A 229350-nucleotide genomic window follows, 5' to 3' on the forward strand; every position below is an offset into this window, starting at 1 on the left:
TGTCGGCGAACAGCGGCGAAACGCCGGTCAGGCTTTCGCGCAGTTCCTTGCGCGCCACGACCCGTGCAGCCTCTTTGCTCTTGGGATCCAGAATCAGATCCACCAGCCCGCACCAGTCACGCTGAATCCTGTGGATCAGCAGACGACTGTTGGCCCGCGCCACCGGATAAACCGGCATCAGCGGCGGGTGCGGGTAACGCTCATCCAGATACTCCATCACCACGGTCGACTCCCACAACGCCAGGTCACGATCGACCAGCGTCGGCAGACTGCCGTAAGGGTTCACCTCAATCAGTTTAGGCGGCTGGCGGCCCGCTTCCACGTAGATGATTTCGGCGCTGACACCCTTCTCTGCAAGCACGATGCGCACTCGGTGGGAATAGTGGTCGGCGGGGTCGGAGTAACAGGCCAACCGATTGGTCACGCCCATGGCGATCCTCCTCGCTTGTTGAATTTGTCGGAACCGGAAAAACGCGCGCGCCCAGAGGGCACCTCCCGCAGGGTCTGACTGAGCAGACCCTGCTTTAGCGGAGGCGCCCTTGGGCGCGCGCGATTAACAGCAATGCTTGAAGCGTATCAGTGCACGTCTTTCCAGTATTCACGCTTGAGCAGGTAGGCGAACACAAAGAAGAACGCCAGGTACAGCAAGACATAAGTACCGATGCGCTGATGTTGCAGCTTAACCGGGTTAGCCGAGTAAGCCAGGAAGGTTACCAGATTCTTGACCTTCTCATCGAACTGCTCTTGGTTCAGAGCACCGGACTTCGGCACGATGGTCAACTGATCACACGCTTCATGAGTCAGCGGCGTGCCGGTCAGCGGATCGTATTGCTTCTTGCCGTCCTCGACGATCTGCACCTGCTTGCAGCCGACGACCTGCCGACCTTGCAGGCCGACCAGCACGTTAGGCATGCCGACGTTCGGGAAGACCTTGTTGTTCACGCCCCATGGACGCGCCGGGTCTTCGTAGAACGACTTCAGGTAACCGTACAGCCAGTCGGTGCCGCGTACCCGCGCTACCAGAGTCAGGTCCGGCGGCGCTGCGCCGAACCAGGTCTTGGCGTCGGCCGGCTGCATGCCGATGTTCATGTGGTCGCCAATCTTGGCACCGGTGAACACCAGCTTCTCCAGCATCAACTCGTGCGGAATGCCGAGGTCATCGGCAACGCGCTCGTAACGCTGGAACTTGGCGCTGTGGCACCCCATGCAATAGTTGGCAAAGGTCCGTGCACCATCCTGCAGGGCGGCTTTGTCGGAGACGTCGATATCGACACTTTCCAGTTCCGGACCATGCCCCCCGGCAGCAAAAGCCAGGGAAGGCAGCGCAGTAAAAATCAGAGCAAGAAATAACTTTTTCATCAGCCAGTCACCCTTTCCGGAACCGGTTTGGTCTTCTCGAGCCGGGTGTAGAACGGCATCAGAATGAAGTAGGCGAAATACAGGAAGGTGCAGACCTGCGACAGCAACGTGCGCCCCGGCGTCGGCGCAAGAACGCCGAGGATGCCGAGAATCACGAAAGAAATGCAGAACACCACCAGCCAGATTTTGCTCATCCAGCCCTTGTAGCGCATCGATCTCACCGGACTGCGATCCAGCCATGGCAGCACGAACAGCACCGCAATCGCCGCGCCCATGGCGATAACGCCCATGAGCTTGTCCGGCACCGCACGCAGGATTGCGTAGAACGGAGTGAAGTACCAGACCGGGGCAATGTGCTCAGGCGTCTTGAACGGGTTAGCCGGCTCGAAGTTTGGTTTTTCGAGGAAGTAGCCGCCCATTTCCGGGAAGAAGAACACAATGAAGCAGAAGATGAACAGGAACACCACAACGCCGACAATGTCCTTCACCGTGTAGTACGGGTGGAAGGCGATGCCGTCCAGCGGGATGCCGTTTTCGTCTTTGTGCTTCTTGATATCGACGCCGTCAGGGTTGTTCGAGCCCACTTCGTGCAGCGCCAGAATATGCAACACCACCAGACCGAGAATCACGATCGGCAGCGCGACAACGTGCAAGGCGAAGAAGCGGTTCAGGGTGATTCCGGAGATCAGGTAGTCACCACGAATCCACTGGGTCAGATCATCGCCGATCAGCGGAATCGCACCGAACAGCGAGATGATCACCTGGGCGCCCCAGTACGACATCTGGCCCCAAGGCAGCAGGTAACCCATGAACGCTTCGGCCATCAGTGCCAGGTAGATCAGCATGCCGAACACCCAGACCAGCTCGCGCGGCTTCTGGTACGAGCCGTAGAGCAGGCCGCGGAACATGTGCAGATAGACGACGATGAAAAACGCCGAAGCGCCGGTCGAGTGCAGCAGACGCAGGATCGAACCGTACTCGACGTCGCGCATGATGTATTCGACGGAAGCAAATGCCTCTTCTGCCGACGGCGTATAGCTCATCGTCAGCCAGACGCCGGTAACGATCTGGTTGACCAGCACCAGCAGCGCCAGCGAGCCGAAGAAATAGAAGAAGTTGAAGTTTTTTGGTGCGTAATATTTGCTGAGATGGTCTTCCCACATTTTGGTCGCGGGAAAGCGCGCATCAACCCAATCCATGAACTTGCTCATCACGCTTTCTCCGTATCGACGCCAATGACAATCAGCTCATCGGTCTCATAGGAATGCGGGGGAACTGGCAGGTTCAAAGGCGCAGGTTGCGACTTGTAGACGCGGCCAGCCAGATCGTAGTGGGAACCGTGGCACGGGCAGAAATAGCCGCCTACCCAGTCTTTGCCCAGATCCGCAGGTGCCACTTCGGGACGGAAGGTCGGTGAGCAACCCAAGTGCGTACAGATCCCGATCAGCAGGAGAATTTCCGGCTTGATCGAGCGTACTTCCGGGTCGACATAAGTGGGTTGCGTGGAGTTTTTGGAGGTCGGATCGGAGAGCTGACCCTCGATCTTCTTGAGATTCCCCAGGATTTCCTCGGTACGGCGGACAATGAACACCGGCTGGCCGCGCCATTCAGCAATCATCTGCTGGCCTGGCTCGATTTTGCTGACATTCACTTTCACCGGTGCACCGGCAGCTTTCGCCTTGGCACTGGGAAACCATGACCCCACGAACGGGACCGCAGCCCCCACCGCTCCTGCAGCACCCACCACGGATGTGGCTGCCACCAGGAAGCGACGCCGGCCTGCATTCACGCCGTCATTGCTCATTCAGTCCTCTCCCATCAGCTTTTTTGGCCTGTTAAATCAGGCGTCTACTAAATAAATCAAATGTTACTTATAAAAATTTTGCCCGAATGGTAATGAAAACCCCCAATTCTGACAAGGTTAATTCCCCGGGGCTCAACCCCTTAAGCCTTGGAGTATAGGGGGTCTACGGCTGTGGCAAGTTGTCACAACGCAATTCTTTGATAAATCGCACGCATAAAAAAACGCCCGCTTCCGTGAGGAGGCGGGCGTTCTTTTTTGAACGCGGAAGCGGAATTAACGCTTCGAGTACTGCGGACGCTTACGCGCTTTACGCAGACCAACTTTCTTACGTTCAACTTCACGGGCGTCGCGGGTAACGAAGCCAGCTTTGCGCAGAGCGCTACGCAGGGTTTCGTCGTAGTCCATCAGAGCGCGGGTGATGCCGTGGCGGATTGCGCCAGCCTGACCACTTACACCACCGCCGATCACGGTGACGTAGATGTCGAACTTCTCGACAGTCTCGGTCAGCTCCAGCGGCTGACGAACTACCATGCGGGCAGTTTCGCGGCCGAAGAAGTTATCCAGCGAACGGTTGTTGATGGAGATGTTACCAGTACCCGGACGCAGGAAAACGCGTGCGGTTGCGGTCTTGCGACGGCCAGTGCCGTAATTTTGAGTCGCCGACATAATGAACTATTCCGTTAAATCTTCAGTTCTTGGGGCTGCTGAGCAGTATGAGGGTGTGCAGCGCCCGCATAGACTTTCAGCTTACGGTACATGTCGCGACCCAGTGGGTTTTTAGGCAGCATGCCTTTAACCGCGGTCTCGATCACGCGCTCAGGGGCTTTGGCGATCAGCTTTTCAAAGTTGATCGACTTGATGCCGCCCGGGAAACCGGAGTGGGAGTAGTACATTTTGTCAGTGGTTTTAGCGCCGGTAACACGGATCTGCTCAGCGTTGATGACGACGATGTAGTCGCCGGTGTCAACGTGAGGAGTGTACTCAGGCTTGTGCTTGCCACGCAGACGGCTCGCGATTTCGGTGGCCAGACGACCCAGGGTCTGACCAGCAGCGTCGACGACAAACCAGTCGCGCTTTACTGTTTCCGGTTTAGCAGTAAAAGTTTTCATTCTTTATAGCCTCAGGGGCCGCCTGTAAATAAGACGGCGGATCTTACTGAATAGTGCGTACTTTGACAAGTCAAAGGCAGCCGGATACAGACGCTTTCGGGGGCTCGGGTCGGCGCGTCCGTTCAACGGCAAGATTCTTCGGCGGCGGCGCATCACTTCCACTGCAGAAAGAGGTCGGCAATTATGCAGATTGCGAAAAATTTTTCAACCTGCTTTTATGATTGTTTTGCCCAAGGAGCACCCGATGGACTATCGCCAGCTAGGCCGTACCGATCTGAACGTGAGTGCAATCTGCCTCGGCACCATGACCTGGGGCGAGCAAAACACTGAAGCTGAAGCCTTCGCCCAGATCGGAAGGGCCAAGGAAGCCGGGATCAATTTCCTCGACACCGCCGAAATGTATCCGGTGCCGCCCAAAGCCGAAACCTACGCCACCACCGAGCGCTACATCGGCAATTACTTCAAGAGTCGCGGTGACCGTGCCGACTGGATCCTCGCCAGCAAGATCGCCGGCCCCGGCAACACCATCGATTACATCCGCGACAAGAACCTGCGCCACAACCGCCAGCACATCACCGAGGCGCTGGACGGCAGTCTCAAGCGCCTGCAGACCGATTACATCGATCTGTATCAACTGCACTGGCCGGAACGCAGCACCAACTTTTTCGGACAGCTGGGCTACAAGCATAAGATCGAAGCCAACCTGACGCCGCTGGAAGACACCCTCGAAGCCCTCGACGAACAGGTGAAGGCCGGCAAGATTCGCCACATCGGTCTGTCCAACGAGACGCCGTGAGGCACCATGCGCTTTCTGGCTCTGGCCGAAGCCCGTGGCTGGCCGCGTGCAGTGTCGATCCAGAACCCGTACAACCTGCTCAACCGCAGCTTCGAAGTCGGCTTGGCCGAGATCGCCATCCGCGAACAGTGCGGCCTGTTCGCCTACTCGCCACTGGCGTTCGGCTTCCTCTCCGGCAAGTACGAAGGCGGCGCCCGTCCAGCGAAAGGACGCCTGAGCCTCTACAGCCGCTTCAGCCGCTATTTCAACCCGCAATCCGAAGCGGCGTGCAGCCGTTACGTTGCATTGGCCCGTGAACACGGTCTGGACCCGGCGCAAATGGCACTGGCCTTCGTGACCCAGCAACCGTTCGTCACCAGCAACATCATTGGCGCGACGACGCTTGAGCAACTGGACAGCAACATTGCCAGTTTTGATCTGAAACTGTCCGATGAAGTGCTGGCCGGGATCGAGGCGATTCACAAGGATCATCCGAATCCCGCGCCGTAACTGACCGCCAAAAGCTTCGCGAGCAGGCTCGCTCCCACAGGTACCGTGATCCCCTGTGGGAGCGAGCCTGCTCGCGAAGGGGCCAGTCGGATTACCTCAACAGCGTAACGCGGAGCGTCCCCGGCGGCATTCCCACGCAGAGCGTGGGAACGATCATCAGAGCGACCGCGCAATAATCTCTTTCATGATTTCATTGGTGCCGGCATAAATCCGCTGCACCCGCGCATCCGCCCACGCCCGGGCCACCGGGTATTCCCACATGAAGCCGTAGCCGCCATGCAGTTGCACGCATTCGTCGAGCACTTTGCATTGCAGGTCGGTGCCCCAATATTTGGCCATCGCCGCCGTCGGCACATCGAGTTTGCCTTGCAGATGCAACTCCAGGCAACGGTCGACAAAAACCCGGCCGATCTGGATCTCGGTAGCCATCTCGGCCAGTTTGAAGCGGGTGTTCTGGAAATCGGCAATCGACTTGCCGAACGCCTTGCGATCACGGGTGTAATCCAGCGTCCATTGCAACGCCGCTTCAGCCGAGGCCAGGCCGCCAATCGCCACGGTCAGGCGCTCTTGCGGTAACTCCTGCATCAGATAGGCAAACCCGGCCCCCGCCTGGCCGAGAAGGTTTTCCTTCGGCACGCGCACGTCCTGGAAGAACAATTCGGAGGTGTCCTGCGCTTTCATGCCGACCTTCTCCAGGCGCTTGCCTTTCTCGAAGCCCGGCGTATTCGCCTCCACCAGGAACAGGCTGGTGCCCTTGGCCCCGGCCTTCGGGTCGGTCTTGGCCACCACGATGACCAGGTCAGCCAGAAAGCCGTTGGTGATAAAGGTTTTCGAGCCGTTGATCACATATTCGTCACCGTCCAGCACCGCCGTGGTTTTCACCCCTTGCAGGTCGGAACCGGCGCCAGGCTCGGTCATGGCAATCGCCGTAACCATTTCCCCCGAGACCAGTTTCGGCAGGTATTTGTGTTTCAGCGCCTCGCTGCCGTAATGCAGGATGTACGGCGCGACGATATCCGAGTGCAGCGAAAAGCCGATGCCGGTCAGTCCCAGACGCCCGACTTCTTCAATCACCACGGTGCTGTAGAGGAAATCCGCGCCCAGCCCGCCGTACTCTTCCGGCAGGTGCGAACAAAGCATCCCCGCCTCCCCCGCCTTGTTCCACAGCGCGCGATCGATGTGCCCCTGCTTCTCCCACTGCGCGTGATACGGCACGGCCTCTTTTTCGAGGAAAGTTCGCACGCTGTCGCGGAACAATTCGTGTTCGGGGCTGAACAGGGTTCTAGGGATCATGCGGCACCTTTCTTTGTTGTTGGAGGGATTCGGCTCTCAGAGACTAAGCCCCGCTTCCGCTACGGGACACTGGACACATCCGACAAAAAATAAGACGATCCAGCCGTCTGGTGACCACTTTCCCTTATAAAAACAAAACAAAAGTTGAATTATGTCTAAGCACGTCTCCCCGCCCTTGCGGCGCGTCAGCATCCTGGCCATCGACCGGGTTTTCGCTTACACCCTCATGCAGGCCAAGGATTTTTTCCATGTGGCCAGCCTGCGTTACGGCAAACAACTGGGCCACGGCCTGACACCGGCGTTTGAAACGCGCCTGGTCAGCCCCGATGGCAAACCGGTAAAAAGCTTCAGCGACGTGGTCATGCCAGTCGACGGTGGCTTGGAAAACGCCGATGTGATCATCCTCCCGGCGTTCTGGGACGACTTCGATACGCTGTGCGGCCGTTACCCGCAAATCCTGCCGTGGCTGCGCGAACAGCATGCGCGCGGTGCGGTGTTGTGCGGCGAAGCTACCGGGGTGTTCTGGCTCGCCGAAGCCGGGCTGCTCAACGGCAAGGAAGCGACCACCTACTGGCGCTTCTTCAATGCCTTCGCCGAGCGCTTCCCCAAGGTCTATCTGAATCAGGACAAGCACCTGACCGACGCCGACAATCTCTACTGCGCCGGCGGTACTACCTCGGCATGCGATCTCTATATCTATCTGATCGAACGCTTCTGCGGCGCGAACGTGGCGCAAGCCGTGGCCCGCGACATCCTCTACGAAGTGCAGCGCAGCTATTCGCCGGGACGTATCGGTTTCGGTGGGCAGAAGCTGCATCAGGACGTGATCATCCTGCAGATCCAGCAGTGGCTCGAAGAACATTTTGCCGACAAGTTCCGCTTCGAAGACGTCGCCCGCGAGCACGGCATGAGCATCCGCAACTTCATGCGCCGCTTCCAGACCGCCACCGGCGACAAGCCGCTGCATTACTTGCAACGCCTGCGCATCGAGACGGCCAAGGGCCTGCTTTCGGGCACGCGCAAAAGCATCAAGACCATCAGTTACGAGGTCGGTTACGACGATGCGAGCTTTTTTGCGCGATTGTTCCGCCAGCACACCGAACTGTCGCCTAACCAGTATCGGCAACAGTTTCAGCAGGCTGCGTAACTCAACTGCGCGATCCAATGTGGGAGCGAGCCTGCTCGCGAATACGTACTTACCTGCAACATTGACGTTGCTGACACTGCGCTTTCGCGAGCAGGCTCGCTCCCACAGGGAAAAACTTCAGCGCATAAAAAAGGCCTGCAATCGCAGGCCCTTTTTTGTCGCCGAGACTCCGCTTAAGGCTTGTGCGCCCGCGACAGAAACTCGTGGGATTGCATCTCCAGCAGTCGGCTCAGCGTGCGCTGAAACTCGAAGGTCAGGCGTCCGCCGGTGTACAGATCCTTCAGCTCGACTTCGGCAGAAATGATCAGTTTGACGTTGCGGTCGTAGAATTCGTCGACCATGTTGATGAAGCGCCGGGCGATGTCGTCGGTGGTGACGCTCATCTGCTCGACGCCGCTAAGCAGCACGGCGTGGAAGATCTTGCCCAGTTCGATGTAGTCGTTCTGGCTGCGCGGGCCGTCGCACAGTTCGCGGAAGTCGAACCAGGCCACGTCGTCGCAGGTGCGCAGAGCGCGGATTTCGCGGTTCTCGATGATCAGCACATCGTTTTCAACCGCCGCCGTGCACTCCGGCGTCAGTGCCTTGAAGCTCTTGCGCAGGCTTTCGTGGGCGGCTTCGTCGAGCGGATAGTGGAACAGCTCGGCTTGCTCGAGGTGACGCAGACGATAGTCAACACCGCTGTCGACGTTGACGATCTCGGTGTTCTGCTTGATCAACGCGATGGCTGGCAGGAAGCGCGCGCGTTGCAGGCCATCCTTGTACAGGCCGTCCGGCACGATGTTCGACGTCGCGACCAGGGTCACGCCGTTCTTGAACAGCTCTTCCATCAGCGTGCCGAGGATCATCGCGTCAGTGATGTCGGAGACGAAGAATTCATCGAAGCAGATCACCCGCGACTCGGCCGCGAAGCGCTTGGCGATGATGGTCAGCGGGTTCTTCTCGCCGCCCAGGGTTTTCATTTCTTCGTGCACACGCTTCATGAAGCGGTGAAAGTGCGTGCGGGTCTTTTCCTTGAACGGCAACGCTTCGAAGAAGGTGTCGACCAGGTAAGTCTTGCCACGACCGACGCCGCCCCAGAAATACAGGCCCTTGACCGGTGCCTGATCCTTTTTGCCAAACAGCTTGCCGAGCAAGCCCGGCTTGTTCTGGTCAGCGGCGATCAAGTCGTCGTACAGACGCTGCAAGTGACGCACAGCAGTTTCCTGCGCGGCGTCATGGAAGAAGTCCGGGCGTTTCAGATCAGCTTGATATCGTTCTAGGGGCGTCATAATTCGTTAGCAAGGCAACAAAAACGGGCCGTCACTGTAGCGACGGCCTGTGGGAATGGCAATCGGCCCTTGGTCGGGTCGTGCCGCCGATCAGTCTTGAGCTGGAGTCAGCGCGACGCGCAACGCCTCGATGGCGGCGTCCCGCGCACCGATGTCGGCAAACGCCGGGCTGTCGCCCACGCACTCACCGGCCAGCCAGACGCTGAAGCTCAGTTCTTCAGTACGCACATCCAGGGGCTCGCCGGACTGCAACTGTTTGGTCGCCTGGCCGGCGGTTTTGCCGTCGGCGAAGTTACGCGACAGCAGCAATTGCTCGCCATCGGCCGCCAGCAGACGGAAACGGAAGCTGCCGTCGTCCTCGCGGAAGCTGACGAAACGTGCGGCTTTCGCGGCTTTCTTCTTGGTAGTCGCGGCCACCTGAACCTGATTGACGAAAGAACGCAGGCCAACGGCTTCACGCAATTCGTTGAGGAACGGAGTGGCCACGGCGCGAGCCTTCTTCGCACCAATCTGCAGGATGTCTTCCAGGTCCGCCGGACGCTCGATCAACTGGTGATACTTCTCGCGCGCCTCGCCCAGCTCATTGTCGAGCAACTGGAACAGGCGATTCTTCGCCTCGCCCCAACCCAGACCACCGAGCAGTTCGCTGCGGAATTCGTCAGCCTGCGCCGGGGTGGCGAAGGCCTGGAACAGAGTGAACAGGTGCGAGTTATCGGGATCTTTCGCTTCGCCCGGGGCCTTGGAGTCGGTGACGATCCGCGAGATCGCGTCCTTCATTTCTTTCGCGCTGCTGAACAGCGGAATGGTGTTGTCGTAGCTCTTCGACATCTTGCGACCGTCGAGGCCTGGCAAGGTCGCCACGCTTTCTTCGATCAGCGCTTCGGGCATGGTGAAGAACTCTTTGCCCTGGCCGAACAGATGGTTGAAACGCTGACCGATATCGCGGGCCATTTCCACGTGCTGAATCTGATCACGACCGACCGGCACCTTGTGCGCGTTGAACATCAGGATGTCCGCTGCCATCAGCACCGGGTAGCTGTAGAGGCCCATGGTGATGCCGGCATCCGGGTCTTCACCGGTTTCGAGGTTCTTGTCCACCGACGCCTTGTAAGCGTGCGCACGGTTGAGCAGGCCCTTGGCGGCGACGCAAGTCAGCAGCCAGGTCAGCTCGGGGATTTCCGGGATGTCGGACTGGCGGTAGAACGTCACGCGGTCGACATCGAGGCCACCGGCCAGCCAGGTCGCGGCGATTTCCAGACGCGAGCGCTGGATGCGCAGCGGGTCATCGCATTTGATCAGGGCGTGGTAATCGGCCAGAAAATAGAACGAATCTGCCTGGCTGTCGCGGCTGGCGAGGATTGCCGGGCGAATGGCCCCAGCGTAGTTGCCCAGGTGCGGCGTGCCAGTGGTGGTGATGCCGGTGAGAATGCGGGTACGGTTGGTCATGGGTAATCGCTTGTCAGACTGCAATCAATTCGAGAGACGCGGCAGCAGCAGATCCTTGAGATCGGTCAGCTTGCCGTGAAAAAAGTGTCCGCATTCTGCCACTTTCAGCAGCTCATGGGGGCGCTGGAGTTGTTCCGACCACTGGTAGACCAGTTGCGGATCGATGACTTCATCGGTTTCCGGCTGGATCACGGTCAACCCGCCGTGCTGCGGCAGTTGATCCTCCTCGCCCAGACGCATCACCGCCGGGGCAACCATGAACAGGTGCTCAAGCTGCACGCCCTGGGCTTCGAGACGGCCGCCGAGACTTGCTGCAACAAATCCGCCGAAGGAGAAACCGAACAGGGTCAGCGGCAGATCCGGGTGTTTTTTCCGCAGCCATGTGGCGGCGGCCTGGGCGTCGTCGACTTCACCGGTGCCCATGTCGTGCGTGCCCTGGCTGGCGCCGACGCCGCGATAGTTGAAACGCAAGGTGATCAGGCCTGCGTCGCGCGCGGTGCGCTGCAGGGTCGAGACGACCTTGTTGAGCATGGTGCCGCCCTGTACCGGGTTCGGATGGCAGATCAGCGCGATGCCGCGCGGCTGCTCGTTATCCAGATACAAAGCCTCAATTTGGCCGACAGGGCCGTCAATCACTACAGGGGTTTCACGCATCAGCAAGGGAGGAACTCCGTGACCTCGAATCGGGTCGACTCGTCTAGCAAATTGTCTGTGCCAATCTATTGCGAGTGAATCGCGGTATACAGCGCAGGTTCGAGCCGTTAACGTAAAGCAAAGCCGTTTATAGAGGAAGGACTCGTGGAACACTCGCTCTTAGTTTGGTTGTTACCGACTCTTGCCCTGGTTGTGGGTGTCGCCATTGGATTCCTGATCGCGCGCGTTGCGCCGAACGCCGCACCGAGCCGCACGCAGCGTCAACTGGATGATATCCAGGAGCGTTTCGACAGTTATCAGAACGAGGTGGTCACCCACTTCAACAGCACCGCGATGCTGGTCAAGAAACTGACCCAGAGCTATCAGGAAGTGCAGGACCACCTCGCCGAGGGCGCCAATCGTCTGGCCCTGGACGAGCAGACCCGCCAGCGCCTGATCGCCGCCCTGCACGCCGACGCAGCGCAAGCACCTCGCGAACGCCTGACGCCACCGCGCGATCAGGAGCCACCGCGTGACTACGCACCGAAATCGCCAAATTCCCCTGGCATGCTCGATGAACATTATGGTCTGAAGAAGTAATCGGGTTTCGCGCCCAACAAAAAGCCCCCGAACAATGCTGTTGTCCGGGGGCTTTTTTGTATCGGCTGATTTTGCGGTGACAACACTGGCCTTTTCGCGGGCAAGCCCGCTCCCACCGGTATTGGCGGTGGCCACAAAGTCTGTGTTCCACACCTGACCCCTGTGGGAGCGGGCTTGCCCGCGAAGAGGCCGGCACTGCCCAGACAAAAAAATGCCCGATCACAGGATCGGGCATTTCTTCATTCAGGCAATCGCTTATGGATACTGCTGCACCGTACCCGGCTGTTGCTGCTGACCACCATACTGCTGACCCGGAATCGCTTTCAGGTTGACTTCAACGCGGCGGTTCTGCGCGCGGCCGTTGACGTCGCCGTTGCTGGCAATCGGGTTATCCGGGCCGGCGCCACGGGCCGACAGGTTGGCACCGCTGACACCTTGCGAGGTCAGGTAGGTCGCCACGCTCTGCGCACGACGTTGTGACAGGTCCATGTTGTGCTGGCGGCTGCCGGTGCTGTCGGTGTAACCGACGATTTCGATCTGGTTCTGGTTGAACTCCTTCAGCGAGTTGGCCAGGTTGTTCAACGGCTGGTAGAAACTCGGGGCAATGTTCGCCGAATCGGTGGCAAAGGTGATGTTGCCCGGCATGATCAGCTTGATCTGATCGCCCTGCCGCTGCACTTCAACGCCAGTGTTGGCCATGCTCGCGCGCAGTTTCTTTTCCTGCTGGTCGGCGTAGTAGCCGTAGCCTGCTGCGGAGGCACCGACGACAGCAGCGCCGATCAAGGCGCCCTTGCCACGGTTGTCGTGACCGATGGCGGCACCGGCGAGTGCGCCGGCCAGTGCACCGAGGCCACCGTATTTGGCGGTTTTGCTCATGCCTTGCGAGCCACCGTCGGCCTGACCCTGATTGTCATACGGATTAGGCGAGGCGCAGCCGGACAGCACGGCCACGGCAGTAGCGACAATAATCAAACGACGCGTGGTGAACATGGAGAGCTCCTGGTTTTCTGCATTCTGTGGTGCAGCGGCCACTGATCAATCAATGGACCTGCGCGGGCGTTGGATCATGACAATGCCTAAAAATTCCGCCCGCTGCCCGTGACAAAAAATTCAGGCACGCACAAACGGGTTCTCGCGCATCTCATCACCCAGACGCGTATCCGGGCCGTGCCCGGTGACAACCGTTGCATCCTCGTCCAGCGTATACAGCCGCTGCTTGATCGAACGCACGATGGTCGCCTGATCGCCACCCCACAAATCCGTGCGCCCTACCCCGCGACGAAACAGCGTGTCGCCGGCTATCAACAGCTTAGCCTCGGAAAACCAAAAGCTCATGGACCCGGGTGTATGTCCCGGCGTGTGCAGTGCCACACCGCAACCGCAGGCCAGTTCTTCGTCATCGCTCAACCAGCGATCCGGCGATGGAACCGGGGTGTAAGGCACGCCGAACATCTGGCATTGCATCTCCAGATTGTCCCAAAGGAACTGGTCTTCCTTGTGCAGATGCAGGGTCGCGCCGGTTTTCTCCTTCATCTGCCCGGAAGCGAGAAAGTGATCGAGATGCGCGTGGGTGTGGATGATGCTGACGACTTTCAGGCCATGGGCATCGAGACGCGCCATGATCAGATCAGGGTTGCCGCCGGGATCGACGACGATGGCTTTTTTTGTGAGCGGGTCGCCGATGATGGTGCAGTTGCACTGGAGCGGGCCGACGGGGAAGGTTTCGCGGATAAGCGCAGGGCTGGGCGTGGTCATGGAAAAATCCTGGACAGGGTCAACGCCGTTGGCAACGGCCGATGGCGAATTTTACCGCCGCTAGAGCAATAACCCCAACGCCTTCGCCCGCGCCACTGCCTGCGTACGCCGCTCAACCCCGAGCTTGCTGTTGATATGGCTGGCATGGGTTTTCACGGTGTGCAGGGAAATGAACAACTGCTCGCTGATTTCCTGATTGGAACAGCCTTGGGCGATCAGGCGCAGCACCGCCAGTTCGCGGCTGCTGAGTTGTTCGGTAGCGGAGCTTTCCACAGCCGGGCGTGGCGCGGCTGTTGGGAACTGTGTGAGCAATTGCTGGCTGACGGCGAGGCAGGAAAGCGCCTGCAATTGCCCGCGCAACCAGTCGGCATGGTTTTTCAGCAGCGCATCAAAGGGTTGGTAGACGCCGCCGGCCGCAGCTTCCAGCGCCTGACTCAACACCTTGCGCGCCTCGGGCTCGCGTCCACTCGACAGCAACAGCGCCACCTTCTGCGTCAATGCCATCACGCTCAGCAACTGCCGCCCGGTCTGCTGGCCGTTCTCATGCAACACATTCAAGCGTCCTTCGGCGAGCATAGGCTGCCCCTGAATCACATCGAGCAGCGCCTGCTGCAATTCGACGTGCAACGGCAGCTGCGGATGAAACTCTGGCGGTGCCGCAGCGTGTTCGCCGGTGTAGGTCTGGCCCAATCGTGCAAGCCACGCCTCGGCAAGATCAATCCGGCCCTGGGCCAGCCACAGTTCGCATTTGACCAGGGTGATCATCGCCAGATAGTAGATCGGCGGTACGTCCCAGATGTGCATCAGGCGTTCGGCTTCGGCGAGTTCGGCGAAGGCCTTGGCGAATTCGCCACTGGCGCCGTCCAGGCGAGCGATCACGCAGTGCCCGATCAGCACGCTGATGTCGCGACAGGCGCGCGCCTCGCCAATGCCGGCCAGCAGACGCACGCGAGCGGCTTGCGGCTGCAAACGCATCGCCAGCAGGAAACCTTCATACAACGTCAGCCGTGCGCGTACGGCGTACAGGCGTTGCGGCGACAGACCGCGCAAGCGCTCCAGACCCTGATGCACTTCATCCAGCGCACGCAGAATCTCGCCCCGCGATTGCAAGACTCGAGCTCTGTCGTAGTGAGCCAGTGCTTCGAATAATGGATTGCCGACCCGTTGCGCCAGCTCGAGGGATTCACGGTTCAGCCCACGGGCGCGCCACAGATCACCGTCGGCGATCGCCAGATTGGACAAGGTCGACAGGCACATCAGCCGCTGGCCATAACGTTTGGCCGGCAGGCTCTCCAGTGCTTCGCTGCAATAACGCAGGGTCAGTTCGCGATGGCCGCGCCCGCGAGCGATGATCCCGCTGAGCGCCAGCCATTGCGCCAGCATGGATTTTTGCGCGGTGGCCGAAGGCGCCGGCAGGAAACGGCTCAAATGGCTGGCCAGCTCTTCAGCGGCGTCGAGCTGACAGGCCAGCCCCAGCGCCCAGCTGTAGAGCACGATCAGCCGTGGCGTGCTGATCAGCAGGCTGTCGGGCAAGTCCATTTTCCAGCGCAGCAGCATGCCGACGTTCTGCTCGGCGAGCAGCTGTTCTTCGGACAGGTTCTGTACCAGATTCGCCGCAACATCGAGATGCCCGGCACGCAACGCCTGCTCCACCGCTTCGTCGAGCAGGCCCTGCGCATTGAACCAGCGGCAGGCGCGCAAATGCAGGGTGGCGTTCGGCACCATCGCCTGGGCGATTGGCCGGCTGCGCAACAAGTCGGAGAACAAATGGTGATAGCGATACCAATGACCGTGCTCGTCCAGCGGCACCAGAAACACTTGATGGGCGAGTAGAAAACGCAGGATTTCCGCGCTGTCATGGGCTTCACGGACAGCGTCACACAGCTCGCTGCAAAAGCGTTCCTGCGGTGCGGTTTCGTAGAGAAACGATTGCACTTCGGCCGGCAAGCAATCGATGACTTCTTCGAGCAGATAGTCGCGTATCAACCCCTCGCCGCCGTTCAGCGCTTGCGGCAGCGCGGCATCGTTGCCCGCCTCGGCCACCGCCAGCAGCCAGAAGCGCAGGCCGGCGACCCAGCCTTCGCTGCGCTGGATCAGGCTTTCCAGTGCTTCGCCGCGCAGTGAGCTGCTGTGGCGATCGAGCAAGGTCAGGGCCTCGTCGTGGGTCAGGCGCAAATCCTGTTCGTGCAGCTCGAGCAACTGCCGCGACAGGCGCAGACGCGCTAGATGCCAGTCCGGGCGCTGACGGCTGGTGACCATCACCAGCAAGCCATCGGGCAGATGATTGAGGAAAAATTGCAGGCAACGATCCAGCACCGGCCCTTGGGCGAGGTGGTAGTCGTCGAGCACCAGCAGCAGCGGTGCAGCAGGATCGAGATGCAGCGCCAGCTCATCAAGCAGACCGTCGAGCCATTCTTCAAAAGCGAATGGCTGATGACGCTGACGCATTTTCAGCAGACCAAGAGCGCCAGCGCCCAAGGCCGGAAAGTAGTCCTGCAGACCTTCGAGCAAGCGCTCAAGAAAGCGTCCGGGATCGCTGTCACGTGGACTCAAGCCCAGCCAGAGACTTTGCCAGTGCGCCGGCAGGCTCTGACAGAACTCCACCGCCAGCGAGCTTTTGCCGAACCCGGCCGGGGCGCTGACCAGCAGCAACCGACCTCCGAGCCCGGCCTGCAGACGCTGGCAAAGGCGCGGCCGCAAGACATAGCCATCAGGCAGCGGCGGGCGGAAAAAACGCCCGTCCAGTGCTGCGACGGTGATGCTTGCGGGACCCGGAAGTGGGGACAGATCAGTCATGGCCGGCTCTTGTTCGAAGGCGATTGGCGGCGTTGCAGATGTCCGCAGCCTAGCCTTAAACGAAGAGGTAATGAAGGTCGCTGCTACAAATGGCTACAAAAAGCCTACACAGCGCCGCCAAAATCCGGCATCACCGACCAATCGCGACCACGATGAATCCGTGTAGGAGCTGCCGAAGGCTGCGATCTCTTGACTTTGCTTTTTCCAGAATCAAAAACAGGATCAAAAGATCGCAGCCTTCGGCAGCTCCTACATGAGCGGTGCGGCGTGAAACCGCACGCAAAAAAACGCCCCGAACCGGTCGGGGCGTTTTCACGAGGATGCGGCCTCGGGTTTACGCAGGTTTAGCGAACACCATCCTGACGCAGAGCGGCCGGGGTGAAGTCGCTGGTGGTAGCGGTGAAGCCGAAGTCATACGCCTGCTTCTCTTCGTTCTTCATGCCCAGTGCCAGATAGCGGCCGGACTGCAGGTCGTAGAGGGTTTCGAGGGCGTACCACGGCACTTGCTTGTCGTAGTAGTTCTCGGCATGTGCCTCGGCTACACGCCACAGTTGGCCACGACCGTCATAGTGGTCGATGACCGCTGCCTGCCAGGTGTCCTCGTCGATGTAGAAGTCACGTTTGGCGTAGATGTGGCGCTGGCCTTCCTTCAGGGTCGCGACGACGTGCCAGACGCGGCGAAGCTCGTAGCGTGCCAGGTCCTGGTTGATGTGACCGGCCTTGATGATGTCCGAGTACTTCAGTTTCGGATCGTCGAGCTTGTAGCTGTCGGAGGCGATGTACATCTCTTTCTTGCCTTCGAGCTTCCAGTCGTAACGATCCGGCGCGCCGTTGTACATGTCGAGGTTGTCCGAGGTACGCAGGCCGTCGGCGGCAGTACCCGGGCCGTCATACGACACTTGCGGTGCACGGCGCACACGACGCTGACCGGCGTTGTAGACCCACGCCGAACGCGGCTCTTTGACCTGATCGAGCGTCTCGTGCACCAGCAGTACGCCACCGGCCAGACGCGCCGGCGCGGTCACTTTCTGCTTGAAGTAGAACAGGATGTTGCCCGGGTTCGCCGGATCGTAATCCTTCATCTTGTCGCGGAACACGAACTGATCCTGGAAGTAGACCAGGCTGTACGAGCCGTTCGGTTGCGGCGTGGCCTGGGTCACCAGACGGGTCACGCTGCCGCCGCGATAACGGGTGATGTGGTTCCAGATCACTTCCACACCGGTTTTCGGGATCGGGAACGGCACGGCGGTATCGAAGTTTTCCAGACCGTTGCCGCCGGACACCAGGTTGGTGCTGGTGGCGTTCTTCTTGATCGCGGCGAACACGTCATCCGGCACGGTGGCGCCGCGATGGGACGGATAGACCGGCATCTTGAAGGTTTCCGGGTAGCGCTTGAACATCGCGTACTGGCCCGGGGCAAGCTTGTCCTTGTACTTGTCGACATCCTTTGCGGTGATGGTGAACAGCGGCTGCTCACTGGCGTAAGGGTTGGACAGGAAGCCCTTGCTGTCGACGCTGCCGGCATTTTTTGGCAGCGGTTTCCAGGCCGGGATCGAACCGTCGGCATTACCGGCCATTTCCGCGCCCATCGGCGTCAGGCTCTTGCCCAGTTTATCCGCTTCGGCAGCAGGCACCGCCGCCATGACGCTGGTCGCCAGCAGCGACAGGCCCAGAACACCGGCGTGGAACAGACTCTTTGTTATTTTCATAAATTCATTCGTCCTGAAATGCAGTGCTTAGAAGTTCACGCCGAAGCTGAGCGCCACGAAGTCGCGGTCATCCACGGTGGTGTACTTGCCGTCGAAGAAATTGGTGTAAGCCAGGCTCGCGGTGTAGGTGTTCTGGTATTCGGCGTCGACGCCCAGGCTGACCGCTTTGCGACCTTCCTCGAAGTTGCCGCCAGGGCCTGGCGAGTAACCGCTCACGTCGTGGGACCAGGCCACGTTCGGCTTGAGGTTCACACCGGCAAACACGTCGTTGTATTCCCAGATCGCCCGACCACGGTAGCCCCACGACATCGACGTGGTGAAGCCGTCGTTTTCGCAATTGCGGCTGCGGTTGTTCTGCGGCGAACCCGGGCCTGCGCCGTTGATGGTGCTGTTGTTGAGGATGTTGGCGCAGGTATCGACTGTGCCAGTAGCCGGCAACTCACCCGGACCGTAGACCGGATCACGGCCGTAACGCTTGTCGGAACGGCTTTCCAGGCCACCGACGTAGGTCGCGCCGACTTCACCGACGAGGGTCAGACGGCTGGCGCCCATGACCTGATCGAAGAAGTGCGTGAAGGTAGTCTGGATCTGGGTGATTTCCTTGCGCTCATAGCCATGCAGATCCTGACCCGGCACGCCAGTGAGCAACGAAGCGTTGGTCAGCGCGCCGCCCAGTGGACGCACGCCGGCAAACAGGATGTCGGTGGAGTTCAGTTGCACCGGCGCGTTCGGACGGTAGCTGATCTCACCGCTCCACGCCGTACCGGTAGGCAGAGTGGTGGAGAAGCTCAGACCGTAGAGACGAATGTCTTCCGGATATTCGATGAAGTAATTCGAATTGCCCGCAACCAGCAGCGGTGCGAGTGCGGCAAACGGCCCCGGCAACCCGGCAGCGGTGTTGTAGACCGATTGCGGCGCGCCGGTTGCACTGAAGATCGGTGCACGGCTGTGGTAGTTCATGAAGTAGGCGCCGAACTCGGTGTCGAGTGGCTCGAACATGTATTTGAGGGACGCGCCCCACTGACCGCTGTCGCGCGCGTCACGGTCCGGCCCACGGCGCACCAGCACGCCTTCTTGGTCGACGTTCACACCGTTGGCGGCCAACGGCCCCAAAGCGATCGCCGGAATCTGCGAACGCTTGTTCAGTACGCGCAGATTGCTGTCGCAACCGTCAGCAACGATGTCCGGCTGGGAGAAGAAGGTGCCGCAGTTGTCGACGACGGTCTGGTCCCATTCCAGTTGGTAGAACGCTTCGGCAGAGAGGTTATCGGTGAGGCTCTGCGACACATAGAACATGTTGACCGGAATCAGGCCTTCCTTGATCTCGACGCCCGGACGACGGAACGCGGAGACGTCGATCGGGTTGATCGAGTTGATGCCACCGCCGATGAAGGTACTTTCACCCCAGCTCACTACCTGCTTGCCCAGACGCACGGAGCCCGGCTGATCGGCAATCGCGTAGTTGTGGTAGACGAAGGCGTCGAGGATCTGCCCGCCGGAGGACTTGGCGCCCTCTTTGCGGTTGCTGTCGCTGATGTCCTTGAATTCGCGGCTCTCGTCCTTCAGTTCGAAGTCGTACCAGTATTTGCCACGGACGAACACGCCGGTGTCGCCGTATTTCAATTCAAGGTCATGGATGCCCTTGAAGATCTTCGAAAAGGTTTCGCCGCTCTTGAAGTTGGCGTGCCCGTCATCGGAAGTCTGCGACAGGCCACGGCCGCCGTTGTTGACGCCGATAAGGTTCTTGTTCGGGCTCTGAGTAGACCAACTGGCACCGATCGACAGGGACGAGTCGAACTGGCCTTCGATTTCACCGACGTTGAAACTGACGCCGAATGCAGGCCCGGCGAGCGAGGAGGCAAGACTGACCGCCAGAGGCAGTTTCGCCCGGCGCCAGAACTGGTTTACTGAGGTCATCGACGCTACTCCATGTGCATTATTGTTATGGCAGTGAGTACTTTTAAAAACGCTGTGGAGGACCGGGCGCCAAGGCTGCCCGAAATCGCTCCAGAGTTGCTCGCCCCGATCAGTGCGTGTGCTCCGTTTCTAAAAAGTCCTTGAGCGGACTATATCCAGCGGGTGGTAGTGCTTGATCCCTCTAAAGTGTGATTTGCAGCCGCCAACCACTCTGGAACAGTCCTTTCGCCAGTCCGACACAAGTCGGCAGGGCAAGGATGGCTGATTTTTTCGATTTCACAAGCCAAGCGCTTGCTTGGTGGGTCTGGCGCGCCGGTTTCGGCGCGCCAGCAGACACTCAAAGAGTCGAAAGGAAGGTGCTGTTGTTGGCCTGCCATTCGGTGATGTCGAGGCGGATGCGCTTCTTGTCGAGCTTGCCGACACTGGTCTTGGGAATTTCGGTAACAAGGGCGATCTGACTGGGGATCGCCCACTTGCTCAGGTGCCCCAGTTCGACGAACGGCTTGAGGTGCTCCTTCAGTTCCCGTGCACCGATCACCTGCCCTTCGCGGACCACCAGCAAGGCAAACGGGCGCTCGCCCCACTGCGGATCGGCGATGCCCACCACTGCTACTTCGCGTACCGCCGCATGGCGGCTGATGAGGTCTTCGAGGTCGAGGGAGGAGATCCACTCGCCGCCGGTCTTGATTACGTCCTTGATGCGATCACGAATATCGATCACGCCCATGCTGTCGAGCGTAGCGACGTCGCCGGTGTGCAGCCAGCCGCCGGCCCAGAGCTCGGCGCCCTTCTGCGGTTCGTTGAAATAGCCTTCGGTCAGCCACGGCGCGCGCAGTACCAGTTCGCCCTGGGTTTCGCCGTCGGCCGGAAGGAAGTTGCCGTCGCCGTCGACAATCGCCGCCTCGACCAATGGCCCCGGCACACCGGCCTTGATCCGGTAGGTGGTGCGTTCGTCCTCGCTGCCGGCCATCAATTCGTCGTTGAGGTGCGCGCAGGACACCAGCGGCCCGGTCTCCGACATGCCGTAAGCGGCTGTCAGCTGAATGCCACGGGCCTTGGCGTTTTCATAAAGACTGCGATTGAGTGCGCTGCCGCCGATGACGATTTTCCAGCCGCCGAAGTCGGCACCCTGCGCGGCTTTGGCGTTGAGCAGCATCTGCAGGATAGTCGGCACGCAATGGGAAAAGGTGACCTTCTCCTTGCGCCACAACTCCACCAGATACTCCGGATCGTAGCGCCCCGGATAAACCTGCTTGAGCCCGAGCATGGTCGCCACGTACGGCAAACCCCAGGCGTGGACATGGAACATCGGCGTGATCGGCATGTACACATCGTTGGTGCCGAGCAGGCGTACGCTGTCGATCGAACCCATGATCGTCGCCACGCCGATGGTGTGCAGCACCAGTTGCCGATGGGTGAAATACACGCCTTTCGGATTGCCCGTGGTGCCGGTGGTGTAGAACGTGGTGGCGACCGAGTTTTCGTCGAAGTCCTGGAAATCGTATTGCGCACTCGCAGCGGCCAGCAGTTCCTCGTATTCGCCGACGAGGTTGGGCAGCTCTGCGGTTTTCTCCGGGAGATCGGTCAGCAGCAGGGTTTTCTCCACCGTGGTCAGCTGCGGCGCGATGGCCTGATACAGCCCGACGAACTCGCTGTTGACCAGCACGAAGCGGTCTTCGGCGTGGTTCATGGTGTAGAGGATCTGCTCCGGCGACAGGCGCACGTTGATGGTGTGGATCACCGCGCCGATCATCGGAATGGCGAACATGCATTCCAGATAACGGTGACTGTCCCAGTCCATCACCGCCACGGTGTCACCAGCCTTGACGCCGGCAGCCGTCAGCACGTTGGCCAGCCGCGCAACCCGCTCGATCAGGGTCGGATAGCTGTAGCGCAACTGGTCGCGGTAGATGATTTCGCGGGTTTTCTCGTAACGGGCGCCGGACATCAGCAGCCGTTTGATCAGCAATGGATACTGGTAGGCCCCATCGGCCGGCGGAATGACCCGAGTCTGCAACATAAGAATCCCTTTTCTGACTGCACGGTGTTGGCGGAGAGATTCGTACTCTAGTGCGCCTGCATGACAGTCAAATCAGCCAAAGGAATGATTTGCAGAGCCGTACAAATGCTAGCTTTGCGCCAGCATTTCGGGCCGAAGTTGAAGAAAACACGACCGGTGGGAGCGAGCCTGCTCGCGAAGGCGTCGGGTCAGTCGACATTTTTGGTGACTGGACTGGCGCTTTCGCGAGCAGGCTCGCTCCCACAGGGATTGATGTGTTCCAGTTCTCAATGCATCTCGGTGAACGCGATTTTCACGCCGAGAGCAATCAGCACCGCGCCCATGGTGCGGTCGAACCAGTGGCCCATGCGCGCGAAGCCGGCGCGCACGCGGTGTTGGCTGAACAACATCGCCACCAGGCAGAACCAGATCGCCGTCGCCACCGCCAGGTAAACGCCGTAACCGGCCTGCACGGCCAGCGGTGTGTGCGGGTTGATCACCACGGTGAACAGCGAGAGAAAAAACAGCGTGGCTTTCGGGTTCAGGCCGTTGGTGACGAAGCCCGAGGTAAACGCGCCCCGCGCGGTGCGTACGCCGGTTTCCCGGTGCAATTCATCGGTGACGGTTTTCGCCGGTTGTGCGCGCAAGGCCTTGAAGCCGATGTACAGCAGGTAAGCCGCCGCCGCCCACTTCAGCGCGTTGAACAGCACGATCGACTGCGACACGATCAGACCGATGCCGAGCAACGAATAGCCGACATGCAGGAAAATCGCCGAGCCCACGCCCAGCGCGGTCCAGGTGCCGGCGCGGCGCCCGTGGGTCACGCTCTCACGCACGACCACGGCAAAGTCCGGCCCGGGGCTGGCCACGGCGAGCAGATGGATCAGGGCAACGGTCAAGAACTCGGTCCAGTACATGGGGGCTCCTTTGGGGCAGCTTGGTCAATAAAAAATCTGAAAAGAACGCAGTCCTGTGGCGAGGGGATTTATCCCCGATGGGTTGCGAAGCAGCGCCAAAAACTTCTGCCTGGCCCGCAGGCAGTGATTTTGCGACTGCTGCGCAGCCGAACGGGGATAAATCCCCTCGCCACAAGGTTATGTGTCCGCTGCGGGGTCAGCGTAACGATTTGTTTCATCTGGTAGGCTCGGCAGAGTACGCCCTCCGCTCACAGCACAAAAGGTACAGTTGATGACGAACACGCGCCGCGCGGTATTCCTTGATCACCCTTCGCTGGATCTCGGCGATCTGGACCTCGGTCCGTTGCGCGAATGCTTCAGCGACTTGCAGCTGTTCGCCCAGACTTTGCCGGAACAGGTCAGCGAACGCCTGCAAGGCGCCGGAGTGGCGATCACCAACAAGGTCGTGATCGACGCTGCTGCCATGGCTGCCAACCCGCAGCTGAAACTGGTCCTGATCAGCGCCACCGGCACCAACAATGTTGACCTCACCGCCGCCAGCGCCCACGGCATCACCGTGTGCAATTGCCAGGCTTACGGCACACCGTCGGTGGCGCAACACACGATCATGCTGCTGCTCAACCTCGCCACGCGCCTGGCCGATTACCGGAAAGCTGTGGGCGCAGGCCGCTGGCAACAGGCGAAACAGTTCTGTCTGCTCGACTACCCGATCGTCGAACTGCAAGGCAAAACCCTCGGCCTGCTCGGGCATGGCGAACTTGGTGGCGCCGTGGCGCGGTTGGCCGAAGCGTTCGGCATGCGTGTATTGCTCGGGCAGATTCCCGGGCGCCCGGCTCGGCCGGATCGCTTGCCGCTGGAAGAACTGCTGCCGCAGATCGACGCGCTCACCCTGCACTGCCCGCTCAACGAGCACACCCGGCATTTCATCGGTGCCCGCGAACTGGCCTCGATGAAGCCTGGCGCATTTGTGGTCAATACCGCCCGGGGCGGCCTGATCGATGAGCAGGCGCTGGCCGACGCTTTGCGCAGCGGTCACCTCGGCGGTGCGGCCACCGACGTGTTGAGTGTCGAGCCACCGACCCAGGGCAATCCGCTGCTCGCCGCCGATATCCCGCGCCTGATCGTCACCCCGCACAACGCCTGGGGCAGCCGCGAGGCACGCCAGCGTATCGTCGGGCAACTGAGCGAAAACGCCCAGGCGTTCTTCAGCGGTGAGGCGCTGCGGGTCGTCAGTTGATAAACTGCGGCACTTTTTTCAAGGAGCAGTTATGGATCCGCGCAGTGAAGTACTGCTTCGTCAGGCCGAGTTATTCCAGGGTTCGCTGCTGTTGGCCGGCCTGCCCGCCGATGATTTGCTCGGACGCCTGCCCAACGCATTCGGCTGGTGCTGGCACGCTGGCGATCAAGCCGCACTGGACGCGCGTTTCGAGGGCCGCAGCCAGTTCGGCGTGAACGTGCCCGAGCGTGAGTTCGACAGCGCTGTGGTGTTTCTGCCCAAATCCAAGGACCTGACCGATTACATCCTCAACGCCGTGGCGTCGCGTCTGGCCGGGTGTGAGGTGTTTCTGGTCGGGGAAAAACGCAGCGGCATCGAAGGCGCATCCAAGCAGCTCAATCCGTTCGGCAAGCCACGCAAACTCGACAGTGCCCGCCACTGCCAGCTCTGGCAAGTCACCGTGGCCAATGCACCTGAAGCGAAACCACTGGAAAGCCTGGCGCAGACTTACGAACTGCCGCTGGCCGAAGGGCCGTTGAAAGTCATCAGCCTGCCGGGCGTGTTCAGCCACGGTCGACTGGATCGCGGCAGCGCCCTGCTGCTGGAGCATCTGGACAAACTGCCGAGCGGCCATCTGCTCGACTTCGGTTGCGGCGCCGGCGTGCTCGGGGCTGCGGTGAAACGTCGCTATCCGCACAATCAGGTGACGTTGCTGGATGTCGACGCGTTCGCCGCCGCCAGCAGCCGTCTGACCCTGGCTGCCAATGGCCTGGAAGCCGAAGTGCTGACCGGCGACGGCATCGACGCCGCGCCGATGGGTTTGAGCGCGATTCTGAGCAATCCGCCGTTCCATGTCGGCGTGCACACCGATTATTTCGCTACGGAGAACCTGCTGCGAAAAGCAGCGAAACATCTGAAAAACGGTGGCGAACTGCGCCTTGTGGCGAACAGCTTTCTCAAGTATCAACCGCTGATCGAGGAGCACTTGGGCGTGTGTGCGATCAAGGCTGAAGGCAATGGTTTCCGGATTTACCGGGCCAAGCGCGGTTGAAAATTTGTTCTTGCCCAATCGGATTTGCCTAGGCAGAATCCGCTCCGTCCTAGGGGAGTAGTCTCCCACGAGCGCCAAGCTCGTCCGGCATACGTCAACATACTTGATCCTCAGATCATGGCGTATGCGACCCAAGCGTCCGCACCAGACGGATCGCAGGGTTTGACAAGACCTATGACACGCACACCTTACCCGGGGCGGGAAGGCTGTACGTGTCATAGCCGTGTCGACCCGCCCCTTAGGAAATCCCTGATGCTGGACTCGTTACTCGTTCCCACCGCTATCGTTGCCTTGGCCGAAATCGGCGACAAGACGCAACTGCTCGCGCTGATTCTCGCCGCTCGCTTTCGCAAACCCTGGCCGATCATCGCCGGGATTGTCGCCGCGACTTTGGCCAACCACGCAGCAGCCGGTGCGGTAGGTGCCTGGGTCGGCAGTTTCTTCTCCGACGCCGTTCTGCACTGGATCCTCGCCGCCAGCTTCGCCGCCACGGCACTGTGGACCCTGGTCCCGGACAAAATGGATGACGACGAAGCCAGCACGGCGCGCAAGTTCGGGCCGTTTCTGACCACACTGATCGCGTTCTTCCTCGCGGAAATCGGCGACAAGACGCAGATCGCCACGGTGATGCTCGCCGCTCAATATCCGGAACTTTGGCTGGTGATCATCGGCACCACCGTGGGCATGCTGATTGCCAACGTGCCGGTGGTATTGGCGGGTAATTTTGCCGCAGAGAAACTGCCGCTGACCCTGATCCGCCGCCTCGCGGCTTCGGCGTTCATGATTCTGGCGATTGTTGCGGTTTATAAAGCGATGCAGAGCAGTGGCTGGGTTTGAAGCAGCTGCAAGCTGCAAGCTGCAAGCTGCAAGCTGCAAGCTGCAAGCCCAGCGAGTCTGCTTTGACTTGTAGCTTGCCGCTTGAAGCTTGTAACTGCTCTATTCAGGACTTCGGGGCTTTTTCGTACAACGGCATCACCTTCGGAATGGCTGCCTGCAACGCAGCAATGCGGCTGCTCGATGCCGGGTGAGTGCTCATGAATTCCGGTGGCGCGCCTTCGGAAGCCTTGCTCATCTTGTCCCACAGGGTGATCGCCGCGTTCGGGTTGTAGCCGGCGCGGGCGGCCAGTTCCAGGCCGATCAGGTCAGCTTCGTTTTCGTTGGCGCGGCTGTTGGGCAAGGTCATGCCGTAGTTGGCCACGGTGTCGGCCAGCGCCAGGCTGTCCTGGCCCAGACCGAACAAAGCACCGGCGCCCTGCTTGGCCATTTCCATGCCATAGGCTTTGGACATCGCCTCACGGCCGTGCTCGCGCAGGGCGTGGGCGATTTCATGGCCCATGACCGCAGCGATCTCATCGTCGGTGAGTTTCAGGCTGTCGATCAGCCCGGTGTAGAAAATGATCTTGCCGCCGGGACCGCAGTTGGCGTTGAGCTCATCGCTCTTGATCAGATTGACTTCCCATTGCCACTGCGCCGCGTCCGGGCGGAAGGTCGGCGCCTGGGCGATCAAGCGGTTGGCGATGGTCTGCACGCGTTTGGCTTCCGGGCTGGTCTTGTCCAGCACACCTTTGCTCGACGCCTCGCCGACAGTCTTCTGATACGACTGCGCGTACATCTGATCGACCTCTTGCGAGGACAGCATGCTGAACATGTACTGCTTGCGCTCCACACCCACGGCGCCGCCGCTGGTGGTGTTGACCGACTGACAACCGGCCAGCAACAGCGCTGCGCTCAAAGCACTTACCACTAATGTCTTGTTCATTCAAAAGCTCCCTGAAAACCTGAGGCGTATCCTAGGCGGCTAATTGTATTGGCGCCAGATACAACGGACGCATTGCGCGTACATCCACCTAAGGCCGCAAGACTGGCTGGAAATTCCTCGACGCGCATTGAATCCGCCGTGCACCGATCCATCAGCGACATCGCGCGGCGATTCCGACCAACGTCTCTCATGGCCCCGCACACCCCGCCGATAAATCCCTCGCAGATTGTCCTCTTGCGTGCGGAGCTCCCATGAAGTTCAAGTCGATCCAGTTTTCCGTCGCCGCCCTGGCCGGCGCCATCGTTCTCAGCGTGGTCGCGGCGCTGGTGCTGTACGCGCTGTTCTCCGGCGCCCGCACTCAAGAAATGGTGCAACAGCGCACCCAGGCGCAGTTCGAGCAAGTCATCGAACAGCGCCTGACCTCGCTGGCGCAGACCCAGGTCAGCCAGATCCAGCGCGAACTCGAAGCGCCGCTGCTGATTGCCGGCGGCCTGGTGCGCGTCAACGCCCTGCTCGGTACAACCGGCGCCGACGGCCAGCCGCGCCTGAGCGTCAGCCGCGAGCAACTGATCAGCCTGATCAAGGAAAACGTAGAAAAGAACCCGAAGGTTCTCGGCACCTACATCGGCTGGGAAAAAAACGCACTGGACCACAATGACGCGGCCTACATCGGCAGCGCCGTGGTCGGTATCGATCCGGCCACCGGGCGCTTTTTGCCGTGGTGGTTCCGCAATACCGACGGCAGTCTGGGCGTGGACAAACTGGCCGATGTCGACGATCAGAAAACCTTGTCCACCGGGGTGCGCGCCAGCGAGTACTACCTGTGCTCGAAAGAGACGAAGAAAGCCTGCGTGATCGACCCGGCACCGTACAAGGTCGGCGACAAGATCGTCATGCTCGCCTCGTTCATTGAACCGATCATGGTCAACGGGGCGTTCCAGGGCATCGTCGGCGCCGACCTCTCGGTGAACTTCATTCAGGACATGCTCCTTGCCGCCAACCAGAAACTCTACAGCGGTGCCGGTGAAATGGCGCTGGTCGGCGGCAACGGGCGGATCGTTGCCTACACCAAGGACTCGAGCAAATTTGGTGAAAAAGTCAGCGACATCCTCGACGCCGAACAGGCCAGCAATCTCGCCAACCTCAAGCGCGACGAGGTCACCTATTCGGTGAATCAGGCCAAGGGCCGCATCGAACTGTACCTGCCGTTCGGCATCGGCCAGACCGACGCACGCTGGACACTGATGCTGCAATTGCCGCTCAACGCCGTCATGGCCGATCTGCAAAACCTCCAGGCTGATCTTGATGCCCAGCGCAAATCCGACACCTTCGGCATGGCCATGGTCGGCCTGATCATCGCCGGCATCGGCCTGCTGGTGATCTGGCTGGTGGGTCACGGCATCGCGCGGCCACTCAAGCAAATGGTCGCCATGCTTGATGACATCGCTCAGGGCGAAGGCGATCTGACCCGGCGTTTGAGCAGTGACCGCAGCGACGAATTGGGCTCGATTGCCAAAGGCTTCAACACTTTCCTCGCGAAGTTGCAGGCGATGATTACCCAGGTGGTGACCTCGGTGCAGAGCGTCAGCGATTCCTCGGAACACACCGCCGACATCGCCATCCGCACCAACATCGGCGTGCAGAAACAAATGGCCGAAATCGATCAAGTGGCGACAGCGGTGCAGGAAATGACCGCCACCGCCCAGGACGTGGCGCGCAACGCGACCCAGGCAGCACAAGCGGCAAGCCACGCCGATCAGGCCGCCAGCCAGGGCATGCAGATCGTGCGCGACACCTCGAATTCGATTGGCGTACTGGCGGTGGAAATCGGCAAGGCTGTCGAGGTGGTGCAGACGCTGGCCAAGGACAGCGAAAACATCAACGCCATCCTCACTGCGATTCGCGGCATCGCCGAACAGACCAACCTGCTGGCACTGAACGCGGCAATCGAAGCCGCGCGCGCCGGCGAGCAGGGTCGTGGTTTTGCCGTGGTCGCCGACGAGGTGCGCAATCTGGCGCAGAAAACCCAGAAGGCCACCGAAGAAATCCAGAGCATGATCCAGCAGTTGCAACAGGGCACCCGCGATGTGGTGCGCGTCATGGAAGACAGCCAGAACCGCACCGACGAAAGCGTGCAGCACGCGGCGAAAGCGGCCGAAGCGCTGGAAACGATCACTCAAGCGGTGTCGGTGATCAACGACATGAACACGCAGATCGCCAGTGCGGCGGAAGAGCAAAGCGCAGTGGCCGACGACATCAACCGCAACGTGATCAACATCGGTCAGGTGGCGAATGAAGTGGCGGGCGGTGCGGATGAATCGAGCTCGGCGAGCGCCGGCTTGACCAAACTGGCCGAGCAGCAGCGGCGGTTGATCAATCAGTTCAAGGTTTGATCTTTAGATCCTCATCGCGAGCAGGCTCGCCCTCACAGTTGGATTGCATTCCCCTGTGGGAGCGAGCCTGCTCGCGAATACGCCGGCACAGATCACTCATCAAGCCGGGGTCAAACACTCCGGCCCGTTCAACTTCGGATCATTCACCAGATTCGCCAACACCCGCTCACGCAGCGCCGCCGGTTCACTGGCGAGCAAACCCTGCAAAACATGAAGCGGCGTTTCGGGATCAAGCCAGGCAGCCTGCCCCGCTTCATCGAGAATCAACGGTCGCCGCTGACTCGCCGCCGATTGAGTGATCACTGCCGTGCTCAGCCAGACCTGTTCCTGCACCGGATACGCTTCCCAGATCGCGGCGAAAAACAACGACGAGCCCTCCCCCGGCGTCAACCAGTACGGCCGCTTGCGCTGGGTACCGCGCCATTCGTAGAAACCGTTGGCCGGCAGCAGGCAACGCCGCAGACGCAGCGCCTCACGAAACATCGGCTGCTCGGCCACGGTTTCGGCGCGAGCATGGGCCGGGGTCTTCGACAGATCGGTCAGCCACGGCGGTGTCAGGCCCCAGCGCGCACGGGCCAACGTGCGCTGGCCGTCTTCGTCGGCACGCAGCATCAACACCGAATCATTGGGGGAAATGTTCCACTGCGCCTGTTGATCGGCGGGAAAACCTGGCAGGGCCGCAAAGTCGCGGTTCCAGCGAAACAGGGCATAACGTCCACACATGGGGCAACATAACTCTGAATAAAACCAGCGCCAGCCTAACAGACCAGCGTCCCGGGGAAGCTCTCCGGTTCGTCGCCGTGCAGCGGCAGCGCGGCATTGTACAAGTTGATCAGCTCGCGGGCGTATTCGGCCTGATCGTTATCCACCGACAGCCCGAGCAGGCCGAAGATCGGCAGTTCACCCGTACCGCCCACCAGATCACAGCCGATCAGGTGCGCCTCGATTCCTTCGTTGGCGAGCATGCCCTTGAGCATCTCGCCTTCCATCAGGTTCGCCGGTTCGTAGATGCGCTGCATACGCGGCCCTCACTCGTTTTCGCTGAAGACTTCCAGATGCCACTCGTCCTCATGTACTTGCAGGACGAACGTGATCGGACGACAGCACACCTGGCAATCCTCGATATACGTTTGATCGCCGCCGGACAAATCCAGCGTGGTCTCGACTTCCTCACCGCAATACGGACATTCATACCGTGCATCTTCCAGCATCGCGGTCTCCCAAGTGACTTGTGCGTATAATCGCCGGTCTATTTGCAGGGCTATTTTTGTCTGGCTACTTTTCAGACCGTGCCCCGCGGGTTTTCGATCAAACCCTTTACTTACCCTAGCCGTTTCCAACAAGAGAGCATGATGGGCGAATTCGATGCCATCCGACCTTACGACGACAGCGAAGTACCTGCGGTACTGGCAAGGCTGCTCGGCGACAAGGCGTTTCTAGATATCCTCACCCACTTCCGCTTCCCGCGTTTTGCCGGTGCCTTCGGCTGGATGCTCAAACCTCTTATAGCCCATCGGCTGCGTCGTGAGTTTGCCGACGTGAATTCCGTGGCTACCTTACAGGACAAAGTCGAGTTCTACGTCGACCACACCATCGAGCGCGCCACCGACGGCGTGACGTATACCGGTGTCGAGCAGTTCAAGTCCGGCAGCGCCTACCTGTTCATCGCCAACCACCGGGATATCGTCATGGACCCGGCCTTCGTCAACTACGCCGTGTACCACGCCGGCCTGCCGACGCCGCGCATCGCGATTGGCGACAACCTGCTGCAAAAGCCGTTTGTCAGTGACCTGATGCGCTTGAACAAGAGCTTCATCGTCCACCGTTCGATCACCGGCCGTCGCGAGAAAATGGCTGCGTATCAATTGCTGTCGGCGTACATCAATCACTCGATCCGCAACGATTGCGCCTCGATCTGGATTGCTCAGGCTGAAGGTCGGGCGAAGGACGGCGACGACCGCACCGAGTCGGCGATCCTCAAGATGTTCCACATGAGCCGCAAGGACGAGCCGTTCGGCGAAGTGATCCGCTCGCTCAACGTGACGCCGGTGTCGATCAGCTATGAGTACGACCCCTGCGACCAGGCCAAGGCCCGCGAACTCTACATCCGCGCCACCACCGGCACCTACGCCAAGGCGCCGGGCGAGGATGACGTGAGCATTGCCAAGGGCATCACCGGCTACAAGGGTCGCGTGCACGTGAACTTTGCCGCGCCGATCACTGAGGTGTTCGAGGACACCAAGCAATTGGCGATCGAAATGGACAAGCAGATTCTCGGCGGCTACCGGTTGTTCCCGGTGCATTATCTGGCGTACGCGCAGTGGGCGGATGCCGATCCGCAACTGAATGTGCCAACGGCGGCCGAGGTGTTCCCGGCTGACGAACTGGCCAAGGCGCAGGATGAATGGCAAAGCCGTCTGGACGCCTGCCCCGCTGAGCATCGTCCGTATCTGGTGCTGCAATATGCGACGCCGGTGCGTAATCAGTATCGGGTCAAGGCTGGATTGCCGCTGTAAAGCAACAGCAAGATCAAAAGATCGCAGCCTTCGGCAGCTCCTACATGGGAATGATGTACGTCCTGTAGGAGCTGCCGAAGGCTGCGATCTTTTGCTTTTAAAAGCGGGTGCTGATCCAGGAGACGATCAAAGCAAGCCCCAGGCAAGCAAATCCGAAGCGATAGAAAAACCGGTTCATGCGCAACGTCGCCCAATCGAGCATCGGCTCGGCATTGGGCTGCGCCTGGCGCTGGGCGGCGAGACTGGCCTGGGCGCGTTGCTCTCGGCGGCGGGTCGCGTGCAGCAGCCAGCTGCCCGGAAAGGCCAGCAGCAAGGCCAGCAGGTTGATCAATTTGGCGGGATGGGCGGTAAACAGCGTCATCAAGTGCAGCGACATCACAGACCTCGAACTTAACCGGTGTGGCAGACGCCAGACCGACGACCGCGGCGCGGATTCTACCCAAACCCTGGCGCCCTGCCCCAGCCTTTGCGACAAATAACCTGACAATCGACCGATGGCTGTCCTGTGTCATGGCATCGTCACGTGGATGCTTCACCCTGCGCGCCTCGAAACCCGAATGGAATGCGACATGCTGCACGCGGAAAACCAGGATCGCCTGTACCTCATCACTCCTTACGACGACCAGCAAAGCCTGGTCGGCAGCCTTGCCTTCAACGTGCAGGATCGGCACTGGCTGGTGTATTGCGCGCTGGGCGGGCATCAGCATGCGGACTTGCCCGAGACCGATTTGCTGACTGGCGTGAGCGTGCTTGATTTCTATTCCCAGGCTGCCTGAAACACAGCAGATCCCCCCGGTGGGAGCGAGCCTGCTCGCGAATGCATTGGGTCAGTCAACATTGATTCGACTGAGCCAGCGCTTTCGCGAGCAGGCTCGCTCCCGCAGGTTTATGCGGTATTCAAAACATGCGGCCACAAAAAAGCCCGGAACCATCACTGGCCCCGGGCTTTTTCATACTCGCTGCAAGCTTACTCAGCGAGCACCTGACCCACGGTCGGGTCCTTGAACAGACGCGTCAGTGCGTCACTCAATACATCGCTGACCAGTTTGGTATTGGTCTCCTGATTCGGCGCCATGCCGAAGCGCTGGTCCAGCGACGCACCGTAACGGCCGCTGTAACGGCGGTTGGCGTTCTGCACGTCGGAGCGGAAGGTCGCGCCGATGGTGGCTTCGGTCACGTACATGCCTTCTTTCGGCGACTGGTATTTCAGCTCGGCCAGGGTCACGGTCAGCTGCGGCGCGTTAGGTGCGCTGGTGGTCGGGGTGAAGCCGAGCAGACGCACGGCGGCTTCGGCCTGGGCCTGCAGCTTCGGCAGGATCTGCTCGCGCTGCACGGTGATGGCGCTGGTTTCCGGGTACAGACCGCCACGGGTACCGAGGGTTGGCGACGGACGACCGTCGACCACACGCACGATGACAGGCTGGCCGCGACCGACCGCTGGCAGTTGCGTGGTCAGCTTCGGCTCCGGATTCAGTTGTTGCGGGCTGTGGGCGCAGCCGGCGAGGGTCAAACCGGCGACAGTGATCAAACCGAACAACAGGCGTTGCAACATGCTCTTCTCTCCAGAATCAGGCACAAACAGGCCGGCAGTATAGCGGTGGGCCACTGCGCGTAACCAGCGTCGCACAGTGAATACTGAAATGTCTGACAAACCCCGCCGAAAGCGGTTCCTGTCACACATTCTTCACCGTCCATACACCGCGACGTCACGGCCCACCGGCAAGCTTCACAGCAGTCCTCCTTCAAGGAACTCTGCCATGCGTTATCTGATCTCGCTGTTCGCCCCACGCCCGCTGCATCGCAGCTTTGCCCTGCTCGACCGCAACGGTCATTGCCAGGCCTTCAAGCAGCGCAGCCTGCAACCGATGGGCGACGGCTGGGTGGAAATCGAAGAAATCCGCCTGACCTGGCTGAACCAGCCGCTGCCCGCCAGCGCCCGGGTCGTACCGCGACAAATGCGCGCACGGGGTCAGGTGCAGTTGAGCATCTGACCGGATGCCTAATAAAAGTCATTAAACACGAGCAACTGCGCGCATTTCTTCGCTACAATCTCCCCCCGATTATAAGGACGTCTCCTGATCGGGCCCCGCAACAGCGTCAATGCGCATGCATCGACATCAAAATCGCCCACAGAGAGCCGCCCACACAGATCGAGTGAAGTTGGCGCGCTTGCCTGTTCTTCCGGCAAAAACCCGCTTTTCGCGAATCTGCAGAGCTGTCATTCGCTCGGCCACCGCGTTGTTTTGCCCTAGCGGGCAGGTGCCAGGCCAAGGCAGCCCTTTTTGAGGTTCACGTCTTCAAAAGAGCGTGAAAAAAACGGGTTTTCACAACTTCACAAGAGTGTGGCGAGCAAATGAATAGTTTTGCGTCTGAACATGCACCATTAGCGTCTGAAACAGCCCAACGACACAGGACCGGGTATACCTCGAACATCGGAGCCTGAAGCCTGTCCGCTACGGATTTGGTTGCACGAAAACGGATGACTCGACCATAAGTCGAATTGCCAGCCCTGCGCGAAAATGCGTTCATGGAACGCTTGAAACCAGGCCGCACGCATCCGTCGAAGTTGCGAAAAATTGCGAAGATTCGGACATGGCCCACCTGACCACGGATAGCCCGGGCCCACTGACCTGCCCTGGAACGCCTGGCAGCCATGCCGACAATTTGGTGCTGCAGATTTGGGAGACGCGTTAAATGGCGCATAACGAAGCAGTCGACGTAGTTCTGGTAGGGGCCGGCATCATGAGTGCCACCCTGGCCGTACTGCTCAAAGAGCTCGACCCCGCGATCAAGCTGGAAGTCGTCGAGCTGATGGATTCCGGCGCCGCCGAGAGTTCCAATCCGTGGAACAACGCCGGTACCGGTCACGCCGGCCTGTGCGAGCTGAACTACACGCCGCAGGCCGCCGATGGCAGCGTCGACATCAAGAAAGCCGTACACATCAACACCCAGTTCGAGGTGTCGAAGCAGTTCTGGTCGTACCTGACCAAAAAAGGCACGTTCGGCTCGTGCAAATCCTTCATCAGCCCGGTTCCGCACCTGAGTTTCGTTCAGGGCGAGAGCGGTGTGTCGTTCCTCAAGGAGCGCTTCAATGTCCTGAGCAAACACCACGCGTTTGCCGACATGGAGTACACCGAAGACAAAGGCAAGATGGCCGAGTGGATGCCGCTGATGATGCCGGGCCGCTCGCCCGACGAAGTCCTCGCCGCCACCCGCGTGATGAACGGCACCGACGTCAACTTCGGCGCCCTGACCAATCAGTTGCTCAAGCACCTGAGCAGCGCCCCGGACACCCAGGTCAAATACTGCAAGCGCGTGACCGGCCTCAAGCGTAACGGCGCCGGCTGGACCGTCAGCATCAAAGACGTCAACAACGGCAACACCCGCGAAGTCGACGCAAAGTTTGTCTTCCTCGGTGCCGGTGGCGCGGCCCTGCCGTTGCTGCAGGCTTCGGGCATCGAAGAAAGCAAAGGCTTCGGCGGCTTCCCGATCAGTGGCCAGTGGCTGCGTTGCGATAACCCAGAAGTGGTCAAGCACCACCAGGCCAAGGTCTACAGCCAGGCAGCCGTGGGTTCGCCACCGATGTCGGTGCCGCACCTCGACACTCGCGTCGTCGACGGCAAGAAATCCCTGCTGTTCGGGCCATACGCCGGTTTCACCACCAAGTTCCTCAAGCATGGCTCCTTCATGGACCTGCCGATGTCGGTGCGCGCCGGCAACATCGGGCCGATGCTGGCGGTGGCGAAAAACAACATGGACCTGACCAAGTACCTGGTCAGCGAAGTGATGCAATCGATGGAACAGCGTCTGGAATCCCTGCGACGTTTCTACCCGCAGGCGAAAGCCGAAGACTGGCGCCTGGAAGTGGCCGGCCAACGGGTGCAGATCATCAAGAAGGACCCGAAAAAGGGCGGCATCCTGCAGTTCGGTACCGAACTGGTCGCAGCGAAAGACGGCTCCCTCGCTGCCCTGCTCGGCGCTTCGCCAGGTGCGTCGGTGACCGTTTCGATCATGCTTGAGCTGATCGAGAAGTGCTTCCCGGCCAAGGCGTCAGGCGAGTGGGCAAGCAAACTGGCCGAGATCTTCCCGGCCCGTGAAAAGGTTCTGGAAACCGATGCTGCGCTGTATCGCAAGATCAACACGCAGAACAACATCGCTTTGGAACTGGTTGAAGAAAGCAGCGAGACGCCAAGCTTCGCTTGATCTTGCGGCATAAAAAACGCCCCGATCGGGGCGTTTTTTTATGGCCTTGAAAAGCAAAAGATCGCAGCCTTCGGCAGCTCCTACAGGGCCAACATAAATCCCATGTAGGAGCTGCCGCAGGCTGCGATCTTTTGATCTCAGGAGCGGGACTTTTCGATCAGCTCGATGTAGTCCGGGGCGTTGCGCTGATCGGCGATCAGGTCAACAAAGGTCTTGCCCTGCTCATCCTTGCCATCAACGTCATAACCCGCCGCAACGAAGAAGCCCAGAAAGCGCTCGAAATCATCGATGCGCAAACCGCGATAGGCCTTGATCAGTTTGTGCAGCGACGGCGAAGTGGCGTCGACCGGCTCAAAATCGAGGAACAGCTTGATCTGCTCATCGCCGATCTCGTCACCAATCACTTGTTTCTTATCTTTACGCATTGCCGACTCCAGCTCGCAGACATGACACGGGGCGGGCAGTTTACCCCTGCCCGACCGCCCGGCTCAACGCGGACGAATCGCCCCGGTGTGCAAATCGGCCCAGATATGGCCGTTGGTATAACTGAGGAACTGCACATACACCGTGTCGTTGCGCAGCAGATCCATCACCACGCGGTATTGAGCGAGCGGATAGAACAGCGTCAGGGTTTTGCTTTTATCGTCGTAGGCCGGTTTCTTCAGGCTCTTGCTTTCGCCGTCGAAACTCACCAGCACCTGGTTGATGTTCGCGCCTTTGTTCAGAGACTTGCCCTTGAGGCGGATCAACAAGGATGAGGTGACCGGAATCGGCTGCTGATTGGACTGGCGCTGCGCACCGACCACCACCGAATACTCGCTGACCTGCAGCAGTTGCTGCTGCTCGGGTTCAGCGTCGCGCAGGGTCAGATCGTCCGGCGGCAGGAACTGGCTGTGCATCGGCGCAGCGGACAACGGCAGGCTGAGAGACAGCAACAGGGCGGCGAGACTGCGGATCAAGAGGCTCATGACAGGCTCCGGAAGGCGGGGCCGAGCACTCTAGCATGGCTGTCGCGCAAGGATCAGCACACACAAAAACAACTGTGGGAGCGAGCCTGCTCGCGAAAGCGTCGTGTCAGTCAACATCAATGTCACTGACACATCGCATTCGCGAGCAGGCTCGCTCCCACAGGGGGCAATGCAGGTTCTTACATGCCTTTAACGGCGTAAATCCCGTTGGCGTTGCGCCAGTAGCCTTTGTAGTCCATGCCATAACCGAAGATGTAGCGGTCGATGCATGGCAGGCCGACGAAATCGGCTTTCAGGTCAGGACGTGCCTTGCGGTCGTGGTCCTTGTCGATCAGCACGGCGGTGTGCACTTTGCGTGCGCCGGCGTGTTTGCAGAAGTCGATGATCGCGCCCAGGGTGTGTCCTTCATCGAGGATGTCGTCGATGATCAGCACGTCGCGGTCGATGAACGAGACTTCCGGCTTGGCTTTCCAGAACAGGTCGCCGCCGCTGGTTTCGTTGCGATAACGGGTCGCGTGCAGGTAGGACGCTTCCAGCGGGAATTGCAGATGCGTCAGCAGTTTGCCGGAGAAGATCAGGCCGCCGTTCATCACGCAGAAAACCACCGGATTGCTGTCAGCCAGTTGTTCGTTGATTTGTGCACCGACGCGGGCGATGGCCGCCTCGACTTCAGATTCGGTGTACAGGCAGTCAGCCTCTCGCATGATTTGACGGATATGCTCGAGATCAGCGGACATGGCGCTCTCCAGGGGTTGGCGGAATTGGAAAAGCGGGCAAAGGTACGCATCCCGCGAGGTCGAATCAAGCTCTTATGGACTAACGTACAGAATGTCCTATAGGACATCACCCTCGGATAGATTAATCTAGGCCGGTTTTTTTGCCCGCCGCCGGAGCCTTTCCCATGCCCATCCTCGAGATCCGCCATCCGCTGATCCGTCATAAACTCGGCCTGATGCGCCGCGCTGACATCAGCACCAAGAATTTCCGCGAGCTCGCTCAGGAAGTCGGCGCCCTGTTGACCTATGAAGCTACAAAAGATCTGCCGCTCGAATCCTACGACATTGCCGGCTGGTGCGGCACCGTGTCGGTGGAGAAGATCGCCGGCAAGAAGATCACCGTCGTGCCGATCCTGCGTGCCGGTATCGGCATGCTCGAAGGCGTGCTCAGCCTGATCCCGGGGGCCAAGGTCTCCGCTGTGGGCGTTGCCCGCAACGAAGAGACCCTGCAAGCGCACACCTATCTGGAAAAACTGGTACCGGAAATCGACGAGCGCCTCGCGATGATCATCGACCCGATGCTCGCCACCGGCAGCTCCATGGTTGCCACCATCGACCTGCTGAAAAAGGCCGGTTGCCGCGACATCCGCGCCATGGTCCTGGTGGCCGCGCCGGAAGGCATTGCTGCGGTCGAACAGGCGCACCCGGACGTGACCATCTACACCGCGTCCATCGATGAACGCTTGAACGAGCACGGCTACATCATTCCTGGGCTTGGCGACGCCGGTGACAAGATCTTCGGCACCAAGCAGAAGGACGCGTGACCATGCAGCAAGAGTTCAACGATCCGCTCTGGCGCACGGTGCTGTCCGGCGCGCAGATGCTGTTCGTGGCCTTCGGCGCCTTGGTGCTGATGCCGCTGATCACCGGCCTGGACCCGAACGTGGCACTGTTCACCGCAGGTCTGGGGACGATCCTGTTCCAGATCGTCACCGGACGTCAGGTGCCGGTGTTCCTCGCGTCGAGCTTCGCCTTCATCACGCCGATCATTCTCGCCAAGGGCCAGTTCGGCCTCGCCGCGACCATGGGCGGGGTGATGGCAGCCGGTTTCGTCTACACCTTCCTCGGCCTCGCCGTGAAGATCAAAGGCACCGGCTTCATTGACCGTCTGCTGCCACCGGTGGTGATTGGTCCGGTAATCATTTCCATCGGCCTGGCCATGGCGCCGATTGCCGCGAACATGGCGATGGGCAAGGCCGGCGACGGCACCGAGCTGATTCACTATCAGACGGCGATGATGATTTCCATGCCGGCGCTGCTGACCACGCTGATCGTGGCGGTCTTCGGCAAGGGCATCTTCCGTCTGGTGCCGATCATTTCCGGCGTGCTGGTGGGCTTTGCCATGTCGTTCTATTTCGGCGTGGTCGACACAGCGAAAATTGCTGCAGCGCCATGGTTCGCTCTGCCGCAATTCACCGCGCCCGAGTTCAACTGGCAGGCGATTCTGTTCATTGTTCCAGTAGCGCTGGCCCCGGCGATCGAACACATCGGCGGCGTGATTGCCGTGGGTAGCGTGACCGGTCGCGATTACCTGAAGAAGCCAGGCCTGCATCGCACCCTGCTCGGTGACGGCATCGCCACCACGGCCGCCGGCCTGTTCGGTGGCCCGCCCAACACCACTTACGCCGAAGTGACCGGCGCGGTGATGCTGACCAAGAACTACAACCCGAAAATCATGACCTGGGCGGCGATCTTCGCCATCACCCTGGCGTTCATCGGCAAGTTCGGCGCGCTGCTGCAAAGCATTCCGGTGCCGGTAATGGGCGGGATTCTGTGCTTGCTGTTCGGTTCGATCGCGGCAGTGGGCATGAACACCCTGATCCGCCACAAGATCGACCTGGGCGAAGCGCGCAACCTGGTGATTGTTTCGGTGACGCTGGTGTTCGGTATCGGCGGCGTGCTGGTTGGCACCGGCACCGGTCCTGATGACTTCGGCCTCAAAGGCATCGCGCTGTGCGCGGTGGTGGCGATTGCGCTGAACCTGATCCTGCCGGGCAATGATGGCTGGAAGCAGAAGAAGGCGGATGAGCCGCTGATCTAAGGCTTTCAGATCTTCATCGCCTGACAGATAGCATTCGCGAGCAGGCTCGCTTCCACAGGTTGGAATGTATTTCCCCTGTGGGAGCGAGCCTGCTCGCGAAGTTTTTAAAGGCCAGCGGCGCTCGTTCGCAGAGGGTCGCCAACGCCTTGGCCCATTGCGGGTCGTCGTTCAGGCACGGCACCAGCACCAACTCCTCGCCCCCCGCTTCGCGGAACTGTTCCCTACCGCGATCGCCGATCTCTTCCAGTGTCTCGATGCAATCGGCGACGAACGCCGGGCACATCACCAGAATCTTTTTCGCCCCGCTTTTGGCCAGTTCATCCAGCCGCGCTTCGGTGTACGGCTCGATCCATTTCGCCCGGCCCAGGCGCGACTGAAACGACACCGACCATTTGCCGTCAGCCAGCCCCATGCTTTTGGCGAAAGCGGCGGCGGTGCGGAAACACTGCGCGCGATAACAGGTCGCCAATACCTCCGGCGAGGCGGTCTGGCAGCAATCGGCGCCCTTGAGGCAGTGATTGCCCGTCGGGTCGAGTTTGCTCAGATGGCGCTCAGGCAAGCCGTGAAAGCTCAGCAGCAAATGATCGTAATCCTGCTGCAGATGCGGACGCGCGCTGGCGGCCAGTGCCTCGATGTATTCCGGCTGATCGTAGAACGGTTGCAGGATCGACAACTGCACGTCGAGCTTCTTCTCGCGTAGCACGCGGCGGGCTTCTTCGATCACCGTGGTCGTGGTGCTGTCGGCGAACTGTGGGTACAGCGGCGCCAGAGTGATCTTCTTATGTCCCGCTTTGACCAGACGCAGCAGACAGGTTTCGATCGACGGCTCGCCATAACGCATCGCCAGATCCACCGGGCCGTGTTTCCAAGTCCGGGTCATCTGCTCCTGCAAGCGGCGGCTGAGCACCACCAGCGGCGAGCCCTCTTCCCACCAGATCGAGGCATAGGCATGGGCCGATTGCTCGGGACGCTTGATCAGGATCAGCGACACCAGCAGCCGCCGCAGCGGCCATGGCAGGTCGATCACGTAGGGGTCCATCAGAAATTGATTGAGATAGCTGCGCACATCCGCCACCGAGGTGGAGGCCGGAGAGCCCAGGTTGACCAGAAGCAAAGCGTGATCGGTCATGCAACGTCCTATTTCAGAGGCGGCTGGAGAGATCATCCAGAGCCGCGCGTAAATCCGTAAAGCGGAAGCTGAACCCCGCTTCCACCAGGCGTGCCGGCGTCGCACGCTGGCCGCCGAGTAATAACAGTGACAGCTCGCCGAGCATGACTTTCAGCGCCAGGGTCGGCATCGGCATGAACGCCGGGCGGTGCAACACACTGCCCAGGGTCTTGGCAAATTCGCGGTTGCGCACAGGTTTCGGCGCGCAGGCATTATAAGGACCGCTGGCCTGATTCCGGTGCAGAAGAAAATCAATCAGGGCGATTTGATCGTCGATGTGAATCCACGGCATCCACTGCCGACCATTGCCCAAAGGCCCGCCCAGCCCGAGCTTGAACGGCAGCAACAGCCGCGACAAAAAGCCGCCCTCAGCCGACAGCACCAGACCGGTTCGCACCAGTACCACGCGGATGCCGAGATTCTCGGCACGCAGCGCGGTTTCTTCCCAGGCGATGCACAACTGACTGGCGAAATCGTCGATGCCGGGCGGTGATTCTTCAGTTAACTCGCGTTCGCCACCGTCGCCGTACCAGCCGATCGCCGAGCCGGAAATCAGCAGCGACGGTTTCTGCGCGCGAGTTTCCAGCCACGCCAGCAGCGTTTCCGTCAGGGTGATGCGGCTGCTCCACAGCAACGCCTTGCGACGATGGGTCCAGGGGCGGTCGGCAATCGGCGCGCCGGCGAGATTGACGATCGCGTCCAGCGGCTCTTCGCCGAGGTCCTCCAGACGGGCAATCCCGCGCACCTGCGAGCCGCAGATCTGCGCGACTTTTTCCGCGCGGCGACTCCACACCGTCAGCCGATGACCCTGCTCCAGCCAGTGCCGGCAGAGCTGACGTCCGATCAAACCAGTACCGCCGGTCAGCAATATGTGCATGACATCTTCCTCGCGTGGCGTTTAACCCGGATCACTAGTCTATTTTTATAGGCAGGGATCTTTTCGATCGGGCAGGCTCTATGGTTTAACAATAGGCCAAGCTGTCAGAACGAGAACGCTAGAAGTTATACCAAAAAACATAATTGTACAGGTTTCATCGACGGCGTAGTCTGTACAGAAAGGTAAACGAGGCCCCTATGACTGTACCTATCGCAATCATCGGCACCGGCATCGCCGGGCTCTCCGCCGCTCAGGCTCTGACAGAGACCGGGCATACCGTTCAACTGTTCGATAAAAGCCGCGGCAGCGGGGGGCGCATGTCGAGCAAGCGCAGCGACGCCGGCTCGCTGGACTTGGGCGCTCAATACTTCACCGCGCGCGACCGGCGCTTCGTCACCGAAGTGCAGCGCTGGCAGAGCCGGGGCTGGGCCGCCGAGTGGACGCCGCAGCTGTACACCTTCCAGGGCGGCCAACTGAACATGTCGCCGGACGAGCAGACCCGCTGGGTCGGCACGCCGCGCATGAGCGCCATCACCCGTGGCCTGCTCGATGGCCTGGACGTGCAGTTTGCCTGCCGCATCACCGAGGTCTATCGCGGCGAAGAACACTGGCATCTGCAGGACGCCGACGGCTGCACCCACGGCCCCTTCAGCCATGTGGTGATCGCCACACCGGCACCGCAAGCCACCGCGTTGCTCGCCGCCGCACCGAAACTTGCCGGCGTCGCAGCCGGGGTGAAAATGGAGCCGACCTGGGCCGTCGCCCTCGCCTTCGAAACCCCGCTGGATACGCCAATCGAAGGCTGCTTCGTACAGGACAGCCCGCTCGACTGGCTGGCGCGCAACCGCAGCAAACCCGGGCGCGACAGCACTCTCGACACTTGGGTGCTGCATGCAACCAGCGCCTGGAGCCGGCAACACATCGACCTCTCCAAGGAAGCGGTGATCGAGCATTTGCACGGCGCCTTCGCCGAACTGCTGCACAGCGCCATGCCTGCGCCGACCTTCAGCCTCGCCCACCGCTGGCTCTATGCGCGCCCCGCTACCGGCCACGAGTGGACCACGCTGGCCGACGCCGACCTGGGCTTGTACGCCTGCGGCGACTGGTGCCTGTCGGGCCGCGTTGAAGGCGCTTGGCTGAGCGGTCAGGAGGCTGCACGTCGCTTGCACGAACATCTGCAATGAATCGCATCAATCCGCGCAAATTGCTGCTGTCGAAGTGGACAGCAGCCCACCCGCAAAATCGCGAAAAACATTTTCTGGTCACCGAACTGATCCGCGACGAGGAAGGTACGGTGCTGGAAGTTGAATTGCAGGCGGTGCTGACCCAGCGTAGCGAGCGGATGGATTGGCAGGTGCTGAAAGACAGCGAGCACTGGTTACTCGGCTGGAAATAGATTTCCCTTGTGGGAGCGAGCCTGCTCGCGAAAGCGCTGTATCAAATGCAATTTCATTCACTGACCCACCGCTTTCGCGAGCAGGCTCGCTCCCACATATTCAGCGCTGTAGAAAAAATCTTATACAAATCATTTGACTTGTACATCCATCGATCTATGCTGAGGAAAAGTTGTACAGAGATAACTCTCTGTACAGGTATAGATTCGAGGTGCTCATGTCTACTGCTTCCCTGTCCAAGCCGAAGATCGCCATCAGCGCCTGCCTGTTGGGCGAAGAAGTGCGCTACAACGGTGGGCACAAGGAATCGCGGCTGTGCAGCCGCACCCTTACCGAATATTTCGATTTCGTCCCGCTGTGCCCGGAAGTTGCTATCGGCATGGGTATTCCCCGTGAGCCGATTCGGCTGGTCGGCGACCCTGAACAACCCGAGGCAGTCGGCACCGTTGACCGGACCATCAACGTAACCAGGCCGCTGGCCGAGTACGGCGAGAAAATGGCCGCCGAGCTGCAGGACCTTTCCGGCTACATCTTCATGCAGCAGTCGCCCTCCTGCGGGCTGGAACGGGTCAAGGTCTATCACGACAACGGCGCGCCAGTGAATGGTGGCGGACGCGGCATCTATGCGCAGGCATTCTGTGCACAGCATCCGGATCTGCCGGTGGAAGAAGCCGGACGCCTCAACGATCCGGTGCTGCGGGAAAACTTCATCACCCGCGTCCTGGCCTACAGCGCCTGGCAGCAAGTGCTCGCCGAGGGCCTGAGCCGCCGCGCCCTTACCGAGTTCCATTCGCGCTACAAGTACCTGCTGATGGCGCACAACCCGCTGCAATACAAAAACCTCGGCAAGATGCTCGGCAACATGGCCGACAGCGATCCCGCCGAGCTCGGCCCGCGCTATTTCAGCGAGCTGATGGCCGCGCTGAAGAAATGCGCCACTCGCGGCACCCATTGCAACGTGCTGCTGCACCTCAGCGGTTATTTGAAACAATCGCTGAGCGCCGAAGACAAACAGGAAATGCAGCAGATCATCGGCCAGTACCGCCAGGGCATCGTGCCGCTCGTGGTGCCGTTGACGCTGCTCAAACACCATTTTCGACTCCATCCGGACCCGTACATCGCGCAGCAGGTTTACCTGCAGCCGCATCCGGAAAACCTCAGTCTGCGAAACGCGATCTAATGAACGATAAAACCGACAGCAGCGCCCAGGAAGACCTCGGCGCCGACTTCAAGAAAGCCCTCGACGAGGGCTGGTTGCCGATTCGCGAAGTCGCGCGGCAGACCGGCGTCAACGCCATCACCCTGCGCGCGTGGGAACGTCGCTATGGGTTGGTGGTGCCTCAACGCACGCCCAAGGGCCATCGACTGTATAGCGCTGAACATGTGCAGCGGATCATGGCCATCCTCACCTGGCTCAACCGTGGCGTTGCGGTGAGCCAGGTCAAGCCACTGCTCGATGCGCCGCAGGCCTTCACGGAAACTGTGGAAAACGATTGGCAGCGTCTGCATCAGACGTTGCTGTCGGCGGTCACCTCGCTCAATGAGCGCGCGCTGGATGACAGCGTCAATCAGGCCATCGCCTTGTATCCGCCACGGACGTTGTGCGAGCAATTGCTGATGCCGCTGCTGGCCGAGCTCGAACAGCGCTGGCAGGGCCAGTTCGGCGCACAGATGGAACGGACGTTTTTCTTTTCCTGGTTGCGCAGCAAATTCGGCGCACGCATCTACCATAACAACCGTCAGCTGCATTCGGCGCCGCTGCTGTTGATCAATCATTCCGACCTGCCGCTGGAGCCGCATCTGTGGCTGTGCGCATGGCTGATCAGCAGTGCCGATTGCCCGGTGCAAGTGTTCGACTGGCCACTGCCGGCCGGTGAACTGGCGCTGACCGTCGAGCATCTGCAAGCCCGTGGCGTGCTGCTGTATTCGAGCAAAGCCATGCAACTGGCGCAGTTGCCCAAGCTGTTGGCGAACGTCAATTGCCCGACCATGATTGCCGGCCCCACGGTGCACATCCACCACACCGAGTTGTCCGCACGCACCGCGCAGACTGCCGACCTGTTCCTGGCTGAAGATCCGCTTGCCGCACACCAGGCGCTGCTCGAGCGCGGATTGATTTGATGATGGGTTTAATCACATGCAACTGATCTGGCTGCGCAGCGACTTGCGCCTACATGACAACACTGCCCTCGCGGCCGCCGCAGCGCGCGGCCCGACCGTGGCGGTGTATCTGGTGAGTCCGCAGCAATGGCTGGAGCACGACGATGCGCCGTGCAAAGTGGATTTCTGGCTGCGCAACCTGCGCGAACTGAGTCAGAGCCTCGGCGCGCTGAACATCCCGTTGTTGATTCGCAGCGCACCGCACTGGGATCAGGCACCGGCGGAGCTGCTCAAACTCTGCCGGCATTTGAAGATCGAGGCGGTGCACGTCAACGAGGAATACGGCGTTCACGAAAGCCGCCGTGATGAAGCCGTGGCCGAAACGTTGCGAGCCGAAGGCATCGAATTCCACAGTTACCTGGATCAGTTGCTGTTCAAACCCGGCACAGTGCTGACCAAGACCGGCACCTACTTCCAGGTGTTCAGTCAGTTTCGCAAAGTCTGCTACGAACGCCTGCATCGCTCGATGCCGGCACTGGTCAAGGCACCCGGCAAGCAGGCCGCGCCGGATATCGCCAGCGATGCAATTCCGGAGGCGGTAAAAGGCTTCGCCACGCCGAGCGAATCCCTGCGCGCCCTGTGGCCGGCCGGCGAGCATGAGGCGCGGCGCCGCCTCGACACCTTCACCGATGCGCAGATCGACTACTACCGCAGCGAACGCGATTTCCCGGCCAAACCTGGCACCAGCCAACTGTCGGCGTATCTCGCCGCCGGCGTGATCTCGCCACGCCAGTGCCTGCACGCTGCACTGCAAAGCAATCAGGGCGAGTTCGAAAGCGGCAAGGTCGGCGCAGTGACCTGGATCAACGAGCTGCTGTGGCGCGAGTTCTATAAACACATTCTGGTCGGCTACCCACGTGTCTCCCGGCATCGCGCCTTTCGCCCGGAAACCGAAGCGCTGGCCTGGCGCGATGCGCCGGAAGAACTCAAGGCCTGGCAAGAGGCACGCACTGGGCTGCCGATCATCGACGCGGCGATGCGTCAACTGCTGGAAACCGGCTGGATGCACAATCGCCTGCGCATGGTCGTGGCGATGTTCCTGACCAAAAACCTGCTGATCGACTGGCGCGAGGGCGAACGCTTTTTCATGCGCCACCTGATCGACGGCGACCTGGCGGCCAACAACGGTGGCTGGCAATGGAGCTCATCGACCGGCACCGACTCAGCGCCCTACTTCCGTATTTTCAACCCGCTGAGCCAGTCGGAAAAATTCGATGCCGAAGGCGTGTTCATCAAGCACTGGTTGCCGGAACTGGCCGGGCTCAACAAGAAGGAAGTGCACAATCCGGCGGCAGCTGGAGGACTGTTCGGCGTGGCAGATTATCCGGCGCCGATCGTTAATCTCAGCACTTCACGCGAGCGTGCGCTGACGGCGTTCAAGAACCTGCCGTCGCGCCAGCCAGTGGGCGGCAGCGATGAGTGAGTTCCTGCGCAGCTTCGCCCGCGAGTTTTGCGGGTTGAACAAAGACAACCTCTATCGCCTCGGCGAGCTGTACAGCGACGACATTCATTTCACCGATCCGCTGCACGAAGTTCAGGGCCTGGCACAACTGCAGGATTACTTCAGCGAGCTGTACGCCAACGTCAGCGATCTGCGTTTCGATTTTCATGGTTTCGACCAGATCCGCGAAGGTGAGGGTTACCTGCGCTGGGTCATGAGTTATCGCCATCCGCGCCTGGCCAATGGCCGGGAAATCAGGGTCGGTGGCTGTTCGCACCTGCTCTGGCGCGACAAGGTTTATCGCCATCGGGATTATTTCGATGCCGGGGCGCTGCTGTATGAACACTTGCCAATATTGGGCCGGGTGATTGCCTGGCTGAAAAGGAGAATGGGATGAGTCGTACACCTCCACGGCGGTATTGGTTGACCGGGGCCAGCAGTGGCATCGGTGCAGCCTTGTGTGAGGACATTCTGAAAAGCGGCGCGCACTTGGCGGTCAGCTCGCGCTCGGCCGCGCCGCTCAAGGTCTTGTCCCAGCGTTATCCGGGCCAGGTGCTGGTGGTGCCCGGCGATCTGACCAACAGTCAGACCGTGCGCGAAATCGGTGAGCAGATCACCGAGGCCTGGGGTTCGCTGGACAGCGTGATTCTCAACGCCGGCACCTGTGAATATGTCGACGCGCGCCAGTTCGACTCGTCGATCATCGAGCACGTGGTGCGCACCAATCTGCTCGCCAGCAGCTATTGCATCGAAGCCGCCCTGCCGCTGTTGCGCAAAGGCACGGCGCCGCATCTGGTCGGCATGGCCAGCTCGGTGACTTACCTGCCGCTGCCACGGGCCGAAGCCTATGGCGCATCGAAGGCCGGGCTGCGTTACCTGTTCGAATCGCTGCGTATCGATCTGGCGGATGAAGGTATTGAAGTCACCATCATCAGCCCGGGTTTTGTCGAAACGCCGCTGACCGAGAGGAACGATTTCCCGATGCCGCTGAGCTGGCCCGCAGATAAAGCGGCGCGGCACATCTTCGCCAAACTCAAGGACCGTCCGCTGGAAATTGCCTTCCCGGGGCTGTTCATGGCCGCGCTGTGGCCGCTGTCCAAGCTGCCCGCTCGCGCGCAACTGGCGATCGGCAAACGCATGGTGCGCAAGAACCCTCCGCAGCGGGACCCGATATGAAAATCGCCGTAATTGGCAGCGGTATCGCCGGGCTCACCTGCGCGTACCTGCTGAACCGCCGCCACGACATCACCGTGTTCGAAGCGAGTGACTGGGTCGGCGGCCATACCCACACCGTACCGGTCAGCGTGGCTGGGCAATCGTTCGCCATCGACACCGGTTTCATCGTCTTCAACGACTGGACCTACCCGAACTTCATTCGCTTGCTCAACCAGCTCGGCGTGGCGTTCAAGCCGACCGAAATGAGCTTTTCGGTAACCGACCCGGACACTGGCGTGGAGTACAACGGCAACAACCTCAACAGCCTGTTCGCCCAGCGCAGCAATCTGTTGTCGCCGGGGTTCTGGGGGATGCTGCGCGACATTCTGCGCTTCAACAAAGAAGCCCAGCGCGACCTGGTGGAACTGCGCATCGCCGCCGATACCACGCTCGATGATTACCTCAAGGCCGGCGGCTACGGCGAGCGCTTCATCCTGCACTACATCGTGCCGATGGGCGCGGCGATCTGGTCGATGCCAATGGCGGAAATGCTCAATTTCCCGCTGCAATTCTTCCTGCGTTTTTTCAAGAATCATGGCCTGTTGTCGGTCAGTGATCGGCCGCAGTGGCAGGTCATCGAAGGCGGTTCCAGTGCCTACGTCGCGCCGCTGACCGCTTCGTTCAGCGACAGGATTCGCCTGAACTGCCCGGTCAGCCGCGTCGAGCGCAATCAGCATGGCGTGGTTATCCACAGCCCGGCCGGCCTCGAACATTTCGACAAGGTGGTGTTCGCCTGTCACAGCGATCAGGCACTGAGGCTGTTGGCCAACCCGAGCGACGCCGAGCGTTCGATTCTCGGTGCCCTGCTCTACGCCGACAACGACGTCGTGCTGCACACCGACACGCGCCTGCTGCCGACGCGCAAACTGGCCTGGGCCAGCTGGAATTATCGCCTCGGCGGCGCCGGCCATACCCGCGCGGCGGTCACCTACAACATGAACATCCTGCAGGGCATCGAAAGCGACACCACGTTCTGCGTCAGCCTCAACCAGACCGCCGGCATCAGCCCGGACAAGGTACTGGCCCGCTATACCTACGCCCACCCGCAATACACCTTGGCCGCCGCAGCCGCGCAAAACCGTTGGGGCGAACTCGATGGCGAGCAGCACACGCATTATTGCGGCGCCTACTGGGCCAACGGCTTTCATGAAGATGGCGTGGTCAGCGGTTTGCGCGTGGCCGCCGCGTTCGGTGAAACCCTGTGAACAGCGCACTGTATAGCGGCGTGATTGGCCACCGACGTTTTGCGCCGCGCCGCCACGAATTCCGCTACCGCATCGGCCTGCTCTATCTCGACCTGAGCGAACAGGACGCCGTGCTGGCCTTGTCGCCGCTGGCGGGGCGCAGTCGTTTCGCGCCGTTCTCGTTTCGAGAAACCGATTACCTGAAAACCTTCACCGGCAAGGGCATGCGCCTGATCGACGCCGTGCGTCAGCAGGTCGGTGCAGCCATCGGTCATGAACCACAAGGCGCGGTATGCCTGCTGACCCAGCCGCGCAGTTGGGGGCTGTCGTTCAATCCGGTGAGCTTCTTCTACTGCCATGAAGCCGACGGACAACTGGCGGCGATCGTTTGTGAAGTCACCAATACGCCATGGCGCGAGCGTTTTCATTACGTGTTGCCGGCGCAGACGCCGACCAGTCTGGTGGATTTCCACCAACATTTTGCTGTAGCCAAGGCGTTTCACGTTTCACCGTTTCTGCCCCGCGACCTCGAATACCGCATGAGCTTCAGCCCGGCCGCGCAAAGCCTGGGTGTGCACATGGCCGATTGGCAGGGCAGCGAGAAACTGTTCGACGCCACACTGAATCTGCGCCGCGAACCGCTCGATCGTCGCAGCCTGCATCGCTATCTGCGGCGCTTCCCGTGGATGACCGCAAAAACCGCTCTGGCGATTTATTGGCAAGCACTGCGACTGCTGCTCAAGCGCGCGCCGATCTTCCCTCACCAGGCTGCCGACGGCAGCTTTAAAACCGCCACTGTGCCTCCGAAGGAGCCGCACCATGAAATCCTCTAGCCTGCCGCTCGGTCGCTTCAGCACCAACGGTTTGACCGGCTCGCTGCTGCGCCGTGGCGTGTTGCGCCAATTGGCCCAGCTCAAACACGGACAATTGATGGTCGTCGAGGATGGCGAACAAATGCTTTTCGGCACCCCGGGCAGCGCCCTGCTCGGCGAAGTCCATGTACTCGACCCGGCCCTGTGGGGCATGGTCGCCAGTAGCGGCTCGATCGGCGCCGGCGAAGCATTCATCCACGGCTATTGGAGTTCGCCGGACCTGACTGCTGTGGTGCGCGTGTTCGTCAGCAATCTCGATGTACTCGACGCCATGGAAGGTGGCCTGGCGCGCCTGGGCCGGCCCTTCGTGCAAGGCCTGCACTGGCTCAATCGCAACACGCGCAAGGGTTCGCAGAAAAACATCGCCGCGCACTACGACCTCGGCAATGAACTGTTCGAACAGTTTCTCGACCCGACCATGATGTATTCCGCCGCCCAGTTCCTTTCGCCGAGCGACACCCTGGAACAGGCGCAACTGAACAAACTCGAGCGCATCTGCCAGAAACTCGCGCTCAAACCCAGCGACCACCTGCTGGAAATCGGCACCGGTTGGGGCAGCATGGCCCTTTACGCAGCACAGCATTACGGGTGCCGCGTGACCACCACGACGCTGTCGAAAGAGCAATTTGCGTTCACCGCCAAGCGCATCGAACAACTCGGCTTGCAGGATCGCGTCACCCTGCTGCTCAAGGACTACCGCGACCTCAGCGGCGAGTACGACAAACTGGTGTCGATCGAGATGATCGAGGCGGTCGGCCATCGTTTCCTGCCGGCCTACTTCAAGCAATGCGCGCAGTTGCTCAAAAGCAACGGCCTGATGCTGCTGCAGGCGATTACCATTCGCGAGCAACGCTACGAACAGGCCAAGCGCAGCGTCGACTTCATCCAGCGCTACATCTTCCCCGGCGGTGCCCTGCCCTCGGTGCACAAGATGCTCGATGTGGTCGGCCGCGAAACCGACATGAACCTGCTGCACATGGAAGATTTCGGCCTGCATTACGCCAAGACACTGCGCCTGTGGCACGAGAACTTTCGCCTAGCCCATAGTCGCCTGAGCGAACTGGGCTACGACGATTATTTCCTGCGTTTGTGGGAGTTTTACCTGTGCTATTGCGAGGGCGGGTTCCTCGAACGCACCATCGGCACCGCGCAATTGCTGCTGGCCAAACCGGCGGCGATGACCGCGCCGCTGCTCGGACGCTTCGATGCGTGAGCGAATCGCCAATGCCGTGCTGTTTCAGCTCGGCTGGCTGGCCTGCGTACTTGGCGGCAACAGTTTGTGGCTGCTGCTGGCACTGGCGGCTCTGGTGATTCATTTGCGCTGGATCAGCAGTTGGGCGGCAGAAGGTCGTTTGATTCTGTGCGTGGTGATTGTCGGCACGGCGGTGGACAGTGTTCTGCGTTATCTCGGCGTGTTCCGCTTTGCAGACGCGTCACCGCTGATTCCGTTGTGGCTGATGCTGCTATGGGCACTGCTCGCCACCACGTTGCGCCACTGCCTGGCCTGGAGCGCGCGGCCATGGTGGCTGGCCAGCGGACTTGGCGCGGTGGGCGGGGCATTGTCGTACTACGGTGGCGGACGCCTGGCCGGCGTGCATTTCCCTTACGGCGAAGTGTCGACGCTGATCGTCATCGGACTGCTCTGGGCAGGGCTGTTCCCGCTGTTGCACTTGATGGCACGGCGTCTGGCGCCGTGAGCGTCCGTCAGCGCTTTCACACCCACCGCGATCACTGCCTTACACTGCCACGATGAAAACCATCCCTCACACACAAATCGCCGAACCGGCGGTCACCTGCTCGACCTGTGCGGCGTGCTGCTGCCAGCTCGAAGTGATGCTGATCACCGACACCGGCGTGCCTGATCGCTTTATCGATACCGATGAATGGGGCGGCGAAGTGATGCTGCGTCTGGACGACGGCTGGTGCGCGGCGCTGGATCGCGACAGCATGATGTGCACGATCTATGAACGACGCCCGCTGATTTGCCGCGAGTTTGAAATGGGCGCGCCGGAGTGCATCGAAGAGCGCCGGGGAATTGCTACAGCCTACCGCTGATTTCTTTGACGGCGCAGAAACAACTGTGGGAGCGAGCCTGCTCGCGAATGCGGTGTGTCAGCCACCATTTGAATTGACTGACACTCTGCTTTCGCGAGCAGGCTCGCTCCCACGTTGGTTCCGCGTAGGCGGATTACAGCGGCATTGTGTAATGCAGCGCGTAGCTTTCTACACCATCGTTGTCGCTGGACAGGCCGGCGTTGGAGTAGTGCGTGGCGCGGATGCCGACTTCGTGGCCGCCGTTGAAACGCAGGCCGACACCGATGCGGTCTTCGAACTGGAAGGAGCCGCCCAGGTTGTTGCTTTCGTATTCGGTGTTGGAGAAGAACGCCACGCCGATACCCGCTTCCACGTATGGCTTGACCGACTGGCCGGCAAACTCGTAAACGAATACAGGTGAGAACGACAGGCTGTTGTTGCTGGAAGTCTTGTCACCTTCCCAGTACGTGTAGGCACCGCTCCAGTAGCCGGTCAGGCGACCGACGTCGCTCTGCAGCCAGCTCTTGTCCCAGTCGAAATTCATGCCTAAGCGATACGTCATTGTCGAATCGCTGGTACCGCCGACGGCGAATTCAACGCCAGCGGCTTGTGCAGTAATGCTTTGCCCCATCAGTGCGGCCGCAATCGCGGCCAAGCAGAATAGTCGCTTCACTTTGAAACTTCCTTTTCCGGAACGATCGTTTGGTTTTTAGTTGCTGCTGTCGCTATAGAAATCCGCGCTTGGTCAGAAGTTCAGCGTTTTTTTTGTTATTTCACATTTTTTTTACAAGTCGAAGTTTTGCACATTCGACGCAGTTTGGCCCAGCAACGGTAGGATTTTTCTGAGAGATTGCGGATCGCCGCTGGTCCAGAACTTCACCGCCTGGCTCGGACGATGCGCCAGCAGATCACGCTCGGCGAGCAAGCGTTGCAACTGCCGGGCCACGGCAGCTCCGGTATCGATCAGGCAGACATCGTCGGCGATCATCGACCTGAGTAGCGGCTTGAGGAAGGGATAATGGGTACAGCCAAGAATGATCGTGTCGCAGTTTTGCGCCAGCAATGGAGCGACGTAACCTTGCAATAAAGTGCGTAATTCGGCGCTGTGCAGATCACCCGTTTCGATCAGTTCGACCAGTCCCGGACAGGGCTGGGTGATGACTTTTATGTCAGCAGCGAAGCGATCGAGCAACGCGGCAAACTTCGCGCTCTGCAACGTGCCGGTCGTGGCCAGGACGCCAACCACGCCGCTTCGTGTGGCCGCTGCGGCCGGTTTGACCGCCGGTTCCATGCCGACAATCGGCCAGTCGGGGAAATCGCGACGCAGATCGGCAACCCCCGCCACGGTCGCGGTATTGCACGCCAGCACCAAAGCTTTGGCCCCCAGCTCGCGAAAGAACCCGGCCATCACGCTGCAACGCTGGCGGATGAATTCCGGGGTTTTTTCGCCGTAAGGGATGTTCCCGCAATCGGCGACGTAAAGCAGCGATTCGTTGGGCAGCAAGCGCTGGATTTCGCCGAGGACCGACAAGCCGCCGACCCCGGAATCGAACACGCCGATCGGCGCTTCACGCATGGCGGGCGCCACAGACGCTGCAGCCCGGATCGCGCTTGACGCGAAGCTCACGGAATCGCGAGCCCAAGGCGTCGATCAACAACAGTCGCCCCACCAATGGTTCACCAAAGCCGACCAGCACCTTCAACGCTTCCAGCGCCTGCAAACTGCCAACCAGACCGACCAGTGGCCCGACCACGCCGGCCTCGCTGCAGGTCAGTTCGGCTTCGCTGCCGTGACCGTACAGGCAGTGATAGCAAGGGCTGTCGGCACGCCGTGGATCGAACACCGACAACTGCCCTTCCAGACGAATCGCCGCGCCACTGACCAGTGGCTTGCGCGCGGCAACACAAGCGGCGTTAACCGACTCGCGCGTGGAAAAGTTGTCCGAACAATCGAGCACCAGATCCACCGCCGCCACCGCTGCACCGAGAGAATCCTCGTCCAGCGCCTGGCGATGGGCGACCAGTTGAATTTCCGGATTGATCGCGCCCAGGCGCTTGAGCGCCGAGTCGACCTTGGACATGCCGACACTGTCGGTGTCGTGAATGATCTGCCGTTGCAGATTGGTCAGATCGACCGTGTCGAAATCCGCCAGATGCAATTCGCCGACGCCCGCCGCTGCCAGATACAACGCCACTGGCGCGCCGAGGCCGCCAAGGCCGACGATCAGCACGCGGCTGCCTTTGAGCTTCAGCTGCCCGTCGATGTCGATGTGTTGCAGCAGAATCTGCCGGCTGTAGCGCAGCAATTCCTGATCATTCAGCACGGCAGGCGCCCCAGACTGATGCGTTGATGGCCGCCCAGATCGGTGCGGCTGTGGACTTCTTCAAAGCCACGAGTGAGCAGCAGATCACGCACGGCTTCGGCCTGATCATAGCCGTGTTCGAGCATCAGCCAGCCGCCGGTTTCAAGATGATCCGGCGCCTGCGCAACAATCAGACGCAGATCATCGAGACCATCTTCACCGGCGACCAGCGCACTGGCCGGTTCGAAGCGTACATCGCCTTCGACCAGATGCGGATCGGCGGCGGCAATGTACGGCGGGTTGCTGATGATCAGTTGAAAGCGCTGGCCTGCAAGTGCGCTGAACCAATGGCTGTTCAGCACCGTAGCGTTGTTCAGGTGCAGACGCTGGCGATTGCGTTCGGCCAGGGCCACGGCTTCAAGCACACGATCCACGGCGGTGACTTTCCACGCCGGCCGTTCGCTGGCCAAGGCCAAAGCAATCGCGCCACTGCCGGTGCCCAGATCAAGAACCTTGGCCGGAGTTGCCGGCAGCAGCTCAAGGGCTGCCTCCACCAGCAATTCGGTGTCAGGACGCGGAATCAGCGTGTGCGGCGCGACTTCCAGATCCAGCTTCCAGAAGCCCTGCTGGCCGAGAATGTAGGCCACCGGCTCACCGCTACGCCGCCGTTGCAAATACTCGGCAAAGGTCAGCGCAGCCTCGCTTGGCACGATGCGCTCGGGCCAGGTGTGCAGGAAGCTGCGCGACTTGCCCAGTGCGGCGGCGAGAAGCAATTCAGCGTCCAGACGCGCAGTCGGCGAGTCCGGCAACTCGGCAGCGCGCAACAGGCTGGCGATGATGGTCATTTATTCACCTATCGCTGCGAGTTGGTCAGCCTGATATTCGGCCAGCAGCGGCTCGATCACGGCTTCGACGCCACCGGCGAGAATTTCATCCAGCGAATACAGGGTCAGGTTGACGCGATGGTCGGTGACCCGGCCCTGGGCATAGTTGTAGGTGCGGATACGCTCGGATCGATCGCCGGAACCGACCAGCAACTTGCGCTCACTGGCAATCGCGTTGGCCGCCGCAGCGTTTTGCTGATCGTTGAGCTTGGCCGACAGCCACGCCATCGCCCGGGCACGGTTCTTGTGCTGGGAACGTTCTTCCTGACACTCGACGACGGTGCCGGTCGGGATGTGGGTAATGCGGATCGCGGAATCGGTGGTGTTGACGTGCTGACCACCGGCCCCGGAGGAACGGTAAGTGTCGACGCGCAGATCCGCCGGGTTGATCTCGATGGCTTCGCGCTCATCCGGCTCAGGCAACACCGCCACGGTGCAGGCCGACGTGTGGATCCGGCCCTGGGATTCGGTAGCCGGTACTCGCTGAACGCGGTGCGCGCCGGACTCGAATTTCAGCTTGCCGTAAACGTTGTCGCCTTCAATGCGCGCGATGACTTCTTTATAGCCGCCGTGTTCGCCTTCGTTTTCCGAAAGGATCTCGACACGCCAGCCACGCCGCTCGGCATAACGCGAGTACATGCGGAACAGGTCGCCGGAGAAGATCGCCGCCTCGTCGCCACCGGTGCCGGCGCGTATTTCGAGGAAAACGTTGCGGCCGTCATTCGGATCTTTAGGCAGCAGCATGCGTTGCAGATCGGATTCCAGCGTGACCAGCAACTCCTTGGCTTCGCGAACTTCTTCCACGGCCATTTCGCGCATGTCCGGGTCGTTATCCTTGAGCAGCGCCTGCGCGCCTTCAAGATCGCTTTGTACGCCGAGCAGCTTTTTATAGGCGGCCACTACCGGCTCGAGTTCGGCGTATTCCTTGGAATAGGCGCGGAATTTGGCCTGATCGGCAATGACTTCACCGTCGCCGAGCAGCGCGGTCAGTTCCTCGAAACGGTCCTGGAGAATGTCCAGCTTGTTGAGCAGTGACGCTTTCATTGCGGTTTTTTATCCGAAAAACTATCCGGTGAGCCCTCAAGGGCAAAGAGTTCCTGGGCCATGGCCAGCGCATCGAGGCGGCCTTCGGCAGACAGCTTTTTCAACTGCACGCTGGGCGCATGCAAGAGTTTGTTGGTCAGGCCACGGGCCAGTTGCCCGAGCACGTCTTCGGCGTTGCCGCCGTTGGCCAGCAGACGCAGGGCCTTCTGCAATTCCTCGTCACGCAAGCGTTCGCTCTGTTGACGATAGGCCTTGAGCACATCGACTGCCGCCAGTTCGCGCAGGCGCACCATGAAATCGTCGGCGCCGACCGAGACCATCTCCTCCGCCGCTTGTGCAGCGCCCTGACGGCTCTTGAGGTTCTCGGCGACCACTTCGTGGAGATCGTCGACGCTGTACAGGTAAACGTCGTCCAACTCGCCGACTTCTGGCTCGATATCTCGTGGTACCGCGATGTCGACCATGAAGATCGGCTTGTGCTTGCGCAGCTTCAGCGCACTTTCCACCGCACCCTTGCCGAGGATCGGCAACTGGCTGGCGGTCGAACTGATGACGATGTCGCTGCGCACCAGTTCCGCCGGAATGTCCGAGAGCAGCACCGCGTGAGCGCCGAACTGCTCGGCCAACTGACTGGCGCGCTCCAGCGTGCGGTTGGCGACGACGATGCGCTTGACCCCCAGCTCATGCAAATGGCGCGCGACCAGCGTAATCGTCTCGCCGGCACCGATCAGCAGCGCCTGGCTGCGTTGCAGATCGCTGAAAATCTGTTTCGCCAGGCTCACTGCGGCAAACGCCACCGACACCGGGTTCTCGCCAATCGCAGTATCGGTACGCACCTGCTTGGCGGCATTGAACGTCGCCTGAAACAACCGCCCCAGCAGCGGACCGATGGTGCCGGCCTCGCGGGCCACGGCGTAGGCCGATTTCATCTGACCGAGAATCTGCGGTTCGCCCAGCACCAGCGAGTCGAGCCCGGAGGCGACGCGCATCATGTGACGAACAGCCGCATCGTCTTCATGCACATAAGCACTGGCGCGCAGCTCGTCGAGGCTCAGATGGTGATAATCGGCCAGCCAGCGCAGCACGACATCGGCCGACAGCTGATCCTGTTCTATATAAAGCTCACTGCGATTGCAGGTGGAGAGGATCGCGGCTTCGCGGCTGTCGGTCAGTCGGCAGAGCTGCTGCAAGGCCTCCACCAGCTGCTCAGGGGTAAAGGCCACGCGCTCGCGGACGTCTACTGAAGCAGTCTTGTGGTTAATACCGAGTGCAAGGAAGGCCATTCAAGGTCGCTGGTGGTGACGTGAAGCCGGCAATTGTCCTACTTCGAAAGATTCAGAACAACTACCGCTGACTATTGTCCCAATCGTCAGCCCCTATAATGGCCACAATTGAGTCTCGGTTATGTTTGGCCGAAGGCTTGTGTCATGATGATCCGACCGCAGGTTAGTCGTCCTCTTCCTATATGAATAGATCCTCCGCGTTGCTCCTCGCTTTTGTCTTCCTCAGCGGCTGCCAGGCCATGGCGCCCGTTGCGCCGGATGGCACCCCGCCGGTCGAAGACACCACGCCCGCACCTGAAAAGCCCAAGGTTTACGGCTCATTCAGTGAGGAAACCGTGTTCAGTCTGCTGAGCGCCGAACTCGCTGGCCAGCGCAATCGTTTCGACATTGCCCTGGACAATTACGTGACCCAGGCCATCAACACCCAGGATCCGGGCGTTTCCGAGCGTGCGTTCCGCATCGCCGAATATCTGGGCGCCGATCAACCGGCCCTCGACACCGCGCTGATCTGGGCGCGCAACGCTCCGGATGATCTCGAAGCGCAACGCGCCGCCGCCGTGCAACTGGCCCGCGCCGGGCGTTACGACGACTCCATGGTCTACATGGAGAAAGTCCTGCAGGGCAAGGGCGACACCCATTTCGATTTCCTCGCGCTGTCGGCCGCCGACACCGATCAGGAAACCCGCAACGGCCTGATGAAAAGCTTCGACCGTTTGCTTGAGCGCCACCCGAACAACAATCAGCTGATTTTCGGCAAGGCTCTGCTGTTGCAGCAGGACGGCGACAATCAAGGTGCGCTGACTCTGCTTGAAGACAATCCGCCGGAAGATGGCGAGATCGCACCGATCCTGCTGCGTGCGCGCCTGCTTCAATTGCTCAACCGTGGCGACGAAGCGCTGCCGCTGTTGCAGAAAAGCATCAGAAAATACCCGGAAGACAAGCGCCTGCGCCTGACTTACGCGCGCATGCTGGTCGAACAGGACCGCATGGACGACGCCAAGGCCGAATTCTCCACGCTCGTTCAGCAATACCCGGAAGACGATGAACTGCGTTATTCGCTGGCGCTGGTGTGCCTGGAAGCCAAGGCGTGGGATGAAGCCAAGGGCTATCTGGAAGACCTGATCGCTCGCGAAAGCCACGTCGATTCAGCGCATCTGAATCTCGGCCGGATTGCCGAAGAGCGCAACGACCCACAAGGCGCGCTCATCGAATACGCCCAGGTCGGCCCGGGCAATGACTATCTGCCGGCACAGCTGCGTCAGGCCGATATCCTGATGAGCAACGGCAAAACCGCCGAAGCGCAGAGCAAGCTGGCGGCCGAGCGTGACGAGCAGCCCGACTACGCGATCCAGTTGTATCTGATCGAATCGGAAAGCCTGTCGGCCAATAAACAGGACGACAAGGCCTGGAAAGTTCTGCAACAAGCCCTGCAGAAATACCCGGACGATCTCAATCTGCTTTACACCCGCGCCATGCTCGCGGAAAAACGCAATGATCTGGCGCAAATGGAGAAAGACCTGCGCCTGATCATCAAGCGCGACCCGGACAACGCCATGGCGCTGAATGCGCTGGGCTACACCTTGTCCGATCGCACCACCCGCTACGCTGAAGCGAAAACGCTGATCGAGCAGGCGCACCAGATCAATCCGGAAGATCCGGCGGTACTCGACAGCCTCGGCTGGGTGAACTATCGCCTGGGCAATCTGGACGACGCGGAGAAATACCTGCGCCAGGCGCTCGAGCGTTTCCCTGACCACGAAGTCGCCGCGCACCTGGGCGAAGTCCTCTGGGCCAAGGGCAATCAGCGCGAAGCCAAACAAGTGTGGGGCAAGTTCCTCAAGGATCAGCCCGACAGCACCATTCTGCGCAGCACCATCAAGCGCCTGACCGGATCCGAGAATCTTTAAACCATGCTTTTGCGCCACGTTATTGTTTTCAGCTTCATCGCCCTGCTCGCCGGCTGCTCGGGGTTCGGCACTCGCGAATCGGTCGAGGGCCACGGCAGCCCGGCCCAGTGGGCGGCAAACAAACAGCAACTGACCGGCCTCGATGGCTGGCAGATCGACGGCAAGATCGGCATCCGCGCGCCGAAGGATTCCGGCAGCGGCACGCTGTTCTGGCTGCAACGTCAGGATTATTACGACATTCGCCTGTCCGGCCCGCTGGGTCGTGGTGCGGCACGTCTGACCGGGCGTCCGGGCAAAGTATCACTGGAAGTCGCCAACCAGGGCCGCTACGAATCGCAATCTCCCGAAGCCTTGCTCGAAGAACAACTGGGCTGGAAATTGCCGGTGTCGAATCTGGCCTGGTGGGTTCGCGGCCTGCCCGCTCCGGAAAGCAAGAGTCGCCTGAATCTCGATGCCGACAGCCGTCTGGCCAGCCTTGAGCAGGACGGCTGGAAAGTCGAATACACCGCCTACACCGAACAGAATGGTTACTGGCTGCCCGAGCGCATCAAGCTGCACGGCACCGACCTCGACGTAACGCTGGTGATCAAGACCTGGCAACCGCGCAAGTTGGGGCAATAAAGCATGACCGCTGCACGCCTGACCCTGCCCTCGCCGGCCAAACTCAACTTGATGCTGCACATTCTCGGTCGCCGTGAAGACGGTTATCACGAATTGCAGACGCTGTTTCAGTTCCTCGATTATGGCGATGAAATCACTTTCGCCGTGCGCGATGACGGCGTGATTCAGCTGCACACCGAGTTCGCCGGCGTGCCCCACGACAGCAACCTGATCGTGCGCGCGGCGAAGATGTTGCAGCAACAGTCCGGCTGCGCGCTCGGCATCGACATCTGGATCGACAAAGTCCTGCCCATGGGCGGCGGCATTGGCGGCGGCAGCTCGAATGCGGCGACGACCCTGCTCGGGCTCAACCATTTGTGGCAACTGGGCTGGGATGAAGATCGCCTGGCGGAACTGGGCCTGTCACTCGGTGCCGACGTACCGGTGTTCGTCCGTGGCCATGCGGCATTTGCCGAGGGTGTTGGCGAGAAACTGACCCCGGTCGACCCCGAAGAACCGTGGTATCTGGTGCTCGTGCCGCAAGTCGCTGTTAGTACGGCAGAAATTTTTTCCGATCCTTTGTTGACACGTAACACACCGCCCATTAAAGTGCGCCCCGTTCCCGAGGGAAACAGTCGAAATGACTGCTTGCCGGTGGTAGCAAGGCGTTATCCAGAGGTACGTAACGCATTGGATTTGTTAGGTAAATTTACCGAAGCAAAGCTCACCGGAACTGGAAGTTGTGTGTTTGGGGGCTTCCCAAGCAAAGCTGAAGCTGATAAAGTCTCGGCCCTTCTGACAGAGACCCTTACAGGGTTTGTAGCGAAAGGAAGCAACGTTTCGATGTTGCATCGCAAGCTGCAAAGTCTGCTCTAAAGGAATCAAGTGCCCGGCACTTGAAAGCAACAGATACAGGGGCGTCGCCAAGCGGTAAGGCAGCAGGTTTTGATCCTGCCATGCGTTGGTTCGAATCCAGCCGCCCCTGCCATTTTCTCTACTCATCCAGGTTACCCTCAGCCTCTAGGTACTGCGCGTGTCCAAGATGATGGTCTTTACGGGGAATGCCAACCCCGATCTGGCTCGGCGTGTCGTACGTCAGCTGCATATCCCTCTCGGTGACATCTCTGTCGGCAAGTTTTCCGACGGCGAAATCACAGCCGAGATCAATGAAAACGTTCGCGGTAAAGACGTCTTCATTATTCAGCCGACCTGCGCTCCGACCAACGATAACCTGATGGAACTGGTAGTGATGGCTGATGCCTTCCGCCGCTCCTCAGCTACTCGTATCACTGCTGTTATTCCTTATTTTGGTTATGCCCGTCAGGATCGCCGTCCGCGTTCCGCACGTGTGGCTATCAGCGCGAAAGTCGTTGCTGACATGCTTACCGTAGTCGGCATCGACCGTGTTCTCACGGTTGATCTGCATGCTGACCAGATTCAGGGCTTCTTCGATATTCCGGTAGATAACATCTACGGCTCCCCGGTTCTGGTGGATGACATCGAAGATCAGCGCTTCGAAAACCTGATGATCGTGTCCCCGGACATTGGTGGCGTCGTGCGTGCACGGGCTGTTGCCAAGTCGCTGGGCGTCGATCTCGGGATCATCGACAAACGCCGTGAGAAAGCCAATCACTCTGAAGTGATGCATATCATCGGTGATGTCGAAGGGCGTACCTGTATTCTCGTCGATGACATGGTCGATACCGCCGGCACCCTGTGCCACGCGGCCAAGGCCCTGAAAGAGCATGGCGCAGCCAAGGTCTTTGCCTACTGCACACACCCTGTGCTGTCGGGCCGGGCCATCGAGAATATCGAAAATTCCGTGCTGGACGAGCTGGTGGTCACTAACACCATCCCGCTGTCCGCTGCAGCACAAGCCTGTGCACGTATCCGTCAACTGGATATCGCACCGGTTGTTGCCGAAGCGGTTCGCCGCATCAGCAATGAAGAATCGATCAGCGCGATGTTCCGTTAAGGGCCCTGCCCTTCGCGAAATGTCTCGTTGACGAAAAGCGCCCCGCCCCGGCATTCCTGTCGGGGCGGGGCTTTTTTGCCCATACCGTGTTCGGCGCTGGTCGCAAACGCCACTCGGTCATGGCTATTTTGGAGATACAAAATGAACGATTTTACTCTGAATGCTGAAGTGCGTTCCGACCTGGGGAAAGGTGCGAGCCGCCGCCTGCGTCGTCTCGCCGCTCTGGTTCCAGCTGTTGTTTACGGTGGCGACAAAGCCCCTGAATCCATCAGCATGCTGGCCAAAGAAGTTGCCAAACTGCTCGAAAACGAAGCGGCTTACAGCCACATCATCGAGCTGAACGTTGGTGGCACCAAGCAGAACGTCATCATCAAGGCTCTGCAGCGTCACCCGGCCAAAGGCCACGTGATGCACGCTGACTTCGTACGCGTTGTTGCCGACCAGAAACTGACCGCCATCGTGCCTGTACACTTTGTTGGCGAAGAAGCTCCAGTGAAGAAAGGCGGCGAAGTTTCGCACGTTGTTGCTGAAATCGAAGTGACCTGCCTGCCAAAAGATCTGCCTGAGTTCATCGAAGTCGATCTGTCGAAAGCAGAAATCGGCACCATCATTCACCTGTCGGACCTCAAAGCTCCTAAAGGTGTTGAGTTCGTTGCTCTGGCACACGGCGATGACAAGGCTGTTGCCAACGTCCACGCTCCACGTGTTGCTGCAGAACCTACCGAAGAAGGCGAAGCAGAGTAATTCACTCTGTCATGCCGGAGTGAGCAAGTAACATCGCGGACTGGAACGTAGCGAGAAAGCGGGCGAGAACGCGGAGTTTACATCCATGGTAAATGAGCATTTTTCGTCCACTTTCGCCGCTTTCCCCGATCGCGGCGATGTTATCCACCACTCCAAGGAAGGGCCCCTATCGTGACTGCCATCAAACTGATCGTTGGCCTGGGAAATCCAGGCGCTGAATACGAACAGACCCGGCATAACGCAGGGGCCCTTTTTGTTGAACGCATCGCCCACGCACAGAATGTGAATCTTGTGGCCGATCGCAAATATTTCGGCCTGACCGGGCGCTACTCGCATCAGGGTCAGGATGTTCGTCTGCTGATTCCCACCACCTACATGAACCGCAGCGGCCAGGCCGTGGCGGCACTCGCCGGTTTCTTCCGCATCAAGCCTGAAGAAATCCTCGTGGCGCATGACGAACTCGACTTGCCTCCGGGCGTTGCCAAGCTCAAGCAGGGCGGCGGCCATGGCGGTCACAACGGGTTGCGCGACATCATTGCGCAACTGGGCAATCAGAACACGTTCTACCGCCTGCGGCTTGGCATCGGCCACCCGGGCGTTGCCAGTATGGTTTCAAATTTCGTCCTGGGTCGTGCGCCACGCGCCGAACAGGAAAAACTCGATGCCAGCATCGACTTTGCCCTCGGCGTGCTGCCGGATATCCTCGCCGGGGAATGGAACCGCGCGATGAAAAACCTGCACAGCCAGAAGGCCTGACTTTTACCCGAGGGGAAACACCATGGGATTCAATTGCGGCATCGTCGGCCTGCCTAACGTCGGCAAGTCCACCCTGTTCAACGCCCTGACCAAATCCGGTATCGCGGCGGAGAACTTCCCCTTCTGCACCATCGAGCCGAACAGCGGCATCGTGCCGATGCCTGATCCACGTCTGGAAGCGCTGGCGGCCATCGTCAATCCCAAGCGCATCCTGCCGACCACCATGGAATTCGTCGACATCGCCGGCCTCGTCGCCGGTGCCTCGAAAGGTGAAGGCCTGGGCAACAAGTTCTTGGCCAACATCCGCGAAACCGACGCTATCGCTCACGTGGTGCGCTGCTTCGAAGACGACAACGTGATCCACGTGTCCAACAGCGTCGACCCGAAACGCGACATCGAAATCATCGACCTTGAACTGATCTTCGCCGACCTCGACAGCTGCGAGAAACAACTGCAGAAAGTCGCGCGCAACGCCAAGGGCGGTGACAAGGACGCCGTAGTTCAGAAGGCTCTGCTCGAGCAACTGATCGCGCACTTCACCGAAGCCAAACCGGCACGCAGCCTGATGAAGAACATGAGCGCGGATGAGAAAGCCGTGATCAAGGGCTTCCACCTGCTGACCACCAAACCGGTCATGTACATCGCCAACGTTGCCGAAGACGGTTTCGAGAACAACCCGCACCTGGACGTGGTCAAGGCCATCGCCGAAGAAGAAGGCGCCATGGTCGTTCCGGTGTGCAACAAGATCGAAGCGGAAATCGCCGAGCTCGATGATGGCGAAGAGAAGGACATGTTCCTCGAGGCCCTGGGCCTGGAAGAGCCTGGCCTGAACCGCGTGATCCGCGCCGGCTACGAAATGCTCCACCTGCAGACCTACTTCACCGCCGGTGTCGAAGAAGTCCGCGCCTGGACCGTCAAGGTCGGTGCCACCGCACCACAGGCCGCCGGCGTGATCCACACCGACTTCGAAAAAGGCTTCATCCGTGCCGAAGTCATCGCCTACAACGACTTCATCCAGTACAAGGGCGAAGCCGGCGCCAAAGAAGCCGGCAAATGGCGTCTGGAAGGCAAGGATTACATCGTCAAGGACGGCGACGTGATGCATTTCCGTTTCAACGTCTAAGCAACAGCCGCACAAGAAAAAGCCGCATTTGATACGCGGCTTTTTTGTGCCCGAAAGATTGTTAGAAGATCGCAGCCTTCGGCAGCTCCTACAGATGTGCATCTATCCCCTGTAGCTGCCGAAGGCTGCGATCTTTTGATCTCAAGCTTTTTTAGTACGCGGCAAAAAAATCGCCAACACACCAAACAACGGCAGGAACGAGCACAGGAAATACACGTACTCAATGCCGTGCACATCCGCCAGATGCCCGAGCAGCGCTGCGCCAATCCCGCCGAAACCAAACATCAGTCCGAAGAAGATCCCGGCAATCATCCCGACATTGCCTGGCACCAGTTCCTGCGCGTACACCACGATCGCCGAGAATGCCGACGCCAGAATGAAGCCGATCACCACGCTGAGAATGCTGGTCCAGAACAGATCGACATGCGGCAGGATCAGGGTGAATGGCGCCACCCCCAGGATGGAAAACCAGATCACTGCCTTGCGCCCGATCTTGTCGCCGATAGGCCCGCCGAAGAACGTCCCCGCCGCCACTGCGCCCAAAAACAGGAACAAGTGCAGCTGCGAGCTAGCCACCGACAGGTCGAACTTCTCGATCAGGTAGAAAGTGAAGTAACTGGTGAAACTGGCCATGTAGAAATACTTGGAGAACACCAGCAGCCCGAGCACCACCAGCGCACTGGTCACCCTGCCCTTCGACAAGCCGTGCGTCGCCGCCTGGCCGGCCTTGAGCTTGAACAGGTTCAGGTGATTGGCGTACCAGCGGCTGATGCGGTACAGCACGAACAGCGCAAACACCGCGAACAGACCGAACCACGCCACATTGCCCTGGCCGAAGGGAATGATGATCGCCGCCGCCAGCAATGGGCCGAACGCGGAGCCGGCATTGCCGCCGACCTGAAAGGTCGATTGCGCCAGACCAAACCGGCCGCCCGAGGCCAGCCGCGCAACACGCGAGGCTTCCGGGTGAAAGGTCGACGAGCCGATACCAATCAGCGCCGCCGCCAGCAGAATCAATGGGAAGCTGCCGACCACCGACATCATCAGAATGCCGATCAAGGTACACACCGTGCCCGCCGGTAACAGCCACGGTTTAGGGTGCCGGTCAGTGTGATATCCGACCCACGGCTGCAACAGCGACGCGGTCAACTGAAAGGTCAAGGTGATCAGGCCGACTTGGGTAAACGTCAGGCCATAATTGGCCTTGAGCATGGGGTAGATCGACGGCAGCACCGACTGGATCAGGTCATTGATCAGATGCGCCAGCGCCACCGCGCCGATGATGCGCATCACCAAGGGGCTGCTTTGCGGAGCAGCGGTCGCCGAGGCAGCGGCGGTCTGGACGTTGCTGATAGCCATGGAAAATTCCGGACAGCAGATGGGTGCCCGCAGGCAGGTGCGTCAATGTGCCATTTTTCGGTGCGCTCGCGCTATCCCCTTAGCCAGCTAACTAACCAACATTCCTATCTCGCGTAGGAGCTGCCGAAGGCTGCGATCTTTTGATCTTGCTTCTAAGCATCAAAGTCAAAAGATCGCAGCCTTCGGCAGCTCCTACAGGGGATCGCTGGTGGCGAAGGTGATAGCTCAACGCCATGGTCTGAATCTTGCCTTGCTTCTGCCCTTGAACACGATCGCCTTACAAAGGCGCTCGACAATGGGAAGTTTCGCTACAGAGCCGGCCTACAGAGCGGGCGAGGGTGAACTTTCGAGGCCTTTTAGAGGGCACGAGTCGTGAGCCAACAGCTCGCGATGCACGCCAATGGTGCGTGGTGTCCAGAGGAGTCATGAGGCATGCAGGCTTTCCTTTCACCGGGGATCAAATTGCTGGGGCGGTTTGGCTTCGCAGGTAAATTCCAATTGTTGTTTCTGCTGTTCATTCTGCCGCTGGCCGGCAGCCTGTTGATGATCGGCCATGACTATCGCGAGAAGCTCAATCTGATCTCGGGCGAACGTGCCGGCGTGCGTCAGCTGCTCGCGCTGGATGCGCTGGACAACCTGCTCGCCGCTCAACGCGACCGCGCCGCCCGCTGGCGCGCCACCGAGACCAATCGTCAGCCGACACCGGCCACTCTCGCCGCCATGGCCGCCTTCGACGGCGTGCAACCGGCGGTGCTGCAAGCCACCACGGAGCTGGGCAATGCCCTGAACCAGCAAGGCGCCGACGGCGCAATCCTCGAACGCTTTCAGGCGCTGCAAACCGCGCTCAATGGCCTTGATTCGAAAAGCCTGAGCAGTGTCGGCTGGTGGCCGGACGGTTATGACCGCTTCACCAATGCCTTGGCCGCGCTGCAAGCCTTGCGCGAGCAGATCGTCATGGACAATCGCCTGACCCTCGCACCGTGGCTGGAAACCTACCTGCTGACGCAGATTTCCACGCAGCACGCGCCGGACCTGATCGAGCGGGTCGGCCGTCTCGCCGCGGTCGGCCAAGCCTCGGTGGTCTCCGGGCAGTTCACCCTGCAGAGCCGCCTGCAGTTGCGCGACCTGCGCAGTCGCATTGGTGACGCCCGCGAGCAACTGGTGAAAACCGCCGGCCTGCTGGAGGCGCGTCTGCCAGTCGAGCTGCAAGCCTGGGCCGGCCAGTATCACGACAGCCTGAAACACCTCGACAGCGGCCTGAAAGTCCTTGACGACGGTGTGTTTGGCGGCAGCATCAACCTCAAGCCAGAGGACTTCGAACGCAGCCTCGACGCGCTGCTCTCCGACCTCGCTTCCCTGCGCCAGCAATCCCTGGTCGCGCTGGATCAGCGGCTCGATGCGTATTACAGCTCGGCGATCCGCCAGTTCATTGTTGTCGCCGCAATCTTCGGTTGCCTGCTGTTGGCCGCGCTGTACCTGTTCGTCTGCCTGCAAGCCTCGATCCGTCGTAGTGCCAGCGGCATCACCTTGCTCGCTGAAGCCTTGCGCGACGGCAATCTGAGCCTGCAAGTGCCGGTGGTGGGGCGCGATGAGCTGGCGGCGATCAGCACCGCGCTCAACGTCGCTGTGGTGCAACTGCGCAGCAGCATGCTCGGCGTCGACCACGAGACCTCGCAGTTGAGCAACGCGGTACGCAGCCTCAACCAACACTCCAGCGGCGCCCTGAGCGAAGTCGAAGCGCAGCAATTGCAGATCAGCCAGATCGCCGCTGCTGCCACGCAATTGGCCGCCACCTCGCAAGGCGTCGCGCAGAGTTGCGAACAGGCCTCCGGCAGCGCCCAGCAAACCCGGCGCATCGCCGCCGACAGCAGCCGCGACAGCCAGCGCACCACGGCGAGCATTCAGCAGCTCAATCAGCGCCTTAACGATACCGCCGCCGCGCTTGGCCGGGTCAGCGAGCAAGGCCAGCAGATTCAACTGGTCGTGGATACCATTCGCGGCGTCGCCGAGCAGACCAACCTGCTCGCGCTCAACGCCGCCATCGAGGCCGCCCGCGCCGGCGAACAGGGTCGCGGCTTTGCCGTGGTCGCCGACGAGGTGCGCAGCCTCTCGCAACGCACGCAATCGTCCACCGCGCAGATCGCCGGCACCGTCGACAGCCTGCGCGCCACGGTCAACGAAGCGGTAAGCCTGATGGAAGCCGCCTGTGGTCAGGCGCAATCGGATGCCGAAGCCGTCACCGGACTCGGCGAACGCCTGGGAGAAATCGCCAGCGCCGTACAGAGTGTCACCGACACCCTGGCGCAAATCGCCACAGCGGTTGAAGAACAGGCCAGCACTGCCGACGAAGTCAGCGGCAATATCCAGCAGGTCGATCAAGCGGCGGTGCGTTTGCTTGAAGGTGCACGCGCCGTAAACCTCGCGGCGGACACCTTGAGCCAGGGTAGCGAGGCCCTGAGCGCCAATACCGCCAGATTCCAACTGCGCTGACGCCCTCCCCGGCCCCGATTTTCGGGGCTGGAGGATAAGCAGTTGAAAACAGGAAGAAATATTTTCGATTTACGCTTGACGCTTTGCCATTTCAGGGGAATAATGCGCGCCACTTGGCTACATAGCTCAGTTGGTTAGAGCATAGCATTCATAATGCTGGGGTCCGGGGTTCAAGTCCCTGTGTAGCCACCAAGTACTAAAAACGGCTTACCGAAAGGTAGGCCGTTTTTTTATGCCTCGAGAAAAGTCCTTTTCCTCCCGCTCCCTGCATGCAATTCAGATGCCTCCGTAAGAAAAAAGTAGATCTCTGGTACGAAACGGATCTTTCGTAGCATCAGCCACCTGTCGCTCTCTCCCCGAATCGCTCCTATACCGACAAGCTCCCCTGGCTCGATTCAGCGCCATACAGGGAGTTGGCATGCCTCAATACAAATACCTTCTCGACGATGACTGGTTATTAAATCCGTATAGCGGTGGCAGGGCCTGGTTTACTTTGCTTCCACCGAAAGCGCCGGAGCCGGTGTACATCGAGAAGGATGAGTGGCCTGCGCCCAAGCCACGCGAAGACAGGGTCTTTGCCAAGTCCTGCACGCCGGACAACTGGTGTCGCACGGACGCTGGCACTGCCGAGGAGCCAGCCAGCAACTTCGGCAAGATCATGGTCGCCGGCGCCATGCTCATGCCCTCCGCCAGTACCGCGGTCGCGACGGCGATAGGTGCTGACCTGGCTTTGGGGCGTCTGGCCGGCGGCGGGATTTTGCAACAGCGCCTGAACTGGGCCATCCGTGGCGCCGGCGGGCCGGCCAGCGTCTTTGTGCTGGGAATGCTGCCGAGCAAAATGGCCGACGGCACGCTTCACACCGACGAAGAACTACGCCGCATGAGCCGCGCCACCACGCGCGTGCGTTTCCAGTTTCGTCGTGATGCCGAAGGTGTTCTGCGGGTCTACGGCATCCACTCCGGCGCCTCTGGCGACGACGCCGTACGCACGGTGAACGTCAAGTGGAACGCCGACAAGACCGCCATGGAGGCCAAGCTCAACGGCATCACCATTCTCTGGACGCCGCAGCGCGGGCCGTTGGGGTCGATGCCTCCGCTGGTTTATCCCGACCACGGTGAGGCACTCGGCCCGATCCTCGTCCACCCGATCCCAGACAACACCGATAGCCAGATTGAGGGTCTGCCGGGCGAGGATGTAACAGCCGAGGATTGTATTCTGGTGTTCCCGGCGGACACCGGGCTGAAGTCGTTGTATGTGGTTTATTCAAGGCCGGCGAGGCAGACGCCTGGGATCGTTACGGGGGTGGGTGAGGATGTGGGCGGTATTTGGCTTGACCATGCTCAAGCTCAGGGTGGCGCCCCTATTCCGACCAGCATCGCGGATAAACTCAGAGGGAGCGAATATTCTAGTTTTGATTCGTTTAGGCGGGCTTTTTGGGCCGTTGCCTCAAAAGACAGCGCAGTGGCACAACAGGTCAGCGAAGATAATCTACGACGTATGCGCAACGGAAATGCGCCCCGCGCCCGCTTAGGTGATGCAGCAGGGAAAAGGATCTCTCATGAGATTCATCATGTGGAACCGATATCCGAAGGTGGTGATATCTACAACGTAGATAACCTAAGGGTCTACACACCCAAAAACCATGTCGACGTACACCGTAAATAAGGGCATAGCATGAGCGACCCATTCATCAAAAGCAGCTTTTCCGACTATACCGAGCAGGATTTCATTGATCTCATAGATGAAATAAGAAAGGAGGATATAGCGCCGACAGATCTCCGTGCAGATGCATTGATTATGCACTTCAACAAGATAGTAGGACATCCGAGCGGGATGGATCTGATCTACTACCCCGAGCCCGGAGCAGATACAACATCTGCCGGAATAGCTCGTACAGTCATGGCATGGCGCGAAGCGAATAAACTACCCGGGTTCAAGACATGAACCCTGCCGCCCGTTTCATTTGAACTGTGGAACTTCAACTTGAGAACGTTATGACTAACATATCCGACTACACCGAAGCAGAATTCTTGAAATTTGTGCAATCTGTTCTTGCAGCCAACACAAGCCCAGACGAGATTCTCGATCCGCTGTTGTTTGAATTTGTACGTCTGTGTGAGCACCCAGCGGGCACTGACCTTATCTATTGGCCCGAGGATATGAAACAACAAACAGCCGAGGGCATTACCAAAATTGTGAAACACTGGCGCTCTACCCGTGGTCTGCCGGGCTTCAAGCAATAAATTACCCTGCAATACTCTCAAGAAGATCGCACCGCCTGAGCTGCCGCTTTCGCGAGCAGGCTCGCTCCCACAAGGGCATCGTTTTCGGCCAATCGATTGGCGCGGCCGCTGATCGGAAGGGCTGTAATCCCCACGCGGTTTGCACCCCGCCGGCCCGCTCGATAAAGTCCTTCAAGACTTTTACCCCACGGACGGAGAGCCCGCGTGTTTCCAGCCCAGCCCTTGAAGCGCTTTCGCCTGCCAGCCCTGACACTGCTTGTCAGCGCTCTGACCCTCACCGCATGCAACGCCCCGCCCTCTTCTTCCTTGCCGCTGGCACCGGAAGCCGCTTCCGGTTACCGCACTGATCTGCAAACCCGTCATGCCAATAAACACATGGCCGCTGCTGCCAATCCACTCGCGGCCGAAGCCGGGCGGGAGATGTTGCGTCAGGGTGGTTCGGCGATTGATGCGGCGATTGCGATGCAGGCGGTGTTGACGCTGGTTGAGTCGCAGTCTTCCGGGATCGGTGGCGGGGCGATGATTGTGTTGTGGGATGGCAAGCAGGTGCGCACCTATGACGGCCGCGAAACGGCGCCGGCCGGGGCCACCGAGAAGCTGTTCCTGAAGGCTGACGGTAAACCGATGGCCTTTACGCAAGCGCAGATCGGCGGGCGCTCGGTCGGTACGCCCGGGGTATTGCGGGCGCTGGAGCTGGCGCATCGACAACACGGTCGCTTGCCATGGGCGAAGCTGTTTGAGCCAGCGATCAAACTGGCCGAGCAAGGCTTTGCAATTTCCCCGCGTCTGCATTCGCTGCTGACTGCCGATCCACTGATACGCCAGTCGCCAGACATGGCCGCGTACTTCCTGAATGACGATGGCAGCGTCAAAGCTGTCGGCACACGCCTGCAAAACCCGAAGTTGGCCGCCGTGTTCAAACGCATCGCCAGCGAAGGTGCCGATGCGCTGTACAAAGGTCCGATCGCCGAAGAGATCGTCGCCAAGGTTCAACAGCACGCCAACCCCGGCAGCCTGTCGCTGAACGATTTGCAGCGCTATCAGGCCAAGGAACGCGCGCCGCTGTGTACCGACTACAAGCGTTGGCAGGTCTGCGGCATGCCGCCACCGTCGTCGGGCGGGATCGCCGTGGCGCAAATTCTCGGCACGTTGCAGGCGCTGGAGACTCGCGATCCACGCCTGTCGCTGACCCCGCTCAAACCAGTGAACAGCAGCAGGCCGGCCGGCATTGAACCGGCGCCGCAAGCGGTGCATCTGATCGCCGAGGCTGAACGTCTGGCCTATGCCGACCGTGCGCAATACGTGGCCGACACCGACTTCGTCCCGGTGCCGGTCAAAGGTCTGCTCGATCCGGCCTACCTGGCCAGCCGCGCCATCCTGATCGGCGAGCGCAGCATGGGCAGCGCCAAACCGGGCACACCGCCGGGCGTGCAGGTTGCCTACGCACCGGACCGCTCGCCGTTGCGTATCTCGACCTCGCAAGTGGTGGCGGTGGATGACCTTGGTGGCGCCGTGTCGATGACCACCACCATCGAAGCCGCGTTCGGCTCGCACCTGATGGTTCAGGGTTTTCTGCTGAACAACCAGATGACCGACTTCTCGTTCATCCCCGAAGAGAACGGGCAGAAAGTCGCGAACCGCGTCGAACCGGGCAAACGCCCACGCTCGTCGATGGCGCCGACGCTGATCTTTGATCGCAATACTGGTGAATTCGTCGCCACGGTCGGCTCGCCCGGCGGCTCGCAAATCATCGAATACGTGGCGAAAACCACCATCGGCCTGCTCGACTGGAACCTCGATGCACAAAATGCGATCAACCTGCCCAACTTCGGCAGCCGCAATGGCCCCACCGAACTGGAACAGGGACAATTCAGCCCGGCGCTGATCCAGGCACTCAAGGACAAGGGCCACACGCTCAGCGAAATCGACATGACCAGCGGCACCCAAGCGATCGTGCGGGTGAAGGATGCGCAGGGCAAAGCGACCTTGACGGGGGTGCCGATCCTCGGCGTGAGGGAGAAGCGTTGGGGGACTGAAACACTGCATTGAAAAAGGCCTGTCGAGCAGCAGGCCTTCTCCCAGGAATAAATCAGACCGCCAACGTCTTGCCATCCACCCCATCCCCAATCTTCAGGAAATGCCCGCCCGCAACGTGATGCAGCGTGCGCAATCCATCCTGCCCTTCGAAATGCCAGCGCCCATCGCTGAACACACGCTCGTCGGCTTGGGCGGCGATGACTTCGGCAAGGAACAGGTCGTATTGCTCGTGATTACGCGGCTCCGGCAGCAGGCGGCATTCGAGCCAGGCAACACAACCCTCGAGCAGCGGCGCTTCAACCTGTTCGCCGGCAAAGGTGTGCAGGCCGTACGCCTGAAATTTGTCGTGCCCCTGGTTGCGGGTGATTTCCAGGCCGGACGTATTGCCGACGGTTTGCACGATATCGGCCTGATTGACGCAAGGCACGTTCAGCACAAAGGTGCCGGAGGCTTCGAGCAACTGGCGGGTCCAGGTGGATTTGTCGAGGACGACGGCGACTTTCGGCGGTTCGAAATCCAGCGGCATGGCCCAGGCGGCGGCCATGATGTTGCGCTGGCCGTCGTGAGCGGCGCTGACCAGCACGGTCGGCCCGTGGTTGAGCAGGCGGTAGGCTTTGTTCAGAGGCACCGGACGGCGGTGGGAAACGCTCATGGGATCTGCTCCGGAGGAAAAGGAGCCGATTGTAGCGCTGTCACTGGCGAAACACAGAACCTGTGGGAGCGAGCAGATGCGGCGCTGCCCCTCGGTGATCGTTCCCACGCTCTGCGCGGGAATGCATCCTGTGACGCTCTGCGTCACGCCAGCGAAGGAACGCGGAGCTTCCCGGGCGGCATTCCCACGCAGAGCGTGGGAGGGATCAGTGCGGTGTCAGTGAGAGAGCTGATTGGCAAACTGCCCCACCGCATCCACCACTTTCTGCGCACCGTCCTGAATCTCGACGATCACCGTGCCCGCCTCCGCCGCCAGCGCCAGGCCCTGTTCGGCCTGAAGCTTGCCGTCGGTCATCAGAGCCACGGCATTGCGGGCCATTTCCTGGTTCTGCCGTACCACGCCGACGATTTCGTCCGTCGCCTGGCTGGTGCGCGAGGCCAGTTGCCGGACCTCGTCCGCGACCACGGCAAAACCACGGCCCTGCTCGCCGGCCCGGGCGGCTTCGATCGCGGCGTTGAGCGCCAGCAGGTTGGTCTGTTCGGCAATGCCGCTGATGGTTTTGACGATGGTGCCGATCACCAGCGACTGCTCGTTGAGCGCCTCGATACCTTCGCCAGCGGCTTGCATGTGCCGCGACAAATCACGCATCACGTTCACCGCTTCGGTGACGACCGTAGTGCCCCGTTGCGCGGTGCTGTCGGTTTGTTGCGAGGTGCTGTAAGCGATGCTCGCTGCGTCGGCAACCGCCTGCTCGCGGTTGACCTGATCGGTGATCACCGTGGCGAATTTCACCACTTTGTACAGTTTGTCGTTGGCATCGACCACCGGGTTGTAGGACGCTTCCAGCCACACCGTACGACCATGGCTGTCGATACGCTTGAAGCGGCCTGCGACGAATTCACCACTGTTCAAGCGCCGCCAGAAGTTCTGGTACTCGGCGCTGTTGTACTCTTCCGGGGCGCAAAACGTGCGGTGATGTTTACCCTTGATCTGCGCCAGGCTGTAACCCATGCCGTTGAGGAAGCGATCATTGGCGCTGAGCACATTGCCGTTGAGGTCGAATTCAATCACGGCGGTGGAACGCACCAGCGCACCGATCAGGTTCTCATGCTCGCGGGAGGCTTCGATGGTGCGGGTCAGGTCGCTGGCGTAGAAGGAGATGTGTCTGATCCGGCCATCGGACGAGCGCACCGGTTGCACGATGGAACGCAGCCACGCCTCGTCGCCATTGCCGCGCAACAGGCGCACGGCGCCGGCGAAGTGCTCGCCACGGCTCATCGAGTTTTTGAAGCGCTGATGGAATTCGTCGGTTTTGACGTGGGCCGGGACGATGTCTTCGATTGCCCGGCCGATCAGGTCCTGGCTCTTGTAGAACATTTCATCGAGAAAATTCTGGTTGACCGAACGAATCCGCCCATCGGGCTCAAGGGTCAGCGCGAGCATTTCGCTTTCCAGGCTTTCCTTCACTTGTACAAGGCTGGAGAGTTCTTCGCGCAGAGCAGCCAGCTCTTGTTTCAAGCGTTTATTGAACATGGGAAAGCACCGATGGCAGGGTAGTTAGCGGATACAACCTTGCCATCGGCCTTGCGCAGCTTTTCTGAAGCCAGCGCCAGACCCGTCAGTCGAAAATAATCCGGCGCTTGCGGTTCAGGCAGCGCCGGCAGCCTGACACGGTCCGGTACGTGGCATGCGCGCACCGAAATACGCCGCCGTCACAATCCCCACAGCGCCCATCACTGCACAGAAGATCACGCAGATCCATGGACTCCACGGCATCAGACCAATCAGCAACAGCGGTGTGATACTTGCCCAGGCGGCGTAGGCAATGTTGTAGGTGAAGGAAATGCCCGACACGCGAATCCGCGCCGGGAACAACCCGACCATCACCGAAGGCACCGCACCCACTACCCCACAAGCCAGGCCGGCGACCGCATAGGCCATGCCGATCCAATGCCCGCCCATGATCAGGCAGCCATACAACACGCCAATGCCCAGCGGCAGCAACAGGCTGTACAGCATGACCGTGCGCCAGGCGCCGATGCGGTCGACCAGCAGTCCGGCGATCACGCAGCCGATATTCAGAAAAACGATGCCCAAGGCACTGAGGCCGAAGGTGTGGCTGGCGGTCATGCCGAAGGTTTTCTGCATCATCGTCGGGGTGATGACGACGAACACCACCACCGCCGAAGTCAGTACGCAGGTGAGCAACATGGCCGGCAGCATGGCCAGACGATGTTCACGCAGCACCGTGCGCAGCGGCAGCTCGACCCGCGCCTCGCGTTGCGCTTCCATGGCCATGAACACCGGGGTTTCGCTGAGCCAGCGGCGCAGGTAAACGCCCACCACGCCGAACACGCCGCCGAGCAGAAACGGATAGCGCCAGGCGTAATCGAGAATTTCGGCAGGCGTGAAAACCTGCGCCAGGAAGGTCGCCGTGAGTGCGCCGATCAAGTAACCGAAGGTCAGGCCGGCCTGCAGAAATCCCAAGGCGTAGCCGCGATGCCCGACAGGCGCATGCTCGGCGACGAACACCCAGGCACTCGGCACCTCCCCCCCACCGCTGCGCCTTGCAGGATGCGCAGCGCCAGCAACAGCAAGGGCGCGAAATAGCCGATCTGTGCGTAGGTCGGCATGATCCCGATCAGCAGGCACGGCAGCGCCATCATCAGGATGCTCAGGCTGAAGACCTTTTTGCGGCCCAGACGGTCGGCGAAATGCGCCATCAGAATCCCGCCCAACGGCCGCGCCAGATAACCGGTGACGAAGATGCCGAAGCTTTGCAGCAGACGCAGCCACTCCGGCATTTCCGGCGGGAAGAACAGCTGACTCAGGGTCAGCGCGAAGAATACGAAGATGATGAAATCGTAGATTTCCAGCGCCCCGCCAAGCGCCGCAAGGCCGAGGGTCTTGTAGTCGGCACGGCTGAACGGCGCCGGTCGGGCTGGAGAATTGGCAGTCATGACAAAGAACTCAGGCATCGGCAAAAACCAAGGCGCCCATGGTCTACGCAAAAGCACGGATCGACAACCCGTCAGACCATAGTCTCGGTTTGCGAAAACCTGCTCAACAAAAGGGCGGCGCTTGATTTACTGTTAGCGCCTGTCCAAGGGACCACGCCAACAACGACCAGCCGCCCATGTGGGAGCGAGCCTGCTCGCGAAAGCGTCAGTTCAGACAACCTGATGCTGAATGTGCCGACGTCTTCGCGAGCAGGCTCGCTCCCACAGGGTTCTCTGTGGCTGTCGAGCCGGGCGACTGCTCCCACGGATCAAAATAACCATAAAAAATCCGAGGTACTTCCTGTGGCCGTTGATATCGAAGATAGCCGATCCGCGCGCTTTGCCCTGCGCTGTTCCAGTTTTGCCGAACGCTGGTTTCCCGATTCCTGGGTATTCGCCGCGTTGGCCGTGATCATCGTTGCGCTGGCCACTCTGGCCATGGGCGCCAAACCCACCGCTGCAGCGATGGCCTTCGGCGACGGCTTCTGGAGCCTGATCCCGTTCACCATGCAGATGGCCTTCGTGGTGATCGGCGGCTACGTCGTCGCCAGCTCTCCGCCCGCAGTCAAACTGATCGACAAACTGGCACGCATCCCGAAAAACGGCCGCTCCGCCGTGGCCTGGGTGGCATTGATTTCGATGGTCGCATCTTTGCTCAACTGGGGTCTGTCGCTGGTATTTGGCGGGCTGCTGGTACGCGCCCTCGCCCGCCGCACCGATCTGAAGATGGATTACCGCGCCGCCGGTGCCGCTGCTTACCTGGGCCTCGGCGCGGTGTGGGCGCTGGGCTTGTCATCGTCAGCCGCACAGTTGCAGGCCAACCCGGGCAGCTTGCCGCCGTCGATCCTGTCGATCACTGGCGTAATCCCGTTCACCGAAACCATTTTTCTCTGGCAATCCGGGGTCATGCTGCTGGCGCTGATCGTGATCTCGATCATCATCGCCTACGCCACCGCGCCCGGGCCGAACTCGGCACGCGACGCCAAGGCCTGCGGCATCGACCCGGCGTTCAACCTGCCGCCGCTGCAACCGCGCACTCGCCCCGGTGAATGGCTGGAACACAGCCCGTTGCTGATCATTGTGCTGGTGCTTCTGGCGGCGGGATGGCTATTCCATGAGTTTTCGACCAAGCCGGCGATTACCGCGATTTCCGGCCTGAACACCTATAACTTCCTGTTCATCATGCTCGGCGCGCTGCTGCACTGGCGCCCGCGCAGCTTCCTCGATGCCGTGGCCCGTGCGGTGCCGACCACCACTGGCGTGTTGATCCAGTTTCCGCTGTACGGCTCGATCGCCGCGCTGATGACCACGGTCAAAGGCGCCGACGCGCAAACCCTCGCGCATCACATCTCGACTTTCTTTGTCAGCATCGCCTCCCACGACACCTATGCGCTGCTGATGGGCGTGTATTCGGCGATTCTCGGTTTCTTCATCCCGTCCGGCGGCGGTAAATGGATCATCGAAGCGCCCTACGTGATGCAAGTCGCCAATGACCTGCAATACCACCTCGGCTGGGCAGTGCAGATCTACAACGCCGCCGAAGCACTGCCGAACCTGATCAATCCGTTCTATATGCTGCCGCTGCTGGGCGTGCTCGGGTTGAAGGCGCGGGACTTGATAGGCTTCTCGTTCGTGCAACTGCTGGTGCACACGCCGCTGGTGCTGCTGTTGTTGTGGGCGCTGGGGACGACATTGGCGTATACGCCGCCGGTGATGCCGTAAGTCGATAAAAACGCACCTGCTCAAGGGCAGGTGCTCTCAAAACTTGGTTTGATCGCTGCTTTAGACGGGTCGCGCCTGATCAAGCACCTGCTGACGAAATTTCACTGGCAGGTCGCCGGGGGTCAGCACCTCGACCGCAACACCCAGCAGGTCTTCAAGCTCAACCTGAAGTCCGCCCAGATCAAAAAGCGTCGTGCCGGGCAGTGGGTCAACCAGCAGATCGAGATCGCTACCGTCCAGATCCGTCCCCAGCAATGCTGAACCAAATACACGCGGGTTGGCCACGCGAAAGCGCCCGATCACTTCGCGGACGGCGGACCTTTGCATGTCGAGAGCAGTAGAAGGCTTCATGACTCACCCTTGGAAAATTCGATGTCGCTGCAGTCTAGCAGTGCGGACGCGCACCAGGCAGCGTGCTTGTTGGCACAGCCGTAACAATATGTGCGCTGCTTGGGTAATACCGCATTCAGGCAAGAATCCACACTCAACCGCTTTTCTGTCAAACACCACTGATCCACTATGAAGCGCCCCCAAATCGAGGGGAACCCACGCTGAAAAGGATCTGAGCATGTTCAAACTCGCAGGACTTACCCTCGTTGCACTGACGCTAAGCGCCGCCGTCCACGCCGATGTCGACGTGAAACTGGGCAGCACCGAGCGCGTCACCCGCCTCTTCGCCTACCCCAATAATTGCAGCGTGATCTGCTTTCGCAACTGGACGCTGGAGCAGACCGTTGCTCACTACCTGAGCCAGAGCGTCCAGCGCGACGGTTACGCCGATGCCAAGGTGCTGGTGAAAACCGACAACGATCAGCTCTACGCCGAGATCACCGGAGTGCCGGACGGCTATGACAAGCCGCTGTCGGCGTTGCTCGACGCCGGCGACCTGGCTTATGCCGGCGCCAGCAAGCTGAATGCCGATGGCAAATGGGCCTACAGCTGGTATCTGTTCCTGCCGTTGGGCATGGCCTTGGAAAATCGCAAGAGCGTCGAGTTGCTGCACTTCCCGCCTGACTACTCGCTGACCCAGGCGCAGGACTATCTGCGCTCGAACACCACCGATCGCTGGGCGACGTTGCTGACCGATAACGGCATCCCCGCCGGGCAGACGCCGGCTTACCAGACCATCATCGACATCGCGCCGATCGCCGCGCCGTCCAATGCCGGCGGGGATCTGGAGGACGTCTACGACTACTTCAAGGATTACCAGACCACGCTGGTCAAGCAGTTCAGCCAGACCGCCAGCGGCACGACGCTGCCGATGGTTGCGTTCGGGGCGCCGGTGCGCAACTGGATCAAGGAACAATACGGGCCGACCGTGGGGGTGCTGGGGCTGGCGAGCATCAGTCCGGCCGAAGGAGTGAATGTGCCGGTGCTCGGCTCGAATCATCCGAGCTATATCTGGTACGCCGCCGATCCGAAAAGCTATACCGGCGACGATGCCCAGGCGAAGGCTGACGCGGCGGGCCTGAAAGTCATGGGCCAGGATTTGAGCGCGGCTTGCTGGCAGGCCGGGATGGGCAGCAAACCGGGCAGCGATGCACAGGCCACGCTGAACAGTTGCACACAAACATGGCAGGTAACGCAAAAGGTCAAAACCTGCGAGTTGTTCTATACCTCGATCCGCAACCTCAGCGCTGAACAAGCGGCTGCCAAGTGCGCCACGCCACGCATCAAAACACAGCTGCAACAGCTGAAAGCGCCACTGCCTGCGGCCGCCGTGCCCGCACCAACTCTGTAATCGCTGCTGAAGTCCCCCGTGTCAGCCAATGCTGACGCGGGATAACGGTGATCGCGCCTGTCAGGTTTGACAGTAGACCGGTACCTTCAATTGCGCGACGCTTGGATCCAATCATGCTTCGCCTGGCGGGCGTGGGGACAACCCGGAGGCAATACTCACCAACAAGGATCGTTATGAACAATCAAGCCATGGGCCGGCACCTGCCGCGCGATACAGAAGGCATCTATCCGTTCGCCGGACTTCCGGTACGGCTGGGCTTCCCATCCTGCCAGGACTTTCAGATTATCCGCGACGAACGTGGTATGGCCACGGCGGTGGTAGCGCGCCGCGAGTTTCTGCGCATTAGCCGAATGTGCCGGGTTTCCGGGCAATTGCTGCCCTATCGCTGTCGACAGACCCGTCAGTTGCAAACCGGCATCCACGTTTACGATCCGCGCTTTTGCGGTGTGCTCGAGCACGCCTGCGATCCGAATGTATTTCTCGACATGAGCGAGTTGTGGCTGTGGGCCTTGAAAGATATCCATAGCGGCGAACATCTGAGCATCGATTACGCATCGACCGAAGACAAACTGCTACGCCAGTTCGCCTGCGATTGCGGTTCGTCGCGCTGCCGTGGGTGGATCACCGGTTACGACGAACCACCCACGCCTGAAGGCCAGCGCTTTTTACAGCGCTGGCGGCATCCAGGCCGAAGCTGAAAGCTGCGGCTACGGCGCGCCGACCGGACGCAAACGGTATTGCGGCGGCAACTGTTCGAAACCACTGATGGTGGTATTGAGACTTTTCCAGCGGCCATCCTTGATGCCGTAGATGCAGCCGTGGATCGACAGCGGCTGCCCGCGATGCCAGGCGTTCTGGATGATGCTGGTGTGCGCGACGTTGGCCACTTGCTGGATCACGTTGAGTTCGCACATGCGATCGACCTGCTCTTCTTCGGTCGCCAGCTTGGCCAGTTCTTCGCGTTTCTCGTAGTACAGGTCGCGGATCGACCGCAGCCAGCCGTCGATCAGGCCGAACTGGCGATCCTGCATCGACGCGCGCACGCCGCCGCAGCCGTAGTGGCCGGTGACGAGGATGTGTTTGACCTTGAGCACATCCACCGCGTACTGGATCACCGAGAGGCAGTTGAGGTCGGTGTGCAGCACGACGTTGGCGACGTTGCGGTGTACGAACAGATCGCCCGGCAACATGCCGACGATTTCGTTGGCCGGTACGCGCGCGTCGGAGCAGCCGATCCATAGATATTCCGGGGTCTGCTGGCGCGCCAGTTTGGCGAAGAAGTCCGGGTCTTCCTTGGTGATCGCGTCAGCCCAACGCTCGTTGTTATCAATCAGGTCTTGTAGATCGTGCATGGATAAGGCCTCAAGAAAGATGCGCAGGTTTGATAGACGACCACCCGTCGAAGTCACGCCACCAGCGCAAAGTGTTTTCGTTGGAATTCTCGCGCGCCCGGTGAGTCCACTCAGTAAGGCCCACAGTATGAGGAATTGCCATGACTGATTCACGACGCCCTTATGATGCGGTGCAACCGGAACCCATCGACGATAACGAAGACCGCATGGGCTCGGTGCACGAGCTGGATTTCGACGACGAAGAGCCCAGCGCGAAAATCGGAGATGAACTGCCCGAGCGTGAACGCGAACAATTGATGCCGGCTGAGCGAGTGCGTGAGGCGGGTATGACCGGGGCTTCGGTGGATGATCATCAGCCGACTGACGATGACCTGAGCCCGGAAACCCTGATTCGCGAGGATGGTGCGCGCGATGCCGATGAACTCGGCGAGGGTAATCAGGCGGATTGGGATCTGAGCGTGGTCGATAAAAATGACATCGGCGGCGGTGACGGGCTGGATGAAGCGGAACTGGCGGATCTGGATCCGCTGGATGGCAAGCGCTGATCCGCTGACTTGAAATTCGCCCCCTGTAGGAGCTGCCGAAGGCTGCGATCTTTTGATTTTGCTTTGGATCTTACAAAAACAGGATCATAAGATCGCAGCCTTCGGCAGCTCCTACAGGCCTAATCCACCAAGGTACAGGCCATCACCACCGCATCCTCACGCCCACCCACCGCCGGATAATAATCGCGACGCCGGCCGATCTCGTTGAAGCCATACCGCTCATACAACTTGAAAGCAGCAGTATTGCTGTCGCGCACTTCGAGAAAGCACTCCCGCGCTTCAGCCGCATACGCCCGCGACATCAAATGCTCGAGCAACGTCAGGCCCAACCCCCGCCCCTGATTTTCCGGTTTGACCGTGATATTGAGCAGGTGCGCCTCATCAAGAATGATCTGCACCACACCGTGGCCCACCTGCTGCTGCCCTTCGAACATCAGCCAGATCTGGTATTTGCCCAGGCCATCGAGAAAAATCCCCCGGGTCCACGGATGGCTGTACGCGGCGTATTCGATCTTCAACACAGCGTCCAGGTCCGCCTCGATCATCGGGCGAAAGGTTACAGCCTCACTCATCGGATTGTTTCCAGCGCGCCATCAGCCGACGCATGGCTTGCCACACAGCGGCCTTGCGCTGTGGCTCTTCCATTAACAGTTCCAGACCGGGAATCGCCCAGGCCAGGCCCAGACCTTCGATCTGCAATTCACTATTGAACGCTTCGGCGTCCGCTTCCCCGGCAAATTTCACCGCCGGCAGGCCGATCAGCCACAGACAGGCGCAGGGCGCCGCTTCCATTTGCACCGAGAGGAAGCCTTGCACGAAGTCGCGCGCCGCTTCCGGGCCTTGATCCAGCGTGCCGCGATTGAGCCAAGGCCAGCGCACCGGTTCGCCGACGATCTGCGGCGCATCCGGCAAACCGGCGGCGCGCAGCATATCCTTGAGCAGCAGGTAGGCCGGATCGCGACTTTGAAACGCTTCGCCTGTGGGTAACTCGACCAGCAGCAGGCAACGCCCGGCGCGCAGCAGTTGCAGGGCGAACCGCGGCGGCGGCACTGGCGCAGGCTTGACCACCACCGGCGTGTCGTCGACTTCCTCCACCGGTTTGGCGCCGTTGCGGGTACTGGCCAGCGACGGACGCGGCACTTCGATTTTCGGTCGTTCGGCCTGACGCGCGGCAGGCTGCGCCGGTGCTTCGGCCTGGGGCGCCGGAACAACCGGTACCTCAAGCTCAGGCTCGGGCATCTCCAGCAGCTCGGGCCGCGACGGTGCGGCGAAAGGCAGTTCGGTGCGCGGCAGCCAGTTGACCACCTGCATGGCGTTCAAATAGGCGCGGCGGCGGGACTCGATAAGCAAAGGTCGGCCACTTGTGGATAACGGAAAGTGCGCTGATTCTACCGCCCTTCGCACAAGATCGCTCGCTGTTGATCGATACCCCGCGCTGCGCTGCGCCGCTGCCCTTTGGGCAAAGAATGCGACAGCCCGTCCCGAGAGTGAATCGCCGCGCCTGTGATGCAGTACAATCGCCGCTTTTAATCGCCAACCAGCCGGCCATTCCGATGATCGAACCCAAGCGCGTCTTGCGCGCCCTCGCTGAACACTGGGCACTTCTGGAGCCACTGTGCGAGCACTTCGACCAAGGCACCCTGAGCCTCAACGAACTGCGCACGCAACTGGCCGCCCAACAACTCGACAGCACGCCGCAGGACATCACCAGCCTGCTCGACGTGTGGATTCGCCTCGATATTCTGGTTCCGGTGGCGAAAAGCCCGAACCGTTTCGAGCTCAACGCGCAGATCCACGACTTCCTCGCCTACCTGCGCCGCGAACACCGCCTCGGCCTGTGCCTGGAAATCGAAGCCTACCTGCGTCACCTCGAGCGTCTGGCCGGTTATATCCAGGACGCTTTCGACGTCCGTGACGGCAACGATCTGGCGCGCCAGCTGCGCTTGCTCGACATGCGCGTGCGCGACGTACTGAAGAAACTCGACAACGATGAACAGGCCCTGGTGGCCGTGGCCGAACGGGCGAAGACCAGCGACCGACAGATTCCGCTGCGTCAGCGTTACGCCGAGGTCCTGGCGACGTGGGACGAATACGTCGAGCCGATGATCGATCTGGTCAACGCCGATGGCGCCTTCGAACAAGGCGTGCGCAAGGTCGAAACCGTGCTGCTGAAGATGCTCAGCGAACAGCAGCGCCTCGGCCATCTGGTCGATGACGACATGCTCCTGCGCACCCACGCGCGCATCCTCGAAATGCAGACCAGCGCGCAACTGACCCTGCGTCATGCCCGCGAATTGCTGCTGCCGTTGCGTGAAGAAGCGCGTCGGCACAACGCCGTCACTCGCGGCGCCGCACTGGCACTGGCGGCAATTCGCCGCAAAGGCATCGACGCCGTGCCGCAAGCGGCGATGCCACTGTTCACCCGTCCGCAAAGCACCTTCCTCGGCAGCGCCAGTCAGGTCGAAGCCTACGTCTACGCGCTGGCGCGTTTCGAGCCGAAACCGGCGCGCTTCCCCAAGGCGCACAAAACCCAGAAGGCTGGCGACGCGCCACGAGCGCCGCGCACCGTGCGCGAGATGGTCGATCGTTGCGAAGAATCGCTGCCGATGCCGGACCTGATGACCTGGCTGCTGGAGCAGGAACCGGACGGCGCCACCGACGAATTGCTTTACTGGTTCTCGCGCCTGTCGCGGGAAAAACGCTTCAAGCGCGAGCGTCTGGAACGCCGCGAATACCACACTCACGAGCACCAGGTCAGCCTGCGCTCCTTCGCCCTGCTCTCGGCCAGCGATACCGCCGCCGAGGATTCTGCGAGCATCCCAAATGCATCTTGATCTTTCCGAACTGTCGCAACTGGCGCCGATCTTCCGCGAGTTGTTCAAGGGTTACCACGTCAGCCGCCGTGATCCTGAGCTGTACGCACAACTGTCAAACTTCCAGGATCAGTACCGCACGCTGTTCAAGGCGCTGGGCTTTGAACTGGTCTGCGACACCCGTGGCTTCTACTATTTCGTGCCGGACATGGCCGCAGCAGCGGTGAACAAGACCGCCCAGCGTCTGGCGCTGTTCACCTTCATCCTCGTCGAGCACCTGGCCGATCAGGGCCGCGACCCGATTGCCGTGCTCGACGGCGGCAGCCTCGGCCGCGAAGAGTTGCCGTCGCTGCTGGACAAGTACCGCGACCTGTTCATCCAGGCCGAAGTGCAGACTGTTGAAGAACTCGAAGAAAAGATCATGCGCCGCATGACTCAGCTCGGTTTCGCCGGCGAAGAAAACGGTGTCTACCGCTTCCTGCCGCCGATGCACCGTTTCCTCGACGTGTGCCTGTCGGTGCAGCAGGACCGCGACCTGGCAGCCAGCGTGCACAGCGTATTGCCGTTGCCGGCACCGGTGCTGATCGACGAAGAAGCCGAAGCGAAATTCCTCGAAACCGACGATCCGCTCGATCTTTCCGAATTTGAAGAAGAAAGCGAAGAAGACGCACTGGCCCGCGCCATTGCCGAAGAACAGGAGTCCGATGCATGAGCCAGGAACGCTACGGCATCCGCCGCTTTGCCCTTTTGAACACCGCCGGTTACAGCCTCGGTCTGTTCCCGCTGGAAGAACCGTTGTCGGTTTACGGCGCGAACAACCTCGGTAAATCGGCGTCGATCAACGCGTTGCAGTTCCCGATTCTGGCGCGCATGTCGGACATGAGCTTCGGCAAGTACAGCCTCGAACAATCGCGGCGCTTCTACTTCGCCTCCGACACCAGTTACATCCTCGTTGAAGTCAACCTGCCCCACGGCCCCCACGTGATCGGCGTGGTCGGTCGCGGTCCGGGGGGCGGTTTCGGGCACCAGTTCTTCGCCTACGCCGGCAAGCTCGATCTGGCGCATTACCAGAAAAACGACACCTGCCTGCGCCAGAAAGAACTGTTCAGCAATCTCGAAAAAGAAGGCCTGAAAGCCTACGAACTCAAGCCGGATGAACTGCGCCGTTTGCTGGTTGGCGGCCACACGTCAATCCCGCTCGACCTGACCCTGATCCCGCTGCGCTCCACCAGCGAGCAGAGCCTGAAGACCTTCCGCGCGCTGTTCATCAACCTGCTGCACATGCGCGAAATCACCGCGGCCAAGCTCAAGCAACTGTTCCTCGATGCTTTCGAACACAGCTTGCGTTCCGGCAGCGTCGACTACATTGCTGCCTGCGAAGAAGCCTTCCGCGATGTGCGGCGCATGGAGCAGGACTACAACTCGCTGGTCGCCGCCGGCCCATTGGTCGAAGCGCTGGCCAACGGCGTGAAACAGCGCGATGTGCTGCGCGGCAAGCTGCATCGCCTGTCGCCGCTGCTCGACTCGTTGCTCGGCACCTGGTCGGACTACGCCACGGCGCGCAAGGAAGAGCTGACCATCCAGGCCGAGCACTACCGTCGCGAGCAGGACGACCTGCAGAACGATCAACGCGGTGGTACTCAGGAACTGATGCGTCTGGAACGGGAAATTTCCGGTATTCAGCGCTGGCTCGGCGAGTTGTCGGTGCTGAAGAACCGCTTCGCCCTGGTCGATGACGTCAAAGTGCTCGAGCAACAATTGCTCGCGGCCAAGGACGCTCACGACGAACTGGCCGGTGCCTTGGCGCAGTCGCGTCAGTTCAGCGCCGAAGATCTCGAAGAGCGTCTGCGCGATCTGGAAAAACGCCTGAAGTCGGTGAAGCAACAACTCGATCACGCCGACAACAACAGCTACGCCCGCCTGCGCGAAGAGTTCTCGCAACAGGACGTCGAGCGCCTGATGCGCCTGTTCAACAGCGCGCTGTTCAGCCTGCCGCTGGGTGAACACGGCATCACCCTCGACGAGAACGGTGAGTGGGTCAAATCCGTGGAGCTGATTCTTGATGGCTTCAAGGGCGAGCGCTTCGAAGTGCCGGGCCTGTCGATCGACATCTCGCACATCGAGCCGCCGGCTTTGCAGGCTCTGGCTGACCGCGCCGCGTTGCGCGATCAGAAAGAGCGTCTGGAAAAAGAGCTCAAGCAACTGAAAACCCAGCAGGCCGTGGCCGCCGACCGCGCCGCGAGCAAGACCCAGACCGAAGCGCTGTACCAGCAGGTGCTGGACGCACAGAAGGCGCTGGAAGATTTCCGTCGCACCCAGACCCTGAGCGCCGAAGAAAGCGACAAGCTAGAGCAACTGGCGCAGATGGAAGCCGCGCAGGACGAACTCAAGCGCTCTAGCGATGCGTTCACCGAGCGCGTCCAGCAACTGTCGGCCAAGCTGCAACTGGTCGGCCGTCAGATCGCCGACATGGAAGCCAAGCAACGCACGCTCGACGATGCGCTGCGTCGTCGTCAGTTGCTGCCGGCGGATCTGCCGTTCGGCACGCCGTTCATGGATCCGGTCGATGATTCGATGGACAACCTGCTGCCGCTGCTCAACGACTATCAGGACAGCTGGCAGGGCCTGCTGCGTGCCGATGGCCAGATCGAAGCGCTGTACGCGCAGGTGCGTCTGAAAGGTGTGGCCAAGTTCGACAGCGAAGACGACATGGAACGCCGTCTGTCGCTGCTGATCAACGCTTACGCGCACCGCACCGATGAAGCCCTGACCCTCGGCAAAGCACGGCGCGCGGCGGTCACCGACATCGCACGGACCCTGCGTAACATCCGCAGCGACTACGACAGCCTCGAGCATCAACTGGCGCTGTTCAACCGCGAAATCAACAAGCGGCAGGTCTCCAACCTGCAGAGCTTCCGCATCGTCCTCGCGCCGAACAAGGAAGCCCTCAAGCACATCGACCAGATCATCCACAGCGCCGGGCAATATGAGGAAGGCGAAACCCTGTCGGTGTTCGATCTCAGCCAGAGCGCCGAGCAGGACAACAAGAACGAAGAGGCCAAGGAATATCTGGCGCGGCTGGTGGCAGCGAACCACAACCAGCTCGGCCTCAAGGACTTGTTCGAACTGGCTTTCGAGATCACCAAGGTCAACGGTCAACCAGTCATCCACACCGACATCGACGGCGCGGCCTCCAACGGTACGACCATGACCATCAAGGCGCTGACCAACATGTACTTGTTGCTGCACTTGATGGATCGCGATCTGGCCGGCCGCGTGCGTCTGCCATACTACCTCGACGAGGCGGCGGACATCGACGAGAAGAACCAGGCGGCGTTGCTGGAAACCAGTCTGCAACTGGGCTTCGTGCCGATTCTCGCAAGTGTGAAGCCGCAGGTCTGCGCCAGTGTCGCAATCGACCTGGAAGGCGGCAGCGGCCCGGCCGGGATCTACATCGATGAAGCGGACTGGAAGTACATCCGCCGCCATGATGTGGTCAAGGCCACGCTGAATGTGCAGGCGGATGAGCCGGAGCTGGATGCGGTTTGATCGGCTTTAGCTGAAGGCAAAAAAGGGCCGCGATCTGCTGGGATCGCGGCCCTTTTTTATGGAGTGGATTTTGTGTTGATTTGGCTGGCCCCTTCGCGAGCAGGCTCGCTCCCACAATTGGAATGCGTTCCCCTGTGGGAGCGAGCCTGCTCGCGAAGGCTATTCAATAGGCGCCACTACTTACCCAGCTGAATCTTCGGCGCCCAGGTCAGCCATTCATCCTCGAACTTGTCGAACAACGGGAACGTCTGCTCGGCTCGCGCCGGATTGCCCATGCGCTCGCCATCCGGGGTGGCGAAGGCAATCCCGCCCTGAATCAGTGTCTCCAGCGATTCGGTGCGCACCGTCACGCCTTTGAACAAGCCGTAATCGAAGCCCACGCCGCTGGTGTTCCAGAAACGGCTGCCGCTGCGCACCAGTGGCGCATACTTCGGCTCGATCAGGATGTGCACCAACACACGGTCAGCTGTCTGGCCCAATTCATAACCGGTCACCTTGCCAACCGTAATTTCACGGTAGGTCACTGGTACGCCGGGCTTCAAGGAACCGCGACGTGCGGCGCTCAACACCAGACTCAGACCCGCTTCCTGCCTGGTGACTTCCGGCGCTTCGGCCAAGGCAACGAAGTTCTTCTGCGGGCCGAGATTCTTCGCCGCCGGCTGGACTTCGATGTATTTGCCGGTGACCAGCGTTTCCAGATTCTGCGTCTTGATCAGACCCAGTTCCGGCTTGACCACCCAGAACTGACTGCCGACTCGCGCAATCTTCTCCGGCACTTCGGTGATGCGAGCGGTGAGGATCACCGACTGCATGTCGTCGGTCAGATCGACGCTTTCAATCTTGCCTACGTCCAACCCCTTGAAACGCACTGGTGTACCGCTGCTCAAACCGTCGGCGCGATCGACTTTGATGGTAACGACCGCACCTTTCTTGTTCGCCTCATCGTGATCGGCGAACAGACGGAAGCGCGGGATACGTTTCTTCAACGGCGCATTGGCTTGCGGCGTTTCGAACGCGATACCGCCGGCCATCAGCGTTTGCAAAGATTCACTCTTGACCTGAATGCCGCCGGTCAAGCCACCGGTGAGGGTGATGCCGCTGACGTTCCAGAAGCGCGTCGAGGCGTTGACCAGGTTTTCGTATTCCTTCTCGATGTGCACGCCGATGACCAGCTGCTTCTTGGTTCGGGAGAACTGGTAGCTCTGTACCGAACCGACCTTGACCTGCTTGTACAGAATCGGACTGCCGACATCGATCGAGCCCAGCGAGTCGGTGAACAACACCAGATGCAGGCCTGGCGAACGCAGGTCCAGCGGTGGTGCTTTCGGTCGCGCCTCGAATTCGCGTTTCGGCGCAGCGCCTTTGTCGCCCGGACGCACGGCGATGTAGTTACCTTTCACCAGCGCTTCCAGGCCGGTAATACCGGCAAGGGATATCGACGGTTTGACCACCCAGAACTGCGTGCCCTCAACCAGATAGTCTTCGGCCAACGGATCAAGGGTCAGCTCGGCTGTTGCACTGTTCAGGTCCGGATCGACTTTGAGCGCTTTCAGGTTGCCGACCTGAATGCCTTTGTACATCACCGGCGTGCGACCGGCTTGCAGGCCCTCGAAATCGCTGAGTTTGACCTTCACGCGAATGCCGGCAGCGGCAGCGTCGAAGTCTTCATAGAGACGGAATGGCAGGCTCGGGTCGGTCGCCGGACTGTCCTTGCGATTCTCCGGCGTCGCGAACGCGATACCACCGGCGACGATGCTGGCCAGGGATTCACTGCGCACTTTCACGCCGGACAGGTTAGCGTCGATGCTGATGCCGCTGGCGTTCCAGAAACGAGTATGTTTGCGCACCAGTTTGGCGTAGGTCGGCTCAATGAACACCTTCAGTTCAACGGTGCTCTGATCCTCGGAAAGCACGTAGCTTTTGACCTGACCGACCTTGATCTGCTTGTAGAACACCGGGCTGCCGCGATTCAGCGAGCCGAGGCGATCGGCCTTGATGGTCAGGTGCAGACCGGGCTTCGCGTCGGACAGCGGCGGCTCTTCGGCGAGTGCCTTGAACTTACGCACCGGCTCGCCTTCACCGGGACTGATGGCGACATAGTTACCCGAGACCAATGTTTCCAGACCGGTGATACCGGCCAGGGTCACGCTCGGTTTGACCAGCCAGAACCGCGTGCTGGTCTTCAGGTACTGCTCAACATCCTTGTTCATCTCGATGGTGGCGATCACCCCTTTCGAGTTGCCTTCATCATCGAGCTTGAGCGTCTTGACCTTGCCGACCGGCATGCCTTTGTAGACCACTTCAGTCTTGTTGGCCTGGATGCCTTCGCCGCTTTCGAAGCGCACCTGAATTTCGATACCGGTCTCGGAATAAGCACGCCAGCCGAGCCAGCCGCCGATGATCAGCGCGATCAGAGGCAGCACCCAAATGGCCGACCAGTTCGAAGCCGGTCGGGTTTTCGCTACAGGCAAATCAGTCATGGTCGTCGTCCGACTCCGTGTTATCCCAAATCAGTCGGGGATCGAAAGTTACTGCGGCGAGCATCGTCAGAATCACCACAGAGGCGAAGGCGACGGCGCCCAGATTGGCTTCGACACTGGCTATCCGGCCGAAGTTGACGACCGCCACGAGAATGGCGATCACAAAAATATCGAGCATCGACCAGCGGCCAATGAACTCGATGAATCGGTACATCCAGATACGCTGACGGGCCGACAATGGCTGCCGACGCTGCACGGAAAACAGCAGCAGGGCGATGCCGACCAGCTTGAACGTGGGCACCAGAATGCTGGCGATGAACACCACGGTGGCGATCGGAATCATGCCGTGCTGAACCAGTTCAATCACGCCGGACATGATCGTGCTCGGTTCACCCTGGCCCAGAGAACTGACCGTCATGATCGGCAAGACGTTGGCCGGAATATAGATAATGGCTGCCGTGATCAACAGAGCCCAGGTGCGGGTCAGGCTGTTGGGGCGGCGAGCGTGCACCTGCGCGCCGCAGCGGGTACAGCTCTGCTCATCGACGTCAGCTTCCTGCTTGTTCAGTTCGTGGCATTCGGTGCACACCAGAATGCCCGCATCAATCGCCCGCATGGGCATCCTCTCCTGATAATGCCTGCCAGATCTGATGCGGTGACATCACCACCTCCAGCCAGACTTGCACCAATAACAAGCCAATGAAACATGCCAGCCCGAGACCGACGGTGATTGCTGCCATATCCGCCAGCTTCACGATCGCGACGAGGACGCCCATGAGGTAGACCTCGAGCATGCCCCAGTCTCTGAGGTGGTGGTAAATACGATAGAGCAGCAAACCGTAGCTGCGGCCGACATCGAAACGAATCGTCAGTAACACAAACAGCTGGCACAGCAACTTGAGTAACGGTATCGCCATACTGCAGAGGAAGACGACAATCGACACGCCTTGCATGTCGGTGTTGAACAGGCCGACCACGCCACTCCAGACCGTATCCTGCGAAGACTGCCCGAGGATATTGAGTTGCATGATGGGTAAAAAGTTTGCCGGCACGTAAAGTAATAACGCGGCAATTACCAGGGCGAGGCTACGCTGCACCACGTTATGGCGGTGGGCGTACAACTCATAACCACAACGCGGGCAGAGCGCCTTTTCACCATGGGCAAGTGTCGGCTTGCGCATCAGCAAGTCGCACTCGTGGCAGGCTATCAAGTCTTCCAGCGGTAAATCTGACAGCCCGGGGGCGTCAACCGATTCTGACATACAGGCTCTGGCTCCGATAAAGATGGGGCTATTCTAGTGTTCTGCTTCGAAAATAACTGTGCAATTTTGTTCTCTGAAGCTCTGAAAAACTTTCTCGCAGGCAAAACAAAACCCCAACTGCTTTCGCAATTGGGGTTTCGGAATTTAATCTTGACGATGACCTACTCTCACATGGGGAAACCCCACACTACCATCGGCGATGCATCGTTTCACTGCTGAGTTCGGGATGGGATCAGGTGGTTCCAACGCTCTATGGTCGTCAAGAAATTCGGGTACTGACTCGGGACCAGACGGCCTCGCTTCAGCAAATTGGGTATGTGACAGCTGGTGTTTGTGCGTTTCGAACTTTCGGTTCGTTTCGTCTTCACACACCGCAATCTGGCGCCTTTTCAGGTCAGCAAATTGCTTGGGTGTTATATGGTCAAGCCTCACGGGCAATTAGTATTGGTTAGCTCAACGCCTCACAGCGCTTACACACCCAACCTATCAACGTCGTAGTCTTCGACGGCCCTTCAGGGAACTCAAGGTTCCAGTGAGATCTCATCTTGAGGCAAGTTTCCCGCTTAGATGCTTTCAGCGGTTATCTTTCCCGAACATAGCTACCCGGCAATGCCACTGGCGTGACAACCGGAACACCAGAGGTTCGTCCACTCCGGTCCTCTCGTACTAGGAGCAGCCCCTCTCAAATCTCAAACGTCCACGGCAGATAGGGACCGAACTGTCTCACGACGTTCTAAACCCAGCTCGCGTACCACTTTAAATGGCGAACAGCCATACCCTTGGGACCGGCTTCAGCCCCAGGATGTGATGAGCCGACATCGAGGTGCCAAACACCGCCGTCGATATGAACTCTTGGGCGGTATCAGCCTGTTATCCCCGGAGTACCTTTTATCCGTTGAGCGATGGCCCTTCCATACAGAACCACCGGATCACTAAGACCTACTTTCGTACCTGCTCGACGTGTCTGTCTCGCAGTCAAGCGCGCTTTTGCCTTTATACTCTACGACCGATTTCCGACCGGTCTGAGCGCACCTTCGTACTCCTCCGTTACTCTTTAGGAGGAGACCGCCCCAGTCAAACTACCCACCATACACTGTCCTCGATCCGGATAACGGACCTGAGTTAGAACCTCAAAGTTGCCAGGGTGGTATTTCAAGGATGGCTCCACGCGAACTGGCGTCCACGCTTCAAAGCCTCCCACCTATCCTACACAAGCAAATTCAAAGTCCAGTGCAAAGCTATAGTAAAGGTTCACGGGGTCTTTCCGTCTAGCCGCGGATACACTGCATCTTCACAGCGATTTCAATTTCACTGAGTCTCGGGTGGAGACAGCGCCGCCATCGTTACGCCATTCGTGCAGGTCGGAACTTACCCGACAAGGAATTTCGCTACCTTAGGACCGTTATAGTTACGGCCGCCGTTTACCGGGGCTTCGATCAAGAGCTTCGCGTTAGCTAACCCCATCAATTAACCTTCCGGCACCGGGCAGGCGTCACACCCTATACGTCCACTTTCGTGTTTGCAGAGTGCTGTGTTTTTAATAAACAGTCGCAGCGGCCTGGTATCTTCGACCGGCATGAGCTTACGGAGCAAGTCCTTCACCCTCACCGGCGCACCTTCTCCCGAAGTTACGGTGCCATTTTGCCTAGTTCCTTCACCCGAGTTCTCTCAAGCGCCTTGGTATTCTCTACCCAACCACCTGTGTCGGTTTGGGGTACGGTTCCTGGTTACCTGAAGCTTAGAAGCTTTTCTTGGAAGCATGGCATCAACCACTTCGTCACCCAAAGGGTAACTCGTCATCAGCTCTCGGCCTTAAGATCCCGGATTTACCTAAGATCTCAGCCTACCACCTTAAACTTGGACAACCAACGCCAAGCTGGCCTAGCCTTCTCCGTCCCTCCATCGCAATAACCAGAAGTACAGGAATATTAACCTGTTTTCCATCGACTACGCTTTTCAGCCTCGCCTTAGGGACCGACTAACCCTGCGTCGATTAACGTTGCGCAGGAAACCTTGGTCTTTCGGCGTGGGTGTTTTTCACACCCATTGTCGTTACTCATGTCAGCATTCGCACTTCTGATACCTCCAGCAAGCTTCTCAACTCACCTTCACAGGCTTACAGAACGCTCCTCTACCGCATCACCCGAAGGTGATACCCGTAGCTTCGGTGTATGGTTTGAGCCCCGTTACATCTTCCGCGCAGGCCGACTCGACTAGTGAGCTATTACGCTTTCTTTAAAGGGTGGCTGCTTCTAAGCCAACCTCCTAGCTGTCTAAGCCTTCCCACATCGTTTCCCACTTAACCATAACTTTGGGACCTTAGCTGACGGTCTGGGTTGTTTCCCTTTTCACGACGGACGTTAGCACCCGCCGTGTGTCTCCCATGCTCGGCACTTGTAGGTATTCGGAGTTTGCATCGGTTTGGTAAGTCGGGATGACCCCCTAGCCGAAACAGTGCTCTACCCCCTACAGTGATACATGAGGCGCTACCTAAATAGCTTTCGAGGAGAACCAGCTATCTCCGAGCTTGATTAGCCTTTCACTCCGATCCACAGGTCATCCGCTAACTTTTCAACGGTAGTCGGTTCGGTCCTCCAGTCAGTGTTACCTAACCTTCAACCTGCCCATGGATAGATCGCCCGGTTTCGGGTCTATTCCCAGCGACTAGACGCCCTATTAAGACTCGCTTTCGCTACGCCTCCCCTATTCGGTTAAGCTCGCCACTGAAAATAAGTCGCTGACCCATTATACAAAAGGTACGCAGTCACAGAACAAAGTCTGCTCCCACTGCTTGTACGCATACGGTTTCAGGATCTATTTCACTCCCCTCTCCGGGGTTCTTTTCGCCTTTCCCTCACGGTACTAGTTCACTATCGGTCAGTCAGTAGTATTTAGCCTTGGAGGATGGTCCCCCCATATTCAGACAAAGTTTCTCGTGCTCCGTCCTACTCGATTTCATGACTAAGAGATTTTCGCGTACAGGGCTATCACCCACTATGGCCGCACTTTCCAGAGCGTTCCGCTAATCTCAAAGCCACTTAAGGGCTAGTCCCCGTTCGCTCGCCACTACTAAGGGAATCTCGGTTGATTTCTTTTCCTCAGGGTACTTAGATGTTTCAGTTCCCCTGGTTCGCCTCTTGCACCTATGTATTCAGTACAAGATAACCATCTTATGATGGCTGGGTTCCCCCATTCAGACATCTCCGGATCAAAGTCTGTTTGCCGACTCCCCGAAGCTTTTCGCAGGCTACCACGTCTTTCATCGCCTCTGACTGCCAAGGCATCCACCGTATGCGCTTCTTCACTTGACCATATAACCCCAAGCAATCTGGTTATACTGTGAAGACGACATTCGCCGAAAATTCGAATTTCTCAACTAAGAGAACTCACAAATTTTACCTTAGCCTGATCCGTTACCAGTGAAAGTAACGTTCAGTCTATCTTTCTATCACATACCCAAATTTTTAAAGAACGATCTAATCAAAAGACTAGAAATCAATATTCAGTGCGAATATTCATTTCTAAACTCTCAAACTTCGAAGCAGTTTATGGTGGAGCCAAGCGGGATCGAACCGCTGACCTCCTGCGTGCAAGGCAGGCGCTCTCCCAGCTGAGCTATGGCCCCATAACAAAATTGGTGGGTCTGGGCAGATTCGAACTGCCGACCTCACCCTTATCAGGGGTGCGCTCTAACCAACTGAGCTACAGACCCAATTTCGAGCTTGTAACTGTTAGCTCAGAGCTATCAGCTTGGAGCTTAAAGCTGCTTCTATCGTCTTCTTCAATGAATCAAGCAATTCGTGTGGGAGCTCATGCAGCAGCTGATGTCGTCGATTAAGGAGGTGATCCAGCCGCAGGTTCCCCTACGGCTACCTTGTTACGACTTCACCCCAGTCATGAATCACACCGTGGTAACCGTCCCCCCGAAGGTTAGACTAGCTACTTCTGGTGCAACCCACTCCCATGGTGTGACGGGCGGTGTGTACAAGGCCCGGGAACGTATTCACCGCGACATTCTGATTCGCGATTACTAGCGATTCCGACTTCACGCAGTCGAGTTGCAGACTGCGATCCGGACTACGATCGGTTTTATGGGATTAGCTCCACCTCGCGGCTTGGCAACCCTTTGTACCGACCATTGTAGCACGTGTGTAGCCCAGGCCGTAAGGGCCATGATGACTTGACGTCATCCCCACCTTCCTCCGGTTTGTCACCGGCAGTCTCCTTAGAGTGCCCACCATTACGTGCTGGTAACTAAGGACAAGGGTTGCGCTCGTTACGGGACTTAACCCAACATCTCACGACACGAGCTGACGACAGCCATGCAGCACCTGTCTCAATGTTCCCGAAGGCACCAATCCATCTCTGGAAAGTTCATTGGATGTCAAGGCCTGGTAAGGTTCTTCGCGTTGCTTCGAATTAAACCACATGCTCCACCGCTTGTGCGGGCCCCCGTCAATTCATTTGAGTTTTAACCTTGCGGCCGTACTCCCCAGGCGGTCAACTTAATGCGTTAGCTGCGCCACTAAGAGCTCAAGGCTCCCAACGGCTAGTTGACATCGTTTACGGCGTGGACTACCAGGGTATCTAATCCTGTTTGCTCCCCACGCTTTCGCACCTCAGTGTCAGTATCAGTCCAGGTGGTCGCCTTCGCCACTGGTGTTCCTTCCTATATCTACGCATTTCACCGCTACACAGGAAATTCCACCACCCTCTACCATACTCTAGCTTGCCAGTTTTGGATGCAGTTCCCAGGTTGAGCCCGGGGATTTCACATCCAACTTAACAAACCACCTACGCGCGCTTTACGCCCAGTAATTCCGATTAACGCTTGCACCCTCTGTATTACCGCGGCTGCTGGCACAGAGTTAGCCGGTGCTTATTCTGTCGGTAACGTCAAAATTGCAGAGTATTAATCTACAACCCTTCCTCCCAACTTAAAGTGCTTTACAATCCGAAGACCTTCTTCACACACGCGGCATGGCTGGATCAGGCTTTCGCCCATTGTCCAATATTCCCCACTGCTGCCTCCCGTAGGAGTCTGGACCGTGTCTCAGTTCCAGTGTGACTGATCATCCTCTCAGACCAGTTACGGATCGTCGCCTTGGTGAGCCATTACCTCACCAACTAGCTAATCCGACCTAGGCTCATCTGATAGCGCAAGGCCCGAAGGTCCCCTGCTTTCTCCCGTAGGACGTATGCGGTATTAGCGTTCCTTTCGAAACGTTGTCCCCCACTACCAGGCAGATTCCTAGGCATTACTCACCCGTCCGCCGCTGAATCCAGGAGCAAGCTCCTCTCATCCGCTCGACTTGCATGTGTTAGGCCTGCCGCCAGCGTTCAATCTGAGCCATGATCAAACTCTTCAGTTCAAACATCTTTGGGTTTTTAAGAAACCCTAAACTTGGCTCAGCAATCGTTGGTTACATCTTTGATTTCTCGCGGAGTAACTTGTGATGCTGATAATCTTGTTGACTATCAGTCTGACTGCACAAGCACCCACACGAATTGCTTGATTCGGTTGTTAAAGAGCGGTTGGTTAAGATCTTTCATCTCAACCGAGGCGCGCATTCTACAGCAGCCTCATTTGCTGTCAAGTGATTATTTTCAGAAGTTTTCGAAGAATTCTTCAACAACTTCAACCACTTGCGCTTCCGATCTCTCGTTAGCGGGAGGCGAATTCTACAGCGTTAATCGCTGCTGTCAACACCTCTTTTTCTCCGCTTTCGACCGAGAAGATCGAACCGTTAAAAGAGCTACACATCACTGCTCTTTCAACTCCTTCCAGGCTTCGATGATCTGAAGCAAGCCGCTGTCGAAAACCGCGTAACTCTTTGAATCTCAAGGAGTTTTCCGTTTCGACTGCGCCGGAAGCGGGGCGAATTATAGACCTCTGGAATCTGCCGTCAACCGTTAATTTCGCTTTTCTTGCAGATTCTGCTTTTTAGCCATTAAACGCGGGATTCGCCTCATCACCGGCGGCACACGAAGCAGCAAGAGCACAGCGCCTATAAAGGCATAAATCGCCCACTCCTCCAGATCGGCCCGCACGATCCAGAGCATATGCAGCAAACCCAGCCCGAGAATCAGATAAACCAGACGATGCAGCTTCTTCCAGCGAGCCCCCAAACGACGCTGACTATAACGATTCGACGTCACTGCCAGTATCAGCAATCCGAGAAAGCCGAGTGCACCGACAATGATGTAAGGCCGCTTGCGTAGCTCGACGCCCAACTGTGACCAGTCAAACCCGAGGATAAACGCCATATAGCTGAACAGATGCAGCGTCACATAAGCAAAACACCAAAGCCCTAACAGCCTGCGCACTGCAATCCACCCCGCCCAGCCGCTCAGCTTTTGCAACGGCGTCATGCTCAGCGTAATCAACAGCAACACCAGCGTGCCAAGCCCGAGACGATCAACCAGCACCTTGCCCGGATCAGGCCCGAGCAAATCGGCGAAAGCCTGATAGAACCACAGCAATGGCCAGACCGCCGCAGCAACGAAAACGCCCACTCGCCAGAACGGATAGCGCATCAGTAGTTCTTCCGCAGATCGAGCCCTGTATATAAAGAAGCGACTTCATCCGAGTAGCCGTTGAACATCTGCGTATCGCGCACATTCGGTTTGAACAGGCTGTTCGGCAAGCGCCGCTCGCGCGCCTGGGTCCAGCGTGGATGGTCGACCGTAGGATTCACATTCGCGTAGAAGCCATACTCATCGGCAGCAATGCTTTGCCAGGTGGTCTTCGGCTGCTCGCTGACCAGACTGATGCGCACAATGGATTTCACGCTTTTGAAGCCGTACTTCCACGGCACCACAAGACGCAAAGGCGCGCCGTTCTGGTTCGGCAGTTCGCGTCCATACATGCCCACCGCCAGAATCGCCAAAGGATTCATCGCCTCATCCAGACGCAAGCCTTCGACGTACGGCCAGTCGATCAAGGCAAAACCGGAACGCTGGCCGGGCATGCTCTTGGGATCCTGCAGGGTTTCGAAGCGGATGTACTTGGCCTTGGAAGTCGGCTCGACCTGCTTGAGCAAGGCCGAGATGGGAAAGCCGATCCAGGGAATGACCATCGACCACGCCTCGACGCAGCGCAGACGATAAATACGTTCCTCCAGTTGATACGGTTTCATGAAGTCTTCCAGCGCATAACGCCCCGGCTTACCCACCTCCCCGTCAATCACCACGCTCCAGGGTTCGGTTTTCAGGTCGCCAGCGTTCCTCGCGGGATCGCCCTTGCCGGTACCGAATTCATAAAAGTTGTTGTAGTTCGTGGCGTCTTTATAAGGCGTGATCGCCTCGTCCTTGACGTTGACCGCACCCCATTGAGTAGAAGGAAGCTTTTCGGCAAACCAGGCCGGAGCCTTGCCGGATTCAACATCAGAGTAGCGAGGGGCATCAGCGGCACTGGCCCAGCGTGGCAGGCTGCTCACGGCAATACCGGCAGCAGTGGCGCCGAGCAATTGGCGACGGGAGAGATAAATGTCTTCAGGCGTGACATCCGACTCATGGCAGTCGGATGCTTTGGGGATCTTGATCAACATGACAACTCCGCAGCTTTGGAGGACAGGTGCACCCATAGACTGCGGAGTATGCGGGAAATTACATCACTCGGCGTTTTTGTGACGACGAAGACGCAACAGATACTGCACCGGACCGGACGCCGCATAGGCGAGGAACACCAGCAGCAGAATGCGCGGCGGATCACTGAACACGACAGCGAATACCAGCACCACCGCGAGGATCGCCACGAACGGCACGCGACCTTTGAGATCCAGCTCCTTGAAGCTGTTGTACTTGATGTTGCTGACCATCAGCATGCCGGCCGCCGCCACCATCAACGCCACCAGGAACGACATCTTCGAACCCTGAATGCCGTAATCGCTGAACGCCCAGACAATGCCGGCCACAACGCCTGCCGCCGCCGGGCTGGCCAGACCGATGAAGTAACGTTTGTCCGCCGTGCCAACCTGGGTGTTGAACCGCGCCAGACGCAACGCCGCACCCGCCACATAAATGAAGGCGACCATCCAGCCGACCTTGCCCATATCGCCCAGCGCCCAACCGAAGGCCAGCAATGCCGGCGCGACGCCGAAGGCGACCATGTCCGACAGCGAGTCGTACTCGGCGCCGAAGGCACTTTGCGTATTGGTCATGCGCGCTACGCGACCATCAAGACCGTCGAGCACCATCGCGACGAAAATCGCGATCGCAGCGAAGGCGAAGTACTTGCTCGCATTCACCGAGTCGCCGGCGCTCAACGCGGCCTGCGCGCTCATCGAGTTGATGATGGAATAGAAGCCTGCGAACAGGTTGGCAGTGGTGAACAGGTTCGGCAGCAGATAGATACCACGATGCCGGACTTTACGACCTTCGGCGTCGTGCCCTTCTTCGATGTGTTCATCGATGGGCAGCAGGCTTTCGGCGTCGGAAGCCTTGTTCGGCTCTTCGGGACGTTCGCTCATGGACATTACCTTGCAACGGTTTGGAAAAAATTCGACAGAGGCTTGAGGACGACAGTTCGGCCACAAACGATGCAGCTTTATACCAGAAGCACCGGCCCAAACGAAAAAACGCGGCCTAGGCCGCGTTTTTCGTACAAGGGACGACGACTTAGTTTTTGGCTTTGTCGACGATCTTGTTGGCACCGATCCACGGCATCATGGAGCGCAGTTGCTCGCCGATGATTTCGATACCGTGAGCGGCGTTGTTACGACGCTTGGCGGTCATCGAAGGGTAGCCGGTTGCGCCTTCGCTGATGAACATTTTGGCGTATTCGCCGTCCTGAATACGTTTCAGGGCGTTGCGCATGGCCTGACGGGATTCGGCGTTGATCACTTCCGGGCCAGTCACGTACTCGCCGTACTCGGCGTTGTTGGAGATCGAGTAGTTCATGTTGGCGATACCGCCTTCGTACATGAGGTCAACGATCAGCTTCAGTTCGTGCAGGCACTCGAAGTAGGCCATTTCCGGCGCGTAGCCAGCTTCAACCAGGGTTTCGAAACCGGCTTTTACCAGTTCAACGGTACCGCCGCACAGAACGGCTTGTTCGCCGAACAGGTCAGTTTCGGTCTCGTCCTTGAAGGTGGTTTCGATGATGCCGGTACGACCGCCACCGACGCCAGCGGCGTAGGACAGTGCAACGTTTTTGGCGTTGCCCGAGGCGTCCTGGTAGATCGCGATCAGGTCAGGGATACCGCCGCCTTTGACGAACTCGGAACGCACAGTGTGGCCCGGGGCTTTCGGCGCGATCATGATCACGTCGAGGTCAGCACGCGGAACAACCTGGTTGTAGTGAATCGCGAAGCCGTGGGAGAAGGCCAGGGTGGCGCCTTTCTTGATGTTCGGCTCGATTTCGTTCTTGTACAGCGAGGACTGGAACTCGTCCGGGGTCAGGATCATGACCAGGTCGGCAGCGGCAACAGCGGAAGCAACGTCGGTCACTTTCAGGCCGTGAGCTTCGGCTTTGGCAACGGTGGCCGAACCTTTACGCAGACCGACGGTAACGTCGACACCGGAGTCTTTCAGGTTGCACGCCTGAGCGTGGCCCTGGGAGCCGTAACCGATGATGGCAACTTTCTTGCCCTGGATGATCGACAGGTCGCAGTCTTTATCGTAGAAAACTTTCATGAATTTCCCCTTATATCCGGCCGTTCAGGCCATGCGCTAATTTGGTTTAGATGCTGAGAACTTTGTCGCCGCGAGCAATGCCGGTCACGCCGCTACGGACGGTTTCCAGAATCGATGCGGTGCCGATGGACTGAATGAAGCTGTCGAGCTTGTCGCTGGTACCGGTCAACTGAACGGTATACACGCTGGCGCTGACATCCACGATCTGCCCACGGTAGATATCGGTAGTGCGTTTGATCTCGGCGCGCTGGGCGCCAGTGGCCTTGACCTTGACCAGCATCAGCTCACGCTCGATGTGAGCGCTTTCCGACAGGTCCACCAGCTTGACCACTTCGATCAGCTTGTTCAGGTTTTTGGTGATCTGCTCGATCACTTCATCGTGGCCCACGGTGGTCAGCGTCAGACGCGACAGGGTCGGGTCTTCGGTCGGCGCCACGGTCAGGCTTTCGATGTTGTAGTTGCGCTGCGAGAACAGGCCGACTACACGAGACAGAGCGCCGGGTTCGTTTTCCAGAAGCAGGGAAATAATGTGCCGCATGATTAAGTACGCTCCGTCTTGCTCAGCCACATATCGCGCATGGAGCCGTCTTTGATCTGCATCGGGTAGACGTGCTCGCTGGTGTCGACCGCAACATCGATGATCACCAGGCGATCCTTCATGGCGAACGCTTCGGCCATCTCCGACTTCAAATCTTTCGATTCGGTGATGCGTACGCCCACATGGCCGTAGGCTTCAGCCAGCTTGATGAAGTCAGGCAGCGATTCCATGTAGGAGTGCGAGTGACGGCTGCCGTAGCTCATGTCCTGCCACTGGCGAACCATGCCCAGCACACCGTTGTTGAGGATGACGATCTTTACCGGCAAGCCGTATTGCAGGCAGGTCGACAGCTCCTGGATGTTCATCTGGATACTGCCTTCGCCGGTGACGCAGGCAACGTCGTCGTCCGGAAAGCTCAGCTTGATGCCCATCGCTGCTGGCAGACCGAAGCCCATCGTGCCCAGACCACCGGAGTTGATCCAGCGGTTAGGCTTGTTGAACGTGTAGTACTGCGCAGCGAACATCTGGTGCTGACCCACGTCGGAGGTCACAAAGGCGTCGCCCTTGGTCACTTCGCAGAGGGTTTCGATCACGGTCTGCGGTTTGATCTTGCTGCCGTCGCCCTTTTCATAAGGGAACAGGCCGCGATCGCCACGCCATTCATCGACCTGCTTCCACCAACTGGCCACGGACTCCTTGTTCGGGGTCTCGCCGATTTCCTTGAGGATCGCGACCATTTCGGTCAGGACGCTCTCGACCGGACCCACGATTGGCACGTCAGCCTTGATGGTCTTGGAGATCGACGCCGGGTCGATGTCGATGTGGATGATCTTGGCGTTCGGGCAGAATTTCGCTGGACCGTTGATCACCCGATCGTCGAAGCGTGCGCCGACGGCGAGGATCACATCGGCATGGTGCATCGCCAGGTTCGCGGTGTAGCTGCCGTGCATGCCGAGCATGCCGATGAACTGACGGTCAGTGCCAGGGAAAGCGCCCAGACCCATCAAGGTGTTGGTCACCGGCAGGTTGAGCATTTTCGCCAGCTCGGTCAGTTGCGCGGAGCCATTGCCGAGAATCACGCCGCCGCCGGAGTACAGCACCGGGCGCTTGGCCGCCAACAACATTTCTGCTGCTTTGCGGATCTGCCCGGAGTGACCGCGAACGGCCGGGCTGTAGGAACGCAGCTTGGCTTTCTTCGGGAAAACGTATTCGAATTTCTCGGCCGGATTGGTCATGTCTTTCGGGATGTCGACCACGACCGGGCCCGGACGACCGGACTGCGCCAGGTAGAAGGCCTTCTTCATGACTTCCGGGATTTCCGAAGCGTGCTTGATCATGAAGCTGTGCTTCACGATCGGCCGGGAGATACCGATCATGTCGGTTTCCTGGAACGCGTCGGTGCCGACCATGGTGCTTGGCACCTGACCGGAAATGATCACCATCGGAATCGAGTCCATATAGGCGGTGGCGATACCGGTGATGGCGTTTGTGGCGCCTGGACCGGATGTCACCAATACCACGCCGGCTTTACCGGTGGCACGGGCGTAGCCGTCAGCCATATGGGTAGCCGCTTGTTCGTGACGAACCAGGATGTGGGTCACTTCCGGTTCTTTGAACAGGGCATCGTAAACATGCAGGAGAGCACCACCCGGGTACCCGTAGATATATTTGACGCCTTCGTCACGCAAAAAGCGGACGAGCATCTCACCGCCAGATAAAAGCTCCACGTTGTTCACCTCTAAAACGCCAGAATACCGTCCACAAAAAAGGGGCGGGTCTTAATAGGTTTACTTCTCGGCAGAGCATGAGCGACGGTGGTCGCCGACTACGTCAGCACTGACTGAGCAAGTATTGGGATCGTCCCAAGTGTTGCGGGCCTTTCCCACCCAGCGCGAGGTAACGCGTTGCGGGTGTAACAGGTCGGCGCGGATGTGCGCCTCATGATCTACCGAGTGGGTCTGCTTCTGGCAGTCCCTCTACAGCGGACTTTGGATTCTTCTGTTTCGCCCTCTGCAAGTCAAGTCGTCTGTGGGGTTAATTGTGGGTAAGCACATGAGAACGCAAGAAAAAACCTGAAAAGCGCTACTCTGTTAGCGTCAATTGCGCATTTTTGCCAAGGAATCAGCATGCGAACGCTCCTCCTCACTTTGCTGATCGGTCTCAGCCCATGGTGCTCGGCCGCTCAAATCTACAAATGGGTCGATGCCCAAGGCGTCACGCATTTCGATGCACAACCGCCGCAGGGCCAACCGGCGACGACCGTGCAAACGCCCTCCTCACCCGCGCCGAAAGCCGCGCCGCTGCCGGGCGGCGCCGTACTCGGCGATCAGAAAGCCATTGATGCCAAGGTGAAGAAACAGGTCGCCGAGCAGCAGGCGCAGCTCAAGGCCTTTTGCGAACAGGCACGCACGAACCTGGCGCAACTGCAGAACAATCCGCGTTTGCGTGAGGAGGTCGAGGGGGATGTGCGCAGGCTCGACGATACACAGCGTCAGGAACGCATCGTCGAAGCGAAGAAGCAGATTGCCGAGAATTGCTCGTAATCGCGACGTCGGAACTTGTAGGAGCTGACGAGTGCAACGAGGCTGCGATCTTTTGATCCTGCTCGTCTAAAATCAAAAGATCGCAGCCTTCGGCAGCTCCTACAAAGCTCCTACACAACCGCGCTCAGCGGGAGGCAGTGATCAGCAGGTCAAACTCTTTGAGCAGCACCTGCAACTGCCGATCCTTGCCGCCAAGGTTGCGCTGGGCAAAGACCATTTCCGCCATTTCCTGAATGCCCGAGGCGTTCGGCAAGGGCAGATCCTGTTCGAGGATCATCTTCATGCGCGGCAGGAAGATCCATTGCAGCCATTGCTCGAAGTCCAGCGTGTCGACCGAGAACGGCTCGACACTGCTCAGGGCTTCGACCGACGGCTGAACCTCATCCCACCAGCCCTGGGTGCGCAGCTCACGTTCAATCAACAACAGCTGATCGGCGATTTTCGGGAAACGCACGTCCATCACAGGGAAACCTTGGCCTTCTGACGGGCCAGTGCGGCGCCGGCGGAATCGCCTTGTTTCTCACGAGACTGAGCGATGATTTCCCACAGGCTGGCTTGCAGATCCGGACGACCGTTGGCCATGGTCAACGCGCGACGGGCAAATTGCTCGGCTTGCGGCGCATCGCCCTGGGCCATGCGCACCTGCGCCAGACGGTAAAGCACTTGTGGCTCCCGGGGGGCGACACGTTGCGCCCGCTCCAGGCTGGAAGAGGCACCGTTGAGGTCGCCGCCAGCCTGCTGCTGTTGCGCGGTGGTCAGCAAGGCGAGTACCGGACCGTCCAGTTGCTCATCCGCCGACAGCCCGCCACCGCTGCTGGCCGAAGGAATGCCACTTGGCGTCGACGGCATGCTGTAGCTGCCGGAGTTGATCGGTGCCGACTCAACCGCCGATGGGTTGTAAGGCCCCGACGTGATACCGCCGGATGCAGGCCCCGGGACGATCGGCGAAGAACTGATCGGTGTTGACACCGCAGCACCGCCGCCCGGCACCATCACCACCACGCCGGTATCGCCTTGCGGAATCGCCTGAGTCTGGCCCTGCGCCGGGCGCTTGACCGTGGTCTGGCGGAAACCGCCATTGGCGCCGATGCGTTCGCTATTGGACACGGCCGTACCCGAATCCACTACCGGAATCGAACCACGCTGTACGGTGGAGCAGCCGCTGAGCAAAGCCACGGCGGTCACCGCTGGAATCAACCACTTGTTCACTTGAAACCCTCTTTGCTTAATTCATCCAGCCCTTGACCCAGTCCATCACCGATTCCGGCGAGGCAGGTGTTTCGCTTGCACACGCGGCGCCGGGTGGCGGCTCGCTGCCGCGAATATACGGCATCTGCACCGCGCCGGGGCAGTTGGCATCGGAACCCTGGCCGGTGCGCGAATCAACCCAGGCCTGCACGACGTTGTCCGGCTGCGGCATGTCCAGCGGCAGCGGATCGGCCTTGCGCATGAAACTGGTCCAGACCTGCAGCGCACCGGTGGCCCCGGTGAACGGCGTCTTGCCGTTGTCGTCGCGGCCCAGCCAGACCACTGCCAGCAGATCCTGACTGAAACCGGCAAACCAGCTGTCGCGCGAATCGTTACTGGTACCGGTCTTGCCCGCCAGTGTCAGGGTCTTGGGCAGCACGTTATAAACCGAACTGCCGGTACCTTCACGCATCACCCGCTGCATGGCGTTCTGGATCAGGTAAATCGAGGCAGGATCGAAGCGCTGTTCGATCTGGAACGGATAACGCTTGAGCGGCTCGCCCTCGGCGGTCAGCACGCTGCGAATGCCGCGCATCGGCGTATTGAAACCACCGTTGGCCAGCGTCTGGTACATGGTCGCCACTTCGATCGGCGTCATGCCGCCAGCACCGAGCAGCATCGACGGGAACGCCGGGAATTCACGGGTAACTCCCAGACGACCTACGGTCTTGAGCACGTTCGGCACGCCGACTTCCAGGCCCAGGCGCGAGGTCGACAGGTTGTAGGAATGCGCCAGGCCCTGATAGAGGAACACCGTACCGTGGGAGCGGCGATCGTAGTTCTGCGGCTTCCACACCTGACCGTTGGCGCCTTTGACCGACAGCGGATCGTCCGACAGCCAACTGGTCAACGTGTATTGGCTCGGTTTCTCCAGCGCGGTCAGATACACCGCCGGTTTGATCAGCGAGCCGATCGGGCGTACCGCATCGAGTGCGCGGTTGAAACCGGCGTAACTGGCCTGACGGCTGCCGATCATCGCCTGGACTTCACCGGTTTCCGGGTTGGTCACAACCATCGCCGCTTCGACGTCATCCGAGCCCTTGCGCCCGGCCAGACGCTTGAACGTGTCGTTGACCGAGGCTTCGGCTTTCATCTGCAGAATCGGATCGAAACTGGTGAAGATGCGCAGGCCTTCTTCGGTCAAGTCTTCGTCGCGGTAGTCTTCGCGTAACTGACGTTTGACCAGGTCGATAAAGCCAGGGAACGAGCTGTCGGCGAGCTTGCCGCGAGTCGTAACGCCGAGCGGCATTTTCTTCGCCGCTTCGACCTGTTCGGGGGTTGCCACGCCTTGCTGCGCCAGCACGTCGAGGATCAGATTGCGCCGCTCCAGCGCGCGTTCCGGGTTGCGGCGCGGGTTGTAGTAGGACGGTCCCTTGACCATGCCGACCAGCATCGCAACCTGATGCAGTTTCAGCTCGGACAATGGCTGGCCGAAGAAGAACTGACTGGCCAGACCAAAACCGTGCACCGCACGCTGGCCGTCCTGACCGACGAAGACCTCGTTGAGGTAGGCCTCAAGAATTTCCTTCTTGTCGTAATGCAGTTCGAGCAGCAACGCCATCATCGCTTCGGTGAGCTTGCGGGTCAGGCTGCGTTCGCTGGTCAGGTAGAAGTTCTTCACCAACTGCTGGGTCAGCGTACTGCCGCCCTGGGTCATCTTGCCGCCGGAGGTGTTGATCCACACGGCGCGGGCGATCGATTTCGGCGACACACCCCAGTGGCTGTAGAAGTCGCGGTCTTCGACGGCGATCAGGGTTTCGAGCAAGTACGGCGGCACCTGATCGAGTTTGATCAGGATGCGGTCTTCGAGATTTTTCGGGTAAATGCCGCCGATCATCAGCGGCTCGAGGCGCACCACCGACAGTTTCGAACCGTTGGTCGAGGACAGTTCGGCGACGTAATCGCCGGAGAAGCGCACACGCACCGGCTGCGGTTTTTCCAGACCTTCATAGAACTGGAAGCCACGAGTGTTCAGGTCAACCGTATTGCCGCTGACGGCGGCGGCGCCGGGGCCATTGCTCACGGCTTCGCGGCGATAGCCGAGGGCATCGAGTTCGGTGAGGAAATCGTCCTTGCTGAGCTTCTGTCCGACGAACAGCTCAAGCGGGCGCGCGTACACCTTGGCCGGGATGGTCCAGCGCTTGCCGGAGAACTTCTCCTGCACCACGGCATCGAGGTAAACGGCAAAGCCGGCCAGCACTACAAGGCCGACCAGGCTGAGTTTAATGGCCCAGCTCAACCATGGGCTGAGGCCCTTGGCTGGTGGTTTTTTCTTGGTACGGGGGGATCGGGATCGAGTCATGGCGGCGGATTATACGCACTTTATCGATCCTCAACAGGCACGCGCGGAGGTTTGCGTCAGGCGGGCAAGCAGCCATAATGGCCGCCTCGAATTCCCCCGCCTCTGAAGGATCGCCCGTGAGCCAGTCCCTGATCGCTGCCCTGCAAAACCCGGCCCTCTACCCGCATCCCGTCGAAGGGTTTCAGGTCATCGAAACCCACATCTCGTGGGTGATTCTCACCGGGCCCTTTGCCTATAAAGTGAAGAAGCCGGTGAATTTCGGCTTCCTTGATTTCACCAGCCTCGACGCACGTGCGCATTTCTGCGCTGAAGAGCTGCGTCTGAACCAGCGCCTGACCGCTGATTTGTATCTGGACGTGTTGCCAATCACCGGCAGCGTCGAGGCACCGCAATTGGGCGGCGACGGCCCGGCTATCGAATACGTGCTGAAAATGCGCCAGTTCCCGCAGAGCGGCTTGCTCAGCACCCTGCAAGCCAATGGCGAACTGACCACTCAGCACATCGACGCGTTGGCCGAGCAGATCGCCCATTTCCATCTCAACGCCCCGAAAGTCCCGGCCGAACACGACGCCGGTACACCGGACAGCGTAATGGCGCCGGTCGCGCAAAATTTCGAGCAGATCCTGCCGTTCCTCAGCGACAAAAACGATTTGCTGCAACTTGAGGCATTGAAAGCCTGGGCCGAAAGCAGCTTCGAGCGCCTCAAGCCCCTGTTCGCCCAGCGCAAGACGCAAGGTTTCACCCGTGAATGCCACGGCGACATTCACCTGGGCAACGCCACGGTCATCGACGGCAATGTGGTGATCTTCGACTGCATCGAGTTCAACGAGCCATTCCGTTTCACTGATGTCTGGGCCGACACCGGCTTCCTCGCCATGGACCTGGAAGACCGTGGCCTGAAATCGTTGGCGCGTCGCCTCATCAGCCAGTACCTGGAACTGACCGGCGACTATGAGGGCCTGGAAGTGCTGAACTTCTATAAAGCCTACCGCGCGCTGGTGCGGGCCAAGGTGGCATTGTTCAGCATGCCGGCGGACGCGACTGCGGTGCAGCGCGCCACCACCCTGCGCCAGTACCGCAACTACGCCAACCTGGCGGAAAGCTACAGCACCATTCCTTCGCGCTTCATGGCCATTACCCACGGTGTTTCCGCCGTCGGCAAGAGCCATGTGGCCATGCGCCTGGTCGAAGCGCTGGGCGCGATTCGCCTGCGTTCCGATGTCGAGCGCAAGCGCCTGTTTGGTGAGCAGACCGTTGCCAACGATGTGCAGGCCGGCATTTACAGCGCCGATGCCAGTACCGCGACCTACGCACGTCTGCATGAAATCGCCGAGGTGATCCTGCACGCCGGCTTCCCGGTGGTGATCGACGCGACTTACCTCAAGCGTGAACAGCGCGACAACGCGGCGAAGATTGCCGAAGCCACCGGCACGCCGTTCCTGATCCTCGACTGCAACGCCCCGCAAGCGGTAATCGAGAGCTGGCTGGCGATGCGCCAGGCCGATCAGAAGGATCCGTCCGACGCCACCCTGGCAGTGATCGAAGCGCAACAGGCCAACCGCGAAGCGCTGACCCCGGAGGAGATTCTGCGCAGCAAACGCGTGCAGACCAATGAATCCGGCACGCTGGACACCGTGGTCGCGCAGATCCGTCAGCGCCTGCCTGGCCTGTAAAAAACTATTTCGGCCGTGAAGCCCTCGCTCGCTTCACGGCCGGCAAATAGTGGCACTATACTGGCGTCATAAAACCAACAGGTGATCTGACATGAGCCAGCCTAAACTGCTCGACACTCCGCTTTACGCCCTGCTGCACAAAGATGACGTTGCAGGCTTCAACAAAGAACGTCCACAGGATGGTCTGATCGACATGGTCGGCGGCGATTTCCGTGGCCTCGACCTGCGTGAACTGAACGCCGATAACGTGGATTTCCGCGATGCGTATTTCCGCTCCGCCGATTTGCGCGGCATCGATTTCCGCAAGGCTTCGCTCGAAGGCGCCAGCCTGGCCCATGCACAGATTTCCGGTGCGTACTTTCCGCCGGAGCTGAGTGCCGACGAGATCCTGATGTCGATGAATTTCGGCACACGGTTGCGCTATCGCACCCGCTGATATCCGGAAATCTTCCTGACACCACGCCTTGCCCCTATGGGAGCGAGCCTGCTCGCGACGGCGTAGTGTCAGTCGATATTGATTGTGTCTGATACGCCCTCTTCGCGAGCAGGCTCGCTCCCACATTGATAATCGTTTACCTCCCTTCCCTCTGCGTTCGCAGGTCCTTTACCCCCCTTTCTTAGAAGCTTTTGCGTCGAATCCGACCAAACAACCACGCTTTTCCTACTGATGGCTACACTGCTGAGAAGCTCGCCCACGCACCATTCGGCCGTCGCAAGGAGGCTTGATGAATGATGAACTGCAACACCTGAAAAATCTTGGCAAGACATCGGCGCAATGGCTGCATGCCGTGGGCATCCACAGCGCCTCGGACTTGCGTCGCCTCGGTGCAGTGGATGCCTACCGGGCCGTGCGTACTCGAGGCTTTCGCGCTTCAAAGGTGTTGTTGTATGCGATCGAAGGGGCGTTGATGGACGTGCACTGGAATGACATCCCTGCCGAGCGCAAGGACGCCTTGAACAAGCAGCTCGAAGCCATTTCCGCGCGCCATAAAAACTGAACAGGCGCTGACGCCATGTATTTGCTGGGGGAACAGTTGGCGCACGCCGACGCATTGATCAATCGCTTGCAGAATCTTCCTGGGCAGTGGCTGCAGGATTTGTCGCCGTGCGCGCCTGTTGTCGAACTGGAGGCCACGGATGATTTGTTTGCGCAGTTGCCGGACGATCAGCTGTTTTTGCTGAGCGAGGGCGTTGTGCATGGCTGCATCGCGGGCCGCCCTCTGTTCTATTGGCAGGAAGGTGATCTGCTCGGTCTGCAACGTGGCGAGCAATGGCGCGACTGTCGCGTATGCAGCGACAGCACTGTGCGCCTGCTGCCCTATGGTCGCGCAGAGGTTTTGCAGCATTTGTATGCCGACCCTGATCGAGCCGAGCAGCTTCTGAGCTATCTGCTCGGGCAAATGGCGCTGCTCGCCCACGCTGTGGCCGAGTTGAAACCCCGGGAGTTCCGCAGCACCAACGGCTTCAAACGGGTCGAGGCCGGCGCCGTGCTGATTCAACAGGGCGATGCAGCGGACCATGTTTTCGTGATTATCGATGGGCATGCTGAGGCATTTGTTGACGGGCACAAGGTCGGTGACGTGCCGAAGGACGAGATTTTCGGCGCCATGGCGTTGTTTACCGGCGAGCCGCGCAACGCCACGGTAGTGACGTCCGAGCCGAGCACGGTGATGTTGATTCCTGGTGATCAGTTTTTGAGCATGACCCGCAGCAATCCGAAGATTGCCCACAGCCTGATTGAGGGGATGGCTCGGCGCATTGGTCAGTTGAATCGGCAGATTACGCAATTAACAGCGGGTCGCACTTAGCGACTCCCCCGTATTTCCGGGGCCGCGCGGTCGTTCGTAAAACTAAATTACAGATTTGCAAAAACAGTGGTTGACGCGGTAATGAGAATCGCTATGATTATCACAACTGGTCGCGAGATCAGTCGATATTCTGAAAAGCCCTTGGTTCGGACTCTCAGATTATCTCCTCATCAGGCTAATCACGGTTATTTGACCCGGTTTTTACCGGGTCTTTTTTTGCCCGCAGAAAAGTCATTTGCCGAATTGCTGGCGCATCTGCTCGCAGTAATCGAGCTTCGGCGTCGCCGGCGTGTACCAGACGTAGTCGGCCATCGCTGCCGTGACTGCATCGCCCTGCTCGGCGAGTATCAATACGATCGGTGGTTTGTCAGCGCCAAGATCCAGCAAATGCAGCGGCACGCCGACATCCTTGCGCGCATGCCAGGCACCGGCCAGCAGGATCGAAGGCATTGGCGCCGCCAGCATGCGTTCGGCCATGCGTCGATCACGCTGTTGCTGAATTGCCAACATCGCCGGCATCCGTGATTCGGGCAGCAGGCCGCAGTGGGATTCACTGACTTGTCCAAGCAACGTGTTCTGCACGGACAACGCATTACTGCGAGGACCGTTCAGCGCAGGTGGATTTCGGTAAAACGCACGGATTTCCCTGTCATCGAGATTGGCCGCCAGCAGCGGATATGGCTGTGTCAGAGCGAAGCGCACGATCGGCCCGTAAAGATTCCAGTCCCAGCCCTCCTGCCAGGCCAATGCCGCAGGCAAATCAGCCGCAACGGAATTCGACTGGCGCAACGCATCGACTTTCGCTTGTTGATCCGGCGTGAGCATTTCCAGCAGCAGACTGCCTTGCGCCCGGCGCTTGCCCAGCGACTGCAACAGCCACAATTGCGCAGCATGATGATCGGCATTGTCGTGCTGCTCACCGATGATCAAACGCTCAGGTTCAGCGAGACGCACCAGCAGTTGCTGCGCGGTGAGCATCTCGCCGCTGCGCAGATCGCGGATATCGCCGCCCACCGGTGGAGCCGCCACGTGCTGACACCCCGCGAGCAACACCAGTGCCAACAACCACAATCCACGCATGCGACACCTCGATGATTGATCAGCGGGCGATGATCAGCGGATGCCCACGCTCCGGGTGCGGTTGCACCAAAACCTCCAGGCCGAACACCGCTCTGAGCGTATCCGGACGCAGCACCTGCTGCGGGGTATCCAGCGCAACCGGGCGCCCCTCCTCCAGCAACAGCACGCGATCACAATAGCGCGCCGCAAGATTCAGATCATGCAGGATCACCAGTACCGCCGCGCCGCGATCGGCGAACTCGCGCACCGCTTGCAAGGTGGTGTGCTGATGCAGCGGATCGAGCATCGATGTCGGTTCGTCGAGCAACAAGGTTTGCCCGGCCTGACCCGGCCAGAGCTGCGCCAGCACCCGCGCCAGATGCACGCGCTGACGCTCGCCACCGGACAATGCCAGATAGCTGCGCCCACCCAAGTGACCGGCATCGGCGGCGGCCAGCGCTGCCGCGACGATTTCGTCATCACGTACGCGCCCGGTCTGGTACGGCAAACGGCCCATGCCGACGACCTCTTCGACGGCGAAGGCAAAATCCAGCGTCGAAATCTGCGGCAACACCGCCAGTCGTTGTGCCCGCTGCGTTCCGCTCCAGTGACTCAACGCCTGACCATCGAGCGAAACGTTGCCGTCACTGGCGAGCAACTCCCCGCACAAGGCGCCAAGCAACGTGCTTTTCCCGGCGCCGTTCGGCCCCAGCACGCCAAGCACCTCGCCAGGTTCGAGCCCGAGCGTAACCCCACTGAGCACAGCTTTGCGGCCACGGCGGATATGCAGATCGTGCGCGGACAACATCAGGCACGCCCTCGCAGCAGCAGATAAAGGAAAAACGGCGCGCCGATAAACGCGGTGACAATACCGATCGGCAACTCCGCCGGCGCCAGCGCCAGGCGCGCCACCAGATCGGCGAGCAATAACAGGCTCGCACCCGCCAGCACCGAGGCTGGCAATAGCACTTTGTGATCGGGGCCGGCCAGCAGGCGCACCAGATGCGGCACCACCAGCCCGACAAAACCGATCATGCCCGCAGCGGCCACCGCCGCGCCGACACCCAGCGCGGTGCAGAACACCAGTTCGCGCTTGAGCCGTTCGACATCGATGCCCAGATGACCGGCCTCGGATTCACCGAGCAACAAGGCATTCAATGCCTTGGCCCGACGCGGCAGCCACAGCGCCACGCCGATGGTGATGATCAGCAGTGGCCACAGCCGCGCGTAACTGGCGCCGTTGAGGCTGCCGAGGTTCCAGAAGGTCAGGGTGCGCAGCGTCGCGTCATCGGCCAGATAAGTGAACAGACCGACCGCCGAACTGGCCAGCGCCGTCAGCGCGATACCGGCCAGCAACATGGTCGCCACGTGGGTCTGACCGTTGCGCCGGCCCAGCCGATAGACCAGCGCCGTCACCCCGAGCCCGCCAAGAAATGCACACACCGATAATAGATAAGGGCCAAACCACTCCGGCAGGCCGCCAAAGAACGAGCCGCCGACAATCGCAATCGCCGCGCCAAGTGCCGCGCCACTGGACACCCCGACTAGCCCCGGGTCCGCCAGCGGATTACGAAACAGGCCCTGCATCGCCACGCCGGACAGCGCCAGCACGCCACCGACCGCCAAGCCGAGCAAGGTTCGCGGCAGGCGGATCTGGCCGAGAATCAGCTCGGCCTGCTCCAGCCCCTCCGGCGCCAGCGGCACGCCAACCAGACGCAGCGCGGCGCGCAGAGTGTCAAACAGCGGCAGGCTCACCGGCCCCAATGCCAGCGACAGCCAGATCGCCAGCAGACACAGCAATGTCAGGCCGATGAACAAGCCACGGGGTTTGACCAGTGTGGTCATTGGCCGCCCTTGGCCGGGTAGAAACCGTCCGTCAGGGTTTTCAAAGCAGCCGGCAACCGTGGCCCGAGACCGCCAACCAGCAGCGTCGGGTCCAGCTCCATCACCCGCCCGCTCTTGGCCGCGCGGCTGGAATTGAGGATGGGGTTTTCCTTGAACAACGCGGCTTTTGCCGCCTCACCGGTCAACGCTCGGTCAGCGAACACCAGCACTTCGGGATCGAGGCTGGCGAGGGATTCGACAGAAAACGGTTTGTAGCCGGTATGAGTAGCAAGGTTGTGCCCGCCGGCCTGTTGCAGCAGCCAATCGGCGGCAGTGTCCTTGCCGGCGATCAACGGCTTGCCGCCGGCGTGCCCGAGCAGCAGCAACACACCGGGGGCTTTCTGTGTGGTTTGCACTTGGGCAACTCGCACTGTCTGCGCCTGGAGCTGCTGTTGATAATTCTCCAGCAACTGCGCAGCCTTCTCTTGCGCGCCGAGCAACTGGCCCAGATGAGTGACATTCTTTTCCAGCGTCGGCAGATCAGGCTGGGCTGAAAACAACTCGACTTTGACCTTGGCCGCTTTGACTTGCGCCAGAACCGGCGGCGGCCCCATTTCTTCGGTACCGATCAGAATGTCAGGGCGCAGGCTCAGGATGCCTTCCGCCGACAGGCTGCGCTGATAACCAATACTCGGCAGCGCCTGCAACGATTCGGGATGCTGGCTGGTGGTATCGACCCCCACCAGCTTCGACTCGCCGCCCAGTGCGCTGACCCATTCCGACAGCGCGCCACCGGCGCTGACCCAGCGTTGCGGTAAATCCGCCGCAGCCGCCTGATGGCAGAGCAAAAGGCCGGCGCACAGCACGGCAACGCGGGTTTTCAGGCGCATACACAGCTTCCTTGAACAAGGTTTCCCGGGCATCGGCGCAGCGAGCCAAGTATCCTCGGCAACGGCCAGACTCCCTGTGGGAGAAGGCCGCCATTTGATAATTGTTTGCATTTGAACGTCAAGCTCGGACATATCCAGACACGAGCGGACATTAGAGGATAGCCATGAAGTTTCTCTGCGCCGGCAGCGATCTGGCCGAAGCTGGCAGTCGCGGTTTCGAAATCGAAGGCAAAAAGCTGTTTGCCGTGCGTCGAGGTGGCCAAGTCTTTGTCTATTTCAATCGCTGCCCGCACCGCGGCGTCGGCCTGGAATGGCAGCCCGACCAGTTTCTCGACCCCAGCAACAGCCTGATCCAGTGCGCCACCCACGGCGCACTGTTTCTGATCGAGGACGGCGAATGCGTCGCTGGCCCCTGCGCCGGGCAGTCGCTCACGGCAATTGAATGCCGGGAGGATACACAAGGCGTGTGGATCGACGTTTAACCGTTGAGCCGCACGTCGAGTCGGCGGTCGATGACCATCTCTTCATGGTCCAGGCGCACGCCATACGCCAACACCTCGACACCGCAAGCAACCGCTTCACGCAGCGCCTCGGCGTAAGCCCAATCGATTTCCTCGGCCGGGCGCACGGCATCGATGCCGGTGAGGTTCACGCAGTACAACTGCACCGCCCGAATGCCGTCGCGCGCCAGATGCGCCAGCTCGCGCAGATGTTTGGCGCCGCGCTGGGTCACCGCATCGGGAAACGCCGCCACCGCCGTGCCGTCGAAGCCGAGGGTGACGCTTTTGACTTCGACATACGCCGGGCCGCTGGGGTATTCGAGGCGGAAGTCGATGCGGCTTTTTTCCTGTCCGTAGGCAACCTCACGCTTCAACGCGGTAAAGCCGTTCAACTCGGTGATCACGCCAGCCTGCAAGGCTTCCTCAACCAAGCCGTTGGCGCGCCCGGTGTTGACGCAAAACAGCCGGCCCTGCGGGGTTTCGCCAATTTCCCAAGTGCCGGGCAACTTGCGTTTAGGGTCGTTGGAGCGGCTGAACCAGACCTGCCCGCCCTCGACCTGGCAATTGAGCATCGAACCGGTGTTCGGGCAGTGAATGGTCAGCAATTCGCCGCTAATGGTCTCGATATCGGCGAGAAAACGCTTGTAACGTCGAATAAGCCGCGCTTCTTCCAGAGCAGGATAAAAGCGCATCAGCCTTGCCAACTCTTCAAGCCGCGCGCGATGCGTTCCACGGCTTCCTGTAATCGTGCGAGATTTTGTGTGTAAGCGAAGCGCACGTGATGACCGGCCTGATAACGACCGAAATCCAGTCCCGGCGTAAAGGCGACGTGCTCGGTTTCGAGGAAATGCCGGCAGAACGCGAAGGCATCGCCGCCGATACGGCTGATATCGGCGTACAGATAAAACGCACCTTCAGGCTCAACGGCAATGTTGAAACCAAGTTCACGCAGCGCCGGCAGGAGAAAATCGCGACGGCGCGCAAACTCGGCGCGGCGCTCTTCGAGAATCGCAATGGTGGCGGGCTCGAAACAGGCCAGCGCAGCGTATTGCGCCATGCTCGGCGCGCTGATGTAGAGGTTCTGCGCAAGCTTTTCCAATTCGCTGACCGCCGCGTCTGGCGCCACGAGCCAGCCCAGGCGCCAACCGGTCATGCCGAAATACTTGGAGAAACTGTTGAGGACAAAAGCGCCGTCATCGACTTCCAGCACACTGGCAGCATCAGTGCCGTAGGTCAGGCCGTGGTAGATCTCATCCACCACCAAGTGCCCGTGCCGGGCCTTGATGGCTGTGGATAATCCGCCCAGTTCATCGCGGGTCAGCAGGGTTCCGGTGGGGTTGGCCGGCGAAGCGACGAGGGCGCCGACACTGTCGTGGTCCCAATGCCGCGCCACCAGATCCGGGGTCAGTTGATAACGCACCTCCGGCCCGACCGGCACCAATTGCGCCGCGCCTTCGACCAGCCGCAAGAAATGCCGATTGCACGGGTAGCCCGGGTCGGCGAGCAGCCAGTGTTTACCCGGATCGACCAACAGGGCACTGGCCAGCAACAACGCGCCGGAGCCGCCCGGCGTGATCAGAATCCGCCGTGGGTCGATATTCAGGCCGTAACGCGATTGGTAGAAACCGGCGATCGCCTCGCGCAGTTCGGGAATGCCACGGGCGGCGGTGTAGCGGGTCTTGCCCGCCGTCAGCGCCGCTTGTCCAGCGCGAATGATCGGCTCGGCGGTGGTGAAGTCCGGCTCGCCGATTTCCAGATGGATCACGTCGTGGCCTTCGGCCTGCAATTCATTGGCCCGCGCCAGCAGCGCCATCACATGGAACGGTTCGATCGCACGACTGCGCGCACTGTAGGGGGCCATTGGACTGCCTTCGACGGAAAAAAGAGACGATTCTACCTGTCTGCCGGAACGAGCGAGAACCCGTGAAGGTCACAGCCTCAAGAACGCTGGACCGTAACGATCTGAACGTACGCTCCAGGATTGACTAAAATCAGTGATTGAACAGGTCTCCCTTCCCACAGACACGGCTTGTCAGACATCTGCAAGCGCCACCCGCCGGGGGCTCGACATCCGGGAGTAGCGCAGGCTGATTTGATCTGGTAAGTTCGCCCGCTTGCAGCCGCAGGGCCGGCAGGTGTCGGTGATGGAGCAATCCTGCGCAATGGATTACAAGAGTAGAGGCGGTCCATTTCATGCCCACCCAAGCAAAGCAACAGCAGCAAACGTCGATCAGCGGCTTCGAACCTTACGTTCAGAAGGCGGGTGAAGAGTACATGGGCGCTCCGATGCGCGCGCACTTCACCAAGATCCTGAACAAGTGGAAACTGGACTTGATGCAGGAAGTCGACCGTACGGTTGATCACATGAAAGACGAAGCGGCCAACTTCCCTGACCCGGCCGACCGTGCCAGCCAGGAAGAAGAGTTCTCCCTCGAACTGCGCGCCCGCGATCGCGAGCGCAAGCTGATCAAGAAAATCGACAAGACCCTGCAGTTGATCGAAGACGAAGAGTACGGCTGGTGCGAGTCCTGCGGCATCGAGATTGGCGTCAAGCGCCTCGAAGCCCGTCCGACCGCGGATCTGTGCATCGACTGCAAGACCCTGGCGGAAATCAAGGAAAAGCAGGTCGGCAAGTAATCTCGGCCTGAACGAAAAACGGAGCGTGTGAACGCTCCGTTTTTGTTTCTGTGTTTTGCCCGCGGAACCTGCGTCTGCCTCTGTGGGAGCGAGCCTGCTCGCGAAAGCGTCCTCTCAGATAACTCTTTCATGACTGACACAGCTTTCGCGAGCAGGCTCGCTCCCACAGGGGTAACCTGCTTAAATTCTGAATAGCCTTTATCGCCTCCATGACTGCCAAATCCCCCGCCTACATCGGCCGCTTCGCCCCTACCCCCAGTGGCCACCTGCACTTCGGTTCGCTGGTCGCTGCGTTGGCGTCTTACCTCGACGCGCGCTCCGTCGGTGGGCGCTGGCTGGTGCGCATGGAAGATCTCGATCCGCCGCGCGAAGAGCCCGGTGCGCAAGCGGCGATTCTCAAGGCGCTGGAAAGCTACGGCTTCGAATGGGACGGCGAAATGGTCCGCCAGAGCGATCGGCACGCTGCCTACGCCGAAGTGCTCAACAGCCTGTTCAACCACGGTCTGGCCTACGCCTGCACCTGCTCGCGCAAACAACTGGAGCCGTATCACGGGATTTATCCGGGGTTTTGCCGCAATGCCGGGCATGATCAGCACGACGCCGCGATCCGCCTGCGCGTGCCGGAACTGGAATACCACTTCATCGATCGCGTGCAGGGCGAATACCGTCAGCACCTGGGCCGCGACGTCGGCGACTTCGTCATCCGTCGGCGCGATGGTCTCTACGCTTATCAATTGGCGGTGGTGCTCGACGACGCCTGGCAAGGCATTACCGACATCGTGCGCGGCGCTGACCTGCTCGATTCGACGCCGCGTCAGCTGTACCTGCAAGAACTGCTCGGCCTGAAACAGCCGCGCTATCTGCACCTGCCGCTGATCACCCAGCCGGACGGCAACAAACTCGGCAAGTCCTACCGTTCGCCGCCGCTCGAAGCCGATCAGGCCACGCCGTTGCTGCTGCGGGCCTTGCGCGCGCTGGGGCAGCATCCCGGCACCGAACTGGCTCACGCTTCGCCGCGCGAACTGCTGGCCTGGGGCAGCGCACATTGGGATGCTGCCAAGATCCCGCGCACACTGACCCTGCCCGAAGCGCAACTGCAATGACGACACTTGCAGTCGCGCGCCCATCCGTTACCATCGCCGCACGTTTTCGGGCACGCGCATAAAAAAGAGAGGCCGGGATGTACATCTATCGCTTGGTCCTGCTTTTGGTCGTCGGGATCTACCTGTTCTCCCCCGCCATCATGGATTGGTGGATCGACGCGACGGGCGCCTGGTATCGCCCTTATCTGCTCTGGCTGATCCTGATTGTCGTGACCTTCATCCTGCAGAGCCAAAAAGATGCCGATGAGCTTTAGCCTGACCCAGATGATCCTGATCAGCGCCGCGTACCTGGCGGCGCTGTTCGGCGTTGCCTGGGTCAGCGAACGGGGCATGATCCCGCGCGCGATCATTCGCCACCCGTTGACCTACACCCTGTCGCTGGGGGTTTACGCCAGCGCCTGGGCGTTCTACGGCACGGTGGGCCTGGCCTATCAGTACGGTTACGGCTTTCTGTCCAGTTATCTCGGCGTGTCCGGTGCATTCCTGCTGGCGCCGGTGCTGCTTTATCCGATCCTGAAGATCACCCGCACCTATCAACTGTCGTCGCTGGCCGATCTGTTTGCCTTCCGCTTTCGCAGCACCTGGGCCGGCGCGCTGACCACGATTTTCATGCTGATTGGCGTCTTGCCATTGCTTGCCCTGCAGATTCAGGCAGTGGCCGACTCGATCGGCATCCTCACCGGCGAACGCGTGCAGAGCCGCGTGGCGCTGGCGTTCTGTGCGCTGATCATTCTGTTCACAATCTTCTTCGGTTCCCGGCATATCGCCACGCGCGAAAAACATGAAGGGCTGGTGTTCGCGATTGCCTTTGAGTCGATCATCAAACTGATCGCCCTCGGCGGCGTTGGCCTGTATGCGCTGTATGGCGTATTCGACGGCCCGCAACAGCTCGAACTGTGGCTGCTGCAAAACCAGACGGCCCTCGCCGCCCTGCACACGCCGTTGCAGGAAGGCCCGTGGCGCACGCTGCTGCTGGTGTTCTTCGCCTCGGCGATCGTGATGCCGCACATGTATCACATGACCTTTACGGAAAACCTCAACCCGCGCTCGCTGGTCAGCGCCAGTTGGGGCCTGCCGTTGTTTCTGCTGTTGATGAGTCTTGCCGTACCGCTGATTCTCTGGGCCGGGCTGAAACTCGGCGCCACCACAGACCCGGAATATTTCACCCTCGGCATCGGCATCGCCGCCAACAGCAAACCGTTGGCCTTGCTTGCCTACGTCGGTGGCCTGTCCGCCGCCAGTGGCCTGATCATCGTCACCACCCTGGCCTTGTCGGGCATGGCGCTGAACCATCTGGTGCTGCCGCTCTATCAGCCGCCGGCCGAGGGCAACATCTACCGCTGGCTGAAATGGACCCGCCGGGCGCTGATCGTGGCGATCATCATGGCCGGTTTCGGTTTCTATCTGATGCTCGGCGTCGAGCAGGATCTGGCCAACCTCGGCATCGTCGCTTTTGTTGCGACCCTGCAGTTTCTGCCTGGGGTGCTCTCGGTGCTGTACTGGCCGACCGCCAACCGCCGTGGCTTCATTGCCGGGCTGCTGGCGGGGATCACGGTCTGGGTGGTGACCATGTTGCTGCCGCTGGTCGGCAATCTGCAGGGTTTCTATATCCCGCTGCTGAACATGATCTACGTGCTCGACGACACCAGTTGGCACATGGCGGCCATCGCCTCGCTGGCCGCCAACGTGTTGATGTTCACCCTGATCTCACTGTTCACCAACGCCAGCCCGGAAGAAGCCAGCGCCGCCGAAGCCTGCGCCGTGGACAACGTGCGCCGCCCGCAACGCCGCGAGCTGCACGCCGCTTCGCCGCAGGAATTTGCCACGCAACTGGCCAAGCCGCTCGGTGCCAAGGCTGCGCAGAAAGAGGTCGAGCAAGCGCTGCGCGATCTGTATCTGCCCTTCGATGAACGCCGGCCGTATGCCTTGCGCCGGTTGCGCGACCGCATCGAGGCCAACCTGTCCGGCCTGATGGGTCCGAGCGTTGCGCAGGATATGGTGGAAACCTTCCTGCCCTACAAGGCTGGCGGCGAAAACTACGTCACCGAAGACATTCACTTCATTGAAAGCCGTCTCGAGGATTATCACTCGCGCCTCACCGGCCTGGCCGCCGAACTCGACGCCCTGCGCCGCTACCACCGCCAGACCTTGCAGGAACTGCCGATGGGCGTCTGCTCGCTGGCCAAGGATCAGGAGATCCTGATGTGGAACAAGGCCATGGAAGAGCTGACCGGCATCGCCGCGCAGCGAGTGGTCGGTTCGCGCCTGAGTACCATCGCCAACCCGTGGAAAGAGTTGCTGCAAGGCTTCATCAACCTGCCCGACGAGCATTTGCACAAACAGCATCTGGCGCTCGATGGTCAGACCCGCTGGCTGAATCTGCACAAAGCGGCAATCGACGAGCCGTTGGCCCCGGGTAACAGTGGCCTGGTGTTACTGGTCGAGGATTTGACCGAAACGCAGATGCTCGAAGACAAACTGGTGCATTCCGAACGCCTGGCCAGCATCGGCCGACTCGCAGCGGGTGTGGCCCACGAAATCGGCAACCCGATCACCGGCATCGCCTGCCTGGCGCAGAACCTGCGCGAAGAGCGCGAAGACGACGGTGAGCTGACGGAAATCAGCGGGCAGATTCTCGAGCAGACCAAACGCGTCTCGCGCATCGTCCAGTCGCTGATGAGCTTCGCCCATGCCGGCAGTCATCAGCACAACGACGAACCGGTGTGTCTGGCCGAAGTCGCGCAGGATGCCATCGGCCTGCTGGCGCTGAACCGGCGCAATTTCGAAGTGCAGTTCTACAACCTGTGCGATCCCGATCATTGGGTCGAAGGCGACCCGCAACGGCTTGCCCAGGTGCTGATCAATCTGCTCTCCAACGCCCGCGACGCCTCGCCGCCGCACAGTGCGGTACGGGTCAAGAGCGAAGCCGGCGAACACACGGTCGATCTGATCGTCGAAGACGAAGGCAGTGGTATTCCGTCGAGCATCATGGACCGATTGTTCGAACCTTTCTTCACCACCAAGGATCCGGGTGAAGGCACCGGTCTGGGCCTTGCACTGGTCTATTCCATCGTTGAAGAGCATTATGGACAAATCACCATCGACAGCCCGGCTGATGTACAAAGCCAACGCGGCACCCGTATCCGGGTGACCTTACCGCGTCATGTCGAAGCGACGTCCGCTGTGAACTGAGACCGTCGAGAGTATCGAATCAATGCCGCACATTTTGATCGTCGAAGACGAAACCATCATCCGCTCCGCCTTGCGCCGCCTGCTGGAACGCAACCAGTACCAGGTCAGCGAAGCCGGATCAGTGCAGGAAGCACAAGAACGCTTCACCATTCCTACGTTCGATCTGATCGTCAGCGACCTGCGCCTGCCGGGCGCTCCGGGCACCGAGCTGATCAAGCTCGGCCAGGGCACACCGGTGCTGATCATGACCAGTTACGCCAGCCTGCGCTCGGCGGTCGACTCGATGAAAATGGGCGCGGTCGATTACATCGCCAAGCCGTTCGACCACGATGAAATGCTCCAGGCGGTTGCGCGGATCCTGCGTGATCGTCAGTCGGCGCCAGCTGCCGGCGAAACCACGGCGAGCAAGCCTGCCGCCGGCAATGGCAAAGCCGCTGTGGATAACAGCAATGGCGAAATCGGCATCATCGGCTCCTGCCCGCCGATGCAAGACCTGTACAGCAAGATCCGCAAGGTCGCGCCAACCGATTCCAACGTATTGATTCAGGGTGAGTCCGGCACCGGTAAAGAACTGGTGGCCCGCGCCCTGCACAATCTGTCGAAACGCGCCAAGGCGCCGATGATTTCGGTGAACTGCGCGGCGATTCCGGAAAGCCTCATCGAGTCCGAACTGTTCGGCCACGAGAAAGGCGCGTTCACCGGCGCCAGCGCCGGTCGCGCCGGTCTGGTCGAAGCGGCGGACGGCGGCACCCTGTTCCTCGATGAGATCGGCGAACTGCCCCTCGAAGCCCAGGCTCGCTTGCTGCGGGTTCTGCAGGAGGGCGAGATCCGCCGCGTAGGTTCGGTGCAGTCGCAGAAAGTCGATGTGCGCCTGATCGCTGCAACGCACCGAGATCTGAAGAGCCTGGCGAAAATCGGCCAGTTCCGTGAAGACCTTTATTACCGTCTGCACGTGATTGCCCTGAAGCTGCCGCCGCTGCGCGAGCGTGGCGCCGACGTCAACGAAATCGCCAATGCCTTCCTCGCTCGCCAGAGCGCGCGGATCAATCGCACCGACCTGAAATTCGCTGCCGACGCTGAACAGGCGATCCGGCACTATTCGTGGCCGGGTAACGTGCGTGAGCTGGAAAACGCGGTTGAGCGCGCGGTGATTCTCAGCGAAAGCCCGGAGATTTCGGCCGACCTGCTGGGCATCGACATCGAGCTGAGCGATCTGGAAGACGACGAGTTCATCGGTCTGCCGCCGCAAACCGGCGGTAACGCCAGCAACAGCAGCCATGAGCCGACCGAGGATCTGTCGCTGGAAGACTATTTCCAGCACTTCGTCCTCGAGCATCAGGACCACATGACCGAGACCGAACTGGCACGCAAACTGGGCGTCAGCCGCAAATGCCTGTGGGAACGCCGCCAGCGTCTGGGCATTCCACGACGCAAGACCGGGGTCGCCAGCGAGAGCTGAGCGTTACCCACCGCGTGCGCGGGTAACGCATGACAATGTGAAAAAACTGTTACCGCAGTCGATTCACGTAACAGAAGCCGGGGTTATCGGTAACGAAACCCCGGCTTTTTTTCGCCCCTGCAAAACGGTTATATCGACCTAACCCCTTGTTTTACTGGGCAAGACAAAAGTTGGCACGCACCCTGCTATATGTTTGGTACAAGAACAATAACAAGCAATGCACAAGACAATAAAAATAAGACGAATCGACTCACGCACAATAAAAACAAGACGGCGAGAGGCGCAGCTAACTGATTCTTTTGGAGAGGCGTTGTATTTGGGGCTTGCCCCACGACCAGGCCGAGAACAACAAAAACTGTCCTAAGACAGAGCCTGTACTGGTTGGATCGACAGATCACTGCAATTCAGCGACCAAAGCAATCCGTTTGCTCTTGGCTCCCGATTGGGAGGGTCACGAAGGAAACACTTCGTGGCGAGGGCACTCAACAAAAACAAGAAGCCCGAATCAATAATAAAAAGAGCACGCAACTACTTCTTGGGGAGCTTCGGCTCCCCTTGTAGTTTCTCTCCCCGCTGAAATCCCCCTGTTTCCCTCGTTCGACCCTTGCAGCTTGCGGCTTGCAGCTCATATCTGCTGCGTCCTACACCATCCCCCGACTAAATGCTAGAATCTGCGCCCATCATGCGGTCATTCTTTTGGTATGGCCGAACATTCCTTCAAACAGTGCATCCCATGCTGAAGAAGCTGTTCCAGTCATTCCGAACTCCCGTGCGTCGTACGCAACACATCCGCAGCACCCCTGAAGTGCTCAACAGCGGCCAACATTCGCTGCAGAAAACGCAGTTCAGCCGCTATGCGGTGAATATCGTCGAACGCCTGCAAGGTGCCGGTTACCAGGCTTATCTGGTCGGTGGTTGCGTGCGTGACATGCTGTTGGGCATCACGCCCAAGGATTTCGACGTCGCCACCAGCGCCACCCCCGAGCAGGTCCGTGCCGAATTCCGCAATGCGCGGATCATCGGTCGCCGATTCAAACTGGTGCACATCCATTTCGGTCGCGAAATCATTGAAGTCGCGACCTTCCGCGCCAATCACCCGGTCAACGAAGACGAGGAAGACAGCAACCAGTCTTCGCGCAACGAGAGCGGGCGCATTCTGCGCGACAACGTCTACGGCACCCTGGAAGAAGACGCGCAACGCCGCGACTTCACCATCAATGCTCTGTATTACGATCCGGTCAGCGAGCGCATTCTCGATTACGCCAATGGCGTGCACGACATTCGCAATCACCTGATCCGTCTGATCGGCGACCCGAAGCAGCGTTACCAGGAAGACCCGGTGCGCATGCTGCGGGCCGTGCGTTTCGCCGCCAAGCTCAACTTCGGCATCGAGAAGCACACCGTGCAGCCGATCCGTGAGCTGGCGCCGATGCTGCGCGAGATTCCTTCGGCGCGGCTGTTCGAAGAAGTGCTCAAGCTGTTCCTCTCCGGGCACGGCGCGATCACCTTTGAAATGTTGGTTGATCTGCAACTGTTCGCCCCGCTGTTCCCGGCCAGTGCCGAAGCGCTGGAATACAATCCGGAATACACCCATACCTTGATCAGCGAAGCACTGACCAACACCGACCTGCGCATCAAGCAGAACAAACCGGTGACCCCGGCGTTCCTGTTTGCCGCCCTGCTCTGGCCGGCACTGCCGGCCCGCGTGTTGCGTCTGCAGGAACGTGGCATGCCGCCGATTCCGGCGATGCAGGAAGCCGCTCACGAGCTGATCGCCGAACAATGCCAGCGCATCGCGATTCCGAAGCGCTTCACCATGCCGATCCGCGAAATCTGGGACATGCAGGAACGCCTGCCACGGCGCAGTGGCAAACGCGCCGATCTGTTGCTGGACAACCCGCGTTTCCGCGCCGGTTACGATTTCCTCCTGCTGCGCGAAAGCGCCGGCGAGGAGACCGATGGCCTCGGCGAATGGTGGACCGATTATCAGGACGCCAACGACAGCGAGCGTCGCGACATGATCCGCGACCTCAGCGGCAAGGGTGACGATGCCAGCGGCGCGCCACGCAAACGTCGCCGCAGCGGCGGTTCCAAGCGCAAGCGCGCCGGCGCCTCGAGCGCGACGGGCGAGTAAGCGATGGAACGCATCTACATTGGTCTGGGCAGCAACCTCGCTGACCCGGCCGACCAGTTGCGCAGCGCCATCGCGGCGCTGGGGCAATTGCCGCAGACGAGTCTTGCCGGCGTTTCAGCCTTTTATCAAAGCGATTCACTGTTGCCGGGCCAGCCGCGCTACACCAACGCTGTCGCCGCCCTCGACAGCTCGCTCGCACCGATCGAGTTGCTCGACGCCTTGCAGGCGATCGAAAACGCTCAGGGCCGCGAACGTCTGGAGCGCTGGGGGCCACGCACCCTGGATCTGGATATTCTGCTGTTCGGCGATCGCCTGATCGATGAGCCACGGCTGAAAGTCCCGCATTACCAGATTCAGGAGCGGGCGTTCGTTCTTTATCCCCTCGCTGAACTGGCACCGCAGGATCTGCGTCTTGCCGATGGCCGCACGCTGACAGACCTGCTGGCCGCCTGCCCGTTTGTCGGCCTTGAACGCCTCTCCCACGCCTGACACAAATCCCCTGTAGGAGCTGTCGAGTGAAACGAGGCTGCGATCTTTTGATCTTTCAAATCAAGATCAAAAGATCGCAGCGTTCCGCAGCTCCTACAAAATGCAGCGTTCAACATTCAGTTTTTGTCAGACAAAAATCCCCCCAATCAGGCCTGCCGCGCCGCTGAATCGCATCAGTAACGCCGGTAACACCGCCCGCGTAACAAGGCGGTAACACACGCAATTGACTTCCTGTTGGCTCATCACGACTATAGGCGTCCCGCTGCCGCCAACCCGGCATGAACGGGCGCAATCCAGGCCTTTCAAAGCACGACACAAGACCGTGCGCCTGAGTAGATGAAGAATCACGCGCGTGACTCGCAGCAGTTTCCAGAGCGCCTGAACGAGGATTTTTTACATGCCAGCCATCACCCTGACCACGCTCCAGAGCCTCAAGCAGAAAGGTGAAAAAATCACCATGCTGACCTGCTATGACGCGACCTTCGCCCATGCCTGCAATGAGGCCGGTGTCGAAGTGCTGCTGGTCGGCGACTCCCTGGGCATGGTCCTGCAGGGGCACGACAGCACCCTGCCAGTGACCACGGCGGAAATGGCCTATCACGTCGCCAGCGTCAAGCGTGGCAATGGCGATGCCCTGATCCTCGCCGACCTGCCGTTCATGGCCAACGCCACCCTCGAACAGACCATGAACAACAGCGCCATGCTGATGCAGGCCGGCGCGCACATGGTCAAGGTTGAGGGTCAGCTGTGGCTGGCGGAGTCGATCCGCCTGCTCGCCGAGCGCGGTGTGCCGGTGTGCGCGCACATGGGCCTGACCCCGCAAGCGGTGAACATCCTCGGTGGCTATAAGGTGCAGGGCCGCAATGAGAACCAGGCGCGGCAGATGCGTGCCGATGCGATCGCGCTGGAGCAGGCCGGTGCGGCCATGCTGTTGCTCGAGTGCGTGCCGAGCGAACTGGCGGCAGAAATCAGCCAGGCCGTGGGCATTCCGGTGATCGGTATCGGTGCCGGCAACGCCACCGACGGCCAGGTACTGGTATTGCACGACATGCTCGGCCTGTCGATCACCGGCCGCGTCCCCAAATTCGTCAAAAACTTCATGCAAGGTCAGGACAGCATCCAGGCCGCGCTGAAGGCTTACGTCAGCGAAGTCAAAGCCACCACGTTTCCCGGCATCGAACACGGATTCTCTGCATGAACACCGTCAAAACCGTACGCGAACTGCGTGCCGCCGTCGCCCGCGCGCGCAGTGAAGGCAAGCGCATCGGCTTCGTGCCGACCATGGGCAACCTGCACAGCGGCCACGTCGCACTGATCACCAAAGCTACCCAGCGAGTCGATTTCGTCGTCGCGAGTATTTTCGTCAACCCGCTGCAGTTCGGCGCCGGCGAAGACCTCGACAAATACCCGCGCACCCTCGCCGCCGATCAGGAAAAGCTCCTCGAAGCCGGTTGCGACCTGCTCTTCGCGCCGACGGTTGAAGAGATGTACCCGGACGGCATGGCCGGCCAAACCCGGGTCAGCGTGCCACAACTTTCTGAAGGCCTGTGTGGTGCCAGCCGTCCGGGACACTTCGAAGGTGTGGCGACGGTGGTCAGCAAGCTGTTCAATATGGTCCAGCCGGACCTGGCGATTTTCGGCCAGAAGGATTACCAGCAACTGGCGGTGATCCGCGCACTGGTGCATGACCTGAACATGCCGATCCAGATCATCGGCGAGCCAACCGTACGTGCTGCGGACGGTCTGGCGCTGTCGTCGCGCAACGGCTTCCTCAGTGAAGACCAGCGCGCCGTGGCGCCGGTGGTGTATCGCGTGCTGAGCAGCATTGCCGAAGCGATCAAGCAAGGTGAGCGTGATTACCCGGCGTTGATCGCTGCACAGTTGCAGGTACTGGAAGCAGCGGGTCTGCGTCCGGATTATCTGGAAATCCGTCATGGCCTGACCTTGCGTCCGGCGACGGCGGAAGATCGCGATCTGGTGATTCTGGTAGCGGCGTTCCTCGGCACCACGCGATTGATCGACAACCTGCACCTGAATCTCGATAGCCCGATTTAAGCAGCAACGAATTTCCCTGTGGGAGCGAGCCTGCTCGCGAAGGCGGTGTATCAGCGACTTATAAGTTGCCTGACACCACGCCTTCGCGAGCAAGCTCGCTCCCACAAGTGTTTTCGGTGCATGCCGGTTGGGCGAAAGTCTTCCGGGCACCTCCGTTTGTCGGCCAGATTCCTCTGCGGATGTTAAAAAAGTACAGGGATCTGGTCAGACAAAGTCAAGACAGAACGCAGCGCGAGGTTTACTGTATTCGCCCTGTGTCCAGATCTCGTGTCGACGCAGTTGATCCCATGCGCTAAAACTCGTGGTTGATCTGTACCGTGTTCAAAAGGCCGTTCAAGTAAAAAGGAAAACCGCAGCGATGGCGTACTACCGCACTCCTCACGACGTTACCGCTCTGCCCGCCTGGCAAGCGTTGAAAGACCACCGCCAAGCCATGCAGGATTTCAGCATGCGCGAAGCCTTCAACGCCGATCCGCAGCGTTTCAATCAGTTCACCCTCAGCAGCTGCGGTCTGTTTCTCGACTATTCGAAGAATTTGATCAACGCCGAGACCCGCAACCTGCTCGTGGGCCTGGCCAATGAAGTCGATCTGAAGGGCGCGATCAAGGCGCTGTTCGACGGCGAAATCGTCAACGCCTCCGAAGGCCGCCCGGCACTGCACACCGCCCTGCGCCGCCCGGTCGGCGACAAATTGTCGGTCAACGGCGTCAACGTGATGCCGGAGGTGCACAAGGTGCTGAACCAGATCACCGATCTGGTCGGCCGCATTCACGATGGCTTGTGGCGCGGTTACACCGAGAAGCCGATCACCGACGTGGTCAACATTGGCATCGGCGGCTCGTTCCTCGGCCCTGAGCTGGTGTCCGAAGCACTGCTGTCCTACGCGCAGAAAGGCGTACGTTGCCACTATCTGGCAAACATCGACGGCAGCGAATTCCATGAGCTGACGCAGAAACTGCGCGCCGAGACCACGCTGTTCATCGTTTCGTCGAAGTCGTTCAACACCCTCGAAACCCTGAAAAACGCGCAGGCCGCACGCGCCTGGTACCTGGCACAGGGCGGCTCGGAAGCCGAGCTGTATCGCCACTTCATCGCCGTATCGAGCAACAACGCCGCCGCTGTGGCCTTCGGTATCCGTGAAGAAAACATCTTCCCGATGTGGGACTGGGTCGGCGGGCGTTATTCGCTGTGGTCGGCGATTGGTTTGCCGATTGCGCTGGCCATCGGCATGTCCAACTTCAAGGAACTGCTGTCTGGTGCCTACACCATGGACCAGCATTTCCAGACCGCGCCGTTCGAACAGAACATGCCGGTGTTGCTGGCCCTGCTCGGCGTGTGGTACGGCAACTTCTGGGGTGCGCAAAGCCACGCGATCCTGCCGTACGACCACTATCTACGCAACATCACCAAGCACTTGCAACAGCTGGACATGGAGTCCAACGGCAAGAGCGTGCGTCAGGACGGCACCTCGGTGTCGACCGATACCGGCCCGGTGATCTGGGGCGGCGTCGGCTGCAACGGCCAGCACGCTTATCACCAGTTGCTGCACCAGGGCACCCAACTGATCCCGGCCGACTTCATCGTGCCGATCGTCAGCTTCAACCCGGTTTCCGATCATCACCAGTGGCTGTACGCCAACTGCCTGTCGCAGAGCCAGGCGCTGATGCTCGGCAAGACCCTGCCGGAAGCTGAAGCCGAACTGCGCGACAAAGGCATGGGCGAAGACGACGTGCGCAAACTGGCGCCGCACAAGGTGATTCCGGGCAATCGTCCGAGCAACACCTTGGTAGTCGAACGCATCAGCCCGCGTCGCCTTGGCGCCCTGGTGGCGATGTATGAGCACAAAGTGTTCGTGCAAAGCGTGGTCTGGGGCATCAACGCCTTCGACCAGTGGGGTGTGGAGCTGGGCAAGGAATTGGGCAAAGGCGTATACAACCGTCTGGTCGGCAGCGACGAGACCGTGGCTGACGATGCCTCGACTCAAGGCCTGATCAACTACTTCCGCGGGCGCCATCGCGGCTAATAAAAGCCTTCGGGCAGAACGCTGTTCCCCTGTGGGAGCGAGCCTGCTCGCGAAAGCGGTTCGTCATTCAACACCTTCGTTGACTGACACTGCGCCTTCGCGAGCAGGCTCGCTCCCACAGTTGTTTTGGCACATGACTTGAACCTGTGCAGCGCTCGGCGCATCTTTATTCGTGTCGCACCACAAGAATAAGGAACCGTCATGTTCGATATCAGCACGTTCCCCAAAGCCGATGCCGTGCGCCAGGCAGCTCAGTTGAGTCAGGACGAGTATCGGCGCCTGTACCGCGAATCGATTGAACACCCCAGCGCCTTCTGGGCCGAGCAGGCCACGCGTTTCCTCGATTGGAGCACGCCGTGGCAGACCGTTCAGCGCTATGACCTGAAAACCGGAGAAGCCGCCTGGTTTGCCGGCGGCAAGCTCAACGTCAGCTACAACTGCATCGACCGTCACCTCAAGCAACGCGGCGAGCAGACCGCCCTGCTCTGGGAAGGCGACGACCCCGCCGAATCGGCGCAGATCACTTACAACAAACTCCATCACCACGTCTGCCGTTTGGCCAACGTGCTGAAAAGCCGTGGCGTGAAGAAAGGCGACCGGGTGTGCATCTACATGCCGATGATCCCCGAAGCCGCCTACGCCATGCTCGCCTGCGCGCGAATCGGCGCGATTCATTCGGTGGTGTTCGGCGGATTTTCCCCGGATTCCCTGCGTGATCGAATTCTCGACGCCGACTGCCGTACCGTGATCACCGCCGATGAGGGCGTACGTGGCGGCCGCTTCGTGCCACTGAAAAACAACGTCGACAAAGCCCTGCAAAGCTGCCCGAACGTCAGCACCGTGGTGGTGGTAGAGCGCACTCAGGGCCAGGTCGACTGGGTCGAGGGCCGTGACCTGTGGTACCACCAGGCGGTGCGCGAGGTCAGCGACGACTGCCCCCCAGAACCGATGGACGCCGAAGATCCGCTGTTCATCCTCTACACCTCCGGCAGCACCGGCAAACCCAAAGGCGTGTTGCACACCACCGGCGGCTATCTGCTGCAAGCGGCAATGACCTTCAAATATGTGCTCGACTACCGCGACGGCGAAGTGTTCTGGTGCACCGCCGACGTCGGCTGGGTCACCGGCCACAGTTACATCGTCTACGGGCCGCTGGCCAACGGTGCGACCACACTGATGTTCGAAGGCGTGCCGAGCTACCCGAGCAGTTCGCGCTTCTGGCAGGTCATCGACAAGCACAAGGTCAACATTTTCTACACAGCACCCACCGCCCTGCGCGCGCTGATGCGCGAAGGCGCCGGACCATTGAAGGAAACTTCGCGCGCCAGCCTCAGATTGCTCGGCAGCGTCGGTGAGCCGATCAACCCGGAAGCGTGGGAATGGTATTTCAATGCCGTCGGTGAACAGCGCTGCCCGATCGTCGACACCTGGTGGCAGACCGAAACCGGCGGCATCATGCTCAGCCCGCTGGTCAGCGCCCAACGGATCAAACCGGGGTGCGCGACGCAACCGATGTTCGGCGTGCAACCGGTATTGCTTGACGAAGCCGGCAAGGAAATCAAAGGCGCCGGCAGCGGCGTGCTGGCGATCAAATCCAGCTGGCCGGCGCAGATTCGCAGCGTCTACGGCGATCCGCAGCGGATGATCGACACTTACTTCAAACCCTACCCCGGCTATTACTTCACCGGCGACGGCGCCCGCCGTGACGAGGACGGCGATTACTGGATTACCGGACGCATCGACGATGTGATCAACGTCTCCGGCCACCGCATCGGCACCGCCGAAGTGGAGAGCGCCCTGGTGCTGCACGACAGCATCGCCGAAGCCGCCGTGGTCGGTTATCCCCACGACGTCAAAGGCCAGGGCATCTACGCATTCGTGACGCCAATGAACGGCACCGAGGCCAACGAAGAGCTGAAGAAAGACCTGCTGGCGCATGTCAGCAAGGAGATCGGCAGCTTCGCCAAACCGGACCTGATCCAGTGGGCGCCGGCGCTACCAAAGACCCGTTCGGGCAAGATCATGCGGCGGATTTTGCGCAAGATTGCCTGCAATGAGCTCGACAGCCTTGGCGATACTTCGACCCTGGCAGACCCAAGCGTGGTGCAGGACCTCGTCGACAAGCGGCTCAATACTTGAGAGCTGCAAGTTTCTAGCTACAAGCTGCAAGCTAAAGCGGTCCGCGCAGCTTTTCGCTTTTAGCTTGCAGCTAGAAACTTGCCGCTTGTAGCTCCCCGACTGCTAAGCTTCGCGTTTTTTCAGCAAGGCGCCCGCATGTCTTCCTTGAATCAGGCGCTGCGCGCCGCCCTCGATCAACGCCAGGACCTGCTCGCTGCGCTGCACAGCCAGGGCACCGATTGCTATCGGCTGTTCCACGGCAGCCAGGAAGGCGCCGGCGGCCTGACCATCGACCGCTACGGCCCGCAACTGCTGGTACAGAGTTTTCACCAGACGCTAGAACGTGATGATCTGTTGCAACTGCACGCCATGGTCAACCAGACGCTGGGCTTCGACACCCTGCTGGTCTACAACGACCGCTCTCGTGGCAATTCGCGGATCGATCGCGAGGACAGCGTCTATAAAGCCGATGACGCTGCACTGGCCGATATGGTCGGGCATGAATGGGGCCTGAACTACCGCGTGCGCGGGCGTCATGCCGGGCAGGATCCGCTGCTGTTCCTCGACCTGCGCAACACCCGTGGCTGGGTCAAGGATCACGCGCAAGGCAAAAGTGTGCTCAACCTGTTCGCTTACACCTGTGGCGTTGGTCTCAGTGCAGCGGCAGGTGGTGCGCGCGAGGTGTGCAACCTGGACTTTGCCGAAGGCAATCTGGCGGTCGGGCGCGAGAACGGCCTGCTCAATCCGCAGCTGCCGCCAATGCAATTCATTCAGTCCGATTACTTCCCGGCGATCCGCCAGCTCGCTGGCCTGCCGATCAGCCAGCGGCGCGGGCAGAAGCTGCCGAGCTATCAGCGCCTCGAACAGCGCCAATACGATCTGGTCCTGCTCGACCCGCCGGCGTGGGCCAAAAGTGCGTTCGGCACCGTCGATCTGCTGCGCGATTATCAGAGCCTGCTCAAACCGGCCCTGCTGACCACCGCCGACAATGGCGTACTGATCTGCTGCAACAACCTGGCGAAAGTCAGCATGGACGACTGGCGCGAACAAGTACTGCGCTGCGCCGAAAAGGCCGGCCGCCCGGTGCGCGAATGGAGCGTGATGACCCCGGGTGCGGACTTCCCCTCGCGGGACCAGCAGCCACCGTTGAAGACGCTGATCTTGCAGCTGTGATCCCTCCGGCATGAGCGATTACATTTCCCTGTGGGAGCGAGCCTGCTCGCGAAAGCGCAGTGTCAGTCGACTTGTTTTTCACCGAACCAGCGCATTCGCGAGCAGGCTCACTCCTACAATGGGTATCTGTTCCTACAGAAATTTCTGAACAATCCTGTCCCACATCAAGCACTTCGGAACCAGAATCGCGTGCCATACTCCAAGGCACTCCGATTCAGACAGATGAAGCCGCACATGCCCAAAGGATTGATTCGCGCGATTGGCGCACTGCTGACAGCCCTGGCCCTCTACAGCCTGCTGGGGTTTCTGATCCTGCCGGGCATTGCCTTGCGCGTGGCCAACCAGCAACTGGCGAACTACGCGACGGTGCCGGCGCATCTGCAGCGCATCGAACTCAACCCGTTCAGCCTGGAAGTTTCCCTGTGGGGGCTGGTGATCGGCGAGCCGGGCAAGGAGCAGGTCGGCTTCGATCGCCTCTATGCCAACCTGCAAATCGACAGCCTGTGGACCAAAGCGCTGCATCTGTCCGACATCGAACTGGACAAACCCAAAAGCGAAATCCTCTTCGCCAAGGACGGCAAGCTCAACCTGCTCGGCCTGTTCAACCTGCCGCCGAGCGAGCCGACACTCGCCGATCCCGACGCCAAGCCATTCCCGCTGCGTATCGACAACATCAAACTGGCCGGCGGCGTGGTGCATTTCGAGGATATGCGGCCCAGTGAGCCGATCGAATTTCTTTACGACGACCTCAGTTTCGAGCTGAAAAACCTCAGTACCCTGCCCGAGGACAGCGCCGACATGACCCTCGTCGCCATCGGCCCCGCTGGCGGGCGGATCGACTGGACCGGCAATTTCAGCCTGATCCCGTTCACCTCCGAAGGCACCCTGAAAGTCACCGATGGCCAGATGAAATCCTTCTGGCCATACGTGCGTGACGCCGTGCCGCTGGTGCTGGAAAACGGCGTGGTCAGCCTCAGCACTGAGTACAAACTCAACCTGTCGAAACAGACCGAACTGCTGCTGAACAACGTCGCGGTGAGCATTGCGCCGTTCGCCATCAAGGCTCCGGACGGACGTCCGCTGGCCAGGCTCGAACGCCTCGACGTCAGCGAAACCTCGCTGGACCTGGCCAAGCAGCAAGTGGTGGTCGGCAAGATCCGCAGCAACAAACTGGAAACCTGGGCGGCGCTGGAAGCCGACGGCCAACTGGACTGGCAGAAGTTGTTCGCCAGCCAACCGTCGAAACCGGCTGCCAAAGCCGCTGCCGAACCGGCGGATACACCGGCCGCCGCCGACTCGCCGAAACCTGAGCCAAGCGCGCCGAGCAAGCCATGGCAGGTGCTGGTCAAGGATGTGCAACTGCGCAACTACACGGTCCATCTCGCCGACCGCTCGGCGCAACCGGCAGTAGCGCTGGACATCACCCCGCTGAACGTCGATCTGCAGGATTTCGACAGCCTCAACGGCTCGCCTTTCAAGCTCAAGCTCGACAGCGGCCTGGGCAAGCAAGGCAAGATCAGCGCCGACGGCACGGTCAATCTGGCCCCGGTCAACGCGCAGCTCAACGTGAAAACCGAGGACGTCGACCTGCGTGTCGCGCAGTCCTATATCAACCCGTTCATTCGCCTGGAACTGCGCAGCGGCATGCTCGGCAGTGACCTCAAGGTCAACCTGAAAAGCACCGAACCACTGGCCCTCAGCGTCACCGGCCGCGCGCAGATCGATCAACTGCACACCCTCGATACGCTGAAGACCCGCGATTTTCTCAAATGGCAGCAAGTCGTGGTCGACGGCATCAACTATCAGCACGGCGACAGCCTGTCGATCGACAAGGTCAACCTGTTGCAGCCCTATGTGCGCTTCATGATCAACGACGATCGCACCACCAACGTCGACGACCTGCTGATCCCGCAACCGGCCGACAGCGGAGCAAAAAGCACCGCAGCCAAACCGGCCGGCAAGGACAAACCACTGGGCATTCACATCGGCGCGATCGCGATCAACGACGGCTCGGCCAACTTCGCCGACTTCAGCCTGACGCCGAATTTCGCCACCGCCGTGCAGCAGCTCAACGGTCAGATCGGCACCATTGACAGTCGTCAGGCGAAGCCGGCCAGCGTCGATATCAAAGGCAAGGTCGACCGTTATGCGCCGGTGACCATCAAGGGCGCGGTCAATCCGTTCGACCCGATGGCCAGCCTCGACATCGCCACCAGTTTCAAGCGCGTCGAACTGACGACCCTGACGCCCTACTCCGGCAAATTCGCCGGCTACCGCATCCGCAAGGGCCGGCTCAACCTAGATCTGCACTACCTGATCACCAAAGGCCAACTGAAAGCCGAGAACAAAGTCGTCGTCGAGCAGCTGCAACTGGGCGAGAAGGTCGACAGCCCTGATGCAGTGAGTCTGCCGCTGAAACTGGCGATCGCCCTGCTCAAGGACGTCGACGGCAAGATCTCCATCGAATTGCCGGTGACCGGTGACTTGAATAATCCACAGTTCAGCGTGATGCCGATCGTCTGGCAGACCCTGCGTAACCTCATCGTCAAAGCCGCCGCCGCGCCGTTCAAGATGATCGGCGGGCTGGTCAGTGGCGGCGGCTCCGAAGACCTTGGCACGGTGTCCTTCGCGCCGGGCTCCAGCGATCTGAGCAAAGACGCCGAAGCGGCGCTGGTGAAACTGTCGCAGGCACTCAAGGAACGTCCGGCGCTGCGCCTGGAGATCGAAGGCACGGCCGCGAAGAGCAGCGACGGGCCACTGCTCGCCGAACAACGTCTGGAACGCGAATATCAGTACAACTACTACAAGATGCTCCAGCGCCGTGGCGACAAAGTCCCGGCCCAGGCCTCGCTGTTGCAAGTGCCCGAAAGCGAGAAAGGCGCGTTGCTCGAAGGCATCTACCGCACCCGCTTGAAAACCCAGCCACCGGCAGAATGGAAAGACCTCGGCAAAGAAGAACGCACGGCGAAAATGCGCCAGGGCGTGATCGCGTTCTGGAGTGGCAGCGACGTGCTGTTGCGACAGTTGGGCCAGGACCGCGCCAGCACCATCAAGGATTACCTGGTCGACAAGGGCAAGCTCGAGGATGACCGCGTGTACTTCATCGACGCCAACCTCGGCGAGGCCGAAAGCGACGGCCGCGTGGTGACGCAAATGCACCTGGATGCCGAATGACCGTGCGTAACTGGTTGATGGCGCTCGTTCTGACCTGCGCCGCCGGCCATGCGTCGGCTTCGGATACATTGCGCTGCGGCAGCCAATTGATCAGCCTCGGCGACCGCGCCAGCGAAGTGCTGCAAAAATGCGGCGAGCCGGTCAGCCGCGATGTGCTCGGCTACAAGCGCAGTGCCAATCGCCGCGAAGAGTTTCAGGTCGAGGAATGGACCTACGGGCCGAACAACGGCATGTACCAGTACCTGCGCTTTGAAGGTAATCGCTTGCGGCAGATCAACAGCAAACGCGGTAACTGAGAAGAGCAAAAGATCGCAGCCTTCGGCAGCTCCTACAGTTGGAATGCATTTCCCTGTAGGAGCTGCCGAAGGCTGCGATCGTTTGATTCGCCAAATAGAACAGGCCCCGACACAAGTGCCGGGGCCTGTAATGGTCACATCCGTGTGACCGTTCGCATGAACTCTAAAGTTGCGGCAGACGTATTGCTCGGCCCGTCTGTCGCGTCTTCTCCCGGTTCAGGCGAGAAGTCTTGCCTTACTCGGCTTTCAGGCCGTCAGCGGAGACCGCTTTAACGCCTTTGATTTTTTTGGCAATGCCTACGGCGACTTCTTTCTGCGACTCGGTTACCGCAGTGGTCGACGACAGGGAAACTACACCCTTGTTGGTTTCGACTTTGATGTCGGTGCCCGGAATGCCTTTTTCGGTAACCAGGTCAGCTTTGACCTTGGTGGTGATCCAGGTGTCGCTGGTATCTTGTTTCATTTCGGTAACTTCACCGGCAGCCAGAACCATTGGCGCTTGGGTAGCCTGAGCGGACTGGGCGAATGCGCCACCAGCCATGGTCAGGGTCAGAGCGGTAGCAGCGGCAGTGATAGCGAACTTCTTCATACGAGTAACTCCTGTTTTTACTGGAAGTCTGCTGTAACGCTTGTCAGCAGGGTTACCGGAGATATTGCGAACGCTGTGCCAACTTTTTCGACCGCATAAAATCGTTTAAAAACAAACAGTTATGAAAAACGCTGATTTTCATTTTCATGCAAAATGCATGACTCACTTCAATTTCGCATGCAAGTTGCGGTTTTTTGGAAAGTTCATAAGCTGCTGAAATTATTGGAGCTTTTGTAGACAGGTGACCATACGAAAATGCCCCGCAGTGCGGGGCATTTCGGAGAGTACATATCGATCAAGTACCAGTAGCGTTACAGCCTTTCGGTGAATAGTCAGGAGCTACCGTAGTGCCACAGCTCCAACCACCCGCAGCTGTACGAGTCAGCGTGATGGTTTTGCCTAATACAGGCGCTGGCGCGTTGGCCAACGTACATACAATCGTTCCAGCTCCGTCTGCAGCGGTACCTGAGGCAGTCAGAGCGCAATTGGAGGTAGTGGTGACGTTATCGCCTTTCACCGCCGCCAAGCTTGGATTTGTCCCCTGATTGATCAGGTCTTCAAACGGCACCTTCATCGCGCTGATCTCCGCCAGCCCCGCCGTCACCTTCGACCGCGCCTGATACTTCGAATACTGCGGCAAAGCGATCGTCGCCAGAATGCCGATGATCGCCACGACGATCAGCAGCTCGATCAATGTGAAACCTTGTTGTTTTTTCATAGACACGCTCCATGCATGAGTCGAAATCTCATGATCTGAACAAGGCTCAGCACAGCCCATGCCAACGCCCTTTTCCCCCCGTCTGCTGGGCGCGCCCATTCCCCTGCGCCGTTTCCTACAACCCGCAACCGCACTATCTGACACTTTTTGTCACCTGCACCGGCCGTGTTTGGCGCTGTCACTTGACTAGGCTATAAGTCATGAACGGCAAGCGTGCGGAATCCCCATGAATGACATCGCTCTGAGCGGTCTGGCCAAGCAATTGGTCCAGGCCGAACTGCTCACGGAAACAAGCGCCCGGCAATCCTGGGCGCAGGCCCAGCGCAATCGCGTGTCGCTGGTCAATTACCTGGTGCACAACAAACTGGTCAACAGCCGGCAGATCGCCGAAATAGCTTCCGAACATTTCGGCATGGCGCTGCTCGATCTGCATTGCCTCGACAAAGAGACTCAGCCCAAGGGCCTGGTCAGCGAAAAACTGGTTCGTCAGCACTGCGCCCTGCCCTTGTGGCGGCGCGGCAACAAACTGTTCGTGGGCCTTTCCGACCCAAGCAATCAGCAGGCGATCAGCGACATCCAGTTCAGCACCGGCCTGAGCACCGAAGCGATTCTGGTCGAGGACGACAAACTCAGCGACGCCATCGACAAGTTCTTCGACAGCCACGCCTCGGGACTGGAAGAAATGGCCGATGTCGATCTCGACGGCCTCGACGTCGAGTCCATTGATGACAACAAACAGGACGTGATCGGCGGCCTCGATGCTGACGACGCCCCGGTCGTACGTTTTGTGCACAAGATGCTGCTCGATGCGATCAAGAGCGGCTCGTCCGACCTGCATTTCGAACCCTACGAGAAAATCTATCGGGTGCGCATGCGTACCGACGGCATGCTGCGCGAGGTGGCCAAGCCGCCGATCCAGTTGGCCGGGCGCATTGCCGCGCGCTTGAAGATAATGGCCAGTCTGGATATCTCGGAACGGCGCAAACCTCAGGACGGCCGCATCAAAATGCGCCTGTCGAAAAGCAAATCCATCGATTTTCGCGTCAACACCTTGCCGACCCTGTGGGGCGAAAAAGTGGTGATCCGGATTCTCGACCCGTCCAGTGCGCAAATGGGCATCGACGCCTTGGGTTACGAGGCCGAACAAAAGGCCTTGTACCTGGCCGCGCTGAAACAGCCGCAAGGGATGATTCTGGTCACCGGCCCCACCGGTTCCGGTAAAACCGTGTCGCTGTACACCGGGCTGAACATCCTCAACACCGTCGACATCAATATTTCCACCGCCGAAGATCCGGTGGAAATCAACATGGAAGGCATCAATCAGGTCAACGTCAATCCCCGCCAAGGGCTGGACTTCGCCCAGGCGCTGCGCTCGTTTCTGCGTCAGGACCCGGATGTGATCATGGTCGGCGAGATCCGCGACCTGGAAACCGCCGAGATCGCAATCAAGGCCGCGCAGACCGGCCACCTGGTGCTGTCGACCCTGCACACCAATAGCGCAGCGGAAACCCTGACACGCCTGCACAACATGGGCATTCCCGGTTTCAACATTGCCACCTCGGTCAGCCTGATCATCGCCCAGCGCCTGGCGCGCAAGTTGTGCGCACACTGCAAGCGGCCGCTCGAAATCCCGCACGAAACCTTGCTCAAGGAAGGCTTCCCCGAGGAACGCATCGGCCATTTTACGATCTACGAGCCGGTCGGTTGCGATCACTGCAATGGCGGGTACAAAGGACGCGTGGGGATTTATGAAGTGGTAAAGAACACACCGGACCTGCAACGATTGATCATGGCCGAGGGCAATTCGCTGGAAATCGATATTCAGATGCGCCGCGACGGCTTCGCCGATCTGCGCACTTCCGGGCTGCACAAGGCGATGCAAGGCATCACCAGCCTTGAGGAAATCAACCGGGTCACCAAGGATTGAACATGGCGGTCAAGGCAGCGAAAGTCAGCGTTTACGCCTGGGAAGGCACGGACCGCAAAGGCAGTAAAGTCAGCGGCGAGTTGAGCGGACAGAACCCCGCACTGATCAAGGCGCAGCTGCGCAAACAGGGGATCAACCCGGGCAAGGTGCGTAAGAAATCCGCGTCCCTGCTGACCTTCGGCAAACGCATCAAACCGCAGGACATCGCCCTGTTCACCCGGCAGATGGCGACCATGATGAAGGCCGGCGTGCCGCTGTTGCAGTCCTTCGACATCATCGGCGAAGGCTTCGAAAACCCGGCCATGCGCAAACTGGTCGACGAGGTCAAACAGGAGGTCGCGGCCGGTAACAGCTTCGCCACGGCCCTGCGCAAGAAGCCGCAATACTTCGACGAGTTGTACTGCAACCTGGTCGACGCCGGCGAACAGTCTGGCGCCCTCGACACCTTGCTTGAACGTGTGGCGACCTATAAGGAAAAAAGCGAAGCGCTCAAGGCCAAGATCAAGAAAGCCATGACCTACCCCACCGCCGTGGTGCTGGTGGCGGCAGTGGTAACAGGCATTCTGCTGGTCAAAGTGGTGCCGCAGTTCCAGTCGGTATTCTCCGGGTTCGGCGCCGAACTGCCGGGCTTCACCCTGATGATCATCAGCCTGTCGGAATTCATGCAGCAGTGGTGGTGGGCCATTCTTTTTGCGCTGGTGGCAGCGTTTTTCGGCACTCGCCACGCGTTGAAGACTTCGCAGGCCCTGCGCGACCGGCGCGATGCCTGGCTGCTGAAGCTGCCACTGGTGGGCACCTTGATGTACAAGTCCGCCGTCGCACGTTTTGCCCGCACCCTGTCGACCACATTCGCAGCCGGTGTGCCGCTGGTGGAAGCACTGGATTCGGTCGCCGGTGCCACCGGCAATGTGGTGTTCAAGCGCGCGGTGTTGCGGGTGCGGCAGGACGTCTCGACCGGCATGCAACTGAATTTCTCCATGCGCAGCACCGGTGTGTTTCCCAACATGGCGGTGCAGATGACCGCCATCGGCGAGGAGTCCGGGGCACTGGATGACATGCTCGACAAGGTCGCCGGTTTTTATGAAGCGGAAGTCGATAACATGGTCGACAACCTCACCAGCCTGATGGAGCCGTTCATCATGGTGGTGCTGGGGGTCATCGTCGGTGGACTGGTGGTGGCCATGTACCTGCCGATCTTCCAGCTCGGCTCAGCGATCTGACATGCCTATCGACGAACTGTTTGCCGTGTATCCGCTGGCCTTTGTGGTCAGCGCGCTGCTGCTCGGGCTGGTGGTCGGCAGCTTCCTCAACGTAGTGGTCTGGCGCCTGCCGAAGATGCTCGAGCGCGACTGGCGCCAGCAGGCCCATGATGTGCTCGGCCTGCCCACTGAAACGCCTGTGCCGACCTACAACCTGATGCTGCCGCACTCCGCGTGCCCGCATTGCGGACACCGGATCCGCCCTTGGGAAAACATTCCGCTGCTCAGTTATCTGCTGCTGCGCGGTCGCTGCTCGGCCTGCTCGGCGCCGATCAGCAAACGTTACCCGCTGACCGAACTGGCCTGCGGCGTCCTCTCGGCATTCATTGCCTGGCATCTCGGCTTCGGTTGGCCGGCAGGTCTGCTGATCTTGCTGACATGGGGCTTGCTGGCGATGAGTCTGATCGACTGCGAACATCAACTGCTGCCCGATGTGCTGGTGCTGCCGCTGCTGTGGCTGGGGCTGATCGTCAACAGCTTCGGCGTGTTCGTGGCGTTGCCCGATGCGTTGTGGGGCGCGGTCGCGGGTTATCTGGCGCTGTGGTCGGTGTTCTGGCTGTTCAAACTGCTCACCGGCAAGGACGGTATCGGCCATGGCGATTTCAAGCTGTTGGCCTTGCTCGGCGCATGGGGTGGCTGGCAGATTCTGCCGCTGACGATTCTTCTATCTTCCCTGGTGGGAGCGATTTTGGGCGTTGTCATGCTGCGTCTGCGCGCCCAGGAAACCTCGACGCCGATCCCCTTCGGACCCTTTCTGGCGATTGCCGGCTGGATTGCCTTGCTCTGGGGTGGTCAAATAACCGACTTCTATTGGCAGTCTGTCGGTTTGAAATGAATACCCCTGTGGAAAAACCCTGGATTCTCGGCCTGACCGGCGGCATCGGCAGCGGCAAAAGTGCGGCGGCGCAGCACTTCATCGATCTCGGTGTGCATGTGGTGGATGCCGATCATGCGGCGCGCTGGGTAGTCGAACCGGGGCGTCCGGCGCTGGCGAAAATCGCCGAGCATTTCGGTTCCGGCGTGTTGCAGGCCGACGGCACGCTGGACCGCGCCGCCCTGCGCAAACTGATTTTTGAAGACCCTGAACAGCGGCGTTGGCTTGAAGCGCTGCTGCATCCGTTGATCGGCGAAGAAATCGCTCATCATCTGGCGCAGGCAAAATCGCCTTACGCGATTCTGGTTTCACCGTTGCTGATCGAGTCCGGGCAATACGCGATGACCCAGCGCATTCTGGTCATCGATGCGCCGCAACAACTGCAGATCGAACGCACCTTGCAGCGTGACCAGACCAGCGAAGCGCAGGTGCAGGCGATCCTCAAGGCGCAATCGAGCCGTGAAGACCGCCTGAGCCGTGCCGACGATGTGATCGTCAATGATCGCGATCTTGCCTGGCTGCACAGCGAGGTCGAGCGTCTGCATCACTTTTATCTGACTTTATCCGGAGGCCAAGCATGAGCCAGATTCCAACCGTTGAATGCCCGACCTGCGGCGCCCCCGTCGAATTCACCCCGGCGAACAAATTCCGTCCGTTTTGCTCCGATCGCTGCAAACTGATCGACCTCGGCGCCTGGGCCTCGGAAGAACACAAGATTCCGGTCGCCCCGGATGCCGAAGACGAGCTGTTTTCCGGCGATTTCGATCCGCGTCACTGATCGCTGATCAGGGCCGCATAAAGCCGTAGTCCTGACTGTCGTCGAGGTTCTCCGCAAGAAAGCGCAACTCGTCGGCCAGGTCTTCGGCATTGCGCACTGCCTTGCTCTGCTGCACCACGGCGCTGAGCAGGGCGCGCAAACTCAGACCCGGGTCAAAGCCCACTTCCTGCGCCAGCTCCAGACTCTGCCGGATTTCCTGCCGCGCCCATTCGTAAACGCCCATGCCACTGCTCCTGAAGGAATTTGCGCGAGCATGAAATCTCTGCTGCCTGGCCGGTTTGATGTGGATCAAGACTTCGGATCGTCGTCCTTCCACGGCGCCGAAAGGTAACGGGTGCGGTTGAAGGTCTCCAGCCATTCCGGGCAGAACACTACCAATGCACTGACGACCATGCCGTTGATAAAAGCCTCGGGAAACAGCAGCAACCACAGGTAGCCGACGAAATCTTCCAGCCATTCCGGCATGGCGAAGAGGCCGTCGTACCACAGCAGCGTCAGGCTCAGAATCAGGCACAACAGGCCGGACAACGCAGCGGCAAAGAAGCCGGAACAGAAGATGTAAACGAATGGATTGCGTGGCTGCGCACGCTCCACGAGGATTGCCACGCATTCGGTAATCAGCACTGGCAGCAGAATCAGCAACGCGCCATTGACGCCGACCGCTGCGAGATCCTGTCGACCCAACAACACCAGGCCGATCTGCGCAACCAGCCCGCCGACGATCGCCAGCGGCCAATCGAGCAGCAGCGTCACCGCCGTCATGCCGATAAAGTGGTAAGACACACCGGTGTCGAAATCCCTGCGCACCAGCCACAGCAGAAACAGCGCGAACACCGTGCCGAACAGCAAGTGCTGCCGGCGACTGTCGCTGAACAGCTCGACCCATGGCGCACGCATGATCGCCCAGAGCAGCGCCGGCAGATAAATCAGCCAGCCGAGTGTCAGGCTTGCCGTTGAAAGCAGTTCGGCACCGATCATGATTCCCTCACCTGCTACTCGACACGCTTTTTTGTAGGAGCTGCCGAAGGCTGCGATCTTTTGATCTTGTTTATAAAAGCAAAAGATCGCAGCCTTCGGCAGCTCCTACAAGGGCGCAATCGCGCGACGTTTATGTCTGAGCCGATGCAAAGCTATCTGCTTGTCGCATTTGGACGCTAAGCTTGGGCTTATGGATGATTCAGATTATTTACGCCTGCTGACCATCGCGGCCGAGCAAGCCAACGCGTTCCTGTCCAATGCCCGCAAATGGGAGCGTGAGCGTTGGGTCTGCCAGCGCCTGCTGCAAGGTCTGAACATCCCCTACCGCGCCGACGAATTCGCCCCGGCCGGTGAGCCGCCGGACGTGTTGTTCCGCGATGCCAATTTCGAAGTTTTTTTCGTCCTCGATGAAGGCCGCCGTCTCAATGATGAATGGCGCGACGAGTTGCAGCGTCGGCGCAGTGCGTTCTCCCTGAGCCAACTGGTGCGCCGCGAAGCCAAGCCCAAACGCATCCCGGCCAATGAATTTCTCCTGCGTCTGGCGCCAACCCTGCGCAAGAAGGCGCACAACTACAAGGAACGCGGCATGGATCTGGGTGAACTGGACATCATCGCCTTCGCCAGCCTCAAGCGCGAAGTGCTCGACCTCAACAGTCATTTCCCGCCACCGACCGAATATCTGCGTCAGGGCTGGCGCTCGCTGTCGCTGGTCGGCCCGACATTCGCCAGGGTGCTGTTCGCCCACCCCGACGCACCGGACTTTCTGCGCAGCAACCTCGGCCGCAGCATTGTGTTCGACGTGGGTATCAGCCTGTGACGCCGCTGCAGCAGTTGATCGCCGAGGTTCCGCAAACCGGTCGTGTGCGCTGGATCGGTGTGCGTCCAGAATCCCGTGGGCCGATGCTTGAGCTAGACGCGGTCGAGGCGCGGCTGGAAGCCGGGCTCACCGGCGACCACGCCCGCCCGGCCGTTCGCAATGCGCGACAGGTGACGCTGATTCAGTGGGAGCACTTGGCGGTGATCAATGCATTGATGGGCCGTCCCGATGACGAGCCGGTCCGGCCTGAAGATCTGCGGCGCAATCTCGTTATAAGCGGAATCAATTTGTTTAGCCTGAAGGGGCGGCGCTTTCGCATCGGGCAAGCGATACTCGAAACCACTGGCTGGTGTCAGCCCTGCGCACGCTTGCAGAACAATCTCGGCCCGGGCACTTTCCAGGCCGTGCGCGGGCATGGCGGGATCACTGCCCGGGTGTTACAAAGCGGCATCATTCGCCTCGACGATAGCGTGTGCGTCGAACCGGTCCCGGACAGCGGCTACGCTGCGTTCAATCCGGGCTGAAAACCGCTGTAGCCTGTGCTCATTCAGTAACGTCTACCTGACGAGGCAAATATGACCAGCCGCCTGAACCCCGAAGACCAAAAGCATGTCGAAGAGTACCTGCAATTGTCCCAACACCGTGTCGAGCGCCGGCCTTTCCGGCCGTGGATGTTCCTGGTGCTGGTGCTGGCAGTGACCATTGGTCTGGGCCTGTTGAGCCGATTTATCAGTTACCTGACGTTATGAGCTGCCTTGCGCTCCCTCGGGTAACCGCACCGATTTCCTTTAAAAACCTTGCGAGTTATCCCTATGTCCCATCGTATTGTCATTGTCGGCGGCGGCGCCGGCGGTCTGGAGTTGGCTACCCGCCTGGGTAAGACTCTGGGCAAGCGCGGCACGGCCAGCGTGATGCTGGTCGACGCGAACCTGACCCACATCTGGAAACCGCTGCTGCACGAAGTGGCCGCCGGTTCCCTGAACTCCTCCGAAGACGAACTCAACTATGTCGCCCAGGCGAAATGGAACCACTTCGAGTTCCAGCTCGGGCGCATGAGCGGGCTTGATCGCGCGCAGAAGAAAATCCAGCTGGCGGCAACCTATGACGAAAACGGCGTCGAGCTGGTACCGGCGCGTGAAGTGGCTTATGACTCGCTGGTGATCAGCGTCGGCAGCACCACCAACGACTTCGGCACCCAGGGCGCGGCGCAGCATTGTCTGTTCCTCGATACACGCAAACAGGCCGAGCGTTTCCATCAGCAATTGCTCAATCACTATCTGCGCGCCCACGCCGGGCAGACCGACGTGGTCGAGCAGATCAGCGTAGCGATCGTCGGCGCTGGCGCCACTGGCGTCGAACTGGCGGCCGAGTTGCACAACGCCGCCCATGAACTGGCGGCTTATGGTCTGGACCGGATCAAGCCGGAAAACATGCACATCACTCTGATCGAAGCCGGCCCACGGGTGCTGCCTGCCCTGCCGGAGCGCATCAGCGGGCCGGTGCACAAGACCCTGGAGAAGCTCGGGGTCAATGTGATGACCAACGCAGCAGTCAGCGAAGTGACTGCCGACAGCCTGATCACCGCCGATGGCAACGAGATCAAGGCCAGCCTGAAAGTCTGGGCTGCCGGCATCCGCGCACCGGGTTTCCTCAAGGACATCGACGGTCTGGAAACCAACCGCATCAATCAGCTGCAAGTGCTGCCGACTCTGCAAACCACTCGCGACGAAAACATCTTTGCCTTCGGCGACTGCGCGGCCTGTCCGCAACCGGGCACTGATCGCAACGTGCCGCCAAGGGCACAAGCGGCGCATCAACAAGCCTCGTTGCTGGCCAAGTCGCTGAAATTGCGCATCGAAGGCAAGACCCTGCCGGAGTACAAGTACACCGACTACGGCTCGCTGATTTCACTGTCGCGTTTTTCTGCTGTGGGTAACTTGATGGGTAACCTGACCGGCAGCGTCATGCTCGAAGGCTGGCTGGCACGGATGTTCTATGTGTCGCTGTACCGTATGCACCAGATGGCGCTGTACGGGCCGTTTCGCACAGCGATGTTGATGCTGGGGAGCAAGATTGGTCGTGGCACCGAACCGCGTCTGAAACTGCACTAGGGCCAACATCTGTGGGAGCTGGCTTGCCAGCGATGGCGCCGGGTCAGTAGATATTTCTGTCGCCTGACCCACCGCTATCGCGGGCAAGCCCGGCTCCCACAGGTTTTCGTGCTGCTCGAAGATCCGGCGCATTCGCGAGCAGCCTCGCTCTCACCTTTGATCTTTATTCCAAGCCCCGCATCGCGCGGGGCTTTTTATTGGCTGTCGATCAGAGCTGAAAGCGTCGCACCATGCCCTGTAGCGCATTGGCCAGTTGCGACAGTTCGTGGCTCGATGCGCTGGTCTGATCAGCCCCCGCAGCCGAACGTACCGACAGGTCGCGAATGTTCACCAGATTGCGATCCACTTCCCGCGCCACTTGCGCCTGCTCCTCGGCGGCGCTGGCGATCACCAGGTTGCGCTCGTGAATCTCGTGCACCGACGCCGTGATCGTCACCAACGCCTCACCTGCCCGCTCTGCGAGAACCAGCGTACTCGCCGCACGAGATGCGCTGGCCTGCATTGACTCCAGCGCCTGGCTCGAACCGCTGCGCATGCCTTGCACCATCTGTTCGATTTCCTGCGTCGATTGCTGGGTGCGATACGCCAGCGCGCGCACCTCATCGGCTACCACCGCAAAGCCGCGACCGCTTTCGCCCGCGCGTGCTGCCTCGATGGCAGCGTTGAGCGCCAGCAGATTGGTCTGCTCAGCGATTGCGCGAATCACGTCCAGAACCTTGCCGATGTCTTGCGATTGATTGGCCAGCGACTGCACCAGCTCGCCGGTGTTTTGCACATCACTGGCCAGGGCATTGATCGCGCTGGCGGTTTCGCTGACGCGCTCCTGGCCCAATTGCGCTGATTGACTGGACTGGCGCGTGGCATCGGACGTCGACACCGCGTTGCGCGCGACCTCCTCCACCGCAGCGGTCATCTCGTTGACCGCAGTGGCAGCTTGTTCAATTTCGTTGTTCTGCTCTTGCAGGCCTTGGGTGCTGTCGACAGTGACGGCGCTCAGTTCGTCAGCGGCGGTGGCCAGTTGTGTGGCTGAGCCGCTGATACCTTGCAGGGTCTCGCGCAGGTTCTGTTGCATCGTCGCCAAGGCTTTGAGCAAGCGGCTGACTTCGTCGTTGCCATGGGTTTCGATCGGCCGCGTGAGATCGCCCTTGGCGACACTTTCAGCGGCATCCACAGCGCTGCTCAGCGGGCGCACGATACTGCGCGTGAGCAACATCGCCAGCGCCACTGTGGCCAGCGCTGCCAATCCAATGAACAGGCTGACGATGGTCCGCGAGGTTTCATAATGCGCGGCGGACTTCTCGCTTTCGGCGGCGACCTGGCGGGCGAACAGATCGGCGAGATCGTTGAGTTGCTTGCCGGAGCCGTCGACCACGGTCTTCATGTCAACCAGCAACAATTTGGTCAACTCGTCACGCTTGCCTTGCTCGGCAAGGGTGAATGACTGGGCGATGCCGGTGCGATAGGCGGCGAAGGTTTTCTTGAACTGGTCATACAGCTGCTGACCTTCGGCAGTGTCGACCAGTTTGTCGTAGGCGGCGATTTTCTCGCTCAGTTCCTTGTCGCGGGTGTCCATCTGGCCGCGATAGGTGGCGATATTGGCCGGATCCTGATCGAGCGCCATGCGCAGGGAGATGGTGCGGATGCGCAGCATCAGTTCGCGGATCTCGTCGCCGCCACGGATGCTCGGCAACCAGCGGTTCTCCACCGCCACCTCGCTGTCGCGAATGCTCGACATCTGCCCCAGCGCAAACACGCCGAGCAAGGCCACCAACACCGCGATCAGGGCAAATCCCAGGGCAGCCCGGGGAGCAATATTCAACTGACGAAGCAACATGACGAACGCCCTTATTCTTGTAATGGCCAGATCAAGGGGCGAAGCGTTGGCAGTCCCCTCGTGTTAGCGGGCTATCGGCAGGTTGTATGACGACTTGAAGGGATTCGCCTTTCAGCAGGCAAAAAAAATCCCCGCATCTTTCGATACGAGGATTTTCAATATGGTCGGGGTAAGGGGATTCGAACTCCTGACATCCTGCTCCCAAAGCAGGCGCGCTACCGGACTGCGCTATACCCCGGTAAAAAAAAGGCGACCTTTCAAAGATCGCCTTCTTCGATCAGCGCTTTTGGCCTCTGATCTTAAGATTCGATCCCAGCGCAAACTGGTTTCAAAAATGGTGGGTCGTGTGGGATTCGAACCTACGACCAATTGGTTAAAAGCCAACTGCTCTACCAACTGAGCTAACGACCCAAATATGGTCGGGGTAAGGGGATTCGAACTCCTGACATCCTGCTCCCAAAGCAGGCGCGCTACCGGACTGCGCTATACCCCGGTTTGAAATTGGCTCCGTGACCAGGACTCGAACCTGGGACCCAATGATTAACAGTCATTTGCTCTACCGACTGAGCTATCACGGAACTACACATTTCAATTTACAACGGTGAAGCTTTGTTGCATCTCGCCACCCGTTCGCATCGCTGCGTTCGTGTGTCTGAGGCGCGCTATTCTACAACCTAGAACACCTCTGTCAACCCCCTAAATTGCTTTCAAGTTAATGATTTGCAACTTATTTCAGATTCCAACCCGGTGGGTTGAAACGCTGCCGGTGACTGACTGCGGGGCGCACTTTACAAGCCTTTTCCTTTGAGTTCAACAGCCTGGCGAAAAAAAGGCCTCGCAATGCGAGGCCTTCCCGGTTTCATTGCCGCTGAGGCTTAGCCGAAAACGATTTCGTCGTTCTCGACCTTGCCGGTGGCGGTGTCGCCCGGCATGAAATGACCCGACAGGATCAACTGCGCCAGCGGGTTTTCGATCCAGCGCTGGATCGCCCGTTTCAAAGGACGTGCGCCATACACCGGGTCGTAACCGACGGCGATCAGCTTGTCCATCGCCTCCGGGCTCAGCTCCAGCTTCAGCTCGCGCTCGGCCAGGCGGCTGCGCAGGCGGCCCAACTGGATCTCGGTAATGCCGGCGATCTGATCCCGCGCCAGCGGCTCGAAGATCACCACTTCGTCAACGCGGTTGATGAACTCAGGACGGAAGTGCGAGGTCAGCGCGTCCATCACAGCAGCACGCTGCGCCTCACGATCACCGACCAGTTCCTGGATCTGCATCGACCCGAGGTTGGACGTCATCACGATCACCGTGTTGCGGAAGTCCACCGTACGCCCGTGACTGTCGGTCAGACGGCCATCCTCAAGCACTTGCAGGAGGATGTTGAACACATCCGGGTGCGCCTTCTCGACTTCGTCCATGAGGATCACCGAGTACGGCTTGCGACGCACCGCTTCGGTGAGGTAGCCGCCCTCTTCATAGCCGACGTAGCCCGGTGGCGCACCAATCAGACGAGCCACGGAGTGTTTCTCCATGAACTCGGACATGTCGATCCGCACCATCGCCTCTTCGGTATCGAAAAGGAATTCGGCCAAAGCCTTGCACAGCTCGGTTTTACCGACACCGGTCGGGCCGAGGAACATGAACGAGCCGCTCGGACGATTCGGGTCGGACAGTCCGGCGCGGGAACGCCGTACGGCGTTGGCCACAGCCACAACCGCTTCTTCCTGACCGATTACCCGTTTGTGCAACAGGCTCTCCATTTTCATCAGCTTGTCGCGCTCGCCTTCGAGCATTTTCGACACCGGGATGCCTGTCCACTTCGACACGACTTCGGCAATCTCTTCTTCAGTCACCTTGCTGCGCAGCAACTGGTTCTCGCTCTTGCCGTGCTGGTCGACCATTTGCAGGCTGCGTTCCAGATCGGGGATCACCCCGTATTGCAACTCGGCCATGCGATTCAGGTCGCCTTTACGGCGCGCGGCTTCCAGTTCCTGGCGCGACTGTTCGATCTTCTGCTGAATCTGCGCAGAACCCTGCACCTCGGCTTTCTCCGAGTTCCAGATTTCCTCCAGATCGGAATACTCACGTTCATGACGCTCGATTTCTTCCTGGAGTTTTTCCAGGCGTTTCTTCGCTGCGTCGTCGCTTTCTTTCTTCAGCGCCTGGGATTCCACTTTCAACTGAATCAGGCGCCGCTCCAGACGATCGAGTACTTCCGGTTTGGAGTCGATCTCCATACGGATACGGCTGGCAGCCTCGTCGATCAGGTCGATGGCCTTGTCCGGCAGCTGTCGATCCGTGATGTAGCGATGGCTGAGCTTGGCCGCAGCGATGATCGCGCCGTCGGTGATCGCCACCTTGTGGTGAACCTCGTAACGTTCCTTGAGGCCACGCAGAATGGCGATGGTGTCTTCTTCGCTCGGCTCGTCCACCAGGACTTTCTGGAAACGCCGCTCGAGCGCCGCGTCCTTCTCTATATATTGGCGATACTCGTTGAGCGTGGTCGCGCCGACGCAGTGCAACTCGCCGCGAGCCAGCGCAGGCTTGAGCATGTTGCCGGCGTCCATCGAGCCTTCGCCCTTACCAGCGCCGACCATGGTGTGCAGTTCGTCGATGAACAGAATGATCTGCCCTTCCTGCTTCGACAGTTCGTTGAGCAACGATTTCAGGCGCTCTTCGAACTCACCGCGATACTTGGCGCCGGCAATCAGCGCGCCCATGTCCAGCGACAGCAGACGCTTGCCTTTAAGGCCGTCCGGCACTTCGCCGTTGATGATGCGCTGCGCCAGCCCCTCGGCGATCGCGGTTTTACCCACGCCAGGTTCACCGATCAGCACCGGGTTGTTCTTGGTGCGGCGTTGCAGAACCTGAATGGTGCGACGGATTTCGTCGTCGCGGCCGATCACCGGATCAAGCTTGCCTTCTTCGGCGCGTTTGGTCAGGTCGACTGTGTACTTGTCCAGCGCCTGCCGCGACTCTTCGTGGTTGGCGTCGTTTACCGCTCCGCCACCACGCAGGTTGTTGATCGCGTTTTCCAAGGCTTTCTTGCTCACGCCTTGGCCGAGCAGCAACTTGCCGAGCTTGCTGTTCTCGTCCATCGCAGCGAGCAGCACCAGTTCGCTGGAAATGAACTGGTCGCCCTTCTGCTGAGCCAGACGGTCAGCCTGATTGAGCAGACGCGCCAGATCCTGCGACATGTTGACGTCGCCGGTCGGGTTCTGGATTTTCGGTAGTTGATCGAGCTCTTTGGTCAGCTCTTTACGCAAGCTGTTGACGTCGAAGCCTACTTGCATCAGCAACGGCTTGATCGAACCGCCCTGCTGTTCAAGCATGGCCTGCATCAAGTGCGCCGGCTCGATGGCCGGATGATCGTGGCCAACCGCCAACGACTGGGCGTCGGACAGGGCCAACTGTAATTTGCTGGTTAAACGGTCAATACGCATGGGTCACCTTCCTTTTGAGCAGGCCGGACCTAAGAAACCATCCTGAATAAAGAAACCTGCCAGATACCACTGTAGATGCGGTCGATTCTGGGAGATTCAAGCGTCGGAGAGTTGATGCAGATCAGAGAGTTTAGCGGGTGAGCCAAACAAGGGAGGCGAAACGACCGGTGCGCGACGCACGGCGATAGGAGAAGAAGCGCGGATCGGTCACGGTGCAGAAACCGCCACCATAAACAGCCGTGACACCCCGTTCAGCCAGACGCAGGCGCGCCAGCAGATAGATATCAGCCATGAACTTGCCGGCATTGTTGCTCGGTACGAACGCTTCTGCTGCTTCAGGCAGTTGATTGATGAAGACTTCCCGTACTTCCGGACCGACTTCAAAGGCTTTGCGGCCAATGGCCGGGCCGAGCCAGACCAGTACCTCGTCAGCAGGAACATCGAGGCTGTCGAGAGTTGCCTCAAGCACACCCGCCGCCAAACCACGCCAACCGGCATGGGCCGCCGCTACGCGAGTGCCCGCACGATCGCAGAACAACGCCGGCAGGCAGTCCGCCGTCATCGCTGCGCAGGCAATGCCCGGCGTTGCGGTCCAGCTGGCATCTGCAGTCGCAACGATGCCCGGATCAGCATGGGCAACGGTGATCCCGTGCACTTGCTGCAACCAGGCAGGCTGTATAGAGAAGTGCTCGGTCAGACGCCGACGGTTCTCGGCGACGGCTTCAGGACGATCATCAACGTGATCGCCCAGATTCAGGCTGTCGAACGGCGCCTCGCTGACACCACCCTCGCGGGTGGTGACACAGGCCCTGACGCTGGCCGGCGCAGGCCAGTCCGGCGTCAGCCAGTTCATCCGACGAAGGCCTCGCGATCCTGCTTGAGCAGGGTCAGCAGCCAGACGAAATCTTCCGGCAGCGGCGATTCCCAGCTCATGCGCTCACCGCTCGTCGGGTGATCGAGTTCAAGGAAGCGCGCGTGCAGCGCCTGACGCGGGAAGTGCTTGAGCGATTCCACCATGGTCGGGTTGGCCGCAGGCGGAATGCGGAAACGCCCGCCGTACGCCGGATCGCCGACCAACGGAAAGTTGATGTGCGCCATGTGCACGCGGATCTGGTGGGTCCGACCGGTTTCCAGTTTCACCCGCACGTGGGTGTGCGAACGGAAACGCTCGAGCACGCGGTAGTGACTGACGGCAGGCTTGCCGCCTTCCATCACTGCCATGCGCTGGCGTTGCTGGCCGTGACGACCGATCGGTGCGTTGATCTTGCCACCGGCGGTGACCACGCCAATGACAATGCACTCATAGATGCGGCTGACACTGCGGCTCTGCAATTGCGCAACCAGTTTGGTCTGCGCCTGAATGGTCTTGGCCACCACCATCAGACCGGTGGTGTCCTTGTCCAGACGATGCACGATACCGGCGCGCGGGACATTGATGATGTCCGGCACATGGTGCAACAAAGCGTTGAGCAGGGTGCCATCGGCGTGACCGGCAGCCGGGTGCACCACCAGGCCCGCAGGCTTGTTGATCACCAGGATGTCGTCGTCTTCATAGACGATGTCGAGCTCGATGTCCTGGGCGATCCACTCGCCCTGGGCTTCCTGCTCGGCAGTCAGCTCAAGGACGGCACCGCCATGCACAATGTCGCGCGGGCGGATCACCGCCCCGTCCACAGTCAGGCGACCTTCTTTGATCCAGGCGGAAAGGCGCGAGCGTGAGTGCTCAGCGAAGAGTTGGGCGGCGACTTGATCGAGGCGTTGGCCGCCCAATTCGGACGGCACCTCTGCGCGAAGTTCAATTTTATCGGACATGCTCGGACTGGGCGTCGGCACAGCCTTTGGTTTCGGCTGCGCGCTTGTGGTTAAATACGGCGTCTTTTGCCCCGAGGCTTTTCAACGGGGCGCTCATCATAACAGGACGGCCCCGCCCAAGACAGCGGCCGTCATAGGGACGCAAGCCGCCATGCAAGTGAAACACCTGCTGCTGATCGCCATCCTCGCATTGACCGCTGCTTGCTCATCGAAGGAAGTCGTAGACGAAAACCTCAGCGAAGCCGAGCTGTATCAGCAGGCTCAGACTGACCTGGACAACAACAGCTACACCAGCGCCACAGCCAAGCTGAAGGCTCTGGAGTCGCGTTATCCGTTCGGTCGCTACGCCGATCAGGCTCAGCTGGAGTTGATCTACGCCAACTACAAGAACGCCGAGCCGGAAGCTGCAAAGTCTGCCGCCGAGCGCTTCATTCGTTTGCATCCGCAGCATCCGAACGTGGATTACGCGTACTACCTCAAGGGTCTGACTTCGTTCGACCAGGACGTCGGCCTGCTGGCGCGCTTCCTGCCGCTGGACATGACCAAGCGTGACCCGGGCGCCGCCCGCGACTCGTACAACGAGTTCGCGCAGCTGACCAGCCGCTACCCGAACAGCCGCTACGCGCCGGACGCCAAGCAGCGCATGATCTATCTGCGCAACCTGCTGGCCGCCTACGAAATCCACGTCGCCGACTACTACCTGACCCGTCAGGCTTACGTAGCCGCTGCCAACCGTGGCAAGTACGTCGTGGAAAACTTCCAGGAAACCCCATCGGTCGGCGACGGCCTGGCGGTGATGACCGAAGCCTACCAGCGTCTGCACCTCGACGATCTGGCGGCCACCAGCCTGGAAACCCTGAAGCTCAACTACCCGGATCACCCGAGCCTGGAAGATGGCCAGTTCGTGCCACGCGTAGCCGAGGTTGACAACCGTTCGTTCCTGAGCAAGGCGACTTTGGGCCTGATCGAATCGCGTCCACCGCTGCCGCCGGGCGAAACCCGCGCCAACCAGGACGTGCAGAAGCAGTTCCAGGACGCGAAAGATGCAATCCCGAACGAGCTCAAGCCTAAGGACGAAAACGGCGACGTGATCGAAGAGCCAGAGCCGGAATCCAGCGACACCGACCGCTCGTGGTTCAGCTACATGACCTTCGGCGTGTTCGACTGACCACACCGGCTGTACGAAAAAAGGGAGATCTGCGGATCTCCCTTTTTTATTGCCGCGCTTTAATAGGCTGTGCGCTGATCGGGTCCTTGGCTAAACTGCCGGATCATCAGTCGAAAAGCCGCTCATCATGCTTCGTTTATTGTTCTGGATTGCCCTGATCTTCGCCGCCATCTGGCTCTGGCGCAAATTCAAGGTCCCCGCCTCGTCCACCCGATCGTCGCGCGAACAGGACGCGCCGCCGATGGTGCGTTGCGCCCACTGCGGCGTGCACCTGCCGCGCGACCGCGCGCTGGGCAACCAGCAACTGTGGTATTGCAGCCAGGCTCATCTCGAGCAAGGCCCGGGCGCCAGTGGTCGCTGAGGCCGTCAACGCCGACCAGAAACAGGCGCAGCGTCTGCTGCGCCTTTATCACCTGTACCGTTTAAGTGTCGGCATCACTCTGGTGTTGCTGATCTCCAGCAACATGGACAACCGCCTGCTGACGTCGGCCAACGACGATCTGCTGCGCGGCGGCAGCTGGCTGTACCTGATCATCAATATGCTGCTGGTGGTGTTCCTCGAAAACACCCGGCGCCCGGCGCAGTTGTTCACCCTGGCCCTCGTCGACGTGCTGCTGTTGTGCGGCCTGTTCTACGCGGCCGGCGGCGTGGCCAGTGCGCTGGGCAATCTGCTGGTGGTCTCGGTGGCAATCAGCAACACCCTGCTGCGCCGACGCATCGGCCTGCTGATTGCCGCCATCGCGGCGATCGGCATTGTCGGCCTTAGTTTTCTGCTGGGTCTGAGCCGCCCCTTGAGCGCCAACGCGTACCTGCAAGCCGGCACCCTCGGCGCGCTGTGCTTCGCCGCCTCACTGCTGGTGCAAGGGCTGATCCGCCGCCTCGAAGTCAGCGAGACCCTGGCCGAACAGCGCGCCAGCGAAGTGGTCAGCCTGGAGGCGTTGAATGCGTTGATCCTGCAACGCATGCGCACCGGCATTCTGGTACTCGACGAACAACGCCGAGTGCAACTGGCCAATCACAGTGCGCAGAATTTGCTCGGCCATAGCCAACTGCAAGGTCATTTGATCGACGAATATTCGCCAGCGCTGGTCGAGCGCCTGCAATTGTGGCGCAACAACCCGACCTTGCGCCCGCAGAGTCTGAAAATCCCCGGCAATGGCCTTGAGCTGCAACCCAGCTTCATCGCTCTCGAGCAGAGTCCGAACCAGCAGACGCTGGTGTTTCTCGAAGACCTGGCGCAAATCACCCAACAAGCCCAGCAACTCAAGCTCGCTGCGCTCGGGCGTTTGACCGCCGGCATCTCCCATGAAATTCGCAATCCGCTGGGCGCGATCAGTCATGCCGCGCAGCTGTTGGCCGAGTCCGAGGAACTCGATAGCGCAGATCGACGTCTGACGCAGATTATTCAAGACCACTCCCAGCGCATGAACCGAGTCATCGAAAACGTCCTGCAACTGTCCCGCCGCCAGCAAAGCGCGCCGCAACGGCTGGACCTCAAGCCGTGGCTGGAAGATTTCGTCGGCGAAACCCGCGAGCAGGCCAACGAACGCCAGCACATTCATCTGCGAATCAATTCCGGCGATTTCACCACGCTGATGGACCCCAACCAGCTGCGGCAGATTCTCGACAATCTGATCCGCAACGCCTGGCGTCACAGTGCCCAACTGCACGAGCAGGCCGAAGTATGGCTGGCACTGTTCGTCGACCCCGACAGCCAATTGGCAGTGCTCGAAGTGCAGGACAACGGCCCCGGCGTGTCGGCCGATGAACAGGCGCATCTGTTTGAGCCGTTCTTCACTACGAGCAGCCAGGGCACCGGTCTTGGCCTTTATCTGTCCCGTGAGCTGTGCGAAAGCAACCAGGCACGCCTAGACTTCAAATCACGCCAAGGCGGCGGCTGCTTTTGCATCACTTTTGCTCACGGACGGAAACAAAGTTGAATACAAGCCCACGGCAAAAAATTCTAATCGTCGACGACGAACCGGATATCCGCGAGCTCCTGGAAATCACCCTGGGACGGATGAAACTCGAGACCTTCAGCGCACGCAATCTGGGCGAAGCTCAGGCGCTGTTGCAGCGCGAGCATTTTGACCTGTGCCTGACCGACATGCGCCTGCCCGACGGCACCGGGCTGGAGCTGGTGCAACACATTCAGCAACGCGATCCACACCTGCCGGTGGCGATGATCACGGCGTACGGCAGCGTGGAAACGGCTATCAATGCATTGAAGGCCGGGGCGTTCGATTTCCTCACCAAACCGGTGGAGCTGCCGCGATTGCGCGAACTGGTCAGCTCGGCGCTGCGCCTGCCGACAGCGGGCGGCTTGAGCACGGCAATCGAGCGACGCTTGCTGGGCGATTCGCCGCCGATGGCCAATCTGCGCAAGCAGATCGACAAGCTTGCACGCAGTCAGGCGCCGGTGTACATCAGTGGTGAATCCGGCAGCGGCAAAGAACTGGTCGCGCGTCTGATTCACGAACAAGGCCCGCGCGCCAGCCAGCCGTTTGTGCCGGTGAACTGCGGGGCAATTCCGTCGGAGCTGATGGAAAGCGAGTTCTTCGGTCACCGCAAAGGCAGCTTCACCGGTGCCGTCGAGGACAAACCGGGGCTTTTTCAAGCGGCCCATGGCGGCACTCTGTTTCTCGATGAAGTCGCCGATCTGACACTGTCGATGCAAGTGAAGCTGCTGCGAGCGATCCAGGAAAAAGCCGTGCGCAGCGTCGGCGGCCAGCAGGAAACGGTGGTCGACGTGCGTATCCTTTGCGCCACGCACAAAGACCTTGAAGCCGAAGTTTCGGCCGAACGCTTCCGCCAGGATCTGTATTACCGGCTCAACGTCATCGAACTGCGCGTGCCGTCCCTGCGCGAACGCCGCGACGACATCGAGGCGCTTGCCATGCACGTACTCAAGCGCCTGGCCAAAGACACCGGACAACCCGAAGCGCGCCTGCACCCGCAAGCGCTGGAGGCGCTGAAGAACTATCGCTTTCCCGGCAACGTGCGCGAACTGGAGAATGTTCTCGAACGCGCGCACACCCTGTGTGAAAACCGCACGATCGAAGCGCAGGATCTGCGTTTGAGCGAAGGCAATTGCTCGGCGGACGGGGCGACGGCTGATCTGACGCAGATCGACAATCTCGAGGATTATCTGGAGAGCGTCGAACGCAAACTGATTTTGCAGGCGCTGGAGGAAACCCGCTGGAACCGCACGGCGGCGGCGCAGCGGTTGAGTCTGTCGTTCAGGTCGATGCGTTATCGGCTGAAGAAATTGGGACTGGATTGAAGGCCCCTTCGCGAGCAGGCTCGCTCCCACATTTGGAATGAGTATTCCTGTGGGAGCGAGCCTGCTCGCGAAGGCGGTCTACCAGCCTCTGACTAAATCCGGCCCTCAGGCGCATACGGCGCCGGATCAATAATCGGCGCCCGCCCCAGCATGACATCGGCGAACAACTGGCATGACGCCGGCGCCAGCACCAGCCCGTTGCGGTAATGCCCGCAGTTCAGCCACAGCCCCTCGAACCCCGGCACCCGGCCAATAAAGGGAACCCCTTCCGGCGACCCCGGCCGCAGCCCGGCCCAGTGCCCGACCACCTCGGCATCCGCCAACGCCGGCAGCAATTCGATTGCCGAGGCCTTGAGGCTTTGCAGCGCTATGTCGGTCGGGGTCTTGTCGTAACCTTCGTGCTCCAGCGTGCTGCCGATCAGAATGTGACCGTCGCGACGCGGGATCGCATAACGCCCCTTGGCCAGCACCATGCTCGGCAGGAAATCAGCCGCGCACTTGTAGAGAATCATCTGGCCTTTGACCGGCTCGACCGGCAGCGTCAGGTTCAGCGTCTTGAGCAGATCGCCGCTCCACGCCCCCGCCGTCAGCACAAACTCGTCGCCGCTCATCACCCCAGTGGAGGTTTGCACGCCAACCACGCGCTCGCCCTCGCGGACGAAAACACTGACTTCGCATTGCTCGTGAATCGTCACGTTCGGCAGCGCCAGCAGCGCGGCTTTCAGCGATTTGACCAGCCGTGGATTGCGCACGTTGGCGACATCGGCCATGTAGATCGCCCGGCTGAAACCGCTGCCGAGCACCGGCACCGCGTCATGTGCCGCCGAGATATCCACAGCCCGCAGCGGCCGATTTTCCCGCGCGGCCCAGGCCATGGCTGCGGCTTCATCGTCCAGATCCAGCCAATACAGACCAGTGGTGTGCACTTCAGGATCAACGCCAGTGTCGGCAAACAAGCGCTCGCCGAGCTGTGGATAAAAATCCTGCGACCAATGCGCCAGCGCGGTGACTGCCGGACTGTAGCGCCACGGGTATAACGGCGAGACGATGCCGCCGCCAGCCCAGGACGATTCCTGGCCGACATTCGAGCGATCCAGCAGCACCACGCTGCGCACTTCGGAGGCAAGATTGTAGGCAGTGAGCAGGCCAATCACCCCGCCGCCGACAATCACCACTTGCTGTTGCCTGGTCATGTTTGATCCAACCGTAAAAAAGACAGTGGGCGCAAAAGGCGCCCGAAAAAGAATGCGTCAGCGGCCCCAGCAATCCTTGGCGGTCACACCGGTAGTCGCGTTGTTCATGCTTCGCACGCCGGTGTTGGTCAGGGTGAAATCCCCGCATTTGTCGGTGGCCATGGCCGAGCCGGTTTTACGCACCGCGGTCAGCACAAAGGTCTGGTCGGTCAGCGTAGGGGTGATGGTGTAGAAATCATTGCCCGGGCTCAGTCCGGTGACGCCGGTATAGACATTGTTGCGGGTGTAGAAGCGTTCGAGGGTCTGCGCCTGCTCCGAGAGCAGCGAGACCACTTCGGCGCGACGGCCCTTCTTCACGTATTCGTTGTAGCTGGGGATGCTGATGGTGAGGATGATCCCGATGATCGCGATGACGATCATGATCTCGATCAGGGTAAAACCTCGGCTGGATCTGCGCATGCCTCAAATTCTCGCTTACTGGATTTGTCGCCACATGATACGACGGCTGCCGCCGCCACCTTTTTCCACAACGGTGGTGATGACGCCACTGGTCTCGGTCACGACCTTTCCCGTACCACCGGCGGAAATAACGTTAAGGGTCGGAATGCCACCGGTGAATACCACGCCACTTGATATCGTGTCAGCGCCATCGACCAAACGGTCGCCGGTGGTGTCGATCACGGCGTAGTTGAGCATCTTACCGTTGAACGCATCGAGTTCGACCAGTCGGCCCGTACCAAAACTCGAACAAGGGTCGGTGGTATCGACGCTGGCAGTGGTGAAAACAACTCGTCCCAACACAATACTGGCCTGATTGATCACGCGCTCGCCGGTCAGCACGTTGTTGTACACCAGCGGCAGATACCACCCTTTCTCTGCCGGATACGTCGTTTCATTCTGGCTGGTGGTCAGGAACTGCCCGGAACTGCCGGAGAACGAACCGGTAATCGCCTGCGCCTGCAAGCTGCTGACGGTGATTTGTCCGGCCCCACCTTCTGCATCCCAGATTGAATAGAACGCCTGCAGATCCTTGTTGGTCTTGTCGGCGGTTTCGTTGAACTTGCCGGTGCCAAAGAACACCTGCTTGCCGCCCTGAGCGTTATCCGCCAGCAGGGGTTGCGCGGTGATCGGCTGCGATGCCCCGCCCGGTGCAGTGAACAATGGCTTGCCGGCAAACGCCACGCCCCAGCTTTCCGGCGCCGTTGCACTCAGGTCGAATTTCCACATGCGTCCTTTCAGGTCGCCAGCGTAGGCCGCCTGTACCACGTTCGAAGAGCTCACCCTGAGTTCCACAGATGACAGACCGTTGGTGGTTTCCGTGCTGTCGACGACGATTTTTCTGATCAGCGAACCATCCAGCGCATCCAGTACATATAAAGCCGCAACCCCCGAATTGCTGCCGTAACCATTGGCGATGAAAGTCGCCCAGCGACCATTGGCCAAGCGTGCCACTTCCGGACGCGCGTAGGCGTAACCCAGATCATTGAAAGCATTCGCCGTGTTGGCCGTGGCCGGCGCACTGACTTCCCACAGTGCCCTGATCACGTTACCTGCCGAGGCATCGAACAGTTGCAGCCCATAGAAGGTTTTGCCGCCGGCCCCCGTTCCGCCAATAGCCAGGGTTTTCCAGGTGGTGCCGGCTTGCGCATCGAATACGCCGACTTGGCCATCCACGAGAAACTTGTGGCTGACGCCGTTGACGTAATTGGTATCCGCAATCAGCCGCAACGAAGGCAGCACGCTGGATGGCATGTAGGCATAACGGCGGGTGCCGTTCGCCGAATTGATCACGTTGACGAAACCGTCGTTGGCGTTCACCACCAGACTGGCATTCATGTTCGCCGCCTTGGTGGTCAGGTAGTTGGTGTAACTGCTGTCACCCGTCAGATCGGATGCGGTCTTGTCTGAAGGCGACGCGAGCACCAGCGGCGAATTGATGATGTCACCCAGCAGCGCAGTGCGCACTTTGAGCCCGGCCCTGTTGGTCCCTTTGCTCCACTCCACCAGTTCAGTGCCGCTGACACCGGTGGGCAGGCCCTGATTCAGCGTGTTCTGCTGGGCTGGGGAAAAGCTGCCGAATGCCAGAGCAATGGGCGTATTGCTCAAGGTGTTCCATGACTGGAAATTCGGCGCTGTGGCAGAGGGCACGATGGTGGTGTCGGTCGACCATTGCGCCGCCGAGGTATTTACCGTGCCGGTCGAGGTAAAGCCGAACGACCTGATCGTGCCGCGCCAATCCTTGGGATCGTAGGTTGTCTGGTAAAAACTGCTGCCACTGGTCAACGTACTGCTGCTGGCAACACCGGCACCACCGGAGCCGGCCTTGGAAGTGATATCGCTGAGTGCCGACGATAACGCCGCATTGAGCCCGGAGCTGTCGGTCGCCTGGTAATACCTGCCCTGCCCGTAACTGGCGGCGTCGGACAACATGTCGTTATCCGCCGCGAAACCCACGGTGTAGGTGTTCATGTTCTGCCGGGGAAAATCCACCGCGTTCCAGCTCTTGCCTGCTGCGTCAGTACCGGTCGAACGCATGTCGATGTCGAAGGCGAATTTGGCGATGTCATCCAGATAAAGCGTGTCGCCTTCACCGTCACCGTTGAGGTTGTCGCCATCGTTATTCACGCCATCCCAGTTCGGTAGCCGGCTGCCTCCCAGCGGATCGTTGGTCGGGAAGGTACGGTCATAGGTTGGCAAGCCATCGGTAATCACCACGCCGTAGTTTTTCTGGCAGCGGTATTGAATCGGACTGGTATAGCTCGCCGGTGTGCCGTTGTAGTAAGGCGCCAAGCCACGCATGTAGCGCGTGACTTCGTAGTAGCTCTCGGCCAATGGCGTGTTGGCCACGGCGTTCAAGCCGTTGATCGATGAGATCAGCGCGTTGTAGTTGGTGTCTGCCTGGGCTTGGGTGACGTTGCCCGCGACGGGTGACAAATCGGTGATTGAGCGAGCGATGAAACCGCCGTTGCCCGGGTTGCTGCTGGTCGCCGGATTGAATGTCGACAGGCCCATGCGCAAGGTGCGGTTGCTGCTCACCAGTGCGGTGGAAACGTTGCGCGCCACGTTCATCCGGTAATCGTTGGGAATCGCCCCCGTAGTGAAGTCGCGGGTGCCGGTGCTGTTGGCGAGGCTGACTATGTAGGAAATGTAATCGGCGGAATACCGAGTGTTCTCGTTGCCTACCGGGTCTGGGAGCTTGAGGCACAACGGCGCCACGCTGTTGTTGTAGAACGCATAGGCGCCTCCCGAGCACCCGGAAGTCGGCAGGCTCGATAGAAACACCGTGTCGCCGGTAATCTGCGGCGCATTGAGTGCAGAGCACAATCCGAGGAAGGCATTGCACTGCCGGGCGGGAGTGCGGTTGACGTTCGGGTCGAATCCGGCGGCGTAGATGATGCTGTTCATACTGCCGGAGTCGTCGATCAGCAGCATCACGTTTGGCGCCACCGCAGCCGCGCTCAGCAATGGCGAATCGGAAGGCGTGAAAGCCCAGGCCGGGGCCGCCAGGTAACAACTCAGCAGCATGCCGATCAGCAGCGACAGGCCGCGCTCAATACTTCGCATAGACACTCTCCACCACGCTACGCGAATTGCCGGCGATGCCAACCGCAGTGACTCGATACAAGGTTGCCGAAGTGTTACTCGGCACGTTCACCGCCGTCAGGGTCGTGCCGATGTTCTGCACGCCATAAAAGCCATTACCGGCGGCGATCCAGGTCACCCCGGAGGTCGAATTGAAGCCGGCCGAGCTGACCACTGACGACTCCGCCGGCGGCAGACATTGGTTCGTGCCGCTGCACACCGCCAACGAGTAACTGTCCAGTTGCACTGCGCTTTCGCCGATACGCAACGCTGCTTCCGCAGCCTGAAACGATTGATTGCGCAGGCTTACGCTGCCGGCCATTTTCTCTTGCAGGTTGGCGCTCTGCATCGAGGACAAACCGATCAATGTGAGCAACAGCAGAAACACCAGGCTCACCAACAGGACCATGCCGCGCTGGGCCTGACGTTGTTGCAAGGAAATCCTCATCGCCGCCCCCTCATGGCAAGCGGTTGCGCAATGCCGCAACCACGTTGAAGGTTTGATTGCGCACCCGATTGTTCGGGTCGGTGAGGGTCAGGCTCAGGCGCACGCTGCGGATGCGCGCCGGATCACCGGGGTTGCTGCTGTAGGTCGAGGCTGCGACGTCGGTCGCCGAGCTGGCAAGGCCGAAGGTGACGTTGAAGGCGCTGACGTTGTTCACCAGCACTTGCTGCGCCGGATTGCCGCTGCCAGTGCCCATGAGGATCTGGTTATTGCTGAAGCTGTAGATCAGGCGCCGGATCGGGAACGCGATCTGCCCCGTGGTCGGGCTGCGCAATCCGCTGTAGGCGACCGCGCTGTTGCGACAATCGGAAATCACTGTCCAGGTCGGCGTTCCCCCGCCGCTGCCTACATCGGCGGTGACCATGGTCAGCTTGAGACTGGCGTTATCCCAGTTGATCGGGATGAGTTGCGCAGTGTTGAAATCCCCTGCAGAACTGGAGTCGACGATGGTGCCAAGGCAGCCGAACATGCCGACCATGCGGATTTCCTGAATCATCTTGCTGAGAACGAAGCGCGCGTCTTCCTGCATCGCTGCGGCGCTGTTCTGACTGACGTAAGTGTTTTTTGCGGCGATGAAAATCTGCACTACACCGAGTACGACGATCAACCCCAAAGCCAGGGCAATCAGCAGCTCGATCAGGCCGAAACCACGGTTGGAACGTGTCATGGGGTGGCCACCGGATCGACCGCCGCCCGGCTGGTCAGCACGAAACTGCGCTGGGCACTGGCAGCATTGGCTGCACGCGCATCGCTCCAGGTAATGGTGATGGTGTAGACCCGTTGATTGAGGGTGATGCTGCCCGTCGCGGTGGGACCGCCGAAGTTGGCGATATTGGTGGTGAAGTCGTAGAGGTCCTGGTCCCGCGCATTACTGAGATTGCCCGAGGTAGGTGGCGTAACGGTGTAGTTGGCGCCGGAATTGGCACGGATGCGATCCATCATGTCATAGGCGATGAAGCTGGCCTGACTAGTCATACGCGAACTGTCGGTGTACTTCAGCGCATTGAGCTGCACCGCCGCTGCGCCCAACAGCCCGACGGTGAGAATCAGCAGCGCGACCAGCACTTCGATCAGCGTCATGCCCTCCTGTGCGTTTTTGCTCCCTGCCCTCATCCGCAATTTCCACCCAGTTGAATGCGTCCGTTCAAACACACGTTCAGCGTCCTGCTTTGCGTGCCCAGCGTGTAACCGATGACTACCGCCGTCGACGGTGCCGCCAGACCACCAAGATTGTTGAAATCCAGTGCGGTCACTCCTGAGGGTAGCGTCAGAGTCGCGCCGCTGCTCATCGCTGGAACAACCCGCAACACATTGGCCGGATTGCCAGTACTGTCGTAGACCGCCAGCTCACCGGTCCACACACTGCCGCCAGCGGTCGGACGCAGACGCGTGGTCACGCCGCGATTGATCGCTTCGAGCCGGGCGAAATTGATCGCGCGCTGCAAGTCGCCGACTTCGGTATCCGCCTTGCTGCTCTGGATCGTACGGGTAAAGGCCGGCACCGCCAGCGTGATCAGTATCAGGAACACCGCAATGGCGACCAGCAACTCGACCAGCGTGAAACCTTTTGTACGAAGATCCATCGGTGCCCTCCGTTGCCGTCGGCTATACCTGCTTTTACACGCTAGAACATTCGCTCGGCACGCGCCGACTGATTTGCCCTGCGCGGCGCACGGATTGCGCTGCTCATACCATTCCACGGAGGGATTTTTCATGCCGCAACACGGTTTCAGCCTGATTGAACTGCTTATGGGACTGGCGATTGGCGCAATTGTTCTGCTGCTGGTCAGCCCGGCGTTCGCTGCGCTCAAACAGGCGACTCAGCGCGACCACGCAGCGCAGTCGCTGCTCGAGGGCATCCGCCACGCTCGCACCCTGGCTATGACCCACAATCAAAGTGTGGTGATCCATGGCATTGACGGCGACTGGAGTCAGGGTTGGCGAATCATTCTGGATCTTAGCGGCAAGGGGCCGGAGGACAGCAGCAATCCGCTGCTGGTTGAACGCGCCAGTGAGGCGAAGGTGGCGATTGTCGGCAACTGGTGGGTGAGCCGCTACGTGCGGTTCAGTCATCTGGGACAGCCGCTGATGCCGGGACGGCGATTTCAGGCGGGGACAATACACGTCTGTTCGCCGCGCGAGCCGGTCAGCCAGCGGCAGATCGTGCTGGCGGCGACCGGTCGCGTGCGCCTGGGCAGTCAGGAGACCGAACAGGCGCTGTGCGACAAACGCAGAAGCGTCAGATCGAACGGACGCGCAGCTCTTTCGGCATCGAGAACGTGATGTTCTCCTCACGGCCAGCCAGCTCGTCGGCACCGGTCGCGCCCCAGGCCTGCAATTGCTGGATCACGCCCCGGACCAGCACTTCCGGTGCCGAGGCGCCAGCGGTAATGCCAATGCGCTCGACGCCATCGAACCAGCTCTGTTGCAGATCCTCGGCACCGTCGATCAGGTAGGCCGGAGTCGCCATACGCTCAGCCAGTTCACGCAGACGGTTGGAGTTGGAGCTGTTCGGGCTGCCGACCACCAGTACCACGTCGCACTCGTCGGCCAGTTGCTTGACGGCGTCCTGGCGGTTTTGTGTGGCGTAGCAGATGTCGTCCTTGCGCGGGCCACCGATCGCCGGGAAGCGCGCGCGCAGGGCATCGATAACGCGACTGGTGTCGTCCATCGACAAGGTTGTCTGGGTGACGAAGGCGAGTCTTTCCGGATCGCGCACTTGCAATGCGGCCACGTCCTTTTCGTCTTCGACGAGGTAGATCGCGCCGCCGTTGCTGGCATCGTACTGGCCCATGGTGCCTTCAACTTCCGGGTGACCGGCGTGGCCGATCAGGATGCACTCGCGACCGTCGCGGCTGTATTTGGCGACTTCGATGTGCACCTTGGTCACCAGCGGGCAGGTTGCATCGAAGACTTTCAGGCCACGACCTGCAGCTTCGTTGCGTACGGCTTGGGAAACACCGTGGGCACTGAAGATGACGATGACGTCATCGGGTACCTGATCGAGCTCTTCGACGAAAATCGCGCCACGGCTGCGCAGGTCTTCGACGACGAACTTGTTGTGCACCACTTCGTGACGCACATAGATCGGCGGCCCGAAGACTTCCAGGGCGCGGTTGACGATTTCGATCGCCCGGTCCACACCGGCGCAGAAGCCACGGGGGTTGGCGAGTTTGATTTGCATGCTGTGCCTCGTGTCTTGCGCGCGAAAACAATGGAAAACAGACTGTGGAGACCTGCTTGTTGTGGCGAGGGGATTCATCCCCGCTCGGCTGCGTAGCAGTCGTAGACTATCAACGGACTTATCTCAGAATCCGTTGACTGGTCTGGGGGCGCTTCGCACCACAGCGGGGATAAATCCCCTCGCCACAGAAGCTCACTCCTGCATTTTTAGATCGCTTTGACGGAAATGATTTCCACGTCAAAGGTCAGCGTCTTGCCCGCCAGCGGGTGGTTGAAGTCGACGGTCACTTGCGTGTCATCGAATTCCTTCACCACACCTGGCAATTCAGTATTGGCCGCATCGTTGAAGATCACCAGCAGACCCGGTGACAACTCCATGTCGTTGAACTGCGAACGCGGGATGGTCTGCACGTTCTGCGGGTTCGGCTGACCAAAAGCGGTTTCTGGCTCGACGGTCAGGGAGCGCTTGTCGCCGGCCTTGAAGCCAAACAGTGCGGCTTCGAAGCCCGGCAGCAGGTTGCCATCGCCGACCTTGAAGGTCGCCGGGGCCTTGTCGAAGGTACTGTCGACGGTGTCACCGTTTTCCAGGCGCAAGGCAAAGTGCAGGGTGACTTCGGTGTTCTGGCCGATGCGTTGCTCAGTCGATTGCGGTTCAGTCATGAGCAGCCTCTTCGGTTTTCTTCGATTTGAACATGTCCAGTGCCAGCATGATCGCGCCAACGGTGATCGCGCTGTCGGCAATGTTGAACGCCGGGAAATACCAGCGGTTCTGCCAGTGCACCAGAATGAAGTCGATCACATGGCCCAGGGCAACGCGGTCATACAGGTTGCCCAGCGCGCCACCCAGCACCAACGCCAGGGCGACGGCCAGCCAGGTGTCGTTGCGGCCCAGGCGCTTGAGCCAGACCACCAGTACCGCACTGACGACAATGGCGATCAGCGCAAACAGCCAGCGCTGCCAGCCGGAGCTGTCGGCGAGGAAGCTGAAGGCAGCACCAGTGTTGTAGGCCAGCGTCCAGCTGAACAGATCGGGAATGATCACGATCTGCTGGAACATTTCGAGCTTGGCTTCGAAGTAGAACTTGCTGGCCTGGTCAATGACCAGGACCAGCAGGCTCAACCACAGCCAGCTCAGCCGTCCGAAACGGCCAATGGCATCAGGCATAGTGACGAACCTCGCCAGCACCGCTGATGTTGTCGACGCAACGCCCGCAGATTTCCGGATGCTCCGGGTTCACGCCGACGTCTTCGCGGCAATGCCAGCAACGCGCGCATTTCGGGAACGCCGATTTGACGATCTTCAGTTTCAGACCGCTGACTTCGGTGGCCACTGCATCGGCCGGAGCCTGAACGAATGGTGCAACGCTGGCAGTCGAGGTGATCAGGACAAAGCGCAGCTCGTTGCTCAGCTTGGCCAGATCGGCGCTCAGCGCCTCTTCGGCAAACAGCGTCACTTCGGCCTGCAGGTTGCCACCGACGGCTTTCGCCGCACGCTGGATTTCCATCTCTTTGTTGACCGCGACTTTCACTTCCATGATGCGATCCCAGTAGGCGCGACCCAGCTCGAAGCCTTCCGGCAGCTCGGTCAGGCCTTCGTACCAGGTGTTGAGCATGACCGACTCGTTACGCTCGCCCGGCAGGTATTGCCACAGCTCGTCAGCAGTGAAGGCGAGGATCGGCGCGATCCAGCGCACCAGCGCCTCGGAGATGTGGAACAGCGCGGTCTGGCACGAGCGACGGGCCTTGCTGTCGGCACCGGTGGTGTACTGGCGGTCCTTGATGATGTCGAGGTAGAAACCGCCCAGCTCCTGCACGCAGAAGTTATGGATCTTCGAGTAGACGTTCCAGAAACGGTATTCGCCGTAGTGCTCTTGCAACTCGCGTTGCAGCAGCAGCGTGCGATCCACCGCCCAGCGATCCAGCGCCAGCATGTCTTCGGCCGGCAACAGGTCGGTGGCCGGGTTGAAACCGGTCAGGTTGGAAAGCAGGAAGCGCGCGGTGTTACGGATACGACGATAAGCATCGGCGCTGCGGGTCAGGATCTGATCCGACACAGCGATTTCGCCAGAGTAGTCGGTCGACGCGACCCAAAGACGCATGATGTCGGCGCCCAGCGTATCGTTGATCTTCTTCGGCTCAATCACGTTTTTCAGCGATTTGGACATCTTGCGGCCGGACTCGTCCACGGTGAAGCCGTGCGTCAGCAGCTCGCGATAAGGCGCGTGGTTGTCGATGGCGCAACCGGTGAGCAAGGACGAGTGGAACCAGCCACGGTGCTGGTCGGAACCTTCCAGGTAGAGGTCGGCACGCGGGCCGCTCTCGTGGCCCATCGGGTGCGAACCGCGCAGGACGTGCCAGTGCGTGGTGCCGGAGTCGAACCAGACGTCGAGGGTGTCGCTGATCTTGTCGTATTGCGGCGCTTCATCGCCCAGCAGTTCGGCGGCGTCGAGTTTGAACCAGGCTTCGATGCCTTCGACTTCAACGCGTTTGGCGACTTCTTCCATCAGCTCGACGGTACGCGGGTGCAGCTCGCCGCTTTCCTTGTTGAGGAAGAACGGGATCGGCACGCCCCAGTTGCGCTGACGCGAGATGCACCAGTCCGGACGGTTGGCGATCATCGAATGCAGGCGCGCCTGGCCCCAGGCCGGAACGAACTTGGTGTCTTCGATGGCTTTGAGCGAGCGCACGCGCAGGGTGTCGCCGCTGGTTGGCTCCTTGTCCATGCCGATGAACCACTGCGCAGTAGCGCGGTAGATCAGCGGGGTCTTGTGGCGCCAGCAGTGCATGTAGCTGTGTTCGATGACGGTGGTGTGCATCAGCGCACCGACTTCGGTCAGTTTTTCGACGATGGCCGGGTTGGCCTTCCAGATGAACTGGCCGCCGAAGAATTCCAGCGACGGCACGTACACGCCGTTGCTCTGTACCGGGTTGAGGATGTCGTCGTTGACCATGCCGTATTTCTTGCAGGTCACGAAGTCGTCCACGCCATAGGCCGGGGCGGAGTGAACCACGCCGGTGCCTGCGCCCAGTTCGACGTAGTCAGCCAGGTACACCGGCGACAGACGATCGTAGAACGGGTGACGGAAGTTGATCAGCTCCAGCTCTTTACCGGTGGTGGTGGCGACGACCGAACCTTGCACGCCATAGCGCGCCAGGCAGGCTTCGACCAGCTCTTCAGCCAGCACCAGCAGCTTGTCGCCGATATCGACCAGGGCGTAGTTGAATTCAGGGTGCACGTTCAGCGCCTGGTTGGCCGGGATGGTCCACGGGGTGGTGGTCCAGATCACGATCGCAGCAGGTTTGCTCAGCGAGGCCAGACCGAAGGCCGCAGCCAGTTTGGCTTCATCAGCGATCGGGAACGCGACGTCGATGGTCGAGGACTTTTTGTTCTCGTACTCGACTTCCGCTTCAGCCAGAGCCGAACCGCAATCGAAGCACCAGTTCACTGGCTTGAGGCCCTTGAAGACAAAACCACCCTTGACGATTTCGGCGAGGGCGCGGATTTCACCGGCCTCGTTCTTGAAATCCATGGTCTTGTACGGGTTGGCGAAGTCGCCCAGCACGCCGAGACGGATGAACTCGGACTTCTGCCCTTCGATCTGCTCGGTGGCGTAGGCACGGCACAGCTCGCGGGTTTTATCCGCGCCGAGGTTCTTGCCGTGGGTCACTTCCACCTTGTGCTCGATCGGCAGGCCGTGGCAATCCCAGCCCGGGACATACGGCGCGTCGAAACCCGACAGGGTTTTCGAGCGGATGATCATGTCCTTGAGAATCTTGTTCAGTGCGTGACCGATGTGGATCGTGCCGTTGGCGTACGGAGGGCCGTCGTGCAGGACGAACTTCGGACGATCCTTGCCAATCTCGCGCAACTTTCCGTACAGGCCAATACTGTCCCAGCGCTGCAGGATCTGCGGTTCGCGCTGTGGCAGGCCGGCCTTCATTGGGAAGGCGGTGTCCGGAAGGTTTAGCGTGGCTTTATAGTCGGTCATTTAAGGCTCTTCATTAGCGATGGGCGCTAGGTGCGGCTAGTGCACGGGCGGTGGCGACATCCGCATTGATCGCCGTTTTCAATGCCTCCAGAGAGGCGAAGCGCTGCTCTTCACGCAGCTTTTGGTGGAAAACCACCGTCAAACGCCGGTCATACAGATCGCCGGCAAAATCTAACAGATGGACCTCGAGGTGGGCTTTGCCATCTCCTTGCACCGTGGGGCGCACGCCGATATTGGCGACGCCGGGCCAGGTCTTGCCGTCGATGTCGACATTCACCAGATACACCCCGGTAAACGGCACGCGACGACGCTTGAGTTGAATGTTGGCAGTGGGCGTGCCCAGTTGCCGGGCCAGTTTCTGACCATGCAGCACGCGACCGGCGATGCGGTACGGACGGCCGAGCAAGCGTTCGGCCAAGGCAAAATCGGCCGCAGCCAAGGCGTTGCGCACCTGCGTGCTGCTGACGCGAATGCCGTCCAGCTCGACGGTTTGCGCCGCTTCGACGGTGAAACCGTGAACCTGCCCGGCCTGCATCAGAAAATCGAAATCGCCGAGGCGGTCGCAACCGAAACGGAAATCATCACCGACCTCCAGATGCTGCACGCCAAGGCCATCGACCAGAATGGTATCGACGAACTCACTGGCGCTGAGCTTGCTCAGCCGTTGGTTGAAAGCCAGGCACAAGACCCGGTCGACGCCTTCAGCGGCCAGTAACTGCAGCTTGTCGCGCAACCGCGCCAGACGTGCCGGTGCGGTGTCGGGAGCAAAGAACTCCCGCGGCTGCGGCTCGAAAATCACCACGCAGCTGGGTACGCCCAACTCGAGCGCACGCTCACGCAGCCGGGCCAGGATAGCCTGGTGACCACGGTGAACACCGTCAAAGTTGCCAATAGTGGCGACGCAGCCCCGATGCTGGGGGCGCAAGTTGTGGAGGCCTCGAACCAGCTGCATAACGCGCTTCTTGCTCATAAAGTGGTCGATTATAACCACACCCGACGGCCGACGACAGGCAACACCGTAACGCAAAGTGAACGAGCCGACAAAACCGCCGGCCCATGCCTGCTCATGAAGGCTGAAACCTCAGCTCAAGGCCTTGCGATTGAAGTCGCGCAGGCGGAAACCCAACAGCAACAACATACCGAAATACGCCACCACGCCAGCAACTACCAGCGCGCCCAGACGCAGGAAGCGCTCGAGCATATGCCCCTCATCCCAGGCGGGCATGAAATGCATGCCGGCCAGCAACACCGCCGACATCACGGTCACCGCAACGACCAGCTTGAAGCCGAATTTGCCCCAGCCCGGTTGCGGTTGATACATCTTTTGCTTGCGCAGTTGGTAGAACAGCAGCCCGGCGTTCAGGCAAGCACCGGCACTGATCGCCAAGGCAAGGCCGGCGTGGGCCAGCGGCCCGATCAGTGCCAGGTTGAACAACTGGGTGCAGACCAGCGTGAAAATTGCGATTTTCACCGGGGTGCGAATGTTCTGTTGCGCATAAAAGCCCGGCGCCAGCACTTTGATCACGATAATCCCGAGCAGGCCGACCGAATAGGCAATCAGCGCACGCTGGGTCATCTCGGCATCAAAGCCACTGAACTGACCGTACTGGAACAGCGAAACAGTCAGCGGCTCGGCAAGAATCCCCAGTGCCAGCGCGCACGGCAGCACCAGCACAAAGCACAGGCGCAGCCCCCAATCGAGGATCCGCGAGTATTCGTGGCGATCCTTGCTGGCGTAGGTCTTGGCCAGCGTTGGCAGGAGAATCGTGCCGAGCGCCACGCCCAATACGCCCGACGGCAATTCCATCAAGCGGTCGGCGTAATACATCCACGACACCGAACCCGCGACCAGAAACGAGGCGAAGATGGTGTTGATGATCAATGAAATCTGACTCACCGACACGCCGAGAATCGCCGGCAGCATCTGCTTCATCACCCGCCAAACGCCGCTGTCGCGCAGGTTCAGGCGTGGTAGCACCAGCATGCCGATCTTTTTCAGGTGCGGCAGCTGATACAGCAACTGCGCCAGACCGCCGACCAACACCGCCCACCCGAGCGCCATGACCGGCGGATCGAAATACGGCGTGAGGAACAGCGAAAACACGATCATGCTGACGTTGAGCAGAGTCGGCACGAAGGCCGGCACCGAGAAGCGGTTCCAGGTATTGAGGATCGCGCCGGCCAGCGACGACAGCGAGATCAGCAATATATAAGGAAAGGTCACCCGCAACAGATCGGAGGTGAGCTGGAATTTCTCCGGGGTATCGGTAAAACCGGGCGCTGTGGCCCAGATCACCCAAGGGGCGGCGATCATGCCCAGTGCAGTCACAACCGCCAACACCAGCGTCAACAGGCCCGATACATAGGCAATAAAGGTACGCGTCGCCTCTTCGCCCTGCTGGCTTTTATATTCGGCCAGAATCGGCACGAAAGCCTGGGAGAAAGCCCCTTCGGCAAAGATCCGCCGCAGCAGGTTGGGCAGTTTGAACGCAATAAAGAAGGCATCCGTGGCCATCCCGGCGCCGAATGTCCGCGCGATCAGCGTGTCACGAACAAAACCCAGAATCCGGGAAAGCATCGTGATAGAGCTGACGGCGGCCAACGATTTGAGCAGATTCATTGAGAGAGTTTGTGCCTGTCGATAAACAGCAGGCGAACAATGCGCCTACTTGTGCGATACTCCGCGCCGCAACAGCACAGAGCCAAAGCTCGCGAGTTTACAGGTCAAGCGCCGGAAATAAATATCCCGCCTCTTTATACCTACCACTTAGCGGAACGATTCAAGTGCCCTTGACAAGACAAGTCTTCATCGGCATGATTCGCGGCCTATTTTGTTTGCTATTTCCTAAAAAGTCTTTCGAGGAGCTCGACGGTGGCCAACTCACCTTCCGCCAAAAAACGTGCAAAACAGGCTGAGAAGCGTCGCAGCCACAACGCCAGCCTGCGTTCCATGGTTCGTACCTACATCAAGAATGTAGTTAAGGCCATCGACGCAAAAGACGCTGAAAAAGCTCAAGCTGCATACGTTCTGGCTGTGCCAGTTATCGACCGTATGGCCGATAAAGGCATCATCCACAAGAACAAGGCTGCTCGTCATAAGAGCCGTCTGAATGGCCACGTCAAAGCGCTGAAAGAAGCCGCTTAATCGACGTAGTCATTAAAAAACCGACCTCAGGGTCGGTTTTTTATTGCCTGTGATTTAACAAGCTACAGGCAAAAAAAGTGTGGGAGCGAGCCTGCTCGCGAATGCGATCTGCCAGTTGATATTTCTATCGACCGACATGACCTCTTCGCGAGCAGGCTCGCTCCCACAGTTCGGATTGGTGGCGCTTATTGCTGGACCGGCACCCACGGCAGGATCGGGATCGCCGTGACCGCATTCTGCGGACTGCCCTCGATCAAGCGATCACTGTAGACCAGGTACACCAGCGTGTTGCGCTTCTTGTCGAGGAAACGCACCACCTGCATGGTCTTGAACACCAGCGAGGTGCGCTCCTTGAACACCTCGTCGCCGTCCTTCAACTCACCCTTGAACTTGATCGGCCCGACCTGACGACAAGCGATCGAGGCTTCAGCACGATCCTCGGCCAGACCGAGACCACCCTTCACTCCGCCCGTCTTGGCACGCGACAGGTAGCAGGTCACGCCCTCGACTTTCGGATCGTCGAAGGCCTCGACCACGATCCGGTCATTCGGCCCGACAAACTTGAACACCGTCGACACCTGACCGATCTCCTCGGCCGAGACCAGCAATGGCATGGCCATCAGCAGGCCCAACAATCCTTTCGCTACACGCATCGAATTTTCCTTAGACCAGAATCAGGTTGTCACGGTGAACCAGTTCCGGCTCCGCCATGTAACCGAGCAAACCGACAATCGCATCCGACGACTGACCGATGATTTTTTGCGCTTCCAGGGCGCTGTAATTGGCCAGACCCCGAGCGATCTCCCGACCATCCGGCGCCACACAGACGACCATCTCACCGCGACGGAAGCTGCCTTGAACCAGTTTCACCCCCACCGGCAGCAGGCTTTTGTTGCCCTTGGACAACGCCGACACCGCCCCCTCATCCAGCACCAGGGTGCCACGGGTTTGCAGGTGCCCGGCCAGCCACTGCTTGCGCGCCGCGAGCATGCCGCGCTCCGGCGATAGCAGCGTGCCAATGCGCTCGCCCGCCTTCAGGCGATCGAGCACACGCTCAAGCCGCCCGCCGACGATGATGGTGTGCGCACCGGAACGCGCTGCCAAGCGTGCCGCACGCAACTTGGTCTGCATGCCGCCGCGCCCCAGCGCACCACCGGTACCGCCTGCAACCGCATCGAGCGTCGGATCATCGGCGCGCGCTTCATAAATCAGCTGCGCATCGGGATTGTTGCGCGGATCAGCGTCGAACATGCCGTCGCGATCGGTAAGGATCACCAGCAGATCAGCCTCGACCAGATTGGCCACCAGCGCCGCCAGCGTGTCGTTGTCGCCGAAACGGATTTCATCGGTGACCACAGTGTCGTTTTCGTTGATCACCGGAATGACCTTCAGCTCGACCAGTGCACGCAAGGTGCTTCGGGCATTGAGGTAGCGCTTGCGGTCGGACAGGTCGTCGTGGGTCAGGAGAATCTGCGCAGTGTGCCGGCCATGCTCGGCGAAGCTCGACTCCCACGCCTGCACCAACCCCATCTGACCGATTGCAGCGGCCGCCTGGAGCTCGTGCATGGCACTGGGTCGTGCGGTCCAGCCCAAGCGACTCATGCCGGCCGCTACCGCCCCGGAGGACACCAGCACCAGCTCGACGCCCGCCTCATGCAGCGCCACCATCTGCTCGACCCAGACACTCATTGCCGCGCGATCCAGCCCTTTGCCGTCAGCTGTCAGCAAAGCGCTGCCGATCTTCACGACCCAACGCTGCGCACCTGTCACCTTGCTCCGCATCATCTTCAACCTTAGCTTGAGGGCAGCGCGACCTGGCACTGCCCGTGACGTTAATCGTGGCGATTGCTGACCAACGATCGATTTCCGGATACTAAAACGCCGCTCGATTGAGCGGCGTTCAAGTTTATCGCAACGGATCAGTCACGCACGTAAATGATTTCCGGACCATCTTCGTCATCCACATCTTCTTCGTCCCAGTCATCGTCGCCGATGTCATGGACCGACTTCACGCCACTGCGACGCAGGGCACGCTTGTCGTCCAGCGCCTGCAACTGTGCACGGGCTTCGTCTTCGATGCGCTGATCGAGATCGGCCAGCTCTTCCTTGTACGCAGGATCTGCGGCGAGGCGATCGGCACGATCTTCCATGTAGCGCATGATGTCGTGGCACAGACGCTCGGTACCGATCTTGGCGATGGCCGAGATCACGTACACCGGACCGGTCCACTCCAGGTGATCGACGATTTCCTTGACGCGAGCATCGTGCTCTTCCTCAAGAATCTGGTCGCACTTGTTCAGCACCAGCCAGCGATCACGCTCGGCCAGCGACGGGCTGAACTTGATCAGCTCGTTGACGATCACTTCAGCCGCGTCTGGAGCACTGGAATCATCCAGCGGCGCCATGTCGACGAGGTGCAGCAGCAGACGCGTACGCGCCAGGTGCTTGAGGAAGCGAATGCCCAGGCCGGCACCGTCGGAAGCGCCTTCGATCAAGCCCGGAATGTCGGCAATGACGAAGCTTTTCCAGCGATCGACACTGACCACACCCAGGTTCGGCACCAGTGTGGTGAACGGGTAGTCGGCGACTTTCGGCTTGGCGGCCGAGACCGAACGGATAAAGGTACTTTTACCGGCGTTCGGCAAGCCCAACAGACCGACGTCGGCCAGCACTTTCATTTCCAGCTTCAGGTCGCGCTGCTCGCCCGGCTTGCCTGGCGTGGTCTGACGCGGCGCACGGTTGGTACTGGATTTGAAACGGGTGTTACCCAGACCGTGCCAGCCGCCCTGCACTACCATCAGTTTCTGACCAGCCTTGGTCAGGTCGCCGATGACTTCCTGAGTGGCAGAGTCGATCACGGTGGTGCCGACCGGCACGCGCAGGATCAGGTCTTCGCCCTTCTTGCCGGTGCAGTCGGTGCTGCCGCCGTTGGAGCCACGCTCGGCATCAAAGTGACGGGTGTAACGGTAGTCGACCAGGGTATTGAGGTTTTCGTCGGCCATCATGTAGATGGAACCGCCGTCACCGCCATCACCGCCGTTCGGACCGCCGTTTTCAATGAATTTTTCCCGGCGGAAACTCATGGCACCGTTGCCACCGTCACCGGCCTTTACGCGAATCGATACTTCATCAACAAACTTCATAACCAACGCCTCTCGCCGTACGGACGAGCCGAAAAACAATCAAGACATAAGACTCTTGCAAAAATGAGCGCAGCGACCCCAAGACACGACCTGCATCGCACGCCGACAGCCCATACAAACAGCTTTGCAAGAGACTCACCCCACAAACGAAAAAGCCCCGTCGCAAGACAGGGCTTCTCCAGCGATCTCGCGATTAAGCCGCGATTACGCTCACGTAACGACGACCGAAGGCGCCCTTTACTTCGAACTTGATCACGCCTTCGATTTTAGCGAAGAGAGTGTGATCCTTGCCCATGCCAACGCCGTAGCCAGCGTGGAATTGGGTGCCGCGCTGACGCACGATGATGTTGCCGGCCTTGATGACCTGGCCGCCATACATCTTCACGCCAAGGCGTTTGGCTTCTGAGTCGCGACCGTTACGGGTACTACCACCAGCTTTTTTGTGTGCCATGAGTTCAATTCTCCTAGTGAGGAATTAGGCTGTAATTAAGCCTGAATACCGGTGATTTTGATCTCGGTGAACCACTGGCGGTGGCCCATACGCTTCATGTGGTGCTTACGGCGACGGAACTTGATGATGCGGACTTTATCGTGACGACCTTGGGAGATCACTTCAGCCTTGACGGTTGCGCCAGCAACAACTGGTGCGCCGATGTTCACGTCGTCGCCGTTGGCGACCAGCAGAACGCGATCAAAAGTCACGGATTCGCCAGTAGCGATTTCCAGTTTTTCGATCTTCAGGTATTCACCTTCAGCGACCTTGTATTGCTTACCGCCGGTAACGATTACTGCGTACATGGTATTTCTCCGATAATCCTGCTCACCCAGCTCTTTATAAGAAGAGGTATTGGCTGGCATGGCTGCATGGGGCTGGAACGGCCCAAGTGCAATTGCGTAAGGCAGGTGCTGCCCAGGAAGTTCAGGGTGCGCGATTGTACGCAAGCAATCTGCCTCGCGCAAGTGGCCGTCCATCGCGCCTTGACAGGTCTGGACGGGGGTCCTAGCATGCCGCGCAACCCTTCTGGAGCGACTCTCGCTGATGCAACCCCAAGCTTTCTACCGCGCGGTGGCGGACGATTTTAGCGCCGTCGACGGCATCATCAAGAAGCAGCTGACGTCTCGAGTGCCGCTGGTATCGAAAATCGGCGATTACATCACGTCGGCCGGCGGCAAACGCCTGCGTCCTTTATTAGTGTTGCTGTGTGGCAAGGCCCTGGGTCGCGAAGGCGACGACATGCGCCTGCTGGCCGCCACCATCGAATTCCTGCATACCGCGACCCTGCTGCATGACGACGTCGTCGACATGTCCGGCATGCGCCGTGGCCGCTCGACCGCCAACGCCATGTGGGGCAACGCCCCGAGCGTGCTGGTCGGCGATTTCCTGTATTCGCGCTCGTTCGAAATGATGGTCGAACTGGGCTCGATGCCGGTGATGAAGATTTTGTCTCAAGCCACGCGGATCATCGCTGAAGGCGAAGTGTTGCAGCTGTCCAAGGTGCGTGACGCCAGCACCAGCGAAGAAACCTACATGGAAGTCATCCGCGGCAAAACCGCGATGCTCTTCGAAGCGTCGACCCACAGCGCCGCCGCCCTGGCTGGCGCGACCGCCGAGCAGAGCGAAGCCCTGCGCACGTTCGGCGATCACCTGGGTGTGGCGTTCCAGCTGGTTGATGACCTGCTCGACTACAAAGGCGACGCGGAAACTTTGGGCAAGAACGTCGGCGACGATCTGGCCGAAGGCAAGCCGACCCTGCCGCTGATCTACACCATGCGCGAAGGTACGGCCGAACAGGCGGCACTGGTGCGTCAGGCGATCCAGAAAGGCGGGATCGAAGACCTGGAAAGCATCCGCATCGCCGTCGAAGCGTCCGGCTCGCTGGAGTACACCGCGCAACTGGCCCGCGATTACGTGGCCCGCGCGATCAAGTGCCTGGAGGCGCTGCCGGCCAGCGAATACCGCGATGCGCTGGTGGAACTGAGCGAGTTCGCGGTCGCCCGCACGCACTGATATTGCTGAAACAAGATCAAAAGATCGCAGCCTTCGGCAGCTCCTACACATCACCGTAGGAGCTGCCGAAGGCTGCGATCTTTTGCTTTTGCCTGCCTGAAAAGCTAAAACCCTATACAATGTGCGCCCTTTAGCCCTCCTGATACCCAAGGAACCTTAGTGAGCACGTTGCCACCCTGCCCGAAATGCAATTCCGAATACACCTACGAAGACGGCACCCAACTGGTCTGCCCCGAGTGCGCCCACGAGTGGTCTGCCAGCGGCGAAGCCGAAGTGGCGGCCGATGATGCCGTGAAGAAAGATTCGGTCGGCAACGTCCTGCAGGACGGCGACACCATCACCGTGATCAAGGACCTCAAGGTCAAAGGCACGTCGCTGGTGGTCAAGGTCGGCACCAAGGTCAAGAACATCCGCCTGTGCGATGGCGATCACGACATCGACTGCAAGATCGACGGCATCGGCCCGATGAAGCTCAAATCCGAGTTCGTCAGAAAAGTCTGAGCCTTGCGTCATCCATCCTGCGCCAGCCGTGGGATGGAGCTTTGCCCTCCCCGCTTCAGCTCAATGAAGCCGCGTATGGCGATCAGCCAGCCATTTTGATCTGACACAACCTTTACCCGGAAAAATCCACGATCCGCCAATAGGCACTTGCTATTTGATGAATAAGAATTATTCTCATTGAAACCTTTCAAGGAGATGAGACCCATGACTTATTTGATCGACGCCTGGCTGGATCGCCCACACCCGTACCTCAGAATCCTCCATCGGGAAACCGGCGAAGTCTGTGCGGTTCTTGAAGAAGAAGCCTTGCATGAGCTGCAGGATCAAGGTGATCTGGACGTCAGCAGCCTCAATTCCAGCGAGCCGCTGGTGCTCAAGGAGCTGGTGCGCAATCTGTTCCTGTTCTGCTATGCCCGGGCGTTGCGCCCGACCAATGAGCTGCACAACAAGATCGAAATATGAAACGCGGTCAAAACTGTAGGAGTGAGCCTGCTCGCGATAGCGGTGTGTCAGATAGCCAATCAACAACTGACACACCGCGTTCGCGAGCAGGCTCACTCCTGCATTGGCCTGCCATCAAGCAGGCTCGGTATTACAGAACGTCCAGCAGCTCGACGTCGAACACCAGAACGCTGTGCGGCGGGATGCTGCCCACGCCTTGTGCGCCGTAAGCAAGTTCGCTCGGCACGTACAGGCGCCATTTGCTGCCGGCATTCATCAGTTGCAGGGCTTCGGTCCAACCAGCGATCACGCCGCCAACCGGGAATTCTGCAGGCTGGCCGCGCTCGTAGGAGCTGTCGAACACAGTGCCGTCGATCAGGGTGCCGTGGTAATGCGTACGCACCTGGTCTTCACGGGTCGGCTTGGCGCCGTCGCCCTGAGTCAGTACTTCGAATTGCAGGCCGGAAGCCAGGGTGGTGATGCCGTCACGCTTGGCGTTTTCGGCGAGGAAGGCCAGACCTTCGCCAGCCGCGGCTTCAGCCTTGGCAGCTGCTTCGGCTTGCATGATCTCGCGGATCACTTTGAAGCTGGCGGACATTTCTTCCTGGCCAACACGGCTTGGCTTGCCGGCGAAAGCGTCGGTCAGACCGGCCAGGATCGCGTCCAGGCTGACACCCGGTGGCGGGTTGTCGCGCAGCTGGTCGCCGAGTTGACGGCCGATACCGTAGCTGACGCGGGTTTCGTCGGTGGACAGATTTACTTCGGACATGACACTGCTCCGCTGTGCGGACGGCCACAGGACTTGCCGTGCGTGCACAGCGCGTCCCGGCGCGCCCGGAACCAAAAGGGCGAGCAGACTAGCACAGATACCCCGGACTTGGGGCCGGGGCTACAGGGCCGAGCGCCAGGCGAGTGGCACCTTCAGGCTTTCATCGAGGTCACCGACCAGGCCACACATTTCGTCATGGACCGAGGTGTGCACAAGATTGAAGGGCAGTACCGGAAAGGCATGCAGCAGATCCCGCGCGTGCTCCACTGATCGCAGCTTCAGCATGTTGCCCTTGAGATCGCTCAACGGATACGCCGCTCCATGCATCCTCGCTTCCAACAGGTAAATGCCACCCTCCATCGAGATCAGGTTCAACTCATCGACCTTCCTGGCAACAGCAAACGCGTTCAACTCTTGCAGGTTCATGGAAGCACCTCACACATGGCGAATCGCACCGTTACAGGCATAGGCCGCTGCGCTTGAAAGCACAAGCCACAAACGAAACCGCCCGTCTGTTTCGCAACAGACGGGCGGTTTTTTTGCCTTGATCGGCTGATCAGTGCTTGGTGACCTTGTCCAGGTAACCCATGGCAAACGCGGACACCACAAAAGTCATGTGAATGATCACGTACCACATCAGATGCTCAGGATCGACGTTCTTGGCATCCATGAAGATGCGCAGCAGGTGGATCGAAGAAATCGCCACGATCGACGCCGCGACCTTCATCTTCAGCGACGACGAGTCCATGGTGCCCAGCCAGCTGAGCTTCTCTTTGCCTTCGTCGATGTCCAGTTGCGAGACGAAGTTCTCGTAACCGGAAATCATCACCATTACCAGCAGACCACCCACCAGCGCCATGTCGATCAGCGACAGCAGCACCAGAATCAGGTCCGATTCGGCCATGGCGAAGACGTTGGGCAGGATATGGATGATTTCCTGGAAGAACTTCAATGCCAGCGCCAGCAGACCGAGGGACAGGCCGATGTAGATCGGCGCCAGCAGCCAGCGGGTGGCGTACATTGCATTTTCGATAAAGCGTTCCATTGACTCTCACACAAGGGGCTGGAAATGGCGGCGAGTATAACAGCCCGCTGTGACAGCCAGAAACCGCCGGAAAATCCGCCACCTGCGTGTGTGTGACAAAGTTTTTCTGCTAGTGTCCAAAGCATTGACAGCCCAATGACAGTGGACAGGATGCGTGGAAATGGATGTGCGATCAGCCTTGACGACTGCCGGAATCTGCCTCGCCTTGCTCATCGGCGGTTGCTCGCCCGGCGATGAAAAGCACGTCGCCAACCTCGACGAAAAGACCGCCTCCTTCGACCAGTCACTGGAAACGATCAGCGATCCCAAGCTCAAGGACGCCATCACCGAACTCGGCGGTTCGCTGCTGTTGCTCGAACGCGCCAGGCTCAAGCTCGACGACATCACCCCGCATACCGAATACGGTGCCGACGCCCTCGCCGTGCTCAAGCACTACCCTACCCCGCAGGCGCTGGTCGATACGTTCATCAACGGCCTGTTCGTGCTGCACAAGGACGCCAGCTCGGATTACCTGACCGATCTGCAACCGGTATTCCCGTTCAACCTGAATATTCCCGGCGGTTTTCTGTTCCCGCACGGCATCGAATGGCACTCGGTGACGCTGAGCAACAAACGGGGGATCGCCTGGCAGCCGGAATGGTCGGAAACCGATCCGGGCATTCAGCTCAGCCCGTCCAGCTCCAACGTGACCAACCCCGATGACCTGACGGTGACCTACCCGTTCATCGATGGCCTCAACGTCGACAAAAAAAGCCTGCCACAACCGGTCAGCCTGCAAGGCCAGGTCGAAGTCATCGCGCCCCGGCGGCTGTACAGCTTCGACCTGACGCAGAAAGACGTCGGCCAGACCCGCAGCAACGACAATCTCAGCGTCAAACTGCTCAAGCTGGAAAAAAACTACGCCGAGGTCGAAGTCAGCAACAGCCTGCCGCTCGCGGCAGAAGTCGCCGAAACCCGGATCAATCCGCTGATCGTCCAGGCTCGCGACGCCAGTGGCCAATACCTGGTGCGCGCCGGTTCGATCAACGAAAGCCCGGAGCAGGTCGAGTTTTACCAGAAGCAACTGACGCAGTTACAGAAGCAGAAGAGCTGGAGCGAGACCCTGGAAAAACAGCTCAGCGACGACCAGCAAGCCTTCGAGAAAGACCACTCGCGCCGCTACAACAAAGTCTATTTCCACGGCCCGATCGACACACTGGAAGTCAGTGTGCTCGACTTCTCCTCGGCAACGGTGACGCGCAAATCCCTGGACCTGCCGGTGCGCACCTTCAATCCGCACACCACGGCCAAAGCCGTGCAGGCGCTGGACCTGCCAGTTGTGGTGTATGACGATCTCGCCGCCAACTGGCTCAAAGGCGCGGACCTGACCGAGGAACAATTGAAGGCCGGCGTGCGCATTCATCAATCGGTGGAAGAGCCGAGCGCGGCGCGTATCGAGTTTTCCCACCGCCGCACCTTCAATGACGAATTGCTTGGCGACCAACTCAATCCCGGCGTCAGCCCGGTGACTTTCTTCACGGAAAAGCGCGGCGGCAAACTCGACGAGCCGATCGAACTGCCGCCCGAGGCGTACCAGGTCGATCCGCTGCAAGCGACGATTACTTATGATCTGAACCTGTTTCCGGAAACCCCGGCGATTGCCGTGGGCTCGATGCCGTTGTTTCTGGCCACGGTGGCCAAGCAATCCTACGACGCGCAGTCATTGCCCAAAGGCCTGGCGATCAAGGACAACACGCTGGTGGTCGACCTGAAAACCTTCCCGGCCAACGAGTGGCGCTTCTTCGTCAAAGACGACAGTGGCCACTACCTCAAGCAGATTCTTTCGGTCAGCCACGACGCCAGTGCAGAAGGCCCGGCGCTACTCGGCGTGCACTATTTTTACGGTCGCCCGACTCGCGTGGAAACCTATCAGCGCACCGACCTCGCCACCGTGCAATACGGTTTTGAGGTCAAGCTCGACAAGGCGCAGGTCGACCAGTCAGCACCTTAACCGTTGAGGCTGCGCCCACGGCCGCCGTTGATCTGCCGCAACTGGGCTTGCAGGTGCAGGCTCCAGATCTGCGGATCATCGGCCAGTTCGTAACCATGCAAGGTCAGGCTTTCAACGATGGTGTCGAGAATCGACTCGGCCGCCACCGGGCCATGGAACGGGCCTTGGGCTTTGATCGCGGAAGGTTGTTCGCCGGCCATGCCGGCCGCGAAGAGCAGCGTCCACATGCCATTGTCGCCGGCCAGCGGCTTGACGGCGCATTCGATCCGGGTCACCAGACCCAGGCATTGACGGGTGAGACAGAGGTTGCGCGACATGGCGGCGACCCTCGGTAAAGCCGGTATTCAGCCCCCATGGGAGGACTGGCTCGATCCAGTGATACTGTCGATATCCTTGACCTGAGAATAGAAGAAAAGTGTCCCGCGCAAGCCAAATGGAACCAGAAGGCGCCGAATGGTCATTGTGTGAATATTGGCGCCAGAGTAGTGGCACATTCCCCGAAGATCCCCGCAGAGATCAATCTGGAAAAGCATTGTGGGAGCGAGCCTGCTCGCGAAGACGATGGATCAGCCAACTCATTCGTCGACTGAAACAGCGCTTTCGCGAGCAGGCTCGCTCCCACAGGGTTTATTGCAAGCCTGTCAGGCCGGTTTGGCTTCGGCGAGAGCCTCCTGCGCCAGTTCCTTCTCGGCCTCTTTCAGGTCCTCTTCGCTGATCATCTCGGCGATATCGCGCAGGCGCTCGACCACTCGCGCATTGATGCTGCCTTCGGGGAATTCGCCATCGGCGTTCGGTTCACCGGCCGGCTCGCCCACCAGCAGGCTCAGCGCCTCATCGGCCTGACGCACCGCATACACGTGGAACTGGCCGGCGCGCACGGCGGCGAGGACTTTCTCATCGAGCATCAGCGTGGCGACGTTGGCCTGGGGAATGATCGCGCCCTGCTCGCCGGTCAGGCCGCGTGCTTCGCAGAGGCGGAAGAAGCCTTCGATCTTCTCGTTGACTCCGCCGACCGCCTGCACTTCGCCGAACTGGTTGATCGAACCGGTGATGGCAAAACATTGCTTGAGCGGGGTTTTTGACAGCGCCGAAATCAGCGTGCACGCCTCGCCCAGCGACGCACTGTCGCCATCGACGTAGCCGTAAGACTGCTCGAGCGCAATGCTCGCCGAGATCGCCAGAGGGAATTCCTGAGCGTAACGGCTGCCCAGATAACCGGTGAGGATCATCACGCCTTTGGAGTGAATCGGCTGGCCGAGGTTGACCTCACGTTCGATGTCGACGATACCGCTGCCGCCCGGATAGACCGTGGCGGAAATCCGCGCCGGCACGCCGAACGCCGAATCACCGACCTCCAGCACCGTCAGCCCGTTGCACTTGCCGACTGCTGCACCGTCAGTGTCGATGAGGATGATTCCGGCGAGCATGTCGTCGAGAATCCGCGCCGAGACCCGCCCGGTGCGGGTGGCCTTGGCTTTCAGGGCGCGTTCGATATGGCCGGCGTCGGTCATTTCATCGCCGGCCAGATGGCGAATGAAATCCGCCTCGCTGACCAGTTGGAACAGATCACCAATGCGCGCCGACAAGCGCCCCTGATGCTCGGCCAGCCGCGCACTGTAGGTCGCCAGCCGTGCCACCGCATCGGCGGTCAGCGGCGCCATGCCTTCTTCCGAAGTACGCGTCTTCAGGAGCTGGGCGAACTGCTCGAGGCTTTCGTCGACCATCGGGATGTCTTCATCGAAGTCGACCAGAACGCGGAACATCTCCTGGAAGTCCGGATCGAGATCCTGCAGCGTGTAATACAGCTGCCGCGCACCAATGATGATGACTTTGACCTGCAGCGGGATGTGCTGCGGATTCAGGGTCATGGTGGCGAAGCGGCCCATCTCGCCCAGCGGCGATTCCATTTTCAGTTTGCGCGATTGCAGGGCGCGTTTGAGCGCATCCCACACGAACGGCTCGCTGAGCATTTTTTCCGCTTCAAGAATCAGGAAACCGCCGTTGGCGCGGTGCAGCGCCCCCGGACGCAACTGCCGGTAAGTGGTGTAGAGCGCGCCCTGATCAGTGGTGTACTCGATGCGGCCGAACAGGTTTTCGTAGGTCGGATGTGGCTCGAATACCACCGGTGCACCGCCGCTGGCCGGATGCCCGACCACCAGGCTTGGTGCGTATTGTTCTTCCAGCAACTTGCGCGCGACGGCGTCGGTCTTGCTGTCGTCGACCAGTTGTTCGACCACGGTTTTCAGCAGGTAGACCTGCATCGCTTGCAGGTAACCGCAGACCCCGGCGTTCTCCGCGTACTTCTCCGACAGCGGCGCCAGCAACGGCTGCAAGGCCAGGGTGATGGTTTCTTCATTGAGGTGGCGCAGTTGATTGTTCGACTCGCGCTTCCACTGCGGCAGGCTGGCGAGTTCTTCGTTCAGGCGCTCTTCGAGGCCGGAAATGTCATCGTGAAACCGCTCGCGCTCGGCCTCCGGCAACTGCGCGAATTCGGCTTCGTCCAGGGCCTTGCCGTCGAGCATCGGCGTGAAGGCGATATTGCTGCTGTCGCGGTACAGGGCGACGTCCTTTTCCAGAGCCAGCCGCTCGATGATGTCCAGCGCCTTGTCGTAGCGCTGGTTGAAGGCACGGTCGATGGCGCTTTTTTTCTGCTGGTAGGACGGGTGTTCGAAAACCGCCGGGAAAGTCGCCAGCAGGTTGTCGATCAGGCCGTTGATGTCGCCGATGAACGAGGCCGCCGTGCCCGATGGCAGCTCCAGTGCACGCGGTTCGCGCGGCTCATCGAAGTTGTTGACGTAGACCCAGTCCGCCGGGGTCTGCAGGCGCTTGCCTTCGGCTTTCAGGTAGCGTTTGACGAACGAGAAACGGCCGGTGCCGGGCTCGCCCATGACGAATACGTTGTAACCGGGGCGTGGCATCGCCACACCGAACTGCAAGGCTTCGACCGCGCGTTCCTGGCCGAGCACACCGCGAAAGGGCTCCAGATCATTGGTGCTAGTGAAGCTGAACTGTTCAGCGGAAAACGGACGAGTCAGCGCTTCGGGCGCAAGACGCAGGCTGGCAGCAACAGGATCAGGCATCGGGCTTCCTTAACAATCAGGCGGGGCAGGTAGCGGCATTCTGGCGCTGCCCGTGCCCCACTGGCAAGGCGCGCCACATGACAAAGCATAGACAAGCGCGCGGCCGGCCGACGCATCCCGATAAATCAGAGGTTTATTCCAAATATTTTGCAAAAAGTCACGGAACCGCTGGAACGTGCCTAAACTCCAAACTGCGCGGCTGGAACTAATACCGGCCCACTGACACTTTCGGTTCTGTCCTCGGGCAGAGCGCGAAGGGCCAGAACCCTGTCCATTGGTATGCACATAAAGAGAACAAAGCTATGAAACGGATTCTTCTCGGTACTCTCTTCACCGCTGTATCCATCAACGCAATGGCGCAAGCCCCGGGCGGCCCGGATTGCGGTTGGGGCAACATGCTGTTCGAAGGTCAGCGTGGCACCCCGGCGCACTTCCTTGCTTCCACCACCAACGGCACTTCCGGTAACGCCACGTTCGGTATGACTTCCGGCACCAACGGTTGCTCGACCAACGCATCGCTGACCTACGGCGGCAAATCCTGGTTCGCCATGAATGGCATGATGAACGAGCTGTCCGAAGACATGGCCAAAGGCAATGGCGAAGCGCTGACCACTTATGCCGTGGTCCTGGGCGTAGCACCGGAAGATCGCGCGCACTTCGCGCAAGTGACCCACGAGCACTTCCAGCAGATCTTCAGCAAAGCTGACGTGACCGCTGAAGACGTGCATACCAACACCCTGGCAGTACTGAAATCGGACCCACGTCTGGCCAAGTACGCAACTCAGGCTTAAGCTCGACCTCGCCCGCTTCCTTCGGGAAGCGGGTTTTGTTTTTTTTTGGCCCGCCCCTCTTTGGGTCTTTTATTTCTTTCCTGTTCAAGTTGCCGACTATGCTCAAACGCCTTGCCTGGCTGGCGCTCTGTGTCTGCGCCCCGCTGTCCGCCGCGCCTCACATCGATCCTCAACGTTTGCAGCAACTGGCCAACGACCGCTTCTGGATTTCCCTCGGTCATTACGAAACCGCCAAACTCGGCGGCTGGCGCAGCTATGTCAGCGACAAGAAGTTCTTTCTCGCGCCCGACGGCAACGAGCATCCGGACCGCGAACTGGCCGCCACCGTGCAGGCGCTGTACGCCCCGGCCAGCCTCGGGGAGCAACACGCACAATGCGTATACCCCGCGCGCGCACGCTGGCTGAAAGCGCAGCTCGATCTCACCGACCTGCCAGCGCCCGAATGCGCCGAATACAAGCAATGGTTCAAGGACGTCTCGCCGCACAGCGCGGTGATGATCTTCCCGGCGGCGTATCTCAACAGCCCTTCGTCGATGTTCGGCCACACCCTGCTGCGCATCGATCAGGCGGATGTGCAGGCCGACAAGACTTCACTGCTCAGCTACGCGATCAACTTCGGTGCCTACATCGAAGGCTCGGACAACAGCATTCTGTATGCCTGGAAAGGCTTGATGGGCGGCTACCCGGGGCTGTTTGCGCTGGTGCCTTATCAGGAAAAATTGTCGGAATACCGCAGCCTGGAAAACCGCGACCTGTGGGAATACCGCCTCAACCTGACCCAGGAAGAAACCGCACGCATGGTCGAACATGTGTGGGAGCTCAAGCAGATCCAGTTCGACTACTTCTTCTTCGACGAAAACTGCTCGTATCGTCTGCTGGAACTGCTGCAAGTGGCGCGACCGAGCCTGCGCCTGACCGAACAATTCCCGCTGACCGCGATCCCGACCGACACTGTCAAAGCGGTGAAAGAGGCCGGGCTGGTCGAACACATCGAATATCGCCCGTCCCGCGAACGTGAACTGCTCAGCCGCGCCGAACCGTTGAGCGATGAAGAACAGCAATGGGTGCTCAAGGTCAGCGCCGATCAAAAGGTGTTGCAGGAGCCGACGTTCAAGGCGCTGCCCCGCGCGCGCCAGGCGTTGATCGTCGACGCCGCCTATCGTCTGGAGCGCTACCGCGCCAACGGCCAGGAGCGCGACCCGCAACGAGCGCAGCGCAGTTTCGAACTGCTGCGGGCGATCAACAAGAACCCGGCGCCGGAGCTGGAAATTCCGCAACCCGGTCTGCCCGAAGATGGCCACGAGTCCCGCACCTGGCAGGCCGGCCTCGGTACGCGAGGCGATCGCGCCTTTGGCGAATATGGCCTGCGCATGGCTTATCACGACCTAAATGACAACGCCGAAAGCTTCCCCCTCGGCGCGCAGATCGAAATTCTGCAACTGAAGCTGCGTCAGTACGAAGGCAATGACTGGCAGTTGCAGCAACTGGATCTGGCAACCATTCGTTCGCTGACACCGCGCAACGAGCTGCTGCAACCGCTGTCGTGGCAAGTCACCGGTGGCCTTGAGCGGGTGCCGGGCAAGCATGATGACGAGACGCTGGTCAGCCATGTCAACGGTGGCGGCGGCGGCACGTGGCAGTTGGGCGAAGACGTGCTCGGCTTCGCGCTGGGCACGGTACGCGTGGAACACAACAATGACTTCGCCGAGTTTGTTTCCCCGGCTGGTGGCTTCAATACCGGCGTGCTATGGAAAAACCCGCTGGGCAATCTGAGCCTGGAAGCCAAGGGCGACTACTTCTTCAATGGCGAAGTGCGCCGCAGCCTGAGCCTGAATCAGCAGTGGGAGCTGTCGCGCAACCTCGGTTTGCGCCTGAGCGCGCAACGCGAATTCAGCCAGCTCGCCAGCCCGGAAACGGAAGTCATGCTTGAAGTGAAGTGGTATCACTACTGAAAAGATCGCAGCCTTCGGCAGCTCCTACATTTGCAATGCATTCCCCCTGTAGGAGCTGCCGAAGGCCGCGATCTTTTGATCTTTCTTTCACACCACATCGACCAATCCCCTTCTAGACTTTCCCTGTCAGCCGAAAACCGGCGCGGGAGAGTGCGATGTGGCGGTGCGTGGGATTGTTGGGCGTTGTATTGGCGCTGGGCGGTTGCCAGACCACCCATGAAGACTTGATCGCCAAGGGTTATCCACCGGCCTTCGCCGACGGTTTCGATGACGGTTGCGTCAGCGGTCGCCAGGCTGCCGGCTCGATCAGCGGCGAGTTTCGCAAGAACGTGCCGCGCTATCTCAAGGACCAGCAATACGCCGACGGCTGGGTCGACGGCTTCCGCCAATGCCAGGCGATGCTGGAAAACAGGGATCGCGAGCAATATCGCAACGAACATTGGGATGAACGCGAACGTGCCTGGCAGCAGCAGAAGGCCAGGACGTCGGGCGGGCTTATCGCTCGCAATAGGTCGCTTGCAGACATCCGTTGAAACCAAATGCCGGCAACCATGGCCCAAATCCTTTAACAGGAGGACTTCATGAGTCGCGCATTCGTCAACGAAGACAACGCCGCCGCGCAGGCCGATCAGCCGGTCGAACGTCAGGTCAGCACGCAGCCCAATTACGTCACCCCGCAAGGTCTGGCGCAATTGCAGGCGAAAGTCACCGAGTTGCAAAGCCTGCACGCCGAGCAAACGGCCAAGGGCGAGCAGGCCGACAAGCAACGTCTGGCCGATCTGCAACGGGATCTGCGCTATTTCACTCAACGCCTGATCAGCGCCCAAGTCGCAGTCGCTGCGACCTCCACCGACAAGGTACAGATCGGTAGCTGGGTGACTTTTGCCGACGAACACGACACAGAACACCGCGTGCAACTGGTCGGCGAAGATCAGGCCGACGCCAGTCAGGGCCTGATCAACTGGGCCTCACCGCTGGGCCGGGCTTTGCTTGGCGCCCGGCTCAACGATGAAGTGCTATGGCAGCGGCCTGCCGGCGACCAACTGATCGAAGTGATCCGCATCGAACCGGCTTAAACCACGCCTTGCGCCAACATCGCATCGGCGACTTTGACGAAGCCGGCAATGTTCGCGCCTTTGACGTAATTGATCTGACCGTTGTCTTCGCCGTAATGCACGCAGGCGTGGTGGATCGACTGCATGATCGCGTGCAGCTTGCTGTCCACCTCGCCCGCCGTCCACAGCAGGCGCATGGCGTTTTGCGACATTTCCAGACCACTCACGGCAACACCGCCCGCATTCGACGCCTTGCCCGGTGCGAACAGAATGCCGGCTTCGATAAAGATATCCACAGCCTCCAGCGTGGTCGGCATGTTCGCGCCTTCAGCCACACAGACGCAGCCATTGCGCAGTAGCGTGCGTGCGGCCTCGGCGTCGAGTTCGTTCTGCGTCGCGCAGGGCAGTGCGATATCGCACGGCAGCGACCACGGATGTTGGCCGGCGCGGAATTCCAGACCATGGGCGCTCGCCAGTTCGCTGATGCGCCCGCGTTTGATGTTCTTCAGCTCCAGCAGCGCCAGCCACTGTGCTTCGCTCAAGCCTGCCTCGCAGTACAGCGTGCCTTCGGAGTCGGACAGGGAAATCACTTTGCCGCCCAGATCCATCACTTTGCGCGCCGCGTACTGGGCAACGTTGCCGGAACCGGAGATCGCCACGCGCTTGCCTTCCACGGTCTGTCCACGGCGCTTGAGCATTTCTTCGGCGAAGTACACGCAGCCGAAACCGGTGGCTTCCGGGCGAATCAGGCTGCCGCCGTAGGTCATGCCCTTGCCGGTGAGGACGCTGGTGAACTGGTTGCTCAGGCGCTTGTACTGGCCAAAGAGGAAACCGATCTCCCGCGCACCGACACCGATATCACCGGCCGGCACGTCAACGTCGGCGCCGATGTGGCGATACAACTCGCTCATGAACGCCTGACAGAAACGCATGACCTCGGCGTCGCTCTTGCCCTTCGGATCGAAGTCGGAACCGCCCTTGCCGCCGCCCATGGGCAGGGAGGTCAGCGAGTTCTTGAAGGTCTGCTCGAAGGCGAGGAATTTCAGCACGCCGAGGTTCACCGACGGATGGAAGCGCAGGCCGCCCTTGTATGGGCCGATGGCGCTGTTCATCTGGATACGGAAGCCGCGATTGACCTGGACCTTGCCCAGATCGTCGACCCACGACACGCGAAACACCACCGCGCGCTCCGGCTCGCAGATGCGCTCCAGAATGCCCGAAGTCAGGTAATGCGGATTGGCTTCAAGAAACGGCCACAGACTGCGTAGGACTTCTTCGACAGCCTGGTGGAATTCGGGTTGGTCCGGGTCGCGTTTTTTCAGGCGCGAAAGGAAGGATTCGACGGATTCGATCATGGGCAAAGTCTCGGCAAATTTATTGTCGTTAGAGGAGATTGGGCCGGACTGTAACAAACGAATTGCGCACAGGAACAGAGCAAAATGTCGCAGTTATGAAATTAAATGGTGCACAGGATATAAATCCGGCTGGTTTTTGCCAATTTTTGCACCTGAATGGTGAGATCAAATTCAAGTGATGCACCAACAGTTATACCGCCATCGCTGGCAAGCCAGCTCCCACAGTGGACATCGGTGAAACACCTATCTCGAACACCCCACAAAACCCTGTGGGAGCTTGGCTTGCCAGCGATGAATCCAAATCGGTATCCCTGAAAAACCAGGCGAAAAAAAACGGAGCCCGAAGGCTCCGCTCTTTCTGCAACCAACCCGAATCAGGCCAGTTTCTTGTGACGTACCCGGTGAGGCTGGGCCGCTGCTTCGCCGAGGCGTTTTTTGCGATCGGCTTCGTACTCGGTGTAGTTGCCTTCGAAGAACACCGCTTGCGAGTCGTCTTCATACGCCAGGATGTGCGTGGCGACACGGTCAAGGAACCACCGATCGTGGGAGATCACAATGGCGGCGCCCGGGAAGTCGAGCAGGGCTTCTTCCAGCGAACGCAGGGTTTCCACGTCGAGGTCGTTGGACGGTTCGTCGAGCAGCAGGACGTTGCCGCCCTCCTTCAGGGTCAGCGCCAGGTGCAGACGACCGCGCTCACCGCCGGACAGATCCTTGACGAACTTCTGCTGATCGCCGCCCTTGAAGTTGAAGCGGCCGACGTAAGTGCGCGACGGGATCTCGTAGTTGCCGATGCGGATCTGGTCGGAGCCGTCGGAAATCTGCTGGAACACGGTCTTGCTGCCGTCGAGGTCTTCGCGGCTCTGGTCGACGCAGGCCAATTGCACGGTTTCGCCGATTTCGATGCTGCCCGAATCCGGGGTTTCCTTGCCCATCAGCATGCGGAACAGCGTCGACTTACCGGCACCGTTACCACCGATCACGCCGACAATGGCGCCTTTCGGCATGGAGAACGACAGGTTGTCGATCAGCACGCGATCGCCGTAGCCCTTGGTGACGTTCTTGAATTCGATGACCTTGTCGCCCAGGCGTGGACCGGCCGGGATGTAGATCTCGTTGGTTTCGCTGCGCTTCTGGAATTCCTGCGATTGCATTTCTTCGAAGCGTTGCAGACGTGCCTTGGATTTCGACTGGCGGGCCTTGGCGCCTTTGCGCACCCACTCCAGTTCTTCTTTCATGGCTTTTTCGTGAGCCGACTGCTGCTTGGATTCCTGGGCCAGACGATCGGACTTGGCTTCGAGCCAGCCCGAATAGTTGCCCTCGTAAGGAATGCCCGCGCCGCGGTCGAGTTCCAGAATCCAGCCGGCGACGTTGTCGAGGAAGTAACGGTCGTGCGTGATCGCGACCACGGTGCCCGGGAAGTCGTGGAGGAAATGCTCCAGCCACGCCACCGAATCGGCATCCAGGTGGTTGGTCGGTTCGTCGAGCAGCAGCATGTCCGGCGCGGACAGCAGCAGACGGCACAGGGCGACACGACGCTTTTCACCACCGGACAGGTGTTCGACTTTCGCGTCCCAGGCCGGCAGACGCAGCGCATCGGCGGCGACTTCCAGCTGGCGCTCGAGGTTGTGGCCGTCGCTGGCCTGCAGGATCGCTTCGAGCTTGGCCTGTTCAGCAGCAAGCTTGTCGAAGTCGGCATCCGGGTCGGCGTAGGCCGCGTAGACTTCGTCCAGACGCGCTTGCGCATCCTTGATCACGCTGACCGCTTCCTCGACCACTTCACGCACGGTCTTGGCAGGGTCGAGCTGCGGCTCTTGCGGCAGGTAACCGATGTTCAGGTCCGGCATCGGACGGGCTTCGCCTTCGAACTCGGTGTCGACGCCGGCCATGATTTTCAGCAGCGTGGATTTACCCGAACCGTTGAGGCCGAGCACGCCGATCTTGGCGCCGGGGAAGAAGGACAGCGAAATGTTCTTGAGGATTTCCCGCTTCGGCGGAACAACTTTGCCCAGCCGATGCATGGTGAAGACGTATTGAGCCATGGAGAACCTTGGGTCAGTGACAGATGAATGATTGGAGCGCAGGCGAAGCCTGGCCAGACCGGTGCGCGTCGTTCACTTGAGGATCATCAATGCGTGCGCGCGGAAAAAAGTCTGATTCTAGGAGCTGGAACGCCCCCGCGTAACCGGCAAAGCTACCTTAATGACCGATGGCAGTCCAGCCGAGAGGGGCTGGCACTTCGCCACAACTCAAGGCATGCTAGCCGCCCTTCGGGCGTCCGGCTTATAGTGCACGTCGCGCCAGTCCAGCCAAATCGCAGGATCACAGCTTGACCAATGTCACTCCGCCAGCCTCTGTGAGCAGCACCCCACCGGCGCCCGGCTCGCCCCTGCGCGGGACATTGAAGGGTGCGCTGGCCACCCTCGTGCTGTTATTGCTCGCGTTGCTGTTCTGGCAACTGCTCGATCAATTGCGTGAAACCCAGAAGAATCAGCGACAGTACACCATCGACTACACCGCCGACCTCGCCGCCCAGGTCAGCCTGAACATGGCGCTGAATGCGCAAATCGCCCTCAATCTGCTACCGATCGTCGAACAACCGCAAACTGCCGACGAACAGCAGATGCTCCTGCGCAAGTTGCAACGCTCGCTGCCCGACCTGCGCAGCATGGCCCTGCTCTCGCCCTCCGGCCGCATCATCAGCGACAGCGCCACCGACAGTTCCGACGCCGATTACCTGACCGAACTGGTGCGTCGCAGTCGCGCTCAGGCGCATTACTTCAGCAATGCCGATGACGGCTCGGTGGTGCACCTGCTGTTGCATCAGGCCAGCGGCAGCAGTCGCGGTTACTGGGCCTTGCGCCTGACGCCAACCTTCTTCGACTCGCTGACCAAACAGGATGCCACCGCCCTGCGCCCGTTGTGGCTGGTGGAAAACCGCCTCAATCACCAGATCATCAGCCGCGAAGCAGGGCTGCCCTCGGCCAAGGCTGGCGGGCTGACGCCTGACGATGTTGCCAACACCGTACTGACCGTGCCGCTGAGCAGCAGCGACTGGCAACTGCGCGGGCTGTTCGACCGCCAGCGCGTACTGGAAGAGTTGCTGCCGGCGTTCATCGGCAAATGCCTGCTCGGCCTGGCGTTCTCGATGTTGCCGGTGATTGCACTGCTGAACATGCGTCGGCGCCAGCGCCAGGTGCATGAAGGCCGGCGGCGTTATCAGGATATTTTCGAAGGCACCGGCGTGGCCTTGTGCGTGCTTGACCTGTCCGGCCTCAAGCAGATGTTCGACAAGGCGCAGATCCAGACCAGCGACCAGCTCAAGGCCTGGCTCGACCAACCGCAGCAGCGCCAGCAGTTGCTCGCGGAAATGCGCGTCACCGAAGTCAACCAGGTCGCCCTGCAACTGCTCGATGTGCACTCCTGCGACGATGCCTGGCAACTGCTGATCGATGGCCAGCGCCATCCGCAGTGCGCGATCGGTCAGCAGATCCTCGACGCCGTCCTGCAGCAGCAGAAACAGCTGGAACTGGAAATCAAACTGCCCAACAGCAACGGTCGCGACCAGCACCTGTGGATGGTCCTGCGCCTGCCGAGCGAGCAGCACGACTATAAAGCGGTGATCCTCAGCATCAACGACATCACCAGCCGCAAGCTGATCGAACTGTCGTTGCTGGAGCGCGAAGGCTTCTGGTCGGACGTGGTGCGCACCGTGCCGGATCATCTGTATGTGCAGGACGTGATCAGCCAGCGGATGATTTTCAGCAACCACCACCTCGGCCAGACCCTGGGGTACAACCGCACTGAACTGCATCAGATGGGCGAATACTTCTGGGAAATCCTTCTGCATCCGGAAGACGCCGACTATTACCATCGCTCGCGGCAGTTGCAGCGTCACGCCGGTTACAGCCAGTTGTTGCAATGCCAATTGCGCTTCCGCCATCGCGACGGCAAGTGGCGGCGCTTCGACATCCGTGAACAGGCGCTGGCGCGGGACAAGCATGATCAGGTCACGCGGATCATCGGCGTCGCCAAGGACATCACCGAACAGATTGAGGCGAGCGAATCGCTGCGTGACAGCGAGCAGCGCTACCGCATGCTCGCCGAAAGCATCAGCGACGTGATTTTCTCCACCGACAGCAAGCTCTCGCTGAACTACGTCAGCCCTTCGGTGCAGGCGGTGCTCGGTTACAACGCCGAATGGATCTTCCAGAACGGCTGGCAATCGATCATCGCCAATCCCGGGCAACTGAACGGCATTCATGTGCTGATGGACCGCGTCAGCAAGGCGCTGGACAAGCCCGAGCAACTGGCATTGCTGCGCAGTCAGGTGCAAACGCAACTGTTCCTCTTCGATTGCCTGCGTGCCGACGGCCGCAAGATTCCGATCGAACTGCGCCTGGTGCTGGTGTGGGACGAACACGGCGCGTTCGAAGGCGTGCTCGGCGTCGGCCGCGATATCAGCCAGCAGCGCCGTGCCGAAAAAGATTTGCGCATGGCCGCCACGGTATTCGAGCACTCTACCTCGGCGATCCTGATCACCGACCCGGCCGGTTATATCGTTCAGGCCAACGAAGCCTTCAGTCGGGTCAGCGGCTACAGCGTCGGCGAAGTGCTCGACCAGTTGCCGAACATGCTCACCGTCGACGAGCAGCAGGACGCGCACTTGCGCTACGTGCTCAAGCAGTTGCACGAGCACAGCACCTGGGAAGGCGAAGTGTGGATGAAGCGCCGTAACGGCGAACATTACCCGGCGTGGGTCGGCATTACTGCCGTGCTCGACGACGAGGGCGATCTGGCCAGCTACGTGTGTTTCTTCAGCGACATCAGCGAGCGCAAGGCCAGCGAGCAGCGCATCCACCGCCTCGCCTATTACGACGCCCTCACCCACCTGCCGAACCGCACGCTGTTCCAGGACCGTCTGCACACCGCGCTGCAAGCGGCCGAACGGCAGAAGTCGTGGGTGGTACTGATGTTCCTCGACCTCGACCGTTTCAAACCGATCAACGACTCCTTGGGCCACGCCGCCGGCGACCGCATGCTCAAGGACATGGCCACGCGCCTGCTGGCCTGCGTCGATGACGATGACACCGTGGCGCGCATGGGCGGCGACGAATTCACCCTGCTGCTGCAGCATCGCTCCAACCGCGAACTGGCGCTGAACCGGGCGATTCACGTGGCCGAGCAGATTCTCGCCAGCCTGGTGCGGCCGTTCGTGCTCGAGGGCCGCGAGTTCTTCGTCACCGCCAGTATCGGCATCGCCCTGAGTCCGCAGGACGGCAACGAACTCAGCCAGTTGATGAAGAACGCCGACACGGCGATGTACCACGCCAAGGAACGCGGCAAGAACAACTTCCAGTTCTATCAGGCCGACATGAACGCCAGTGCGCTGGAGCGTCTGGAACTGGAAAGCGATCTGCGCCATGCGCTGGAGCAGAACGAATTCGTCCTGTATTACCAGCCGCAGTTCAGTGGCGACGGCAAGCGCCTGACCGGCGCCGAAGCGCTGCTGCGCTGGCGCCATCCGCGTCGCGGGCTGGTGCCGCCGGGTGATTTCATTCCGGTGCTGGAAGAGCTCGGCCTCGTGGTGGACGTTGGCGACTGGGTTATCAGCGAGGCCTGTCGACAGCTGAAAACCTGGCACCAGCAACGGGTGCGGGTGCCGAAGGTGTCGGTGAACATTTCCGCACGGCAGTTCTCCGACGGCCAGTTGGGCACCCGAATCGCGACGATCCTGCGCGAAACCGGCCTGCCGCCGGCGTGTCTGGAGCTGGAACTGACCGAAAGTATCCTGATGCGCGAAGTCAGCGAGGCGATGCAGATTCTTGCCGGGCTGAAGAACCTCGGCCTGAGCATCGCGGTCGACGACTTCGGCACCGGTTATTCATCGCTCAACTACCTCAAGCAATTCCCGATCGACGTGCTGAAGATCGACCGTACTTTCGTCGACGGCCTGCCGTCCGGCGAACAGGACGCGCAGATCGCCCGGGCGATCATTGCCATGGCCCACAGCCTGAATCTTGCGGTGATCGCCGAGGGTGTGGAGACCCACGAGCAACTGGACTTCCTGCGTGAGCATGGTTGCGATGAGGTTCAGGGCTATCTGTTCGGCCGGCCGATGCCGGCGGGACGGTTTGAAGCGCAGTTCTGTAACGATGCGCTGTTCATGTTCGACTGACGGCCTGCGGCGCGCCCGAAAAGATCGCAGCCTTCGGCAGCTCCTACAGGATTGATGCCAGTCACAAGATCCAGGTTGAGTTCTGGTTACTGTAGGAGCTGCCGCAGGCTGCGATCTTTTGAGGCAGGCACAAACACCACCTGTCTGCGCATGAACGCCACTTGTCTGCGACATGATGTCGTTTCATATGTCATCCAAAAGCGGTTGGGTTAGAATGCCCCCCTTTTCTGCCCCCGATCCTTGAGGACCGCCATGTTCAGCCGTGATTTGACTATTGCCAAGTACGACGCCGACCTTTTTGCCGCCATGGAGCAAGAAGCTCAGCGTCAGGAAGAACACATTGAGCTGATCGCTTCGGAAAACTACACCAGCCCAGCGGTGATGGAAGCTCAAGGCTCGGTCCTGACCAACAAGTACGCCGAAGGCTATCCGGGCAAGCGTTACTACGGTGGTTGCGAATATGTTGACGTGGTTGAGCAACTGGCCATCGACCGTGCCAAGGAACTGTTCGGTGCTGATTACGCCAACGTTCAGCCGCACGCCGGTTCCCAAGCCAACGCCGCTGTTTACCTGGCTCTGCTGCAAGGTGGCGACACCATTCTGGGCATGAGCCTGGCCCATGGCGGTCACCTGACCCACGGCGCCAGCGTTTCCTCCTCGGGCAAGCTGTACAACGCCGTTCAATACGGCATCGACGCCAACGGCCTGATCGACTACGACGAAGTCGAGCGTCTGGCGGTCGAGCACAAGCCGAAAATGATCGTTGCCGGTTTCTCGGCCTACTCGCAGATCCTCGACTTCCCGCGCTTCCGCGAGATCGCTGACAAGGTTGGCGCCTACCTGTTCGTCGACATGGCTCACGTCGCCGGTCTGGTTGCCGCTGGTGTGTACCCGAACCCGGTGCCGTTCGCCGACGTCGTGACCACCACCACGCACAAGACCCTGCGCGGTCCACGTGGCGGTCTGATCCTGGCCAAAGCGAACGCCGAGATCGAGAAGAAGCTCAACTCCGCAGTGTTCCCGGGCGCCCAGGGTGGCCCGCTGGAGCACGTGATCGCGGCCAAGGCGATCTGCTTCAAGGAAGCGCTGCAACCTGAGTTCAAGGCTTACCAGCAACAAGTGGTGAAGAACGCCAAGGCCATGGCCGAAGTGTTCATCGCGCGCGGTTTCGACGTGGTATCGGGCGGTACTGAAAACCACCTGTTCCTGCTGTCGCTGATCAAGCAGGACATCTCCGGCAAAGACGCTGACGCCGCTCTGGGCAAAGCGTTCATCACCGTGAACAAGAACTCCGTGCCGAACGATCCACGCTCGCCGTTCGTGACTTCCGGCCTGCGCTTCGGTACTCCGGCTGTGACCACTCGCGGTTTCAAAGAGGCTGAGTGCAAAGAGCTGGCCGGCTGGATCTGCGACATCCTGGCTGACCTGAACAACGAAGCGGTGATCGACGCCGTTCGCGAGAAAGTCAAAGCCATCTGCAAGAAACTGCCGGTGTACGGCGCTTAATCGCGACGTTAAACCAGCAGCATGAAAAACCGGCCAAGTGATTGGCCGGTTTTTTTTCGCCTGTTGAAAAGATCAAAAGATCGCAGCCTGCGGCAGCTCCTACACGCGGCTTTGGCCGCTGGTCAGACCGGTCATGCCAATTTCATGCTTTCCCCTTGTAATCAGGAAAAAACCAAGCCTAGACTGCGCCTGCACTGGACATACCGGTAAGACCACAATAATTAAGTCCTGCATCCGATGCGCAACGCGTGCGGCAGCCAGGACACCGACCCAGGATTCCTCCCATGCTCAGATGGTGCTCGCGTTCAATCTTCCTTCAAGTGGTTCTCGGACTGATGCTCGGCATCGTCTGCGGGCTGACCCTTCCTGAATACTCGGCCCAGCTCAAACCGCTCGGCGATGGCTTCATCAAACTGATCAAGATGCTCATTGGCCTGATCGTGTTCTGCGTGGTGGTCAGCGGCATCAGCGGCGCGGGCGATCTGAAGAAGGTCGGGCGCATCGGCCTCAAGTCGGTGATCTACTTCGAAGTGCTGACCACCATCGCCTTGGTGATTGGTCTGGTGTTCGCCTTCAGCACCGGCATTGGCAGCGGCGCGAACATTCATCTGGAGCAGCTTTCCAGCGCCGACATGGGCGACCTCGCCGAGCGCAGCCAGCACATGCACACCACCACGCAATTTCTGATGGACCTGATCCCGACCTCGGTGATCGGTGCCTTCGCTGACAACAATATCTTGCAAGTGCTGCTGTTCTCGGTGCTGTTCGGCAGTGCACTGAATCTGGTTGGCGAAGCGGCTTCCGGGATTTCGCGGCTGATCAACGAACTCAGCCACGTGATTTTCCGCATCATGGGCATGATCGTCCGGCTGGCGCCGATCGGCGTATTCGGCGCCATCGCCTTCACCACCAGCAAATACGGCCTCGATTCGCTGCAGCACCTGGGCAGTCTGGTCGGTCTGTTCTACCTGACCTGCGTCGCCTTCGTCGCGCTGATCCTCGGTCTGGTGATGCGCGTCTCCGGCCTGCGCATGTGGCCGCTGCTCAAGTACCTGCGGGAAGAACTGCTGATCGTCATGGGCACCGCTTCTTCCGACGCCGTGCTGCCGCAGATCATGCGCAAGCTCGAACACCTCGGTATCGGCAGCTCCACCGTCGGTCTGGTGATTCCGACCGGGTATTCGTTCAACCTCGACGGCTTCTCGATCTACCTGACCCTGGCCATCGTGTTCATCGCCAACGCCACCGGCACGCCATTGGCGATGACCGACTTGCTGACCATCCTGCTGGTGTCGCTGATTACCTCCAAAGGCGCCCACGGCATTCCCGGTTCGGCGCTGGTGATTCTCGCCGCGACGCTGACGGCGATCCCGGCGATTCCCGTGGTCGGTCTGGTGCTGGTGTTGGCCGTGGACTGGTTCATGGGCATCGGCCGCGCGCTGACCAATCTGATCGGCAACTGCGTCGCCACCGTGGCCATCGCCCGCTGGGAAAAGGACATCGACGTGCAGCGCGCGAACAAGGTGCTCAACGGCGAACAGGGCTATAACTTTCAACCGCGAAAAACCGTCGCTCCGGCGGCGGCGAAAGAATTCTGAATGAGTGCCGTGCCTGCCAATGCGCTGGCACGGCGCAGGGAGCCAATACGTGATTACAACTTCAACCGTCGTCAATTCAGTGGTGGAAAAACTCCGCGCCGCGTTGGCCCGAGGCCAGTGGCGCTCCGGCGACATGCTGCCGGGCCAGCGTGAACTGGCCGAACAATTAGGCATCAGCCGGCCGAGCCTGCGCGAAGCGGTGATCGTGCTGGAAACACTAGGCCTGGTGCGCTCGATGCCGGGCAAAGGCGTGGTCGTCCTCGATGCGCAACTCAGCGACAGCCAGAGCCACGACAGCGCGGTGGCCGGGGCGAGCCTGGAAGATGTGCTGCAACTGCGCTACACCCTCGAGCCGTTCATTGTCGGGCTGGTTGCGCAATCGATCAGCAGCAAGGAAGTCGGCCAGTTGCGCCTGACCCTGATGGACATGCGCGAAGCCCTCGAAGCCGGTGACAGTGAAGCCGGGGTCAGCGCCTACATCGCCTTCCACGAAGAACTGTTCACGCTGACCTCGAACCCGATTTTCCAGAGCGTGGTGCAGCAGACCAGCAATGCCCTCAAGCAAAGCGCCGAAGTGTTGCGCAATTCCCCGGAACATCTGGCCGAACGTCTGGAAGAAAACGAAGCCGTAGTCCGCGCGATCCGCAGCAAGAACAGCGCTCAGGCCAGCGCCGAAATGCGTCGGCACATTCTGCGCGAAGGCCAGCGCATGGGCGTTGAGCTGAACATCCCGGACGACAACCTGCCCACCTGATTTGCCAGGAGAACGGCCATGAACAGTTTTGCTTCAGCCTCGCATGCGCAATCGACCGCCCTGCCCGTTTCTCGCCTGGGCACGCCGACGGAAGATCTGTATCCGCGAGTGTTCGACGCGATTCTCGAGCAGCGTATCGATGAAGACAGCCGGTTCACCGAGGACAGTCTGCAAGCGATGTTCGGCGCCGGCCGCGCCGATGTACGACGGGTGCTGACGCAGTTGTCCCATGAGCAGATCGTGGTATTGCGCGCCAATCATCGACCACGAGTGGCTGCGCCTGATCGGGAGCTGATCCGGCAGACCTTGCATGCGCGACGGTTGGCTGAGAACACGTTGGTGCGATTGGCGTGTCAGCGTCCGCAGCCAGACGATTTGAAATGCTTGCGCACGTTGATAGAGCGCGAGAAGCGCGCCATCGAGCAGGATCGGCGCGGGGCGGCGATTCGGTTGTCGGGGGAGTTTCATTTGCAGTTGGCACGGATGGCGGGAAATCTGCCGTTGGCGCATTTTCTGCGCAGCCTGGTGCCGCTGACGTCGTTGGCGATTGCGCGGAGTCGGTGCCCGACGCGCAGCTGTTGCGCGTGGCAGGAGCATTTGGCGTTGGTTGAGGTTGTGGAGCGAGGTGATGCTGCCAAGGCAGAGGGGCTGATGAATCGGCATCTGGATCATCTTGAGCAGACACTGCTGGGTTCAGACCTTGAGCATTGTGCTGTCGGTTAGACCGCCTTCGCGAGCAGGCTCGCTCCCACAGTGGATTGCATTCCTTCTGACAGAATGCGTTCTACTGTGGGAGCGAGCCTGCTCGCGAAGCGGCCCGTTGAGCTATTGAAATTATCAGGCTTGTTGCGCTGCAACCCTGGCAAACCCCGCCCGAATCTTCTCTTCCGGCAAGTCATCGGCGATAAACACGATCACACTCTCGCGCGTCTCGCCCTCGGCCCATTCGGTGTCCCAGTCGAAACCATAGAGTTTCAGCACACCCTGAAACACCAGGCGCCGATCTTCCCCGGCAATATTCAGCACGCCTTTGTAGCGCAGCAATTGCTTGCCGTGTTCTTCCAGCAGTTCGTTCATGAATTCGCTGAGCTGATCGATATCCAGCGCCTGATCGGTGCGCAGCACCAGGCTGGAGATGCGATCGATCGACGGCGCCTTGCTCACCGGACGCAAGCTCAAACCGCCGCCCAGGTCAGCATTGAGGTTGAAACCACGCACATCCAGCAGTTCAGCCAGATCGATGTTGCCATGCTCGACCACGCGGATCGGCGCGCGGCGGTTGATTCGCGTAAGGCGCTCGCTCAGCGCGGTGAACGTCGCCTCATCGACCAGATCGGTCTTGCTTACCAGCAGACGATCGGCGAAACCGATCTGCGCCTGGGCGATGGTCTGGGTCAGGTGCACGTCGGCGTGAGCGGCGTCGACCAGGGTGATGATGCCGTCGAGCAGGTAACGCTCGCGCAGCTCTTCGTCGATGAAGAACGTCTGCGCCACCGGTGCCGGATCGGCGAGACCAGTGCACTCGATCACCAGACGATCGAAGGCGATCTCGCCGCTGTCCAGGCGCTCGAGCAGCAAGTACAGCGCCTTGGTCAGATCGGTGTGAATGGTGCAGCAGACGCAGCCGTTGGCCAGGGTCATGACCTGCACCGGCTCGTCACCCAGCAACTGAGTGTCGATGCCGGCGTCGCTGAATTCGTTTTCGATCACGGCGATTTTCAGGCCGTGCTCGGCTTTCAATAAATGACGCAGCAAAGTGGTCTTGCCGGCGCCGAGGAAACCGCTGAGGACCGTTACCGGAATGGGAGAAGACAAAACCCGATCTCCTGAAAAGAATACAAAAACAAATGTGGGAGCGAGCCTGCTCGCGAAAGCGGTGTGTCAGTCAAATCCTTCATCAACTGGCACTCCGTATTCGCGAGCAGGCTCGCTCCCACAGAGGATTACCTCAACCGCAGGCTGTCAGCTCAACAGCACTTCGGCCCACCCTTGCCACCGTAACGGGCTTCCTGACGTTCGCGAAAGAACATCTCGTAGCTCATCACCGGTCTGTCCGGGTGTTTGGTTTGCATATGCTCGACGTAGGTGTCGTAGTCGGGCATGCCGACCATCAGGCGCGCGGCCTGACCGAGGTATTTACCGAGGCGACTCAGGTCATTGAACATGCTGCAATCCTCTGGTTACGCATCCGGCAGGGCCTGGAATGGCGATTCTTTATCCGTACGTTCTTTTTTGCCCCAGGCGGCGATGCCGACCTTGAGCGCATAGAACAGGATGCTGAAGACCACGAACAGGAACAGCGCGGTGAGTGTGGCGTTGGTGTAGGCGTTGAAGATCACGTGCTGCATCTGCTCGACGCTTTTCGCCGGAGCCAGCACCTGACCGTTGGCCAGCGCATCGCTGTACTTCTTGGCCAGGGACAGGAAACCGATCGCCGGGTTGGCGTCGAACAGCTTGATGAAGCCAGCAGTGGTGGTGCAGATCAACAGCCAGGTGGCCGGCAACAGGGTGACCCAGATGTAGCGCTGGCGCTTCATCTTGATCAGGACCACCGTGCCGAGCATCAGCGCGATACCGGCGAGCATCTGGTTGGAGATACCGAACAGTGGCCACAGAGTGTTGATGCCGCCCAGTGGATCGATCACGCCCTGATACAGCAACCAGCCCCACATCGCCACACAACCGGCGGTGGCGATCAGGTTGGCGGTCCACGATTCGGTGCGCTTCAGCGCCGGTACGAAGGAGCCGAGCAGATCCTGCAGCATGAAACGCCCGGCACGGGTACCGGCGTCCACAGCGGTGAGGATGAACAGCGCTTCGAACAGGATCGCGAAGTGGTACCAGAACGCCATGGTGTTTTCACCCGGCAGGACACTGTGCAGGATCTGCGCGATACCGACCGCCAGGGTCGGCGCACCGCCAGCACGGGCCAGAATGGTGGTTTCACCGATGTCGTGGGCCACGGCTTGCAGCGCTTCCGGCGTGATCGCGAAGCCCCAGCTGGTGACCATTTGCGCCACTGACGCGGCATCACTGCCGACCACGGCGGCCGGGCTGTTCATGGCGAAGTACACGCCTGGCTCGATCACCGAAGCGGCAACCATGGCCATGATCGCCACGAACGATTCCATCAGCATGCCGCCGTAACCGATGTAGCGGGCGTTGGTTTCGTTATCCAAAAGCTTCGGCGTGGTGCCCGACGAGATCAACGCGTGGAAACCGGAAACCGCACCGCAGGCGATGGTGATGAACAGGAACGGGAACAGACCGCCCTTCCATACCGGGCCGGTGCCGTCGACGAACTGGGTCAGTGCCGGCATTTTCAGCTCGGGCATGGTCACCAGAATACCGATCGCCAGGGCGACGATGGTGCCGATCTTGAGGAAGGTCGACAGATAGTCACGCGGCGCCAGAATCAGCCAGACCGGCAGCGACGCGGCGACAAAACCGTAACCGACCAGCATCCAGGTAATCTGCACACCGGTGAAAGTGAAGGCTTTGGCCCATACCGGATCGGCAGCAATCTGCCCGCCCAGCCAGATCGAGCCGAGCAGCAGCAACACACCGACCACGGAGATCTCGCCGATGCGGCCCGGGCGGATGTAGCGCATGTAGATGCCCATGAACATCGCGATCGGGATGGTCGCCATCACGGTGAAGATGCCCCACGGGCTCTCGGCCAGGGCCTTGACCACGATCAGCGCCAGCACCGCGAGGATGATGATCATGATCAGGAAGCAGCCGAACAGTGCGATGGTCCCGGGAATCCGGCCCATCTCTTCACGCACCATGTCGCCCAGGGAACGGCCGTTGCGTCGGGTCGACATGAACAGGACCATGAAGTCCTGCACCGCGCCCGCCAGCACCACACCGGCAATCAGCCAGAGTGTGCCGGGCAGATACCCCATCTGCGCCGCCAGCACCGGACCGACCAGCGGCCCCGCTCCAGCGATGGCCGCGAAGTGGTGACCGAAAAGAATGTGTTTGTTGGTCGGCACGTAGTCCAGACCATCGTTGTTGAGCACGGCGGGGGTGGCCCGACGCGGATCCAGTTGCATCACGTTGTTGGCGATGAACAGACTGTAGTAACGGTACGCAACCAGATAAATGGCCACGGCAGCGACCACAATCCACAAGGCGTTGATCGCCTCGCCGCGGCGCAATGCCACTACGCCCAGGGCGCACGCTCCTACGATTGCCAGCACGAGCCAGGGTAAGTGGCGCAGCAGGCTATTATTATTTTTCATTTTATTATTCCAGCCAGGGTGGACAAGAAAGACAGCCACCCCGAGTTTAGCGCTTACGGCGCCAAAGGCCATACCCCGACATAGGTCTAGACGCTTGAGCGATTGGCTGGCGCCCGCATTCGCGGTCTATAGTCAGCGAACCTTCATGAGGATTGCGCCATGAGCGAGCACCCCGCCAATCGACGTCGTTTCAAACGTATTGCGTTCGATGCCCGAACCGAGCTGAAACAGGGCGAGTACATCTGGCCGGTCAAGTTGATCGACCTGTCGCTCAAGGGTCTGCTGATCGAGCGACCGGAGCCGTGGCTTGGGGACAAAGAGCAGGACTTCCTAGTCGACATTCATTTGAGCGAAGACGTCGATATCGAAATGGACGTGCATCTGGCCCACGAGGAAAACGGCCACTTGGGGTTCATCTGCCGGCACATCAGCCTGGAATCGATCCAGCGCCTGCGCCGCTTGATCGAACTGAATCTGGCGGATGAGGCCGAGCTGGAGCGCGAACTGGGTGCGCTGATCGAAATCTGACTTGCCCCCTGTAGGAGCTGCCGAAGGCTGCGATCTTTTGATTTTGTTTCAAGATCAAAAGATCGCAGCCTTCGGCAGCTCCTACACAGGGGATTGTGGTTACTCGAAGAGTGCGTCGAGGGCCTGTTCGAGACGCGTCACGGCGATGATCTGCAAGCCGGGAGGCGATTCCTTCGGAGCATTACCCTTCGGCACGATCGCGCGTTTGAAGCCGTGCTTGGCCGCTTCTTTCAGCCGCTCCTGCCCGCTCGGCACCGGGCGCACTTCGCCGGACAGGCCGACTTCGCCGAACACCAGCAGATCATGCGGTAACGGCCGGTTGCGCAAACTCGACATCACCGCCGCCATCAACGCCAGATCCGACGCCGTCTCCAGCACCTTCACGCCACCGACCACGTTGAGGAACACGTCCTGATCGTGGGTCGGAATCCCGCCGTGGCGGTGCAGCACCGCGAGCAACATCGCCAGACGGTTCTGATCCAGCCCCAGCGTCACCCGACGCGGGTTGGCCAGATGGCTGTCATCGACCAGCGCCTGCACTTCGACCAGCATCGGTCGGGTGCCTTCCCACGTCGCCATGACCACACTGCCCGGGACTTCTTCCTGAGCGCGGGTGAGAAAAATCGCCGAAGGGTTGGAGACTTCTTTCAAGCCCTTGTCGGTCATGCCGAACACGCCCAACTCGTTGACCGCGCCGAAACGGTTCTTCACCGCGCGCAGCAGACGGAGACGACCATCGGATTCACCTTCGAAATACAGCACGGTATCGACCATGTGTTCCAGAACACGCGGACCGGCCAAGGCGCCCTCTTTGGTGACGTGGCCGACGAGGAAGATCGCCGTGCCGCTCTGCTTGGCGTAACGCACCAGCAACGCCGCACTTTCGCGCACCTGCGACACGCCGCCCGGCGCCGATTGCAGCTGTTCGGTGAAGATGGTCTGGATCGAGTCGATCACCATGACCTTGGGCTTTTCCTGGCGGGCGGTGGCGATGATGGTTTCGATGCAGGTTTCGGTCATCACCCGCAGTTGATCCTGCGGCAGGCCGAGACGGCGGGCGCGCATCGCCACCTGCTGCTGGGATTCTTCGCCGGTGACGTACAGCGCCGGCATGCTCTTGGCCAGATTGCACAGGGTTTGCAACAGAATGGTCGATTTGCCGATCCCCGGATCACCGCCGATCAGCACAACCGAGCCATCGACCAGACCACCGCCGAGCACGCGGTCGAGCTCACCGGAAGCGGTGGAAAAACGTGGAATCTCTTCGATGCTGACTTCGGCGAGCGTCTTGATCTGTGCCTGCTGCCCTGCCCAACCGGTGCGCCCGGCAGGGGCCGTGGCGCCGCCGCTTTCGATCATGGTTTCGGTCAGGGTGTTCCAGGCACCGCACTCACCGCACTGCCCGGCCCACTTGGGAAAGGTTGCGCCGCACTCGGTGCAGCCGTACATGCGCTTGGCCTTGGCCATCAGAACCCCCGGAACAAAAGACGCGATGATAACGCAGCCACCGCCGATCAGCGCGGCGCAGCAGTACGGATTTCGCCGCTGGCCAGACGTGCGGCGCTGTTGCCCAGCGGATCCTCGGCGTTGAGGTCGGCGCCCTTGGCCTGCAAGGCGTCGAGCAATTCCAGACGTTTGAACAGCCCGGCGTACATCGCCGCTGTCTGTCCGGCGCCGTTACGCTGGTCGGGGCTGCAATCGCTGGCCATCAGGCGTCGGGCGATCTGTAATTCGCCTTTGAATATCGCGCCCATCAGCGCCGTGTTACCGCGTTGATCCTGAGCGCAGGCGTCCGCGCCCGCTGCCAACAGTCGCTCAACCGCCGGCGCCTGACCGTGATAGGCCGCCAGAATCAGCGCGGTGTAACCCTTGCTGTCGCGGGTATCGAGGGAATAGCCAGACTCGATAAAGGTCTCGAGCATCGGCACATCACCCCGGCGGGCGGCGTCGAAGTAGTAATCCTGCAACTGCGCCTTGACCGCCTCGGGACTTTGCTCGACCGGTGCCGCCCACGCGGTGAAAGACAGCGACGCAGTCAACCAAAAAAGAAAAACACGCATCAGGCTCTCTCCTTCAACGCACGCGAGGCGAGACTGGCCCTCGCGTGCGCCGCATCGCTATCAGTCGGTCAGTTTCGCCGCCAGTGCTTTCACGCGGCTGAGGTCGCCCTTGGCCACTTCAGTCACACCGCTGCCGTACTCAGGGTCGGCCTTGTACAGGAAGGACAGGATGATGTGCTTGCTCTCGTCATCGGTGGTGGCCAGCGAGCCGCCGAAGCTGTCGATCAGGTCGCGGCGTTCCTGCTTGCTGTACGAGCGATACAGATCACCGGCCTGCTTGAAGTTCTGCTCACGCTGGATCTTCGCCTGCTGCGTGCTGCCCGACAGCGCCGACTGGCTGTAACGCGCCGATGATGTTTCTTCACGCGGTTGCAGGCGGCTTGGCTGGTAGTTGACGCCGGACTGGCTGGCGCCAAAATTCATCGCGCCATCCTGATTGCCATTGTTCACTGCGGTTTTCGGTGCGTTGATCGGCAATTGCAAAGCGTTGGCGCCGAGGCGATACATCTGCGTATCGGCATAAGAGAACACTCGGCCCTGCAACAAGCGGTCTTCCGAAGGTTCGATACCCGGAACTACGTTGGCTGGAGCCATGGCAACTTGTTCGGTTTCCTGGAAGACATTGGCCGGATTACGGTTCAGGACCATTTGTCCAACTTTGCGCTCGGCAATACCCGGCCAGATCTTGGTTGCATCCAGTGGATCGAAATCAAACTTGGACAAATCCTGTGGCTTGAGAACCTGCACGTACAAGTCCCACTTCGGAAAGTTGCCCTTGTTGATATTACTCACCAAGTCGTTGGTCATATGACTGTAATCCTGACCCTGAACTTCGCTGACTTGTTTTGGCGTGAGATTCTTGATGCCTTGCAGACTCTTCCAGTGAAACTTCACGTAGTGAACTTCATTCCTGGCATTGATCAGCTTATAGGCATGAACACCATTGCCATCCATTTCCCGATAACTGGCCGGAGTGCCGTAGTTGGAATACAACTCGGTCAGCGTGCGGGTGGCTTCCGGTACATGGGAGAAGAAATCGAACCGGCGCGAATCGTCATCGAGGTTGGTGCGCGGATCGGGCTTGAAGGCGTGCACCATGTCCGGGAATTTGATCGCATCGCGGATGAAGAAGGTCGGGAAATTGTTGCCGACCAGATCCCAATTGCCGTCAGCAGTGTAGAACTTGGTGGCGAAACCCCGCGGGTCGCGCAGGGTTTCCGGGGAATGGTTGCCATGCACCACCGCCGAGAAACGCACGAATACCGGCGTGCTCTGGCCTGCGGCGAACACCTTGGCCTTGCTCAGGTCGCTGAGGTCATCGGTCACGGTGAAGGTGCCGTGAGCGCCGGTGCCGCGTGCGTGTACGACGCGCTCGGGGATGCGTTCACGATCGAAGCGCTGCAGCTTCTGGATCAGTTGCACATCCTGCAGCAGCACCGGGCCGTTGGCGCCGGCAGTTTGCGAGTTCTGATTGTCACCGACTGCCGCGCCGTTATCGCGGGTCAGCGGAGCGGCGTTGACCGAGAAGGTCAGCAGCCCGGCAGTCAGTACGCCGAAGGTGCGGCGGAAGGGAAAAGCCCCCAGTCCAGGAGTGGATGTCATATCAGGTTCCTCTGGTTTTATTGGGCGCATCCAGGTGCGCCATACCAAGGCTAGAGGCCTGTGCCGCAGAACATAAATAGAAAGAACGTAACACCATGATTGAAGAAATTGGCTTTCCCGTCAGCGGGTTAGCGCGTATTCCGCGCGCGATTGCTGGCATTTTGCAAACTAATCGTCAATTGATGTGTCGATAAAAACGGGCATTGTAAGAAGGTGTTTCGCGCAGGAGGCGTTTCGCTGATTTACACTGCCAACACCAAACTCATCTGTAACAAGGAAATAACTATGGGCGTGCTTAGCGAGTTCAAGGCCTTCGCGGTCAAAGGCAATGTGGTCGACATGGCCGTCGGTATCATCATCGGCGCGGCGTTTGGCAAAATCGTTTCGTCGTTTGTCGGCGACGTGATCATGCCGCCGATTGGCCTGTTGATCGGTGGGGTGGACTTCAGTGATCTGGCTGTCACGCTCAAAGCCGCCCAGGGCGATGCGCCCGCAGTGGTGCTGGCTTACGGCAAATTCCTGCAGACGGTGCTGGATTTCGTGATTGTCGCTTTCGCGATTTTCATGGGTGTCAAAGCCATCAACCGCCTCAAGCGCGAAGAAGCTGTAGCACCGACCGCGCCGCCGATCCCGAGCAAGGAAGAGCAACTGCTGGGCGAAATTCGCGACCTGCTCAAGGCGCAGAACCAGCGGCCCTGAGGCATTCGGTAGTCATCAAAACGGCACCCGCGGGTGCCGTTTTCGTTACCAGTAATTTTCCACCGCAACCTGCCCCGGCTTGCGCGTGAGGCTCAGGCGCATGTCGCGCTGCTTGAGCAAGGCGCGGGTGTCGTCGATCATCTGCGGATTGCCGCACAACATCACACGCGAATGCTCTGGCGAGAGCTCAACGCCCGCCGCACGTTCCAGCTCGCCGTTTTCAATCAGCGTAGTAATCCGGCCCCGCAGCGCGCCTGGATGCGCTTCGCGGGTCACAGTGGGGATGAATTGCAGCTTGTGGGCGTATTCGCTCAGATAGTCCCGTTGCGCCAACCCGGCGATCAACTCCTGATAAGCCAGTTCCCGCGCCTCCCGCACGCTGTAAACCAGAATGATCCGCTCGAATTTCTCCCAGACCTCGAAGTCCTGCAGGATCGACAGAAACGGTGCCACCCCGGTGCCGGTGGACAGTAACCACAGGTCTCGGCCATCGACAAAGCGATCCAGCGTCAGGTAGCCGAACGCCTGGCGTTCTACCATCAAGCTGTCGCCGACCTGGAGCCGGCTCAGCTCACTGGTGAATTCGCCGCCCGGCACGACGATGGAAAAGAACTCGAGAAACTCGTCGAACGGCGACGACACCATCGAATAGGCGCGCCAGACCGTGCTCCCATCGGCCTTGGTGACGCCCAGTCGGGCGAACTGGCCGGCACGAAAGCGAAAGCCTGGGTCGCGGCTGGTGCGCAGCGTGAACAGGTTCGCCGTCAACGGTTGCACATCGAGCAAGGTCTGGGTGGTGTACTTCTCGGCACTGGCAGTCATGAGGCACTCCTTGAAACGATTGCCCACAGTGTCCCGCAAAACCGCGCTGCCAAACACCTGCCATTGGTAATGATATTGACAGAATCAGCGCTGCACATTCGATGTGATGTCAATGTTAGATATAGAGTAATAACTTTAAGATGGCAGTTAAAATATAACAGCGTGTATTGCTAAGAACACTTTATAAAAAACATCAAAGTTTCAATCTCGAAAAAATGTAAGGCGTTTCGCAGGAAAGATCCTACACTTCGATTCGTGCCGGATTTTTGGATCCATTTGGCGCCCCTATATCAGGATGGAGGCAAAGTTCATGGAAACGTGGAAGGAATCACAATTGAAACAGTTGACATTTGCCAAAGGCATAGAAGCGGCGTACCCGATACTGCTGAGATTTGCCGAGAACCTGGGCTTTAACTACTGTGCAATAGCAGTGACGTCCCCTCATCGTGATGTCCATCTGAATGCCTTGCAAATCAATAACTATCCGAAAGAATGGAACATCCAGTACAACAAAGAGAACTTCCGCAATATTGATCCGGTAATAGCGCATTGCAATCACTCAATATTACCCATCGTCTGGGAAGAAAGAGTCTTCAACGATGCACCCGAGTTGTGGCAGGCGTTGAAACAGAATGGGCTGCAGCATGGCTGGTCGCAGGCCTTTCATGACGAAACCAGCGGTTTGTGCAGCATCATCAGTCTGGCTCGAACCCACTGCCCGATCAGCCCGCTCGAACTGTATGAGCATTACGGTTATCTGTTTTTTGCCAACCGACACTTCAGTGACCTGTATGCCCGCACCGTTCCCACACCGGCCAAACCCAGCAAACCGAGGCTATCGTCCCGGGAACTGGAGATCATGAAATTGTCCGCCATGGGCAAGACCGCTCACGATATTTCGAGAATCCTCAGCCTGAGCGAACGCACCGTTAACTACCATGTGCAAAACGTCATCGAAAAATTCAACGTCTGCAACAAGATTTCCGCGGTGATTGCCGCCGCTCGTGCCGGGATTATCTGACTGACGAGCGATATCGCACGGTAATCCTGCGAGTATTTACGCGCAAAAAAACGTACCATTCAGGCCTTTCCGAGTGATGACGCAACCTGCTTGCATCGCAGTCCACTCGGTCGGATCCCGTCGCACCATCTGCCGGCAACGGGATATCTGCCGAATATCCTGAGTCCCCGCCCCATGCCCTTGCTCGAAACGCCTTTCGCCCAGCTCGACCTGATCCGCCAGCCTGAACAGCAGAATGAACCGCTGCAAGCCTTCGATGCGGCGGACGAATACCTGCTCAATCATCTCGCCAGCGAACAACCTCAGAGCAGCACCCGCGTGCTGGTGCTCAATGACAGCTTTGGCGCCTTGGCGATCAGCCTGCTGGGCAAGGTCGAGGTGAGCAGCAGCGGCGACTCGTTCCTGGGTTTCGTCGGGCTGGAAAAGAATCTGCTGCGCAATGGCCAGGCGTTCGATGCGATTCGTCCGATTCCGGCCAGTGAGCCTTTGGTCGGGCCGTTTGACCGGGTGCTGATCCGCGTTCCCAAGACGCTGGCGCTATTGGAAGAGCAGTTGATCCGCCTGCAAGGGCAACTCGCTCCGGGCGCGCAAGTGATCGCCGCCGCCATGGTCAAGCATCTGCCGCGCGCTGCCGGCGATCTGCTCGAGCGCTACATTGGCCCGGTGCAGGCGTCGCTGGCCGTGAAGAAAGCCCGACTGCTGATCGCCACGCCTGAAACCAAAGCGCCCGCCACATCGCCCTACCCGACTCGTTATCGCCTCGACGAACCGGCAATCGAACTGCTCAACCACGCCAATGTGTTCTGCCGCGAAGGCCTCGACATCGGTACTCGCGCGTTTCTGCCGCATCTGCCGAAGAACCTTGGCCACGCGCGAGTCGCCGATCTCGGTTGCGGCAACGGTGTTCTGGCAATCGCCAGCGCCTTGCAGAACCCGGATGCGCATTACACGCTGGTCGACGAATCGTTCATGGCGGTGCAATCGGCTGCCGAGAACTGGCGCGTGGCATTGGGCGCTCGTGAAGTCATTGTGCGCGCTGGCGACGGTCTGGCCGGGCAGGCGCCGCAGTCGCTGGACGTGGTGCTGTGCAACCCACCGTTCCATCAGCAACAGGTAGTCGGCGATTTCCTCGCCTGGCGCATGTTCCAGCAGGCGCGCGAGGCACTGGTGGTCGGCGGTGCGCTGTACATTGTCGGCAATCGGCATCTGGGCTATCACAGCAAACTGGCGCGCCTGTTTCGTGGCGTCGAGCAAGTGGCGGCCACGCCGAAATTTGTCATCCTCAAGGCGCGCAAATAAATCTGCGGCATAAAAAAACCCTCCGTGAGGAGGGTCGCAAGTCCATACCCGAAGGCGCCGGGACGGGATATTTCAGTGGGTGGTCAAACCCGCGGCATTCATGAACATGCGCATCAGGCTGGCGGCGATGAACAACACGCCGACACTGCCAACCCAGATCAGGGCCAACCAGCCGAGCCGCTGCCACAGCGGCTTTTTTTCGGCTTCTTCAATGTCGTGCAGGGAATGTTTGCCGGTCATTGCATCGATCTCCGTTAAGCCAAGGAGTCACTGCGGACGCCTTGGCGAGCAGGCTCGCTCCCACAGGGCAAGCCCAGCATTGGATTAGTGATAACCATCTTCGTGGGTGACCTTGCCGCGGAACACGTAGTAGCTCCAGAAGGTATAACCCAGGATGAACGGAATGATGAACAGCGTGCCGACCAGCATGAAGCCCTGACTTTGCGGCGGCGCGGCGGCGTCCCAGATCGAGATCGACGGCGGCACGATGTTCGGCCACAGGCTGATGCCCAAGCCACTGTAGCCGAGGAAGATCAGCACCAGGGTCAGCAGGAACGGCGTGTAGTTGGCATTACGTGCCACCGCGCGAATCAGGCCGTACAAGGTGACCAGCACCAGAATCGGCACCGGCATGAACCAGAACAGGTTCGGCATGCTGAACCAGCGTGAGGCGATTTCCGGATGCGACAGGGGTGTCCACAGGCTGACGATACCGATTACTGCCAGCAGGACGAACGCCAACGGCCGCGCCAGATCATGCATCTGTTCCTGCAACCTGCCTTCGGTTTTCATGATCAGCCAGGTGCAGCCGAGCAAGGCATAGGCCACCACCAGCGCCGCGCCGCAGAACAGCGTGAACGGTGTCAGCCAGTCCAGTGAACCTCCAGCGAACTGGCGATTGACCACCGGCAGACCATCGATGAACGCTCCCAGCGCCACGCCCTGAAAGAACGTCGCCGCGATCGAACCACCGATGAATGCCTTGTCCCACAGGTGACGTTTTTCATCCTTGGCCTTGAAGCGGAACTCGAAGGCCACACCGCGAAAGATCAGGCCCATGAGCATGAAGATCAGCGGCAGGTACAGCGCCGACAACACCACCGAATAGGCCAGCGGGAAGGCGCCGAACAACGCCGCCCCGCCCAGCACCAGCCAGGTTTCGTTGCCGTCCCACACAGGGGCGACGGTGTTCATCATCACGTCGCGATCGGTCTTGCCGGGCACGAACGGGAAGAGAATGCCGATGCCCAGGTCGAAGCCGTCCATGACCACGTACATCATGATGCCGAAGATGATGATCACGGCCCAGATCAGCGGAAGATCGATACCCATGAGTCAAATCTCCTTGGTCAAGCGAGTGTTGTCTTCGTGCTCGCCCTCGGCCGGATCATCGGCTGCGGACAACGGACGCGCCGGGGTGCGTTTCTTGCCTGGACCACCGTCCGGCGTTGCGCTGCCTTCGCTGATCTTCGGCCCTTTGCGCACCAGGCGCATCATGTAGCCGAGCCCGGCGCCGAACAGCGCGAAATACACCACTACGAACATGATCAGGGTGATGCTCATCTGCATGAAGCTGTGGTTGGACGAAGCATCTGCGGTGCGCATCAGGCCATAGACCACCCACGGTTGACGGCCGATTTCCGTGGTGAACCAACCGGCAAGAATTGCGATCAGGCCGGACGGCCCCATCCACAACGCCAGATGCAGGAACGGCCGCGAGGTATACAGCGAGTCACGCTTGCGCAGCCACAGACTCCACAAACCGGTGAAGATCATCAGGAAACCGAGGCCGACCATGATCCGGAACGACCAGAACACGATGGTCGAATTCGGCCGGTCTTCCGGTGGGAATTCCTTCAGCGCCGGTACTTGTTTATCCAGCGAGTGCGTGAGGATCAGGCTGCCGAGGTAGGGAATCTCCACAGCGAACTTGGTGCGCTCTTCTTTCATGTCCGGCCAGCCGAACAGGATCAGCGGCGTCGCTTCGTCGCCATGGTTTTCCCAGTGGCCTTCGATCGCAGCGATTTTTGCCGGCTGATGCTTGAGCGTGTTGAGGCCGTGGAAGTCGCCGATCACCGCTTGAATCGGCGCGACGATCAATGCCATCCACATGGCCATCGACAGCATGGTGCGGATCGCCGGGTTGTCCCTGCCGCGCAGCAGGTGCCAGGCCGCCGACGAGCCGACGAAGAACGCCGTGGCGACGAACGCGGCCGTGGCCATGTGCATCAGCCGGTAAGGGAATGACGGGTTGAAGATGATTGCCAGCCAGTCGGTGGGGATCACCTGACCGTTGACGATTTCAAAGCCTTGCGGGGTCTGCATCCAGCTGTTGGAGGCGAGAATCCAGAAGGTCGAAATCAGCGTGCCGATCGCTACCATCACCGTCGAGAAGAAGTGCAGGCCGCGCCCGACCTTGTTCCAGCCGAACAGCATGACGCCAAGGAAACCGGCCTCAAGGAAGAACGCGGTGAGCACTTCATAGGTCAGCAACGGCCCGGTGACGGCACCGGCGAAGTCGGAAAAACGACTCCAGTTGGTGCCGAACTGATAAGCCATGACCAGCCCGGAAACCACGCCCATGCCGAAGTTGACGGCAAAAATCTTCGACCAGAAATGGTAGAGATCGCGGTAGGTGTCGTTGCGGGTCTTCAGCCACAAGCCTTCGAGCACCGCGAGGTAACTCGCCAGGCCAATGGTGATGGCCGGGAACAGAATGTGGAACGAGATGGTGAACGCGAACTGAATTCGGGCGAGATCCAGAGCCTCTAAACCGAACATATGGCTTCCTCTGTCAGGTAATACGGGTAGCTGGCCCGGAGGCCTGCACCACTGCCCCCACGGATATGGAGTGCGGCGAATTCGGATTCGTTCTTTTTTTGCAACCATCGCAACGCAGGGAGTCTGGCCAAATGGCCGCCAGATCAGTTCCGGTCGGGGTCTTGATCTGGATCAAGCAACGTTGAAAGAGTAGTCCCATTTTTGCCAATGAACTGCGTGGTGGTTTGCCGCGTGACAAGTTGCCTCACTCCCCTGTGGCGAGGGGATTTATCCCCGTTCGGCTGCGCAGCAGTCGTCGCTTTCAGCTTTTGGGGCCGCTGCGCGACCCAACGGGGATAAATCCCCTCACCACAGGGTTGATTGTCAGCATGAAAGATCGATGTCTGGCTAACTGAATTGTTTCTCGTAGCAACTTCCTGTTACAGACTGGTGATAATCTCGCCGTTCACTCGTCCAAGACCTGCCTTCAGATGCCCACACAAGAGCCCCTGCTGTTACGTCACCATCGTCCGTTCATGGCTTTCTGGCTGGCGCGGATTTTCACCGCCAGCGGTTTCCAGATGCTCACCGTGGCGATCGGCTGGAACCTGTATCAGCTGACTGGCAACGTGCTGGATCTGGGCCTGGTCGGTCTGGTCGAATTCGCCCCGCGCGTGCTTTTCATGCTGCACACCGGGCACGTTGCCGATCGCTATGATCGGCGCAAGGTCGCCGCGCTCTGCCAGTCGTTGCAGGCATTGATTGCCTTGGCGCTGGCCATCGGCAGCGCCACCGATCACGTCACCCGCGAGATGATTTTCATCCTCGCCTTCCTGCTCGGCGCCGCCCGTTCGTTCGAGATGCCGACGACTCAGGCGCTGCTGCCGAGCATCGTCCCCAGTGCGCTGTTCCCCCGTGCAGTTGCCGCCGCGCAATCGGCGCAGCAGTCGGCCACTATCGTCGCTCCGGCTCTTGGCGGTTTGCTCTACGCGTTCGGCAGCGTCTGGGTCTACGGCCCGACCGTGCTGCTGTACGTGATCGCCTGCACACTGATGCTCAACCTGCCGGCACGCCAGACGCCATTGAACAAAGGCAAAGCCACGCTGGACTCGTTGCTGGCGGGAATTCGCTTCATCCGCAGCCGCCCGGACATCCTCGGTGCGATCTCGCTGGACCTGTTCGCCGTGTTGCTCGGCGGCGCCACGGCGTTGCTGCCGGTGTTCGCCAAGGACATTCTGCTGACCGGCCCGTGGGGCCTTGGCCTGTTGCGCTCGGCGCCGGCGGTGGGTGCGTTGCTGATGTCACTGTTCCTGGCGCGATTTGCCGTGGAGCGCAATGTTGGCCGGGTGATGTTCACCGCCGTCGGCATCTTCGGCGTCGCCACTATCGCGTTTGGTTTGTCGACCTCGTTCTGGTTCTCGCTGGCGGTGCTGGTGGTGCTCGGCGCAGCGGACATGATCAGCATGGTCATCCGCGCCTCGTTCGTACAACTGGAAACCCCCGACGAAATGCGCGGCCGGGTCAGTGCGGTCAACGGCCTGTTCATCGGCGCATCGAACCAGTTGGGCGAATTCGAATCCGGCCTCACCGCCCACTGGTTCGGCACCGTGCCGGCGGTGGTCATGGGCGGGATCGGCACGCTGGTGGTGACCGGGACCTGGATCAAACTTTTCCCGACATTGGCGAATCGGGACCGGATGCATGTGCCGGTGGAAGAGAAGGTCTGAGTTTTTTGGAAAAACTCACCTGCTTAGCACTCATTAAGCGACAACGTGCGGTACATAGTTACCGCACCGGGTGTAATGTATCGCCTTACACTCGCCGCCATGATCAAATCCTTTCAGCACAAAGGCCTTCGTGGCTTCTATGAAACAGGTACGACTCGTGGAATTCGTGCCGACCATGCAAAACGGCTTTCGCGCATGTTGCAGTTCATGGATCGAGCGACGCTTCCCGCAGACCTGGACTTGCCCGGCTGGCGCCTGCATCCGTTGAAAGGTGAGCTGAGCGAATATTGGTCGCTCAGCGTTTCAGGCAACTGGCGAGTGATCTTTCGTTTTGTCGGTTCGGATATCGAATTGGTCGATTATCTGGACTACCACTGACAGGAGGCAGGCTCATGCCCATGCACAACCCGCCACACCCCGGTGAAACCCTGCTGCTGGATGTCTTGCCCGAGCTTGGTATCAGCGTGAGCGAATTGGCCCGGCACCTTGGCTTTGCACGCCCGCATCTTTCGCGCGTACTGCACGGACACGCGCCAATCAGCCCGGATCTGGCAGTACGACTTGAGCGTGCAGGGATCGGCAAGGCGCGCGTTTGGCTAGGCGTCCAAACCGACTACGATCTCTGGCAAGCGGAGCACCGTGAGCAACCAATGATAGAACCCCTCGCAGCCCACGGCTGACCCGTCAGGCCATCAACTCCCCCGCCACCCTCGCCCGCAACGCCTTGCCACCAAGTTGCTCGACCAGGGTCAAGGCAAACTCCAGCGCCGGTCCCGAGCCTTGGGCGGTGATGCAGTTGCCGTCGACTACCACCGGTTGATCAACAAACGTACAGCCTGATAGTTGATGGCTGGCGCCGGGCAGGCAGGTCATGCGTCGCTGGCGCAGCACGCCTGATGCTTGCAGGGCGACAGCCGGAGCTTCGCCGATGGCGGCGAACAGGCGGCCGGCACTGGCTTGATCCTTGAGCAATTGCTGCAAGGGCTGATGCGCCGCCAGATGCCGGGAACCGACGGCACCGCCCGGCAGGACAATGAGGTCAAAAGTCTGTGCCAGTACATCGACGAGCATGCCGTCGGCAGTCAGCCGGGTGCCGCGCGCACAGGTCAGCATGCGCCGGCCTTCGATGCTGGCGGCAACCACTTCGATACCGGCACGGCGCAGCACGTCGATCAGGGTCACGCTTTGCAAATCGTCGATGCCCTCGGCGAGGGCAATCAGGGCTCTGGAAGTCATGGGCGCTTTCCGCTGGATAGTCAGTCAAGCGTAGTCAGCTTTGTCCCACCCTGTTCGCAGACAGCCGTTACTTGATGTAAAGCTGGGTCGAGAGCGTGTTGCGCGGAGCGTTGATCGAGGTGTTGCTGAAGTTGAAGGTGCCTTGCTGTTTGCCGGCCAGATCGAAGGTATAGAGAGAACCGACGGTTTTGCTGCCGGGCGTGCACTCGGTGAGATTGCCATTATCGAAGGCGCACACCGGACCTCTGGTGCCGTTGACCTCGAAGCCATCCAGAGTCACGTGTGGCTGGTTCTGGCCATAGCCGACTTCCAGCACGAAGACTTTGATATTCGGCCCGCTGTGATTGCATTGGGTTTGCGGCTGGTTATCGGCAATATCTTCCAGGCCGCAGGACGGTGACTGTACTTTGATCACCTTCACCTCGGAGAGTGGCGGCGCCGATGCCGCGAACGCCGGAGCTGTCAGCAGCAGTGCTGCAATCCATCCGAAAATCCTGATCCCGCTGTTGCGCATGCCTGCCCACTCCGAAAAATCAGCGCGCAGTATGGCGCAGTTGTCGGCTGCGCAAAACTTCGCCGACGATCGACACCAACATCCGCCAAATTCCTCACGCGGCTGGTATGATGCGCGGCTTTTTCCGGCCCACGACAATTTTCCAGGCGCTTGCGACGGTCTGTGCTTTGCTGTTGAGGTCGATACATTCACGGCGCCACGCGCGCCACGGGGAGCAGACATGCTGGAAAGGCTGTTTCAACTCAAGGCACACAACACCAACGTGCGCACCGAAATTCTTGCGGGCGTCACGACTTTCCTGGCCATGGCTTACATTCTGTTCGTCAACCCGAGCATCCTCGGCGAGACCGGCATGGACAAGGGCGCGATCTTCGTCGCCACCTGTCTGGCGGCTGCAATCGGCTCGACCGTGATGGGCCTGATTGCCAACTACCCGATCGCTCTCGCTCCGGGCATGGGCCTGAACGCCTTCTTTACCTACACCGTGGTGCTGCACATGGGCCACACCTGGCAGGTGGCGCTGGGTGCGGTGTTCATTTCCGCCGTGCTGTTCTTTCTGCTGTCGATCTTCCGCATCCGTGAATGGATCATCAACGCCATTCCGCTGCCACTGCGCTCGGCGATTGCCGCCGGTATCGGCCTGTTCCTGGCACTGATCGCCCTGCACAATGCCGGCATCGTGGTCAGCAACCCGGCGACCATGGTCGGCCTCGGCGATCTGACCAAACCGGCACCGATTCTGGCCACCGTCGGCTTTGCCGTGATCGTCGCCCTCGAAGCGCTGAAAGTGCGCGGCGCGGTGCTGATCGGCATTCTGGCAGTGACCATCGCCTCGATCGTACTGAACGTCACCGAGTTCGGCGGCATCATGTCAATGCCGCCGTCGCTGGCGCCAACCTTCCTGCAACTGGACATCAAAGGCGCACTGGACATCGGTCTGGTCAGCGTGATTTTCGCCTTCCTGTTCGTCGACCTGTTCGACAACTCCGGGACCCTGATCGGCGTCGCCAAGCGCGCCGGCCTGATGGGCAAGGACGGCCACATGCCGAAAATGGGCCGCGCGCTGATCGCCGACAGTACTGCGGCCATGGCCGGCTCGCTGCTGGGTACTTCGACCACGACCAGTTACATCGAATCCGCTGCCGGCGTCAGTGCCGGTGGCCGCACGGGCCTGACCGCCATCGTCGTGGCAATCCTGTTCCTGCTGGCGCTGTTCTTCTCGCCCCTGGCGGCCAGCGTTCCGGCGTTCGCCACTGCGCCAGCGCTGCTGTTCGTCGCCGTGCTGATGACTTCCGGCCTGGCGGAAATAGACTGGGACGACATCACCGTGGCGGCGCCGGTTGTGGTTACCGCGCTGGCCATGCCGTTCACCTATTCGATCGCTAACGGCATCGCCTTCGGCTTCATCGCCTGGACCGCCATCAAGCTGCTGTCCGGCCGTGCCCGTGAGCTGAACCCGGCACTGGTGATTCTGTCGATTCTGTTTGTGATCAAGTTGGGTTGGTTCAACGCATGAGTTTCGATTCCCAAGCCTACGCCGAACAACTCGAAGCCAAGGTCACGCGCTTGCGTGATCTGCTGGCACCGTTCGACGCACCTGCGCCGACGGTGTTTGATTCGCCGTTGCAGAATTTCCGCCTGCGCGCCGAATTCCGCCTCTGGCGCGAGGGCGGCGAACGACACTACGCGATGTTCTCCCAGGACGACAAACGCACGCCGATCCTTATCGAAGAATTCCCGATTGCCAGCCTGCGCATCAACCAGTTGATGCCGCAGTTGAAGGCCGCGTGGCAAGCCAGTTCGGCGCTGAGCCACAAGCTGTTCCAGGTCGAGTTTCTGACCACGCTGGCCGGCGACGCGATGATCACCCTGTGCTATCACCGTCCGCTGGACGAGCACTGGCATGCGGCAGCCACTCAGTTGTCGGCAGATCTCGGCGTGAGCATCATCGGCCGCTCCAAAGGCAAGCGCGAAGTGCTCGGGCAGGACTATGTCGTCGAGAAACTCGAAGTCGGCGGCCGCACCTTCAGCTATCGCCAGCCCGAGGGCGCATTCACCCAGCCCAACGGCACGGTGAACCAGAAGATGCTCAATTGGGCTTACGAAGCGCTGGGCGATCGCAGCGACGATCTGCTCGAGTTGTACTGCGGCAACGGCAACTTCACCCTGCCGCTGGCGACTCGCGTGCGCAAAGTGCTCGCTACCGAAATCAGCAAGACTTCGGTCAACGCGGCCCTGAGCAACCTCAGCGAAAACGCTGTGGATAACGTTACGCTGGTGCGTTTGTCCGCCGAGGAGCTGACCGAAGCGCTCAACGAAGTGCGCCCGTTCCGCCGCCTGCACGGCATCGATCTGAAGAGCTACGAATTCGGCAGCGTCTTCGTCGACCCGCCACGCGCCGGCATGGACCCGGACACCTGCGAACTGACCCGGCGCTTCGACAACATCCTCTACATTTCCTGCAACCCGGACACCCTGGCGGCCAACATCGCCCAGTTGCATGACACCCACCGCATTACCAAGTGCGCGATGTTTGACCAGTTCCCGTGGACCCATCACATGGAATCCGGTGTGCTGCTGACCCGTCGCTAATCGCGGGTAGTGGGTACGAGAAAGCCGTCGTGATTGACGGCTTTTTTGTGGGTGCTATGGCGCGATATCAGTTTTGCGTGGACGCCCGCCTTTTTTGCCATTGGCTCGCGCTGCCGCAGATTTCGCAGCGCTGCTTTGACGCCCGTTGCGCGATGCGACGACCGACGCGGCCATCCGCATAAGCGGCGGGCTCGCTGAAATCATTCCGGCAATGGAAATATCCAGATCCTTGCCCACATGGCACAGCGCAGTGCCGGCGAAGCCGATCGTCAGGCTTGCATAATCGGCCGCTTCAAACCCCGCGAATTCGGGATACAGCTTCACCGGAAGCAACACACCGCTGCCGTCCTCGAAACGAATGACCAAAGAGGATTCTTCGAAGCTCACTGACACAGCCTGCAAACTATTGGCCTGTCGTACTTCGCCAAGTGTGATGGCGGCATCGAGCATCTCTTCCGTCAGGGGGCGATGCACCGACGGTTTTGCCTTGATGACCTTCATAATTCGATCTCAACTCCTTCCAACTTGCCGATCAAGGACAGCAGCACCTTGTCTTCATCGGGTTCATAGCGCGCCGATCCGATCCTGTAGGTCTCGTCGGTGACTGGCTTCATCACGGGCACTTCGTTTGCTTGGCAGTCCCATATCTGATTATCGAGACAAACGGTCTTCAAGCCCGACCACCAGATCCCTCGTGCTCGACGCAGGTGCGCCGGTTGTCCAAGTGACAGACACAAGCCGTTCAGCACAGCGAGCGGTGGTCGTCGGGACAGCGGCACCACATCCCACAGATCAACTTCGTTGTGCCAGAAGCTGAACCGGAAGCGGGCATTCCAGGAACCCGCATCTACATGGGCGTGCGGTGGGCAGTGTTCGTCTCTCCACATGATGCGAATCGACATTCCTTTGTAGCTGCATATCTTCATGCTAACCCATCCGTTAGGTTAATTGATTTCCAAACTCGATTTTCCTTTCGAGTCCGACGACCGGTTGCAACGTGCGAACCTGTCGGAGGTCATCCAAGGCTAGCGCGCATGGGGGGCGGGACCTGGGAAATGATCGGAAAAAACGTAAGAAAAGCTGTCGTTACGTCTTGAAATCAGGGCTCGCCTGAATTTGCCTGTGCGATCACCGAACATAAAACGCCAAGGTCATTTCTGTTCAATTGACCGATGTAACCATCTAGTACATTTTATCTCCACAGGCCGGAACTTCTCGGCCCATGCCAAAAACAATAAGTGGAGTTGCCCCCATGTCCCCTATCGTTCTGGTGCTTAACGGCCCGAACCTGAACCTGCTCGGCACCCGCGAGCCGGCGACTTATGGTCATGAAACCCTGGCCGATATTTCGGCGCTGTGTGGTCGCGCGGCTGACGAGTTCGGTCTGTCCGTGGAATTTCGCCAGACCAATCATGAAGGCGAGCTGCTCGACTGGATTCACGCCGCGCGTGGTCGTTGCGCCGGGATCGTGATTAATCCGGCGGCGTGGACGCATACGTCCGTGGCGATTCGCGATGCCTTGGTCGCCAGCGAGCTGCCAGTGATTGAAGTGCACCTGTCCAACGTCCACGCCCGTGAGCCGTTTCGTCATCATTCATTTGTTTCCGGCATTGCCACGGCGGTGATGTGCGGGTTCGGCAGCCATGGCTATCGCCTGGCGCTGGAGCATTTCAGCCAGCGGTTGCAGAGGTAAGAACCATGTCGCGTTCCAAGGTGATACTCGCCGGGCTGATCGGCGCCGGGATTCAGGCTTCACGTACGCCGGCACTGCATGAGCACGAAGGTGATGCGCAGGGCCTGCGTTATCTGTACCAGCTCATCGACCTCGATCAATTGCACCTCGACAGCACGGCTCTGCCCGACTTGCTGCAAGCGGCGGAGCGGATGAATTACACCGGGTTGAACATCACTTTCCCGTGCAAACAGGCGGTCATCCCGCTGCTCGACGAGTTGTCGCCGGAAGCCCGTGGCATCGGCGCGGTGAACACGGTGGTATTGAAGGACGGCAAGCGTGTCGGCCACAACACCGATTGCCTCGGTTTCGCCGAGGGTTTTCGCCGGGGTCTGACGGACGCTGCCCGTGAACGTGTAGTCCAGATGGGCGCCGGTGGGGCTGGCGCGGCAGTGGCCCACGCGCTGCTCAGCGAAGGCGTACGGCAATTGACGATTTTTGATGTCGACCGCGAGCGTGCCGAGAGCCTGGCAAACAATCTGAATCAACATTTCGGCCCCAGTCGCGCACAGGCCGGAGCGGATTTGCCCAGGGCGCTGGCGCAGGCCGATGGTCTGGTCAACACCACGCCGATGGGCATGGCCAAGCTGCCAGGTTCACCGGTGCCGGCCGGGTTGCTGCGCAAGGAAATGTGGGTCGCGGAGATTGTGTATTTCCCGCTGGAAACCGAACTGCTGCGCGACGCCCGCGCCTTGGGTTGCCGCACCCTGGATGGCGGCAACATGGCGGTGTTTCAGGCGGTGAAGGCGTTTGAACTGTTCAGCGGCGTGGTGCCGGATGCGCAGCGCATGCTTGAGCATTTTCAGAGCATGAATGGCTGAACAACAGGGTAACTCTTGTGGGAGCGAGCCTGCTCGCGAAGGCGTCGATTCAGTCAACGAACAGGGCGACTGACACACCGCTTTCGCGAGCAGGCTCGCTCCCACAGGGGAGATCGAGTCAGGCCTTCAGGTAGCGCAACACCGATTCGCAGATCATCTCGCGGTGGCGCTGCTTGATGGTTTCGTCCGGCAGGTCGATCTGGAAGATTTCTCCCAGCGTGTGGCGGTTCGACACGCGATAGAAGCAGAACGAACTGATCAGCAGGTGCACGTCCAGCGCATCGATGCCACGCCGGAACAGACCTTCGTCCGCGCCTCGTTGCAGAATCCCGCCCAAGGTGTCGAGGATCGTGTTGTTCAGCGCCTTGATCGCATCGGAACGCTTTACGTACTCGGCGTTGTGGATGTTTTCGATGCTGACGATGCGCACGAAATCGACGTTGTGGTCATGGTGATCGAAGGTGAATTCCACCAACCGACGGATCGCCAGCTCGGGCGGCAGCTCGTCCAGGTGCAGGCGGTTTTCCGTGCTGCGAATATCGCCGTAAAGCTTCTCCAGCACCTCGACGTACAACTGCTCCTTGCTGCCGAAGTAGTAATAGATCATGCGCTTGGAGGTGTGGATGCGCTCGGCGATCGCGTCGACGCGGGCGCCGGACAAGCCCTGCTGGACGAACTCGACGATCGCCTCCTGCAGAATGTTTTCGCGGGTCTTTTCCGGATTGTTCTTGCGACTCTTGCGCGGCACTGCGTCGGACTCGACAGCAGCGGCGGAAAGTTCTGAATTCATGGTCATCGCGGGCTCACGGCCATCACTGCACAAGCTGGCGATTATGGGCCGCGCGGGACAGTGAAGGAAGCCGCGCAGCCGGTGTTTAATCCCGCGTTTACGAATTCCCTACAACTTCGCCTGACGCACCGCACCGCTGCGGGATTTGGCCATCGCCGCCAGCCGCACCGCAACGTTGGCCGCGCCGTAGCCGGCATAGCCATTCTTGCGCTGGATGATCTCGAAGAAGAAACGCCCCTCGAACGGCTCGGTGTAGACGTGAAACAACTCGCCGCCCTGGGCGTCACGGTCGTAGAGCACGTTGTAATAGGCCAGCTCGCTGAGAAACTCATCGTCGAAATCGAAACGCGCGGCGAGGTCGTCGTAATAGTTCAGCGGGATGTCCAGCAGCGGCACACCGGCCTCCTTGGCGCGACTGACCTGGGCGAAGATGTCGTCACAATCGAAAGCGATGTGATGCACACCGGAGCCGCGATAACTCGACAGCGCATGCGAAATGGCGGTGTTGCGGTTCTCGGAAATGTTCAGCGGCAGCCGGATCGAACTGTCGCGGCTGCGCAGGGCGCGGCTCTTCACCAGACCGTACGGATCGGGCAGCACCACTTCATCGTCGGCTTCGAAATCCAGCAGGCTTTTGTAAAACAGCACCCAACTGTCGAGGCTGTCCGCCGGCAGTGCCATGGCCATGTGATCGATACGCTTGAGGCCGCCGCCGGTCTGCGCGTCCGGCAACAGATTGAAATCGGTGCCGTACACGTCGGCGTCCTCATCGACCAGATAAATCAGGCTGCCGTCCGGTGCGCGCACCGCCGCCAGCTCCAGTTCATTCGGCCCGACCAGCCCGCGATAGGGCTGCCCCTTGTAAGCGACCGCGCGGGCCAGCGCACTGGCGCTGTCCTTGACCCGCACGGCCGTGGCGCACAGTGACGGGCCGTGGGCTTCGAAAAAGCTGTGGGCGAAGGAATACGGCTCGGAGTTGAGGATCAGGTTGATATCGCCCTGACGCAGCAGGCTGACACTCTTGGAGCGATGCTGCCCGGCCTTGGCGAAACCGAGGCGTTGCAGCCAGTGACTGAGCTTAGCGCCCAGCGCTTCATCGACGGCAAATTCGAGAAATTCCACGCCGTTATATTCGCTGGCCGGCGGCGTTTCGAAAAGGATTTCACAGTTGGTTACTGGCGGCGCTTCCTGCTCGAGACGCTGACGGGTCTTCTCTTCCAGATACAGCAACGAGCGCAAACCGTCGGCGGCGTTGGCCCGTGGAGGCGCGGCGCGGAAGCCGTCGTTGAAAATTTCCAGCGACAGCGGCCCGCTATAGCCACTCTTGATGATCGGCGCGAGGAAACCCGGCAGATCGAATTCGCCCTGCCCCGGGAAACAGCGGAAATGCCGACTCCACTCCAGCACATCCATGGCCAGGATCGGTGCGTCGGCCATTTGCACGAAGAAGATCTTGTCGCCGGGAATGTCGGCGATCGCGCTGGGATCGCCCTTCAGCGACAGGGTATG

At 60.0% G+C, this 229350-nt stretch carries 207 protein-coding genes, 8 tRNA genes, 3 rRNA genes, 7 pseudogenes and 1 riboswitch (2 of these 226 running past the window's edge); of the genes and pseudogenes, 106 read left to right on the top strand and 119 right to left on the bottom strand.

What is annotated here, in order from left to right; translation table 11 throughout:
• The 6 genes from FEE99_RS27235 to rplM form a co-directional block, all read right to left on the bottom strand.
• Positions 1 to 430: the 5' portion of a glutathione S-transferase N-terminal domain-containing protein gene (locus tag FEE99_RS27235; protein ID WP_007961620.1), read on the bottom strand. 188 nt of this gene lie to the left of the window's left edge; only the first 430 of its 618 coding nucleotides appear in the window; its start codon is at positions 428 to 430; its stop codon lies beyond the left edge, outside the window.
• Between the two features lie 146 nt (positions 431 to 576).
• Complete coding sequence (locus tag FEE99_RS27240; RefSeq protein ID WP_041479966.1) at positions 577 to 1359, bottom strand: cytochrome c1; 783 nt, start codon at positions 1357 to 1359, stop codon at positions 577 to 579.
• Positions 1359 to 2570, bottom strand: coding sequence for a cytochrome b (locus FEE99_RS27245; RefSeq protein WP_016773261.1), 1212 nt, complete (start codon positions 2568 to 2570; stop codon positions 1359 to 1361). Before FEE99_RS27245 ends, FEE99_RS27240 begins: the two co-directional genes overlap by 1 nt.
• Positions 2570 to 3163, bottom strand: a complete 594-nt coding sequence (gene petA / locus FEE99_RS27250) for a ubiquinol-cytochrome c reductase iron-sulfur subunit (RefSeq protein ID WP_041479967.1) — start codon at positions 3161 to 3163, stop codon at positions 2570 to 2572. The genes FEE99_RS27245 and petA overlap by 1 nt, the downstream gene beginning before the upstream one ends.
• A 273-nt stretch (positions 3164 to 3436) precedes the next feature.
• Positions 3437 to 3829 carry a 30S ribosomal protein S9 gene (gene rpsI / locus FEE99_RS27255; protein ID WP_003228056.1) on the bottom strand — a complete coding sequence of 131 codons (393 nt, stop codon included), beginning with the start codon at positions 3827 to 3829 and terminating at the stop codon, positions 3437 to 3439.
• Positions 3830 to 3843: 14 nt separating this feature from the next.
• A complete protein-coding gene (gene rplM, locus FEE99_RS27260; RefSeq protein ID WP_003228062.1) occupies positions 3844 to 4272 on the bottom strand; it encodes a 50S ribosomal protein L13 in 429 nt (142 codons plus the stop codon).
• A 244-nt stretch (positions 4273 to 4516) separates the two neighbouring features.
• On the opposite strand from rplM, the pseudogene FEE99_RS27265 reads away from it, so the two are divergent.
• A pseudogene (locus FEE99_RS27265) lies at positions 4517 to 5557 on the top strand (NADP(H)-dependent aldo-keto reductase).
• Between the two features lie 156 nt (positions 5558 to 5713).
• Here the strand turns inward: FEE99_RS27265 and FEE99_RS27270 are convergent.
• Positions 5714 to 6850, bottom strand: coding sequence for an acyl-CoA dehydrogenase family protein (locus FEE99_RS27270; RefSeq protein ID WP_041479969.1), 1137 nt, complete (start codon positions 6848 to 6850; stop codon positions 5714 to 5716).
• 250 nt (positions 6851 to 7100) lie between these two features.
• Here FEE99_RS27270 and FEE99_RS27275 point away from each other — a divergent pair, with 250 nt between their 5' ends.
• On the top strand, positions 7101 to 7997 hold the full coding sequence (locus FEE99_RS27275; protein WP_163012735.1) for a GlxA family transcriptional regulator: 897 nt from the start codon (positions 7101 to 7103) through the stop codon (positions 7995 to 7997).
• 173 nt (positions 7998 to 8170) lie between these two features.
• On the opposite strand, the gene zapE is transcribed toward FEE99_RS27275, so the two are convergent.
• From zapE to FEE99_RS27290, 3 genes are all read right to left on the bottom strand, one after another.
• Positions 8171 to 9265 (bottom strand): cell division protein ZapE, encoded by a 1095-nt coding sequence (gene zapE, locus FEE99_RS27280; protein ID WP_016773254.1) that lies wholly within the window; start codon positions 9263 to 9265, stop codon positions 8171 to 8173.
• Between the two features lie 90 nt (positions 9266 to 9355).
• On the bottom strand, positions 9356 to 10711 hold the full coding sequence (locus tag FEE99_RS27285) for a tryptophan--tRNA ligase (RefSeq protein ID WP_041479971.1): 1356 nt from the start codon (positions 10709 to 10711) through the stop codon (positions 9356 to 9358).
• A 24-nt stretch (positions 10712 to 10735) separates the two neighbouring features.
• Positions 10736 to 11365, bottom strand: a complete 630-nt coding sequence (locus FEE99_RS27290; protein ID WP_041480035.1) for an alpha/beta hydrolase — start codon at positions 11363 to 11365, stop codon at positions 10736 to 10738.
• Between the two features lie 144 nt (positions 11366 to 11509).
• Here FEE99_RS27290 and FEE99_RS27295 point away from each other — a divergent pair, with 144 nt between their 5' ends.
• Positions 11510 to 11944, top strand: a complete 435-nt coding sequence (locus FEE99_RS27295; RefSeq protein ID WP_016773251.1) for a YhcB family protein — start codon at positions 11510 to 11512, stop codon at positions 11942 to 11944.
• Between the two features lie 255 nt (positions 11945 to 12199).
• Here the strand turns inward: FEE99_RS27295 and FEE99_RS27300 are convergent, their stop codons facing one another.
• From FEE99_RS27300 to FEE99_RS27330, 7 genes are all read right to left on the bottom strand, one after another.
• The gene (locus FEE99_RS27300; RefSeq protein WP_041479972.1) at positions 12200 to 12934 is read right to left on the bottom strand and encodes an OmpA family protein; all 735 of its coding nucleotides are present in this window, start codon (positions 12932 to 12934) and stop codon (positions 12200 to 12202) included.
• Positions 12935 to 13054: 120 nt separating this feature from the next.
• On the bottom strand, positions 13055 to 13699 hold the full coding sequence (locus tag FEE99_RS27305; RefSeq protein WP_041479973.1) for an MBL fold metallo-hydrolase: 645 nt from the start codon (positions 13697 to 13699) through the stop codon (positions 13055 to 13057).
• 60 nt (positions 13700 to 13759) lie between these two features.
• Positions 13760 to 16495 (bottom strand): LuxR C-terminal-related transcriptional regulator, encoded by a 2736-nt coding sequence (locus tag FEE99_RS27310; protein WP_041479974.1) that lies wholly within the window; start codon positions 16493 to 16495, stop codon positions 13760 to 13762.
• 344 nt (positions 16496 to 16839) lie between these two features.
• Entirely contained in the window at positions 16840 to 18204 is a 1365-nt protein-coding gene (locus tag FEE99_RS27315; protein ID WP_024014265.1) for a DUF1329 domain-containing protein, read from the bottom strand.
• A 27-nt stretch (positions 18205 to 18231) separates the two neighbouring features.
• Positions 18232 to 20121: a DUF1302 domain-containing protein gene (locus tag FEE99_RS27320; RefSeq protein WP_143979009.1), complete on the bottom strand. Its 1890-nt coding sequence runs from the start codon at positions 20119 to 20121 to the stop codon at positions 18232 to 18234.
• Positions 20122 to 20458: 337 nt separating this feature from the next.
• Positions 20459 to 22141 carry a fatty acid--CoA ligase gene (locus FEE99_RS27325; RefSeq protein WP_041479976.1) on the bottom strand — a complete coding sequence of 561 codons (1683 nt, stop codon included), beginning with the start codon at positions 22139 to 22141 and terminating at the stop codon, positions 20459 to 20461.
• 266 nt (positions 22142 to 22407) lie between these two features.
• Positions 22408 to 23037, bottom strand: a complete 630-nt coding sequence (locus FEE99_RS27330; RefSeq protein ID WP_041479977.1) for a LysE family translocator — start codon at positions 23035 to 23037, stop codon at positions 22408 to 22410.
• Positions 23038 to 23308: 271 nt separating this feature from the next.
• Here FEE99_RS27330 and FEE99_RS27335 point away from each other — a divergent pair, with 271 nt between their 5' ends.
• The 3 genes from FEE99_RS27335 (at position 23309) to FEE99_RS27345 (ending at position 26141) form a co-directional block, all read left to right on the top strand.
• The gene (locus FEE99_RS27335) at positions 23309 to 24274 is read left to right on the top strand and encodes a 2-hydroxyacid dehydrogenase (RefSeq protein ID WP_041479978.1); all 966 of its coding nucleotides are present in this window, start codon (positions 23309 to 23311) and stop codon (positions 24272 to 24274) included.
• 31 nt (positions 24275 to 24305) lie between these two features.
• On the top strand, positions 24306 to 25304 hold the full coding sequence (locus FEE99_RS27340) for a class I SAM-dependent methyltransferase (protein ID WP_041479979.1): 999 nt from the start codon (positions 24306 to 24308) through the stop codon (positions 25302 to 25304).
• A 39-nt stretch (positions 25305 to 25343) separates the two neighbouring features.
• Positions 25344 to 25468: riboswitch (yybP-ykoY riboswitch) on the top strand.
• 88 nt (positions 25469 to 25556) lie between these two features.
• Positions 25557 to 26141: a TMEM165/GDT1 family protein gene (locus FEE99_RS27345; protein ID WP_041479980.1), complete on the top strand. Its 585-nt coding sequence runs from the start codon at positions 25557 to 25559 to the stop codon at positions 26139 to 26141.
• Positions 26142 to 26244: 103 nt separating this feature from the next.
• On the opposite strand, the gene FEE99_RS27350 is transcribed toward FEE99_RS27345, so the two are convergent.
• Positions 26245 to 27063, bottom strand: coding sequence for a M48 family metallopeptidase (locus FEE99_RS27350; protein WP_016773242.1), 819 nt, complete (start codon positions 27061 to 27063; stop codon positions 26245 to 26247).
• A gap of 1430 nt (positions 27064 to 28493) precedes the next feature.
• Between FEE99_RS27350 and FEE99_RS27355 the strand changes: the two are divergent.
• Together FEE99_RS27355 and FEE99_RS27360 are read left to right on the top strand one after the other, a co-directional pair.
• Positions 28494 to 28553 (top strand): annotated as a pseudogene (locus FEE99_RS27355) (hypothetical protein); the annotation flags it as partial.
• Positions 28554 to 28751: 198 nt separating this feature from the next.
• The gene (locus tag FEE99_RS27360) at positions 28752 to 29456 is read left to right on the top strand and encodes a methyl-accepting chemotaxis protein (protein WP_370695149.1); all 705 of its coding nucleotides are present in this window, start codon (positions 28752 to 28754) and stop codon (positions 29454 to 29456) included.
• Positions 29457 to 29555: 99 nt separating this feature from the next.
• Here the strand turns inward: FEE99_RS27360 and FEE99_RS27365 are convergent, their stop codons facing one another.
• The 3 genes from FEE99_RS27365 to FEE99_RS27375 are packed head-to-tail and all read right to left on the bottom strand — an operon-like array spanning position 29556 to position 30667.
• Complete coding sequence (locus FEE99_RS27365) at positions 29556 to 30179, bottom strand: SOS response-associated peptidase (protein ID WP_039761324.1); 624 nt, start codon at positions 30177 to 30179, stop codon at positions 29556 to 29558.
• A gap of 35 nt (positions 30180 to 30214) precedes the next feature.
• Complete coding sequence (locus FEE99_RS27370) at positions 30215 to 30475, bottom strand: putative signal transducing protein (RefSeq protein ID WP_041479982.1); 261 nt, start codon at positions 30473 to 30475, stop codon at positions 30215 to 30217.
• A gap of 9 nt (positions 30476 to 30484) precedes the next feature.
• A complete protein-coding gene (locus tag FEE99_RS27375; RefSeq protein ID WP_041479983.1) occupies positions 30485 to 30667 on the bottom strand; it encodes a CPXCG motif-containing cysteine-rich protein in 183 nt (60 codons plus the stop codon).
• A gap of 138 nt (positions 30668 to 30805) precedes the next feature.
• On the opposite strand from FEE99_RS27375, the gene FEE99_RS27380 reads away from it, so the two are divergent.
• Positions 30806 to 31972: a 1-acyl-sn-glycerol-3-phosphate acyltransferase gene (locus tag FEE99_RS27380; RefSeq protein ID WP_041479984.1), complete on the top strand. Its 1167-nt coding sequence runs from the start codon at positions 30806 to 30808 to the stop codon at positions 31970 to 31972.
• A 97-nt stretch (positions 31973 to 32069) separates the two neighbouring features.
• Here FEE99_RS27380 and FEE99_RS27385 read toward each other — a convergent pair whose 3' ends face one another.
• Positions 32070 to 32348, bottom strand: a complete 279-nt coding sequence (locus tag FEE99_RS27385) for a hypothetical protein (protein ID WP_016770663.1) — start codon at positions 32346 to 32348, stop codon at positions 32070 to 32072.
• A 193-nt stretch (positions 32349 to 32541) separates the two neighbouring features.
• On the opposite strand from FEE99_RS27385, the gene FEE99_RS27390 reads away from it, so the two are divergent.
• Complete coding sequence (locus tag FEE99_RS27390; RefSeq protein WP_016770662.1) at positions 32542 to 32748, top strand: hypothetical protein; 207 nt, start codon at positions 32542 to 32544, stop codon at positions 32746 to 32748.
• A gap of 191 nt (positions 32749 to 32939) precedes the next feature.
• On the opposite strand, the gene FEE99_RS27395 is transcribed toward FEE99_RS27390, so the two are convergent.
• Positions 32940 to 33524: a YajG family lipoprotein gene (locus FEE99_RS27395; RefSeq protein ID WP_039761315.1), complete on the bottom strand. Its 585-nt coding sequence runs from the start codon at positions 33522 to 33524 to the stop codon at positions 32940 to 32942.
• Positions 33525 to 33729: 205 nt separating this feature from the next.
• Between FEE99_RS27395 and FEE99_RS27400 the strand changes: the two genes are divergently transcribed.
• Both FEE99_RS27400 and mqo read left to right on the top strand, forming a co-directional pair.
• A complete protein-coding gene (locus tag FEE99_RS27400) occupies positions 33730 to 33963 on the top strand; it encodes a hypothetical protein (RefSeq protein ID WP_064361241.1) in 234 nt (77 codons plus the stop codon).
• Between the two features lie 703 nt (positions 33964 to 34666).
• Entirely contained in the window at positions 34667 to 36175 is a 1509-nt protein-coding gene (gene mqo / locus FEE99_RS27405) for a malate dehydrogenase (quinone) (protein ID WP_024014277.1), read from the top strand.
• 137 nt (positions 36176 to 36312) lie between these two features.
• On the opposite strand, the gene FEE99_RS27410 is transcribed toward mqo, so the two are convergent.
• The 3 genes from FEE99_RS27410 to FEE99_RS27420 form a co-directional block, all read right to left on the bottom strand.
• Positions 36313 to 36600, bottom strand: a complete 288-nt coding sequence (locus FEE99_RS27410) for a PA4642 family protein (protein ID WP_041479985.1) — start codon at positions 36598 to 36600, stop codon at positions 36313 to 36315.
• 63 nt (positions 36601 to 36663) lie between these two features.
• Positions 36664 to 37143, bottom strand: a complete 480-nt coding sequence (locus FEE99_RS27415) for a hypothetical protein (RefSeq protein WP_041479986.1) — start codon at positions 37141 to 37143, stop codon at positions 36664 to 36666.
• 179 nt (positions 37144 to 37322) lie between these two features.
• Positions 37323 to 37880 carry a hypoxanthine-guanine phosphoribosyltransferase gene (locus FEE99_RS27420; protein WP_016773231.1) on the bottom strand — a complete coding sequence of 186 codons (558 nt, stop codon included), beginning with the start codon at positions 37878 to 37880 and terminating at the stop codon, positions 37323 to 37325.
• A gap of 164 nt (positions 37881 to 38044) precedes the next feature.
• On the opposite strand from FEE99_RS27420, the gene upp reads away from it, so the two are divergent.
• Positions 38045 to 38683 carry a uracil phosphoribosyltransferase gene (upp, locus tag FEE99_RS27425; RefSeq protein WP_024014279.1) on the top strand — a complete coding sequence of 213 codons (639 nt, stop codon included), beginning with the start codon at positions 38045 to 38047 and terminating at the stop codon, positions 38681 to 38683.
• Between the two features lie 2 nt (positions 38684 to 38685).
• On the top strand, positions 38686 to 39960 hold the full coding sequence (locus tag FEE99_RS27430) for a uracil-xanthine permease family protein (RefSeq protein WP_041479987.1): 1275 nt from the start codon (positions 38686 to 38688) through the stop codon (positions 39958 to 39960).
• A gap of 109 nt (positions 39961 to 40069) precedes the next feature.
• On the opposite strand, the pseudogene hemH reads toward FEE99_RS27430, so the two are convergent.
• Both hemH and FEE99_RS27440 read right to left on the bottom strand, forming a co-directional pair.
• A pseudogene (hemH, locus tag FEE99_RS27435) lies at positions 40070 to 41089 on the bottom strand (ferrochelatase); the annotation flags it as partial.
• Between the two features lie 13 nt (positions 41090 to 41102).
• Positions 41103 to 42005: a TIGR01777 family oxidoreductase gene (locus FEE99_RS27440; protein WP_041479989.1), complete on the bottom strand. Its 903-nt coding sequence runs from the start codon at positions 42003 to 42005 to the stop codon at positions 41103 to 41105.
• Positions 42006 to 42202: 197 nt separating this feature from the next.
• On the opposite strand from FEE99_RS27440, the gene FEE99_RS27445 reads away from it, so the two are divergent.
• The 12 genes from FEE99_RS27445 (at position 42203) to FEE99_RS27500 (ending at position 52326) form a co-directional block, all read left to right on the top strand.
• Positions 42203 to 43189 carry an NAD(P)/FAD-dependent oxidoreductase gene (locus FEE99_RS27445; RefSeq protein WP_041479990.1) on the top strand — a complete coding sequence of 329 codons (987 nt, stop codon included), beginning with the start codon at positions 42203 to 42205 and terminating at the stop codon, positions 43187 to 43189.
• A complete protein-coding gene (locus tag FEE99_RS27450; RefSeq protein ID WP_041479991.1) occupies positions 43186 to 43401 on the top strand; it encodes a TIGR02450 family Trp-rich protein in 216 nt (71 codons plus the stop codon). Before FEE99_RS27445 ends, FEE99_RS27450 begins: the two co-directional genes overlap by 4 nt.
• Positions 43402 to 43616: 215 nt before the next feature.
• Complete coding sequence (locus tag FEE99_RS27455) at positions 43617 to 44579, top strand: YbgA family protein (protein WP_041479992.1); 963 nt, start codon at positions 43617 to 43619, stop codon at positions 44577 to 44579.
• Positions 44579 to 45520, top strand: a complete 942-nt coding sequence (locus FEE99_RS27460; protein WP_041479993.1) for a MerR family transcriptional regulator — start codon at positions 44579 to 44581, stop codon at positions 45518 to 45520. Before FEE99_RS27455 ends, FEE99_RS27460 begins: the two co-directional genes overlap by 1 nt.
• A gap of 16 nt (positions 45521 to 45536) precedes the next feature.
• Positions 45537 to 46982, top strand: a complete 1446-nt coding sequence (gene phrB, locus FEE99_RS27465; protein WP_041479994.1) for a deoxyribodipyrimidine photo-lyase — start codon at positions 45537 to 45539, stop codon at positions 46980 to 46982.
• The gene (locus FEE99_RS27470; protein WP_041479995.1) at positions 46975 to 47397 is read left to right on the top strand and encodes a nuclear transport factor 2 family protein; all 423 of its coding nucleotides are present in this window, start codon (positions 46975 to 46977) and stop codon (positions 47395 to 47397) included. Before phrB ends, FEE99_RS27470 begins: the two co-directional genes overlap by 8 nt.
• On the top strand, positions 47394 to 48176 hold the full coding sequence (locus tag FEE99_RS27475; RefSeq protein WP_041479996.1) for an SDR family NAD(P)-dependent oxidoreductase: 783 nt from the start codon (positions 47394 to 47396) through the stop codon (positions 48174 to 48176). Before FEE99_RS27470 ends, FEE99_RS27475 begins: the two co-directional genes overlap by 4 nt.
• Positions 48173 to 49420 carry an NAD(P)/FAD-dependent oxidoreductase gene (locus FEE99_RS27480; RefSeq protein ID WP_041479997.1) on the top strand — a complete coding sequence of 416 codons (1248 nt, stop codon included), beginning with the start codon at positions 48173 to 48175 and terminating at the stop codon, positions 49418 to 49420. Before FEE99_RS27475 ends, FEE99_RS27480 begins: the two co-directional genes overlap by 4 nt.
• Positions 49417 to 50232 (top strand): DUF1365 domain-containing protein, encoded by an 816-nt coding sequence (locus FEE99_RS27485; protein ID WP_041479998.1) that lies wholly within the window; start codon positions 49417 to 49419, stop codon positions 50230 to 50232. Before FEE99_RS27480 ends, FEE99_RS27485 begins: the two co-directional genes overlap by 4 nt.
• Positions 50219 to 51484 carry an SAM-dependent methyltransferase gene (locus FEE99_RS27490; RefSeq protein ID WP_041479999.1) on the top strand — a complete coding sequence of 422 codons (1266 nt, stop codon included), beginning with the start codon at positions 50219 to 50221 and terminating at the stop codon, positions 51482 to 51484. The genes FEE99_RS27485 and FEE99_RS27490 overlap by 14 nt, the downstream gene beginning before the upstream one ends.
• Complete coding sequence (locus tag FEE99_RS27495; protein ID WP_041480000.1) at positions 51477 to 51968, top strand: DUF2878 domain-containing protein; 492 nt, start codon at positions 51477 to 51479, stop codon at positions 51966 to 51968. The genes FEE99_RS27490 and FEE99_RS27495 overlap by 8 nt, the downstream gene beginning before the upstream one ends.
• A 52-nt stretch (positions 51969 to 52020) precedes the next feature.
• Positions 52021 to 52326 carry a YkgJ family cysteine cluster protein gene (locus tag FEE99_RS27500; protein ID WP_024014290.1) on the top strand — a complete coding sequence of 102 codons (306 nt, stop codon included), beginning with the start codon at positions 52021 to 52023 and terminating at the stop codon, positions 52324 to 52326.
• A 133-nt stretch (positions 52327 to 52459) separates the two neighbouring features.
• Here FEE99_RS27500 and FEE99_RS27505 read toward each other — a convergent pair whose 3' ends face one another.
• The 6 genes from FEE99_RS27505 to hemA all read right to left on the bottom strand — a co-directional run bounded on the left by FEE99_RS27505 (position 52460) and on the right by hemA (position 57819).
• Positions 52460 to 52978 (bottom strand): acyloxyacyl hydrolase, encoded by a 519-nt coding sequence (locus FEE99_RS27505; RefSeq protein ID WP_041480001.1) that lies wholly within the window; start codon positions 52976 to 52978, stop codon positions 52460 to 52462.
• Positions 52979 to 53089: 111 nt separating this feature from the next.
• The gene (murI, locus tag FEE99_RS27510; RefSeq protein WP_041480002.1) at positions 53090 to 53881 is read right to left on the bottom strand and encodes a glutamate racemase; all 792 of its coding nucleotides are present in this window, start codon (positions 53879 to 53881) and stop codon (positions 53090 to 53092) included.
• Positions 53874 to 54629 carry a molybdopterin-synthase adenylyltransferase MoeB gene (locus tag FEE99_RS27515; RefSeq protein ID WP_041480003.1) on the bottom strand — a complete coding sequence of 252 codons (756 nt, stop codon included), beginning with the start codon at positions 54627 to 54629 and terminating at the stop codon, positions 53874 to 53876. The genes murI and FEE99_RS27515 overlap by 8 nt, the downstream gene beginning before the upstream one ends.
• Positions 54623 to 55453, bottom strand: a complete 831-nt coding sequence (gene prmC, locus FEE99_RS27520; protein ID WP_041480004.1) for a peptide chain release factor N(5)-glutamine methyltransferase — start codon at positions 55451 to 55453, stop codon at positions 54623 to 54625. The genes FEE99_RS27515 and prmC overlap by 7 nt, the downstream gene beginning before the upstream one ends.
• Complete coding sequence (gene prfA, locus FEE99_RS27525; protein ID WP_016773210.1) at positions 55454 to 56536, bottom strand: peptide chain release factor 1; 1083 nt, start codon at positions 56534 to 56536, stop codon at positions 55454 to 55456.
• Complete coding sequence (hemA, locus tag FEE99_RS27530) at positions 56533 to 57819, bottom strand: glutamyl-tRNA reductase (protein WP_016773209.1); 1287 nt, start codon at positions 57817 to 57819, stop codon at positions 56533 to 56535. The genes prfA and hemA overlap by 4 nt, the downstream gene beginning before the upstream one ends.
• Positions 57820 to 58001: 182 nt before the next feature.
• Between hemA and FEE99_RS27535 the strand changes: the two genes are divergently transcribed.
• The 8 genes from FEE99_RS27535 to ychF all read left to right on the top strand — a co-directional run bounded on the left by FEE99_RS27535 (position 58002) and on the right by ychF (position 64924).
• Positions 58002 to 59726: a tetratricopeptide repeat protein gene (locus tag FEE99_RS27535; protein WP_041480005.1), complete on the top strand. Its 1725-nt coding sequence runs from the start codon at positions 58002 to 58004 to the stop codon at positions 59724 to 59726.
• Between the two features lie 3 nt (positions 59727 to 59729).
• The gene (lolB, locus tag FEE99_RS27540; RefSeq protein WP_016773207.1) at positions 59730 to 60347 is read left to right on the top strand and encodes a lipoprotein insertase outer membrane protein LolB; all 618 of its coding nucleotides are present in this window, start codon (positions 59730 to 59732) and stop codon (positions 60345 to 60347) included.
• A gap of 3 nt (positions 60348 to 60350) precedes the next feature.
• A complete protein-coding gene (gene ispE / locus FEE99_RS27545; protein WP_041480006.1) occupies positions 60351 to 61202 on the top strand; it encodes a 4-(cytidine 5'-diphospho)-2-C-methyl-D-erythritol kinase in 852 nt (283 codons plus the stop codon).
• A 37-nt stretch (positions 61203 to 61239) separates the two neighbouring features.
• Positions 61240 to 61314 (top strand) — tRNA-Gln (locus FEE99_RS27550).
• A gap of 45 nt (positions 61315 to 61359) precedes the next feature.
• The gene (locus FEE99_RS27555) at positions 61360 to 62301 is read left to right on the top strand and encodes a ribose-phosphate pyrophosphokinase (protein ID WP_003171603.1); all 942 of its coding nucleotides are present in this window, start codon (positions 61360 to 61362) and stop codon (positions 62299 to 62301) included.
• A 141-nt stretch (positions 62302 to 62442) separates the two neighbouring features.
• Positions 62443 to 63045 carry a 50S ribosomal protein L25/general stress protein Ctc gene (locus FEE99_RS27560; protein WP_041480007.1) on the top strand — a complete coding sequence of 201 codons (603 nt, stop codon included), beginning with the start codon at positions 62443 to 62445 and terminating at the stop codon, positions 63043 to 63045.
• Positions 63046 to 63216: 171 nt separating this feature from the next.
• Complete coding sequence (gene pth, locus FEE99_RS27565) at positions 63217 to 63801, top strand: aminoacyl-tRNA hydrolase (protein ID WP_016773203.1); 585 nt, start codon at positions 63217 to 63219, stop codon at positions 63799 to 63801.
• Positions 63802 to 63823: 22 nt separating this feature from the next.
• Positions 63824 to 64924: a redox-regulated ATPase YchF gene (ychF, locus tag FEE99_RS27570; RefSeq protein ID WP_016773202.1), complete on the top strand. Its 1101-nt coding sequence runs from the start codon at positions 63824 to 63826 to the stop codon at positions 64922 to 64924.
• A gap of 141 nt (positions 64925 to 65065) precedes the next feature.
• On the opposite strand, the gene FEE99_RS27575 is transcribed toward ychF, so the two are convergent.
• Entirely contained in the window at positions 65066 to 66283 is a 1218-nt protein-coding gene (locus FEE99_RS27575; protein ID WP_039761258.1) for an MFS transporter, read from the bottom strand.
• Between the two features lie 432 nt (positions 66284 to 66715).
• Here FEE99_RS27575 and FEE99_RS27580 point away from each other — a divergent pair, with 432 nt between their 5' ends.
• The 6 genes and pseudogenes from FEE99_RS27580 to ggt all read left to right on the top strand — a co-directional run bounded on the left by FEE99_RS27580 (position 66716) and on the right by ggt (position 73053).
• Positions 66716 to 68773, top strand: a complete 2058-nt coding sequence (locus FEE99_RS27580) for a methyl-accepting chemotaxis protein (protein WP_041480008.1) — start codon at positions 66716 to 66718, stop codon at positions 68771 to 68773.
• 115 nt (positions 68774 to 68888) lie between these two features.
• Positions 68889 to 68965 (top strand) — tRNA-Met (locus tag FEE99_RS27585).
• Positions 68966 to 69191: 226 nt separating this feature from the next.
• Positions 69192 to 70439 carry an S-type pyocin domain-containing protein gene (locus FEE99_RS27590; RefSeq protein ID WP_081932599.1) on the top strand — a complete coding sequence of 416 codons (1248 nt, stop codon included), beginning with the start codon at positions 69192 to 69194 and terminating at the stop codon, positions 70437 to 70439.
• Positions 70440 to 70448: 9 nt separating this feature from the next.
• The gene (locus tag FEE99_RS27595; RefSeq protein ID WP_041480009.1) at positions 70449 to 70718 is read left to right on the top strand and encodes a bacteriocin immunity protein; all 270 of its coding nucleotides are present in this window, start codon (positions 70449 to 70451) and stop codon (positions 70716 to 70718) included.
• Between the two features lie 50 nt (positions 70719 to 70768).
• Positions 70769 to 71017, top strand: coding sequence for a bacteriocin immunity protein (locus FEE99_RS27600; RefSeq protein ID WP_041480010.1), 249 nt, complete (start codon positions 70769 to 70771; stop codon positions 71015 to 71017).
• 204 nt (positions 71018 to 71221) lie between these two features.
• Positions 71222 to 73053: pseudogene (gene ggt / locus FEE99_RS27605) on the top strand (gamma-glutamyltransferase).
• 53 nt (positions 73054 to 73106) lie between these two features.
• On the opposite strand, the gene FEE99_RS27610 reads toward ggt, so the two are convergent.
• From FEE99_RS27610 to FEE99_RS27625, 4 genes and pseudogenes are all read right to left on the bottom strand, one after another.
• The gene (locus tag FEE99_RS27610; RefSeq protein WP_041480012.1) at positions 73107 to 73706 is read right to left on the bottom strand and encodes a flavin reductase family protein; all 600 of its coding nucleotides are present in this window, start codon (positions 73704 to 73706) and stop codon (positions 73107 to 73109) included.
• Positions 73707 to 73922: 216 nt separating this feature from the next.
• The gene (locus FEE99_RS27615) at positions 73923 to 74531 is read right to left on the bottom strand and encodes a methyl-accepting chemotaxis protein (RefSeq protein ID WP_420480646.1); all 609 of its coding nucleotides are present in this window, start codon (positions 74529 to 74531) and stop codon (positions 73923 to 73925) included.
• Positions 74511 to 75239 (bottom strand): annotated as a pseudogene (locus tag FEE99_RS27620) (PAS domain-containing protein); the annotation flags it as partial. The gene FEE99_RS27615 and the pseudogene FEE99_RS27620, both read right to left, overlap by 21 nt.
• A 114-nt stretch (positions 75240 to 75353) precedes the next feature.
• Positions 75354 to 76666 (bottom strand): annotated as a pseudogene (locus tag FEE99_RS27625) (MFS transporter).
• Positions 76667 to 77008: 342 nt separating this feature from the next.
• Here FEE99_RS27625 and FEE99_RS27630 point away from each other — a divergent pair.
• The gene (locus FEE99_RS27630; protein WP_016773194.1) at positions 77009 to 78427 is read left to right on the top strand and encodes a short-chain fatty acid transporter; all 1419 of its coding nucleotides are present in this window, start codon (positions 77009 to 77011) and stop codon (positions 78425 to 78427) included.
• 60 nt (positions 78428 to 78487) lie between these two features.
• On the opposite strand, the gene FEE99_RS27635 is transcribed toward FEE99_RS27630, so the two are convergent.
• Positions 78488 to 78778: a nucleotidyltransferase family protein gene (locus FEE99_RS27635; protein WP_042609686.1), complete on the bottom strand. Its 291-nt coding sequence runs from the start codon at positions 78776 to 78778 to the stop codon at positions 78488 to 78490.
• 217 nt (positions 78779 to 78995) lie between these two features.
• Between FEE99_RS27635 and FEE99_RS27640 the strand changes: the two genes are divergently transcribed.
• Positions 78996 to 80168, top strand: coding sequence for a hypothetical protein (locus tag FEE99_RS27640; RefSeq protein ID WP_041480016.1), 1173 nt, complete (start codon positions 78996 to 78998; stop codon positions 80166 to 80168).
• Positions 80169 to 80341: 173 nt separating this feature from the next.
• Positions 80342 to 80866, top strand: a complete 525-nt coding sequence (locus tag FEE99_RS27645; protein WP_041480017.1) for a lysine methyltransferase — start codon at positions 80342 to 80344, stop codon at positions 80864 to 80866.
• 9 nt (positions 80867 to 80875) lie between these two features.
• On the opposite strand, the gene can is transcribed toward FEE99_RS27645, so the two are convergent.
• Positions 80876 to 81520: a carbonate dehydratase gene (gene can, locus FEE99_RS27650; protein ID WP_039761245.1), complete on the bottom strand. Its 645-nt coding sequence runs from the start codon at positions 81518 to 81520 to the stop codon at positions 80876 to 80878.
• Positions 81521 to 81660: 140 nt separating this feature from the next.
• On the opposite strand from can, the gene FEE99_RS27655 reads away from it, so the two are divergent.
• Positions 81661 to 82065: a hypothetical protein gene (locus FEE99_RS27655; RefSeq protein ID WP_041480018.1), complete on the top strand. Its 405-nt coding sequence runs from the start codon at positions 81661 to 81663 to the stop codon at positions 82063 to 82065.
• Positions 82066 to 82184: 119 nt separating this feature from the next.
• On the opposite strand, the gene rimI is transcribed toward FEE99_RS27655, so the two are convergent.
• Together rimI and FEE99_RS27665 are read right to left on the bottom strand one after the other, a co-directional pair.
• Positions 82185 to 82637 (bottom strand): ribosomal protein S18-alanine N-acetyltransferase, encoded by a 453-nt coding sequence (rimI, locus tag FEE99_RS27660; RefSeq protein ID WP_041480019.1) that lies wholly within the window; start codon positions 82635 to 82637, stop codon positions 82185 to 82187.
• On the bottom strand, positions 82630 to 83376 hold the full coding sequence (locus tag FEE99_RS27665) for a hypothetical protein (RefSeq protein WP_041480020.1): 747 nt from the start codon (positions 83374 to 83376) through the stop codon (positions 82630 to 82632). The genes rimI and FEE99_RS27665 overlap by 8 nt, the downstream gene beginning before the upstream one ends.
• A 242-nt stretch (positions 83377 to 83618) precedes the next feature.
• On the opposite strand from FEE99_RS27665, the gene mksB reads away from it, so the two are divergent.
• The 3 genes from mksB to mksF are packed head-to-tail and all read left to right on the top strand — an operon-like array spanning position 83619 to position 88427.
• Positions 83619 to 84899 carry an Mks condensin complex protein MksB gene (gene mksB / locus FEE99_RS27670; protein ID WP_160768349.1) on the top strand — a complete coding sequence of 427 codons (1281 nt, stop codon included), beginning with the start codon at positions 83619 to 83621 and terminating at the stop codon, positions 84897 to 84899.
• Positions 84889 to 85590: an Mks condensin complex protein MksE gene (gene mksE / locus FEE99_RS27675; protein WP_016773189.1), complete on the top strand. Its 702-nt coding sequence runs from the start codon at positions 84889 to 84891 to the stop codon at positions 85588 to 85590. The genes mksB and mksE overlap by 11 nt, the downstream gene beginning before the upstream one ends.
• On the top strand, positions 85587 to 88427 hold the full coding sequence (mksF, locus tag FEE99_RS27680) for an Mks condensin complex protein MksF (RefSeq protein ID WP_041480021.1): 2841 nt from the start codon (positions 85587 to 85589) through the stop codon (positions 88425 to 88427). Before mksE ends, mksF begins: the two co-directional genes overlap by 4 nt.
• 176 nt (positions 88428 to 88603) lie before the next feature.
• Here the strand turns inward: mksF and FEE99_RS27685 are convergent, their stop codons facing one another.
• From FEE99_RS27685 to FEE99_RS27750, 14 genes are all read right to left on the bottom strand, one after another.
• Positions 88604 to 90907: a PqiB family protein gene (locus tag FEE99_RS27685; RefSeq protein WP_041480022.1), complete on the bottom strand. Its 2304-nt coding sequence runs from the start codon at positions 90905 to 90907 to the stop codon at positions 88604 to 88606.
• A complete protein-coding gene (locus FEE99_RS27690; RefSeq protein ID WP_041480023.1) occupies positions 90900 to 91523 on the bottom strand; it encodes a paraquat-inducible protein A in 624 nt (207 codons plus the stop codon). Before FEE99_RS27690 ends, FEE99_RS27685 begins: the two co-directional genes overlap by 8 nt.
• Complete coding sequence (locus tag FEE99_RS27695; protein ID WP_041480024.1) at positions 91510 to 92169, bottom strand: paraquat-inducible protein A; 660 nt, start codon at positions 92167 to 92169, stop codon at positions 91510 to 91512. The genes FEE99_RS27690 and FEE99_RS27695 overlap by 14 nt, the downstream gene beginning before the upstream one ends.
• A 148-nt stretch (positions 92170 to 92317) precedes the next feature.
• Positions 92318 to 92433, bottom strand: a 5S ribosomal RNA gene (gene rrf, locus FEE99_RS27700).
• Positions 92434 to 92586: 153 nt separating this feature from the next.
• A 23S ribosomal RNA gene (locus FEE99_RS27705) occupies positions 92587 to 95480 on the bottom strand.
• 238 nt (positions 95481 to 95718) lie between these two features.
• Positions 95719 to 95794, bottom strand: a tRNA-Ala gene (locus FEE99_RS27710).
• A gap of 10 nt (positions 95795 to 95804) precedes the next feature.
• Positions 95805 to 95881: transfer RNA gene (locus tag FEE99_RS27715), tRNA-Ile, on the bottom strand.
• A gap of 123 nt (positions 95882 to 96004) precedes the next feature.
• Positions 96005 to 97541, bottom strand: a 16S ribosomal RNA gene (locus FEE99_RS27720).
• Together the 16S, 23S and 5S rRNA genes with 2 tRNA genes alongside form the textbook arrangement of a ribosomal RNA operon.
• A 541-nt stretch (positions 97542 to 98082) precedes the next feature.
• Positions 98083 to 98706, bottom strand: a complete 624-nt coding sequence (gene msrQ / locus FEE99_RS27725) for a protein-methionine-sulfoxide reductase heme-binding subunit MsrQ (RefSeq protein WP_041477849.1) — start codon at positions 98704 to 98706, stop codon at positions 98083 to 98085.
• A complete protein-coding gene (msrP, locus tag FEE99_RS27730; protein ID WP_041477848.1) occupies positions 98706 to 99719 on the bottom strand; it encodes a protein-methionine-sulfoxide reductase catalytic subunit MsrP in 1014 nt (337 codons plus the stop codon). The genes msrQ and msrP overlap by 1 nt, the downstream gene beginning before the upstream one ends.
• A gap of 63 nt (positions 99720 to 99782) precedes the next feature.
• Positions 99783 to 100640, bottom strand: coding sequence for a CDP-diacylglycerol--serine O-phosphatidyltransferase (gene pssA / locus FEE99_RS27735; RefSeq protein ID WP_016773182.1), 858 nt, complete (start codon positions 100638 to 100640; stop codon positions 99783 to 99785).
• 148 nt (positions 100641 to 100788) lie between these two features.
• Positions 100789 to 101805 (bottom strand): ketol-acid reductoisomerase, encoded by a 1017-nt coding sequence (gene ilvC, locus FEE99_RS27740; RefSeq protein ID WP_003228216.1) that lies wholly within the window; start codon positions 101803 to 101805, stop codon positions 100789 to 100791.
• 46 nt (positions 101806 to 101851) lie between these two features.
• A complete protein-coding gene (gene ilvN / locus FEE99_RS27745) occupies positions 101852 to 102343 on the bottom strand; it encodes an acetolactate synthase small subunit (RefSeq protein WP_003176102.1) in 492 nt (163 codons plus the stop codon).
• Positions 102344 to 102345: 2 nt separating this feature from the next.
• Positions 102346 to 104070, bottom strand: coding sequence for an acetolactate synthase 3 large subunit (locus tag FEE99_RS27750; RefSeq protein WP_041477858.1), 1725 nt, complete (start codon positions 104068 to 104070; stop codon positions 102346 to 102348).
• Positions 104071 to 104469: 399 nt separating this feature from the next.
• On the opposite strand from FEE99_RS27750, the gene FEE99_RS27755 reads away from it, so the two are divergent.
• Positions 104470 to 104886: a DUF4124 domain-containing protein gene (locus FEE99_RS27755; protein ID WP_041477846.1), complete on the top strand. Its 417-nt coding sequence runs from the start codon at positions 104470 to 104472 to the stop codon at positions 104884 to 104886.
• Positions 104887 to 105010: 124 nt separating this feature from the next.
• Here the strand turns inward: FEE99_RS27755 and FEE99_RS27760 are convergent, their stop codons facing one another.
• From FEE99_RS27760 to mrcB, 3 genes are read right to left on the bottom strand one after another with little or no spacing between them, the layout of a single operon-like run.
• Positions 105011 to 105346 (bottom strand): YqcC family protein, encoded by a 336-nt coding sequence (locus FEE99_RS27760; RefSeq protein ID WP_041477845.1) that lies wholly within the window; start codon positions 105344 to 105346, stop codon positions 105011 to 105013.
• Positions 105346 to 106095, bottom strand: coding sequence for a tetratricopeptide repeat protein (locus tag FEE99_RS27765; RefSeq protein ID WP_041477844.1), 750 nt, complete (start codon positions 106093 to 106095; stop codon positions 105346 to 105348). Before FEE99_RS27765 ends, FEE99_RS27760 begins: the two co-directional genes overlap by 1 nt.
• A 16-nt stretch (positions 106096 to 106111) precedes the next feature.
• Positions 106112 to 108436, bottom strand: coding sequence for a penicillin-binding protein 1B (gene mrcB / locus FEE99_RS27770; protein WP_041477843.1), 2325 nt, complete (start codon positions 108434 to 108436; stop codon positions 106112 to 106114).
• A gap of 116 nt (positions 108437 to 108552) precedes the next feature.
• Between mrcB and FEE99_RS27775 the strand changes: the two genes are divergently transcribed.
• The 4 genes from FEE99_RS27775 to FEE99_RS27790 all read left to right on the top strand — a co-directional run bounded on the left by FEE99_RS27775 (position 108553) and on the right by FEE99_RS27790 (position 111917).
• Positions 108553 to 110109 carry a bifunctional aminoglycoside phosphotransferase/ATP-binding protein gene (locus tag FEE99_RS27775; RefSeq protein ID WP_041477842.1) on the top strand — a complete coding sequence of 519 codons (1557 nt, stop codon included), beginning with the start codon at positions 108553 to 108555 and terminating at the stop codon, positions 110107 to 110109.
• A 91-nt stretch (positions 110110 to 110200) separates the two neighbouring features.
• Positions 110201 to 110545: a pentapeptide repeat-containing protein gene (locus FEE99_RS27780; RefSeq protein WP_041477841.1), complete on the top strand. Its 345-nt coding sequence runs from the start codon at positions 110201 to 110203 to the stop codon at positions 110543 to 110545.
• Between the two features lie 289 nt (positions 110546 to 110834).
• The gene (locus FEE99_RS27785; protein ID WP_016773175.1) at positions 110835 to 111107 is read left to right on the top strand and encodes a TfoX/Sxy family protein; all 273 of its coding nucleotides are present in this window, start codon (positions 110835 to 110837) and stop codon (positions 111105 to 111107) included.
• A 15-nt stretch (positions 111108 to 111122) separates the two neighbouring features.
• Positions 111123 to 111917, top strand: coding sequence for a Crp/Fnr family transcriptional regulator (locus FEE99_RS27790; RefSeq protein ID WP_041477839.1), 795 nt, complete (start codon positions 111123 to 111125; stop codon positions 111915 to 111917).
• A 231-nt stretch (positions 111918 to 112148) separates the two neighbouring features.
• Here FEE99_RS27790 and FEE99_RS27795 read toward each other — a convergent pair whose 3' ends face one another.
• Genes FEE99_RS27795 through FEE99_RS27810 form a run of 4 tightly spaced genes read right to left on the bottom strand, consistent with a single transcriptional unit; the run spans position 112149 to position 115690 of the window.
• A complete protein-coding gene (locus tag FEE99_RS27795; protein ID WP_041477838.1) occupies positions 112149 to 112997 on the bottom strand; it encodes a ChaN family lipoprotein in 849 nt (282 codons plus the stop codon).
• A gap of 19 nt (positions 112998 to 113016) precedes the next feature.
• On the bottom strand, positions 113017 to 113784 hold the full coding sequence (locus FEE99_RS27800) for a heme ABC transporter ATP-binding protein (RefSeq protein ID WP_041477837.1): 768 nt from the start codon (positions 113782 to 113784) through the stop codon (positions 113017 to 113019).
• Positions 113784 to 114767 carry a FecCD family ABC transporter permease gene (locus tag FEE99_RS27805; protein ID WP_162999784.1) on the bottom strand — a complete coding sequence of 328 codons (984 nt, stop codon included), beginning with the start codon at positions 114765 to 114767 and terminating at the stop codon, positions 113784 to 113786. The genes FEE99_RS27800 and FEE99_RS27805 overlap by 1 nt, the downstream gene beginning before the upstream one ends.
• A gap of 50 nt (positions 114768 to 114817) precedes the next feature.
• The gene (locus tag FEE99_RS27810) at positions 114818 to 115690 is read right to left on the bottom strand and encodes a heme/hemin ABC transporter substrate-binding protein (RefSeq protein WP_041477835.1); all 873 of its coding nucleotides are present in this window, start codon (positions 115688 to 115690) and stop codon (positions 114818 to 114820) included.
• Between the two features lie 164 nt (positions 115691 to 115854).
• Between FEE99_RS27810 and FEE99_RS27815 the strand changes: the two genes are divergently transcribed.
• A complete protein-coding gene (locus FEE99_RS27815; RefSeq protein WP_041477834.1) occupies positions 115855 to 116172 on the top strand; it encodes a Rieske (2Fe-2S) protein in 318 nt (105 codons plus the stop codon).
• On the opposite strand, the gene sfsA is transcribed toward FEE99_RS27815, so the two are convergent.
• Together sfsA and FEE99_RS27825 are read right to left on the bottom strand one after the other, a co-directional pair.
• A complete protein-coding gene (gene sfsA, locus FEE99_RS27820) occupies positions 116169 to 116882 on the bottom strand; it encodes a DNA/RNA nuclease SfsA (protein ID WP_041477833.1) in 714 nt (237 codons plus the stop codon). The genes FEE99_RS27815 and sfsA overlap by 4 nt on opposite strands.
• Positions 116882 to 118051: a pyridoxal phosphate-dependent aminotransferase gene (locus tag FEE99_RS27825; protein ID WP_041477832.1), complete on the bottom strand. Its 1170-nt coding sequence runs from the start codon at positions 118049 to 118051 to the stop codon at positions 116882 to 116884. The genes sfsA and FEE99_RS27825 overlap by 1 nt, the downstream gene beginning before the upstream one ends.
• 332 nt (positions 118052 to 118383) lie before the next feature.
• Here FEE99_RS27825 and dksA point away from each other — a divergent pair, with 332 nt between their 5' ends.
• The 14 genes from dksA to FEE99_RS27895 all read left to right on the top strand — a co-directional run bounded on the left by dksA (position 118384) and on the right by FEE99_RS27895 (position 138043).
• Positions 118384 to 118827 (top strand): RNA polymerase-binding protein DksA, encoded by a 444-nt coding sequence (gene dksA, locus FEE99_RS27830; RefSeq protein ID WP_041477831.1) that lies wholly within the window; start codon positions 118384 to 118386, stop codon positions 118825 to 118827.
• 209 nt (positions 118828 to 119036) lie between these two features.
• Entirely contained in the window at positions 119037 to 119930 is an 894-nt protein-coding gene (gene gluQRS, locus FEE99_RS27835; protein WP_041477830.1) for a tRNA glutamyl-Q(34) synthetase GluQRS, read from the top strand.
• A gap of 77 nt (positions 119931 to 120007) precedes the next feature.
• Positions 120008 to 120184: a hypothetical protein gene (locus tag FEE99_RS27840; protein WP_003176118.1), complete on the top strand. Its 177-nt coding sequence runs from the start codon at positions 120008 to 120010 to the stop codon at positions 120182 to 120184.
• Positions 120168 to 123122 (top strand): sensor histidine kinase, encoded by a 2955-nt coding sequence (locus FEE99_RS27845; RefSeq protein WP_024014332.1) that lies wholly within the window; start codon positions 120168 to 120170, stop codon positions 123120 to 123122. Before FEE99_RS27840 ends, FEE99_RS27845 begins: the two co-directional genes overlap by 17 nt.
• Positions 123123 to 123144: 22 nt before the next feature.
• Positions 123145 to 124581 (top strand): sigma-54-dependent transcriptional regulator, encoded by a 1437-nt coding sequence (locus FEE99_RS27850; RefSeq protein WP_041477828.1) that lies wholly within the window; start codon positions 123145 to 123147, stop codon positions 124579 to 124581.
• Positions 124582 to 125314: 733 nt separating this feature from the next.
• The gene (locus tag FEE99_RS27855) at positions 125315 to 126715 is read left to right on the top strand and encodes a polynucleotide adenylyltransferase PcnB (protein WP_039761624.1); all 1401 of its coding nucleotides are present in this window, start codon (positions 125315 to 125317) and stop codon (positions 126713 to 126715) included.
• Between the two features lie 3 nt (positions 126716 to 126718).
• Positions 126719 to 127204, top strand: a complete 486-nt coding sequence (gene folK, locus FEE99_RS27860; RefSeq protein WP_041477827.1) for a 2-amino-4-hydroxy-6-hydroxymethyldihydropteridine diphosphokinase — start codon at positions 126719 to 126721, stop codon at positions 127202 to 127204.
• A gap of 397 nt (positions 127205 to 127601) precedes the next feature.
• The gene (gene panB, locus FEE99_RS27865; RefSeq protein WP_041477826.1) at positions 127602 to 128402 is read left to right on the top strand and encodes a 3-methyl-2-oxobutanoate hydroxymethyltransferase; all 801 of its coding nucleotides are present in this window, start codon (positions 127602 to 127604) and stop codon (positions 128400 to 128402) included.
• Positions 128399 to 129259 (top strand): pantoate--beta-alanine ligase, encoded by an 861-nt coding sequence (gene panC, locus FEE99_RS27870; protein ID WP_041477825.1) that lies wholly within the window; start codon positions 128399 to 128401, stop codon positions 129257 to 129259. Before panB ends, panC begins: the two co-directional genes overlap by 4 nt.
• A gap of 358 nt (positions 129260 to 129617) precedes the next feature.
• Positions 129618 to 131282 carry a glucose-6-phosphate isomerase gene (gene pgi, locus FEE99_RS27875; RefSeq protein WP_016773160.1) on the top strand — a complete coding sequence of 555 codons (1665 nt, stop codon included), beginning with the start codon at positions 129618 to 129620 and terminating at the stop codon, positions 131280 to 131282.
• A 201-nt stretch (positions 131283 to 131483) separates the two neighbouring features.
• Positions 131484 to 133421: an acetate--CoA ligase gene (acs, locus tag FEE99_RS27880; protein ID WP_041477824.1), complete on the top strand. Its 1938-nt coding sequence runs from the start codon at positions 131484 to 131486 to the stop codon at positions 133419 to 133421.
• Between the two features lie 135 nt (positions 133422 to 133556).
• Positions 133557 to 134573, top strand: a complete 1017-nt coding sequence (locus tag FEE99_RS27885) for a class I SAM-dependent rRNA methyltransferase (RefSeq protein ID WP_041477823.1) — start codon at positions 133557 to 133559, stop codon at positions 134571 to 134573.
• A gap of 222 nt (positions 134574 to 134795) precedes the next feature.
• Positions 134796 to 137747, top strand: a complete 2952-nt coding sequence (locus FEE99_RS27890) for a DUF748 domain-containing protein (RefSeq protein ID WP_041477822.1) — start codon at positions 134796 to 134798, stop codon at positions 137745 to 137747.
• Positions 137744 to 138043, top strand: coding sequence for a DUF2845 domain-containing protein (locus FEE99_RS27895; RefSeq protein ID WP_041477821.1), 300 nt, complete (start codon positions 137744 to 137746; stop codon positions 138041 to 138043). Before FEE99_RS27890 ends, FEE99_RS27895 begins: the two co-directional genes overlap by 4 nt.
• Positions 138044 to 138278: 235 nt before the next feature.
• On the opposite strand, the gene FEE99_RS27900 is transcribed toward FEE99_RS27895, so the two are convergent.
• Together FEE99_RS27900 and FEE99_RS27905 are read right to left on the bottom strand one after the other, a co-directional pair.
• Positions 138279 to 138632: a BON domain-containing protein gene (locus FEE99_RS27900; protein WP_016773155.1), complete on the bottom strand. Its 354-nt coding sequence runs from the start codon at positions 138630 to 138632 to the stop codon at positions 138279 to 138281.
• 295 nt (positions 138633 to 138927) lie between these two features.
• Positions 138928 to 139350 (bottom strand): pilin, encoded by a 423-nt coding sequence (locus FEE99_RS27905; protein WP_041477820.1) that lies wholly within the window; start codon positions 139348 to 139350, stop codon positions 138928 to 138930.
• A 226-nt stretch (positions 139351 to 139576) separates the two neighbouring features.
• Between FEE99_RS27905 and pilB the strand changes: the two genes are divergently transcribed.
• Genes pilB through yacG form a run of 5 tightly spaced genes read left to right on the top strand, consistent with a single transcriptional unit; the run spans position 139577 to position 144188 of the window.
• Positions 139577 to 141277, top strand: a complete 1701-nt coding sequence (gene pilB / locus FEE99_RS27910; protein ID WP_041477819.1) for a type IV-A pilus assembly ATPase PilB — start codon at positions 139577 to 139579, stop codon at positions 141275 to 141277.
• A 2-nt stretch (positions 141278 to 141279) separates the two neighbouring features.
• Positions 141280 to 142497, top strand: coding sequence for a type II secretion system F family protein (locus tag FEE99_RS27915; protein ID WP_041477818.1), 1218 nt, complete (start codon positions 141280 to 141282; stop codon positions 142495 to 142497).
• Between the two features lies 1 nt (position 142498).
• Positions 142499 to 143371: a prepilin peptidase gene (locus FEE99_RS27920; protein WP_041477817.1), complete on the top strand. Its 873-nt coding sequence runs from the start codon at positions 142499 to 142501 to the stop codon at positions 143369 to 143371.
• Positions 143368 to 143991, top strand: a complete 624-nt coding sequence (gene coaE / locus FEE99_RS27925; RefSeq protein ID WP_041477816.1) for a dephospho-CoA kinase — start codon at positions 143368 to 143370, stop codon at positions 143989 to 143991. Before FEE99_RS27920 ends, coaE begins: the two co-directional genes overlap by 4 nt.
• Positions 143988 to 144188 carry a DNA gyrase inhibitor YacG gene (gene yacG, locus FEE99_RS27930; protein ID WP_016773149.1) on the top strand — a complete coding sequence of 67 codons (201 nt, stop codon included), beginning with the start codon at positions 143988 to 143990 and terminating at the stop codon, positions 144186 to 144188. The genes coaE and yacG overlap by 4 nt, the downstream gene beginning before the upstream one ends.
• A 7-nt stretch (positions 144189 to 144195) precedes the next feature.
• Here the strand turns inward: yacG and FEE99_RS27935 are convergent, their stop codons facing one another.
• Positions 144196 to 144411 carry a hypothetical protein gene (locus FEE99_RS27935; RefSeq protein WP_041477815.1) on the bottom strand — a complete coding sequence of 72 codons (216 nt, stop codon included), beginning with the start codon at positions 144409 to 144411 and terminating at the stop codon, positions 144196 to 144198.
• 65 nt (positions 144412 to 144476) lie between these two features.
• On the bottom strand, positions 144477 to 145166 hold the full coding sequence (locus tag FEE99_RS27940; RefSeq protein ID WP_041477814.1) for an energy-coupling factor ABC transporter permease: 690 nt from the start codon (positions 145164 to 145166) through the stop codon (positions 144477 to 144479).
• A gap of 190 nt (positions 145167 to 145356) precedes the next feature.
• Between FEE99_RS27940 and FEE99_RS27945 the strand changes: the two genes are divergently transcribed.
• From FEE99_RS27945 to FEE99_RS27960, 4 genes are all read left to right on the top strand, one after another.
• A complete protein-coding gene (locus tag FEE99_RS27945) occupies positions 145357 to 145983 on the top strand; it encodes a DUF1780 domain-containing protein (RefSeq protein WP_007909887.1) in 627 nt (208 codons plus the stop codon).
• Complete coding sequence (locus tag FEE99_RS27950) at positions 145980 to 146507, top strand: MOSC domain-containing protein (RefSeq protein WP_041477813.1); 528 nt, start codon at positions 145980 to 145982, stop codon at positions 146505 to 146507. The genes FEE99_RS27945 and FEE99_RS27950 overlap by 4 nt, the downstream gene beginning before the upstream one ends.
• Positions 146508 to 146558: 51 nt before the next feature.
• Positions 146559 to 146732, top strand: a complete 174-nt coding sequence (locus FEE99_RS27955) for a DUF3094 domain-containing protein (protein ID WP_143978932.1) — start codon at positions 146559 to 146561, stop codon at positions 146730 to 146732.
• A 63-nt stretch (positions 146733 to 146795) separates the two neighbouring features.
• A complete protein-coding gene (locus FEE99_RS27960; protein ID WP_016773144.1) occupies positions 146796 to 148094 on the top strand; it encodes an NAD(P)/FAD-dependent oxidoreductase in 1299 nt (432 codons plus the stop codon).
• Between the two features lie 208 nt (positions 148095 to 148302).
• On the opposite strand, the gene FEE99_RS27965 is transcribed toward FEE99_RS27960, so the two are convergent.
• The 8 genes from FEE99_RS27965 to rluD form a co-directional block, all read right to left on the bottom strand.
• Positions 148303 to 149928: a methyl-accepting chemotaxis protein gene (locus FEE99_RS27965; RefSeq protein WP_041477812.1), complete on the bottom strand. Its 1626-nt coding sequence runs from the start codon at positions 149926 to 149928 to the stop codon at positions 148303 to 148305.
• A gap of 161 nt (positions 149929 to 150089) precedes the next feature.
• Positions 150090 to 150166, bottom strand: a tRNA-Pro gene (locus FEE99_RS27970).
• A gap of 97 nt (positions 150167 to 150263) precedes the next feature.
• Positions 150264 to 150339, bottom strand: a tRNA-Lys gene (locus tag FEE99_RS27975).
• Between the two features lie 5 nt (positions 150340 to 150344).
• Positions 150345 to 150421 (bottom strand) — tRNA-Pro (locus FEE99_RS27980).
• Positions 150422 to 150430: 9 nt separating this feature from the next.
• Positions 150431 to 150506: transfer RNA gene (locus FEE99_RS27985), tRNA-Asn, on the bottom strand.
• 297 nt (positions 150507 to 150803) lie between these two features.
• Positions 150804 to 153368 carry an ATP-dependent chaperone ClpB gene (gene clpB, locus FEE99_RS27990; RefSeq protein WP_041477811.1) on the bottom strand — a complete coding sequence of 855 codons (2565 nt, stop codon included), beginning with the start codon at positions 153366 to 153368 and terminating at the stop codon, positions 150804 to 150806.
• Between the two features lie 130 nt (positions 153369 to 153498).
• Positions 153499 to 154221, bottom strand: a complete 723-nt coding sequence (pgeF, locus tag FEE99_RS27995) for a peptidoglycan editing factor PgeF (protein WP_041477810.1) — start codon at positions 154219 to 154221, stop codon at positions 153499 to 153501.
• The gene (gene rluD / locus FEE99_RS28000) at positions 154218 to 155180 is read right to left on the bottom strand and encodes a 23S rRNA pseudouridine(1911/1915/1917) synthase RluD (RefSeq protein ID WP_016773140.1); all 963 of its coding nucleotides are present in this window, start codon (positions 155178 to 155180) and stop codon (positions 154218 to 154220) included. Before rluD ends, pgeF begins: the two co-directional genes overlap by 4 nt.
• Positions 155181 to 155331: 151 nt before the next feature.
• On the opposite strand from rluD, the gene FEE99_RS28005 reads away from it, so the two are divergent.
• The 4 genes from FEE99_RS28005 to FEE99_RS28020 all read left to right on the top strand — a co-directional run bounded on the left by FEE99_RS28005 (position 155332) and on the right by FEE99_RS28020 (position 159631).
• Positions 155332 to 156348 carry an outer membrane protein assembly factor BamD gene (locus FEE99_RS28005; protein ID WP_041477809.1) on the top strand — a complete coding sequence of 339 codons (1017 nt, stop codon included), beginning with the start codon at positions 155332 to 155334 and terminating at the stop codon, positions 156346 to 156348.
• 127 nt (positions 156349 to 156475) lie between these two features.
• Positions 156476 to 156709 carry a PP0621 family protein gene (locus tag FEE99_RS28010; RefSeq protein WP_041477808.1) on the top strand — a complete coding sequence of 78 codons (234 nt, stop codon included), beginning with the start codon at positions 156476 to 156478 and terminating at the stop codon, positions 156707 to 156709.
• Positions 156699 to 158288, top strand: a complete 1590-nt coding sequence (locus tag FEE99_RS28015; RefSeq protein WP_041477807.1) for a sensor histidine kinase — start codon at positions 156699 to 156701, stop codon at positions 158286 to 158288. Before FEE99_RS28010 ends, FEE99_RS28015 begins: the two co-directional genes overlap by 11 nt.
• On the top strand, positions 158285 to 159631 hold the full coding sequence (locus tag FEE99_RS28020; RefSeq protein ID WP_041477806.1) for a sigma-54-dependent transcriptional regulator: 1347 nt from the start codon (positions 158285 to 158287) through the stop codon (positions 159629 to 159631). Before FEE99_RS28015 ends, FEE99_RS28020 begins: the two co-directional genes overlap by 4 nt.
• A 92-nt stretch (positions 159632 to 159723) precedes the next feature.
• Here the strand turns inward: FEE99_RS28020 and thiO are convergent, their stop codons facing one another.
• Genes thiO through FEE99_RS28055 form a run of 7 tightly spaced genes read right to left on the bottom strand, consistent with a single transcriptional unit; the run spans position 159724 to position 166494 of the window.
• Positions 159724 to 160824: a glycine oxidase ThiO gene (gene thiO / locus FEE99_RS28025; protein WP_041477805.1), complete on the bottom strand. Its 1101-nt coding sequence runs from the start codon at positions 160822 to 160824 to the stop codon at positions 159724 to 159726.
• 57 nt (positions 160825 to 160881) lie between these two features.
• Positions 160882 to 161283, bottom strand: a complete 402-nt coding sequence (locus FEE99_RS28030) for a type IV pilin protein (RefSeq protein WP_041477804.1) — start codon at positions 161281 to 161283, stop codon at positions 160882 to 160884.
• Between the two features lie 15 nt (positions 161284 to 161298).
• Positions 161299 to 164388, bottom strand: coding sequence for a pilus assembly protein (locus tag FEE99_RS28035; protein WP_041477803.1), 3090 nt, complete (start codon positions 164386 to 164388; stop codon positions 161299 to 161301).
• On the bottom strand, positions 164375 to 164854 hold the full coding sequence (locus tag FEE99_RS28040; protein ID WP_041477802.1) for a pilus assembly PilX family protein: 480 nt from the start codon (positions 164852 to 164854) through the stop codon (positions 164375 to 164377). Before FEE99_RS28040 ends, FEE99_RS28035 begins: the two co-directional genes overlap by 14 nt.
• A 10-nt stretch (positions 164855 to 164864) precedes the next feature.
• On the bottom strand, positions 164865 to 165578 hold the full coding sequence (locus tag FEE99_RS28045) for a PilW family protein (protein WP_041477801.1): 714 nt from the start codon (positions 165576 to 165578) through the stop codon (positions 164865 to 164867).
• Positions 165575 to 166024 (bottom strand): type IV pilus modification protein PilV, encoded by a 450-nt coding sequence (gene pilV / locus FEE99_RS28050; RefSeq protein WP_016773132.1) that lies wholly within the window; start codon positions 166022 to 166024, stop codon positions 165575 to 165577. The genes FEE99_RS28045 and pilV overlap by 4 nt, the downstream gene beginning before the upstream one ends.
• Complete coding sequence (locus tag FEE99_RS28055) at positions 166021 to 166494, bottom strand: GspH/FimT family pseudopilin (protein ID WP_041477800.1); 474 nt, start codon at positions 166492 to 166494, stop codon at positions 166021 to 166023. The genes pilV and FEE99_RS28055 overlap by 4 nt, the downstream gene beginning before the upstream one ends.
• A 130-nt stretch (positions 166495 to 166624) precedes the next feature.
• Between FEE99_RS28055 and FEE99_RS28060 the strand changes: the two genes are divergently transcribed.
• The gene (locus tag FEE99_RS28060) at positions 166625 to 167194 is read left to right on the top strand and encodes a GspH/FimT family pseudopilin (RefSeq protein WP_041477799.1); all 570 of its coding nucleotides are present in this window, start codon (positions 166625 to 166627) and stop codon (positions 167192 to 167194) included.
• On the opposite strand, the gene ispH is transcribed toward FEE99_RS28060, so the two are convergent.
• The 6 genes from ispH to murJ form a co-directional block, all read right to left on the bottom strand.
• Positions 167151 to 168095, bottom strand: coding sequence for a 4-hydroxy-3-methylbut-2-enyl diphosphate reductase (gene ispH / locus FEE99_RS28065; RefSeq protein WP_041477798.1), 945 nt, complete (start codon positions 168093 to 168095; stop codon positions 167151 to 167153). The genes FEE99_RS28060 and ispH overlap by 44 nt on opposite strands.
• Positions 168096 to 168301: 206 nt before the next feature.
• Positions 168302 to 168754, bottom strand: coding sequence for an FKBP-type peptidyl-prolyl cis-trans isomerase (gene fkpB, locus FEE99_RS28070; protein WP_041477797.1), 453 nt, complete (start codon positions 168752 to 168754; stop codon positions 168302 to 168304).
• Positions 168747 to 169259, bottom strand: coding sequence for a signal peptidase II (lspA, locus tag FEE99_RS28075; protein WP_041477796.1), 513 nt, complete (start codon positions 169257 to 169259; stop codon positions 168747 to 168749). The genes fkpB and lspA overlap by 8 nt, the downstream gene beginning before the upstream one ends.
• Positions 169252 to 172083: an isoleucine--tRNA ligase gene (gene ileS, locus FEE99_RS28080; RefSeq protein ID WP_041477795.1), complete on the bottom strand. Its 2832-nt coding sequence runs from the start codon at positions 172081 to 172083 to the stop codon at positions 169252 to 169254. The genes lspA and ileS overlap by 8 nt, the downstream gene beginning before the upstream one ends.
• Before the next feature lie 13 nt (positions 172084 to 172096).
• Entirely contained in the window at positions 172097 to 173035 is a 939-nt protein-coding gene (gene ribF / locus FEE99_RS28085) for a bifunctional riboflavin kinase/FAD synthetase (protein ID WP_016773125.1), read from the bottom strand.
• Positions 173036 to 173164: 129 nt separating this feature from the next.
• Positions 173165 to 174703 carry a murein biosynthesis integral membrane protein MurJ gene (gene murJ, locus FEE99_RS28090; protein ID WP_016773124.1) on the bottom strand — a complete coding sequence of 513 codons (1539 nt, stop codon included), beginning with the start codon at positions 174701 to 174703 and terminating at the stop codon, positions 173165 to 173167.
• A 252-nt stretch (positions 174704 to 174955) separates the two neighbouring features.
• Here murJ and rpsT point away from each other — a divergent pair, with 252 nt between their 5' ends.
• A complete protein-coding gene (gene rpsT / locus FEE99_RS28095; protein WP_003228351.1) occupies positions 174956 to 175228 on the top strand; it encodes a 30S ribosomal protein S20 in 273 nt (90 codons plus the stop codon).
• A gap of 185 nt (positions 175229 to 175413) precedes the next feature.
• Here the strand turns inward: rpsT and FEE99_RS28100 are convergent, their stop codons facing one another.
• From FEE99_RS28100 to rplU, 5 genes are all read right to left on the bottom strand, one after another.
• Positions 175414 to 175881 (bottom strand): CreA family protein, encoded by a 468-nt coding sequence (locus FEE99_RS28100; RefSeq protein WP_041477794.1) that lies wholly within the window; start codon positions 175879 to 175881, stop codon positions 175414 to 175416.
• 10 nt (positions 175882 to 175891) lie between these two features.
• Entirely contained in the window at positions 175892 to 177010 is a 1119-nt protein-coding gene (gene proB, locus FEE99_RS28105) for a glutamate 5-kinase (protein ID WP_039761700.1), read from the bottom strand.
• A gap of 137 nt (positions 177011 to 177147) precedes the next feature.
• Positions 177148 to 178371 carry an Obg family GTPase CgtA gene (gene cgtA / locus FEE99_RS28110; RefSeq protein WP_041477793.1) on the bottom strand — a complete coding sequence of 408 codons (1224 nt, stop codon included), beginning with the start codon at positions 178369 to 178371 and terminating at the stop codon, positions 177148 to 177150.
• 193 nt (positions 178372 to 178564) lie between these two features.
• On the bottom strand, positions 178565 to 178822 hold the full coding sequence (rpmA, locus tag FEE99_RS28115) for a 50S ribosomal protein L27 (RefSeq protein WP_016773121.1): 258 nt from the start codon (positions 178820 to 178822) through the stop codon (positions 178565 to 178567).
• A 35-nt stretch (positions 178823 to 178857) separates the two neighbouring features.
• Positions 178858 to 179169 carry a 50S ribosomal protein L21 gene (rplU, locus tag FEE99_RS28120; protein WP_007924746.1) on the bottom strand — a complete coding sequence of 104 codons (312 nt, stop codon included), beginning with the start codon at positions 179167 to 179169 and terminating at the stop codon, positions 178858 to 178860.
• A gap of 241 nt (positions 179170 to 179410) precedes the next feature.
• Here rplU and FEE99_RS28125 point away from each other — a divergent pair, with 241 nt between their 5' ends.
• The 3 genes from FEE99_RS28125 (at position 179411) to FEE99_RS28135 (ending at position 181342) form a co-directional block, all read left to right on the top strand.
• The gene (locus FEE99_RS28125; RefSeq protein WP_016773120.1) at positions 179411 to 180379 is read left to right on the top strand and encodes a polyprenyl synthetase family protein; all 969 of its coding nucleotides are present in this window, start codon (positions 179411 to 179413) and stop codon (positions 180377 to 180379) included.
• A 159-nt stretch (positions 180380 to 180538) separates the two neighbouring features.
• A complete protein-coding gene (locus FEE99_RS28130) occupies positions 180539 to 180880 on the top strand; it encodes a zinc ribbon domain-containing protein YjdM (RefSeq protein ID WP_016773119.1) in 342 nt (113 codons plus the stop codon).
• Between the two features lie 204 nt (positions 180881 to 181084).
• Positions 181085 to 181342: a PA4570 family protein gene (locus tag FEE99_RS28135; RefSeq protein ID WP_016773118.1), complete on the top strand. Its 258-nt coding sequence runs from the start codon at positions 181085 to 181087 to the stop codon at positions 181340 to 181342.
• A gap of 130 nt (positions 181343 to 181472) precedes the next feature.
• Here the strand turns inward: FEE99_RS28135 and FEE99_RS28140 are convergent, their stop codons facing one another.
• The 3 genes from FEE99_RS28140 to FEE99_RS28150 all read right to left on the bottom strand — a co-directional run bounded on the left by FEE99_RS28140 (position 181473) and on the right by FEE99_RS28150 (position 183135).
• Positions 181473 to 182090, bottom strand: a complete 618-nt coding sequence (locus FEE99_RS28140; protein ID WP_016773117.1) for an FKBP-type peptidyl-prolyl cis-trans isomerase — start codon at positions 182088 to 182090, stop codon at positions 181473 to 181475.
• Between the two features lie 120 nt (positions 182091 to 182210).
• Positions 182211 to 182516 (bottom strand): DUF6482 family protein, encoded by a 306-nt coding sequence (locus tag FEE99_RS28145; protein WP_041477792.1) that lies wholly within the window; start codon positions 182514 to 182516, stop codon positions 182211 to 182213.
• Positions 182517 to 182646: 130 nt separating this feature from the next.
• Positions 182647 to 183135, bottom strand: a complete 489-nt coding sequence (locus FEE99_RS28150) for a TIGR00645 family protein (RefSeq protein ID WP_016773116.1) — start codon at positions 183133 to 183135, stop codon at positions 182647 to 182649.
• A gap of 160 nt (positions 183136 to 183295) precedes the next feature.
• On the opposite strand from FEE99_RS28150, the gene FEE99_RS28155 reads away from it, so the two are divergent.
• Positions 183296 to 185125: a hypothetical protein gene (locus FEE99_RS28155; protein ID WP_041477791.1), complete on the top strand. Its 1830-nt coding sequence runs from the start codon at positions 183296 to 183298 to the stop codon at positions 185123 to 185125.
• On the opposite strand, the gene FEE99_RS28160 is transcribed toward FEE99_RS28155, so the two are convergent.
• Together FEE99_RS28160 and FEE99_RS28165 are read right to left on the bottom strand one after the other, a co-directional pair.
• Positions 185122 to 185442, bottom strand: coding sequence for a PA4575 family protein (locus tag FEE99_RS28160; protein ID WP_016773114.1), 321 nt, complete (start codon positions 185440 to 185442; stop codon positions 185122 to 185124). The two genes, FEE99_RS28155 and FEE99_RS28160, sit on opposite strands and share 4 nt — an antisense overlap.
• A gap of 324 nt (positions 185443 to 185766) precedes the next feature.
• Positions 185767 to 188205 carry a Lon protease family protein gene (locus FEE99_RS28165; RefSeq protein ID WP_016773113.1) on the bottom strand — a complete coding sequence of 813 codons (2439 nt, stop codon included), beginning with the start codon at positions 188203 to 188205 and terminating at the stop codon, positions 185767 to 185769.
• Between the two features lie 302 nt (positions 188206 to 188507).
• Between FEE99_RS28165 and FEE99_RS28170 the strand changes: the two genes are divergently transcribed.
• The 4 genes and pseudogenes from FEE99_RS28170 (at position 188508) to FEE99_RS28185 (ending at position 192024) form a co-directional block, all read left to right on the top strand.
• Positions 188508 to 188996 carry a DUF3015 domain-containing protein gene (locus FEE99_RS28170; protein WP_016773112.1) on the top strand — a complete coding sequence of 163 codons (489 nt, stop codon included), beginning with the start codon at positions 188508 to 188510 and terminating at the stop codon, positions 188994 to 188996.
• A gap of 98 nt (positions 188997 to 189094) precedes the next feature.
• Positions 189095 to 190948: an Lnb N-terminal periplasmic domain-containing protein gene (locus FEE99_RS28175; RefSeq protein WP_041477790.1), complete on the top strand. Its 1854-nt coding sequence runs from the start codon at positions 189095 to 189097 to the stop codon at positions 190946 to 190948.
• Between the two features lie 155 nt (positions 190949 to 191103).
• Positions 191104 to 191459 (top strand): annotated as a pseudogene (locus tag FEE99_RS28180) (hypothetical protein).
• Positions 191460 to 191529: 70 nt separating this feature from the next.
• A complete protein-coding gene (locus tag FEE99_RS28185; RefSeq protein WP_041477789.1) occupies positions 191530 to 192024 on the top strand; it encodes a GreA/GreB family elongation factor in 495 nt (164 codons plus the stop codon).
• Here FEE99_RS28185 and gdhA read toward each other — a convergent pair.
• Positions 192021 to 193358 (bottom strand): NADP-specific glutamate dehydrogenase, encoded by a 1338-nt coding sequence (gdhA, locus tag FEE99_RS28190; RefSeq protein ID WP_041477788.1) that lies wholly within the window; start codon positions 193356 to 193358, stop codon positions 192021 to 192023. The two genes, FEE99_RS28185 and gdhA, sit on opposite strands and share 4 nt — an antisense overlap.
• Before the next feature lie 374 nt (positions 193359 to 193732).
• Complete coding sequence (gene ettA, locus FEE99_RS28195; protein WP_016773108.1) at positions 193733 to 195397, bottom strand: energy-dependent translational throttle protein EttA; 1665 nt, start codon at positions 195395 to 195397, stop codon at positions 193733 to 193735.
• Between the two features lie 287 nt (positions 195398 to 195684).
• On the opposite strand from ettA, the gene morA reads away from it, so the two are divergent.
• From morA to FEE99_RS28220, 5 genes are all read left to right on the top strand, one after another.
• Positions 195685 to 199533 (top strand): cyclic di-GMP receptor MorA, encoded by a 3849-nt coding sequence (morA, locus tag FEE99_RS28200; RefSeq protein ID WP_041477787.1) that lies wholly within the window; start codon positions 195685 to 195687, stop codon positions 199531 to 199533.
• 252 nt (positions 199534 to 199785) lie between these two features.
• Positions 199786 to 201039, top strand: a complete 1254-nt coding sequence (gene glyA, locus FEE99_RS28205; RefSeq protein WP_041477786.1) for a serine hydroxymethyltransferase — start codon at positions 199786 to 199788, stop codon at positions 201037 to 201039.
• A 284-nt stretch (positions 201040 to 201323) separates the two neighbouring features.
• A complete protein-coding gene (locus FEE99_RS28210) occupies positions 201324 to 202637 on the top strand; it encodes a C4-dicarboxylate transporter DctA (RefSeq protein ID WP_041477785.1) in 1314 nt (437 codons plus the stop codon).
• 49 nt (positions 202638 to 202686) lie between these two features.
• Positions 202687 to 203391, top strand: a complete 705-nt coding sequence (locus FEE99_RS28215) for a FadR/GntR family transcriptional regulator (RefSeq protein WP_016773102.1) — start codon at positions 202687 to 202689, stop codon at positions 203389 to 203391.
• Between the two features lie 18 nt (positions 203392 to 203409).
• Complete coding sequence (locus FEE99_RS28220) at positions 203410 to 204114, top strand: GntR family transcriptional regulator (RefSeq protein WP_041477784.1); 705 nt, start codon at positions 203410 to 203412, stop codon at positions 204112 to 204114.
• 114 nt (positions 204115 to 204228) lie between these two features.
• Here the strand turns inward: FEE99_RS28220 and yjiA are convergent, their stop codons facing one another.
• The 3 genes from yjiA to FEE99_RS28235 all read right to left on the bottom strand — a co-directional run bounded on the left by yjiA (position 204229) and on the right by FEE99_RS28235 (position 207638).
• Positions 204229 to 205206, bottom strand: coding sequence for a GTPase (gene yjiA, locus FEE99_RS28225; RefSeq protein WP_041477783.1), 978 nt, complete (start codon positions 205204 to 205206; stop codon positions 204229 to 204231).
• A 152-nt stretch (positions 205207 to 205358) separates the two neighbouring features.
• Positions 205359 to 205556 carry a YbdD/YjiX family protein gene (locus FEE99_RS28230; protein ID WP_041477782.1) on the bottom strand — a complete coding sequence of 66 codons (198 nt, stop codon included), beginning with the start codon at positions 205554 to 205556 and terminating at the stop codon, positions 205359 to 205361.
• 15 nt (positions 205557 to 205571) lie between these two features.
• Positions 205572 to 207638 carry a carbon starvation CstA family protein gene (locus tag FEE99_RS28235; protein WP_041477781.1) on the bottom strand — a complete coding sequence of 689 codons (2067 nt, stop codon included), beginning with the start codon at positions 207636 to 207638 and terminating at the stop codon, positions 205572 to 205574.
• A gap of 159 nt (positions 207639 to 207797) precedes the next feature.
• Here FEE99_RS28235 and FEE99_RS28240 point away from each other — a divergent pair, with 159 nt between their 5' ends.
• Positions 207798 to 208166: a PilZ domain-containing protein gene (locus FEE99_RS28240; RefSeq protein WP_041477779.1), complete on the top strand. Its 369-nt coding sequence runs from the start codon at positions 207798 to 207800 to the stop codon at positions 208164 to 208166.
• Positions 208167 to 208265: 99 nt separating this feature from the next.
• Here FEE99_RS28240 and radA read toward each other — a convergent pair whose 3' ends face one another.
• From radA to katB, 3 genes are read right to left on the bottom strand one after another with little or no spacing between them, the layout of a single operon-like run.
• Positions 208266 to 209633 (bottom strand): DNA repair protein RadA, encoded by a 1368-nt coding sequence (gene radA / locus FEE99_RS28245; protein ID WP_041477778.1) that lies wholly within the window; start codon positions 209631 to 209633, stop codon positions 208266 to 208268.
• A 47-nt stretch (positions 209634 to 209680) separates the two neighbouring features.
• A complete protein-coding gene (locus tag FEE99_RS28250) occupies positions 209681 to 210226 on the bottom strand; it encodes an ankyrin repeat domain-containing protein (RefSeq protein WP_041477776.1) in 546 nt (181 codons plus the stop codon).
• Positions 210227 to 210286: 60 nt separating this feature from the next.
• Positions 210287 to 211828: a catalase KatB gene (gene katB / locus FEE99_RS28255; RefSeq protein WP_041477775.1), complete on the bottom strand. Its 1542-nt coding sequence runs from the start codon at positions 211826 to 211828 to the stop codon at positions 210287 to 210289.
• Between the two features lie 285 nt (positions 211829 to 212113).
• Here katB and mscL point away from each other — a divergent pair, with 285 nt between their 5' ends.
• Positions 212114 to 212527 carry a large-conductance mechanosensitive channel protein MscL gene (mscL, locus tag FEE99_RS28260; protein WP_041477774.1) on the top strand — a complete coding sequence of 138 codons (414 nt, stop codon included), beginning with the start codon at positions 212114 to 212116 and terminating at the stop codon, positions 212525 to 212527.
• Between the two features lie 45 nt (positions 212528 to 212572).
• On the opposite strand, the gene FEE99_RS28265 is transcribed toward mscL, so the two are convergent.
• Entirely contained in the window at positions 212573 to 213349 is a 777-nt protein-coding gene (locus tag FEE99_RS28265; protein WP_041477773.1) for a ferredoxin--NADP reductase, read from the bottom strand.
• Positions 213350 to 213659: 310 nt separating this feature from the next.
• On the opposite strand from FEE99_RS28265, the gene FEE99_RS28270 reads away from it, so the two are divergent.
• Positions 213660 to 214370 carry an autoinducer binding domain-containing protein gene (locus FEE99_RS28270; RefSeq protein WP_041477771.1) on the top strand — a complete coding sequence of 237 codons (711 nt, stop codon included), beginning with the start codon at positions 213660 to 213662 and terminating at the stop codon, positions 214368 to 214370.
• A 174-nt stretch (positions 214371 to 214544) separates the two neighbouring features.
• Positions 214545 to 215669, top strand: coding sequence for a methyltransferase (locus FEE99_RS28275; protein WP_041477770.1), 1125 nt, complete (start codon positions 214545 to 214547; stop codon positions 215667 to 215669).
• A gap of 72 nt (positions 215670 to 215741) precedes the next feature.
• On the opposite strand, the gene FEE99_RS28280 is transcribed toward FEE99_RS28275, so the two are convergent.
• The 3 genes from FEE99_RS28280 to FEE99_RS28290 form a co-directional block, all read right to left on the bottom strand.
• Positions 215742 to 215909 carry a DUF2474 domain-containing protein gene (locus FEE99_RS28280; RefSeq protein ID WP_016773090.1) on the bottom strand — a complete coding sequence of 56 codons (168 nt, stop codon included), beginning with the start codon at positions 215907 to 215909 and terminating at the stop codon, positions 215742 to 215744.
• An 84-nt stretch (positions 215910 to 215993) separates the two neighbouring features.
• Positions 215994 to 217001, bottom strand: coding sequence for a cytochrome d ubiquinol oxidase subunit II (gene cydB, locus FEE99_RS28285; RefSeq protein ID WP_041477769.1), 1008 nt, complete (start codon positions 216999 to 217001; stop codon positions 215994 to 215996).
• A gap of 3 nt (positions 217002 to 217004) precedes the next feature.
• Complete coding sequence (locus tag FEE99_RS28290) at positions 217005 to 218450, bottom strand: cytochrome ubiquinol oxidase subunit I (protein WP_041477768.1); 1446 nt, start codon at positions 218448 to 218450, stop codon at positions 217005 to 217007.
• A 470-nt stretch (positions 218451 to 218920) separates the two neighbouring features.
• On the opposite strand from FEE99_RS28290, the gene FEE99_RS28295 reads away from it, so the two are divergent.
• The 3 genes from FEE99_RS28295 to FEE99_RS28305 all read left to right on the top strand — a co-directional run bounded on the left by FEE99_RS28295 (position 218921) and on the right by FEE99_RS28305 (position 220836).
• Complete coding sequence (locus FEE99_RS28295; protein ID WP_041477767.1) at positions 218921 to 220156, top strand: MFS transporter; 1236 nt, start codon at positions 218921 to 218923, stop codon at positions 220154 to 220156.
• A 99-nt stretch (positions 220157 to 220255) separates the two neighbouring features.
• On the top strand, positions 220256 to 220534 hold the full coding sequence (locus tag FEE99_RS28300) for a type II toxin-antitoxin system RelE/ParE family toxin (protein WP_041477766.1): 279 nt from the start codon (positions 220256 to 220258) through the stop codon (positions 220532 to 220534).
• 14 nt (positions 220535 to 220548) lie between these two features.
• Positions 220549 to 220836, top strand: coding sequence for a HigA family addiction module antitoxin (locus tag FEE99_RS28305; RefSeq protein ID WP_016773085.1), 288 nt, complete (start codon positions 220549 to 220551; stop codon positions 220834 to 220836).
• 4 nt (positions 220837 to 220840) lie between these two features.
• On the opposite strand, the gene FEE99_RS28310 is transcribed toward FEE99_RS28305, so the two are convergent.
• Both FEE99_RS28310 and FEE99_RS28315 read right to left on the bottom strand, forming a co-directional pair.
• Positions 220841 to 221392 (bottom strand): DJ-1 family glyoxalase III, encoded by a 552-nt coding sequence (locus FEE99_RS28310; RefSeq protein WP_041477765.1) that lies wholly within the window; start codon positions 221390 to 221392, stop codon positions 220841 to 220843.
• Between the two features lie 67 nt (positions 221393 to 221459).
• Positions 221460 to 221906, bottom strand: coding sequence for a DUF4879 domain-containing protein (locus FEE99_RS28315; protein WP_041477764.1), 447 nt, complete (start codon positions 221904 to 221906; stop codon positions 221460 to 221462).
• Positions 221907 to 222126: 220 nt separating this feature from the next.
• On the opposite strand from FEE99_RS28315, the gene FEE99_RS28320 reads away from it, so the two are divergent.
• Both FEE99_RS28320 and trmA read left to right on the top strand, forming a co-directional pair.
• Positions 222127 to 223422 carry an NCS2 family permease gene (locus FEE99_RS28320; protein ID WP_016773083.1) on the top strand — a complete coding sequence of 432 codons (1296 nt, stop codon included), beginning with the start codon at positions 222127 to 222129 and terminating at the stop codon, positions 223420 to 223422.
• A complete protein-coding gene (gene trmA / locus FEE99_RS28325; protein ID WP_041477763.1) occupies positions 223419 to 224498 on the top strand; it encodes a tRNA (uridine(54)-C5)-methyltransferase TrmA in 1080 nt (359 codons plus the stop codon). The genes FEE99_RS28320 and trmA overlap by 4 nt, the downstream gene beginning before the upstream one ends.
• A gap of 54 nt (positions 224499 to 224552) precedes the next feature.
• Here trmA and FEE99_RS28330 read toward each other — a convergent pair whose 3' ends face one another.
• Positions 224553 to 224999, bottom strand: coding sequence for a DUF2442 domain-containing protein (locus FEE99_RS28330; RefSeq protein ID WP_041477762.1), 447 nt, complete (start codon positions 224997 to 224999; stop codon positions 224553 to 224555).
• Positions 224996 to 225424, bottom strand: coding sequence for a hypothetical protein (locus FEE99_RS28335; RefSeq protein ID WP_041477761.1), 429 nt, complete (start codon positions 225422 to 225424; stop codon positions 224996 to 224998). Before FEE99_RS28335 ends, FEE99_RS28330 begins: the two co-directional genes overlap by 4 nt.
• A gap of 326 nt (positions 225425 to 225750) precedes the next feature.
• Here FEE99_RS28335 and aroQ point away from each other — a divergent pair, with 326 nt between their 5' ends.
• Together aroQ and FEE99_RS28345 are read left to right on the top strand one after the other, a co-directional pair.
• The gene (gene aroQ, locus FEE99_RS28340; RefSeq protein ID WP_041477760.1) at positions 225751 to 226191 is read left to right on the top strand and encodes a type II 3-dehydroquinate dehydratase; all 441 of its coding nucleotides are present in this window, start codon (positions 225751 to 225753) and stop codon (positions 226189 to 226191) included.
• Between the two features lie 5 nt (positions 226192 to 226196).
• Positions 226197 to 227051, top strand: coding sequence for a shikimate dehydrogenase (locus FEE99_RS28345; RefSeq protein ID WP_041477759.1), 855 nt, complete (start codon positions 226197 to 226199; stop codon positions 227049 to 227051).
• A gap of 118 nt (positions 227052 to 227169) precedes the next feature.
• Here the strand turns inward: FEE99_RS28345 and FEE99_RS28350 are convergent, their stop codons facing one another.
• Together FEE99_RS28350 and quiC are read right to left on the bottom strand one after the other, a co-directional pair.
• Complete coding sequence (locus FEE99_RS28350) at positions 227170 to 227847, bottom strand: TetR/AcrR family transcriptional regulator (protein WP_016773079.1); 678 nt, start codon at positions 227845 to 227847, stop codon at positions 227170 to 227172.
• Positions 227848 to 227949: 102 nt separating this feature from the next.
• Positions 227950 to 229350 carry the 3' portion of a 3-dehydroshikimate dehydratase QuiC gene (quiC, locus tag FEE99_RS28355; RefSeq protein ID WP_041477758.1) on the bottom strand. It continues 501 nt past the right edge of the window, so the window shows 1401 of its 1902 coding nt (coding positions 502–1902); its start codon lies off the right edge, out of view; its stop codon occupies positions 227950 to 227952.

The organism is Pseudomonas sp. ef1 (assembly GCF_007293365.2).
Lineage (GTDB): Bacteria > Pseudomonadota > Gammaproteobacteria > Pseudomonadales > Pseudomonadaceae > Aquipseudomonas > Aquipseudomonas siliginis.

Bases quoted from the DNA above. Each gene is read 5' to 3' on its own strand.
- FEE99_RS28045 (WP_041477801.1), bottom strand. From the start codon at position 165,578: ATGACACGTTCCAACCGTGGTTTCGGCCTGATCGAGCTGCTGATTGCC.
- FEE99_RS28345 (WP_041477759.1), top strand. From the start codon at position 226,197: ATGTCGCGTTCCAAGGTGATACTCGCCGGGCTGATCGGCGCCGGGATT.
- FEE99_RS28350 (WP_016773079.1), bottom strand. From the start codon at position 227,847: ATGACCATGAATTCAGAACTTTCCGCCGCTGCTGTCGAGTCCGACGCA.
- pilB (WP_041477819.1), top strand. From the start codon at position 139,577: ATGAATGACATCGCTCTGAGCGGTCTGGCCAAGCAATTGGTCCAGGCC.
- FEE99_RS27815 (WP_041477834.1), top strand. From the start codon at position 115,855: ATGAAGTTTCTCTGCGCCGGCAGCGATCTGGCCGAAGCTGGCAGTCGC.
- pssA (WP_016773182.1), bottom strand. From the start codon at position 100,640: ATGAGCGAACGTCCCGAAGAGCCGAACAAGGCTTCCGACGCCGAAAGC.
- FEE99_RS27900 (WP_016773155.1), bottom strand. From the start codon at position 138,632: ATGAAGAAGTTCGCTATCACTGCCGCTGCTACCGCTCTGACCCTGACC.
- FEE99_RS27335 (WP_041479978.1), top strand. From the start codon at position 23,309: ATGACGAACACGCGCCGCGCGGTATTCCTTGATCACCCTTCGCTGGAT.
- rplM (WP_003228062.1), bottom strand. From the start codon at position 4,272: ATGAAAACTTTTACTGCTAAACCGGAAACAGTAAAGCGCGACTGGTTT.
- ettA (WP_016773108.1), bottom strand. From the start codon at position 195,397: ATGGCTCAATACGTCTTCACCATGCATCGGCTGGGCAAAGTTGTTCCG.
- FEE99_RS27600 (WP_041480010.1), top strand. From the start codon at position 70,769: ATGACTAACATATCCGACTACACCGAAGCAGAATTCTTGAAATTTGTG.
- mscL (WP_041477774.1), top strand. From the start codon at position 212,114: ATGGGCGTGCTTAGCGAGTTCAAGGCCTTCGCGGTCAAAGGCAATGTG.
- FEE99_RS27395 (WP_039761315.1), bottom strand. From the start codon at position 33,524: ATGTTGCAACGCCTGTTGTTCGGTTTGATCACTGTCGCCGGTTTGACC.
- FEE99_RS28280 (WP_016773090.1), bottom strand. From the start codon at position 215,909: ATGACCGGCAAACATTCCCTGCACGACATTGAAGAAGCCGAAAAAAAG.
- FEE99_RS27690 (WP_041480023.1), bottom strand. From the start codon at position 91,523: ATGCGGGCGATTGATGCGGGCATTCTGGTGTGCACCGAATGCCACGAA.
- FEE99_RS27845 (WP_024014332.1), top strand. From the start codon at position 120,168: ATGCCGATGAGCTTTAGCCTGACCCAGATGATCCTGATCAGCGCCGCG.
- FEE99_RS27855 (WP_039761624.1), top strand. From the start codon at position 125,315: ATGCTGAAGAAGCTGTTCCAGTCATTCCGAACTCCCGTGCGTCGTACG.
- murJ (WP_016773124.1), bottom strand. From the start codon at position 174,703: ATGAATCTGCTCAAATCGTTGGCCGCCGTCAGCTCTATCACGATGCTT.
- ychF (WP_016773202.1), top strand. From the start codon at position 63,824: ATGGGATTCAATTGCGGCATCGTCGGCCTGCCTAACGTCGGCAAGTCC.
- FEE99_RS27945 (WP_007909887.1), top strand. From the start codon at position 145,357: ATGGATGATTCAGATTATTTACGCCTGCTGACCATCGCGGCCGAGCAA.
- FEE99_RS27795 (WP_041477838.1), bottom strand. From the start codon at position 112,997: ATGCGTGGATTGTGGTTGTTGGCACTGGTGTTGCTCGCGGGGTGTCAG.
- FEE99_RS27290 (WP_041480035.1), bottom strand. From the start codon at position 11,365: ATGCGTGAAACCCCTGTAGTGATTGACGGCCCTGTCGGCCAAATTGAG.
- FEE99_RS27360 (WP_370695149.1), top strand. From the start codon at position 28,752: ATGACCGCCACCGCCCAGGACGTGGCGCGCAACGCGACCCAGGCAGCA.
- FEE99_RS27685 (WP_041480022.1), bottom strand. From the start codon at position 90,907: ATGACTGATTTGCCTGTAGCGAAAACCCGACCGGCTTCGAACTGGTCG.
- trmA (WP_041477763.1), top strand. From the start codon at position 223,419: ATGAGTTTCGATTCCCAAGCCTACGCCGAACAACTCGAAGCCAAGGTC.
- mksB (WP_160768349.1), top strand. From the start codon at position 83,619: ATGATCGAACCCAAGCGCGTCTTGCGCGCCCTCGCTGAACACTGGGCA.
- FEE99_RS27245 (WP_016773261.1), bottom strand. From the start codon at position 2,570: ATGAGCAAGTTCATGGATTGGGTTGATGCGCGCTTTCCCGCGACCAAA.
- dksA (WP_041477831.1), top strand. From the start codon at position 118,384: ATGCCCACCCAAGCAAAGCAACAGCAGCAAACGTCGATCAGCGGCTTC.
- FEE99_RS27450 (WP_041479991.1), top strand. From the start codon at position 43,186: ATGAATCGCATCAATCCGCGCAAATTGCTGCTGTCGAAGTGGACAGCA.
- FEE99_RS27305 (WP_041479973.1), bottom strand. From the start codon at position 13,699: ATGACCACGCCCAGCCCTGCGCTTATCCGCGAAACCTTCCCCGTCGGC.
- FEE99_RS28210 (WP_041477785.1), top strand. From the start codon at position 201,324: ATGCTCAGATGGTGCTCGCGTTCAATCTTCCTTCAAGTGGTTCTCGGA.
- FEE99_RS28335 (WP_041477761.1), bottom strand. From the start codon at position 225,424: ATGAAGATATGCAGCTACAAAGGAATGTCGATTCGCATCATGTGGAGA.
- FEE99_RS28250 (WP_041477776.1), bottom strand. From the start codon at position 210,226: ATGCGTGTTTTTCTTTTTTGGTTGACTGCGTCGCTGTCTTTCACCGCG.
- FEE99_RS27325 (WP_041479976.1), bottom strand. From the start codon at position 22,141: ATGTTGCAGACTCGGGTCATTCCGCCGGCCGATGGGGCCTACCAGTAT.
- mrcB (WP_041477843.1), bottom strand. From the start codon at position 108,436: ATGACTCGATCCCGATCCCCCCGTACCAAGAAAAAACCACCAGCCAAG.
- FEE99_RS28300 (WP_041477766.1), top strand. From the start codon at position 220,256: ATGATCAAATCCTTTCAGCACAAAGGCCTTCGTGGCTTCTATGAAACA.
- FEE99_RS28160 (WP_016773114.1), bottom strand. From the start codon at position 185,442: ATGTCGCGCAACCTCTGTCTCACCCGTCAATGCCTGGGTCTGGTGACC.
- FEE99_RS27455 (WP_041479992.1), top strand. From the start codon at position 43,617: ATGTCTACTGCTTCCCTGTCCAAGCCGAAGATCGCCATCAGCGCCTGC.
- FEE99_RS27810 (WP_041477835.1), bottom strand. From the start codon at position 115,690: ATGCGCCTGAAAACCCGCGTTGCCGTGCTGTGCGCCGGCCTTTTGCTC.
- pgi (WP_016773160.1), top strand. From the start codon at position 129,618: ATGGCGTACTACCGCACTCCTCACGACGTTACCGCTCTGCCCGCCTGG.
- FEE99_RS28330 (WP_041477762.1), bottom strand. From the start codon at position 224,999: ATGAAGGTCATCAAGGCAAAACCGTCGGTGCATCGCCCCCTGACGGAA.
- rpmA (WP_016773121.1), bottom strand. From the start codon at position 178,822: ATGGCACACAAAAAAGCTGGTGGTAGTACCCGTAACGGTCGCGACTCA.
- FEE99_RS28305 (WP_016773085.1), top strand. From the start codon at position 220,549: ATGCCCATGCACAACCCGCCACACCCCGGTGAAACCCTGCTGCTGGAT.
- proB (WP_039761700.1), bottom strand. From the start codon at position 177,010: ATGCGGAGCAAGGTGACAGGTGCGCAGCGTTGGGTCGTGAAGATCGGC.
- thiO (WP_041477805.1), bottom strand. From the start codon at position 160,824: ATGACCAGGCAACAGCAAGTGGTGATTGTCGGCGGCGGGGTGATTGGC.
- FEE99_RS27495 (WP_041480000.1), top strand. From the start codon at position 51,477: ATGCGTGAGCGAATCGCCAATGCCGTGCTGTTTCAGCTCGGCTGGCTG.
- FEE99_RS27445 (WP_041479990.1), top strand. From the start codon at position 42,203: ATGACTGTACCTATCGCAATCATCGGCACCGGCATCGCCGGGCTCTCC.
- FEE99_RS28220 (WP_041477784.1), top strand. From the start codon at position 203,410: ATGAACAGTTTTGCTTCAGCCTCGCATGCGCAATCGACCGCCCTGCCC.
- lolB (WP_016773207.1), top strand. From the start codon at position 59,730: ATGCTTTTGCGCCACGTTATTGTTTTCAGCTTCATCGCCCTGCTCGCC.
- FEE99_RS27760 (WP_041477845.1), bottom strand. From the start codon at position 105,346: ATGGACGTGCGTTTCCCGAAAATCGCCGATCAGCTGTTGTTGATTGAA.
- yacG (WP_016773149.1), top strand. From the start codon at position 143,988: ATGAGCCAGATTCCAACCGTTGAATGCCCGACCTGCGGCGCCCCCGTC.
- FEE99_RS28185 (WP_041477789.1), top strand. From the start codon at position 191,530: ATGAGTCGCGCATTCGTCAACGAAGACAACGCCGCCGCGCAGGCCGAT.
- FEE99_RS27560 (WP_041480007.1), top strand. From the start codon at position 62,443: ATGAACGATTTTACTCTGAATGCTGAAGTGCGTTCCGACCTGGGGAAA.
- FEE99_RS27470 (WP_041479995.1), top strand. From the start codon at position 46,975: ATGAGTGAGTTCCTGCGCAGCTTCGCCCGCGAGTTTTGCGGGTTGAAC.
- FEE99_RS27640 (WP_041480016.1), top strand. From the start codon at position 78,996: ATGTTCAAACTCGCAGGACTTACCCTCGTTGCACTGACGCTAAGCGCC.
- FEE99_RS28005 (WP_041477809.1), top strand. From the start codon at position 155,332: ATGCAAGTGAAACACCTGCTGCTGATCGCCATCCTCGCATTGACCGCT.
- prfA (WP_016773210.1), bottom strand. From the start codon at position 56,536: ATGAAAGCGTCACTGCTCAACAAGCTGGACATTCTCCAGGACCGTTTC.
- FEE99_RS28140 (WP_016773117.1), bottom strand. From the start codon at position 182,090: ATGTCCGAAGTAAATCTGTCCACCGACGAAACCCGCGTCAGCTACGGT.
- FEE99_RS28165 (WP_016773113.1), bottom strand. From the start codon at position 188,205: ATGCCTGATCCTGTTGCTGCCAGCCTGCGTCTTGCGCCCGAAGCGCTG.
- FEE99_RS28175 (WP_041477790.1), top strand. From the start codon at position 189,095: ATGCTCAAACGCCTTGCCTGGCTGGCGCTCTGTGTCTGCGCCCCGCTG.
- FEE99_RS28155 (WP_041477791.1), top strand. From the start codon at position 183,296: ATGGATGTGCGATCAGCCTTGACGACTGCCGGAATCTGCCTCGCCTTG.
- FEE99_RS27300 (WP_041479972.1), bottom strand. From the start codon at position 12,934: ATGTTCACCACGCGTCGTTTGATTATTGTCGCTACTGCCGTGGCCGTG.
- prmC (WP_041480004.1), bottom strand. From the start codon at position 55,453: ATGACCATCATCGCCAGCCTGTTGCGCGCTGCCGAGTTGCCGGACTCG.
- FEE99_RS27915 (WP_041477818.1), top strand. From the start codon at position 141,280: ATGGCGGTCAAGGCAGCGAAAGTCAGCGTTTACGCCTGGGAAGGCACG.
- FEE99_RS27695 (WP_041480024.1), bottom strand. From the start codon at position 92,169: ATGTCAGAATCGGTTGACGCCCCCGGGCTGTCAGATTTACCGCTGGAA.
- FEE99_RS27420 (WP_016773231.1), bottom strand. From the start codon at position 37,880: ATGTCCGCTGATCTCGAGCATATCCGTCAAATCATGCGAGAGGCTGAC.
- FEE99_RS27400 (WP_064361241.1), top strand. From the start codon at position 33,730: ATGCGTTATCTGATCTCGCTGTTCGCCCCACGCCCGCTGCATCGCAGC.
- FEE99_RS27895 (WP_041477821.1), top strand. From the start codon at position 137,744: ATGACCGTGCGTAACTGGTTGATGGCGCTCGTTCTGACCTGCGCCGCC.
- FEE99_RS27840 (WP_003176118.1), top strand. From the start codon at position 120,008: ATGTACATCTATCGCTTGGTCCTGCTTTTGGTCGTCGGGATCTACCTG.
- FEE99_RS27330 (WP_041479977.1), bottom strand. From the start codon at position 23,037: ATGTACTGGACCGAGTTCTTGACCGTTGCCCTGATCCATCTGCTCGCC.
- FEE99_RS27440 (WP_041479989.1), bottom strand. From the start codon at position 42,005: ATGCACATATTGCTGACCGGCGGTACTGGTTTGATCGGACGTCAGCTC.
- mksE (WP_016773189.1), top strand. From the start codon at position 84,889: ATGCATCTTGATCTTTCCGAACTGTCGCAACTGGCGCCGATCTTCCGC.
- phrB (WP_041479994.1), top strand. From the start codon at position 45,537: ATGCAACTGATCTGGCTGCGCAGCGACTTGCGCCTACATGACAACACT.
- FEE99_RS27590 (WP_081932599.1), top strand. From the start codon at position 69,192: ATGCCTCAATACAAATACCTTCTCGACGATGACTGGTTATTAAATCCG.
- FEE99_RS28060 (WP_041477799.1), top strand. From the start codon at position 166,625: ATGCCGCAACACGGTTTCAGCCTGATTGAACTGCTTATGGGACTGGCG.
- FEE99_RS27315 (WP_024014265.1), bottom strand. From the start codon at position 18,204: ATGAAAATAACAAAGAGTCTGTTCCACGCCGGTGTTCTGGGCCTGTCG.
- FEE99_RS27960 (WP_016773144.1), top strand. From the start codon at position 146,796: ATGTCCCATCGTATTGTCATTGTCGGCGGCGGCGCCGGCGGTCTGGAG.
- FEE99_RS28100 (WP_041477794.1), bottom strand. From the start codon at position 175,881: ATGCGTGTAGCGAAAGGATTGTTGGGCCTGCTGATGGCCATGCCATTG.
- hemA (WP_016773209.1), bottom strand. From the start codon at position 57,819: ATGGCCTTCCTTGCACTCGGTATTAACCACAAGACTGCTTCAGTAGAC.
- FEE99_RS27655 (WP_041480018.1), top strand. From the start codon at position 81,661: ATGACTGATTCACGACGCCCTTATGATGCGGTGCAACCGGAACCCATC.
- rimI (WP_041480019.1), bottom strand. From the start codon at position 82,637: ATGAGTGAGGCTGTAACCTTTCGCCCGATGATCGAGGCGGACCTGGAC.
- ribF (WP_016773125.1), bottom strand. From the start codon at position 173,035: ATGCAGCTGGTTCGAGGCCTCCACAACTTGCGCCCCCAGCATCGGGGC.
- ispE (WP_041480006.1), top strand. From the start codon at position 60,351: ATGACCGCTGCACGCCTGACCCTGCCCTCGCCGGCCAAACTCAACTTG.
- FEE99_RS27920 (WP_041477817.1), top strand. From the start codon at position 142,499: ATGCCTATCGACGAACTGTTTGCCGTGTATCCGCTGGCCTTTGTGGTC.
- FEE99_RS28055 (WP_041477800.1), bottom strand. From the start codon at position 166,494: ATGGATCTTCGTACAAAAGGTTTCACGCTGGTCGAGTTGCTGGTCGCC.
- FEE99_RS27460 (WP_041479993.1), top strand. From the start codon at position 44,579: ATGAACGATAAAACCGACAGCAGCGCCCAGGAAGACCTCGGCGCCGAC.
- mksF (WP_041480021.1), top strand. From the start codon at position 85,587: ATGAGCCAGGAACGCTACGGCATCCGCCGCTTTGCCCTTTTGAACACC.
- FEE99_RS28150 (WP_016773116.1), bottom strand. From the start codon at position 183,135: ATGGAACGCTTTATCGAAAATGCAATGTACGCCACCCGCTGGCTGCTG.
- rluD (WP_016773140.1), bottom strand. From the start codon at position 155,180: ATGTCCGATAAAATTGAACTTCGCGCAGAGGTGCCGTCCGAATTGGGC.
- FEE99_RS27475 (WP_041479996.1), top strand. From the start codon at position 47,394: ATGAGTCGTACACCTCCACGGCGGTATTGGTTGACCGGGGCCAGCAGT.
- zapE (WP_016773254.1), bottom strand. From the start codon at position 9,265: ATGACGCCCCTAGAACGATATCAAGCTGATCTGAAACGCCCGGACTTC.
- FEE99_RS27270 (WP_041479969.1), bottom strand. From the start codon at position 6,850: ATGATCCCTAGAACCCTGTTCAGCCCCGAACACGAATTGTTCCGCGAC.
- FEE99_RS27890 (WP_041477822.1), top strand. From the start codon at position 134,796: ATGAAGCCGCACATGCCCAAAGGATTGATTCGCGCGATTGGCGCACTG.
- FEE99_RS28040 (WP_041477802.1), bottom strand. From the start codon at position 164,854: ATGAGGATTTCCTTGCAACAACGTCAGGCCCAGCGCGGCATGGTCCTG.
- lspA (WP_041477796.1), bottom strand. From the start codon at position 169,259: ATGCCTGATGCCATTGGCCGTTTCGGACGGCTGAGCTGGCTGTGGTTG.
- FEE99_RS27780 (WP_041477841.1), top strand. From the start codon at position 110,201: ATGAGCCAGCCTAAACTGCTCGACACTCCGCTTTACGCCCTGCTGCAC.
- FEE99_RS27595 (WP_041480009.1), top strand. From the start codon at position 70,449: ATGAGCGACCCATTCATCAAAAGCAGCTTTTCCGACTATACCGAGCAG.
- ilvC (WP_003228216.1), bottom strand. From the start codon at position 101,805: ATGAAAGTTTTCTACGATAAAGACTGCGACCTGTCGATCATCCAGGGC.
- FEE99_RS27490 (WP_041479999.1), top strand. From the start codon at position 50,219: ATGAAATCCTCTAGCCTGCCGCTCGGTCGCTTCAGCACCAACGGTTTG.
- FEE99_RS28010 (WP_041477808.1), top strand. From the start codon at position 156,476: ATGCTTCGTTTATTGTTCTGGATTGCCCTGATCTTCGCCGCCATCTGG.
- FEE99_RS28270 (WP_041477771.1), top strand. From the start codon at position 213,660: ATGGAAACGTGGAAGGAATCACAATTGAAACAGTTGACATTTGCCAAA.
- rpsI (WP_003228056.1), bottom strand. From the start codon at position 3,829: ATGTCGGCGACTCAAAATTACGGCACTGGCCGTCGCAAGACCGCAACC.
- FEE99_RS27310 (WP_041479974.1), bottom strand. From the start codon at position 16,495: ATGACTGATCTGTCCCCACTTCCGGGTCCCGCAAGCATCACCGTCGCA.
- folK (WP_041477827.1), top strand. From the start codon at position 126,719: ATGGAACGCATCTACATTGGTCTGGGCAGCAACCTCGCTGACCCGGCC.
- FEE99_RS27645 (WP_041480017.1), top strand. From the start codon at position 80,342: ATGAACAATCAAGCCATGGGCCGGCACCTGCCGCGCGATACAGAAGGC.
- FEE99_RS28145 (WP_041477792.1), bottom strand. From the start codon at position 182,516: ATGAACCTGCAAGAGTTGAACGCGTTTGCTGTTGCCAGGAAGGTCGAT.
- pgeF (WP_041477810.1), bottom strand. From the start codon at position 154,221: ATGAACTGGCTGACGCCGGACTGGCCTGCGCCGGCCAGCGTCAGGGCC.
- FEE99_RS27610 (WP_041480012.1), bottom strand. From the start codon at position 73,706: ATGAGCGTTTCCCACCGCCGTCCGGTGCCTCTGAACAAAGCCTACCGC.
- FEE99_RS27390 (WP_016770662.1), top strand. From the start codon at position 32,542: ATGCTGCACGCGGAAAACCAGGATCGCCTGTACCTCATCACTCCTTAC.
- acs (WP_041477824.1), top strand. From the start codon at position 131,484: ATGTTCGATATCAGCACGTTCCCCAAAGCCGATGCCGTGCGCCAGGCA.
- FEE99_RS28125 (WP_016773120.1), top strand. From the start codon at position 179,411: ATGCAACCCCAAGCTTTCTACCGCGCGGTGGCGGACGATTTTAGCGCC.
- gluQRS (WP_041477830.1), top strand. From the start codon at position 119,037: ATGACTGCCAAATCCCCCGCCTACATCGGCCGCTTCGCCCCTACCCCC.
- ilvN (WP_003176102.1), bottom strand. From the start codon at position 102,343: ATGCGGCACATTATTTCCCTGCTTCTGGAAAACGAACCCGGCGCTCTG.
- radA (WP_041477778.1), bottom strand. From the start codon at position 209,633: ATGGCCAAGGCCAAGCGCATGTACGGCTGCACCGAGTGCGGCGCAACC.
- FEE99_RS28310 (WP_041477765.1), bottom strand. From the start codon at position 221,392: ATGACTTCCAGAGCCCTGATTGCCCTCGCCGAGGGCATCGACGATTTG.
- FEE99_RS27385 (WP_016770663.1), bottom strand. From the start codon at position 32,348: ATGTCGCTGCACTTGATGACGCTGTTTACCGCCCATCCCGCCAAATTG.
- fkpB (WP_041477797.1), bottom strand. From the start codon at position 168,754: ATGACTGAACCGCAATCGACTGAGCAACGCATCGGCCAGAACACCGAA.
- FEE99_RS27350 (WP_016773242.1), bottom strand. From the start codon at position 27,063: ATGAACAAGACATTAGTGGTAAGTGCTTTGAGCGCAGCGCTGTTGCTG.
- FEE99_RS28170 (WP_016773112.1), top strand. From the start codon at position 188,508: ATGAAACGGATTCTTCTCGGTACTCTCTTCACCGCTGTATCCATCAAC.
- clpB (WP_041477811.1), bottom strand. From the start codon at position 153,368: ATGCGTATTGACCGTTTAACCAGCAAATTACAGTTGGCCCTGTCCGAC.
- FEE99_RS27430 (WP_041479987.1), top strand. From the start codon at position 38,686: ATGCAGCAAGAGTTCAACGATCCGCTCTGGCGCACGGTGCTGTCCGGC.
- FEE99_RS28320 (WP_016773083.1), top strand. From the start codon at position 222,127: ATGCTGGAAAGGCTGTTTCAACTCAAGGCACACAACACCAACGTGCGC.
- FEE99_RS27535 (WP_041480005.1), top strand. From the start codon at position 58,002: ATGAATAGATCCTCCGCGTTGCTCCTCGCTTTTGTCTTCCTCAGCGGC.
- aroQ (WP_041477760.1), top strand. From the start codon at position 225,751: ATGTCCCCTATCGTTCTGGTGCTTAACGGCCCGAACCTGAACCTGCTC.
- FEE99_RS28295 (WP_041477767.1), top strand. From the start codon at position 218,921: ATGCCCACACAAGAGCCCCTGCTGTTACGTCACCATCGTCCGTTCATG.
- FEE99_RS27965 (WP_041477812.1), bottom strand. From the start codon at position 149,928: ATGTTGCTTCGTCAGTTGAATATTGCTCCCCGGGCTGCCCTGGGATTT.
- katB (WP_041477775.1), bottom strand. From the start codon at position 211,828: ATGACATCCACTCCTGGACTGGGGGCTTTTCCCTTCCGCCGCACCTTC.
- FEE99_RS27285 (WP_041479971.1), bottom strand. From the start codon at position 10,711: ATGACCAACCGTACCCGCATTCTCACCGGCATCACCACCACTGGCACG.
- sfsA (WP_041477833.1), bottom strand. From the start codon at position 116,882: ATGCGCTTTTATCCTGCTCTGGAAGAAGCGCGGCTTATTCGACGTTAC.
- FEE99_RS27500 (WP_024014290.1), top strand. From the start codon at position 52,021: ATGAAAACCATCCCTCACACACAAATCGCCGAACCGGCGGTCACCTGC.
- FEE99_RS28035 (WP_041477803.1), bottom strand. From the start codon at position 164,388: ATGCGAAGTATTGAGCGCGGCCTGTCGCTGCTGATCGGCATGCTGCTG.
- glyA (WP_041477786.1), top strand. From the start codon at position 199,786: ATGTTCAGCCGTGATTTGACTATTGCCAAGTACGACGCCGACCTTTTT.
- FEE99_RS27850 (WP_041477828.1), top strand. From the start codon at position 123,145: ATGCCGCACATTTTGATCGTCGAAGACGAAACCATCATCCGCTCCGCC.
- FEE99_RS27785 (WP_016773175.1), top strand. From the start codon at position 110,835: ATGAATGATGAACTGCAACACCTGAAAAATCTTGGCAAGACATCGGCG.
- FEE99_RS28135 (WP_016773118.1), top strand. From the start codon at position 181,085: ATGACTTATTTGATCGACGCCTGGCTGGATCGCCCACACCCGTACCTC.
- murI (WP_041480002.1), bottom strand. From the start codon at position 53,881: ATGCGTGAAGCGCCGATCGGCGTGTTCGATTCCGGGGTCGGCGGCTTG.
- ileS (WP_041477795.1), bottom strand. From the start codon at position 172,083: ATGACCGACTATAAAGCCACGCTAAACCTTCCGGACACCGCCTTCCCA.
- FEE99_RS27415 (WP_041479986.1), bottom strand. From the start codon at position 37,143: ATGAGCCTCTTGATCCGCAGTCTCGCCGCCCTGTTGCTGTCTCTCAGC.
- can (WP_039761245.1), bottom strand. From the start codon at position 81,520: ATGCACGATCTACAAGACCTGATTGATAACAACGAGCGTTGGGCTGAC.
- FEE99_RS27885 (WP_041477823.1), top strand. From the start codon at position 133,557: ATGTCTTCCTTGAATCAGGCGCTGCGCGCCGCCCTCGATCAACGCCAG.
- FEE99_RS27345 (WP_041479980.1), top strand. From the start codon at position 25,557: ATGCTGGACTCGTTACTCGTTCCCACCGCTATCGTTGCCTTGGCCGAA.
- FEE99_RS27370 (WP_041479982.1), bottom strand. From the start codon at position 30,475: ATGCAGCGCATCTACGAACCGGCGAACCTGATGGAAGGCGAGATGCTC.
- FEE99_RS28265 (WP_041477773.1), bottom strand. From the start codon at position 213,349: ATGACTGCCAGTGCCGAGAAGTACACCACCCAGACCTTGCTCGATGTG.
- FEE99_RS27380 (WP_041479984.1), top strand. From the start codon at position 30,806: ATGATGGGCGAATTCGATGCCATCCGACCTTACGACGACAGCGAAGTA.
- FEE99_RS28275 (WP_041477770.1), top strand. From the start codon at position 214,545: ATGCCCTTGCTCGAAACGCCTTTCGCCCAGCTCGACCTGATCCGCCAG.
- cydB (WP_041477769.1), bottom strand. From the start codon at position 217,001: ATGGGTATCGATCTTCCGCTGATCTGGGCCGTGATCATCATCTTCGGC.
- FEE99_RS27825 (WP_041477832.1), bottom strand. From the start codon at position 118,051: ATGGCCCCCTACAGTGCGCGCAGTCGTGCGATCGAACCGTTCCATGTG.
- FEE99_RS27635 (WP_042609686.1), bottom strand. From the start codon at position 78,778: ATGAAGCCTTCTACTGCTCTCGACATGCAAAGGTCCGCCGTCCGCGAA.
- FEE99_RS27580 (WP_041480008.1), top strand. From the start codon at position 66,716: ATGCAGGCTTTCCTTTCACCGGGGATCAAATTGCTGGGGCGGTTTGGC.
- pilV (WP_016773132.1), bottom strand. From the start codon at position 166,024: ATGAGGGCAGGGAGCAAAAACGCACAGGAGGGCATGACGCTGATCGAA.
- FEE99_RS27340 (WP_041479979.1), top strand. From the start codon at position 24,306: ATGGATCCGCGCAGTGAAGTACTGCTTCGTCAGGCCGAGTTATTCCAG.
- FEE99_RS27240 (WP_041479966.1), bottom strand. From the start codon at position 1,359: ATGAAAAAGTTATTTCTTGCTCTGATTTTTACTGCGCTGCCTTCCCTG.
- FEE99_RS27940 (WP_041477814.1), bottom strand. From the start codon at position 145,166: ATGATCGGTGCCGAACTGCTTTCAACGGCAAGCCTGACACTCGGCTGG.
- FEE99_RS27790 (WP_041477839.1), top strand. From the start codon at position 111,123: ATGTATTTGCTGGGGGAACAGTTGGCGCACGCCGACGCATTGATCAAT.
- mqo (WP_024014277.1), top strand. From the start codon at position 34,667: ATGGCGCATAACGAAGCAGTCGACGTAGTTCTGGTAGGGGCCGGCATC.
- panC (WP_041477825.1), top strand. From the start codon at position 128,399: ATGAACACCGTCAAAACCGTACGCGAACTGCGTGCCGCCGTCGCCCGC.
- msrQ (WP_041477849.1), bottom strand. From the start codon at position 98,706: ATGCGCTATCCGTTCTGGCGAGTGGGCGTTTTCGTTGCTGCGGCGGTC.
- FEE99_RS27375 (WP_041479983.1), bottom strand. From the start codon at position 30,667: ATGCTGGAAGATGCACGGTATGAATGTCCGTATTGCGGTGAGGAAGTC.
- cgtA (WP_041477793.1), bottom strand. From the start codon at position 178,371: ATGAAGTTTGTTGATGAAGTATCGATTCGCGTAAAGGCCGGTGACGGT.
- FEE99_RS27905 (WP_041477820.1), bottom strand. From the start codon at position 139,350: ATGAAAAAACAACAAGGTTTCACATTGATCGAGCTGCTGATCGTCGTG.
- gdhA (WP_041477788.1), bottom strand. From the start codon at position 193,358: ATGATCGAATCCGTCGAATCCTTCCTTTCGCGCCTGAAAAAACGCGAC.
- FEE99_RS27800 (WP_041477837.1), bottom strand. From the start codon at position 113,784: ATGTTGTCCGCGCACGATCTGCATATCCGCCGTGGCCGCAAAGCTGTG.
- FEE99_RS28315 (WP_041477764.1), bottom strand. From the start codon at position 221,906: ATGCGCAACAGCGGGATCAGGATTTTCGGATGGATTGCAGCACTGCTG.
- FEE99_RS27935 (WP_041477815.1), bottom strand. From the start codon at position 144,411: ATGGGCGTTTACGAATGGGCGCGGCAGGAAATCCGGCAGAGTCTGGAG.
- FEE99_RS27955 (WP_143978932.1), top strand. From the start codon at position 146,559: ATGACCAGCCGCCTGAACCCCGAAGACCAAAAGCATGTCGAAGAGTAC.
- FEE99_RS28230 (WP_041477782.1), bottom strand. From the start codon at position 205,556: ATGTTCAATGACCTGAGTCGCCTCGGTAAATACCTCGGTCAGGCCGCG.
- FEE99_RS27410 (WP_041479985.1), bottom strand. From the start codon at position 36,600: ATGCGTAAAGATAAGAAACAAGTGATTGGTGACGAGATCGGCGATGAG.
- FEE99_RS27755 (WP_041477846.1), top strand. From the start codon at position 104,470: ATGCGAACGCTCCTCCTCACTTTGCTGATCGGTCTCAGCCCATGGTGC.
- ispH (WP_041477798.1), bottom strand. From the start codon at position 168,095: ATGCAAATCAAACTCGCCAACCCCCGTGGCTTCTGCGCCGGTGTGGAC.
- FEE99_RS27320 (WP_143979009.1), bottom strand. From the start codon at position 20,121: ATGACCTCAGTAAACCAGTTCTGGCGCCGGGCGAAACTGCCTCTGGCG.
- FEE99_RS27365 (WP_039761324.1), bottom strand. From the start codon at position 30,179: ATGTGTGGACGTTATGCCCTGTTTCGCTGGAACCGCGACTTTGCGGCC.
- panB (WP_041477826.1), top strand. From the start codon at position 127,602: ATGCCAGCCATCACCCTGACCACGCTCCAGAGCCTCAAGCAGAAAGGT.
- FEE99_RS28290 (WP_041477768.1), bottom strand. From the start codon at position 218,450: ATGTTCGGTTTAGAGGCTCTGGATCTCGCCCGAATTCAGTTCGCGTTC.
- FEE99_RS27665 (WP_041480020.1), bottom strand. From the start codon at position 83,376: ATGCAGGTGGTCAACTGGCTGCCGCGCACCGAACTGCCTTTCGCCGCA.
- FEE99_RS27480 (WP_041479997.1), top strand. From the start codon at position 48,173: ATGAAAATCGCCGTAATTGGCAGCGGTATCGCCGGGCTCACCTGCGCG.
- upp (WP_024014279.1), top strand. From the start codon at position 38,045: ATGCCCATCCTCGAGATCCGCCATCCGCTGATCCGTCATAAACTCGGC.
- msrP (WP_041477848.1), bottom strand. From the start codon at position 99,719: ATGTTGATCAAGATCCCCAAAGCATCCGACTGCCATGAGTCGGATGTC.
- coaE (WP_041477816.1), top strand. From the start codon at position 143,368: ATGAATACCCCTGTGGAAAAACCCTGGATTCTCGGCCTGACCGGCGGC.
- FEE99_RS28240 (WP_041477779.1), top strand. From the start codon at position 207,798: ATGAGCGAGCACCCCGCCAATCGACGTCGTTTCAAACGTATTGCGTTC.
- FEE99_RS28030 (WP_041477804.1), bottom strand. From the start codon at position 161,283: ATGCGCAGATCCAGCCGAGGTTTTACCCTGATCGAGATCATGATCGTC.
- petA (WP_041479967.1), bottom strand. From the start codon at position 3,163: ATGAGCAATGACGGCGTGAATGCAGGCCGGCGTCGCTTCCTGGTGGCA.
- rplU (WP_007924746.1), bottom strand. From the start codon at position 179,169: ATGTACGCAGTAATCGTTACCGGCGGTAAGCAATACAAGGTCGCTGAA.
- FEE99_RS28235 (WP_041477781.1), bottom strand. From the start codon at position 207,638: ATGAAAAATAATAATAGCCTGCTGCGCCACTTACCCTGGCTCGTGCTG.
- FEE99_RS27575 (WP_039761258.1), bottom strand. From the start codon at position 66,283: ATGGCTATCAGCAACGTCCAGACCGCCGCTGCCTCGGCGACCGCTGCT.